Source organism: Mycobacterium sp. 134 (assembly GCF_048282715.1).
GTDB lineage: Bacteria > Actinomycetota > Actinomycetes > Mycobacteriales > Mycobacteriaceae > Mycobacterium > Mycobacterium septicum.
The window spans coordinates 2,434,371-2,665,056 of record NZ_JBLVUN010000008.1 but is presented as its reverse complement, the minus strand read 5'-3'; the positions used below and the strand labels follow the sequence as shown (position 1 = coordinate 2,665,056).

General features: G+C 67.2%; 204 protein-coding genes, 1 tRNA gene, 1 other RNA gene and 10 pseudogenes (1 of these 216 running past the window's edge). 99 read left to right on the top strand and 117 right to left on the bottom strand.

The features are described from left to right. The 6 genes from ACNQVK_RS17485 to ACNQVK_RS17460 all read right to left on the bottom strand — a co-directional run. Window positions 1–1,146, bottom strand: partial view of a molybdopterin dinucleotide binding domain-containing protein gene (locus ACNQVK_RS17485; protein WP_418034196.1) — the 5' portion only. The gene continues 1,026 nt to the left of window position 1, outside the view; only the first 1,146 of its 2,172 coding nucleotides appear in the window; the start codon lies at window positions 1,144–1,146; its stop codon lies beyond the left edge, outside the window. 52 nt (window positions 1,147–1,198) lie between these two features. Then, window positions 1,199–3,037, bottom strand: a complete 1,839-nt coding sequence (locus tag ACNQVK_RS17480; RefSeq protein ID WP_418030508.1) for a molybdopterin-dependent oxidoreductase — start codon at window positions 3,035–3,037, stop codon at window positions 1,199–1,201. A 119-nt stretch (window positions 3,038–3,156) separates the two neighbouring features. Then, window positions 3,157–3,549 carry a universal stress protein gene (locus tag ACNQVK_RS17475; RefSeq protein ID WP_418030507.1) on the bottom strand — a complete coding sequence of 131 codons (393 nt, stop codon included), beginning with the start codon at window positions 3,547–3,549 and terminating at the stop codon, window positions 3,157–3,159. Window positions 3,550–3,580: 31 nt separating this feature from the next. Beyond that, window positions 3,581–5,122, bottom strand: coding sequence for a tripartite tricarboxylate transporter permease (locus tag ACNQVK_RS17470; RefSeq protein ID WP_418030506.1), 1,542 nt, complete (start codon window positions 5,120–5,122; stop codon window positions 3,581–3,583). Then, window positions 5,123–5,608: a tripartite tricarboxylate transporter TctB family protein gene (locus ACNQVK_RS17465; protein ID WP_418030505.1), complete on the bottom strand. Its 486-nt coding sequence runs from the start codon at window positions 5,606–5,608 to the stop codon at window positions 5,123–5,125. Further along, the gene (locus tag ACNQVK_RS17460; protein WP_418030504.1) at window positions 5,605–6,588 is read right to left on the bottom strand and encodes a Bug family tripartite tricarboxylate transporter substrate binding protein; all 984 of its coding nucleotides are present in this window, start codon (window positions 6,586–6,588) and stop codon (window positions 5,605–5,607) included. Before ACNQVK_RS17460 ends, ACNQVK_RS17465 begins: the two co-directional genes overlap by 4 nt. Window positions 6,589–6,655: 67 nt before the next feature. Here ACNQVK_RS17460 and ACNQVK_RS17455 point away from each other — a divergent pair, with 67 nt between their 5' ends. From ACNQVK_RS17455 to ACNQVK_RS17435, 5 genes are all read left to right on the top strand, one after another. Beyond that, window positions 6,656–8,281, top strand: coding sequence for an ATP-binding protein (locus ACNQVK_RS17455; RefSeq protein WP_418030503.1), 1,626 nt, complete (start codon window positions 6,656–6,658; stop codon window positions 8,279–8,281). Next, a complete protein-coding gene (locus tag ACNQVK_RS17450) occupies window positions 8,274–8,924 on the top strand; it encodes a response regulator (protein ID WP_418030502.1) in 651 nt (216 codons plus the stop codon). Before ACNQVK_RS17455 ends, ACNQVK_RS17450 begins: the two co-directional genes overlap by 8 nt. A 173-nt stretch (window positions 8,925–9,097) precedes the next feature. Then, complete coding sequence (locus ACNQVK_RS17445) at window positions 9,098–10,306, top strand: cytochrome P450 (RefSeq protein ID WP_418030501.1); 1,209 nt, start codon at window positions 9,098–9,100, stop codon at window positions 10,304–10,306. 57 nt (window positions 10,307–10,363) lie between these two features. Beyond that, on the top strand, window positions 10,364–11,086 hold the full coding sequence (locus ACNQVK_RS17440; protein ID WP_418030500.1) for a type 1 glutamine amidotransferase: 723 nt from the start codon (window positions 10,364–10,366) through the stop codon (window positions 11,084–11,086). 45 nt (window positions 11,087–11,131) lie between these two features. Then, entirely contained in the window at window positions 11,132–11,812 is a 681-nt protein-coding gene (locus ACNQVK_RS17435; protein WP_418030499.1) for a phosphoribosyltransferase, read from the top strand. Here the strand turns inward: ACNQVK_RS17435 and ACNQVK_RS17430 are convergent. From ACNQVK_RS17430 to ACNQVK_RS17335, 20 genes and pseudogenes are all read right to left on the bottom strand, one after another. After that, a complete protein-coding gene (locus ACNQVK_RS17430) occupies window positions 11,809–12,180 on the bottom strand; it encodes a hypothetical protein (RefSeq protein ID WP_418030498.1) in 372 nt (123 codons plus the stop codon). The genes ACNQVK_RS17435 and ACNQVK_RS17430 overlap by 4 nt on opposite strands. Before the next feature lie 71 nt (window positions 12,181–12,251). Further along, a complete protein-coding gene (locus ACNQVK_RS17425) occupies window positions 12,252–13,073 on the bottom strand; it encodes a DivIVA domain-containing protein (RefSeq protein WP_090431189.1) in 822 nt (273 codons plus the stop codon). A gap of 206 nt (window positions 13,074–13,279) precedes the next feature. Beyond that, window positions 13,280–13,570: a YggT family protein gene (locus ACNQVK_RS17420; protein WP_029108797.1), complete on the bottom strand. Its 291-nt coding sequence runs from the start codon at window positions 13,568–13,570 to the stop codon at window positions 13,280–13,282. 175 nt (window positions 13,571–13,745) lie between these two features. Further along, a complete protein-coding gene (locus tag ACNQVK_RS17415; protein ID WP_044523729.1) occupies window positions 13,746–14,384 on the bottom strand; it encodes a cell division protein SepF in 639 nt (212 codons plus the stop codon). After that, window positions 14,381–15,214 carry a YggS family pyridoxal phosphate-dependent enzyme gene (locus tag ACNQVK_RS17410; RefSeq protein WP_418030497.1) on the bottom strand — a complete coding sequence of 278 codons (834 nt, stop codon included), beginning with the start codon at window positions 15,212–15,214 and terminating at the stop codon, window positions 14,381–14,383. The genes ACNQVK_RS17415 and ACNQVK_RS17410 overlap by 4 nt, the downstream gene beginning before the upstream one ends. A gap of 33 nt (window positions 15,215–15,247) precedes the next feature. After that, window positions 15,248–15,958 (bottom strand): peptidoglycan editing factor PgeF, encoded by a 711-nt coding sequence (gene pgeF / locus ACNQVK_RS17405; protein WP_409550583.1) that lies wholly within the window; start codon window positions 15,956–15,958, stop codon window positions 15,248–15,250. A gap of 34 nt (window positions 15,959–15,992) precedes the next feature. Continuing rightward, window positions 15,993–17,153 (bottom strand): cell division protein FtsZ, encoded by a 1,161-nt coding sequence (ftsZ, locus tag ACNQVK_RS17400; RefSeq protein ID WP_039321525.1) that lies wholly within the window; start codon window positions 17,151–17,153, stop codon window positions 15,993–15,995. A gap of 189 nt (window positions 17,154–17,342) precedes the next feature. After that, a complete protein-coding gene (locus ACNQVK_RS17395) occupies window positions 17,343–18,206 on the bottom strand; it encodes a cell division protein FtsQ/DivIB (protein WP_418034195.1) in 864 nt (287 codons plus the stop codon). Window positions 18,207–18,355: 149 nt separating this feature from the next. Next, window positions 18,356–19,775 (bottom strand): annotated as a pseudogene (gene murC / locus ACNQVK_RS17390) (UDP-N-acetylmuramate--L-alanine ligase). Between the two features lie 38 nt (window positions 19,776–19,813). Further along, complete coding sequence (gene murG / locus ACNQVK_RS17385; RefSeq protein WP_418034194.1) at window positions 19,814–20,977, bottom strand: undecaprenyldiphospho-muramoylpentapeptide beta-N-acetylglucosaminyltransferase; 1,164 nt, start codon at window positions 20,975–20,977, stop codon at window positions 19,814–19,816. Between the two features lie 101 nt (window positions 20,978–21,078). Beyond that, window positions 21,079–22,725 (bottom strand): putative lipid II flippase FtsW, encoded by a 1,647-nt coding sequence (gene ftsW / locus ACNQVK_RS17380; RefSeq protein ID WP_418030496.1) that lies wholly within the window; start codon window positions 22,723–22,725, stop codon window positions 21,079–21,081. Window positions 22,726–22,730: 5 nt separating this feature from the next. Further along, on the bottom strand, window positions 22,731–24,185 hold the full coding sequence (murD, locus tag ACNQVK_RS17375) for a UDP-N-acetylmuramoyl-L-alanine--D-glutamate ligase (protein ID WP_418034193.1): 1,455 nt from the start codon (window positions 24,183–24,185) through the stop codon (window positions 22,731–22,733). Window positions 24,186–24,246: 61 nt separating this feature from the next. Continuing rightward, window positions 24,247–25,326, bottom strand: coding sequence for a phospho-N-acetylmuramoyl-pentapeptide-transferase (gene mraY / locus ACNQVK_RS17370; RefSeq protein ID WP_044523707.1), 1,080 nt, complete (start codon window positions 25,324–25,326; stop codon window positions 24,247–24,249). Further along, window positions 25,323–26,849 (bottom strand): UDP-N-acetylmuramoyl-tripeptide--D-alanyl-D-alanine ligase, encoded by a 1,527-nt coding sequence (locus tag ACNQVK_RS17365; protein WP_418030495.1) that lies wholly within the window; start codon window positions 26,847–26,849, stop codon window positions 25,323–25,325. Before ACNQVK_RS17365 ends, mraY begins: the two co-directional genes overlap by 4 nt. Further along, the gene (locus ACNQVK_RS17360; protein ID WP_418030494.1) at window positions 26,846–28,420 is read right to left on the bottom strand and encodes a UDP-N-acetylmuramoyl-L-alanyl-D-glutamate--2,6-diaminopimelate ligase; all 1,575 of its coding nucleotides are present in this window, start codon (window positions 28,418–28,420) and stop codon (window positions 26,846–26,848) included. The genes ACNQVK_RS17365 and ACNQVK_RS17360 overlap by 4 nt, the downstream gene beginning before the upstream one ends. Before the next feature lie 52 nt (window positions 28,421–28,472). Continuing rightward, window positions 28,473–30,398: a peptidoglycan D,D-transpeptidase FtsI family protein gene (locus ACNQVK_RS17355; RefSeq protein ID WP_418030493.1), complete on the bottom strand. Its 1,926-nt coding sequence runs from the start codon at window positions 30,396–30,398 to the stop codon at window positions 28,473–28,475. Beyond that, window positions 30,395–31,537, bottom strand: coding sequence for a hypothetical protein (locus ACNQVK_RS17350; RefSeq protein ID WP_418030492.1), 1,143 nt, complete (start codon window positions 31,535–31,537; stop codon window positions 30,395–30,397). Before ACNQVK_RS17350 ends, ACNQVK_RS17355 begins: the two co-directional genes overlap by 4 nt. Next, window positions 31,534–32,744: pseudogene (rsmH, locus tag ACNQVK_RS17345) on the bottom strand (16S rRNA (cytosine(1402)-N(4))-methyltransferase RsmH). The gene ACNQVK_RS17350 and the pseudogene rsmH overlap by 4 nt, the downstream one beginning before the upstream one ends. Further along, window positions 32,719–33,150 carry a division/cell wall cluster transcriptional repressor MraZ gene (gene mraZ, locus ACNQVK_RS17340; protein WP_090431211.1) on the bottom strand — a complete coding sequence of 144 codons (432 nt, stop codon included), beginning with the start codon at window positions 33,148–33,150 and terminating at the stop codon, window positions 32,719–32,721. The pseudogene rsmH and the gene mraZ overlap by 26 nt, the downstream one beginning before the upstream one ends. 444 nt (window positions 33,151–33,594) lie before the next feature. After that, window positions 33,595–33,996, bottom strand: a complete 402-nt coding sequence (locus tag ACNQVK_RS17335) for a DUF3040 domain-containing protein (RefSeq protein ID WP_044524384.1) — start codon at window positions 33,994–33,996, stop codon at window positions 33,595–33,597. Window positions 33,997–34,223: 227 nt separating this feature from the next. On the opposite strand from ACNQVK_RS17335, the gene ACNQVK_RS17330 reads away from it, so the two are divergent. From ACNQVK_RS17330 to ACNQVK_RS17315, 4 genes are all read left to right on the top strand, one after another. Then, a complete protein-coding gene (locus ACNQVK_RS17330) occupies window positions 34,224–34,847 on the top strand; it encodes a GNAT family N-acetyltransferase (protein ID WP_418034192.1) in 624 nt (207 codons plus the stop codon). Between the two features lie 11 nt (window positions 34,848–34,858). Further along, window positions 34,859–35,575 carry an LppM family (lipo)protein gene (locus ACNQVK_RS17325; protein ID WP_418030491.1) on the top strand — a complete coding sequence of 239 codons (717 nt, stop codon included), beginning with the start codon at window positions 34,859–34,861 and terminating at the stop codon, window positions 35,573–35,575. Window positions 35,576–35,701: 126 nt separating this feature from the next. Continuing rightward, window positions 35,702–36,790 (top strand): bifunctional (2E,6E)-farnesyl/geranyl diphosphate synthase, encoded by a 1,089-nt coding sequence (gene idsA2, locus ACNQVK_RS17320; protein WP_418030490.1) that lies wholly within the window; start codon window positions 35,702–35,704, stop codon window positions 36,788–36,790. A gap of 31 nt (window positions 36,791–36,821) precedes the next feature. Beyond that, window positions 36,822–38,351 carry an alpha-(1->6)-mannopyranosyltransferase A gene (locus ACNQVK_RS17315; RefSeq protein WP_418030489.1) on the top strand — a complete coding sequence of 510 codons (1,530 nt, stop codon included), beginning with the start codon at window positions 36,822–36,824 and terminating at the stop codon, window positions 38,349–38,351. Here ACNQVK_RS17315 and ACNQVK_RS17310 read toward each other — a convergent pair. After that, window positions 38,340–38,744, bottom strand: coding sequence for an Rv2175c family DNA-binding protein (locus ACNQVK_RS17310; protein ID WP_418030488.1), 405 nt, complete (start codon window positions 38,742–38,744; stop codon window positions 38,340–38,342). The genes ACNQVK_RS17315 and ACNQVK_RS17310 overlap by 12 nt on opposite strands. A 36-nt stretch (window positions 38,745–38,780) precedes the next feature. Between ACNQVK_RS17310 and ACNQVK_RS17305 the strand changes: the two genes are divergently transcribed. Continuing rightward, window positions 38,781–40,046, top strand: coding sequence for a protein kinase domain-containing protein (locus ACNQVK_RS17305; RefSeq protein WP_418030487.1), 1,266 nt, complete (start codon window positions 38,781–38,783; stop codon window positions 40,044–40,046). Window positions 40,047–40,070: 24 nt separating this feature from the next. On the opposite strand, the gene ACNQVK_RS17300 is transcribed toward ACNQVK_RS17305, so the two are convergent. From ACNQVK_RS17300 to ACNQVK_RS17290, 3 genes are read right to left on the bottom strand one after another with little or no spacing between them, the layout of a single operon-like run. Beyond that, entirely contained in the window at window positions 40,071–41,468 is a 1,398-nt protein-coding gene (locus ACNQVK_RS17300) for a class II 3-deoxy-7-phosphoheptulonate synthase (protein ID WP_044523683.1), read from the bottom strand. 33 nt (window positions 41,469–41,501) lie between these two features. Continuing rightward, complete coding sequence (locus tag ACNQVK_RS17295; protein WP_418030486.1) at window positions 41,502–42,020, bottom strand: polyadenylate-specific 3'-exoribonuclease AS; 519 nt, start codon at window positions 42,018–42,020, stop codon at window positions 41,502–41,504. After that, entirely contained in the window at window positions 42,020–42,895 is an 876-nt protein-coding gene (locus ACNQVK_RS17290; RefSeq protein ID WP_418030485.1) for a hypothetical protein, read from the bottom strand. The genes ACNQVK_RS17295 and ACNQVK_RS17290 overlap by 1 nt, the downstream gene beginning before the upstream one ends. Before the next feature lie 83 nt (window positions 42,896–42,978). Between ACNQVK_RS17290 and ACNQVK_RS17285 the strand changes: the two genes are divergently transcribed. Next, window positions 42,979–44,295: a glycosyltransferase 87 family protein gene (locus ACNQVK_RS17285; protein WP_418030484.1), complete on the top strand. Its 1,317-nt coding sequence runs from the start codon at window positions 42,979–42,981 to the stop codon at window positions 44,293–44,295. Here ACNQVK_RS17285 and ACNQVK_RS17280 read toward each other — a convergent pair. The 5 genes from ACNQVK_RS17280 to ACNQVK_RS17260 all read right to left on the bottom strand — a co-directional run bounded on the left by ACNQVK_RS17280 (window position 44,292) and on the right by ACNQVK_RS17260 (window position 47,793). Continuing rightward, entirely contained in the window at window positions 44,292–45,035 is a 744-nt protein-coding gene (locus ACNQVK_RS17280; RefSeq protein WP_418030483.1) for a lysophospholipid acyltransferase family protein, read from the bottom strand. The genes ACNQVK_RS17285 and ACNQVK_RS17280 overlap by 4 nt on opposite strands. A gap of 126 nt (window positions 45,036–45,161) precedes the next feature. Continuing rightward, a complete protein-coding gene (locus ACNQVK_RS17275; protein WP_418030482.1) occupies window positions 45,162–45,578 on the bottom strand; it encodes a hypothetical protein in 417 nt (138 codons plus the stop codon). After that, window positions 45,575–46,849, bottom strand: coding sequence for an ArsA family ATPase (locus ACNQVK_RS17270; RefSeq protein ID WP_418030481.1), 1,275 nt, complete (start codon window positions 46,847–46,849; stop codon window positions 45,575–45,577). The genes ACNQVK_RS17275 and ACNQVK_RS17270 overlap by 4 nt, the downstream gene beginning before the upstream one ends. Next, a complete protein-coding gene (locus tag ACNQVK_RS17265) occupies window positions 46,846–47,283 on the bottom strand; it encodes an SRPBCC family protein (RefSeq protein WP_409550602.1) in 438 nt (145 codons plus the stop codon). Before ACNQVK_RS17265 ends, ACNQVK_RS17270 begins: the two co-directional genes overlap by 4 nt. A 120-nt stretch (window positions 47,284–47,403) precedes the next feature. Further along, a complete protein-coding gene (locus ACNQVK_RS17260; RefSeq protein ID WP_211154842.1) occupies window positions 47,404–47,793 on the bottom strand; it encodes a polyketide cyclase / dehydrase and lipid transport in 390 nt (129 codons plus the stop codon). 106 nt (window positions 47,794–47,899) lie between these two features. Between ACNQVK_RS17260 and ACNQVK_RS17255 the strand changes: the two genes are divergently transcribed. Beyond that, window positions 47,900–49,696 carry an AMP-dependent synthetase/ligase gene (locus ACNQVK_RS17255; RefSeq protein ID WP_418034191.1) on the top strand — a complete coding sequence of 599 codons (1,797 nt, stop codon included), beginning with the start codon at window positions 47,900–47,902 and terminating at the stop codon, window positions 49,694–49,696. 10 nt (window positions 49,697–49,706) lie between these two features. Here the strand turns inward: ACNQVK_RS17255 and pimB are convergent, their stop codons facing one another. The 4 genes from pimB to ACNQVK_RS17235 all read right to left on the bottom strand — a co-directional run bounded on the left by pimB (window position 49,707) and on the right by ACNQVK_RS17235 (window position 53,330). Continuing rightward, window positions 49,707–50,840: a GDP-mannose-dependent alpha-(1-6)-phosphatidylinositol monomannoside mannosyltransferase gene (gene pimB / locus ACNQVK_RS17250; RefSeq protein WP_418030480.1), complete on the bottom strand. Its 1,134-nt coding sequence runs from the start codon at window positions 50,838–50,840 to the stop codon at window positions 49,707–49,709. Between the two features lie 60 nt (window positions 50,841–50,900). Next, window positions 50,901–51,806 carry a peptidase gene (locus ACNQVK_RS17245; RefSeq protein WP_418030479.1) on the bottom strand — a complete coding sequence of 302 codons (906 nt, stop codon included), beginning with the start codon at window positions 51,804–51,806 and terminating at the stop codon, window positions 50,901–50,903. Then, the gene (gene ripC, locus ACNQVK_RS17240) at window positions 51,775–52,911 is read right to left on the bottom strand and encodes a peptidoglycan hydrolase RipC (protein ID WP_418030478.1); all 1,137 of its coding nucleotides are present in this window, start codon (window positions 52,909–52,911) and stop codon (window positions 51,775–51,777) included. The genes ACNQVK_RS17245 and ripC overlap by 32 nt, the downstream gene beginning before the upstream one ends. Before the next feature lie 152 nt (window positions 52,912–53,063). Then, on the bottom strand, window positions 53,064–53,330 hold the full coding sequence (locus ACNQVK_RS17235; protein WP_084622269.1) for a hypothetical protein: 267 nt from the start codon (window positions 53,328–53,330) through the stop codon (window positions 53,064–53,066). 116 nt (window positions 53,331–53,446) lie between these two features. Here ACNQVK_RS17235 and ACNQVK_RS17230 point away from each other — a divergent pair. Beyond that, window positions 53,447–55,276, top strand: a pseudogene (locus tag ACNQVK_RS17230) (DEDD exonuclease domain-containing protein); the annotation flags it as partial. On the opposite strand, the gene trpD reads toward ACNQVK_RS17230, so the two are convergent. After that, complete coding sequence (gene trpD / locus ACNQVK_RS17225; RefSeq protein ID WP_084622267.1) at window positions 55,214–56,308, bottom strand: anthranilate phosphoribosyltransferase; 1,095 nt, start codon at window positions 56,306–56,308, stop codon at window positions 55,214–55,216. The pseudogene ACNQVK_RS17230 and the gene trpD overlap by 63 nt on opposite strands. A gap of 124 nt (window positions 56,309–56,432) precedes the next feature. Between trpD and ACNQVK_RS17220 the strand changes: the two genes are divergently transcribed. The 4 genes from ACNQVK_RS17220 to ACNQVK_RS17205 are packed head-to-tail and all read left to right on the top strand — an operon-like array spanning window position 56,433 to window position 60,686. After that, window positions 56,433–57,044, top strand: coding sequence for a cytochrome c oxidase subunit 3 (locus tag ACNQVK_RS17220; RefSeq protein ID WP_082940089.1), 612 nt, complete (start codon window positions 56,433–56,435; stop codon window positions 57,042–57,044). An 11-nt stretch (window positions 57,045–57,055) separates the two neighbouring features. Further along, on the top strand, window positions 57,056–57,889 hold the full coding sequence (locus ACNQVK_RS17215; protein WP_418034190.1) for a c-type cytochrome: 834 nt from the start codon (window positions 57,056–57,058) through the stop codon (window positions 57,887–57,889). Continuing rightward, window positions 57,886–59,052, top strand: a complete 1,167-nt coding sequence (locus ACNQVK_RS17210) for a ubiquinol-cytochrome c reductase iron-sulfur subunit (RefSeq protein WP_418030477.1) — start codon at window positions 57,886–57,888, stop codon at window positions 59,050–59,052. Before ACNQVK_RS17215 ends, ACNQVK_RS17210 begins: the two co-directional genes overlap by 4 nt. Then, entirely contained in the window at window positions 59,049–60,686 is a 1,638-nt protein-coding gene (locus ACNQVK_RS17205; protein WP_211154848.1) for a cytochrome b, read from the top strand. Before ACNQVK_RS17210 ends, ACNQVK_RS17205 begins: the two co-directional genes overlap by 4 nt. Window positions 60,687–60,802: 116 nt before the next feature. On the opposite strand, the gene ACNQVK_RS17200 is transcribed toward ACNQVK_RS17205, so the two are convergent. The 6 genes from ACNQVK_RS17200 to ACNQVK_RS17175 form a co-directional block, all read right to left on the bottom strand. Then, a complete protein-coding gene (locus tag ACNQVK_RS17200; RefSeq protein WP_211154849.1) occupies window positions 60,803–61,132 on the bottom strand; it encodes a hypothetical protein in 330 nt (109 codons plus the stop codon). 13 nt (window positions 61,133–61,145) lie between these two features. Continuing rightward, the gene (locus tag ACNQVK_RS17195; protein WP_418030476.1) at window positions 61,146–61,808 is read right to left on the bottom strand and encodes an LpqN/LpqT family lipoprotein; all 663 of its coding nucleotides are present in this window, start codon (window positions 61,806–61,808) and stop codon (window positions 61,146–61,148) included. Between the two features lie 114 nt (window positions 61,809–61,922). Beyond that, entirely contained in the window at window positions 61,923–62,507 is a 585-nt protein-coding gene (locus ACNQVK_RS17190) for a DUF2561 family protein (RefSeq protein WP_418030475.1), read from the bottom strand. Beyond that, window positions 62,507–63,385: an MmpS family transport accessory protein gene (locus ACNQVK_RS17185; RefSeq protein ID WP_418030474.1), complete on the bottom strand. Its 879-nt coding sequence runs from the start codon at window positions 63,383–63,385 to the stop codon at window positions 62,507–62,509. Before ACNQVK_RS17185 ends, ACNQVK_RS17190 begins: the two co-directional genes overlap by 1 nt. 184 nt (window positions 63,386–63,569) lie before the next feature. Further along, the gene (locus ACNQVK_RS17180; RefSeq protein WP_044523615.1) at window positions 63,570–63,989 is read right to left on the bottom strand and encodes a cytochrome c oxidase subunit 4; all 420 of its coding nucleotides are present in this window, start codon (window positions 63,987–63,989) and stop codon (window positions 63,570–63,572) included. Window positions 63,990–64,001: 12 nt separating this feature from the next. Then, window positions 64,002–65,039, bottom strand: coding sequence for a cytochrome c oxidase subunit II (locus tag ACNQVK_RS17175; RefSeq protein WP_418030473.1), 1,038 nt, complete (start codon window positions 65,037–65,039; stop codon window positions 64,002–64,004). Window positions 65,040–65,229: 190 nt separating this feature from the next. Here ACNQVK_RS17175 and asnB point away from each other — a divergent pair, with 190 nt between their 5' ends. Next, on the top strand, window positions 65,230–67,203 hold the full coding sequence (asnB, locus tag ACNQVK_RS17170; RefSeq protein WP_418030472.1) for an asparagine synthase (glutamine-hydrolyzing): 1,974 nt from the start codon (window positions 65,230–65,232) through the stop codon (window positions 67,201–67,203). Window positions 67,204–67,272: 69 nt separating this feature from the next. On the opposite strand, the gene ACNQVK_RS17165 is transcribed toward asnB, so the two are convergent. Continuing rightward, complete coding sequence (locus tag ACNQVK_RS17165) at window positions 67,273–68,247, bottom strand: carbohydrate kinase family protein (protein WP_418030471.1); 975 nt, start codon at window positions 68,245–68,247, stop codon at window positions 67,273–67,275. 172 nt (window positions 68,248–68,419) lie between these two features. On the opposite strand from ACNQVK_RS17165, the gene ACNQVK_RS17160 reads away from it, so the two are divergent. Further along, window positions 68,420–69,046, top strand: a complete 627-nt coding sequence (locus tag ACNQVK_RS17160; RefSeq protein ID WP_044523589.1) for a hypothetical protein — start codon at window positions 68,420–68,422, stop codon at window positions 69,044–69,046. A 20-nt stretch (window positions 69,047–69,066) separates the two neighbouring features. Here ACNQVK_RS17160 and ACNQVK_RS17155 read toward each other — a convergent pair whose 3' ends face one another. Next, complete coding sequence (locus tag ACNQVK_RS17155) at window positions 69,067–69,423, bottom strand: HesB/IscA family protein (protein ID WP_044523587.1); 357 nt, start codon at window positions 69,421–69,423, stop codon at window positions 69,067–69,069. A gap of 180 nt (window positions 69,424–69,603) precedes the next feature. Here ACNQVK_RS17155 and ACNQVK_RS17150 point away from each other — a divergent pair, with 180 nt between their 5' ends. The 4 genes from ACNQVK_RS17150 to ACNQVK_RS17135 are packed head-to-tail and all read left to right on the top strand — an operon-like array spanning window position 69,604 to window position 72,636. Further along, the gene (locus ACNQVK_RS17150) at window positions 69,604–70,290 is read left to right on the top strand and encodes a DUF3043 domain-containing protein (protein ID WP_418030470.1); all 687 of its coding nucleotides are present in this window, start codon (window positions 69,604–69,606) and stop codon (window positions 70,288–70,290) included. A 23-nt stretch (window positions 70,291–70,313) separates the two neighbouring features. Further along, a complete protein-coding gene (locus ACNQVK_RS17145; protein ID WP_418030469.1) occupies window positions 70,314–70,856 on the top strand; it encodes a bifunctional adenosylcobinamide kinase/adenosylcobinamide-phosphate guanylyltransferase in 543 nt (180 codons plus the stop codon). Then, entirely contained in the window at window positions 70,853–71,914 is a 1,062-nt protein-coding gene (gene cobT / locus ACNQVK_RS17140) for a nicotinate-nucleotide--dimethylbenzimidazole phosphoribosyltransferase (RefSeq protein WP_418030468.1), read from the top strand. The genes ACNQVK_RS17145 and cobT overlap by 4 nt, the downstream gene beginning before the upstream one ends. Next, window positions 71,911–72,636 carry an adenosylcobinamide-GDP ribazoletransferase gene (locus ACNQVK_RS17135; protein ID WP_418030467.1) on the top strand — a complete coding sequence of 242 codons (726 nt, stop codon included), beginning with the start codon at window positions 71,911–71,913 and terminating at the stop codon, window positions 72,634–72,636. The genes cobT and ACNQVK_RS17135 overlap by 4 nt, the downstream gene beginning before the upstream one ends. Here the strand turns inward: ACNQVK_RS17135 and ACNQVK_RS17130 are convergent. Then, window positions 72,633–73,739 carry a branched-chain amino acid aminotransferase gene (locus ACNQVK_RS17130; RefSeq protein WP_273735140.1) on the bottom strand — a complete coding sequence of 369 codons (1,107 nt, stop codon included), beginning with the start codon at window positions 73,737–73,739 and terminating at the stop codon, window positions 72,633–72,635. The two genes, ACNQVK_RS17135 and ACNQVK_RS17130, sit on opposite strands and share 4 nt — an antisense overlap. Before the next feature lie 52 nt (window positions 73,740–73,791). Then, on the bottom strand, window positions 73,792–74,889 hold the full coding sequence (gcvT, locus tag ACNQVK_RS17125) for a glycine cleavage system aminomethyltransferase GcvT (RefSeq protein ID WP_418030466.1): 1,098 nt from the start codon (window positions 74,887–74,889) through the stop codon (window positions 73,792–73,794). 54 nt (window positions 74,890–74,943) lie between these two features. Between gcvT and ACNQVK_RS17120 the strand changes: the two genes are divergently transcribed. The 3 genes from ACNQVK_RS17120 (at window position 74,944) to ACNQVK_RS17110 (ending at window position 78,605) form a co-directional block, all read left to right on the top strand. After that, window positions 74,944–76,029: an adenylate/guanylate cyclase domain-containing protein gene (locus tag ACNQVK_RS17120; protein ID WP_418030465.1), complete on the top strand. Its 1,086-nt coding sequence runs from the start codon at window positions 74,944–74,946 to the stop codon at window positions 76,027–76,029. A gap of 73 nt (window positions 76,030–76,102) precedes the next feature. Continuing rightward, on the top strand, window positions 76,103–77,620 hold the full coding sequence (locus ACNQVK_RS17115; RefSeq protein WP_418030464.1) for a leucyl aminopeptidase: 1,518 nt from the start codon (window positions 76,103–76,105) through the stop codon (window positions 77,618–77,620). 52 nt (window positions 77,621–77,672) lie between these two features. Further along, on the top strand, window positions 77,673–78,605 hold the full coding sequence (locus tag ACNQVK_RS17110) for a lytic murein transglycosylase (RefSeq protein ID WP_418034189.1): 933 nt from the start codon (window positions 77,673–77,675) through the stop codon (window positions 78,603–78,605). 4 nt (window positions 78,606–78,609) lie between these two features. On the opposite strand, the gene ACNQVK_RS17105 is transcribed toward ACNQVK_RS17110, so the two are convergent. Both ACNQVK_RS17105 and ACNQVK_RS17100 read right to left on the bottom strand, forming a co-directional pair. Continuing rightward, window positions 78,610–80,346 (bottom strand): SDR family oxidoreductase, encoded by a 1,737-nt coding sequence (locus ACNQVK_RS17105; RefSeq protein ID WP_418030463.1) that lies wholly within the window; start codon window positions 80,344–80,346, stop codon window positions 78,610–78,612. Between the two features lie 68 nt (window positions 80,347–80,414). Next, window positions 80,415–80,768: a hypothetical protein gene (locus ACNQVK_RS17100; protein WP_044523564.1), complete on the bottom strand. Its 354-nt coding sequence runs from the start codon at window positions 80,766–80,768 to the stop codon at window positions 80,415–80,417. A 214-nt stretch (window positions 80,769–80,982) separates the two neighbouring features. Between ACNQVK_RS17100 and sucB the strand changes: the two genes are divergently transcribed. The 5 genes from sucB to ACNQVK_RS17075 are packed head-to-tail and all read left to right on the top strand — an operon-like array spanning window position 80,983 to window position 86,111. Beyond that, complete coding sequence (gene sucB / locus ACNQVK_RS17095; protein WP_418030462.1) at window positions 80,983–82,758, top strand: 2-oxoglutarate dehydrogenase, E2 component, dihydrolipoamide succinyltransferase; 1,776 nt, start codon at window positions 80,983–80,985, stop codon at window positions 82,756–82,758. Window positions 82,759–82,783: 25 nt separating this feature from the next. Beyond that, window positions 82,784–83,692, top strand: a complete 909-nt coding sequence (locus ACNQVK_RS17090) for a TIGR01777 family oxidoreductase (protein WP_418030461.1) — start codon at window positions 82,784–82,786, stop codon at window positions 83,690–83,692. 38 nt (window positions 83,693–83,730) lie between these two features. Next, entirely contained in the window at window positions 83,731–84,405 is a 675-nt protein-coding gene (gene lipB / locus ACNQVK_RS17085; protein WP_418030460.1) for a lipoyl(octanoyl) transferase LipB, read from the top strand. 4 nt (window positions 84,406–84,409) lie between these two features. Continuing rightward, window positions 84,410–85,354, top strand: coding sequence for a lipoyl synthase (gene lipA, locus ACNQVK_RS17080; RefSeq protein ID WP_418030459.1), 945 nt, complete (start codon window positions 84,410–84,412; stop codon window positions 85,352–85,354). A 4-nt stretch (window positions 85,355–85,358) separates the two neighbouring features. Next, the gene (locus ACNQVK_RS17075) at window positions 85,359–86,111 is read left to right on the top strand and encodes a DUF4191 domain-containing protein (protein ID WP_090431289.1); all 753 of its coding nucleotides are present in this window, start codon (window positions 85,359–85,361) and stop codon (window positions 86,109–86,111) included. 147 nt (window positions 86,112–86,258) lie between these two features. Here ACNQVK_RS17075 and ACNQVK_RS17070 read toward each other — a convergent pair whose 3' ends face one another. Then, complete coding sequence (locus ACNQVK_RS17070; RefSeq protein WP_170856403.1) at window positions 86,259–86,744, bottom strand: RDD family protein; 486 nt, start codon at window positions 86,742–86,744, stop codon at window positions 86,259–86,261. A 155-nt stretch (window positions 86,745–86,899) separates the two neighbouring features. Here ACNQVK_RS17070 and glnA (ACNQVK_RS17065) point away from each other — a divergent pair, with 155 nt between their 5' ends. The 4 genes from glnA (ACNQVK_RS17065) (at window position 86,900) to ACNQVK_RS17050 (ending at window position 89,802) form a co-directional block, all read left to right on the top strand. After that, window positions 86,900–88,336, top strand: coding sequence for a type I glutamate--ammonia ligase (gene glnA / locus ACNQVK_RS17065; protein ID WP_044523556.1), 1,437 nt, complete (start codon window positions 86,900–86,902; stop codon window positions 88,334–88,336). Between the two features lie 217 nt (window positions 88,337–88,553). Next, window positions 88,554–88,880 carry a darcynin family protein gene (locus ACNQVK_RS17060; protein WP_418030458.1) on the top strand — a complete coding sequence of 109 codons (327 nt, stop codon included), beginning with the start codon at window positions 88,554–88,556 and terminating at the stop codon, window positions 88,878–88,880. A 45-nt stretch (window positions 88,881–88,925) separates the two neighbouring features. Beyond that, window positions 88,926–89,357, top strand: a complete 432-nt coding sequence (dtd, locus tag ACNQVK_RS17055) for a D-aminoacyl-tRNA deacylase (protein WP_418030457.1) — start codon at window positions 88,926–88,928, stop codon at window positions 89,355–89,357. 31 nt (window positions 89,358–89,388) lie between these two features. Further along, complete coding sequence (locus ACNQVK_RS17050; protein WP_418030456.1) at window positions 89,389–89,802, top strand: DoxX family protein; 414 nt, start codon at window positions 89,389–89,391, stop codon at window positions 89,800–89,802. Here ACNQVK_RS17050 and ACNQVK_RS17045 read toward each other — a convergent pair. From ACNQVK_RS17045 to ACNQVK_RS17015, 7 genes are all read right to left on the bottom strand, one after another. Beyond that, a complete protein-coding gene (locus ACNQVK_RS17045) occupies window positions 89,799–90,656 on the bottom strand; it encodes a TIGR03619 family F420-dependent LLM class oxidoreductase (protein WP_409550630.1) in 858 nt (285 codons plus the stop codon). The genes ACNQVK_RS17050 and ACNQVK_RS17045 overlap by 4 nt on opposite strands. Next, window positions 90,653–91,282, bottom strand: a complete 630-nt coding sequence (locus tag ACNQVK_RS17040; protein WP_418030455.1) for a PaaI family thioesterase — start codon at window positions 91,280–91,282, stop codon at window positions 90,653–90,655. The genes ACNQVK_RS17045 and ACNQVK_RS17040 overlap by 4 nt, the downstream gene beginning before the upstream one ends. A 70-nt stretch (window positions 91,283–91,352) precedes the next feature. Continuing rightward, on the bottom strand, window positions 91,353–94,358 hold the full coding sequence (locus ACNQVK_RS17035) for a bifunctional [glutamine synthetase] adenylyltransferase/[glutamine synthetase]-adenylyl-L-tyrosine phosphorylase (RefSeq protein ID WP_418030454.1): 3,006 nt from the start codon (window positions 94,356–94,358) through the stop codon (window positions 91,353–91,355). A gap of 36 nt (window positions 94,359–94,394) precedes the next feature. Then, window positions 94,395–95,735, bottom strand: a complete 1,341-nt coding sequence (gene glnA, locus ACNQVK_RS17030) for a type I glutamate--ammonia ligase (RefSeq protein WP_036449413.1) — start codon at window positions 95,733–95,735, stop codon at window positions 94,395–94,397. Window positions 95,736–95,786: 51 nt separating this feature from the next. After that, the gene (locus ACNQVK_RS17025) at window positions 95,787–97,298 is read right to left on the bottom strand and encodes an alpha/beta hydrolase (RefSeq protein WP_418030453.1); all 1,512 of its coding nucleotides are present in this window, start codon (window positions 97,296–97,298) and stop codon (window positions 95,787–95,789) included. A gap of 88 nt (window positions 97,299–97,386) precedes the next feature. Further along, window positions 97,387–98,904, bottom strand: coding sequence for an alpha/beta hydrolase (locus tag ACNQVK_RS17020; RefSeq protein WP_418030452.1), 1,518 nt, complete (start codon window positions 98,902–98,904; stop codon window positions 97,387–97,389). A gap of 64 nt (window positions 98,905–98,968) precedes the next feature. Further along, complete coding sequence (locus tag ACNQVK_RS17015) at window positions 98,969–100,360, bottom strand: WS/DGAT/MGAT family O-acyltransferase (RefSeq protein ID WP_409550634.1); 1,392 nt, start codon at window positions 100,358–100,360, stop codon at window positions 98,969–98,971. A gap of 157 nt (window positions 100,361–100,517) precedes the next feature. Between ACNQVK_RS17015 and panB the strand changes: the two genes are divergently transcribed. Next, the gene (panB, locus tag ACNQVK_RS17010; protein WP_418030451.1) at window positions 100,518–101,375 is read left to right on the top strand and encodes a 3-methyl-2-oxobutanoate hydroxymethyltransferase; all 858 of its coding nucleotides are present in this window, start codon (window positions 100,518–100,520) and stop codon (window positions 101,373–101,375) included. A gap of 8 nt (window positions 101,376–101,383) precedes the next feature. Here panB and ACNQVK_RS17005 read toward each other — a convergent pair whose 3' ends face one another. Next, complete coding sequence (locus ACNQVK_RS17005; protein ID WP_418030450.1) at window positions 101,384–101,815, bottom strand: MarR family winged helix-turn-helix transcriptional regulator; 432 nt, start codon at window positions 101,813–101,815, stop codon at window positions 101,384–101,386. Window positions 101,816–101,903: 88 nt separating this feature from the next. On the opposite strand from ACNQVK_RS17005, the gene ACNQVK_RS17000 reads away from it, so the two are divergent. Continuing rightward, on the top strand, window positions 101,904–102,797 hold the full coding sequence (locus ACNQVK_RS17000) for an oxidoreductase (RefSeq protein WP_418030449.1): 894 nt from the start codon (window positions 101,904–101,906) through the stop codon (window positions 102,795–102,797). Here the strand turns inward: ACNQVK_RS17000 and ACNQVK_RS16995 are convergent. Both ACNQVK_RS16995 and ACNQVK_RS16990 read right to left on the bottom strand, forming a co-directional pair. After that, a complete protein-coding gene (locus ACNQVK_RS16995) occupies window positions 102,794–103,579 on the bottom strand; it encodes an enoyl-CoA hydratase/isomerase family protein (RefSeq protein WP_418030448.1) in 786 nt (261 codons plus the stop codon). The genes ACNQVK_RS17000 and ACNQVK_RS16995 overlap by 4 nt on opposite strands. A gap of 10 nt (window positions 103,580–103,589) precedes the next feature. Further along, entirely contained in the window at window positions 103,590–104,288 is a 699-nt protein-coding gene (locus ACNQVK_RS16990; RefSeq protein ID WP_418030447.1) for a TetR/AcrR family transcriptional regulator, read from the bottom strand. 162 nt (window positions 104,289–104,450) lie between these two features. Here ACNQVK_RS16990 and ACNQVK_RS16985 point away from each other — a divergent pair, with 162 nt between their 5' ends. Next, on the top strand, window positions 104,451–105,950 hold the full coding sequence (locus ACNQVK_RS16985) for a CHAD domain-containing protein (RefSeq protein ID WP_418030446.1): 1,500 nt from the start codon (window positions 104,451–104,453) through the stop codon (window positions 105,948–105,950). A gap of 23 nt (window positions 105,951–105,973) precedes the next feature. Here the strand turns inward: ACNQVK_RS16985 and rnpB are convergent. Next, an RNA gene (rnpB, locus tag ACNQVK_RS16980) (RNase P RNA component class A) lies at window positions 105,974–106,367 on the bottom strand. Window positions 106,368–106,396: 29 nt separating this feature from the next. On the opposite strand from rnpB, the gene ACNQVK_RS16975 reads away from it, so the two are divergent. Continuing rightward, complete coding sequence (locus ACNQVK_RS16975) at window positions 106,397–106,849, top strand: helix-turn-helix transcriptional regulator (protein WP_418030445.1); 453 nt, start codon at window positions 106,397–106,399, stop codon at window positions 106,847–106,849. A 9-nt stretch (window positions 106,850–106,858) separates the two neighbouring features. Then, complete coding sequence (locus ACNQVK_RS16970; protein WP_276129805.1) at window positions 106,859–107,293, top strand: VOC family protein; 435 nt, start codon at window positions 106,859–106,861, stop codon at window positions 107,291–107,293. Between the two features lie 31 nt (window positions 107,294–107,324). Here ACNQVK_RS16970 and ACNQVK_RS16965 read toward each other — a convergent pair whose 3' ends face one another. Then, entirely contained in the window at window positions 107,325–107,891 is a 567-nt protein-coding gene (locus tag ACNQVK_RS16965; protein WP_418034188.1) for an SAM-dependent methyltransferase, read from the bottom strand. A 63-nt stretch (window positions 107,892–107,954) separates the two neighbouring features. Further along, a pseudogene (locus ACNQVK_RS16960) lies at window positions 107,955–108,873 on the bottom strand (NAD(P)/FAD-dependent oxidoreductase); the annotation flags it as partial. 48 nt (window positions 108,874–108,921) lie between these two features. On the opposite strand from ACNQVK_RS16960, the gene ACNQVK_RS16955 reads away from it, so the two are divergent. After that, entirely contained in the window at window positions 108,922–109,503 is a 582-nt protein-coding gene (locus tag ACNQVK_RS16955) for a helix-turn-helix domain-containing protein (protein WP_418030444.1), read from the top strand. A gap of 1 nt (window position 109,504) precedes the next feature. On the opposite strand, the gene ACNQVK_RS16950 is transcribed toward ACNQVK_RS16955, so the two are convergent. The 4 genes and pseudogenes from ACNQVK_RS16950 to cobC all read right to left on the bottom strand — a co-directional run bounded on the left by ACNQVK_RS16950 (window position 109,505) and on the right by cobC (window position 113,460). Continuing rightward, complete coding sequence (locus ACNQVK_RS16950; protein WP_418030443.1) at window positions 109,505–110,590, bottom strand: bifunctional RNase H/acid phosphatase; 1,086 nt, start codon at window positions 110,588–110,590, stop codon at window positions 109,505–109,507. Next, window positions 110,587–111,314, bottom strand: a pseudogene (locus ACNQVK_RS16945) (zinc ribbon domain-containing protein). Before ACNQVK_RS16945 ends, ACNQVK_RS16950 begins: the two are co-directional and overlap by 4 nt. A gap of 52 nt (window positions 111,315–111,366) precedes the next feature. Further along, on the bottom strand, window positions 111,367–112,500 hold the full coding sequence (locus ACNQVK_RS16940) for a Nif3-like dinuclear metal center hexameric protein (RefSeq protein ID WP_418030442.1): 1,134 nt from the start codon (window positions 112,498–112,500) through the stop codon (window positions 111,367–111,369). After that, a pseudogene (cobC, locus tag ACNQVK_RS16935) lies at window positions 112,497–113,460 on the bottom strand (Rv2231c family pyridoxal phosphate-dependent protein CobC). Before cobC ends, ACNQVK_RS16940 begins: the two are co-directional and overlap by 4 nt. A 146-nt stretch (window positions 113,461–113,606) precedes the next feature. Here cobC and ACNQVK_RS16930 point away from each other — a divergent pair. The 3 genes and pseudogenes from ACNQVK_RS16930 to ACNQVK_RS16920 all read left to right on the top strand — a co-directional run bounded on the left by ACNQVK_RS16930 (window position 113,607) and on the right by ACNQVK_RS16920 (window position 115,615). Beyond that, window positions 113,607–114,284, top strand: a complete 678-nt coding sequence (locus tag ACNQVK_RS16930; protein WP_090431333.1) for an HAD-IA family hydrolase — start codon at window positions 113,607–113,609, stop codon at window positions 114,282–114,284. Further along, window positions 114,277–114,786, top strand: coding sequence for a low molecular weight protein-tyrosine-phosphatase (locus tag ACNQVK_RS16925; RefSeq protein ID WP_418030441.1), 510 nt, complete (start codon window positions 114,277–114,279; stop codon window positions 114,784–114,786). Before ACNQVK_RS16930 ends, ACNQVK_RS16925 begins: the two co-directional genes overlap by 8 nt. Further along, window positions 114,786–115,615 (top strand): annotated as a pseudogene (locus tag ACNQVK_RS16920) (SURF1 family protein). The gene ACNQVK_RS16925 and the pseudogene ACNQVK_RS16920 overlap by 1 nt, the downstream one beginning before the upstream one ends. Here the strand turns inward: ACNQVK_RS16920 and ACNQVK_RS16915 are convergent. Then, complete coding sequence (locus ACNQVK_RS16915) at window positions 115,569–116,540, bottom strand: cobalamin biosynthesis protein (protein ID WP_418030440.1); 972 nt, start codon at window positions 116,538–116,540, stop codon at window positions 115,569–115,571. The pseudogene ACNQVK_RS16920 and the gene ACNQVK_RS16915 overlap by 47 nt on opposite strands. A 35-nt stretch (window positions 116,541–116,575) precedes the next feature. On the opposite strand from ACNQVK_RS16915, the gene ACNQVK_RS16910 reads away from it, so the two are divergent. The 6 genes from ACNQVK_RS16910 (at window position 116,576) to ACNQVK_RS16885 (ending at window position 122,185) form a co-directional block, all read left to right on the top strand. Further along, window positions 116,576–117,403 (top strand): oxygenase MpaB family protein, encoded by an 828-nt coding sequence (locus ACNQVK_RS16910; RefSeq protein WP_418030439.1) that lies wholly within the window; start codon window positions 116,576–116,578, stop codon window positions 117,401–117,403. Window positions 117,404–117,417: 14 nt separating this feature from the next. Then, window positions 117,418–117,810 (top strand): VOC family protein, encoded by a 393-nt coding sequence (locus ACNQVK_RS16905; RefSeq protein ID WP_418030438.1) that lies wholly within the window; start codon window positions 117,418–117,420, stop codon window positions 117,808–117,810. Between the two features lie 62 nt (window positions 117,811–117,872). Continuing rightward, a complete protein-coding gene (locus ACNQVK_RS16900; protein ID WP_418030437.1) occupies window positions 117,873–118,376 on the top strand; it encodes a hypothetical protein in 504 nt (167 codons plus the stop codon). A 656-nt stretch (window positions 118,377–119,032) separates the two neighbouring features. After that, entirely contained in the window at window positions 119,033–120,199 is a 1,167-nt protein-coding gene (locus ACNQVK_RS16895; RefSeq protein ID WP_418030436.1) for a DUF262 domain-containing protein, read from the top strand. Beyond that, window positions 120,196–121,293 (top strand): DUF3696 domain-containing protein, encoded by a 1,098-nt coding sequence (locus ACNQVK_RS16890; RefSeq protein WP_418030435.1) that lies wholly within the window; start codon window positions 120,196–120,198, stop codon window positions 121,291–121,293. The genes ACNQVK_RS16895 and ACNQVK_RS16890 overlap by 4 nt, the downstream gene beginning before the upstream one ends. Further along, entirely contained in the window at window positions 121,286–122,185 is a 900-nt protein-coding gene (locus ACNQVK_RS16885; protein ID WP_418030434.1) for a hypothetical protein, read from the top strand. Before ACNQVK_RS16890 ends, ACNQVK_RS16885 begins: the two co-directional genes overlap by 8 nt. A gap of 606 nt (window positions 122,186–122,791) precedes the next feature. On the opposite strand, the gene ACNQVK_RS16880 is transcribed toward ACNQVK_RS16885, so the two are convergent. The 6 genes from ACNQVK_RS16880 to ACNQVK_RS16855 form a co-directional block, all read right to left on the bottom strand. Continuing rightward, window positions 122,792–122,947, bottom strand: coding sequence for a hypothetical protein (locus ACNQVK_RS16880; RefSeq protein ID WP_418030433.1), 156 nt, complete (start codon window positions 122,945–122,947; stop codon window positions 122,792–122,794). A 360-nt stretch (window positions 122,948–123,307) separates the two neighbouring features. Beyond that, on the bottom strand, window positions 123,308–124,357 hold the full coding sequence (locus ACNQVK_RS16875) for a hypothetical protein (protein ID WP_418030432.1): 1,050 nt from the start codon (window positions 124,355–124,357) through the stop codon (window positions 123,308–123,310). Window positions 124,358–124,608: 251 nt separating this feature from the next. After that, a tRNA-Val gene (locus ACNQVK_RS16870) sits at window positions 124,609–124,683 on the bottom strand. Between the two features lie 41 nt (window positions 124,684–124,724). Continuing rightward, window positions 124,725–125,186, bottom strand: a complete 462-nt coding sequence (locus ACNQVK_RS16865) for a peroxiredoxin (RefSeq protein ID WP_418030431.1) — start codon at window positions 125,184–125,186, stop codon at window positions 124,725–124,727. After that, on the bottom strand, window positions 125,186–125,623 hold the full coding sequence (locus tag ACNQVK_RS16860; protein ID WP_418030430.1) for a DUF3052 domain-containing protein: 438 nt from the start codon (window positions 125,621–125,623) through the stop codon (window positions 125,186–125,188). The genes ACNQVK_RS16865 and ACNQVK_RS16860 overlap by 1 nt, the downstream gene beginning before the upstream one ends. A gap of 113 nt (window positions 125,624–125,736) precedes the next feature. Continuing rightward, the gene (locus ACNQVK_RS16855) at window positions 125,737–126,309 is read right to left on the bottom strand and encodes a hypothetical protein (protein WP_418030429.1); all 573 of its coding nucleotides are present in this window, start codon (window positions 126,307–126,309) and stop codon (window positions 125,737–125,739) included. Between the two features lie 145 nt (window positions 126,310–126,454). Between ACNQVK_RS16855 and aceE the strand changes: the two genes are divergently transcribed. The 7 genes from aceE (at window position 126,455) to ACNQVK_RS16820 (ending at window position 136,205) form a co-directional block, all read left to right on the top strand. After that, the gene (gene aceE, locus ACNQVK_RS16850) at window positions 126,455–129,244 is read left to right on the top strand and encodes a pyruvate dehydrogenase (acetyl-transferring), homodimeric type (RefSeq protein ID WP_409550652.1); all 2,790 of its coding nucleotides are present in this window, start codon (window positions 126,455–126,457) and stop codon (window positions 129,242–129,244) included. A 119-nt stretch (window positions 129,245–129,363) separates the two neighbouring features. Then, window positions 129,364–130,647: a PucR family transcriptional regulator gene (locus ACNQVK_RS16845; protein ID WP_418030428.1), complete on the top strand. Its 1,284-nt coding sequence runs from the start codon at window positions 129,364–129,366 to the stop codon at window positions 130,645–130,647. Between the two features lie 171 nt (window positions 130,648–130,818). Then, window positions 130,819–131,748 (top strand): ACP S-malonyltransferase, encoded by a 930-nt coding sequence (locus tag ACNQVK_RS16840; protein ID WP_418034187.1) that lies wholly within the window; start codon window positions 130,819–130,821, stop codon window positions 131,746–131,748. Window positions 131,749–131,855: 107 nt separating this feature from the next. Beyond that, the gene (gene acpM / locus ACNQVK_RS16835; protein WP_003884427.1) at window positions 131,856–132,152 is read left to right on the top strand and encodes a meromycolate extension acyl carrier protein AcpM; all 297 of its coding nucleotides are present in this window, start codon (window positions 131,856–131,858) and stop codon (window positions 132,150–132,152) included. Then, on the top strand, window positions 132,149–133,399 hold the full coding sequence (gene kasA / locus ACNQVK_RS16830; RefSeq protein ID WP_418030427.1) for a 3-oxoacyl-ACP synthase KasA: 1,251 nt from the start codon (window positions 132,149–132,151) through the stop codon (window positions 133,397–133,399). The genes acpM and kasA overlap by 4 nt, the downstream gene beginning before the upstream one ends. 79 nt (window positions 133,400–133,478) lie before the next feature. Next, window positions 133,479–134,732 carry a 3-oxoacyl-ACP synthase KasB gene (gene kasB / locus ACNQVK_RS16825; RefSeq protein ID WP_211154907.1) on the top strand — a complete coding sequence of 418 codons (1,254 nt, stop codon included), beginning with the start codon at window positions 133,479–133,481 and terminating at the stop codon, window positions 134,730–134,732. A 48-nt stretch (window positions 134,733–134,780) separates the two neighbouring features. Beyond that, window positions 134,781–136,205 (top strand): acyl-CoA carboxylase subunit beta, encoded by a 1,425-nt coding sequence (locus ACNQVK_RS16820; protein WP_276129839.1) that lies wholly within the window; start codon window positions 134,781–134,783, stop codon window positions 136,203–136,205. 88 nt (window positions 136,206–136,293) lie between these two features. Here ACNQVK_RS16820 and ACNQVK_RS16815 read toward each other — a convergent pair whose 3' ends face one another. Beyond that, a complete protein-coding gene (locus ACNQVK_RS16815; protein ID WP_418030426.1) occupies window positions 136,294–137,043 on the bottom strand; it encodes an SDR family oxidoreductase in 750 nt (249 codons plus the stop codon). An 87-nt stretch (window positions 137,044–137,130) separates the two neighbouring features. On the opposite strand from ACNQVK_RS16815, the gene ACNQVK_RS16810 reads away from it, so the two are divergent. Then, complete coding sequence (locus ACNQVK_RS16810) at window positions 137,131–138,009, top strand: LysR family transcriptional regulator (RefSeq protein ID WP_418030425.1); 879 nt, start codon at window positions 137,131–137,133, stop codon at window positions 138,007–138,009. Here ACNQVK_RS16810 and ACNQVK_RS16805 read toward each other — a convergent pair. The 3 genes from ACNQVK_RS16805 to ACNQVK_RS16795 form a co-directional block, all read right to left on the bottom strand. Beyond that, a complete protein-coding gene (locus ACNQVK_RS16805) occupies window positions 138,006–139,130 on the bottom strand; it encodes a DUF2235 domain-containing protein (protein ID WP_418030424.1) in 1,125 nt (374 codons plus the stop codon). The two genes, ACNQVK_RS16810 and ACNQVK_RS16805, sit on opposite strands and share 4 nt — an antisense overlap. An 80-nt stretch (window positions 139,131–139,210) precedes the next feature. Further along, window positions 139,211–140,758 (bottom strand): glycerol-3-phosphate dehydrogenase/oxidase, encoded by a 1,548-nt coding sequence (locus ACNQVK_RS16800; protein ID WP_418030423.1) that lies wholly within the window; start codon window positions 140,756–140,758, stop codon window positions 139,211–139,213. Then, window positions 140,755–141,342, bottom strand: coding sequence for a TetR/AcrR family transcriptional regulator (locus ACNQVK_RS16795; RefSeq protein WP_418030422.1), 588 nt, complete (start codon window positions 141,340–141,342; stop codon window positions 140,755–140,757). The genes ACNQVK_RS16800 and ACNQVK_RS16795 overlap by 4 nt, the downstream gene beginning before the upstream one ends. A gap of 50 nt (window positions 141,343–141,392) precedes the next feature. Here ACNQVK_RS16795 and ACNQVK_RS16790 point away from each other — a divergent pair, with 50 nt between their 5' ends. Together ACNQVK_RS16790 and ACNQVK_RS16785 are read left to right on the top strand one after the other, a co-directional pair. Next, window positions 141,393–142,973: an FAD-binding oxidoreductase gene (locus tag ACNQVK_RS16790; protein WP_418034186.1), complete on the top strand. Its 1,581-nt coding sequence runs from the start codon at window positions 141,393–141,395 to the stop codon at window positions 142,971–142,973. Continuing rightward, window positions 142,970–143,869: a diacylglycerol kinase gene (locus ACNQVK_RS16785; protein ID WP_418030421.1), complete on the top strand. Its 900-nt coding sequence runs from the start codon at window positions 142,970–142,972 to the stop codon at window positions 143,867–143,869. The genes ACNQVK_RS16790 and ACNQVK_RS16785 overlap by 4 nt, the downstream gene beginning before the upstream one ends. Here the strand turns inward: ACNQVK_RS16785 and ACNQVK_RS16780 are convergent. Then, on the bottom strand, window positions 143,779–144,735 hold the full coding sequence (locus tag ACNQVK_RS16780) for an alpha/beta hydrolase (protein ID WP_418030420.1): 957 nt from the start codon (window positions 144,733–144,735) through the stop codon (window positions 143,779–143,781). The two genes, ACNQVK_RS16785 and ACNQVK_RS16780, sit on opposite strands and share 91 nt — an antisense overlap. A 131-nt stretch (window positions 144,736–144,866) precedes the next feature. After that, window positions 144,867–145,514: a TetR/AcrR family transcriptional regulator gene (locus ACNQVK_RS16775; RefSeq protein ID WP_418030419.1), complete on the bottom strand. Its 648-nt coding sequence runs from the start codon at window positions 145,512–145,514 to the stop codon at window positions 144,867–144,869. Window positions 145,515–145,620: 106 nt separating this feature from the next. Between ACNQVK_RS16775 and ACNQVK_RS16770 the strand changes: the two genes are divergently transcribed. From ACNQVK_RS16770 to ACNQVK_RS16745, 6 genes are all read left to right on the top strand, one after another. Further along, entirely contained in the window at window positions 145,621–146,505 is an 885-nt protein-coding gene (locus ACNQVK_RS16770) for an SDR family oxidoreductase (protein WP_418030418.1), read from the top strand. Further along, the gene (locus tag ACNQVK_RS16765; RefSeq protein WP_418030417.1) at window positions 146,502–147,431 is read left to right on the top strand and encodes a patatin-like phospholipase family protein; all 930 of its coding nucleotides are present in this window, start codon (window positions 146,502–146,504) and stop codon (window positions 147,429–147,431) included. Before ACNQVK_RS16770 ends, ACNQVK_RS16765 begins: the two co-directional genes overlap by 4 nt. Then, window positions 147,428–148,882: a flavin-containing monooxygenase gene (locus tag ACNQVK_RS16760; RefSeq protein WP_418030416.1), complete on the top strand. Its 1,455-nt coding sequence runs from the start codon at window positions 147,428–147,430 to the stop codon at window positions 148,880–148,882. The genes ACNQVK_RS16765 and ACNQVK_RS16760 overlap by 4 nt, the downstream gene beginning before the upstream one ends. Window positions 148,883–149,003: 121 nt before the next feature. After that, entirely contained in the window at window positions 149,004–151,265 is a 2,262-nt protein-coding gene (locus ACNQVK_RS16755) for a DUF4185 domain-containing protein (RefSeq protein WP_418030415.1), read from the top strand. A 3-nt stretch (window positions 151,266–151,268) separates the two neighbouring features. Further along, window positions 151,269–151,793: a hypothetical protein gene (locus tag ACNQVK_RS16750; RefSeq protein WP_418030414.1), complete on the top strand. Its 525-nt coding sequence runs from the start codon at window positions 151,269–151,271 to the stop codon at window positions 151,791–151,793. Between the two features lie 124 nt (window positions 151,794–151,917). Then, a complete protein-coding gene (locus tag ACNQVK_RS16745; protein ID WP_418030413.1) occupies window positions 151,918–153,252 on the top strand; it encodes a toll/interleukin-1 receptor domain-containing protein in 1,335 nt (444 codons plus the stop codon). An 82-nt stretch (window positions 153,253–153,334) separates the two neighbouring features. Here ACNQVK_RS16745 and ACNQVK_RS16740 read toward each other — a convergent pair whose 3' ends face one another. After that, a complete protein-coding gene (locus tag ACNQVK_RS16740; protein ID WP_019344575.1) occupies window positions 153,335–154,648 on the bottom strand; it encodes an IS256 family transposase in 1,314 nt (437 codons plus the stop codon). 150 nt (window positions 154,649–154,798) lie between these two features. Between ACNQVK_RS16740 and ACNQVK_RS16735 the strand changes: the two are divergent. Continuing rightward, a pseudogene (locus ACNQVK_RS16735) lies at window positions 154,799–156,964 on the top strand (hypothetical protein); the annotation flags it as partial. Between the two features lie 5 nt (window positions 156,965–156,969). Here ACNQVK_RS16735 and ACNQVK_RS16730 read toward each other — a convergent pair. The 3 genes from ACNQVK_RS16730 to ACNQVK_RS16720 form a co-directional block, all read right to left on the bottom strand. Beyond that, the gene (locus ACNQVK_RS16730) at window positions 156,970–157,482 is read right to left on the bottom strand and encodes a DUF3145 domain-containing protein (RefSeq protein WP_029108676.1); all 513 of its coding nucleotides are present in this window, start codon (window positions 157,480–157,482) and stop codon (window positions 156,970–156,972) included. 113 nt (window positions 157,483–157,595) lie between these two features. After that, entirely contained in the window at window positions 157,596–158,426 is an 831-nt protein-coding gene (locus ACNQVK_RS16725; protein WP_418034185.1) for a serine hydrolase domain-containing protein, read from the bottom strand. Between the two features lie 42 nt (window positions 158,427–158,468). After that, complete coding sequence (locus ACNQVK_RS16720; protein ID WP_418030412.1) at window positions 158,469–159,353, bottom strand: chemotaxis protein CheY; 885 nt, start codon at window positions 159,351–159,353, stop codon at window positions 158,469–158,471. A 101-nt stretch (window positions 159,354–159,454) separates the two neighbouring features. Between ACNQVK_RS16720 and ACNQVK_RS16715 the strand changes: the two genes are divergently transcribed. The 4 genes from ACNQVK_RS16715 (at window position 159,455) to ACNQVK_RS16700 (ending at window position 163,905) form a co-directional block, all read left to right on the top strand. Continuing rightward, entirely contained in the window at window positions 159,455–160,543 is a 1,089-nt protein-coding gene (locus ACNQVK_RS16715) for an S-(hydroxymethyl)mycothiol dehydrogenase (protein WP_418030411.1), read from the top strand. Beyond that, window positions 160,540–161,169 (top strand): MBL fold metallo-hydrolase, encoded by a 630-nt coding sequence (locus ACNQVK_RS16710; RefSeq protein WP_418030410.1) that lies wholly within the window; start codon window positions 160,540–160,542, stop codon window positions 161,167–161,169. Before ACNQVK_RS16715 ends, ACNQVK_RS16710 begins: the two co-directional genes overlap by 4 nt. Before the next feature lie 153 nt (window positions 161,170–161,322). Beyond that, the gene (locus tag ACNQVK_RS16705; protein WP_418030409.1) at window positions 161,323–162,465 is read left to right on the top strand and encodes a beta-mannosidase; all 1,143 of its coding nucleotides are present in this window, start codon (window positions 161,323–161,325) and stop codon (window positions 162,463–162,465) included. A gap of 66 nt (window positions 162,466–162,531) precedes the next feature. Further along, window positions 162,532–163,905, top strand: coding sequence for a styrene monooxygenase/indole monooxygenase family protein (locus ACNQVK_RS16700; RefSeq protein ID WP_418030408.1), 1,374 nt, complete (start codon window positions 162,532–162,534; stop codon window positions 163,903–163,905). Window positions 163,906–163,918: 13 nt separating this feature from the next. Here the strand turns inward: ACNQVK_RS16700 and ACNQVK_RS16695 are convergent, their stop codons facing one another. Beyond that, window positions 163,919–164,674 (bottom strand): SHOCT domain-containing protein, encoded by a 756-nt coding sequence (locus ACNQVK_RS16695; protein WP_418030407.1) that lies wholly within the window; start codon window positions 164,672–164,674, stop codon window positions 163,919–163,921. 46 nt (window positions 164,675–164,720) lie between these two features. Here ACNQVK_RS16695 and ACNQVK_RS16690 point away from each other — a divergent pair, with 46 nt between their 5' ends. Together ACNQVK_RS16690 and ACNQVK_RS16685 are read left to right on the top strand one after the other, a co-directional pair. Next, window positions 164,721–164,960: an LPXTG cell wall anchor domain-containing protein gene (locus ACNQVK_RS16690; protein WP_409550672.1), complete on the top strand. Its 240-nt coding sequence runs from the start codon at window positions 164,721–164,723 to the stop codon at window positions 164,958–164,960. Between the two features lie 2 nt (window positions 164,961–164,962). Beyond that, window positions 164,963–166,000 carry an SAM-dependent methyltransferase gene (locus ACNQVK_RS16685; RefSeq protein ID WP_418030406.1) on the top strand — a complete coding sequence of 346 codons (1,038 nt, stop codon included), beginning with the start codon at window positions 164,963–164,965 and terminating at the stop codon, window positions 165,998–166,000. Window positions 166,001–166,019: 19 nt separating this feature from the next. Here the strand turns inward: ACNQVK_RS16685 and ACNQVK_RS16680 are convergent, their stop codons facing one another. Next, entirely contained in the window at window positions 166,020–167,570 is a 1,551-nt protein-coding gene (locus ACNQVK_RS16680; protein ID WP_418030405.1) for an acetolactate synthase large subunit, read from the bottom strand. Beyond that, the gene (locus ACNQVK_RS16675) at window positions 167,567–167,938 is read right to left on the bottom strand and encodes a hypothetical protein (protein WP_409550675.1); all 372 of its coding nucleotides are present in this window, start codon (window positions 167,936–167,938) and stop codon (window positions 167,567–167,569) included. Before ACNQVK_RS16675 ends, ACNQVK_RS16680 begins: the two co-directional genes overlap by 4 nt. Window positions 167,939–168,022: 84 nt before the next feature. On the opposite strand from ACNQVK_RS16675, the gene ACNQVK_RS16670 reads away from it, so the two are divergent. Genes ACNQVK_RS16670 through ACNQVK_RS16645 form a run of 6 tightly spaced genes read left to right on the top strand, consistent with a single transcriptional unit; the run spans window position 168,023 to window position 171,893 of the window. Beyond that, a complete protein-coding gene (locus tag ACNQVK_RS16670) occupies window positions 168,023–168,853 on the top strand; it encodes an SDR family NAD(P)-dependent oxidoreductase (protein WP_418030404.1) in 831 nt (276 codons plus the stop codon). Beyond that, window positions 168,850–169,233, top strand: coding sequence for a hypothetical protein (locus ACNQVK_RS16665; protein ID WP_418030403.1), 384 nt, complete (start codon window positions 168,850–168,852; stop codon window positions 169,231–169,233). The genes ACNQVK_RS16670 and ACNQVK_RS16665 overlap by 4 nt, the downstream gene beginning before the upstream one ends. Further along, window positions 169,230–169,880 carry a VOC family protein gene (locus ACNQVK_RS16660; RefSeq protein ID WP_418030402.1) on the top strand — a complete coding sequence of 217 codons (651 nt, stop codon included), beginning with the start codon at window positions 169,230–169,232 and terminating at the stop codon, window positions 169,878–169,880. Before ACNQVK_RS16665 ends, ACNQVK_RS16660 begins: the two co-directional genes overlap by 4 nt. 11 nt (window positions 169,881–169,891) lie before the next feature. After that, the gene (locus ACNQVK_RS16655; RefSeq protein ID WP_418030401.1) at window positions 169,892–170,794 is read left to right on the top strand and encodes a fumarylacetoacetate hydrolase family protein; all 903 of its coding nucleotides are present in this window, start codon (window positions 169,892–169,894) and stop codon (window positions 170,792–170,794) included. Then, a complete protein-coding gene (locus ACNQVK_RS16650; protein ID WP_418030400.1) occupies window positions 170,794–171,432 on the top strand; it encodes a TetR/AcrR family transcriptional regulator in 639 nt (212 codons plus the stop codon). Before ACNQVK_RS16655 ends, ACNQVK_RS16650 begins: the two co-directional genes overlap by 1 nt. Next, window positions 171,429–171,893 carry a hypothetical protein gene (locus tag ACNQVK_RS16645; RefSeq protein WP_418030399.1) on the top strand — a complete coding sequence of 155 codons (465 nt, stop codon included), beginning with the start codon at window positions 171,429–171,431 and terminating at the stop codon, window positions 171,891–171,893. Before ACNQVK_RS16650 ends, ACNQVK_RS16645 begins: the two co-directional genes overlap by 4 nt. Before the next feature lie 25 nt (window positions 171,894–171,918). Here the strand turns inward: ACNQVK_RS16645 and ACNQVK_RS16640 are convergent, their stop codons facing one another. Next, a complete protein-coding gene (locus ACNQVK_RS16640; protein WP_418030398.1) occupies window positions 171,919–173,730 on the bottom strand; it encodes an Hsp70 family protein in 1,812 nt (603 codons plus the stop codon). Between the two features lie 63 nt (window positions 173,731–173,793). Further along, complete coding sequence (locus ACNQVK_RS16635; RefSeq protein WP_418030397.1) at window positions 173,794–174,867, bottom strand: dihydrodipicolinate reductase; 1,074 nt, start codon at window positions 174,865–174,867, stop codon at window positions 173,794–173,796. Between the two features lie 126 nt (window positions 174,868–174,993). Between ACNQVK_RS16635 and ACNQVK_RS16630 the strand changes: the two genes are divergently transcribed. After that, entirely contained in the window at window positions 174,994–175,740 is a 747-nt protein-coding gene (locus ACNQVK_RS16630; RefSeq protein ID WP_418030396.1) for a 3-oxoacyl-ACP reductase family protein, read from the top strand. Here ACNQVK_RS16630 and ACNQVK_RS16625 read toward each other — a convergent pair. Continuing rightward, entirely contained in the window at window positions 175,730–176,278 is a 549-nt protein-coding gene (locus ACNQVK_RS16625) for a TetR/AcrR family transcriptional regulator (RefSeq protein WP_418030395.1), read from the bottom strand. The two genes, ACNQVK_RS16630 and ACNQVK_RS16625, sit on opposite strands and share 11 nt — an antisense overlap. Window positions 176,279–176,386: 108 nt before the next feature. Between ACNQVK_RS16625 and ACNQVK_RS16620 the strand changes: the two genes are divergently transcribed. Continuing rightward, window positions 176,387–177,142: an SDR family oxidoreductase gene (locus ACNQVK_RS16620; protein WP_418030394.1), complete on the top strand. Its 756-nt coding sequence runs from the start codon at window positions 176,387–176,389 to the stop codon at window positions 177,140–177,142. 4 nt (window positions 177,143–177,146) lie between these two features. Here the strand turns inward: ACNQVK_RS16620 and ACNQVK_RS16615 are convergent, their stop codons facing one another. Both ACNQVK_RS16615 and ACNQVK_RS16610 read right to left on the bottom strand, forming a co-directional pair. Then, entirely contained in the window at window positions 177,147–178,217 is a 1,071-nt protein-coding gene (locus ACNQVK_RS16615; protein ID WP_418030393.1) for a DUF4185 domain-containing protein, read from the bottom strand. 19 nt (window positions 178,218–178,236) lie between these two features. Further along, on the bottom strand, window positions 178,237–178,761 hold the full coding sequence (locus tag ACNQVK_RS16610; RefSeq protein WP_418030392.1) for a hypothetical protein: 525 nt from the start codon (window positions 178,759–178,761) through the stop codon (window positions 178,237–178,239). 161 nt (window positions 178,762–178,922) lie between these two features. Between ACNQVK_RS16610 and ACNQVK_RS16605 the strand changes: the two genes are divergently transcribed. The 6 genes from ACNQVK_RS16605 to ACNQVK_RS16580 all read left to right on the top strand — a co-directional run bounded on the left by ACNQVK_RS16605 (window position 178,923) and on the right by ACNQVK_RS16580 (window position 184,943). Beyond that, on the top strand, window positions 178,923–180,434 hold the full coding sequence (locus ACNQVK_RS16605) for an ABC transporter substrate-binding protein (RefSeq protein ID WP_418034184.1): 1,512 nt from the start codon (window positions 178,923–178,925) through the stop codon (window positions 180,432–180,434). Then, complete coding sequence (locus ACNQVK_RS16600; RefSeq protein ID WP_409550689.1) at window positions 180,431–181,417, top strand: ABC transporter permease; 987 nt, start codon at window positions 180,431–180,433, stop codon at window positions 181,415–181,417. The genes ACNQVK_RS16605 and ACNQVK_RS16600 overlap by 4 nt, the downstream gene beginning before the upstream one ends. Further along, entirely contained in the window at window positions 181,414–182,295 is an 882-nt protein-coding gene (locus ACNQVK_RS16595) for an ABC transporter permease (protein WP_418030391.1), read from the top strand. The genes ACNQVK_RS16600 and ACNQVK_RS16595 overlap by 4 nt, the downstream gene beginning before the upstream one ends. Further along, the gene (locus ACNQVK_RS16590) at window positions 182,292–183,857 is read left to right on the top strand and encodes a dipeptide ABC transporter ATP-binding protein (RefSeq protein ID WP_418030390.1); all 1,566 of its coding nucleotides are present in this window, start codon (window positions 182,292–182,294) and stop codon (window positions 183,855–183,857) included. The genes ACNQVK_RS16595 and ACNQVK_RS16590 overlap by 4 nt, the downstream gene beginning before the upstream one ends. 3 nt (window positions 183,858–183,860) lie before the next feature. Further along, window positions 183,861–184,601: an SDR family NAD(P)-dependent oxidoreductase gene (locus ACNQVK_RS16585; protein WP_211154942.1), complete on the top strand. Its 741-nt coding sequence runs from the start codon at window positions 183,861–183,863 to the stop codon at window positions 184,599–184,601. A 102-nt stretch (window positions 184,602–184,703) separates the two neighbouring features. After that, complete coding sequence (locus ACNQVK_RS16580) at window positions 184,704–184,943, top strand: DUF1918 domain-containing protein (RefSeq protein ID WP_418030389.1); 240 nt, start codon at window positions 184,704–184,706, stop codon at window positions 184,941–184,943. Here ACNQVK_RS16580 and ACNQVK_RS16575 read toward each other — a convergent pair. Further along, window positions 184,940–185,767, bottom strand: coding sequence for a universal stress protein (locus ACNQVK_RS16575; RefSeq protein WP_418030388.1), 828 nt, complete (start codon window positions 185,765–185,767; stop codon window positions 184,940–184,942). The genes ACNQVK_RS16580 and ACNQVK_RS16575 overlap by 4 nt on opposite strands. Window positions 185,768–186,144: 377 nt before the next feature. Between ACNQVK_RS16575 and ACNQVK_RS16570 the strand changes: the two genes are divergently transcribed. Further along, window positions 186,145–187,518, top strand: a complete 1,374-nt coding sequence (locus ACNQVK_RS16570; RefSeq protein WP_418030387.1) for an adenylate/guanylate cyclase domain-containing protein — start codon at window positions 186,145–186,147, stop codon at window positions 187,516–187,518. A 60-nt stretch (window positions 187,519–187,578) separates the two neighbouring features. Here ACNQVK_RS16570 and ACNQVK_RS16565 read toward each other — a convergent pair whose 3' ends face one another. From ACNQVK_RS16565 to ACNQVK_RS16505, 13 genes are all read right to left on the bottom strand, one after another. Then, the gene (locus ACNQVK_RS16565) at window positions 187,579–188,157 is read right to left on the bottom strand and encodes a hypothetical protein (RefSeq protein ID WP_418030386.1); all 579 of its coding nucleotides are present in this window, start codon (window positions 188,155–188,157) and stop codon (window positions 187,579–187,581) included. Window positions 188,158–188,298: 141 nt separating this feature from the next. Continuing rightward, a complete protein-coding gene (locus ACNQVK_RS16560) occupies window positions 188,299–190,920 on the bottom strand; it encodes a hypothetical protein (protein WP_418030385.1) in 2,622 nt (873 codons plus the stop codon). A 111-nt stretch (window positions 190,921–191,031) separates the two neighbouring features. Then, a complete protein-coding gene (locus ACNQVK_RS16555) occupies window positions 191,032–192,633 on the bottom strand; it encodes a serine/threonine-protein kinase (RefSeq protein ID WP_418030384.1) in 1,602 nt (533 codons plus the stop codon). Window positions 192,634–192,747: 114 nt separating this feature from the next. Then, window positions 192,748–194,004, bottom strand: a complete 1,257-nt coding sequence (gene fmdA, locus ACNQVK_RS16550) for a formamidase (protein WP_418030383.1) — start codon at window positions 194,002–194,004, stop codon at window positions 192,748–192,750. Between the two features lie 27 nt (window positions 194,005–194,031). Beyond that, window positions 194,032–194,256 (bottom strand): zinc ribbon domain-containing protein, encoded by a 225-nt coding sequence (locus tag ACNQVK_RS16545; RefSeq protein WP_409550697.1) that lies wholly within the window; start codon window positions 194,254–194,256, stop codon window positions 194,032–194,034. Between the two features lie 220 nt (window positions 194,257–194,476). Beyond that, window positions 194,477–195,658, bottom strand: coding sequence for a PucR family transcriptional regulator (locus tag ACNQVK_RS16540; protein ID WP_418030382.1), 1,182 nt, complete (start codon window positions 195,656–195,658; stop codon window positions 194,477–194,479). 93 nt (window positions 195,659–195,751) lie between these two features. Then, the gene (locus tag ACNQVK_RS16535; RefSeq protein WP_418030381.1) at window positions 195,752–196,693 is read right to left on the bottom strand and encodes a PDR/VanB family oxidoreductase; all 942 of its coding nucleotides are present in this window, start codon (window positions 196,691–196,693) and stop codon (window positions 195,752–195,754) included. 13 nt (window positions 196,694–196,706) lie between these two features. Further along, complete coding sequence (locus ACNQVK_RS16530; RefSeq protein WP_418030380.1) at window positions 196,707–197,765, bottom strand: Rieske 2Fe-2S domain-containing protein; 1,059 nt, start codon at window positions 197,763–197,765, stop codon at window positions 196,707–196,709. Between the two features lie 12 nt (window positions 197,766–197,777). Further along, window positions 197,778–198,665: a polysaccharide deacetylase family protein gene (locus tag ACNQVK_RS16525; RefSeq protein ID WP_418030379.1), complete on the bottom strand. Its 888-nt coding sequence runs from the start codon at window positions 198,663–198,665 to the stop codon at window positions 197,778–197,780. Continuing rightward, window positions 198,662–199,636 (bottom strand): agmatinase, encoded by a 975-nt coding sequence (speB, locus tag ACNQVK_RS16520; protein ID WP_418030378.1) that lies wholly within the window; start codon window positions 199,634–199,636, stop codon window positions 198,662–198,664. Before speB ends, ACNQVK_RS16525 begins: the two co-directional genes overlap by 4 nt. An 11-nt stretch (window positions 199,637–199,647) precedes the next feature. Next, window positions 199,648–200,349, bottom strand: coding sequence for an SDR family NAD(P)-dependent oxidoreductase (locus ACNQVK_RS16515; RefSeq protein ID WP_418030377.1), 702 nt, complete (start codon window positions 200,347–200,349; stop codon window positions 199,648–199,650). 2 nt (window positions 200,350–200,351) lie between these two features. Further along, on the bottom strand, window positions 200,352–201,053 hold the full coding sequence (locus ACNQVK_RS16510) for an SDR family NAD(P)-dependent oxidoreductase (protein WP_418030376.1): 702 nt from the start codon (window positions 201,051–201,053) through the stop codon (window positions 200,352–200,354). Further along, window positions 201,050–202,510: an APC family permease gene (locus ACNQVK_RS16505; protein ID WP_418030375.1), complete on the bottom strand. Its 1,461-nt coding sequence runs from the start codon at window positions 202,508–202,510 to the stop codon at window positions 201,050–201,052. The genes ACNQVK_RS16510 and ACNQVK_RS16505 overlap by 4 nt, the downstream gene beginning before the upstream one ends. A 303-nt stretch (window positions 202,511–202,813) precedes the next feature. Here ACNQVK_RS16505 and ACNQVK_RS16500 point away from each other — a divergent pair, with 303 nt between their 5' ends. The 3 genes from ACNQVK_RS16500 (at window position 202,814) to ACNQVK_RS16490 (ending at window position 208,817) form a co-directional block, all read left to right on the top strand. Continuing rightward, a complete protein-coding gene (locus ACNQVK_RS16500) occupies window positions 202,814–204,748 on the top strand; it encodes an ABC transporter ATP-binding protein/permease (protein WP_418030374.1) in 1,935 nt (644 codons plus the stop codon). A gap of 140 nt (window positions 204,749–204,888) precedes the next feature. Next, on the top strand, window positions 204,889–207,741 hold the full coding sequence (locus ACNQVK_RS16495; RefSeq protein WP_418030373.1) for an RND family transporter: 2,853 nt from the start codon (window positions 204,889–204,891) through the stop codon (window positions 207,739–207,741). Window positions 207,742–207,881: 140 nt separating this feature from the next. Beyond that, on the top strand, window positions 207,882–208,817 hold the full coding sequence (locus ACNQVK_RS16490; protein WP_418030372.1) for a type IV toxin-antitoxin system AbiEi family antitoxin domain-containing protein: 936 nt from the start codon (window positions 207,882–207,884) through the stop codon (window positions 208,815–208,817). Between the two features lie 69 nt (window positions 208,818–208,886). On the opposite strand, the gene ACNQVK_RS16485 is transcribed toward ACNQVK_RS16490, so the two are convergent. Next, on the bottom strand, window positions 208,887–209,447 hold the full coding sequence (locus tag ACNQVK_RS16485) for a TetR/AcrR family transcriptional regulator (RefSeq protein WP_418030371.1): 561 nt from the start codon (window positions 209,445–209,447) through the stop codon (window positions 208,887–208,889). Between the two features lie 78 nt (window positions 209,448–209,525). Here ACNQVK_RS16485 and ACNQVK_RS16480 point away from each other — a divergent pair, with 78 nt between their 5' ends. Then, window positions 209,526–210,701, top strand: a complete 1,176-nt coding sequence (locus ACNQVK_RS16480) for an FAD-dependent monooxygenase (protein WP_418030370.1) — start codon at window positions 209,526–209,528, stop codon at window positions 210,699–210,701. Between the two features lie 4 nt (window positions 210,702–210,705). Here ACNQVK_RS16480 and ACNQVK_RS16475 read toward each other — a convergent pair whose 3' ends face one another. The 3 genes and pseudogenes from ACNQVK_RS16475 to ACNQVK_RS16465 all read right to left on the bottom strand — a co-directional run bounded on the left by ACNQVK_RS16475 (window position 210,706) and on the right by ACNQVK_RS16465 (window position 213,273). Then, entirely contained in the window at window positions 210,706–211,323 is a 618-nt protein-coding gene (locus tag ACNQVK_RS16475) for a TetR/AcrR family transcriptional regulator (RefSeq protein ID WP_418030369.1), read from the bottom strand. A gap of 10 nt (window positions 211,324–211,333) precedes the next feature. Beyond that, window positions 211,334–212,406 (bottom strand): annotated as a pseudogene (locus ACNQVK_RS16470) (dihydrodipicolinate reductase). Window positions 212,407–212,415: 9 nt separating this feature from the next. After that, window positions 212,416–213,273 (bottom strand): SDR family NAD(P)-dependent oxidoreductase, encoded by an 858-nt coding sequence (locus ACNQVK_RS16465; protein WP_418030368.1) that lies wholly within the window; start codon window positions 213,271–213,273, stop codon window positions 212,416–212,418. A gap of 302 nt (window positions 213,274–213,575) precedes the next feature. On the opposite strand from ACNQVK_RS16465, the pseudogene ACNQVK_RS16460 reads away from it, so the two are divergent. From ACNQVK_RS16460 to ACNQVK_RS16450, 3 genes and pseudogenes are all read left to right on the top strand, one after another. Beyond that, window positions 213,576–219,019 (top strand): annotated as a pseudogene (locus ACNQVK_RS16460) (glutamate synthase-related protein). A gap of 5 nt (window positions 219,020–219,024) precedes the next feature. Then, window positions 219,025–220,758, top strand: a complete 1,734-nt coding sequence (locus tag ACNQVK_RS16455) for a diflavin oxidoreductase (RefSeq protein WP_418030367.1) — start codon at window positions 219,025–219,027, stop codon at window positions 220,756–220,758. Continuing rightward, a complete protein-coding gene (locus ACNQVK_RS16450) occupies window positions 220,748–221,587 on the top strand; it encodes a hypothetical protein (protein WP_418030366.1) in 840 nt (279 codons plus the stop codon). Before ACNQVK_RS16455 ends, ACNQVK_RS16450 begins: the two co-directional genes overlap by 11 nt. A 244-nt stretch (window positions 221,588–221,831) precedes the next feature. On the opposite strand, the gene ACNQVK_RS16445 is transcribed toward ACNQVK_RS16450, so the two are convergent. Both ACNQVK_RS16445 and phoA read right to left on the bottom strand, forming a co-directional pair. Continuing rightward, entirely contained in the window at window positions 221,832–222,176 is a 345-nt protein-coding gene (locus tag ACNQVK_RS16445; RefSeq protein WP_418030365.1) for a hypothetical protein, read from the bottom strand. Window positions 222,177–222,347: 171 nt separating this feature from the next. Further along, on the bottom strand, window positions 222,348–223,850 hold the full coding sequence (gene phoA / locus ACNQVK_RS16440; protein ID WP_418030364.1) for an alkaline phosphatase: 1,503 nt from the start codon (window positions 223,848–223,850) through the stop codon (window positions 222,348–222,350). A gap of 249 nt (window positions 223,851–224,099) precedes the next feature. Between phoA and ACNQVK_RS16435 the strand changes: the two genes are divergently transcribed. Further along, on the top strand, window positions 224,100–224,594 hold the full coding sequence (locus ACNQVK_RS16435) for a hypothetical protein (RefSeq protein ID WP_418030363.1): 495 nt from the start codon (window positions 224,100–224,102) through the stop codon (window positions 224,592–224,594). Window positions 224,595–224,769: 175 nt separating this feature from the next. Then, the gene (ponA2, locus tag ACNQVK_RS16430) at window positions 224,770–227,232 is read left to right on the top strand and encodes a transglycosylase/D,D-transpeptidase PonA2 (protein WP_418030362.1); all 2,463 of its coding nucleotides are present in this window, start codon (window positions 224,770–224,772) and stop codon (window positions 227,230–227,232) included. A gap of 16 nt (window positions 227,233–227,248) precedes the next feature. On the opposite strand, the gene ACNQVK_RS16425 is transcribed toward ponA2, so the two are convergent. Then, window positions 227,249–227,830 carry a nucleoside deaminase gene (locus tag ACNQVK_RS16425; RefSeq protein ID WP_418030361.1) on the bottom strand — a complete coding sequence of 194 codons (582 nt, stop codon included), beginning with the start codon at window positions 227,828–227,830 and terminating at the stop codon, window positions 227,249–227,251. Window positions 227,831–227,940: 110 nt separating this feature from the next. On the opposite strand from ACNQVK_RS16425, the gene ACNQVK_RS16420 reads away from it, so the two are divergent. Together ACNQVK_RS16420 and ACNQVK_RS16415 are read left to right on the top strand one after the other, a co-directional pair. Further along, a complete protein-coding gene (locus ACNQVK_RS16420) occupies window positions 227,941–228,096 on the top strand; it encodes a hypothetical protein (RefSeq protein ID WP_110918226.1) in 156 nt (51 codons plus the stop codon). A gap of 196 nt (window positions 228,097–228,292) precedes the next feature. Then, the gene (locus ACNQVK_RS16415; RefSeq protein WP_047328152.1) at window positions 228,293–229,264 is read left to right on the top strand and encodes an IS481 family transposase; all 972 of its coding nucleotides are present in this window, start codon (window positions 228,293–228,295) and stop codon (window positions 229,262–229,264) included. Between the two features lie 133 nt (window positions 229,265–229,397). On the opposite strand, the gene ACNQVK_RS16410 is transcribed toward ACNQVK_RS16415, so the two are convergent. Then, entirely contained in the window at window positions 229,398–230,105 is a 708-nt protein-coding gene (locus tag ACNQVK_RS16410; RefSeq protein WP_418030360.1) for a sensor domain-containing protein, read from the bottom strand. Between the last annotated feature and the right edge of the window lie 581 nt (window positions 230,106–230,686).

Here is a 230,686-nt window from a genome sequence, read left to right as displayed (position 1 = left end):
GCGGACCTCCTTGGCCGCGCTCGCCGTCGTCAGCAGCTCGTTGCGCGCCAGCACGGCCAGAATCGGCTTGGCCCTGGTGAATTCGTCGGGTTCGGTAGGGATGACGGTGCGGGTGGCGCCGCCGGCGATGGCAGGGACGGGCGTGGCACCGGCAAGCGCCGTGGTGACCGAATCGGCCCAGACCCGCAACGGCTCGTCATCGTAGGCCTCGCAGTCGGCGCGCTCGAGCAGCTTGGTGGCACCCAGATCGGCCAGCCGCTGGTCCAGGGATTTGGCATGCCCGCAGAAGTTGTCGTAGGACTTGTCACCGATGCCGAGCACCGCATAGCGAACCCCGTGCAGCTGCGGGGCGTCCGGGGCCTGCAGCCGGCTCCAGAAGTCCGCGCCGTTGTCCGGTGGGCCACCATCGCCGAATGTGCTGGTGACCACCAGGATGTCGCGGGCGGCAGCCAGGTCGGCCAGCGCGAGGTCATCCATGTTGACCAACGAAGCACCGTCGATGCGGCCCGCCAGCCCGGCCGCGAACTCCTCGGCGGTGCCGGTCTGTGAAGCCCACAACACCAGCGGCCCGCCTGGCACCGAAAGCTCGCTCGGCGCGCCGTCGCCGGCCCGCGAGTAGCGTCCGGCCAGCACCCCGTCCACCCACAGCCGCACCTTGTTACTGATCGGCGCCACGTCCGGAAGTACCGGCACTCCCACGGGATCTTCCGGAAGGCCGGTGAAAAATCCAGCCAGATAGATCTTTTCGTCCTGGCTCAGGGCCGGCTTGTGCACGGCACTCAATCCCATTTCCGCGGCCAGCGGATGCAGCGCCGGGGTTCCGTCGAGCGACCGGACCGGACGCAGGCTGACCGCGCACACCTTGAACTCGGGCTGCAACGAGTCCGGGTCGACGGCGTCGTTGGTCACGGCGTTCACGGTCAGGTACTCACCGTGTTCGTCGTTCCAGTGAAACGGCGCAAAACAGTTGCCGGGCCGCACCCGGTCCGACAGCACGGCGGGGAGCACCGCGCGCCCCCGCCGGGACGTCAGCTCGACCGGTTGTCCCTCCACGATGTCGAGTTCCAGGGCGTCCAACGGGTGGATTTCGACGAACGGCGCAGGATTGAGCTTGTTGAGCTTGTCTACCTTGCCGGTCTTCGTCATGGTGTGCCATTGATGTTGCAGCCGACCGGTGTTGAGCACCATCGGATAGTCGTCATCGGGCAGCTCCGCGGCATCCATGTGCGGCCAGGGCATGGAAGATGGCCCGCCGCGACGGCGTCGCGAAGGCCAGCCGGGGCCGGTGACCGTCGGCGTCGACGAACAACTCCTGACTGATGCCGTCGTTGAGGTAGCGGACCGGGTGCCGGTCGTCCTCCCCTCCGGGACCGTCGACCGGTGGAACCGGCCACTGCAGAGGGCTCTGGCGCAGCCTCTCGTAGTCGGCGCCGCGCAGGTCATATCCGGTCTTCGGGTTGGCGAACCCACGGATCTCGGCGAAGACCTCTTCTGCGGACTGGTAATCGAAGTGTTCGGCGAACCCCAGATGCGCGGCCACCTCGCAAATCAGCTGCCAGTCCGGCCGGGCCTGCCCCAGCGGAGCGAGCGACGGGGACAGCAGGGTCAGGTTTCGTTCCGAATTGACCATGACGCCTTCGGATTCCGCCCACAACGCGGCGGGCAACAGGATGTCCGCGTAATGATTGGTGGCCGTGGACCGGTAGGCATCCTGGACGACGACCAGCTCGGCGGCCTCCAGACCGTTGATCACCGTCTTGCGGTTGGCGACGCTGGCAACAGGATTCGTGCAGATGATCCAGCAGGCCTTGATCAAGCCCTGCTCCATCTGCTCGAACATGCCGATGGTGCCGGGACCGACCTCGGAGCGGATGGTGCCGGGCGCAAGCCCCCACCGGGTTTCGACGAACGCCCGGTCATCGGCTGCGAACACCGCCCGCTGGCCGGGCAGACCCGGCCCCATGTACCCCATCTCACGGCCGCCCATGGCGTTGGGCTGACCGGTCAACGACATCGGCCCGCTACCCGGACGGCAGATGGCGCCGGTCGCCAGGTGCAGATTGCAGATCGCATTGGTGTTCCAGGTGCCGTGCGTGCTCTGGTTGAGCCCCATGGTCCAGCAACTCATCCACTCCCCGGCCTCGGCGATCATCGCTGCGGCAGTGCGGATGTCGGATTCGGGGATGCCGGTGATCTCGGCGACCCGGTCCGGTGGGTAGTCGGCGAGAAGTTCCAGTACGACGGGCCACCCTTCGGTGTGCTCGGCGATGAACTCATGGTCGATGTCGCCGCTCTCCACCAACAGGTGCAACAGGCCGTTGAGCAGGGCCAGATCGGTTCCCGGGTTGATCTGCAGGAACAGGTCGGCACGTTCGGCGGTCGCGTTGCGGCGCGGGTCCACCACGATCAGCTTGGCGCCGGCTTTGAGTCGATCGGCCATGCGCAGGAACAGGATCGGATGACAGTCGGCCATGTTGGCACCGGTGACGAAGAACAGGTCGGCCCGGTCGAAATCGGTGTAGGAACCCGGCGGCCCGTCGGAGCCGAGTGACTGTTTGAAACCCGTGCCCGCACTCGCCATGCACAACCGGGAATTCGATTCGATGTGCACGGTACGCAGGAAACCCTTGGCGAGCTTGGTGGCCAGGTACTGCGCCTCCAGCGTCATCTGTCCGGACACATACAGGGCGACGGCGTCGGGGCCGTGCTCGTCGACGATGGCCCGCAACCGGCGCCCCGCCTCGGCTACCGCGTCGTCCACCGGTGTCGGCAGCAGTTCATCGGCACGCGTGGGACGCAGCAAAGCGGATGTGAGCCGGTCGTCGTCGGCGGCCATCATCTCGGCGTGCATCGCCCCCTTGGTGCACAGCCGGCCGAAATTCGTGGGGTGCAGCTTGTCGCCGCTCACCCGGGCGATCACCGTGCGGCCGTCATCGACCCTGGTAGTGACCTCGATACCGCAGCCGACGCCACAGTACGAACACGCAGTCCGGTGTGTCTTGTCCGGGACCGAACCCGGGGCCGCGCCGTCCGCCATGCCCCCATCGTGCGGTGGGGGTGTTGTCGGATCTTTCCAGCGACGTTATCGCCACGAAAACTGATCCTCACCGCGCGAAGATGCCCCGTGTGAGGAGAAAACTCCCAGTTCAGAGCGTATTAGTGGTGCTCGGGTTTGACCGCAAGAACCGGTTTGGGGCATTCCAGCAGCAATTGTTGCGACACGCTGCCCAGCAACAGCTTGCCCACCGGGCTGCGGTGCCGAATACCGATCACCAGCAACTCCGCGTCGGCCGCATCCATCGCATCGAGCAGTTCGGTGGCCGCGTCGACCCCCACCGGCTGGCGCAACTCGAACGGCACGCCGCTCTCCCGTAGCCGTTCCTCGACATCGTGAACCTGACCGGAGCGGGCGAACCGGGAATCCACATAGGCCTCGCCCGAGGTCGCGTTGATCACCAGCAGGCTGGTGCCCCGCAGGGCGGCCTCGGCGATGGCGTGCTCGACAGCGGCAATGCCGAAGGCGTCCGCGGTGTAGCCGACGACAATCATGGGTTCTCCTCGCGCAAGCGCTCGCCGGTTGTCATGCCTGGGTCGCCTTCTCCTGCTGATCCGCATCATCCTCGACGATCAACAGCGTCTCCTCACTGCGGTGCATCAGCTTGAGCACCAACGGCATCAACAACAGGATGGCCATGAGCACATAGGTGACGATCGCGACGGGCTCGGTGAACAGGCTGGTCCAGTCGCCGCCGCCGAGCTGCAGACTCTGACGCAGTTGCCGTTCGATGCGAGGGCCCAGGATCACCCCGATGATCAACGGCAGCACCGGCAATCCGAATCGGCGCATCATCAAACCGAGCAGCCCGAACACCAGCAGCAGGACCAGATCCAAGGGTTGCACGTTGACGGCGAACGCCCCCAGCGTGGCGAAGAACAGGATGCCCGCGTACAGGTACGGCCGTGGCGTGCGGAGCAGCTTGGCCCACAGCGGCGCAAGCGGCAGGTTGAGCACCAGCAGCAGGAAGTTGCCGATGAACAGGCTGGCGATCAAGGTCCAGATCAGCAGCGGTTCCTTCTCGAAAAGCGTTGGCCCGGGCTGAATCCCATAGGACACGAACGCCGTCAGCATCACCGCGGCGGTGGCGTTGGTGGGCAGCCCGAGCGACAGCATCGGCACCAGGGTGCCCGCCGCCGAGGCGTTGTTGGCCGCCTCGGGTCCGGCCACACCCTCGATGGCGCCCTTGCCGAACTCCTCGGGGTGCTTGGAGAGCCGCTTCTCGGTGATGTAGGACAGGAACGTCGGCAACTCGGCACCACCGGCGGGCAGTGCGCCGAACGGGAACCCGTAGGCGGTGCCACGCAGCCACGGTTTCCATGACCGGCCGAAATCCTCGCCGCTCATCCACGGCCGCCCCACCGGAATCACGTCGGCGGGCCTGCGACGCAAATGCGCCGCCACCCACAGCGCCTCGCCGAGTGCGAAGATCGCCACCGCGATCACCACGATGTCGATGCCGTCGGACAACTGGGGCAGGCCGAAGGTGGCGCGCGGCTGGCCGGTGAGGAAGTCGATACCGACCACGCCGATCGCCAGGCCGAGGAACAGCGAGATCGCACCGCGCAGCTTGGAGGAGCCGAGCACGGCGGTGACCGCGACCAGTGCGAACAGCATGATGGCCAGGTAGGACGGCGCGCCGAGGGTCACCGCGAACCGCGAGATCGGCGGCGCGAAGGCGGCCAGTAGGGCGGTGCCGATCGCGCCCGCGACGAAGGAGCCGATCGCGGCGGTGGCCAGCGCCTGCGCGGCCCGGCCGGCCTTGGCCATCTTGTTGCCCTCGATCGCGGTGATCACCGACGAGGATTCACCCGGGGTGTTCAGCAGGATCGAGGTCGTCGACCCGCCGTACATCCCGCCGTAGAAGATCCCGGCGAACATGATGAAGGCGGCGCTGGGGCTGACGTTGTAGGTGACCGGTAGCAGCAGTGCCACCGTCATGGCCGGGCCGATTCCCGGCAGCACACCGACCGCGGTACCCAGCAGCACGCCGATCACGGCGTACATCAGGTTCATCGGGGTCGCGGCCTCGGCGAACCCCTGAAGCAACCATTCGAAGTTACCCATTTACAGAATCCCGTCCAGAATGCCTGCGGGCAGCGGGATTCCGAGCCCGGAGTAGAACGCGTAGAAGCTCGCCACCGACAGCACCGCGCCGATCGCGAGGTTCCGGATGTAGTGGCGATTGCCGAGAATCGTTGCCGCCCCGGCGAACAGCAGTGCACCGGTGATGGCCCAACCCAACGGCTTGACCAGGACGATCACCAGCACGAACAGTCCGACCAGCAGTCCGACCGTGCGCCAGTCCCCCGGCATGTTCGGGTCGACGTCCTCACCGGCGTCCGCCTCACCGACCGATCCGCGCGGTATCGCGATCGCCAGGATCATCGCGAGAACGATCAGGATGATCCCGATCCCGAGCGGAAATGCCCGCGGCCCAACGGGGTCCACCTTGGCGAACCCGCCGGTCAAGGTGAGCGCGTCATAGATCAGGAATCCGCCCACGGCCACCAGGACCGCACAGACCAGATACTGAGCCTTGTCGACCTTCACAACAACCCCAATTCGCTCAGCGTCGTCGAGACGCGCTTGTCCTGATCGCGCAGGAATTGTTCGAAGTCCGCGCCGGTGCTGAACGCGTCACTCCAGCCGTTCTTGACCAGCGCGTCGCGCCACTGCTGGGTGCCGTGCAGATCGGTCAGGGCGCGCACCATGGCATCCCTGGCCTCACCGGAAATTCCTGGCGGCGCGAGTATTCCGCGCCAGTTGGTGAACGTGAGGTCGATACCGGCCTCGGTCAGGGTGGGCGCATCGACCCCGTCGACGCGTTTGGCCCCCGACACCGCCAGCACCCGGACCTGGCCGGCCTCGATCTGGTCGACGAATTCGCCGAGTCCGGTGGTGCCCGCCGCGATCTTCTTGCCCAGCAGGGCCGTCAGCAGGTCACCGCCGCCGTCGTAGGTGATGTAGTTGACCTTGCGCGGGTCGACTCCGACCGCGCGCGCGGTTTCCATCGGGAACAGGTGATCCGGTCCGCCCGGCGACGATCCGCCACCGATCGTGACCTTGGCCGGATCGGCCTTCCACGCCGCGACCAGATCGCCGATGGTGCGGAACGGCGAATCCCCGGGCACCAGAATGCCTTCCTGCTCCTCGACCATCTTGGCCAGTGCGGTGGCGTCCGAGGCGCGCGCCGAGGAGCCGTTGGTGTACACGGCTCCCACCACGCCGAGCCCCATCATCATCATGAGGTCGTCGTTGCCCTTTTCGTTCATCAGCCGGGCCATCGCGACAGTGCCGCCGGCCCCGATGACGTTGAATACCTCGATGCGGCCAGTGATGTCGCTGTCTTCCATGATCTTCACCGCAGTGCGCGCCGTCAGGTCGTAGCCGCCACCCGGACTGTTGGGCACCATCATGCGCAGTCTGTGCAGGCCGCGGGATTGATCGCCGCGGGTGACACCGCACGCCGTCACCAGCAGCAGTGCGACCACGGCCACCATCAGCGCGGCACCTAGACGTCGAAACCTCATGTTCAGCAATACTGGACCCACGACGTGACGTAGGTCACCCATTCGGACGCAAAGGAAGTTTTGTTCGTTGAGTTCACTGGTCGGGCGTTCATCACCGTCCGCGCGGGCTCGGTCCCTACGGGGCGGCAGCCTGGCCGGTCGCTTCCTCGTGTTCCAGCTGCTGGTGGTCGCGGTGGTACTGATCGCGGTGGCCGCGGTGTCGGTGACGCAATCCACCCGCGAGTTCCGCGATGTGCGCGGGCAGCGAATGATCGCGGTCGCCGAGAACGTGGCGTCCACGCCGATCGTCCGAGACCGGTACGACGACCCGTTCGCCGCCCAGGTCCTGGCCCCCGAGGTCGACCGCGCGGTGGCACTGTCGGGCGCCGAGCTGGCCGAGATCACCGATCCGGCCGGGGTTGTGCGAGTGTCGTCGGATCCCGCCCGCGTCGGGCAACGACTCGACCTCGGCACCACCCGGGCCGACGAAGGCCGCGCCTGGTCCGGCGACACCGACGTCGACGGCACGCATCGCCTGGTGGGACAGGTGCCCATTCTGTCCGCCGACGGGGCGGTGCTCGCGATCGTCTCGGTCAGCGAGCGCTACCCGTCCGTGTGGCAGTTGTTGGGCGGTGCCGGCGAACGGCTGCTGATCTACCTGGGACTGGGCGCGACGCTCGGCATGCTCGCATCGTGGTTGTTGTCGCGCCGCATCACCCGCCACACCCGCGGCCTGGACATCGCCGAGATCGCCAGCCTGGCCGATCACCGGGAAGCGCTGCTACACAGCATCCGCGAGGGCGTGGTGGCGGTGAACAACGAGGGAGTCATCACGGTGGTCAACGACAGCGCATCCGATCTGCTCGGTATCAGCGCGGATGCGGTGGGCCGCCGTGCCGACGAGGTCGGACTGGAGCCGGCCGTGGTGGCATTCCTGTTGTCCGGCGGGGGAACTCGCGCCGACGATTCGGATGTGGTGATCACCACCCGCACCCGGGTGCTGGCGCTCAACCGCCGTGCGGCACGCAGCCAGGGCCAGCGCATCGGTACGGTGACCACCATGCGCGACAGCACCGAGCTCGCCGCACTACAGGCACAACTGTCTTCACACCGCAGCGTGACCGATACGCTGCGGGCCCAGACCCACGAGTTCTCCAATCAGCTGCATACCATCTCCGGGCTGGTCCAGCTGGGCGAGTTCGATGCGGTGCGCGATCTGGTGGGCACCCTGACCCGGCGTCGTGCCGAGATCAACGAGGCTGTCACCCAACATGTTTCCGATCCCGCGGTGGCGGCACTGCTGATCGCCAAGACATCTCTGGCCGCCGAGAGCGGGGTCGCCCTCGCCCTGACCGGCGACAGCCACCTCAGCGCGCTCGACCCGGCCCTGGCGACCGACGTGATCACGCTGCTGGGCAATCTGATCGACAACGCCGTCGATGTGTCCGTCGGCTCGGTGGCGGCGCAGGTGACGGTCCGCATCGACGACTCGGCCGGGCTGCTGCTGGCCGTCTCGGATTCGGGACCCGGTGTGCCCGAACATCTTCGGGAGTCCATCTTCTCCCGCGGCGTCACGTCCAAGGCCCACGTGCCCGGCGGCAGGGGCATCGGACTGGCCCTGGTACGCCTGGTGACCGCCCAGCACGGCGGCGACGTCGAAGTCACCGACACCCCCGGCGGCGGCGCCCTGTTCGTGGTGCGGCTCCATGCGTGACGTACTGGTCGTCGACGACGACTTCATGGTCGCCGAGATACATCGCCGCTTCGTCGACCGCGTCGACGGGTACCGCGCGGTGTCCGTGGCGCGCAACGGAACCGAGGCCCTGGCAGCAGCCGCCGATCTCCGTCCCGACCTCATCCTGCTCGATGTCTACCTGCCGGACATGACCGGATTGGAGGTGCTGCGACGTCTCCGTGCCGACGGCAACCCCGTCGGCGTCATCATGGTCACAGCCGCCCGCGAACTCGACACGGTACGCGGCGCGTTGGACGGCGGCGCCGCCGACTACCTGATCAAACCATTCGATTTCGATCAGCTGCAGGCGAAACTGGCGGCCTTCGCCGCGCGTGCCGAGGCGCTGGCGGCGGCAGGCGGTGCGGATCAATCGACCATCGACGCGCTGTTCGGCGCCCCGGCTGCCGTGATGCCCAAGGGGCTCGGAACGGAAACCGGCCGGCTGGTCATGGACGCGGTGCGTACGGCAGGCGAAGTATCTGCCACGGAATGCGCTGAGCTGGTGGGCATTTCACGCGTCAGCGCACGGCGCTACCTGGAGCACTACCTGAGCACCGGGGCGCTGGAGCTGCGTCTGCAGTACGGCGCGGGCCGGCCCGCGCGACGCTACCGGGCCCGTTGAGGTGCCCTCTCTGCGCCGAAACTACGGGTTATGCCCAGAATTCGGCATTCCGCATCAACAACCGTAGTCTCGGCGCGGGCAGAACTGGGGTAGCACGCTACTCACGACCCGCAGGGGTCGAAGAGACCAGCATCGATATCAACAGGTTCTGGCCCGATCACGCGGAGGCTGTCATGACCCTGGTAACCGATGCTGCCCTTCCCACGCTGGACTACGAGAACGAGACCGACCCGGAGGAAGTGCACCGCCTGATCGCCGCGGCCCGCGCCCGGTCCCCGATCGCGATGGGCCCGCACGGTCCGGAGCTGCTGAGCTACGACCTTGTCCGCGCCGCGCTGCGCGACGCGCGCTTCGAGGTCCCCAGAGGCATGTTCCTGGCCGCACAGGGAATCACCTCCGGTCCGCTGTGGGACCGCGCGAACAGCAGTCTGCTGGGTGTCGACGCCGAATCACACACGCGGCTGCGGCGTCTGATCGCCAAGGCGTTCGCACCCCGTAACGCCGAGAGACTGCGCGAAACCTGCATCGACGTCGTCACGGAACTCACCGACCCGCACCTGTCCGCAGGGCGCTGCGATGTGGTGGCCGATATCGCGGTGCAGTATCCGATCCCGGTGATCTGCGCGCTGCTCGGGGCTCCGCGTCAGGACTGGCATCTGTTCTCCCGTTGGGCCGATGACATCTTCAAGATGTTCAGCTGGAATCTCGGCGACCACGCCGACGCGGTCGAAGCGGCCTGGGTGCAGCTCGACGACTACGTCGATGCCATGGTGGTGCGCCGGAACTCCACCCTCACCGACGACCTGCTCTCCGATCTGATCCGGGCCGAGGTGGACGGAGACCGGCTCACTCACTCCGAACTGTTGATGCTGGCCGGCGGAGTGCTACTGGCCGGCACCGACACCACCCGCAACCAGCTCGCGGCGGCCGTCCAGGTGCTCTGCGACTACCCCGAGCAATGGCTGTTGCTGGCCGAGAATCCTGATATGGCACCGCTTTTCGTCGATGAACTGCTGCGCCACACCCCCATCGCCCTGAGCAGCGTGCGGATTGCCCGCGAGAATGTCGAACTGGCCGGGCTCACCATCCCGGCCGGGACCCACGTGGCGGTGAACTTCGCTGCGGCCAACCGCGATCCACAGGTGTATGACGATCCGGAGAGTTTCGACGTCAACCGGATCGGACCGCCGCCAATGCTGACGTTCGGCGGCGGTCTGCACTACTGCCTCGGCGTCCACCTGGCCCGGGTCGAGCTCACCGAGGCGTTGCGCGTGCTGACCGGGAAGCTGCACAACCCGCACTGCGTCGGCCGCGCCCGGTGGAAGCCGATGACCGGGATCACCGGGCCGGCATCACTGCCCGTGACCTTCGAAGCGGCCTGAAGGTCCAAAAACTGGACCTGAAGTGCGATCGTCTCCGGTGGGCGAAATAATGACGGCGTGACACCGAAGGTTCTGTTCCTGCGCAACGACCGCACGGCCACCGAGGCCATGCTGGCCGACGTCTTCTCCGGGTGCGGATTCGACATCGACACGTTCGATGTCGTCTCGCCCGAGCGGGACGACAGCCCCGCCGGCCAGGTGACCTTCCCCGACCCGATCGATTACGACGTGATCGTTCCGCTCGGCGCCCGCTGGGCGGTCTACGACGAACCCCTGGTCAGCAGCTGGGTCGGTGCCGAGATGGCCATGGTGCGTCGCGCCGTCGAGTCCGGGGTCGGCGTGCTCGGCGTGTGCTTCGGCGGACAGCTCATCGCGCAGGCCCTCGGCGGATCGGTCAGCAGATCGCCGGTGCCCGAGATCGGGTGGTACGACGTGGTCACCGACGATGAGGGGCTGGTCCCGGGTGGCCGGTGGTTCCAGTGGCATTTCGACCGCTGGACACTTCCGCCCGGCGCCACCGAGATCGCCCGGACGCCCGATGCCTCACAGGCATTCGTCCTGGGCACGGCGCTGGCACTGCAGTTCCACCCCGAGCTCGATTCCGAGCTGCTGGAAGTCTGGTTGGCCCACGACCGCGACGGCGACGCGGCCGGAATCGGGCGCACCCACGACGAATTACGCTTGCAAACAAAGGAACTCACCGAAGACGCGGCCGCCCGGCTGAACACGCTGGTCCGCGGATTCCTGAACCGGGTGGTCCGGGCGCAGCCGTCGACGTAGGCTGACATCAGCCGGCGAAACTCTCCGTGGCCGGCGACAGCGCTGATGAATGCCTGGGGTCTGCGAGCGAGCAGAGAACGCATCTACCAGGACCGCCACGAAGCGGGCCGGGTCCTGGCTGAACAGCTGGTGTCCTACCGGGATCAACCCGACGTCCTCGTTTTGGGCCTGGCCCGGGGCGGAGTCCCGATCGCCTGGGAAGTCGCCTCCCACCTGCACGCACCGCTGGATGTCTTCGTGGTCCGCAAGCTGGGCGTGCCGCAGTGGCAGGAACTCGCCATGGGCGCGGTGGCCTCCGGCGGCGGCTTGGTGATCAACGACGGCCTGGTGGATCGCCTCGGCATCGACCAGGACACCATCCTCGAGACGATCCGGCGCGAGACCGCCGAAATCGAGCGCCGGGAACAGGCCTATCGCGGAGGACGACCCGCACCCGACCTGTCCGGCCGGACGGTGATCCTGGTCGACGACGGCATCGCCACCGGCGCCACCATGCTGGCCGCGGTCCGCGCCGTGCGGGCGGCCCGGCGGGTCGTGGTGGCCGTGCCGGTCGGGCCACCGACCCTGAGCAGCCAACTACGGGATGAGGCCGACGACGTCGTGTGCGCCAGTACCCCGCCCCAGTTCGACGCGGTGGGTCAGGCGTTCGTGGATTTCCACCAGGTCAGCGACGACGAGGTTCGCCATCTGCTGGACGAGCCCACCACGGAGCCGGGCGAGAGTTAGTTCTTGTACTTCTCGGTGGAATCGTCGGCCTCGACGTCGACGTCTGCGGCGTCGGACTCCACGGCGACATCTGATTCGGGCTCGGCGACCAAATCGTCGGGATAGTCCACCGGCGCATCCACCGCGTCGAAGGTCTCGGTTGTTTCGGTGGCGTCGGCTTCACTCGTATCCGAGGCCGCGACGGCGTCGTGGCCGTCGCCGGCCTTGGAACCGCGCGAGCGTTCCCGCAATGCATCGACGATCAGCAGCAGCACGCCGATCACGCTGGCACCGATACAGACCCAGGCGATCAACTCATTGCTGGTGACCACCGCGGTCACCAGCGCGGCCAGGCCGATGACGGCAAGCACGAGCGCAATGATCAACATCGTTCAACCCTAAGTGTGGTGGCCCGGGATCGGGCCGGTTCACGACAGTGTGAGGAAGTCAGTCTTGTCGGCTAGTTGTTGCCGCGGTTGAACTGGCTGAAACCACCGGCCGAGTCGTTGTTGGCGCTGGAATCCACCGGTGCGGCCGAACCGCGCTGGCCCAGCTCTTCGAGCTGAGACTCCAGGTAGGTCTTCAGACGCGTCCGGTACTCACGCTCGAACGTCCGCAGCTGCTCCAGGCGGCCCTCCAGGACCGTGCGCTGCTGGTTGATCGTGCCCATGATCTCGGAGTGCTTGCGCTCGGCGTCGGCCTGCAGGGCGTCGGCCTTCTCCTGGGCCTGACGCAGCTGGGTCTCCGAGCGGGTCTGCGCGTCGGCCAGCATGGCATCGGCACGGGTGCGGGCCTCCGAGACCGTGGTCTCGGCGGTCTTGCGGGCGTCGCTGACCATGGCGTCGGCCTGGGCCCGGGCATCCGAGAGCAGCTTCTCCGACTCGGCCTTGGCCGTGGAGGTCAGACGATCGGCGGTGTCCTGCGCCAGGCTGAGCACCCGGGCGGCGCGTACGGCGGTGTCCTCGCTGGGCGGCGCGGCAGGGGCAACCGGCGCCGGCGGGGCCTCGTACACCGGCTGGGGCGCCGGGGTCGGCTCGGGCTCCGGCTCGTAGAGCGGGATCGACTGGGTGGACTGGGCGCCACCGCCGGCCCGCGCCGATGCCAGCTCCTGATCGAGCTCGGACACTCGCTGCCGGAGATCGGCGTTCTCCTCGATGAGCCGAGTCAGCTCGTTCTCAACCAGATCGAGAAAGGCATCGACCTCGTCCTCGTTGTAGCCACGTTTGCCGATGGGCGGCTTGCTGAACGCGACGTTATGGACGTCCGCTGGTGTGAGCGGCATTGTCTGCCCCCTTGAAGTCTTGGACCGTCAACCGATCTCAAAGTGTAAAGCCTTGCTTGATCGCAACTGGAGTCCATCCTGTCACACCAGACCCGGCGGTTGCAGTGGAGGCCTATTTTTAAGAACGAATTTCAATCTTCTTACGCAATTGTGGACCATTCGGCAAACGTCGAGATCGCCTCTCCCCCGCCGCTCGCGTCCACCGTCTACATCGCCGCGTTGAACGCCAGCTGCATCCCGATGAACGCCGCGAGGAGCAGCACCATGATCGACAGGTCGAAGCGCACGGCGCCTATCGTGAGCTGGGGAATGAGCCGCCTCAGTAGTTTTACCGGCGGATCGGTCACGGTCATGATGACCTCCAGCACGACGACGGTCAGACCCTTGGGGTGCCAGTCGCGGCTGAACGACCGGATGAACTCGACGACGACGCGCGCGATGAGCAGCAGCCAGAAGATGAACAGCGCGAAACCGAGAATTTCGAAGAACAGCGACAACTGAGCCGACCTCACTACAGCAGGATGTGTGACATTGGATACAGGTCGCCGTAGGCCGGACACATCTCACACAGAAGACGTGGTCAACCGATAGTGCGACGCCGCCAGCCTACCCGGGCCCCGTCCCGGGGATCAGGTAGCGCGGCGGCGCCGTGCCGCGACTGGCGTCGCGGCACTACTGGTAGGCGTAGAAGCCGGCCTCGGCGATCCGGCGCCGCTGCTCGGCACTGACGTCGACGTCAGCCGGCGACAACAGGAAGACCTTGGTGGCCACCTTGTCGAACGAGCCGCGCAGCGCGAACGCCAGGCCGGCGGCAAAGTCGACCAGTCGCTTGGCGTCGGCGTTGTCCATCGACACCAGGTCCATGATCACCGGGGTGCCGTCGCGGAAGCGCTCGCCGATGGTGCGGGCCTCGCTGTAGTCCTTGGGCCGCAGCGTGGTGATCTTTGCCAGCGGGCTGCCCGCCTCGAACAGTTCGGCCATCCGGCGGGGATCCATCGCGAGCGAACCGCGGGTGGATCCGGCCAGTCCACCGAGACGCGGTGCGGGACGGTCGAATTCGCGGGGGCCGCGCATCCGGGCATCGAACCGCTGCTCGTCGGCGAAACCGCCCGGGTAGCCACCCCGATAGGCCGGGCCCTCGTCGTACTCGGGGGCCTCGTAGCCGTAGCTGTCGTCCTCGAAACGCTCGTCACGGGGACGCCGCGCGTAGCTGCGGGCAGCGCCACGGTCGTCGTCCTCGTAGTACTCGTCGTCGTAGTCCTCCATCGGCGCCATGCCGAAGTAGGCCTTGACCTTGTGCAGTGTGCTCATCTCGGCGACCCTTCTGCGGACGGTGGGGGTGGTGATGTCTGTGATGAAGATGTGACTGGAGTGACTACTGCGGGTGACGTTAGCGGGCGTTGCCCCATGAGCGCGGTACCGACACGCACACACGTCGATCCGTGTTTGACCGCGCTTTCGAGATCCCCGGACATTCCCGCCGAAAGTTCGAGCCGGTGCTGGTAGTCGCGCTGCACCCGGTCCCGTTCGGCGGCCAGACGTGCGAACGCGTCGTCGGGATCCCATTCCAGCGGCGGGATTCCCATCAGCCCGACGAACTCCAACGCCTCTGCGGCGTTCGCTGACCCACAGATTTCGTCGACGAGGTCGGAGGCATTCACATCGACACCGCCCCGTTCGGTATCGCCGTCCAGACTGATCTGGATGTAGACGCGCAACGGCTGCGGGCGGCGGCCGGCGGCCAGCGCGTCGCCCGCGGCCCGGTCCAGCGCCGTCAGCAGGCGGGTGCTGTCGACCGAGTGCGCGGTGTGCGCCCACCCCGCGACGGCCCGCGCCTTCTTGCGCTGGATACGCCCGACCATGTGCCAGCGAATCGGCACATCCGACAATTCCGCGCGAACGGATTCGACTTTATCGGCGGCTTCCTGTTCGCGGGATTCACCAAATGCGAGGCACCCTAATTGATTGAGAATAATGACATCGGAGGCCGGAAAGTATTTCGTGATCGGGAGTAATTCAATTTCATTCACATTTCGCCCGACAGATTCTGCGGCGCGTGCCAGGCGCGCCCGCGCCGCACCGAGCGCAGCGGTCAACTCGGCAGTCCGATCCGCGTCACGCCCGCGCTGCACGGTGCTCATCTCACCCTCACTCCAGGCCCATCCGGGGATCGTTCACCGGCGCTGCTCCATCCACACCACACTCGCCAGGCGCCCGGTTGGTGCATCACGGCGATGACTGAACAGCGCGCGGTCTGCCACGGTGCACCGCGGGTCGACGTCGATCGCGGTGACACCCAAAGCCGTTAACTGCCGGGCGATTCCGGCCCGCAAGTCCAAGCCCGGCGTGCCACGCGAGGTACGGGTGCGCGAGCCGGGCAGCACCGCCTCCACTTCGGCCGCCATCTGTTCGGGCACCTCGTAGTTGGCGCCGCTGACCGCGGGGCCGAGCAGCACCGAGACGTCCTCGGCACGGGCCCCGGCGGCCACCATCGCCTCCAGGGTCCTGGCCACGATGCCCTTCTGGGCGCCGACCCGTCCGGCATGGACGGCCGCGATGACCCCGGCGCGCGCGTCGCCCATTAAAACGGGGACGCAATCCGCGGTCACGACGACCAATGCCAAACCCGGGGTCGTCGTCACCAATGCGTCGGCATTATCGACCGCGGTGTCGCGCGGGCCGTCCACGGTGACGACGTGATCGCTGTGAACCTGATTCATCCAGACCAGCGCGTCGGCCCCGACGGCGGCGGCCAGCCGCCTCCGGTTCTGGGCCACCGCCGCAGGGTTGTCGCCGACGTGGTCGCCGAGGTTGAACGAATCGAAGGGCGGCGCCGAGACGCCGCCGGCGCGGGTTGTCGTCACCCGCCGAATACGAACACTCACAATCCCAGTATCCGAACCCGCCGCCGGGCCCGGCTCAGTGCCGCATGAACGGCGGCACGTCGACATCGTCGTCGGCGATCCCGCCGTCTCCGTCGCCACCGACGCTCACGGTGGCGCCATTCGTGTGGGCCGGGACGCTCACCGCGTCCGTCGGCTCGAACAACGACGTGGTCACCTTGCCCGCCCGCGCCGAGGCGATCGGCTGGGTCTGCGCCGCGCTCGGACTGACCACCGGCTTTCGGCTGGGTCCGGCGCTGTCGAAGCCGGCCGCGATGACCGTGACCCGAACCTCGTCGCCGAGCGAATCGTCGATCACCGTGCCGAAGATGATGTTGGCCTCGGGATGGGCCGCGTCCTGCACCAGCGAGGCGGCCTCGTTGATCTCGAACAGGCCCAGGTCACTGCCGCCGGCCACCGACAGCAGCACGCCCTGCGCGCCTTCCATCGAGGCTTCCAGCAGCGGAGAGTTGATCGCGATCTCGGCCGCCTTGAGCGCACGGCCGTCACCGCGTGCCGAGCCGATGCCCATCAGCGCCGTGCCCGCCCCGCTCATCACACCCTTGACGTCGGCGAAGTCGACGTTGATCAGGCCCGGTGTGGTGATCAGGTCGGTGATGCCCTGCACGCCGTTGAGCAGCACCTCGTCGGCACTGCGGAAGGCGTCCATCAACGACACCGCGGCGTCGCCCATCTGGAGCAGCCGGTCGTTGGGGATCACGATCAGGGTGTCGCAGCTCTCGCGCAGCGACTGAATACCGTTCTCGGCCTGGTTGCTTCGCCGCTTGCCCTCGAACGAGAACGGCCGCGTCACGACACCGACGGTGAGCGCACCGAGCTTGCGTGCGATCGACGCGACGACGGGTGCGCCACCGGTTCCGGTGCCGCCGCCCTCACCTGCGGTGACGAACACCATGTCGGCGCCGCGCAGCAGCTCCTCGATGTCGTCCTTGGCATCCTCGGCGGCCTTGCGGCCCACCTCGGGGTCCGCGCCGGCGCCGAGTCCACGGGTGGAGTCTCGGCCGACATCGAGCTTGACGTCGGCGTCGCTCATCAGCAGTGCTTGTGCGTCGGTATTGATCGCGATGAACTCAACGCCCTTGAGGCCCTGTTCGATCATCCGGTTGACGGCGTTGACACCGCCGCCACCGATACCAACCACCTTGATTACCGCGAGGTAGTTATGCGGGGGGGTCATCGATCGTCTTCCTCCCAGGTTGGGTGTTCACAGTGTTCCTGGCGCCGAATCTTCCCCGGGGCAAACTCTCAACCTCAACCATAGGCTTAGAGTTATGTCAAGTAGTTCCGCGCAAACAGAACGGTAGGGGGCCAACGCCGGTGATCGCGGCAGGCGCGCCGACGCGCCGCGCGGCAATTTTTGCCGGATCTACTTGACAGTCGGCAGATCCGGGCTGGACACGTCATAGGTGTGACCCGGCTGGGTCAGCAGGGCCGCCAGCTTCAGCGCCTTCTCGTCGGTCCGATCGTTGGTCCCCCACACCACAACCCGGCCGTCGGTCAACGTCAGCGCGATCGAGGCCACCGAAGGCGCGGCGATCCGGCCCACCTGTGCGACGACATCCGGCGGAAGGGCCAGCATCACCTCGAGCGCGGCCTTGGTGGCCGGATCGGTCGGTCCCGGGTTGTCGGCATCCAGATACGGCAGCGTCGGCGGTGGCGGCTCGGTGGCGAAATCCACGCCGTCGCGGTCGAACAGATGGGGACCGTCGGGATAGTCCTTGACCACCACCGGCACTCGCTCGACGACCGTGATCCGGAGGGTCGAGGGATATTCGCGCTGAACCCGGGCGGTGGCGATGCGCCGGATCGTGGCCACCCGCTCGGCGACCGCGTCGGTGTTGACCTGCAGCAGCGGGGTGTCCGGTGCCACCGCGGCGGCCGCCAGCACCTGCTCCTGGGGCACCACGGCCGCACCGCTGACCGCCACGCTGCGCACCGACATCACCGGCGTGAAATACAGGACCAGACCCAGCGCCACCGCGACCACGCTGGCCAGCGCAGACCACAGCAGCACCTTCAAACCGCGAATAGTGCTGCGGGCCACGGCGTTCGGGGCATCCGCGGCCTGCCCGACCACCCGGCGCTTGGCCTCGCGGCGGGCATGTTCGATCGCCACCGCCCGGTCCCGCGCGGCCCGGCGTTCCTCGCGTTCGCGGCGGGCCCGGCGGCGGGGACCCTCGTAGTCGGCTTCTGCCGCGGGCGGCACGTCGGACACTGCCGCGGGCGGCACATCAGGTTCTGCCGCGGGCGGCACATCAGGTTCTGCCGCGGGCGGCACATCAGGTTCCGCCGCGGGCGGCGCTTCCGACCCGCCGGACTCCTCCGGAGCCGGACCTGGCTCCTCGGCAGCCTCGCCGGGACGGTCAGGACCCGGATCGGTCACGGTGAATCCGCCGACGGCCGGCCCGGTGCAGTGCGATTCTCCTTGATGCCGAGCTCGGTCAGGATCTCCTTGCCGAGCATGGTCACGTCGCCGGCACCCATGGTGAGCACGACGTCACCGGCGCGGGCCGCGGCCGCCACCACAGCGGCGACCGCCGAGAAATCGGGAACATAGGTGACCGCAGAGCTGACATGTTCGGCGACCGTGGCGCCGCTGACGCCGGGCAGCGGCTGCTCACGCGCACCATAGACGTCGAGCACGAAGACCTCGTCGGCAGCGCTCAGCGCCGCACCGAACTCAGTCGCGAAAGTCGCTGTGCGCGAGTACAAATGTGGCTGGAAGGCGACGATGACGCGGCCGCCGGTCTGGTCCACCACGGTCCGGGCCGCCTCGAGGGTGGCCCGCACCTCGGTGGGATGGTGCGCATAGTCGTCGAACACTCGGATGCCGCCGAGCGCACCCACCAGCTCGAAACGCCTTCGCACACCTTCGAATCCGGCCAGCCCGTCGAGCACGGTCTCTGCCGGTGCGCCGACCTCGACGGCGGCCAGCAGGGCGGCCAGGGCGTTGAGCGCCATGTGCCGGCCGGGCACCGCCAGTCGCACCGCACGCGGATGGGGCTCACCGGCGAGCTGGATGTGAGCCACCGCCCCGGTCCCCTGTTGCTCCCAGCTCAGCAAGGTGCCGGCCAGACCGTCGGCAGGGGTGCTGCCGTACCGCAACACCCGGATGCCCAGTGAGTCAGTGTGTTCGGCGAGCGCGGCGGCGCCCGGATCGTCGGTGCACACCACCAGGGCTCCGCCCGGCGCGATGCGGTCGACGAACGCGGAGAACACCGCGGTGTAGGCCTCCTCGCTACCGAAGAAATCCAGGTGGTCGGCCTCGATGTTGGTGACCACCGCGACATTCGGCGTGTATTCCAGCAGCGAGCCGTCACTCTCGTCGGCCTCGGCGACGAAGCACTTCCCGCTGCCGTGATGGGCGTTGGTGCCCGCCTCGCCCAGTTCGCCGCCCACGGCGAACGACGGGTCGAAACCGCTGTGCTGCAACGCCACGATCAGCATCGAGGTGGTGGTGGTCTTGCCGTGGGTGCCCGTCACCATCAGCGTGGTGTAACCGGCCATGAGCTTGGCCAGCACCACCGGACGCAGGATCACCGGGATTCCTCGGCGCCGGGCCTTCCACCAATTCCGGATTGGTCTTGGGGATCGCGGCATGGGTGGTGACGACCGCGGTCGGCCCGCCCGGCAGCAGATCCAGTGACGACGCGTCGTGACCGATCCTGACCTCGGCACCGCGAGCCCGCAGGGCCACCACACCGCGCGACTCCTTGGCGTCCGAGCCGGACACCAGGCCACCCCGGTCGAGCAGGATCCGGGCCACGCCCGACATCCCGGCTCCCCCGATCCCGACCATGTGTACCCGCTGAAGTTCAGCCGGAAGTGAATTACCGTTCACTGCAGCTTCTTTCGTTGAGCACGGGCGATCTCGAGGGCGACCTGCGCCACCCGCCGTGCGGCATCGGGATGACCCGCCAACGAGGCGGCCGCCGTCATCGCCGTCAACCGCGCGTCGTCGGTCATCAGACCTGCGACAGTATCGGCCACGAATCCACCGGTGAGCTGGGCATCGTCGACGACGATGCCGCCACCGGCCGACACCACCGGCAGCGCGTTGAGTCGCTGCTCACCGTTTCCGATCGGCAGCGGGACGTACACCGCGGGCAATCCCACGGCGGTCACCTCGGCAACCGTCATCGCACCGGAACGGCAGATCGCCAGATCGGCTGCGGCATAAGCCAGGTCCATGCGGTCCAGATACGGCACCGCGACATACGGCGGCGCGCCCGCCGCGGCCGGCGGCAGGTCGAGGGTGTTCTTCGGCCCGTGTGCATGCAGAACCGAAACACCCGCAGCACCAAGCGCTTCGGCAGCCGAAGATACTGCCCGGTTGATCGACTGCGCCCCCTGCGAGCCGCCGAACACGAGCAGCACCTTGGCGTCCGGGGCGAAACCGAAGAAGGCCCTGGCCTCGGCGCGCAAGGCGGCACGGTCCAGCGAGGTGATCGCCGCGCGAACGGGTACTCCGACCACCTCGACCTTGCGCAGTCCCGGTTCGGGTACCGCCGAGAGCACGCGCCGCGCCGATACCGCACCGACGCGGTTGGCCAGGCCGGCGCTGGCGTTGGCCTCGTGGACCACCACCGGGACGGCGCGCCGGCGACCGTGCAGGCCGAAGCCGCCCCGGGCGGCGAGGTAGGCGGGCAGCGCGACATAGCCGCCGAACCCGATCACCACATCGGCCTCGACACCGGCCAGCACCGAACGGGTCTGGCGGATCGCGGTGCGGACGCGCAGCGGCAACCGCACCAGATCTCCCGACGGTTTGCGCGGCAGGGGCACCGGGGTGATCAGCTCGAGGTCATAGCCGCGTTGCGGAACCAGCCGGGTCTCCAGGCCTCGGGCGGTTCCGAGAGCGGTGATCCGCACCTGCGGGTCGAGTTCACGTAGCGCGTCGGCCACCGCCATGGCCGGCTCGACGTGACCTGCCGTGCCACCACCGGCGAGAACTACGGATATCCCCCGGTCGCTGCGCTCCTGCCCCCGAGGATCAGATATCCCGCGGTCGCTGCGCTCCTGCCCCCGAGGACCGGATATCCCGCGCTCGCTACGCTCCTGCCCCCGAGCACCAGATATCCCGCGGTCCGTCTTACCGTCGCTCACCCGTAACGCTGACCTTCCAAAGTTCGGGCTCGTTGCCCCTGTTTGTGCTGGCCTGCAGGATATCGGACCGAGGACCTACCGCCCCCGGCCGCCTGCTGACCGGCAGCGTGCCCGGACCGGCGCACGGGCCGGTCCCCGCTGCGCGGCGCGCGGCGGGTCCCCGCTTGTTTGGCACCCGATTGTTTGGCCCTGGCCTGCTTGCCCGCCTGCTTGGCGGTGGGCTTGGCGGTGGGTTTGGCGCCGGCCTTGCCGTTGGGCTTGCCCGCGGTGCGCGAGGGCGTCTTGCGGCGGTCGTGCAGCCGGTTGCGGGCGACCTCCAACCGGGTCGGGACGTACGGCTCCGGCAGCGGCAGCCGCAGCAGCCGGTTCATCCGGTCGTCGCGCCCGGCCCGCAGCGCCGCCACCGCCTCCGGCTCGTGCCGGGCAGCGTTGGTGATCAGCCCCATCATCAGAAGTGTTGTGGCCTGCGAAGATCCACCAGCCGAGATCAGCGGCAGCTGCAGCCCGGTGACCGGCAGCAGCCCCACCACATAGCCGACGTTGATGAACATCTGGCCGACCACCCACAGCGTGGTGGTGGCCGTCAGCAGACGCAGGAACGGATCTGCCGAACGCCGGGCGATGCGCATCCCGGTATAGGCGAACAGCCCGAACAGGCCCAGCAGTCCCAGCGCACCGACGAATCCCAGCTCCTCGCCGATGATCGCGAAGATGAAGTCGTTGTGCGCGTTGGGTAGGTAGTTCCACTTGGCGGTGCCCTGCCCCAGCCCGTCACCGAAGATGCCGCCGTTGGCCAGGGCGAACCGGGCCTGCCGTGACTGGTAGCCGATCCCCTGCCCGTCGGCCGTCGGGTCCAGCCAGGATTGCACCCGGTCGGACCGGTAGCCCGCGGAGACGGCCAGGACCCCGGCCGCCACGATGGCGGCCGCCAGTGAGGACAGGAACACCCGCAGCGGGAGGCCCGCGTACCACAGCAGGCCGAGCAGGATGATGCTCAGCGAGACGGTCTGCCCGAGGTCGGGCTGAGCGACGATCAACGCCAGTGCGATCACCGCGGCAGGCACCAGCGGGACGAGCATCTCGCGCAGCGAGGCCCGTTCCAGCCGGCGAGCCGCCAGCAGGTGCGCGCCCCAGATGGCGAAGGCGATCTTGGCCAGCTCCGAGGGCTGCATCGAGAACCCCGCGACGACGAACCAGCCGCGGGAACCGTTGGCCACCTTGCCGATTCCCGGGATAAGCACCAGGATCAGCAGCACGATCGTGAAGGCGAACCCGGGGAACGCCAGCCGGCGCAGGGTCCGCACCGGCATCCGCAGCGCCACGTAGAACGCGACCAGTCCGACCACGGTCCACATCACCTGGCGGCCGAACACCGCCCAGGGTGACCCGTCGAAGTCGTAGGAGTACACGCCCGACGCGGAGAGAACCATGATCAGGCCGAGCGTGGTGAGCAGCGCGGTGACCGCGATGATCAGGTGGAACGACGTCATCGGCCGGCCCAGCCACGCCCCGAAACGGGTGCGCGGCGCGGTGGAGGCGGCCGTCGACTCGGCGGAGCCACCCGCTGAACCCGCGGCGGAATCGGCGGTTTCGCCGGTTGCGTCGCCGTCACGGCCGCGCAACCGGGCCAGAATGCTGGCCACCTCGCCTACCCGATCGCGGCGCGGACGGCACCGGCGAACGCATCGCCGCGCTGGCCGTAGCCGCTGAACTGATCGAAGGACGCGCCTGCCGGGGCCAGCAACACGGTGTCACCCGAGGCTGCCAGGCCGCGCGCGACATCAACGACCGCCGTCATGACCGCGTCGGAGACCGGCCGGTCTGCGACTTCGATCACACGAGTCACATGATCACCAATAGACTCATTTGTCTCAAGCACCCCAGAATCCTCCCCCGTCACAACCTCGACGACGGGGACATCCGGGGCGTGTCGCGATAACGCATCGGCAACCATCTGCCGATCCCGCCCGATCAACACCACCGCGACCAGCCGATTCGCCACCTGGCGCACCAGCTCGTCGACCGAGGCACCTTTCAGCAAGCCCCCGGCGATCCAGATCACGCGGTCGAACGCGGTGATCGACGCCTGCGCGGCGTGCGGGTTGGTGGCCTTGGAATCGTCGACAAAACGCACCCCGTCGGCCTCCCCGACCAGCTCGGCGCGGTGCCTGCCGACCTGGAACGACGCCAATGCGGCCGCGATCGATTCGGGGGCCACCCCGACGGCGCGGGCCAGCGCCGCAGCCGCCAGCGCGTCGAGCCGGCCGACCGGCCCGGCCACACTGATCGTCGCGGCATCAGCCAACTCGACGTCGGCGCCGAAGGCACGGTCGACGAGCTTGCCGGCGCGGACACCGAGTTCGCCGTCGGCCGGTTCGCCCAGCCGGAATCCGACCCGAACCGGAGCCCGGGAGGTGGGCAGCAGGCCGGCCGCCACCGGATCGTCGAGGCCCACCACGGCGACCCGGCCGGCCAGCGCCCTGGCCTTGTCGGCTGCGTAGGCGGCCATGGAACCGTGCCAGTCCAGATGGTCCTCGGCGACGTTGAGCACCACACCGGCGTCCGGGCGCAGCGAGGGCGCCCAGTGCAGCTGGAAGCTCGACAACTCGACCGCCAGCAACTCCGCGGGCTGATCGAGCACCGCCAGCACGGGATCACCGATGTTGCCGCACAACAGGCTTCGCCGCCCGTCGGCCAGCAGCATCTCCTGCAGCATCGAGGTGGTGGTGGTCTTGCCGTTGGTACCGGTGACCACCAGCCAGCGGCGAGGCGGGCCGTAGCGGCCCGCGGCGTCCAGCCGCCAGGCCAGCTCCACATCGCCCCAGATCGGCACACCGGCCTCGGCCGCGGCGGCCAGGACAGCGGAGGTGGGCGGGAATCCGGGGCTGGTCACCACCAGCGCGTAGTCGGCGATGCCGGCGATCGCCGAGGCGGGATCGATGACCGCGGTGCCCTGCTCGGCGTAGGACTGCAGAGCCTCGGCGCGGTCGTCGCACAACATCGCAGCGACGCCGAGGGGTGCCAGCGCCGCCAGTACGGCGCGTCCGGTCACCCCCGCGCCGGTGACCAACACCGGAGCTCCCGGAGTCAGCAGCGACAACAGACTCGCGTCCTCCTCGCGTGCCGGAAGCCCCTGGTCGTCACCGTCCACCGGGCCGGCCACGTCAGGCCCCGACTGCAGTGAGCCACTCGCTGTAGAACAGGGCCACGCCCAGACCGCAGGCGATCGCCGTCAGCAGCCAGAACCGGATGATGACCGTGGTCTCGGCCCAACCCACCAACTCGAAATGGTGATGGAACGGCGCCATTCGGAACACCCGGCGGCCCGTCGTGCGGAAGGCCAGGATCTGCACCACCACCGAGGTCACCTCGGCCACGAACAATGCCCCCAGAACCACCGCGAGGATCTCCGTGCGGCTCGTCACCGACAACCCGGCGATGATGCCGCCCAGGGCCAGCGAGCCGGTGTCACCCATGAAGATCTTGGCGGGCGCGGCATTCCACCACAGGAAGCCGATACACGCGCCCGCGGTCGCGGCCGCGATGATCGCCAGATCCAGCGGGTCGCGCACGTTGTAGCAGCCCAGCCCCGGCGCCGTCGCGCACGCATTGCGGTACTGCCAGAAGGTGATCAGCACGTAGGCCGCACACACCATCGCCATCGCTCCGGCCGCCAGCCCGTCCAGGCCGTCGGTGAAGTTCACCGCGTTGGACCACGCACTGACGATCACCACGCAGAACAACACGAACACCCACGACGCCAGCGTCACGGTGGCGATCTCGCGGACATAGGACAGCTCGGGGCTGCCCGGGGTGAGCCCGTCGCCGTTGCGGAACTGCAGGGCCAGCACACCGAACAGCACCGCGGCAGTCAGCTGACCGACCGTCTTGGCGGTCTTGTTCAGCCCCAGGTTGCGGGAGCGCCGCAGCTTGATCAGATCGTCGACGAATCCGACGAGGCCGAGCATCGTGGCCAGTCCCAGCACCAACAGGCCCGAGGCCGACGGGCCCTCTCCGCCCAGCGCCACCCCGACCAGATGGGTGCCCAGGTAGGCCGCCCAGATACCGGCCACGATCGCCACACCGCCCATCGACGGCGTGCCGCGCTTCTTGGCGTGACTGGCCGGACCGTCCTCGCGGATCTCATGGCCGAGCCCACGCTTGGTGAACAGCCGGATCAAGGCGGGCGTCAGCAGGATCGAGACCGTCAGTGCGATGCCGACGGCAATCAGGATGAGTTTCATCGGTCGGCGTTCCGATCATCTGCGTCCTCAGCGGCGACCAGCGCGTCCGCCAGCGCACCCAAGCCGACCGAGTTGGATGCCTTCACCAGCACCACATCCCCCGGCTGCAGCTCAGCCCGCAGCAGGGCCAGTGCGGCATCGGCGTCGTCGACCATCGTGGACTCAGATCCCCACGAACCCTCCATCACCGCGCCGTGGTGCATGGCGTTCATAGTCCTCCCGGTTCCGACGACGATTAACCGAGACACATCTAAGCGCACCGCGAAGCGTCCGATGGCGTCGTGCTCGGTTATTGCGTCGTCACCGAGTTCGGCCATCTCGCCCAACACCGCCCAGCTGCGCCGCTTTCCGTGCAGGTCACCGGGGCTCTGGCGGGACATCCACGCCAGTGCCTTCAGCCCGGCGCGCATCGAATCCGGGTTGGCGTTGTAGGCGTCGTTGATCACCGTCACACCGTCGGCACGGGTACCCACCTGCATCCGGCGCCCCGAGACCGGACCGGCGCCCGCCAGTGCCGCGGCCACCTGATCCAGACCGGCGCCGCACTGCATCGCGACCGCCGCCGCGCACAGCGCGTTGCCGACCTGGTGATCGCCGTGCACCGCCAGCGCCACCTCGACTTCCCCACCGTTTGCGTGCAGGGTGAACCGCGGGCGGGCCAGATCGTCGAGGGCCACCGGTCCGGCCCACACGTCGACCTCGGAGCCGGGCTCGCGCGACACCCGCACCACGCGGGCCGCGGTCTTGGCGGCCATGGCCGCCACCGCGGTGTCGTCGACATTGAGGATGACCACACCCGAGGCCGGAACAGCTTGCGGCAACTCGGCTTTGGTATTGGCAATGGCCTCGCGCGAGCCGAACTCGCCGAGGTGGGCGGTGCCCACGTTGAGCACCACCGCGATCTGCGGCGGGGCGATCGCGGCCAGGGCGGCGATGTTGCCCGGATGCCGGGCCGACATCTCCAGGATCAGGTAGTCGGTCTCGGGCGTGGCACGCAGCACCGTCCACGGATGCCCCAGCTCGTTGTTGAACGAACCCGGCGGTGCGATGACCTGCCCGAGCGGCTCCAGCACCGCGGCAAGCAGATCCTTGGTCGAGGTCTTGCCGGAAGATCCGGTCACGCCGACGATCGTCAGGCCATCGGCGACGAGCTCGGCGGCCACCGCCGCCGCGAGCTTGGCCAGTGCGGCCAGCACGGCCGCACCGGAACCGTCGGTGTCGAATTCCAAAGCGCCAGAAGCGGCGTCGGCCGCCCCAGGTTCGGGAGACACCACAATCGCGGGCACCCCGACCGGGCGGGCGGCCAGCACGGCCGCGGCCCCGGACGCCGCCGCCGCGGCCGCGAAGTCATGGCCGTCGGAGCGGGCGCCGGGCAGCGCCAGGAACAATCCGCCGGGGCCGATCGCGCGGGAGTCGAATTCGACAGTGCCGGTGACGCGGGTGGAGGCGGCCTCTTCGGCAGTGATGTCGGCCAGTTCGCCGCCGACGATGTCGGCGATCCTGGCGATGGTCATCTCGATCACGAGCCCGACTCCCCTGCCTTGAGTGCCTCCAGCGCCGCCGCCAGCTCGTCACGGTCATCGAACGGCCGGGTCTGGCCGCCACCGGTCTGCCCGCTCTCGTGGCCCTTGCCCGCGATCAGCACGATGTCGCCGGGCGCCGCCCAGGCCACCGCATGGTCGATCGCCGCCCGCCGGTCGCCGACCTCCACGACCTCCGCGCCCCCGGACGCTTCGGCGGTTCCGGCCACGATCGCGGCCCGGATCAGTGCGGGCTCCTCGTCGCGGGGATTGTCATCGGTGACCACGACGAGATCCGCCAGTTCGGCCGCGACCCGCCCCATCGGCGCGCGCTTGCCCGTGTCCCGGTTGCCTCCGGCCCCGAACACCACCGCGATGCGGCCCGGCCCCGCCGCCCGCAGGGCGCCTTCTCCCGTCGCTGCGCTCGCCCTCAACGTCTCGAGCACCGCCTGCAACGCCCCGGGCTTGTGTGCGTAGTCGACCAGAGCCAGGAACGGCTGCCCGCGGTCGATCGGCTGCAGCCGGCCCGGCACGGTAGCCGTACGCAGCCCAGGAGCAGCCTGCTCGGGCGACACCCCGGCCCCGTCCAACAGCGCGATCGCAAGGGCCGCATTGGCGATGTTGTATCCGCCGGTCAGCCCGATCCCGAGCCGGTGGGACATTCCGGCCGGGTCGACCAGGGTGAATTCCTGGGATCCGACGCCGACCAGCGAGATGTCCCGCGCCTGCCAGTCGGCCGGCGCGCCCGTGGCACTGACGGTCGTCACCTTCCCGGCCCGGCCGGCCATCGCGACGCCCGCCTCGTCGTCGACACAGACCACCGCGGCCGCGGCGTGGTTGCGCGACCTGGGATCGAAGAGCCGGGCCTTGGCCTCGAAGTAGTCCTCCATCGTGGGGTGGAAATCCAGGTGGTCGCGCGACAGGTTGGTGAACCCACCGAGTGCGAACCGGATCCCGTCGACGCGGCCCAGCGTCAGCGCGTGGCTCGACACCTCCATGACCACGGTGTCCACGCCGCCCTCGACCATCACGGCCAGCAGCGCCTGCAGATCAGGCGCCTCGGGCGTGGTCAGCGCGCTCGGCAGATCGCGTCCGTCGATCCGAACCCCGACGGTGCCGATCAGTCCGGCCACCCGGCCCGCGGCCCGCAACCCGGCCTCCACCAGATACGTCGTCGTGGTCTTGCCAGAGGTTCCGGTCACCCCGATCACGGTCAGCCGCTCCGACGGACGTCCGTACACCGAGGCCGCCACCTCACCGAGCACCGAACGAGGGTCGGAATGGATCAGGATCGGGACGTCGAGGCCATCCAATTCGACGGCGCCGGCAGCGTCCGTGAGCACCGCCACCGCACCGGCGGCGACCGCGTCTGCCGCATAGCGCGCACCATGCACCGCCGCGCCCGGGAGCGCGGCGAACAGATCCCCCGGCTGGGCATCCTGACCGCGCAGGGTCACGCCTGTCACCCGGAGTTCCGGCAGGGGATTTCCGCTAGCGGATACCGCTTGGACCTGTTCGGCGAGCGGCAGAAGGTATTGGCCGGCGGGACGGCTGGGACGCAGCTTCATGGCCATGCCACAGTACCCATCTGCGGTCCGCCGACCGCACCACCCACGACTATCGCGGTCAGGTCGCCTGCAGGGTCAGCCGCGGCCCCGGATCCGCCGACAACGGAACGTTGTGACGCTGCAGCAGCCACGACGCGATGTTGTGGAACAGCGGCGCCGCCGAGGATCCCGGTGCCCCGTCGGCCGCGCGATGCGGCGCGTCCATCATGATCCCGACGACGTAGCGCGGATCGTCGGCAGGCGCCATGCCCGCGAAGGTGATCCAGTAGACGTCGTCGTAGTAGCAACCGCACGCCGGATTGATCTGCTGCGCCGTTCCGGTCTTACCCGCGATCTGATAACCCTCGACCGCGGCCTGCGGACCGGTCCCCTGCTGGGCGCCCATCGGGTCACGCTGCACGATGGCGCGGAACATGTTTCGCACCGTGCGGGCGGTCTCCGGTGTCACCACCCGAACCCCTTCCGGCCGCGGCTCGTCGGTACGGGTGCCATCCGGCGCGATGGTGGACTTGATGATGCGGGGCGGCATGCGCACCCCGTCGTTGGCGATGGTCTGGTACATCCCGGTCATCTGCAGCAGCGTCATCGAAAGACCCTGCCCGATCGGCAGGTTGGAGAACGAGCTGCCCGACCACTGATCGATGGGCGGCACCAGGCCCCCGCTCTCACCGGGCAGGCCGACACCGGTGCGCTGACCGAGACCGAACCGGCGGACCATGTCGTAGAACCGATCCGGGCCGACCCGCTGCGCCAGCATCAGGGTTCCGACGTTCGACGACTTCCCGAACACGCCGGTCATGGTGTACGGCATCACGCCGTGGTTCCACGCGTCGCGGACGGTGACCCCGCCCATGTCGATCGAGCCGGGCACCTGAAGAACCTCGTCCGGATTGGCCAGCCCGTACTCGATCGCGGCGGAGGCCGTGATGATCTTGTTCACCGAACCGGGCTCGAACGGCGAGGACACCGGCAGGTTGCCCATCTGCCGGCTCTCCTGCCGACCGAGGTCCTGGCTCGGATCGAACGTGTTGTCGTTCGACATCGCCAGCACCTCACCGGTTTTGGCATCGAGCACCACCGCGGAGACGTTCTTGGCCCCCGAGGCATCCTTGGCCTGCTGCACCTGCTGCTGGACGTAGTACTGGATGTCGTCGTCGAGCGTCAGCTGCACCGTGGACCCGTTGACCGCGTCGTGCCGGTTGCGGTAGCTGCCGGGGATCACCACGCCGTCCGAACCGCGGTCATAGGTGACCGAGCCGTCGGAGCCGGCCAACGCCGCGTCGAGCGAATCCTCCAGCCCGAGCAGGCCGTGACCGTCCCAGTCGATCCCGCCGACGATGTTGGCGGCCAGCGAGCCACCCGGGTACTGCCGCAGATCCTGGCGCTCGGCACCGACCTCGGGGAACTTGTCCATGATGGCACCGGCGACCGCGGGATCGACTGCACGGGCCAGGTACACGAAAGTCTCGTTGCTCCTGAGCTTCTTGAGCACGGTCTTGAAATCGGGCCGGTTGTCGAGCCGGGTGGCGATCTCCTTGGCGATCTCGGTGAGCCGGTGATCCGGATCGGGGGCCTCGCTGGATTTGGCCTTGGCCTCGGCGAGTTGCTTGCGGACCCGGACCGGCTGGAACGTCAGCGCCTTGGCCTCGATGGTGAACGCCAGCTTGTCATCGTTGCGGTCGACGATGCTGCCCCGCATGGCCGGGTTCACATCGGTGACCTTGAGCTGACTGGCCGCCTCGGCGCGCAGACCCGCGGCCCTCGGCACCTGAAGGCTGAACAACTGCACGGCCGCAATCACCAGCACCGACAGCATCACCAGGTTTCCGGCACGGTGCCGGAACACGAAAGACGAGCTGCGCAAACCGGTTTCGGCGGCAACCCGGGTACGGCGGACCCGGGCCTCGTGCCCAGGCCCGGGCGAGGCCTTCTTGGCCCCCTGCTGCTTCGGCGACTGACCCTGGCGGCCCGGGCGGCGATTCATGCCGCCGGCGCCGGGGCGTTGACGGCAACGGCCGGGGCATGTGCTGCGGGCGCCGCGGGTGGGCTGAACTGTTCCAGCGGGACAGCGGGTCCTGGCGCAGCCTGCGCCGGTGCGGCCGGAGCCGGAGCGGGGGCCACCGGTTCCGGCTGAGCCGGTTGCGCCTGTGCGACTACTGGACCGGGCGCGGTCGGCACACCGGGTAGATGCATCGGCGGCGTCGCCGGTTGCGCGGGGTCAACCAACGCCGGGGCGGGAGCCGCGAGCACGTCCGGCGCGGGAGCAACCGCAGGCACCGGCCCGGGCACCGGCGGTACGGCTCCCGGCAGGCCGTGGAGCACGTCGGCCTGCGGGACCGGAATGCCCGGTACGACAGGGGAACCCGCGCTCGGCGTCCGCACAGTCAACTCGCGCGGATCGAGCACCCGGGGTGCCGGGGGGGCGGGCGGGGCCGGCGGGGCCTCCTCGGGCAGCGGCGTGTTCAGCGGGGGCGGCGGGACGCCTTCGGCGGGCTTCGGGGTGCCGACGACGGTCCAGTTGCCGGTCGCATCCTGCACCAGGTGCGCGGTGTCGCGCGACGGGATCATCCCCAGGTTGCGGGCAGATTCGGCCAGCGCCGGAGCGGCCTGAGCCTCGAGCACATCGCGCTCCAGCGCCTCTTTCTGTTGCATCAGACCCTGATTGACCTGGCGAGCGTGACCCAGCTGGTAGGAACGCTCGGCCGAACCGGTGGACAGCCACAGGGTGACCGCGAGTCCGAGGCCCAATGCCGCGATCACCAGGACGACGAACGGGACCCGGGAGATCAGGACCCGCGGATTGAGCTCGATCGAGGCGAGCCGGACCAGCAGGCGTTCCCGCAACCGGACCCGCAAAGGCGGACGGACGACCTTGGGAGCCTTGGCCTTACGAGCCTTCGCCCGGGCCTTGGCCTGGCTGGCGCTCTTCGGGCGGGCCGGACTGGTGCCCGGCCGCTGAATCGGTCCGGCACCCGGCGCGGTGCGCGCGGGGCGCTGCTCGGAACCCGGCCGGCGCTTGCGCGGCGGAGCCTGTTCGGTGCGCCGCCCGCCGCCTCGCGCGGGTTGACGCACCGGACGCCTGCGATCTGACTCACGCAACTGTTCGGGTCGCTTCACCTTCATGAGTTGCCCCCTTCCCCCACCTTTTCCAGTGCCCGCAGCCGCACCGGAGCGCTACGCGGATTGCGATCGATCTCAACTTGGCGGGCCTTCTCGGCACCGCGGGTCAGCGTGACGAATTCGGGTTCGTGGCCTGGTAATTCGATGGGCAGGCCGGCGGGGTCCGTGATGCGGTGGCCGCGGCGAACGCCTGCTTGACGATCCGGTCCTCAAGCGACTGATAGGACATCACCACGATCCGTCCGCCGTCGGTCAGCGCGGCCAGAGCGGCGGGCAGCGCAGCGCGCAGCGAATCCAGTTCACCGTTGACCGCGACCCGCAGCGCCTGGAAAGTCCGCTTGCCCGGATGCCCTCCGGTACGGCGCGCCGGTGCCGGGATCGCCTCGTAGAGCAACTCCACCAGCTCTCCGGTCGTGGAAAACGGTTGCTGTGCACGACGTTTGACCACCTTGTCGGCGATCCGGCCGGCGAAGCGCTCCTCGCCATAATCACGCAGAACCCGGGCGATCGACTTGGCGTCCCAGGTGTTGAGGATGTCAGCGGCGGTCAGCGGCGCATCGGGATCCATCCGCATGTCCAGCGGTGCGTCCGCGGAGTAGGAGAAGCCGCGTTCGGCCTGATCCAGCTGCATCGAGGACACACCGAGATCGAAGAGCACTCCGTCGATCTGACGGAAACCCGATTCCGCGATTGCCCCGGCAATTCCGTCATAGCGGGTCCGCACCGCCCGCATCCGGTCGCCGAACGGGGCCAGGCGGGCGCCGGCGATGCCGAGCGCATTGGGGTCGCGGTCCAGGCCGATGACCTGCAAGGCGGGAAAGTCGGTCAGAAAGCGTTCGGAGTGGCCGCCCGCACCGAGGGTGGCGTCCACCAGAACCGCGTCCGCCCCGTCGGCGTGGCGGCGGGTGAGTGCGGGGGCCAGCAGCTCGACGCAGCGGTCGAGGAGGACCGGGACGTGACCGTATTCGTGGGAGTCCGCGCCTTGGGGTTCCGCGCGGTCCTGGGAGTCTGGCTGATCTGGGGAATCTGGCACCGCTGAAACACCTCCGCTCGGATTGGCCCCTGCACCGGGGTCTCTGTCCGAATTAACGGACCTGGCGTTGGGGAAGTACGCCAGGGCCAATTCGGGCAGAGGCCTCGCTGCACGGGCTAGGTCCAGGCCTGCCGCCGGTTGATGGGTCGCATCAGAGGATGTCGCGCAGAGCTTCATCGGTGGCCGCGGAGAAGTTCTCTTCGTGGTTCTGCTGGTACTCCTGCCAGGCTTCTGCGTCCCAGATCTCCAGGTAGTCGACCGACCCGATCACCACGCACTCCTTGGAAAGGCTCGCGTAGCGACGGTGGTCCGCCGACAGGGTGATCCGGCCCTGCGCGTCGGGATGCTGCTCATCGGTGGCGGCCGCCAAGTTACGTAGGAACGCCCGAGCGTCGGGGTTCCTGCGCGATGCGTCAGCAGCGCGCCGGGCGACCTTTTCGAACTCGTCGCGCGGATACACGGCCAGGCTGTGATCTTGGCCCTTGGTGACCATCAACCCTCCTGCCAGTGCGTCGCGGAACTTGGCGGGCAGCGTGAGCCGCCCCTTGTCGTCGAGCTTGGGCGTGTAGGTACCCAGAAACATCTGGACACCTCCCGCCACCCGGTTCGGATCTCCGAGTCGCTTGCGAGATCCAGGCCAGGCCTTCTGCCCTCCGAACGGGGCTCCGTTTTCCCCGTTGGCCGCCACTTTACCCCACGATCCCCCACTTTGCTCCATTTGAGCCGTCCCGTTTGGGGTTTCTCCCCACCGAAGCCCCCCAGAAGCACCCACACCATGCGCTCAAACGCCCTCGCCGGGCAGCCGAAAACAGAAAAACCGCAGGTAGGAACCTGCGGTGAGAAGGTGGGGCGTTGTGGGGCGAAAATCCCTGAGAATCTGCTGGGGTCCCCCACACCGCCCCACACCCGTGGGCGGGTGGGCGGGTCCGGCGTGTCGCTGGACGACGCCGGCATCGGGTCCGGACTGACCGAAAACACAAAAAAGGGGCAGCCCGCTACGGGCTACCCCTTGATGCCGTCGAGCGGCTCAGTCGTCGAACCGGCGACGGAACCGATCCTCCATCCGAGTGGTGAACGACCCACCGCGCTGACGACGCTGGCGCGGCGCATTGCCGGACCCCTGGGCCGCACGGTCACGGCCCCCGGTGACACGCGGTCCGGTGACGGCGAACACCACGCCGCCGAACATCACCACGAATCCCACCACCGACAAGATCGGGAAACCACCGATCATGGTGGCCTTCACGGCCACCCCGACAACCAGTAGCGCCAGGCCCACCACGAACAACAGCGCACCCTGAAGCCTGCGCCGAGCCGATGGCGCCCTCAAGGTCCCACCGCGCACGCTCGACGCGAACTTGGGATCCTCGGCATAGAGCGCGCTCTCGATCTGATCGAGCATGCGCTGCTCATGATCGGAGAGTGGCATTCGTCCCTCCTTGCCGACGCCGCCGTCGCCGTTCAACATTTCACATGCCCGCAATCACGGACACCTAAGCCTAATGATACGAGGTCGATCCGAGCCGTACCACCTTGTTCACCTTCGATTGTAAGTCGTTCCGAGATGGCCCCGGTCGATGGGACCGACAGCATCCCAGCCGGATAATGCTGAAGATAATGAGTTCGGCAGACACCGGCGGGCGAAAGGCGAAAGCATTGGCGACGTATCTTATCGATCTGTCGCCGGACGACATGAAGCGCCGGCTCCCCGAGGCGCTGCGCGTGTACGTCGACGCCATGCGCTATCCGCGCGGAACCGAGGAGCAGCGCGCCGCGCTGTGGCTCGAACACACCCGGCGCGCGGGCTGGAAATGTGTGGCCGCCGTCGAGGTCGCCGAATCCGGCGCGAACGCCGACTCCGGCACGGATGCGGGCACTGAATCCGGTGCGGACCTGATTGACGCCCCGCTGCTGGGAATCGCCTACGGCTACAGCGGGGCGCCCGACCAGTGGTGGCAACAACAGGTCATCTCCGGCCTGCAGCGCGTGGGCGCGAGCCCCGCACGCATCGCCGAACTCATGGCCAGTTACTTCGAACTCACCGAGCTGCACATCGAGCCCCGCGCCCAGGGCAAGGGCCTGGGCGAGGCCCTGACCAGGCGACTGTTGGCCGGTCGCGACGAATCGCACGTGCTGTTGTCGACCCCTGAGATCAACGGCGAGGCCAATCGCGCATGGCAGTTGTACCGGCGGCTCGGCTTCACCGACGTGATCCGCGGGTACCACTTCGCCGGCGATCCCCGACCGTTCGCCATCCTCGGTCGCCCACTGCCGCTGTGAGATCTGGCACGATGACCAGCGTGCACGTCCGACCACCGAGCCGCCTTCCCAGACGTAGCCGACGGACCCGCCTGCTCACGTTGGTGATGTTGCTGCTGATCCTGCCTATGGCGGTGGGCTGCGTCCGGGTCCGCACGTCCATCACGGTCTCCCCCGACGACCGGGTGTCGGGCCAGATCATCGCGGCGGCAAAGCCGCGGGACGCCGACGACAAGGGCCCGCAGCTGCTGAACAACCTCCCGTTCGCCACGAAGGTCGCGGTCTCGGAGTACAGCCGCGACGACTTCGTCGGCTCCCAGGCGGTGTTCTCCGACCTCACGTTCGCCGAACTGCCCCAGCTGGCCGGGATGAGCCGCGACGCCGCCGGGGTCGACATCTCCCTCCGCCGCGCCGGTGACCTGGTGATCCTGGAGGGCCGGGTCGACCTCACCTCGCTGTCCGATCCGCAGGCCGATGTGCTGCTGACCGTGTCGTTCCCCGGCGAAGTGACATCGACCAATGGCGACCAGGTGAGCTCCTCCATCGTGGAATGGAAACTGCGGCCGGGAATCGTCAGCACCATGAACGCCCAGGCCCGCTACACCGATCCGAGTGCCCGGTCGTTCACCACCGCGACCATCTGGCTCATCGTCGGCGCGTTTCTGGTTGCTGGAGTGATCGGGGCCCTGGCGTGGATGAGCCGTGACACCTCCCCCAAGCCGGGTGAGCCGGTCGCCGGCAGCGACTGACCGGGAGCACCGTCCCGGCCGAGCCAACAGCTACGCCACACTCGCTTGGTACAAAACCCGTGGCACGCTCTACGCTGAGTGCACTCGGGGACACACCGTTGACACAGAAAGGGGCGGGCGCTGAGCGTGCAAACATCGGCACCGTCAACCGTCGAGCTGGCCGGAGCCGTCACCGACCAATTGCGCGACTACCTGCGCGAGCGCCGCCGCGATTGCGAGTACATCGGAACCGACTACGCAGAGCTGACCGAGGCCCTCGAGGAATTCGTCCTGCGGGGCGGCAAGAGACTCCGCCCGGCGTTCGCCTATTGGGGCTGGCGCGCGGTGATCGATCCGGCCGACCGCCCCGCCGAGCCCGGCGTGCTGAGGCTGTTCGCCGCGCTGGAGTTGCTGCAGGCCTGCGCCCTGGTGCACGACGACGTCATCGACGATTCGGCCACCCGTCGGGGCCTGCCGACCGTGCACCGGACCTTCGCCGACCGGCACCGCGACCGCAACTGGCACGGCTCGTCCAAGCAGTTCGGCCTGTCGGCGGCCATCCTGGCCGGCGACCTGGCCCTGTCTTGGGCCGACGACATCGTCGCGAACGCCGACATCCCGGCCGATGGGCAGCAGCGCGTCCAGCAGGTCTGGCGCCACATCCGCACCGAAGTGCTCGGTGGCCAGTACCTCGACATCGTCGCGGAGGCCAGCGGCGCCGAATCGGTGGCCTCGGCGATGAACGTCAACACCTACAAGACCGCGTCGTACACGGTTGCCCGGCCGCTGCAGCTGGGCGCTGCCGCGGCCGCCGACCGGCCCGACGTGCAGCAGATCTTCCACCAGGTCGGCAACGATCTCGGCGTCGCCTTCCAGCTCCGCGACGACGTCCTCGGGGTGTTCGGCGATCCGGCGGTGACCGGTAAGCCCTCGGGTGACGACCTGCGGTCAGGCAAGCGCACAGTGCTGCTGGCCGAGGCCCTCGAGTTGGCCGACAAGTCCGACCCTCCTGCCGCCGAGCTTCTGCGCACGTCGGTGGGCACCGAGCTGTCGGACGCACAGGTCGGCGAACTGTGCCGGGCCATCGAGTCGGTCGGCGCCCTGGCGGCGGTCGAGGCGCACATCGAGCTGCTCACCCGCCGCGCGCTCGACACGCTGGCGGCCGCACCGATCCACGAATCGGCGAAAACCGGCCTGGCCGAGATCGCCCGGTTCGCGGCGAACCGGTCGGCCTAGAAGACCGTCACCGCAACATGACATCTCCCTCATGACACCCCTGCCAACCGAGACCCCGAGCACCGGGGTCTCGCAACACATCTCGCGTCTGGCCGCATTCGCGGTGTCCGCCGAAGCCCCGGCCCGGCTGGGTTGCCTGGGCGCGGCGCTGCTGACCATCGGTGGGCTCGGCGCGGGCAGCACGCGGCTGCACGACCCGCTCCTGGAATCACTGCACCTGTCCTGGTTGCGGTTCGGGCACGGCCTGGTGCTGTCCTCGATCCTGTTGTGGGCCGGCGTCGCAGTGATGCTGATCGCCTGGCTCTGGCTGGGCCGACGCGTGATCGACGGCACCGCCACCGAATACACCATGGTGGCCACCACCGGTTTCTGGCTCGCGCCGCTGCTGCTGAGCGTGCCGCTGTTCAGCCGCGACACCTACTCCTACCTGGCCCAGGGAGCGCTGCTGCGCGACGGCTTCGACCCCTATGTGGTGGGGCCGGTGGAGAATCCGAACTCCTTGCTGGACAACGTGAGTCCGATCTGGACGACGACAACCGCGCCCTACGGGCCGGCGTTCATCCTGGTGGCGAAGTTCGTCACGATCCTGGTGGGCGACGACGTGGTGGCCGGCACCATGCTGCTGCGGCTGTGCATGCTGCCCGGTCTGCTGTTGCTGATCTGGGCCGCACCACGCGTAGCCCGCCATGTCGGCGCCAACGGGGCTGCGTCACTGTGGATCTGCGTACTCAATCCGCTGGTGATCGTGCACCTGATGGGCGGCGTTCACAACGAGATGCTGATGGTCGGCCTGATGATGGCCGCGATCGCACTGACCTTCGCGGGCAGGCCGGTGATCGGGGTCAGCCTCATCGCGATAGCCGTCGCGGTGAAAGCGACCGCCGGGCTTGCCCTTCCGTTCCTGGTCTGGGTGTGGATGCGCCAACTCAGGGACAAGCGGGACATGCCTGCGGTGCGCGCATTCGCGGTCGCCACCGCCGCTTCGGTTCTGATCTTCGTGGCGGTGTTCGCGGTCATCTCCCTGCTGGCAGGCGTTGGCCTGGGCTGGCTGACGGCGCTGGCCGGCTCGGTCAAGATCATCAACTGGCTGACAGTGCCCACCGCGGCCGCCAACCTCATCAATGCCATTGGCGGCCTGCTTTTTCCGGTCAATTTCTACGCGGTACTCGAGGTCGCCCGCATCATCGGCATCCTCACCATCGTCATCGCGTTGCCGTTGTTGTGGTGGCGCTACCGGCACACCGACCGCGAAGCCCTGACCGGTATCACCCTGGCCATGGTGGTGGTCGTGCTGTTCGTACCGGCCGCACTGCCCTGGTACTACACCTGGCCACTGGCGGTGGCCGCCGCGCTGATCCAGACCCGGCCGGCGATCGCCGCCGTCGCCGGATTCTCCACCTGGATCATGGTGATGTGGAAACCCGATGGGGCGCACGGCATGTACTCGTGGGCCCATGTCCTGCTGACCACGGCGTGCGCCTTGGTGGCGTGGTACTCGCTCTACCGCGCACCTGGGGCGCCGGCTGAACCCGAGGCTCAGAACCAGCCGTCAGTAGGCTAGCGCCTGCGCGCGGCGCAGCACCTCGCGTGCCTGGTGGGAATGCAGCGCGTCGACCGGGCGGGCATTGGACACCCGCTCGGTGGTGCCGTCGGTGGTGATCGTCAGCGATTCGTCCGGGGTGAACAACCAGCGCACGATCTCGGTGTCGTGGTAGCCACCGTCGCGCAGCACGACCAGCAGGCCGGGCAGCGGCTTGACCACATGGCCGTTGTCATCGAAGAAGAGCTTCGGCACCACCAGGACGCGGTCGCGGCGCACCGCGATCAGCTGCCCGTCGCGCAGCTGTTGGTGCACCTTGGTGACGGGAATGCCGAGCAAATCCGACACCGTGGGTAGGTCGTAGACGGCCTCGTCGGGGTCCAATACGTCATCGGCCGCTGGAATACTGCTCACCGCACTGATTCTAGGGCCACCGCCGCAACTCGTAACATGTGTCCGGTGGAGCAGCAATCGGATCCACTCGTCGGCACCATGCTCGACGGGCGCTATCGCGTGGACACGCCCATCGCCACCGGTGGCATGTCCACCGTCTACCGCGGCCTCGACATCCGCCTGGACCGACCCGTGGCGCTCAAGGTGATGGACTCCCGCTACAGCGGTGACAGCCATTTCCTGACCAGGTTCGGCCGCGAGGCCAAGGCCGTGGCCCGGTTGAAGGATCCTGGGTTGGTGGCGGTCTACGACCAGGGCGGTGGGAGCCCTGGTGGCCAGCCGCCGTTCCTGGTGATGGAACTGATCGAGGGCGGGACGCTTCGCGAACTGCTGGCCGAACGCGGCCCGATGCCCCCGCACGCGGTCGCTGCCGTCCTGGCACCGGTGCTCGGCGGGCTCGCGGTGGCCCACCGGGCCGGGCTGGTGCACCGCGACATCAAGCCCGAGAACGTGCTGATCTCCGACGACGGCGAGGTCAAGATCGCCGACTTCGGTCTGGTCCGCGCCGTCGCCGAGGCCAAGATCACCTCGACCAGCGTGATCCTGGGCACCGCCGCCTACCTGTCCCCCGAGCAGGTCAGCACCGGTGATGCCGACCCACGCAGCGATGTGTACGCGGTCGGCATCCTCACCTACGAACTGCTCACCGGCGCCACTCCGTTCACCGGCGACTCCGCACTCACCGTGGCCTACCAGCGCATGGACAATGATGTGCCGGCGCCCAGTGCGGTAATCGCAGGGGTACCAGCGCAATTCGACCGGTTCGTGCGCCGGGCCACCGCACGCGACGCCGGGCAGCGATTCGCCGACGCCAACGACATGCGGGCCGAACTGCTCCACATCGTCGACGACCTCGGCCTGCCCGCGTTCCGGGTGCCCGCACCGCAGTATTCAGCGCAGCACCTGGCCGCCACCCGCGTGCATGATCTCGAGGAACCAGACGGTGGCCGCGTCGAGGCCACCACCGTCGTGACGGCCGCACCGGCCTCCCCGCCGGCCGCACCCCCGGTGGCGCCTGCGCCGCGCCAACCCACTCGCGAGATCACCCGGGACCAGCACGACTGGGCACCGGCCCCGGCCGATCCCGCTGAACACTCCCTCGGCGCAGGCCAATTCGCCGGCATCGAGCTGAGCGAGTTCTACTGGGCCCGCCAGCGCGCCAAACGGGTGCTGGCATTCTGGGTGATCGCGGTACTCACGTTGACCGGCCTGGTCGCCGCCGCGGCCTGGACGCTCGGCAGCAACGTCGGCACGCTGTTCTAGCCGGCCGATCCGACCGAAATCGCGCTAGCTGCGCAGCATCTCGGCGACGAGGAACGCCAGCTCCAGGCTCTGCTGGGTGTTGAGCCGCGGATCGCACGCGGTCTCGTAACGGCCGGCCAGGTCGTCATCGGAGATGTCCTGCGCCCCACCGAGACACTCGGTGACGTTCTCGCCGGTGATCTCGACGTGGATGCCGCCGGGGTGGGTGCCCAGCGCGTGATGCACCTCGAAGAACCCCTGCACCTCGTCGACGATGCGATCGAAGTGACGGGTCTTGTACCCGGTCGAGGATTCGTGGGTGTTGCCGTGCATGGGGTCGCACTGCCAGATCACCTGATGGCCCGTCGCCTGGACCTTCTCGATGATCGGCGGCAGCAGGTCGCGGACCTTGTTGTTGCCCATCCGCGTCACGAGCGTCAGCCGGCCCGGCTCGTTGTTGGGATCCAGCCGCTCGACGTACTCGACGGCGAGTTCCGGCGTCGTCGTCGGCCCCAGCTTGATGCCGATCGGGTTGGCGATCACCTCGGCCAGCGCCACGTGGGCGCCGTCGAGCTGACGCGTCCGTTCGCCGATCCACAGGTAGTGCGCCGACTGGTCGTACAGCTTGGCCGGTCCGTCCGGGTTCTCGGCCGGGTCGGACAGCCGCAGCATCGCGCGCTCGTAGTCGATCACCAGCGCCTCGTGGCTGGCGAAGATCTCGGCGGTCTGCAGATTGCGATCGGCCACCCCACACGCGGACATGAACTTCAGGCCCCGGTCGATCTCCCCGGCCAGCGCCTCGTAGCGGGCGCCCGCGGGCGAGGTCCGGACGAACTCACGGTTCCAGTCGTGCACCAGGTGCAGCGACGCCAACCCGGACGAGGTCAGTGCGCGGACCAGGTTCATCGCGGCGCTGGCGTTGGCGTAGGCGCGCACCAGCCGCGACGGATCGTGCTCGCGGACCGAGGCGTCCGGAGCGAAGCCGTTGACCATGTCACCGCGGTAGGACCTCAGGCCCAGCGCGTCGAGATCCGACGACCGCGGCTTGGCGTACTGGCCCGCGATCCGCGCCACCTTGACCACCGGCATGCTGGCGCCGTAGGTCAGCACCACGGCCATCTGCAGCAGGGTGCGGATGTTCGCCCGGATGTGCGGCTCGGTGTTGTCGACGAAGGTCTCGGCGCAGTCACCGCCCTGCAGCAGGAATGCCTTGCCCTGCGCGACGTCGGACAGCAAGCCTTTCAGCTTCTCGATTTCCGAGGGCACAGTGACCGGCGGCACGCTCTCCAGCACGGTGCGCATGGCCTTGGCCGCCTCGGGGTCCCAGCTGGGTTGCTGGACGGCCGGCTTGGCCAGCGCCGCATCGAGCCGTTGACGCAGCTCGTCGGTCAGCGGAGGAAGTGGCGGCAGCTGGTCGATGGGGATGTCGACGGTCCAGTTCACCCGTTCATGGTAGCCGCCGGTGAACGGCGGTTTTCAGGGCTGTGTTATGCCGCGATCTCGCGTGGGTGTGAGGTCCACACCCGTCATCAGCTGGAACCGGTGCAGGTTGTGCCGCGCGTCGACGAGCGCATCGTGCGCTTCGGTCGGCCGGGCGGGCATCCGCGGCGATCCGCGCTCCTCCCAGAACTGGCGCAGCTCACGGGTGAACCGCGGCATCGCCGGAGGCAGATCGGTCATCGGGCCCCACAGCTGGCACAGCACCACATGGTCATAAGCGCCGACCCAGGCCCACAACTCGATCGGCTCGTCGCCGTCGATGTCGAAGAAGTCCTCCAGCTCCGCCCGGATCTGCCGGCGCGATCGCCACAACTGCGAGGACGGGGACGGCAGTTTGGGCAGCACGTGCTTGCGCACCCACCGACCCGCCCGGTCCGGATTGAACTCAGTCGAGATCGCGTAGTACTCGCGGCCGTCCTCGGCGGCCACACCGATCGAGATCAGCTCGATGGTGCGACCGTCGTCGATGAACTCGGTGTCGTAGAAGTAGCGCATCAGGCGATCTGCTCCGTCTTCGTGGCCTGCGATGTGATCGGGGCCGGGGCCGCATGGATCTCCCGGTCGAGCTGCGCGTCGACAGCGGCGTCGTCAGGGATCTTCGGCATCCCGGTGATCGCATCCTGCAACCACAGCTTGGCCTGCACGACGGGGCGGCGCAGCCAGCGCTCCCGTTCCAGCGCACGGTGCATCTTGCGGGGGCGGCTGGTGTAGCGCCAGCGCGCCCACGGCGCATGCGGCCGCGACAGCCGCACCGCCCCGGCGAACAACAACGGGGTTATGAACATGCCCACCAATCCAGTCCACACCTTGCCTTTGAGCAGGACGACCACCGCCAGCGCCAGGGTCAGCACCGCCACCGCGACCACGAATGCGCGCATGGCCAGGGACTGGTCCGCGCGCCAGATACCGATATCAAAGAATGACAGCGGGTTGAAACCCAGGATCAGCAGCCCCGCCACCGCCACCGCGGCGAACACCGCATCCACCGAGGTGCGGCCGTCCTCGGCCCAGTACACATCCGACAGATGCAGGATCAGCGCGAACTCATCGAGTACCAGGGCCGCGCCGATGCCGAAGAACACCGCGGCCGCGGTGAACTCCGGTACCCCGCCGTTGACCGCGAGCGTCACCATCGTCACCCCCGACACCATCACCAACACCACGCCGATCACCATGTGGTGGATGTGCACCGAACCGTGGCCCATGTTGCGGGGCTGCCACCACCTGGGCGGTCGTTCGCTGCCGGCGTTCCTGCGGATGTAACGCACCACGATGCGGGTCACGAAGAAGGTGAGGATGAACGCCACCAGGCAGCACAGCAGCGGCAGGCGATCGCGCGTGAGGAAATCGAGGTGAACGGTCACGTGCACGCACAGAGAACTTACGCCGACCTGCGCGCGTCGCGAGTGCGGATGCGCCCACACGGGGATGCCCCCGATAGTCTGTTGAGGACATGAGTAAGCGGCAGTCGCCCGGCGGGGCTGGTTGGGCACCGACGATCGGGTGGCGGCTTTTTCAGTTGCTCACAGTGGCCGGGTTGATCCTGGTCGGCTGGCGGCTACTGGGCCACGTGCCCTATCGCATCGACATCGACGTGTACCGGATGGGCGGACGGGCCTGGTTGGACAACCAGCCGCTGTACGCCGACGGCGCGATTTTCCACACCCAGGGCGGCCTCGACCTGCCGTTCACCTATCCCCCGCTGGCGGCGATCATGTTCGCGCCGTTCGCCTGGCTGTCGTTGCCCGCGGCAAGTGTGGCGATCACCGCCACCACGCTGGCGCTCCTGGTCGTCTCGATCGTCATCGTGCTCACCCGGCTGAACGTCTGGCCGGAGACCACGATCACCTCGGAGCCGGCTTGGCTGCGCCGCTGCTGGCTGGCGACCGCGCTGGTGGTGCCTGCGGTCTTCTGGCTGGAGCCGATCCGGTCGAACTTCGAGTTCGGCCAGATCAACGTGGTGCTGATGACGCTGGTGGTCGCCGATTGCGTACCGCGCCGGACGCCGTGGCCACGCGGTGTGCTGCTGGGCCTGGCGATCGCCCTCAAGCTCACTCCCGCGGTCTTCCTCCTGTACTTCCTGCTGCGCCGCGACGTCCACACCCTGCTGCGGACCGCCGCGGCCGCAGTGGTGGCGACCATCGCCGGATTCGTGCTGGCCTGGACCGACTCGATCGAGTACTGGACCGAGACGGTGCGCAACACCGACCGGATCGGGACGGCCACGCTCAACACCAACCAGAACATCGCGGGCACGCTGGCCCGGCTCGGCCTGTCCGAGGGGCCGCGGTTCCTGTTGTGGGTGGCCCTCTGCTTCGCGGTGCTGGCCCTGACGGTCTGGGCGGCGCGACGGGCCCTGCGCTCCGGAGCCGATGAGGGCCCTGTGGTCGCACTGATCTGTGTGGCGATGTTCGGCCTGGTGGTCTCGCCGGTGTCGTGGTCGCATCACTGGGTCTGGTCGCTACCCACCCTGTTGGTGACCGGTGTGCTCGCCTACCGGATGCGCCAGACGCATATGGCGTCGTCGCTGTATCTGGCCCTGGTGACGGTGGTCGGCCTGGCCTTGATGGTGTGGACGCCGATCGCACTGTTGACCCCGCATCACGAGACCGCGGCGTCGGTGGTGCGGCAGCTGGCCGGCGATTCCTACCTGTGGTGGGCGCTGGCCGTCATCGTCGTCATCGGCGCCGTGTCGACCTCCCGGGCCGCCAAGACGACCGCGGTGACCGCCACCCCACTGGTGCCGCTCAGCGGCGGCGAAACGTCCTAACCCGCTGCGGCGTGCGGCAGCCGGGAAGCGGGCTTGCTCGCGTCGACCGGCTGGCCATTGGTCTGCTGCGCGCTTTCTTTGATCGCGGCCGCGTAGATGTCGACGTACTCCTGGCCAGACAGATCCATCAGGTCGTACATCACCTCGTCGATCACCGCGCGCTCGATGAAGCGGTTACCGGCCAGACCGTCGAACCGGCTGAAGTCCATGGGCTTGCCGAACCTGACCTCGACCCGGCCGAACCGCAGCCCCTTCGACCCCGGCGGGTTGACGACGTCGGTGCCGACCATGGCCACCGGGATCACCGGCACACCGGTCTCCAGGGCCAGCCTGGCCAACCCGGTCTTGCCCTTGTAGAGGCGGCCGTCCGGTGAGCGGGTGCCCTCGGGGTACATGCCGAGCAGCTTGCCCTCGCCCAGGATGCGCTTGGCGGTGATCAGAGCCGCCTGCGCCGAATCGGCGTCGGTGCGGTCGATCGGCACCTGGCCGACGACGGTGTAGAACCAGGCCAGGAACCGGCCCTTGATCCCGGTACCGGTGAAGTACTCCTGTTTGGCCAGGAAGGTGATGCGGCGGCTGACCACCAGCGGCAGGTAGAAACTGTCCATCACCGCCAGGTGATTACTGGCCAGGATCGCCGGTCCGTCGGTCGGAACATGTTCCAGCCCAGTGATTTTGGGCCGGCCGAGGACGGCCAGCACGGGGCCCAACAGGACGTACTTGAACAGCCAATACCACATGGACCCTCCACCTTGTGCGCACCGCGCAATGCTCTGCGACAACTGTACCCAGGCCATGTTGTGGCTACCACAGCAAGCCCTGGATGCCTGCTGAGTCTCAGCCCTACAGCAAATCGCTCAATCTGCTCAGTCTTCGAAGGTGACCGGGATGTGCTGGTAGCGACCGGGAGGAGGCGGGGGCGGGTAATCGTCGGGCGGCGGCGCATCCGGCCCACCGTCAGGCGGCGGGCTATCTCCGTCGGGACCGCTATCCCCACCACTTCCGGATCCATCGGCTCGGCCATCGTCCAAGACCGCGCGGATGACCGTCAGCAGGGCCACACTGTGCTCGGCGATCACCGACAGCAGCGGATGTTGCTCACCGTTGACCACCGCGGCCAGTGCGCACACCGGGCACCACACCTGCTGGCACTTGCCCGGGCTGTCGCCGGCCGACGCCGCGAGATTGGCCGCTGCCAACCGCACCGCCGGATCCAGCCGGTCCAGAATGTCCTGCGCCAATTGCCGCAGCTCCGAACCCAGCTCGGGATGAGACCCCGTCATGCCGGCCACACCTCCGGATTCGGACGAAAACGTACCGTCAGCTCGCTACCCCGCAATTGCGCGTCTGTCACGATGCACCGACGCAGGACAGAGGCCAACCGCACCCGGCGCCGCATTCCCGCGACGCCGATGATCAAGTCGTCATCGACGCGACCGAGCGTGAGGCCGGCCGAATCGATCTGCGGCAACTCTAGCCGCAATCGGTACACAGCTTCGAGTCCAGACCCCGACTCCCGGTCGACGATGGGACGCAGCGGACCCGGAGGCGGTGACCCGTCACGCCGTCGCGCACTGTCGATCAACTCCCCCAGCGCCTTGGCGCCGATCGGCTCCCCCGGCACGTGCGGCACGAGCACCAGCTGCACATCACCGATCGTGGCATCGAGCTCGTCGAGCACCGTCTGCTGCTCGGCGATCCGCTCGGTGTACCAGTCGAACGCCGGGTGCGCCGGAAGATTCTGGTACTCGAACGAATCATCCTGCACCAAAATCTGATTGACGATGATCTCGGCAACCTCGACACCCATCAGGGCAAGCGATCCCAAGGTCCGCGAGGCTTCGGCCGCCACCACCCGCTCGGGGGTGAGCACCAGATGCGCACTCACCCGAGACCCGTCGGTGAGCAAGGTCGAAAGCCGGCGGATGCCGGAGTCCACGCGTTCGATCAGGGCGACGATCGCCGCACTCACCGCATCCGGGGAGCCCGACAGCCGGCGGTGCCGAGGCCAGGCCCGCTCCAGGTACAGGCCGAAGGTCTCCGGAAGCGTCAGCATCCGCAGGGCATCGGCGGTCGAGGCGCAGTCCACCACCACGTGATCCCATCGCCCGGATTCTGCGAGCTCGCCCACCTCGTGCAGCCCCAGCACTTCCTGGATTCCCGGTAGCGCCGAAAGTTCTTCGGGGGCAACATCTCCCAGGTCGGACTCGGGGAAACGAGCCGCCAGCGGGCCGGCCGTCTCCACCCAGCGCGCGCCGAGCAGGGCCAGGGTGTCGAGCGCGAGCGCGTCCAGGACACCGCCCGCGTCGGTCAGTCCGGTGTCCAGATCGCTGAGCACCCGCGTGGGGGCCCGCTGACCCGTGGGAGCGAGCGTGATCCCGAGGACGTCGCCCGTGGAATGGGCCTGATCGGTGGACACGATCAGCACCCGACGGCCGGACGCGGCGTCGCGAACCGCGGTGGCTGTCGCCAGCGTCGACTTACCTACTCCGCCCTTGCCGACGAACAGGCTGATCCGCGCAGGAGTCCGTGCGCTCCCATCCGGCGAAGTCACTCAGCCTCTGCTCGTTTCTTCAGGTCCTTGAGCGCGGTGTCGGTGAGCCTGCGCTCCGCCTTGCGCTTGAGCAGCCCGATCATCGGGATGATGAGGTCGACCGACAATTCATAGGTGACTTCCGTGCCGGATCCCTTGGGCGCCAAGCGGTATGCCCCCTCCAGCGACCGCAGCAGCGAACTGGACACCAGCGACCAGGTCACCGAAGTGCGATCCGCGGGCCACACGTAGGTCAGCACCATCGTGTCCTTGAGCACCGCGGCGTCGAGCACCAGCCTGGCGGTCTTGGGATTGCCCTGCGCGTCGGTCTCGAGGACCTCGGCTTCCTTGTATTCGGCGACCCACTGCGGATACGAGGCGATATCGGCGATGACGTCCATCACCGTCACCGGATCGGCGTCGATGTAGATGGTCTGTGTCGTTTTGTCGGCCACCGCATCGCCCTATCTCCCCGCACGCGGGGGTCCCCTACTTCCCCCGCCCCGCGGGGGTGCCCTGGCTCTCGCCGAGAAATCTACCCTCCCGCAGATAGACCCGGTCAAACACGCCAGACCTCAGGCCAGTCGGGACACCCCGACCGGGCGAGCCGACTCCAACCGCTGCTTGATGCCGAAGGCCATCGCCTTGCCCGCCACCCGGCGTTCGTGGTTCATCTTTGCCAGATCCATCTCGGCCAGCTGCTTGGCCGTGGCGCCGGACGGTTCGGCGTGCAGGAAGTAGTGCAGCACCACGCCGTCCATCACCGCCTCCAGCCAGACCTCCATCGTGCCGGTCAACGCACCGGTCACATTCCAGCGGTGGCCCTTGTCGGCGCGGTCCTCGACGACCTTGAGCACCAGGTCGGGCCACCACCGCCGCCAGCTGGCGGGATCGGCGACCGCGGCGCCCACGGCGACCGGATCGGCGCAGACGAACGTCTCGTCGGCGATCTGAATGCTGTTCATCGCGGACTAGCTTCACATATGCGTGATCGCCTGCATACCGGGGCCGACTAGGCTGACCCGCAAAGCCGGTACCACAAGCCTGGAGGGCAAGATCGTGCCTGAGTTCATGCGGGAGTACAGCGTGCCCGCGTCATTTGCCGTCGACGAGCACGACAGCATCGTCAGCTCGGTATCCGCGCACGCGGCGGACAGCCCCGACCACGTCATCTTCCGCCGCCTGGTCGACGGCGCCTGGACCGACGTGACCTGCGCCGAAGCGGCCGACCAGATTCGTTCGGTCGCCCTTGGCCTGATCGCCGAGGGAATCCAGCCCGGTGATCGCGTGGCGATCCTTTCGGCCACCCGCTACGAGTGGCCGATCATCGACTTCGCGATCCTGTCGGTCGGCGCGGTGACCGTGCCGATCTACGAGACCTCCTCTGCCGAACAGGTGCGGTTCGTCCTCGACAACTCCGCGGCGCGCATCATCTTCGCCGAGACCGACGGGCACGCACAGACCGTGGAACAGCTCCGCGGCCAGCTGCCCGAGTTGCGCAAGGTGCTGCGGATCGACGGCACCGGCACGCCCGCGCTGGAGGCCATGGCCGAAGCCGGCAAGTCGACCGACACCGCCGAACTCGACAAGCGCCTGGCCGGAATCCGGTCGGCCGACCCGGCCACCCTGATCTACACCTCGGGAACCACCGGTCAGCCCAAGGGCTGCCAGCTGACCCACTCGAACCTGCTCTACGAGATCCGGGGGGCCAAGGCGTGCTTCCCCACGGAACTGGCACCGGGTGAACGGATGCTGGTGTTCCTGCCGCTGGCCCACGTGCTGGCCCGGGCCATCACCATCGCGGCCTTCACCAACAAGGTCACCCTCGGCTTCACCAGCGACATCAAGAACCTGGTTCCGACCTTCGGCGTGTTCAAGCCGACGCTCGTCGTCTCCGTGCCCCGCGTGTTCGAGAAGGTCTACAACACCGCCGAGCAGAACGCCCGCAACGACGGCAAGGGCAAGATCTTCTCGATCGCCGCCGACACCGCGATCGAGTGGAGTAAAGCCCAGGACACCGGTGGCGCCGGCCTGCTGCTGCGCGCCAAGCACGCCCTGTTCGACAAGCTGGTCTACGGCAAGCTGCGGGCGGCCCTCGGCGGCGAATGCCGGGCGGCGATCTCCGGCGGCGCACCGCTGGGCGCGCGGCTGGGTCACTTCTATCGCGGTGTGGGGCTGAGCATCTACGAGGGCTACGGCCTCACCGAGACCAGCGCGGCCATCACCGTGAACCGGGTCAACGACCTCAAGGTCGGCTCCGTCGGAAAGCTGATGCCCGGCAACAGCATGCGTATCGCCGAGGACGGCGAGCTGCTGGTCAAGGGCGGCGTGGTGTTCAGCGGCTACTGGGGCAACGAGTCCGAGACCAACGCGGTGTTCACCGACGGCTGGTTCCACACCGGCGATCTGGGTGCCATCGACGACGACGGCTTCCTGACCATCGTCGGGCGCAAGAAGGAAATCATCGTCACCGCGGGCGGCAAGAACGTCGCACCCGCGCTGCTCGAAGACCGGCTGCGGGCCCACCCGCTGATCAGCCAGGCCATGGCCGTGGGTGACCAGCAGCCGTTCATCGCCGCGCTCATCACCATCGACCCGGAGGCGTTCCCCGGGTGGAAGCAGCGCAACGGGAAGGACGCCGGCGCCTCGGTCGGCGACCTGTCCGACGACCCGGACCTGCTGGCCGAGATCGACCTGGCGGTCAAGGAGGCCAATCAGGCGGTGTCGCATGCCGAGTCGATCCGCAAGTTCCGGATCCTGCCCGTCGATTTCACCGAGGACACCGGTGAACTGACCCCGACCCTGAAGGTCAAGCGCAAGGTGGTGGCCGAGAAGTTCGCCACCGACATCGCCGCGCTCTACGGCTGATCCCGCGGGCTCAGCCCGAGAGCAGCCCGGTCAGCCGGGCGCCCTGCGAGCGCCACTGCCAGTTGTCGACTGCCCAGTGGCGTCCCGCCACCCCCATCGCGGCGGCGCGAGCCGGATCGGCCAGCACGTCGCCCACGGCCGTCGCCACCGCCGCCACATCGGTGCCGTCCACCACGGTGCCGGTCTGGCCGTCGAGCACGGTTTCCGGTGCACCGCCAGAGGTTCCGGCGATCACCGGAACGCCGCAGGCCGAGGCCTCCAGGTAGACGATGCCGAGTCCCTCGACGTCCAGACCCGCCCCTCGGGTTCGGCACGGCATGGCGAACACGTCGGCCATCGCATGGTGGGCGGGCAGTTCCGCCGCGGGCACCGCACCGGTGAAGGTGACGTCGGCGGCCACATCGTGCGTCTGCGCGAGTTGTTGCAGGCGCTGTAGATACGGTCCCCCGCCGACGATGACCAACGCCGCATCGGGGACGCGGCGCCGGATGGCGGGCCAGGCACGGATGAGCATGTCCTGCCCCTTACGCGGCACCAGCCGGGACAGGCACACCACCACCGGGCGCTGCCCCAGCCCGTAGCGGGCGCGCAACTCGGCCCGGGCCACCGGATCGGGTACGAAACGGTCGGTGTCGACGCCCGGCGGCAGATGCTCCAGCGCCGCGCGAGGACCGAAAGCCGAGGCGAACCTGTCGCGGGTATAGCGGCTGATGAACGTCACGACGTCGGCGTCGTCTCCGATGCGGCGCAATGCGCTGCGCGCCACCGGCAGCATCGACCAGCCGACCTCGTGTCCATGAGTGCTCGCCACCACTCGCCTGGCACCGGCTCGCCGGGCCAGCGGGCCCAGCAGTGCCAGCGGCGCGGCCGCCCCGAACCACACCGTCTCGATGTCGTTCTCAGCGATCAACCGCTGCATGCGGGTCGCCACGGTCGGCTCGGGCACCATCAGCGAAGTCGGATGCCGCACCACGCGGTACCCGGCGGCAGCGTCGTAGTCCGCGCTGCCCTTCCATTTCGGCGCGTACACCGTGAGCTCGTGCGAGCCGTCCCGCACCAACTGGCCGACGAACGCCTCCAGGTACGACTGGATACCGCCGCGACGCGGTGGAAAGTCGTTGGTGACCAACAAAACCCGCGTCATCGCGGCCGACTGTCCATGCGCGATCCGGCTGCGCTCCGTGTGCTCCCCATCGGCGACAGGCTATCCGGTCAGCCAGTGACGCCAACCGGCAACCACTGCGTCGAGATCGGCGCCCAGCGTCTCCCGCACCGCGGTGGCCACATCCGGGTGACCGGCCCCGCAGGCGCGCAGGTACAGCTCACGCAGCTTCGGAACCCCGTAGGCGTCGGCCACGTAGCGGCTGAACCACCACGCCCGGTCGTAGGCCAGGCTGCGGGCGGCACCGGGTGTGTCGAGGTCCGCATCGGTGGGCAGCTGGGCCAGCTCCGCGGCCCGCGCGGGTGCCACGGTGGGCGGCCGGCCGACGTAGTCGGCCACGCCCTCGGTCAGCCAGCGCGGTGCGTCGGCCGCGGTCGCCGAGCGGGCGGCGTAGTGGAACAGCTCGTGGCGCAACACAATTCGCAACGCGGCCGGGCTCATGTCGGCGGCGCCGGGGGCGAACATGATCCGTTGCGCGGTGGTGGTCGCGGCGATGTCGGGGGCTCCGCCGGCCAGCACCCGGAACTGTTGATCGGACCCCGCGACCGCGATCTCGATGTCTCGCGGCCAGTCCGGACCCCAGAATGCGGTCACCGTGGCGGCCGCCTCACCGAGTTCGGGGCCGAGGCGGCTCAGCAGGGCCTGCGACTGCGGTCCGCCCAGGGCCAGTAGCCGGGCGGTGCGCCCGTCGGGCAGCGCCAGCACGGTGACCGGGTCGGGTTGCGGGACGGCAGGTACGCCGGTGATGTTCGACGACGCGGCCGGAGGCAGGGCCGGAGGTGGGACCGGCGAGGATCTCCACAACAGCGTCGCTGCCAGCGCCAGCTCGACCAGGAGTACCGCCACCAGCAGACGCCGGTTGGGCGTCAGGGTGAAACCCGCCCCGCTGTCGGGGCGCTCGATACCGACGGACTTCTCAGTAGCGACGGACGTTGTAGATCGGCGCATTGTTGACCGGGGCGACCCGAACCGGGGTGCCGTAGGTCGACGCGTGCACCATCATCCCGTCGCCGATGTAGATACCCACGTGGGAGGCGTCGGAGTAGTACGTCACCACGTCACCCGGCTGCATCGAGTCAGCCGAGACCGGCTGACCGCCGCGGGCCATGGCCTGGCTCGAGTGCGGCAGCGAGATGCCGGCGTGCTGGAACGCCCACATCACCAGGCCGGAGCAGTCGAAGGAGCTGGGACCGGCAGCGCCCCAGGAGTACGGCGAGCCGATCCGGCTCAGTGCCGCCTGGATGACGGTGCCGGAATGGCCACCGCCCCCATCCGGGAGTGCGCCCTCCGGCGGGGCGACGTCGCCGGGCGGAATCCCGTTCGGCGGGTCAGCCAAAATGGCGGGATCCTGCGCCGGCGGCAACGCCTCGGGCGCGGGCACCGGCGGGGTCGGCGGCAGGGCCGTCATCGCTTCCCGCTGGGCCGGGGTCAGCGCCTGGTACTGCGACTTGACGATCGCGATCTGCACCTGGAGCTGGCTTTGCTTGGATTGCAGGTCGGCGCGCACTGCGGCGGCCTGCTCTGCGGCGGTCTTGGCGTCGTCGGCCGATTTCGCCGACTCCTTCTCGGCCAATGCGGCCTTTTCGCCCACCGAACGGAAGCTCTTCATCTGCGCCGACATCTCGGTCGCCATCACCCGCTGCACCGCGAGTTGCTCGATCAGCTGCTGGGGTGAGCCGGCCGTCAGGATCGCATCCACACCGGAGGTGCGACCCCCCATGTACTGGGCGGCAGCTACCTTGTTGACCGAAGTCTGAAAGATTGCCAGCTGCGACTTGGCGTCATCGACCGCCGCGGTGTCGTCGGCATGCTTCTTTTCCGCACTCTCCTGTGCGGCAAGTTTGTTGTTCAGGTCCAGCTGGGCGGAGTGCATCGCTTCGGTGGTCTGCTCGGCCTGACGGGACAGCTCATTGAGCTTTGCCAGCGCATCGTCACTGGGATCGGCCTGCGAACTCGCTGCCAGGAACCCTGGTATCAAGATCAAGCCCGCTATTGCACCTGCAATGGGTCGCTTGACACGACTTGTGGGCCGGTGCGCGCGCTCGTGCCTCAAGTTTTTGTCCTCACAACTGGCGATGGCGAGCCGCCTCGAACTGCTCTTAGGTCTCAGATAGGTTACGAAACGGCATCGGGCTTGTCCAACAGAAGGTGCAAATTTAACAGCCCACCCGGAATATTTTCCTGTGCACGAAGCGACGCGTGTCGTCAGGCGACTCCAGATCTGCCGTTCCGGTGAATAGGCACGAGTCGCAATCGCGGAGCAAGGCCCACGTCAGCGAGCACTTCCAACGCCTGACGCTCGTCGTCCAGCAAAGTTTCCGGGACTCCGAGCAACACACTCACGACGCAGTCCTGACACCCGGGCCCACGTACCGCGCAATCGTCGCAGTCGATGGTCACGCTGCCGGTATCCGGCTCGTCGGGGCAGGGTTCGTCGGCGTAGGACCAGTTGTCCCGCCACGCTCCGCTCATCTTGACCGTCCTTTCGATCGGTGTTGCGCGCACCGTATCGCCGCGTACCGACAAGACCCGGCGAGCCCGGGCGTGGCGACCCCAGGTTGTCGGTGCCGGTACCTACCGTCATCGCCATGGGCCAGCGCAACATCGACGCCGAGCAGCTGGCCTTCGGCTTCGGCGCACAGGACGGGGCCCTGGACGCCGTCTCGCTGGCCGACACCACGTTCGTGGTGGTGGACCTGGAGACCACCGGGGGCCGGGCCACCGCGAAGGCGCCGGGCGACGGCTACGACGCCATCACCGAGATCGGCGCGGTCAAGATTCGCGGCGGCGAGGTACTCGGCGAGCTGGCCACCCTCGTCGACCCCGGCCGTGCCATCCCTCCGCAGATCGTCGAACTCACCGGCATCACCACGGCGATGGTGCGCGACGCGCCGAAGATCGACAGCGTCCTGCCCGCGTTCCTCGAATTCTCGCGCGGCGCGGTGCTGGTCGCCCACAACGCCGGGTTCGACATCGGGTTTCTGCGCGCGGCCGCGCAGCGGGCCGAACTCGGATGGCCCCGGCCGCCGGTGCTGTGCACGGTGAAACTCGCCCGCCGCGTGCTGACCCGGGACGAGGCGCCCAGCGTGAAGCTGTCCGCACTCGCCCGGCTGTTCGGTGCATCCACCACACCCACGCACCGCGCCCTCGACGACGCCCGCGCCACCGTGGACGTCCTGCACGGCCTGATCGAGCGGGTCGGCAACCAGGGCATCCACACCTTCGCAGATCTCAAGAACTACCTGCCCGACGTCACGCCGGCCCAGCGGCGCAACCGCTCACTGGCCGACCGGCTGCCGAACCGGCCCGGCGTCTACCTGTTCCGCGGCCCCTCCGACGAGGTGCTCTACGTCGGCACCGCGGTCGATCTGCGGCGGCGGGTCCGCCAGTACTTCACCGGGGCCGACCCCCGAGCGCGGATGAAGGAGATGGCCTCGCTGGCGCGCGTCGTCGACCATGTCGAATGCGCCCACGACCTGGAGGCCGGGGTGCGTGAGCTGCGACTGCTCGCGGCCCACGCGCCGCCGTACAACCGGCGGTCCAAGTCCCCGCAGCGATGGTGGTGGGTCGCCATCACCGACGAGGCCTTCCCGAGGTTGTCGGTGGTGCGAAACCCCGGGCACCGCACCTCTTTCGGTCCGTTCTCGGCCCGGGCCGACGCCGTACAGTCCGCCATCCTGCTGGCCCGGTTCACCGGGGTGCGCACGTGCACCGCCCGCTTCGGCGCGGCCGCCATCCACCGCTGCCCCGAGGTGGAACTGTCCCCGTGCCCGGCCCCGCAGGATGTCGGGGCCCGGCCGTACGCGGCCGCCGTGGCGCGTGCCACCGCGCTGATCGACGGCACCGACCACACCGGCCTGGCGGCGGCATTGGCCCATATCGGCGAACTGGCGGTAGCCCGGCGATACGAGACCGCCGCCAGGATGCGCGATCACGCCGCGGTGGCCATCGAGGCGCTGTGGCGAGGGCAGCGGTTGCGCGCGCTGGCCGATCTGCCCGAACTCGTGGCCGCACGCGGGGACGGCAGCGGCGGCTGGCATTTCGCGGTGATCCGCCACGGCCAGCTGGCCGGGGCGGGCACCGCCAAGCGCGGCGTGCCGCCGATGCCGGTGGTCGACGCGATCTGCGCGGCCGCACAGGTAATCCTGCCCACCGCAACGCCTTTGGGCGGCGCGCTGGTGGAGGAGACGGCGCTCATCGCCCGCTGGCTGGCCGCACCGGGAGTGCGCATCGTGCGCACCGACGGCTCGGACGGGGACGCCGGCTACACGACGCCGATCGGGGCGGCGGGCCGCTATGCACAGTGGGCCGCCACCGCCCGCTCGGCCCGGCTGGCCGCGGCCCAGCAGCAGAACTCAGAACTGGAGGCTGAACCGCACCCAACGCGCGAGCAGCTGTTCGGCCGCACCCGAGTCGATGGCCTCGGTGGCCCGCGCCAGACCGGCCTCCCACGCCGGCACCCACTTGGCGTCGCTGGCTAGCCCGGCATGGGCGACCATCGCGCCTGCCGCGTTGAGCACCACCGCGTCCCGCACCGGCCCCTTGGCCCCGCCCAGCACCGCGCGTGCCTCGGCGGCGTTGGCGGTGGCGTCACCGCCGACCAACTCACTGATGTCGGCACGCTTGAATCCGAACGCAGCGGGATCGAACTTCAGCCGGTCCACCGTGCCCGCCTGCACGCGCCAGATGGTGCTCGTCGTCGTTGTGGTCAGCTCGTCGAGGCCGTCGTCGCCGTGCACCACCAGGACACTGGAGCCGCGGGCCGCGTACACCCCGGCCATCACCTCGGCCAGGTCGTCGAATGCGCAGCCGATCAGCCCGGCCCGGGGCGCGGCCGGATTGGTCAGCGGTCCAAGCAGATTGAAGACGGTCGGAACGCCGATCTCCCGGCGCACCACCGAGGCGTGCCGATACGACGGGTGGAACTGGGGCGCGAAGGCGAACCCGATGCCGATCTCGGCGACACTGCGGGCCACTTCGTCAGGGCCGAGGTCGATCCGTACCCCGAGGGCCTCCAGGGTGTCGGCACCGCCCGACAGCGAGGACGCCGCCCGGTTGCCGTGCTTGATCACCGGGACACCGCAGGCGGCCACCACGATGGCCGCCATGGTCGACAGGTTCACCGTGTTGGCCCCGTCGCCGCCGGTACCGACGATGTCGACGGTCTCGTGACCGATCTGATCGGTCGGCACCCGGCGGGCGTGCGACAGCATGATGTCGGCCAACTCCCCGACCTCTGCCGAGGTCGGCCGCTTCATCTTCATCGCCACCGCGAAGCCGGCGATCTGAGCCGGGGTCGCCACCCCGGTCATGATCTGGTCCATGGCCCATCCCGCATAGCCGTTGGGCAGGCTCTGCTCCGTGGTCAGGCGCCCGAGAATGAGCGGCCACGACGGCGCGGCCACAGAGCCGGACGCGGATGGGGAAAGCGGAGAAGATGCAGGAGCCACCGCAGAATGCTATCGCCCGGGCGGGACTCGACTCTGGGGCGAGGGGAACCCAACGCGACACGAATCCGACCAATTGCTCGACCCGGGTGGAGTTCGACAACTACAAAGCGTCATACTTGCGGATGTGACGAGCGCTGTAGGTACCTCGGGAACGGCAATCACGTCGCGCGTTCATTCGCTGAACCGGCCGAACATGGTCAGTGTCGGCACCATCGTGTGGCTTTCCAGTGAACTCATGTTCTTTGCTGGACTCTTCGCGATGTATTTCACGGCGCGCGCGCAAGCCGGCGGCAACTGGCCGCCCGAGCCGACCGAACTCAATTTGGCCCTTGCTGTTCCGGTGACGCTGGTTCTGATCGCGTCATCCTTCACCTGCCAGATGGGCGTGTTCGCCGCTGAGCGCGGCGACGTGTTCGGGCTGCGCCGGTGGTATGTGATCACGTTCCTGATGGGTCTGTTCTTCGTACTGGGCCAGGGATACGAGTACATCCACCTGGTCGAGCACGGCACCACCATCCCGGGCAGTGCCTACGGATCGGTCTTCTATCTGGCGACCGGTTTCCACGGCCTGCACGTGATCGGCGGACTTGTTGCGTTCATCTTGCTGCTGGCCCGCACCAAGATGAGTAAGTTCACGCCCGCGCAGGCCACCGCGGCGATCGTCGTCTCGTACTACTGGCACTTCGTCGACATCGTCTGGATTGCGCTGTTCGCCACCATCTACTTTGTCCGATGATCGGCCGGCCGATGATCGACTCGATGAGAAGGGGTTCGATGACCAGCAAGTCGCGCCGACGACTTCGCCGACGACTGTCAGCAGGTCTCCTGCTGTTGGTCGGCCTGTCAGTCGCAGGTGGCGTTGCCGCCACGCTGACGCCCACACCGCAGGTCGCGGTCGCCGACGAATCGCAGTCGGCGCTGCTGCGCACGGGTAAGCAGCTGTTCGACACGTCGTGCGTCTCGTGCCACGGCGCCAACCTGCAGGGTGTGCCCGACCGCGGGCCCAGCCTGATCGGCACCGGCGAGGCCGCGGTGTACTTCCAGGTGTCGACCGGTCGTATGCCCGCGATGCGCGGTGAGGCCCAGGCCCCGTCCAAGCCCGAGCACTTCGACGAGAACCAGATCGACGCCCTCGGTGCGTTCGTTCAGGCCAACGGTGGCGGCCCGACGGTGATCCGTGACGAGAACGGCGCCGTGGCCCAGGAATCGCTGATCGGGTCCGACGTGGCCCGTGGCGCGGACCTGTTCCGGCTGAACTGCGCGTCCTGCCACAACTTCACCGGCAAGGGCGGCGCGCTGTCCTCCGGTAAGTACGCGCCCGACCTCGGTGACACCAAGCCGGCCCAGATCTACACCGCGATGCAGACCGGCCCGCAGAACATGCCCAAGTTCTCCGACCGGCAGCTCTCGCCGGAAGAGAAGCGCGACATCGTCGCCTACGTCCGCGAATCGGCTGAGACTCCCAGCTACGGCGGCTACGGGCTCGGCGGCTTCGGCCCCGCTCCCGAGGGCATGGCGATGTGGATTATCGGAATGGTCGCCGCTATCGGCGTGGCAATGTGGATCGGGGCACGAGCATGACCGACAACACCCCGAAGATTCCGAGCGACGCCGAGCTCGCCTCGATGTCGCGTGAGGATCTCGTCGAACTCGGCGGCAAGATCGACGGCGTCGAGACCATCTTCAAGGAGCCGCGCTGGCCGGTCCCCGGCACCAAGGCCGAGAAGCGCACCGAGCGGCTGGTCGCGTACTGGCTTCTGCTCGGCGGGCTTTCGGGCCTGGCGCTGCTGCTGGTCTTCCTGTTCTGGCCGTGGGAGTACCAGCCCTTCGGTTCGGAGGGCGAGTTCCTCTACTCCCTGGCCACCCCGCTCTACGGCCTCACCTTCGGCCTGTCGATCCTGGCGATCGGCATCGGCGCGGTGCTGTTCCAGAAGAAGTTCATCCCCGAGGAGATCTCGGTCCAGGACCGTCACGACGGACGTTCCCCCGAGGTGGCCCGCAAGACCATCGCGGCCAACCTGACCGACGCCCTCGAGGGCTCGACCGTCAAGCGCCGCAAGCTGATCGGCTTGTCGCTGGGCATCGGCCTCGGCGCGTTCGGAGCCGGCACCCTGGTGGCCTTCATCGGCGGGTTGATCAAGAACCCGTGGAAGCCCGTGGTGCCCACCGCGGAAGGCAAGAAGGCCGTGTTGTGGACCTCGGGCTGGACGCCCCGGTTCCACGGCGAGACCATCTACCTGGCCCGCGCGACCGGGCGTCCCGGCTCCTCTCCGTTCGTCAAGATGCGGCCCGAGGATCTCGATGCCGGTGGCATGGAAACCGTCTTCCCCTGGCGCGAGTCTGACGGCGACGGGACCACGGTCGAGTCCGAGCACCACCTGACCGAGATCTCGATGGGTGTCCGCAACCCGGTCATGTTGATCCGCATCAAGCCGGCCGACATGTCCCGCGTGGTCAAGCGGAAGGGCCAGGAGAGCTTCAACTTTGGTGAGCTGTTCGCCTACACCAAGGTCTGCTCGCACCTGGGTTGCCCCTCGTCTCTGTACGAGCAGCAGACCTACCGCATTCTTTGCCCGTGCCACCAGTCGCAGTTCGACGCGTTGCACTTCGCAAAGCCCATATTCGGTCCGGCTGCGCGCGCGTTGGCGCAGCTGCCGATCACTATTGACAAAGACGGCTACCTGGTCGCCAACGGCGACTTCGTCGAGCCCGTCGGACCGGCATTCTGGGAGCGCAAATCATGAGCCCTGACCTTGCCAAGATCGCAGCGGCACAAGGCGATGCGATCGATTCCCGTTACCACCCCTCGGCCGCGGTACGCCGCCAGCTGAACAAGGTGTTCCCCACCCACTGGTCCTTCCTGCTGGGTGAGATCGCGCTGTACAGCTTCATCGTGCTGCTGATCACCGGTGTCTGGCTGACGTTGTTCTTCGATCCGTCGATGGCACACGTCACCTACGACGGTGTGTACCAGCCGCTTCGCGGTGTGCAGATGTCGCGGGCCTACGAGTCCGCACTCGACATCAGCTTCGAGGTCCGCGGCGGACTGTTCGTCCGCCAGATCCACCACTGGGCCGCACTGATGTTCGCCGCGTCGATCATGGTGCACATGGCGCGCATCTTCTTCACCGGTGCGTTCCGCCGCCCGCGTGAGGCCAACTGGGTGATCGGCTCGCTGCTGCTCATCCTGGCGATGTTCGAGGGTTACTTCGGCTACTCGCTGCCCGACGATCTGCTGTCCGGTATCGGTCTGCGTGCCGCGCTGTCCTCGATCACCCTGGGCATGCCGATCATCGGAACCTGGCTGCACTGGGCGCTGTTCGGCGGGGACTTCCCCGGCGAGATCCTGATCCCGCGCCTGTACGCGCTGCACATCCTGCTGATCCCGGGCATCATCCTGGCCCTCATCGGCGCGCACATGGCGCTGGTGTGGTTCCAGAAGCACACCCAGTTCCCCGGCCCCGGCCGCACCGAGCACAACGTGGTCGGCGTGCGCGTCATGCCGGTGTTCGCGGTGAAGTCGGGTGCGTTCTTCGCGATGATCACCGGCGTGCTCGGCCTCATGGGCGGCCTGCTGACGATCAACCCGATCTGGAACCTGGGCCCCTACAAGCCGTCTCAGATCTCGGCGGGTAGCCAGCCCGACTTCTACATGATGTGGACCGAAGGCCTGGCGCGTATCTGGCCGGCCTGGGAGTTCTACCCCTTCGGCCACACCATCCCCGCGGTGGTCTGGGTCGCGTTGATCATGGGCGGTGTCTTCGGCCTGCTGATCGCCTACCCGTTCATCGAGCGGAAGGTGACCGGCGACGACGCGCACCACAACCTGCTGCAGCGTCCGCGTGACGTTCCGGTGCGTACCGCGATCGGTTCCATGGCGATCGCGTTCTACATGGTGCTGACCCTGGCCGCGATGAACGACATCATCGCGCTCAAGTTCCACATCTCGCTGAACGCGACCACGTGGATCGGCCGTATCGGCATGGTGGTGCTGCCGGGCATCGTGTACTTCATCGCTTACCGGTGGGCAATCTCGTTGCAGCGCAGCGACCGTGCGGTGCTGGAGCACGGCATCGAGACCGGCATCATCAAGCGCCTGCCGCACGGTGCCTACGTCGAGCTGCACCAGCCGCTGGGACCGGTCGACGACCACGGCCACCCGATCCCGCTGGAGTACCAGGGTGCTGCTCTGCCGAAACGGATGAACAAGCTCGGATCGGCCGGCTCGCCGGGCACCGGCAGCTTCCTGTTCGCCGATCCGGCGGTCGAGCACGATGCGCTCACCGAGGCCGCACACGCCTCCGAGCACAAGGCACTGACCGCCCTGCGCGAACAGCAGGAGCGAAATGGCAACGGGGAGACCAACGGTCACCACTGACCACTCCCCTAGCCTGACTGACGGCCCGCCGTCGCACCCACACAATCGCCGCAGCCTCTTGAAAGAGGTTGCGGCGATTGTTTTATATGGGAGTCCCGACGCGGCGACGACGACAGCTACGGCCAGGTGCCCTTAGGTCCTGAACGCGGTGCGGGTCCGGCGGGCGGATAGGTGGTCTGCAGTGCCGAACCTGGAAGCGGCGTGTTCTGCAGAGCGCCGAGGCACAGTCCCAGACGCCCAGGCAGACAAGGGATGTTGCCCGAACCGCCCAGACTGTTGCTCGGGCTGTTCTCCGACCAGCAGATACCGGTGGTCGGGTCCAGGGTGCTTCCGCCCGGACAGGGAGCCGACATCGCCGACGGCGCCGCCGCCAGGGAGGCGGAGGCCAGCATCGTGCTGCACAGAGTCGCCAACAGGAGCTCGGATGCCCTGGTTCGGATCTTCATGTCGATGTCTCCGCTACGGGGTGATCTTGGTCTGCTCGTCGATGATCTTGGCTGCGTCGATCACCACGTCCTTCTGCCCTTCCGGGGCGTCAGCGTTGAGCTGCAGCACGAACAAGGCGTCGTTGCCGGGGATGACCACGGTCTTCTGGGCGATCACCCGCACTTCGCCGTTGTGGGTGTAGGTTCCGGCCGACCGGATCGCGTCGAAGCCACCCAGCGTGGACTTCTCGGGATCCATGACCGACTTGTAGTCCGGCAGGTTCTGCGACATCCCGGGGGCGTACTCCAGGATCTCGGCCGCATCCACGTCGCCGGCCAGCTTCGACGCGATGGCGATGATCGCGGGCGGATCGGCCGGGTCCGCCGGCTTGTCGTAGACGATGGCACCGTAGGCCCAGACGGGCGTCTTGTCCCCCGCGCTACTCCAGTCGGGCGGGAACGGGAAGTCGAAATCCGGTGTGCCGGGGTCGTCGGGCTTGAACGGTGTCTCGGCGATCTTGTTCTCGGTGATGTAGTCGTTGATCGTCTTGTGCGGACCGGTGATGTTCGGCCGCTCCGCCGCGGCACTCGTGGTCGTCGGGGCCGTGGTTGTCGGCTCGGTCTTGGTCTCGGTCCCACACCCGACAAGCGAAACGCTCACGCCGACCGCCACCAAGCCCGCCAAGAGCTTTCTCATGCGCGGCCTCGCCTTCCGTGTCGTTGGCCCCTGTCCGCATCTGGACATCGAGGCTACGCACCGGCTCGCGCGTTCCGCAGCAAAACCCGGAAGGCTCTGCGGCCTCGCGCGGGCTCAGGACGGCAACGTGTCCAGCTGTCGCAGTGCCAGGATCGGCAGCGCGACGATGCCCGCGGTGACCAACCCGGCCAGGCCGTAGAGGCACCAGGCCGCCACATTGCTTCCCGTCGCCATCAGATAGGTGGCCAGCCCGATGGCCGCGGTACCCAGACCGATGGCGCAGGTGACCGCCAGGGTGAACCGCAGCCACACCGCCTCGGTGGCGGCGGTCGCCGCACCGTTGCCCGCGGTGTAGCGACTCATCGCAACCGGAGCGGCTCGGTAACTGCCCCCGATCGGGCGCGGTGAACGGGCGGGCGGCTGGGGCCGCCGTCCGCCTGGCTGGGGGGTGTCGGCCTGGGCCCGCGCGCGCAGCAGCAACGGCACCGCCCCGGCGATCACCAGCACCGACAGGCCGATCACGGTGTAGAGCACCCACGGGGTGTCGGCACTCTCAGAGCCCTGCGGATGGCTGCGGCCGAGATCCACCAGGGCGACGACAGCGGCCACCCCGGCACCCAGCGCAGCCAGCCAGACCGCGGCGCATGCGCCCAGCAAAACCCGGTCGGTGTTGTCGAGTTCGCTGATCGGCCCGGACATCAGCAGGCAGTCTGCGCGGAGTTGTTGGCGTTCGACGACAACACGGTGCCGTCGCTGGCTGTGATCGAGCAGTTCAACCTGCTGACCAGGAACAGGCTGGATGCCTCGACCGAACCCACGTCCGAGTTGGAGATCGGGGTCATCGTGAAGGTCCACGGGATGTAGACGTTGCGCAGGGTGCGCCGGTTTCCGTTCCCGTCGACGTAGGTGATGGTGATGATGTCACCCGGGGCCTTGGTGCCCGTCACCGAATAGGTGACCTGACGCGGTCCGGCATGCGTCGTGGTGGTGGTCGGCGGCGCCGTCGTGGTGTTCGGGGCCGGCGCGGGCGCCTCGCTGGGCGGGGCGGGCGGGGGTGGCGGCGGCTCGGTCACCGTCACGGTTTCCGGGGGTGGCGGGGGCGGAAGCTCCTCCGACGTCGGAGGTGGCGGAGGCGGCGGAGGCGGAGTCGTCGTGGTGATCTCGTCCTGCACCGGCGGCGCCGACGTGGTGGTACTCGGCCGCGGGGTCGCCAGGTTGCTGGTGTCGTCGTCCCGGGTGACCAGGACGGCCACCGAAGCCACCAGGGCGACCGCCGCGATGATGGCGGTGATTCCGACCACCCACGGCCAGCGCGGCGGTGGGGAGGTGTCGACCAGTTCCGTCGACGCGTCGTAATCGTCGTAGTCGTAGAGCGCCACATCAGAAGGCACGTACGGCCCACTGGTGAACTGCTCGGACTCGGGCGCGGAGTACGCCTGTGAGTAGAACTCGGTCTCGTCGCTATCCGCGTCGGCGCCCGTGACCTGCGTGGGCTCCTCGGGTGCGGAGTGCTTTCCGGGTTGATCCGGCAAATCAGAACCGGAGGCACCCGGTTCCGGGGGATTCGGCCCGCTCATCTACGCCTATCCTTCTCGACAACTTCACTGCCACGCGGAGCGAGACGAAACCGTTCGCTGGTGACAGTGCCCCGGCAACATTACCCAACGAGAGGAAGCCGGCGAGTCCGGCGCTGCCGGTGGCGGATGAAGTGACGGCCCGATTGTGACCTTGACCAGGCCACAATCGGCACGTCCGGACGGGTCAGTGCTTCTCAGGACCCCAGTAGTACTCGAAGACCAAACCGCTGACCGCCATCAACACGAAGCAGACACCCGCGACGATCAGCCAGGGCAGCCACAGGGCAGCGCCAACCGCCGCGGTCGAAAAGGACAGCGCGATCAGGATGGGCCACCAGCTGTGCGGTGAGTAGAAACCGAGTTCGCCTGCGCCGTCACTGATCTCGGCGTCTTCGTAGTCCTCGGGGCGGGTGTCGAGACGACGCGCCACGAAGCGGAAGAAGGTGCCGGTGATCAAGGTCAGGCCGGTGGTGAGCACGAGCGCGGTGGTACCGGCCCACTCGACGCCACCGGTGGCGAACATCGCCGTCAGCACGCCGTACAGCACCGCCGACAGGGCGAAGAAGGCTGTGAGGATCTCGAACAGTCGAGCTTCAATATGCATTGCGTGTAGCCCCTACTTGCTCGCCTGCGGTGCCTGCTCACCGCGTCGGGTGTCAAACGGGTGGGTCGTGACAGCCAACGGCTCCTGGTTGATCGCCGCCAAAGCCTCGGCATTGGTCTTGCCTGCCGTGCGCTGATCGATGTAGGCCTTGAAGTCATTGGGTTCGACGACCCGGACCTCGAAGTTCATCATCGAGTGGTAGGTGCCGCACATCTCGGTGCAGCGTCCGACGAACGCACCGGTCTGCTCGATCTTGCTGACCTGGAAGATGTTGTCCGAGTTGTTGGCCTTCGGCTCGGGCATCACGTCGCGCTTGAAGAGGAACTCCGGCACCCAGAAACCGTGGATCACGTCAGCAGAGTTGAGCACGAACTCGACGCGCTTGCCCGCCGGGAGCACCAGCACCGGGATCTCCGTGGAGGTGCCCAGCGTCTCGACCTTGTCGAAGTTCAGGTAGGTGCGGTCCTCGGGGTTGAGGCCGCGCACCGCGCCGACGCGCTCCTGGCCGTGCTCGTCCTTGCCCTCCGGCTTGGACGTCATCGCGGCCTTGCGCTCGGCGTCGACACCGTCGTAATCGAATGTGCCGTCGGCGTAGTCGATCTTCTGGTAGCCGAACTTCCAGTTCCACTGGAAGGCGGTCACGTCGATGACGACCTCGGGGTTGGGGTCCTTGTGGAGCATGCGCTCCTGGACCACCACGGTGAAGTAGAACAGCACCGAGATGATGAGGAACGGGATGACCGTCAGCACCAGCTCCAGCGGCATGTTGTAGCCGAACTGGCGCGGCAGCTCGGTGTCGCCCTTCTTCTTCCGGTGGAATGCACTCGACCAGAAGATCAGGGCCCACACGATGGCGCCCACCACGAAGGACGCAATCACGGAGCCGATCCACAGCTCTCGGTTGAGTTTGCCCTCTGGGGTGATTCCGGTCGGCCAACCGAGCGCGAGTGCGTCCTGCCAGCTGCAGCCGCTCAGCAAGAGGGCTGAGCCACCCAGGACAATGGTCAACAACGCCGCTCGGGCCACCTTCTTAAGCCCGCGAGGTGTCACGTTGGCGCCTCCTAGATCGGTATTTCGCGACCGCGACCGGTCGTTGTTTTGCGAATACTACGCAGCGTAGACCACGCCGGTCCACGGGAGCGAAGCGACTCGGGAATGGCGTCGCGACGGGACCGAAGCGACTGGCGCAACGGCCCGGGTGGTGGTCTCGGGGACCCGCCGGATCAGACATACTGGCGCGGTGTGCGGACTGCTCGCCTTGGTAACTGCCCCTACCGGATCCAACCCGGGTGACGCCTCCCCCGACGCCGGATCTCAGCTGGTCGACGCGGTGGCGAACGCTTCCCACCTGATGCGTCACCGGGGTCCCGACGAGCCCGGCACCTGGGCCGACACGACCGACGGGCCCGACGGCACCGTGGTCCTCGGCTTCAACCGGCTCTCGATCATCGACATCGCGCACAGCCACCAGCCGCTGCGATGGGGACCTGCCGACGCGCCCGACCGGTACGTGCTCGTGTTCAACGGCGAGATCTACAACTATCTGGAACTCCGTGAGGCCCTGCGATCCGAGTTCGGTGCTGTATTTCACACCGACGGCGACGGCGAGGCCATCGTCGCGGCCTACCACTACTGGGGTACCGACGCCCTGAATCGACTCCGCGGCATGTTCGCGTTCGCGCTGTGGGACACCGTCGAGCGCGAATTGTTCTGCGCCAGGGACCCGTTCGGCATCAAGCCGCTGTTCATGGCCACCGGGCCGGGCGGCACCGCGGTGGGTAGCGAGAAGAAGTGCCTGCTCGACCTCGCCGACCCGCTCGGACTGGATCTGGGCATCGACGAACGGGCGGTGCAGCACTACACGGTGCTGCAGTACGTACCCGAACCCGAGACGCTGCACCGCGGCATCCGCCGGCTGGAGTCGGGCAGTTACGCCCGCCTGCGGCCCGGTGGCCGGCCCGAGGTGACCCGCTACTTCGTGCCGAAGTTCAACGCTGTGCCGTTCGTCAAGGGGGCCGAGCAGTCCCGGTACGACGAGATCACCGCCGCGCTTGAGGATTCTGTCGCCAAGCACATGCGCGCCGATGTCACGGTGGGCGCCTTCCTGTCCGGCGGCATCGATTCGACGGCGATCGCGGCGCTGGCGATGCGTCACAACCCCCGGCTGATCACCTTCACCACCGGCTTCGAGCGTGAGGGCTTCTCGGAGGTCGATGTCGCCGTGGCCTCCGCCGAGGCGATCGGCGCCCGGCACGTCGCCAAGGTGGTCAGTCCGGCCGAATTCGTCGAGGCACTGCCCGAGATCGTCTGGTATCTGGACGAACCGGTGGCCGACCCGGCCCTGGTGCCGCTGTTCTTCATCGCCCGTGAGGCGCGCAAGCACGTCAAGGTGGTGTTGTCCGGCGAGGGTGCCGACGAGCTGTTCGGCGGCTACACGATCTACCGGGAACCGTTGTCGCTCAGGCCGTTCGACTACCTGCCGCGGCCCGTGCGCAAATCGCTGGGCAAGGCGTCGAAGCCGCTGCCGGAGGGCATGCGGGGCAAGAGCCTGCTGCATCGCGGTTCGCTGACCCTTGAGGAGCGCTACTACGGCAATGCCCGCAGCTTCTCCGACGAGCAGCTGCGCGCGGTGCTGCCGGGCTTCCGGCAGGAATGGACGCACACCGACGTCACCGCCCCGGTGTACGCCTCGTCGCAGGGCTGGGATCCGGTGGCGCGGATGCAGCACATCGACCTGTTCACCTGGCTGCGCGGCGACATCCTGGTCAAGGCCGACAAGATGACGATGGCCAACTCGCTGGAGCTGCGGGTGCCGTTCCTGGACCCCGAGGTGTTCGCGGTGGCTTCCCGGCTGCCGGTCGACCAGAAGATCACCCGCTCGACCACCAAGTACGCACTGCGGCGCGCGCTGGAGCCGATCGTGCCTGCCCATGTGCTGAACCGGCCCAAGCTGGGCTTCCCGGTACCGATCAGACACTGGCTGCGGGCCGGTGAGCTGATGGACTGGGCCTACGCCATGACGGCGTCCTCGGGAGCCGGGCAGTATGTCGACCTCGCCGCGGTCCGCACCATGCTCGACGAACACCGCAGCGGCGTCAGCGATCACAGCCGCCGGTTGTGGACCGTGCTGATCTTCATGCTGTGGCACGCGATCTTCGTGGAGCACAGCGTGACCCCGCAGATCAAGGAACCGCACTACCCGGTCCAGCTCTAACCGCGAAAACAAACGCAGAATCGCCCCGAAACCGTGGTTTCGGGGCGATTCTGCGTTTGTTCGGCCGGATCAGGCCAGAGCTTTGGCGATCTCGGCGCCGGCCTCTGCCCCGTAGGCATCGGTGAGGCGCTGCACGGCCTCGGCCGCGTCCCAGGTCCATTCCTGCGGACCCGTCGACTCCAGGACCAGCACCGCGACCAGCGACGCCAGTTGGGCGGAGCGCTCAAGGCCCAGTCCGGCGCTGCGTCCGGTCAGGAAGCCCGCGCGGAACGCGTCGCCGATACCGGTGGGGTCGGCCTGATGCGTCTCGGGCACCACGTCGACGTGCACGAACGTGCCGTCCGAGCTGACCAGGTCGACGCCCTTGGCGCCGAGTGTGGTGACGCGCATGCCGATCTGGCTCATCACCTGAGCCTCGCTCCACCCCGACTTCTGCAGTAGCAGATCCCACTCGTAGTCGTTGGTGAACAGGTAGGCGGCACCGTTGATGAGCTTGCGAATCTCCTCGCCGGAGAGCCGGGCCAGCTGCTGTGAGGGATCGGCGGCGAAGGCCACGCCGAGCTTGCGGCACTCCTCGGTGTGCAGGAACATCGCCTCGGGATCGTTGGCGCCGATGATCACCAGTTCCGGCTTGCCCACGCGATTCACCAGGTCGGCCAGCGCGATGTTGCGCGCCTCCGACATGGCGCCGGGGTAGAACGAGGCGATCTGGGCCATGTCCTCGTCGGTGGTGCAGACGAAGCGTGCGGTGTAGGCGCTCTCGGAGATCAGCACGTTGCCGCAGTCGACATTGGCGCCCTCGAGCCAGGTCCGGTATTCACCGAAATCCTGACCGGCGGCGCCGACCAGCGCGACGTCGCCGCCGAGGATGCCGATCGCGAAGGCCATGTTGCCCGCCACTCCGCCGCGATGGATCACCAGATCGTCGACCAGGAAGCTCAGCGACACCTTCTGCAGGTGGTCGGCCAGCAGTTGCTCGGAGAATTTGCCCGGGAACCGCATCAGGTGGTCGGTAGCGATAGATCCGGTAACTGCGATGGTCACGTGGTGTCACCCCTCATTTCGTTAAGTCGGCTACATAACAGTACCCGCGTTGCCCGCCGGCGATCTGCGCACACGGTCGCACTTCGCGGGTTGCGCTAACCTGCGTATAACCGTATTCCCGGTCACCGTAGACGGCTGACCAACCTCCAGATCACGCGGGGAGCGCCCTTCAATGACTGGTTCTTACCAGTACCCCGAGCAGATTCCGCCTCAGCCGTATCCCGAGCAGGTGACGTCCGGGCCGTCGGCGTATCCCGGGACGCTGCCGCCGCCGGTGCCCTACCCGACGCGGCGGCGCTGGCCCAAGATCGTGGCGGGGCTGTTGGTGCTGGCCGCACTCGCGGGTGTGCTGACCGCCGTGCTGGTGGCGGGCCGGCGCGGACCTGCCGGGCCTGTCGTGGTCTCCGACGCCCGTGCCCAGGCCGCGATCCAGGAATACCTCAATGCGCTGCTCGACGGGGATGACGAAGCTGTCGCGCGTCACACGCTGTGCGGGCTGTACGACGGGGTCAAGGACCGCAAGGCCGATCTGGCGGTGGCAGGACTGGCCAGCGACGCATTCCGCAAGCAGTTCAGCCAGGTCGAGGTGACGGGGATCGACGCGAACGTGCCGTGGTCCACCACGCAGGCTCAGGTGCTGTTCACCATGCGCGTCGCACCGGCCAGCGGCTCCACCCGCGGACAGCGCGCCGTCGATGAGCAGCAACAGGGTGTGGCACAGCTACTGGTGAAAAGAGACGGGAGAGACGAGCAGGTTCTCGTGTGCTCGTACGTGCTGCGCACCAGCGGTCAGTACTGACCGCCGGCCGTCAGCTCACGTCAGTTGAAGGAGTCGCCGCAGGCGCAGGAGCCGGTGGCATTCGGGTTGTCGATCGTGAAGCCCTGCTTCTCGATGGAGTCGACGAAGTCGATGGTGGCGCCCTGGATGTACGGCGCGCTCATCCGGTCCACGACCAGCTTGACACCGCCGAACTCGCTGGTGAGGTCACCGTCGAGGGTGCGGTCGTCGAAGAACAGGTTGTAGCGCAGTCCGGCACAGCCGCCCGGCTGCACCGCGATACGCAATGCGAGGTCGTCGCGGCCTTCCTGGTCCAGCAGCGCCTTCGCCTTCGTCGCCGCAGCGTCGGACAGGGTCGCACCGTGGGTTTCGGTGGTGCTGGCGTCCTGAACAGTCATAGCTCTCCCTAAGCATCCCTGGGCATCTCTGATGCCGGTACAGCTGAAGTACATAGGAAACGCGTGGACGTACCGCGCGTCTACTACCTCAACGGTACCTTGTTCCGCCGCTATTCCCGACTTATCCACAGGCCGGGGCATGTGGCCAGGCCACCTGCGGCGGGCAGTAACCTGGCTGGCGTGAAGCTGCTGGGCCGTAAGAAGGACAACGAAGGCGAACCCGCCGTGACCGACCAGGTCACGAATGTCGACGGGGCCGCCGAATCGACAGCCGGCGGCGCCGCCCCGAGCACCGCCCCCAAGGGCAGGCCGACGCCCAAGCGGAGCGAGGCCACCAAGCGGCGCGGCCCTGTCGCGCCCGCGCCCCTGACGTCCGCCGAGGCACGTCAGCGCCGCAAGGAGCTGCGCGGGCCGAAGCTGTCCAAGGAAGACCGCAAGATCGAGCGGCTCACCCGCCGCGCCGACATGGCCGACCGCCGCGAGAAGATGATGGCCGGCGACGAGTCCTACCTGCTCCCCCGCGACAAGGGTCCGGTCCGCCGCTATGTGCGCGACGTCGTCGACTCCCGCCGCAACGTGCTGGGCCTGTTCATGCCCGCCGCCCTGGCGATGATCTTCTTCATGCTCGCGCTGCCGTCGCTGAAGTTCCAGCAGATGCTGTCCTACGCGATGCTGATCCTGGTCGTCATCATGCTGATCGACGGGTTGATCGTCGGCCGCAAGGTGAACCACATGGTGGACGAGAAGTTCCCCGGCAACACCGAAAGCGGTTGGAAGCTCGGGCTTTACGCGGCCAGCCGGGCGTCGCAGCTGCGCCGTATGCGGGCGCCGCGGCCGGTGGTCAACCGCGGCGACAAGATCTCTTGATGCCCTTTCAGGTGGCCTGAGGAGTGCGCACACTGGTGCTCGGCGGCATCCGATCCGGCAAATCCCAGTGGGCCGAAGCGGCCGTGACGCGCACCGCCGGGGACGGCACGCCGGTGCGTTACCTGGCCACCGGGCCCGCCGCCGACGGCGATCCGGCCTGGGCCCGGCGCGTGGATGCGCATCAGGCCCGTCGTCCCGCGCACTGGCACACCGTCGAGACCTGCGATCTTGTGGCGGCCTTGACTGCTGACCCGCACGCACCGCGCACCGCAACCCTCGTCGATGACATCGGCGGCTGGCTGACAGCGACGATGGACCGCCTCGGCGCGTGGACCGGAGCAGCCGTGGGCCCCGAGGTCGACGCGCTCGCCCAAGCGGTGGACGCGTTCACCGCTCCCCTGGTACTGGTCAGCCCCGAGGTCGGGCTGACCGTGGTCCCCGCCACCGAGGCGGGACGCCGGTTCGCCGACGAACTGGGCACGGTCAACCAGCGCCTGGCCGCGGTGTGCGACCGCGTGGTGCTGGTGGTGGCCGGCCAACCGCTCACGGTGAAGGAGCCGTCATGACCGAATTCGATGCGGCCTTCCCCCCGGTCGCCGCACCGGATGCCGACGTCGCCGCGGCGGCGCGGGCCCGCCAGGCCCGGCTCACCAAACCACCCGGCGCACTGGGCCGTCTCGAGGAACTCTCGATCTGGGCGGCCTCGTGCCAGGGCGAATGCCCGCCGCGCCCGCTCACCCGGGCACGTGTGGTGGTTTTCGCCGCCGACCACGGAGTCACGGCCGCGGGGGTATCCGCGTTCCCGTCCGCGGTGACCGGACAGATGGTGGCCAACTTCGACGCCGGCGGTGCCGCGATCAACGTGCTGGCCGAGGTGTCCGGAGCCACCGTGCGGGTGGCCGACATCGCCGTCGACTGCGACGAGCCGCTCTCCCCGGCGATCGGCGCCCACAAGGTGCGCCGCGGTTCGGGCAACATCGCGGTGGAGGACGCACTCAGCGCCGAGGAGACCGCGGCAGCGGTGGACGCGGGACGCCAGATCGCCGACGACGAGGTCGACGCCGGTGCCGACCTGCTCATCGCGGGCGACATGGGCATCGGAAATACCACGGCTGCAACGACTTTGGTCGCCGCGCTGACGGGCACCGAGCCGGTTGCGGCGGTGGGCCGCGGCACCGGCATCGACGACCTCGGCTGGATGCGCAAGGCGGCCGCCGTGCGTGACGCGCTGTACCGGGCCCGCGACGTGACACGCGATCCGCTGGGACTGCTGCGCGTGTGCGGCGGCGCCGACCTGGCTGCCATGGCTGGATTCCTCGCCCAGGCCGCCGTCCGGCGCACCCCGGTTCTCCTGGACGGCTTGGTGGTGACGGCCGCGGCCCTGGTGGCCGAGGAGTTGGCACCGGGTGCGCGTGCCTGGTGGCAGGCCGGGCACCGCTCGACGGAGCCGGCCCACAGCCTGGCGCTGTCACACCTGAGGCTCGAGCCGATCGTCGACCTCGGCATGCGGCTGGGCGAGGGCACCGGCGCCGCCGTGGCGTTGCCGATCGTGCGGGCCGCCATCGCCACCCTGGCCTCGATGGCCACCTTCGACGAGGCCGGAATCTCCGAAGAGAAGCCATGATCGCCGCTCTCGGCGGGGCATTCGCATTCGGCACGGTGCTGCCGGTACGAACTTCGGCCGGCGTCGGCCGGGGCGCACTCACGGCCCTGCCGGTGGTTGGGCTGGCGCTCGGCGGGCTGGCGGCAGCGATCGTGGCCGGCGGCCAGTGGGCGTTCGGCATCGGAAGTGCACTGCCCGGCCTGCTGGCGGTCGCCGTTCTCTTGCTGGCCACCCGAGGGCTGCACATCGACGGGTTCTGCGACACGGTCGACGGCCTGGGTTGTTACGGCCCGCCGGAGAAGGCGCTGGCCGTGATGCGGGACGGCTCGGCCGGCCCCTTCGGTGTCGCCGCGGTGATCGTCGTGATCGGTTGTCAGACATTCACATTCGCTCAGCTCAACGCGACAGCCATCGTCATCGCCGTCACCGCGGGCCGGGTCGCGGCGGTGCTCGCCTGCCGGCGTTCGGTGCCCGCGGCCACGGGCAGCTCACTGGGCGGCGCGGTGGCCGGCACCCAGCCGGTCGCCGTGGTGGCGGCCTGGGTGATCGCCGTCGCCGCGTTGGCCGCATGGGCGGGCCCGCGGATGTGGCAGGGCCCGGTCGTGGTGCTGGTCGCGATCGGCTGTTCGGCGCTGCTGGTGGCTCACTGCGTGCGACGGTTCGGCGGCATCACCGGCGACGTGCTCGGCGCGGCCGTCGAGGTGACGACGACGATCGTCGCGCTCGGGTTGGCGATCGGCTAGTTCAGCCGGGCCATCCAGCCGTGCGTATCGGCGAAGGTGCCCCGCTGGATTCCCGTCAGGGTGTCGCGCAGGGCCATGGTGATCTCGCCCGGTTGCCCGTCGGCGATGGTGAACTCGCCGTCCGCGTACTTGACGTGTGAGACCGGGGTGATCACCGCGGCGGTGCCGCAGGCGAACACCTCGGTGATCTCGCCCGCCGCGGCCTTCTTCTGCCATTCGGCGACGTCGATCTTGCGTTCTTCGACCGCGAAGCCGGCATCGGTGGCCAACTGCAGCAAGGAATCTCGTGTGATACCCGGCAACAGCGAACCGGACAACTCAGGCGTGACGAGCCGGGCCGAACCGCCGCTGCCGAAGACGAAGAACAGGTTCATCCCGCCCATCTCCTCGACGTAGCGACGCTCGAGCGCGTCCAGCCAAACCACCTGATCGCATCCGTTGTCGGCGGCCTGTGCCTGCGCGAGCAGCGACGCCGCGTAATTGCCGCCGAACTTGGCCGCACCGGTGCCCCCCGGTGAGGCGCGCACGTACTCGTGCGACAGCCACACGCTGACCGGCTTGATGCCGCCCTTGAAGTACGCCCCTGCCGGCGAACCGATCACCAGGTAGCGGTACTCGTTGGCCGGACGCACGCCCAGGCCCGGCTCGGTGGCGATCACGAACGGCCGCAGGTACAGAGACTCCTCGCCCCCGGCCGCGGGGACCCACTTCTCGTCGACCGCGATGAGCTGGCGCAGCGATTCGATGAACACGTCCTCGGGAAGTTCCGGGATGGCCAGCCGCCGAGACGAGGCCTGCAGCCGCGCCGCGTTGGACTCCGGCCGGAACGACACGATCGAGCCGTCCGCCCAGCGGTAGGCCTTGAGCCCCTCGAACACTTCCTGCGCGTAGTGCAGGACGATGGCCGAGGGATCGAGTTCGATCGGCCCGTACGGGATCACCTGCGGGTCGTGCCAGCCCTGCCCGGCGGTGTAGTCGATGGCCACCATGTGGTCGGTGTGGAACTTGCCGAAGCCGGGGTTGGCCAGAATGGATTCGCGTACCGCATCGGTCGCCGGATTCGCGTTGGCTGAAACCGTGAACTCGAGATGGCCGCTAGTCATGCAGCGATTGTATCGCCCGAGCGCTAACGTTTTCCCACGCGGGAGCGGGGCCTCAGCGGGTGTGCGGGGCCACGAACGGTGGCTTGACCACTTCGCATTCGACGGCGCGGCCACGCACGTCCACGCTCACCCGCTGCCCGTCGGCGATGTCGTCGGCGGTGTCGATGAGTGCCAGCGCGATACCGACTTTCAGTGACGGCGAGAACGTCCCCGACGTCGTGGTGCCGATCCGGGTGTCCCCGTCGAGCACCGCGAGATCGGCGCGCAGCACCCCGCGGCCGACCGCCTTGAGGCCGCGCAGCACCCGGGCCGGGCCTGCCTCCTTCTCGGCCAGCAGCGCGTCCCGCCCCCAGAACGCGTCCTTCTTCCAACCGATCGCCCAGCCGCAGCGGGCCTGCAGCGGCGAGATGTCGAGGGACAGCTCGTGGCCGTGCAGCGGGTAGCCCATCTCGGTGCGCAGGGTGTCGCGGGCACCCAGGCCCGCGGGTTCGCCGCCGGCCGCGCGCACGGCCGCCACCAGGGCGTCGAACACCACGCCGGCGCGGTCCCACGCCGGCAGCAGCTCGTAGCCGTGTTCACCGGTGTAGCCGGTGCGGCACACCCGCACGAACACGCCGTCGTACTCGGCGTCGGCGTAACCCATGTAGTCCATCTCGGTGGGCAGTCCCAGCGCCTCGAGCACCTCGCCGGATTTCGGCCCCTGCACCGCCAGCACCGCATACGAGCGGTGCTCGTCGGTGATGGTCAGCCCATCGGGGGCGTTCTTCTGCAGTTCGGCCACGACGGCCGCGGTGTTGGCGGCGTTGGGCACCAGGAAGATCTCGTCGTCGGAGACGTAGTAGGCGATCAGATCGTCGATCACACCCCCGGACTCGGTGCAGCACAGCGTGTACTGCGCCTTGCCCGGTCCGATGCGGTTCAGGTCGTTGGTGAGGGCCGAGTTGACGTAGGCCGCCGCACCGGGTCCTTTGACCAGCGCCTTTCCGAGGTGGCTGACGTCGAAGAGGCCGACAGTGTCGCGCGTGGCGTTGTGTTCGGAGACGGTCCCGGCGTAGGACACCGGCATCAGCCAGCCACCGAACTCGGCGAAACTGGCTCCCAGTTCGCGGTGGCGGTCTTCCAGCGGTCCGTGCAGCAGGTCGTCAGTCACGGATTCACCCTAAACTGCCTGCCGGAACGGCCCGCCGAATTGCACACTGGTCTGGTGGTCGATTTCGATGCACTGGCCGCCGCCGGGATCACCGATGCGCGGGACCGTGCCCCGCTCATCGAGTACCTCGACGGGCTGGGTTTCACCGCCGAGCAGATGATCGAGGCCGAGTCCCGCGGCCGGTTGTTCGGGCTGGCCGGGGATGTCCTGCAGTGGTCGGGGCCGCCGGAATACTGTCTGGCCGATGTGGCCGCCGAGCTCGATGTCCCGCTGGAGGATGTACAGCGGGCGTGGGCCGCGCTGGGCCTGACGGTGGCCGGCTGCGAGGTGAAGACGCTGAGCCGGGCCGATCTGGAGACCTTGCGCACCTGGGTGGAGTTGCGGGTGCTCGTCGGCGATGTCGAGGCCACCGGCCTGCTGCGGGTGATCGGTTCGGGCATGGCCCGCCTGGCCGAAGCCCTGTCGGCGATGAGCCGGGCCAGTACCCCCGACATCCAGCTCAACGTCAGCCACGACGAGCTCACCACTGCCAGGGCATACCGGGCCGCCGCCGGGTTCATCCCACGAATCGGCTCGATGATCGATGCCGTGCACCGCCACCATGTGATGAGTGCGCGCAGCTACTTCGAGCACGTGGTCCGCGACGACTCGTCGAATGTGTTGTGCGGCATCGGTTTTGCCGACCTGTCCGGGTTCACCGCACTCACCCAGATGTTGACGTCCGCCGAACTGTCGGCGCTGCTCAACGAGTTCAGCGCCACCAGCACCGAGATCGTGCACTCCGCCGGCTGCCGCGTCGTCAAGTTCATCGGGGACGCCATCATGTGGGTCGGCTCCGAACCCGCCGACCTGCTCCAGGTCGCCGTCGACCTGGTGACCCACCCGCGTGCGGCCGAGACCCACCTGCAGGTGCGCGCCGGACTCGACTTCGGCGTGGTGCTGGCCATCGGCGGCGACTACTTCGGCAATTCGGTGAATCGGGCGGCCCGCCTCGTCGCCGCCGCCGACCCCAGCCAGGTCCTGGTGTCCGAGCCGCTGCGTGAACTCCTCGACGGGCAGGCGTTCGCGCCGCCTCGCTCGCTCACCCTGAAGGGTTTCGCCGCCCCGGTCACGGCGTATCCGCTGTACCTGCCGCGTTGAGATGCCGCAGAGGGCGACGACCCGGCAACGGCGTACCCGGTGAGCCCGCGACAGCCTGACTAGGGTGGGCGGGGTGAGCTCCGCAAATCCCGGTTACCAGGTTCCCAACGTCACCGTCAGTGCGTCGCTGCCCAAACGCAAGAGCGACGCAGTGCTGATCGTTCCCGTGGTCAGCGGGCAGGATGACGACGCAACAGCCACCGTCGTCGCCAACCCGTTCCTCGACGCCGAGGCGGTCGGCGAGATCGAGGTCGCGCTCACCGCGCTCGGCGCGAAGGGCGGCACCGATCAGGTCACCAGGGTGGTGGTGGGTGGTGTCGCGGCTGCCAGCGTGCTGGCCGTCGGCCTGGGCAAGCCGCGCGACGAGTGGCCCGCCGACCTGATCCGCCGGGCCGCCGGCACCGCCGCGCGATCACTGAACGGCACCGAGGCAGTCATCACCACGCTGTCCGACATCAATCTGGAAGCCGCCGTCGAGGGCCTGATCCTGGGCGCCTACCGTTTCAGCGACTTCCGCAGCGCCAAGACCGCACCCAAAGACGCCGGCCTGACCGCGATCACCGCACTGACCGCCGACACCAAGGCGGCAAAGGCGCAGGCGCAGCGCGCCGAGGACATCGCTTCGGCCGTCGCGATCGCCCGGGACTTCGTCAACACCCCGCCCAGCCACCTGTTCCCCGACGAATTCGCCAAGCAGGCAAAGGCTTTGGGTGAGGCCACCGGGCTTGAGGTCGAGGTACTCGACGACAAGGCCCTGGCCAAGGCGGGCTACGGCGGCATCGTGGGGGTCGGCAAGGGGTCCTCGCGCCCGCCGCGTCTGGTGCGGTTGATCCACCGCGGCGCCGGCAAGAAGAGCAAGCGCGTCGCGCTGGTCGGCAAGGGCATCACCTTCGACACCGGCGGCATCTCGATCAAGCCGGCCGCCAACATGCACCACATGACCTCGGACATGGGCGGCGCGGCGGCGGTCATCGCCACCGTGGTGCTGGCCGCCACGCAGAAACTGCCGATCGAGGTCATCGCTACCGTGCCGATGGCCGAGAACATGCCGTCGGCGACCGCGCAGCGCCCGGGCGACGTGCTCACCCAGTACGGCGGGATCACGGTCGAAGTGCTCAACACCGATGCCGAGGGCCGGCTGATCCTGGCCGACGCGATCGTGCGGGCCTGCGAGGACGACCCGGATTACCTGATCGAGACCTCGACGCTGACCGGTGCGCAGACGGTCGCGCTGGGTTCCCGCACGCCGGGCGTGATGGGCAGCGAAGAGTTCCGCGACCGGGTCGCGACGCTGTCGCAGTCCGTCGGTGAAAACGGTTGGGCGATGCCGCTTCCCGAGGAACTGAAGGACGATCTGAAATCCACGGTGGCCGACCTGGCCAACGTCAGTGGGTCGCGCTATGCCGGGATGCTCGTGGCAGGCACGTACCTGCGCGAGTTCGTCGCCGACGGCGTCCAGTGGACCCACATCGACATCGCCGCACCGGCCTACAACACCGGGGGCCCATGGGGTTACACCCCCAAGGGCGGCACCGGTGTGCCGACGCGCACGATGTTCGCGGTCCTGGAGGACATCGCCGCGAACGGCTGATCGAGCCACGGCTTCGGAGGGTTGGACAGTGCGCACGCCCGATGTGAACACGATCGCGAGATTCCTTCGCAATCTCGCGATCCTGTTCACCTCGGGTGCCGTGCTCGCCGGGTGTTCCGGGTCATCGAGCCCGCCTCCTGCCGCTCCCCCGAGCACGACCTCGGCGACGGCTGCGACGACGACACCTACCCCCACACCGGCCGCCCCGGCCGGTGCCCAGCCGCGCCTGGCTCCGGACCCCGTCCGGCTGGCGGACGATCTCGTTGCCGATGAGCGGGCGCTGCGCGACCCGTCGACACCGGAGCCGGCCCTGACGCAGGCCGCCCGCCGCCAACAGGTGGCCTACCGCGCGATCGGCCGTCACCCCGACTGGGACGGGATCATCCGGCCCCGCATCCCCGCCGAACTGGTCGCGTTCTACGACCGCAACGTCGATGCGCGGCGGCAACTCGCCACGCTGGCCGAACCCCGGGACACCCTTCCCGCATGGCGGATCAAGTCCCCGCCGCCGGTTGAGGAGCTGCTGGCCGCCTACCGCGACGCCGAAGCCGCATCCGGCGTCGGCTGGAGCCACCTCGCCGCGATCAACCTGATCGAGACGCACTTCGGCAGCGTGACCGGTGCCAGTTCGGCCGGCGCCCAGGGGCCGATGCAGTTCATGCCGTCGACGTTTGCGGCCTACGGCATGGGCGGCGATATCCACTCACCCCGGGACAGCATCATGGCAGCCGGTAATTACCTGGCCGCCAACAATTTTGCGAACAATCCGGATCACGCCCTGTTCCGGTACAACAACGCTGACGCGTACGTGCGGGCGGTCAACGACTACGCCGCCGCGATGGCGGCCGATCCGGCGGCCCTCGGCGCGTTCTACCGCTGGGACGTGTATTACGTCTCCACCGCAGGCGACGTGCTGCTGCCCATCGGGTACGCCGCCGAATCGCCGATACCGGTCGGCGATTACCTCGCGGCGCACCCGCAGTAACGGTTTAGAGCGAGCCCGACCGTGCCGCCCGGCGCAGCGCCGACGGCACCAGTCGCGACACCCCGTAGGCCGCATAGGCCTCGGGAGTGACCGGGCGAACCGCCTTGCCCTTGGCCACGGACGCGACGATGGCCTTGGCCACCTTGTCCGGCCCGTAACGTCGCGCGGCGAAGGCCTTCTTGGTCTGGGCCCGCAACTGCTCGACCTGACCCTGCTTGTCGGCGGGGACGTCGAACCGGGTGGTGTCGATGATGTTGGTGTCGATCACGCCGGGGCAGATCGTGGTCAAACCGACTCCCGCCGAGGCCAATTCGGCGCGCAGGCAGTCGGAGAACATGAAGACCGCGGCCTTGCTGGTGGAGTAGGCGTTCATCGACGCCGACGGCGAATAGGCGGCCATCGAGGCCACGTTGACGATGTGGCCGCCGGTTCCGCGCTCGACCAGGCGTCGGGCGAATGACCTGCAGCAGTTGACGACTCCGCCGAAATTGACGTCGAGCACCCGGTCGTACTGGTCGGCCGGGGTGTCGAGGAACTTGCCGCCGTGGCCGATTCCGGCGTTGTTGACCACCACGTCGGGCACGCCGTGGGAGCTGCAGACCTGCTCGACGAAATTCTCCACCGCCTCGGCGTCGGACACGTCGAGGCCGTAAGCATGCGCCACTCCGCCGCGCGCGGCGATCTCGTTGGCGGTGGACTTGGCGGACGCTTCGTCGATATCGCTGACCACGATTTCGGCGCCTTGCGCCGCGAAGGCCAGCGCGGTGGCGCGGCCGATGCCGCTGCCGGCACCGGTCACCGAAACCAGGGTGTCGCCGAAGGTTTCCCGCGACCGGCCGACCTGCGCGCGCCGCAGCGCACGCGACGCCGGGGCGCCCTCGATGTGATCGATCAGCTCGCCCGTCGCGTTGGCGATGGCGCGCCAGTGCGAGAACGGGGCCCAGTGCCCGGCCTTCAGGTCGCGACGCCACAGCAACGGCACCCACTTCGACGCTTCGTCATAGCCGTGCCCGCGCACCACGGGATCGTGGTCGTTGCAGATCAACTGCACGGGCACCGTCACATAGTGGTCGCTCCGCAACGTCGTGAACGAGCGAATCGCGTTGGCGCGGTATATCTTCAGCCCGTTCGCCGCATCGATGTCGAGCGTCTCGGACTGGAATTTGGGACCCGCGGTGTCGATGGCCTGCAGTCGGCGCGCCGCACCACGCCGCATCAGCGCGGGCGCGACGACGGGGACCGAGAACGGGATCCAGTAGCTGAACCGCGATGCCAGGTTCACCGCCTTGGCGAACCGGATGGGTCGGTACGGACGGGCCAACCGACCGCGCACGAACGAGCCGTAGTGGTCGGTGCTGGGTCCCGATACCGACGTGAAGGAGGCCACCCGCTCGGAGGCCTCGGGGCGGCTCAGGTACTCCCACACCCCCACCGATCCCCAGTCGTGGGCCAAGACGTGCACGGGACGGCCGGGACTGACGGCGTCGATCACCGCGGACAGGTCGTCGGCGAAGCGGTCCATGCGGTAGGCGGCGACGGGTTTGGGCACGTCCGAGGCGCCGGCACCGCGATTGTCGTACCGCACGATGTGGAAGCGGTCTTCCAGTTCACCGGTCACGCCGTTCCACAACACGTGCGAGTCCGGCCATCCGTGCGCCATCACCAGCGTGGGGCGCTGCCGATCCCCTTGTTCGTAAACCGCGATGCGGGTTCCGTCCGAGCTGACGACGAAGCGCTCCATAGTCCACCCCTCCACGAGGTATCTGTAACGAACAGTATCCAATACCGGAGGTATCGGCTGCCTCGACTCTAGCGGTCGTCGAGTTCCTGGCGCACGGCGCGCTCCCGTTCGATGCGCCGCCGCGCGTCGTGGTCGCGCATCCGTTGCGGATACCCGACCTTCTGCACGTCATAGACCGGGATCTGCAGGCGGTCGCTGAGCCGGCGTGCCCCGGCCTCACCACCGGCGCGGCGACGGGTCCATTCGCCGTCGGCAGCAACCAACACGACCGTCACCTCGGTGACGGTGGTGCGGGGTTCCACGAATGCCTCGACGCCGATGTGCTCGGCGACCCAGCGCTGCAGATACCGCAGATCCTCGCCCGTGTCGCCGCCGGATCCGCGCGCCGAGCCGCCCCGGCGGAACGTATCGAACAACCCCAACGGAACAGTCTCCTCAGCTCTGGGGAAGTTCGGCGAACTGCCCTGCAAACCCTCACTCGATAGTGCCAGAGCCCGGAGCAACCCTGAGTGAGTGCGAATGGTGCTGCAGTGACAGGATGGTTCCGACAATCCACCTAGGTGCCGTACCCGGTGCACCTAGCTGTGGTAAGCCAGAGTTCGAGTCGTCACAAGTGACCGTCCGAGGAGTCAATACATGGCCATCTCCGTCCAGATGCCCGCGCTAGGTGAGAGCGTCACCGAGGGGACCGTCACCCGCTGGCTTAAACAGGAGGGTGACACCGTCGAGATCGACGAGCCGCTGCTGGAGGTGTCCACGGACAAGGTCGACACCGAGATCCCGTCGCCCGCCGCAGGCGTCTTGACGAAGATCGTCGCCCAGGAGGACGACACCGTCGAGATCGGTGGCGAGCTCGCGGTCATCGGTGAGGCCGGCGAAGCCCCTGCTGCCGCCCCGGCAGCAGCTCCCGCCGCTGCCGAGCCCGAGCCGGAGCCCGCCCCCGCGGCGCCCGCCCCCGAGCCTGTCGCAGCCGCCGCACCGGCAGCTGCCCCCGCAGCCGAGCCCGCCGCACCGGCCGCCTCGTCGGGGTCGGCCACTTCCGTGGTGATGCCCGAATTGGGCGAATCGGTCACCGAGGGCACCGTCACCCGCTGGCTCAAGAAGGTCGGCGAGTCCGTCGGCGTCGACGAGCCGCTGGTCGAGGTGTCCACCGACAAGGTCGACACCGAGATCCCGTCCCCGGTGGCCGGCACCCTGCTGTCGATCACCGCGGAGGAGGACGACACCGTCGCGGTCGGCGGCGAGCTGGCCAAGATCGGGGACGCTTCCGCCGCGCCGGCCGCCGCACCCGCTCCCGCTCCGGCGGCACCCGCACCGGCCCCGGCGGCTCCTGCCCCGGCGCCCGCACCCGAACCCAAGCCGGAACCGAAGCCCGAGCCGAAGCCTGAGCCCGCAGCCGCAGCCGCACCGGCACCCGCTGCCGCACCGGCCGCACCGGCACCCGCAGCTGAAGCTGCCCCCGCCGGGGACGGCTCGCCGTACGTCACCCCGCTGGTGCGAAAGCTGGCCGCGGAGAACGGTGTCGACCTCGCAGAGGTGAAGGGCACCGGCGTCGGCGGTCGGATCCGCAAGCAGGACGTGCTCGCGGCCGCCGAGGCCAAGAAGGCTCCCCCGGCTCCCGCGGCACCGGCAGCCCCTGCGGCCGCCGCGCCCGCTGCCTCGTCGGCGCCCGCTCCGGCCCTGGCGCATCTGCGCGGAACCACGCAGAAGGCCAACCGGATTCGCCAGATCACCGCGAAGAAGACGCGCGAATCGTTGCAGGCGACCGCACAGCTGACCCAGACCCACGAGGTCGACATGACCAAGATCGTGGCGTTGCGGGCCCGGGCGAAGGCGGACTTCGCCGAGCGCGAGGGTGTCAACCTCACCTATCTGCCGTTCATCGCGCGCGCCGTCATCGACGCGCTGAAGATCCACCCGAACATCAACGCCAGCTACAACGAGGACACCAAGGAGATCACCTACTACGACGCCGAGCACCTCGGCTTCGCGGTCGACACCGACCAGGGTCTGCTGTCGCCGGTGATCCACAACGCCGGTGACCTGTCGCTCGGCGGGCTGGCGCGCGCCATCTCCGACATCGCGGCGCGGGCCCGTTCGGGCAACCTGAAGCCCGACGAGTTGTCCGGCGGCACGTTCACCATCACCAACATCGGTAGCCAGGGCGCGCTGTTCGACACCCCGATCCTGGTGCCGCCGCAGGCGGCGATGCTGGGCACCGGGGCGATCGTGAAGCGGCCGCGGGTGATCTCCGATGCGTACGGCAACGAGTCGATCGGTGTGCGTTCGGTGTGCTACCTGCCGCTGACCTACGACCACCGACTGATCGACGGCGCCGACGCCGGCCGATTCGTGACCACCATCAAGCGCAGGCTCGAAGAAGGTGCTTTCGAGGCCGACCTCGGGCTGTAAGAGCCGTTAGGAGGGGCTCCCCACTGTGGCGGATGCCGTCATCGCGATAGCGGGATCATCCGGTCTGATCGGTTCGGCGCTGGTGTCAACGCTGCGCGCCGCCGATCGCCGGGTACTCCGGATCGTACGCAGGGCACCATCGAACGGCGACGAGCTGTTCTGGAACCCCGACACCGGGGAGTTCGACGCCGGCGCGCTGCACGGCGTGGACGCGGTGGTGAACCTCTGCGGCGTCGGCGTCGGCGACAAGCGCTGGTCGGGTGCCTTCAAACAGAGCCTGCGCGACAGCAGGATCGGGCCCACCGAGGTACTCGCCGGCGCCGTGGCCGACGCCGGGGTGCCGGTGCTGATCAACGCGAGCGCGGTCGGCTACTACGGCGACACCAGGGACCGGGTGACCGACGAGTCCGCGCCCGAGGGTCGCGGGTTTTTGGCCGGGCTGTGCGCGGATTGGGAAGCGGCCACCGCGCCGGCCGTCGCGGCCGGCTCGCGGGTGGTGCTGTTGCGCACCGGGTTGGTGATGGCCCCGTCCGGGGGCATGGTGAACCGGCTCAAGCCGTTGTTCTCGCTGGGCCTGGGCGCCCGGTTGGGCAACGGCAGGCAGTACATCCCGTGGATCAGCCTGGAGGACGAGATCCGCGCGGTGCTGTTCGCGATGGCGACCGAAAGCCTTTCGGGCCCGGTCAATCTCACCGGTCCGGCCCCGGTGACCAACGCCGAGTTCACCGCGGCACTGGGCCGCGCCGTCAACCGCCCCACGCCGGTGATGGTTCCCGGGTTTGCGCTGCGCACGCTGCTGGGCGAGATCGCCGACGAGGGACTGCTCATCGGTCAGCGCGCCATCCCCGCGGCACTGGAACGCGCCGGCTTCACGTTTCACCACAACACAGTGGGCGAGGCGCTGTCCTACGCCACCGCACCCAAAGACCTGTGACCGGCATTCGGGAGCAGCCGGGGCGTACCGTCGACGCTGTGACATCCATCCGCTCGGCCGCGACTCCCGTCGAGGTGCGGCGCGTGGGCACGCTCGACTACGAAGCCGCCTGGGACCTACAGCGCGAGATCGCCGACGCCCGGGTGGCCGGCGGTCCTGACACGCTGCTGCTGCTTCAGCACCCGGCCGTCTACACCGCGGGCAAGCGCACCGAGCCGCATGAGCGCCCGATGGACGGCACGCCCGTCGTCGACACCGACCGCGGCGGCAAGATCACCTGGCACGGCCCCGGGCAGCTGGTGGGCTACCCCATCATCGGGCTGACCGAACCGCTGGATGTGGTGAATTTCGTTCGGCGCCTTGAGGAAGCACTCATCACCGTGTGTGCGGATCTCGGATTGCCGACCGGTCGGGTCGAGGGCCGCTCGGGTGTGTGGGTGGCCGGGGACGGGCTTCGGCCGGCCCGCAAGGTCGGGGCGATCGGGATCCGGGTGTCCCGGGCGACGACGCTGCACGGGTTCGCGCTGAACTGCGACTGCGACCTGTCCGCGTTCACGTCGATCGTGCCGTGCGGGATCGCCGACGCCGGCGTCACGTCACTGACGGCCGAACTCGGCCGCCGTATCACCGTCGAGGACGTCACCGACCGCGTCGCCGCCGCGGTGTGTGACGCGCTCGACGGCCGGCTGGAAGTAGCTCTGAACGTAGGATGAATCTGTGACTGTTGTGCCCGAAGGCCGGAAGCTGCTGCGTCTGGAAGTGCGGAACGCGCAGACGCCCATCGAACGCAAACCACCGTGGATCAAGACCCGGGCCAAGATGGGTCCGGAGTACACCGAGCTCAAGGGCCTGGTGCGCCGCGAAGGCCTGCACACGGTGTGCGAGGAGGCCGGTTGCCCCAACATCTTCGAATGCTGGGAGGACCGGGAAGCGACATTCCTGATCGGCGGCGAGCAGTGCACGCGGCGGTGCGACTTCTGCCAGATCGACACCGGCAAGCCGGCCGAGCTGGACCGCGATGAACCGCGCCGGGTCGCCGAGAGCGTTCAGGCGATGGGGCTGCGCTACTCCACCGTGACCGGCGTGGCCCGCGACGACCTGCCAGACGGCGGGGCGTGGCTCTATGCCGAGACCGTCCGCTACATCAAGCGGCTCAACCCGAACACCGGTGTGGAGTTGCTGGCCCCGGACTTCAACGGCAACCCGGACCAGTTGGCCGAAGTATTCGAGTCACGCCCAGAAGTGTTCGCGCACAACGTCGAAACGGTGCCGCGCATCTTCAAGCGGATTCGGCCGGCGTTCCGCTACGAGCGCAGCCTCGAGGTGATCACCGCCGCCCGTAACTTCGGCCTGGTCACCAAGTCCAACCTGATCCTCGGGATGGGCGAGACCATCGACGAGGTGCACACCGCGCTGCGCGACCTGCACGAGGCGGGCTGCGACATCGTCACCATCACCCAGTACCTGCGGCCCTCCCCCCGCCACCATCCGGTGGAGCGCTGGGTACACCCCGACGAGTTCGTCGCGTTGTCGAGCTATGCCGAGGGCCTGGGATTCGCCGGCGTGCTGGCCGGACCGCTGGTGCGCTCGTCCTACCGCGCGGGCAGGCTCTATGCCCAGGCCGCGCGGGTTCGGTTCGCCGATCAGCCCCCCGTATCCTGATGTAATGGCGAAATCCCGCAATGCCGCAGAAACGAAGGCGGCAAAGGCCGAGGCGAAGGCTGCCCGTAAGGCGGCCTCCAAGCAGCGGCGCAGTCAGTTGTGGCAGGCATTCCAGATCCAGCGCAAAGAGGACAAGCGCCTGCTGCCGTACATGATCGGCGCGTTCGTGCTGATCGTGGCCGCAGCGGTGGTTGCCGGTCTGCTCATCGGCGGGTTCACGATGTACACGCTCATCCCGCTGGGCGTGGTGCTGGGCGCGCTCGTCGCCTTCATCATCTTCGGTCGGCGGGCTCAGAAGTCGGTGTACCTCAAGGCCGAGGGCCAGACAGGTGCCGCGGCCTGGGCGCTGGACAATCTTCGCGGCAAATGGCGCGTCACCCCCGGCGTCGCGGCGACCGGTCATTTCGACGCCGTACACCGCGTGATCGGCCGCCCCGGTGTGATCTTCGTCGGCGAGGGTTCGGCCACTCGGGTCAAGCCCCTGCTGGCGCAGGAGAAGAAGCGCACGGCGCGCCTGGTCGGCGACATCCCGATCTACGACATCGTGGTCGGCAACGGCGAGGACGAAGTGCCGCTGTCCAAGCTGGAGCGCCACCTGAACAAGCTGCCGGCGAACATCACGGTCAAGCAGATGGACTCGATCGAGTCCCGGCTGGCCGCGCTGGGCACCAAGACCGGCCCGGCCGGCATGCCCAAGGGCCCGTTGCCCGGCGGTGCGAAGATGCGCGGTGTGCAGCGCACCGTCCGCCGGCGCTGATGAGCGCTTGCGCGAAGAACATCACACCCTGATGAGCGCTCGCGCGAAGAACATCACACCCTGACGAGATTCCTCGTGCGTAACGCCATGGCGGTCTGACGGCAGATTTTTCGCCGTGGCGTTACGTACGCGACAGGACTGACGCCGTCAGCGCCGCACGACCGCGGTGAACGTCAGCCGGTCATGCAGGCCGCGCAGATCACTGTCGGAGACCAGCGGCGGGATCACCAGTGCGATCAACACCACGCGCAGGAACGCCCGCACGATGCCGATCCGGTCGCGCCCGTCCGCGGGCACCACGGCCAGGCCGACAGCAAGCTGCCCCGGGGTGAACGAGAACAGCCGCACCGCGACGGTCCCCAGCACCATCCAGATCACCAGCACGGCCGTGGACAGCATCGGCAGCGAAATCAGGCCAAGGGCCATCACCAGACCGGCCAGCCCGTAGGCCACCAGCCAATCGATGCACAGCGCACCGAGCCGCCGGCCCATCCGGGCCAGCGAGCCGGGTCCGGACTCGGGCAAACCAAGGCGCTCACCGGGGTATTTCCCCCGGCCATCCAGCGCGTCCTCGCCGTCGCCGGCGTCGAAAGGTCCCGGTCCGGACAGCCAACTTCCCATCGTGCGCGCCATAGGGCAAGAATAGGCGGGGCCGGTTGAGAGACGGTCAGTAGCTCACGTCACAAAGAACGGTCATCGCGTAACTTGCGCGCAACATATGGTTGACGACTGCGCAACATCGTGTCCTTAGCGTCAACCCGCGGGTTACCAGTAAAGGAGAACACTCAGTGGCAGAAAAGACGTCCGACGACATCTTCAAGCTGATCAAGGACGAGAACGTCGAGTATGTCGACATTCGCTTCTGCGATCTGCCCGGCGTCGTCCAGCACTTCTCGATCCCGGCGTCGGCGTTCGACCAGAGCGTCTTCGAGGACGGCCTCGCGTTCGACGGCTCGTCGGTCCGCGGCTTCCAGTCGATCCATGAATCCGACATGATGCTGCTGCCGGACCCCGACACCGCGCGCATCGACCCGTTCCGCGCCGCCAAGACGCTGAACCTGAACTTCTTCGTGCACGACCCGTTCACCCGTGAGGCGTACTCCCGCGACCCGCGCAACGTGGCCCGCAAGGCGGAGAACTACCTGGCGAGCACCGGTATCGCCGACACCTGTTACTTCGGCGCCGAGGCCGAGTTCTACATCTTCGACTCGGTGAGCTTCGACTCCAAGATGAACGGCACGTTCTACGAGGTGGATTCCGAGTCGGCGTGGTGGAACACCGGCGAGCCCTTCGAGGCCGACGGCAGCGCCAACCTCGGTTACAAGGTTCGCCCCAAGGGCGGCTACTTCCCCGTCGCCCCGTACGACCACTACGTCGACCTGCGCGACGAGATGTCGACCAACCTGATCAACGCCGGGTTCACCCTGGAGCGCGGCCACCACGAGGTCGGCACCGCCGGCCAGGCCGAGATCAACTACAAGTTCAACACCCTGCTGCACGCGGCCGACGATGTGTTGCTGTTCAAATACATCATCAAGAACACCGCGTGGGCCAACAACAAGACCGTCACCTTCATGCCCAAGCCGCTGTTCGGTGACAACGGTTCGGGCATGCACGCCCACCAGTCGCTGTGGAAGGACGGCAAGCCGCTGTTCCACGACGAGTCCGGCTACGCGGGCCTGTCCGACATCGCGCGCCACTACATCGGCGGCATCCTGCACCACGCCCCGTCGCTGCTGGCGTTCACCAACCCCACGGTGAACTCCTACAAGCGTCTGGTGCCCGGCTACGAGGCCCCGATCAACCTGGTCTACAGCCAGCGCAACCGCTCGGCCTGTGTCCGTATCCCGATCACCGGCAACAACCCGAAGGCCAAGCGCCTCGAGTTCCGTTGCCCGGACAGCTCGGGTAACCCGTACCTGGCGTTCGCGGCGATGCTGATGGCAGGCATCGACGGCATCAAGAAGAAGATCGAGCCGCTGGCCCCTGTCGACAAGGACCTTTACGAGCTGCCGCCGGACGAGGCCGCCAACATCCCGCAGGCCCCGACCTCGCTGGCCGCGGTGATCGACCGCCTCGAAGAGGACCACGAGTACCTCACCGAGGGTGGCGTGTTCACCGAGGACCTGATCGAGACCTGGATCTCCTACAAGCGGGAGAACGAGATCATGCCGATCCAGATCCGGCCTCACCCGTACGAGTTCTCGCTCTACTACGACGTTTAGTCGGCACCGCCGACGCGACGTGTAAGTCGTCAACCTCGTGTAGTCGAGTTCAGACTGTGGCCCCCGGCTCTTGCCGGGGGCCACAGTTTTAGGCTAACCTAACCAACGCGAGCACCACCGCTCGCGGTGCTGACAACCTCACAGGTCAACGGAGAGATTCGTTGGCCTTTTTCGTTTCTCTCCAGCCGTATTCACTTATGAGAGAACGAGGTTCGCCATGTTCACGGTTTTCATGTTGGTCAAGACCAATCCGGAGTGGCTCGGATTCCCGGTGGCCAAACGCTTCGACGAGTTGGCCCGGCACCTGCAACCGATACTCGATCGCCATCCCGCGGTGGGTTTCCGTTGGTACGACACGGAGTTCTACACCGCCCGGGTCACCGACCTCCTGCTGTGGGAGACCGCCGACCCGCACGAGTATGAGCTCGCGGTCGAAGAGCTCCGCGAAACACCACTGTGGGACCGCTATTTCACCATCGTCGAGATCCTCCCAGGGGTGGCGAACGCGTACGCGGACAACTACGGCAGATCCGCCCTCGGGTAGGCACCCGACCCGCGGCCCGCACAGCGCCGGAAGCACAATGGACCGATGCGGGTTCTGGTGCAGCGGGTGACATCGGCGAGCGTGACGGTCGACGGCGAAGTCGTCGGCGCCATCGAGCCGAACCCGCAGGGGCTGCTCGCCCTGGTGGGGGCGACCCATGATGACGACGCCGCCAAGGCCCGGCGGATGGCCGAGAAGCTTTGGCAGTTACGGATTCTGGACGGCGAGAAATCCGCATCGGACGTTGGCGCCCCCATCCTGGTGATCAGTCAGTTCACGTTGTACGCCAATACCGACAAGGGCAGGCGACCGTCGTGGAATGCGGCGGCGCCCGGCCCCCTCGCGGAACCGCTGGTGGCCGAATTTGCCGACGCGCTCGCAAATTTGGGCGCGGTTGTGGAAACGGGGGTTTTCGGTGCGGATATGCGGGTGGAACTGGTCAATGACGGACCGGTAACGGTGTTGCTCGAGCTGTGAGTTTTCTGCGAGCTGCGCGTATTGTCAGGACATGACGACCAAATTGGACACTCGACTGGGCTCGCTTTCGCCCGCTGTCATCAGCTTGTTCCGTGTCGTGTTCGGTTTACTGTTCACCATCCACGGCGCATCGAAACTCTTCGCCTGGCCCGTCGATTCGGGAAGCGGCGCCGTGCCGGTCGGCACTTGGCCGTACTGGTACGCCGGTGTTCTGGAGCTGGTGCTCGGCCTGCTCATCATGGTGGGCCTGTTCACCCGCATCGCCGCATTCATCGCCTCGGGCCAGATGGCGTTCGCCTACTTCACCCAGCATCAGCCCAACGGCCTGTGGCCGATCGAGAACGGCGGCGAACTCGCCGTGCTGTACTGCTTCGGCTTCCTACTGCTCGCCGCGATCGGTGGTGGCGCTTACGCGTTGGACGCGGCGCGCAGTAGGCGCACCTAGTCCAGCGCGAGGTCCTTGCGGAACCGCTTCAGTCCGTCGATCTTCTCGGCGAGGGTGGCGTCGGGGCCGGAGTAGAACATCCAGGGCATGGTGATGATGCCCTGGATGCCACCGGCTTCGGCGCGTGCGTAGTGCTCGGGGGTGAAGGCGTCGGTCAGCGGTGTGATGATCGTGAAATCATCCATCGTCAAACCCTTTTCGGCGCGCAGGTCACGTAGCCGGTCGACCCGCTGCAAGGCGGCTTCGGTGGAGATCAGATCGCCGATCCAGCCGTCGTGCCGCGCCGCACGGCGCAGCGCGATATCGGACAGCCCGCCGACGTAGATAGGGATCCGCGGCGGCGTGGGCTCCATCTCGAGGCGCGGCGTTGAGTAGAAATCGCCGGAGAACTCGGTCCACCCGGGCTCCCACAGCTTCTTCATCAATTCGAGCATCTCGTCGGTGCGCTTGCCGCGTCGCGCGAACTGCTGACCCAACAGCTCGAACTCCTCCTCGCACCAGCCGACCCCGATGCCGAGTTCCAGCCGCCCGCCGGCCAGATAGGCCGCGGTGCCAATGGCTTTGGCAGCCGAGTACGGGTCGCGCATGGCGGGCAGGTAGACCGTGGTGACGAACTTCAGCCGAGTGGTGACCAGAGCCAGCGCCCCGATCATCACCCACGGGTCCGGCCAGTCCGTGAACGCCTCCCAGCGGCGCTTGCCGTCCTTGGTGTACGGATACGGCGTCTTCAGCGTCTCAAGGTTGACCACATGATCGGGGATGCCCATCCCGTCGTAGCCGAGATCGTCTGCGGCCCTGGCCACCTCGACGGCCTCCCGGGTGTCCATGAAGGCCATGCTCACGTAGATCTTCATCCGGCATCCCGTGCCCACGCCGGCGTGATGAAGACCCCTTCAGCCTCGACGGTGATTCCGTCGGCGTCGCTGATATGGCCCCGCGCAAAGGTTTTGACGCCCTCGGTCCGGTCGATGTAGGCCTCCGCGCGTAACGGCCCCAGCGGCGTGCCCCGACGGTAGCGGCATGTGATGGTCCCGGTGTAGCGCGGCTCGTGCAGTCCGCCGCTGGCCACCTCGCCGAGAATGTGGTCGAGCACCAACGCGCAGATACCGCCGTGCACCCAGCCCAGCGGCCCCTCGTAGGCGGCGCCCAGCACGAATTCACTCCAGCAGCTGCCGTCCTCGGCGTGTTCGATCACCAGCGGCGGGGCCAGCGCGTTGCGCAATCCGACGACCGGATTCGCCCATACGACCGGCCGGTTCGTCTCGGCATGCAGCACGGCGTGCGGTGCGTCGCGCTGCTCGCGGCGCAGCGAGGCGGTGACGGCTTCGACGGCCGCGGTCGCCTCGGCGATGGTCTGCGGGTCCACCTCGGTGCGCACTCCGGCGTCGACGAGTTCGCGCATCGCCTGGGCGAAGGGCTCATAGAGGGCTTCGAGCCGATCGTGCTCGGCCGCGGAGATGACGTCGAACGTGTGCTTCATCCGGACTCCCAGTGAATTGGTTATACGCCCTTATTAACACCACCCACTGCGACGTCGTGCACGCGGGGCACTACTCCCCGCCGAAAATCTTCCGGACCACACCCTTCGCGCGCCGCGTCACCCGCAGATAGTTGTCCAGGAACTCCCCGCCGTCGTCGCTGCCCCAGCCCGCCGCCAGGGCCACCGCATTGAGCTGGCGGCCCGGTCCTGGCAACTGGTCGGTGGGCTTGCCACGCACCAGCACCAGGGCGTTGCGCGCCCGCGTGGCCGTCAGCCAGGCATCGCGTAACAGCGCGACATCGCTCTCGGCCACCAGCTCGGCCGCACCGATCGCGTCGAGGGTCTGCAACGTCGAGGTGTTGTGCAGCGCAGGGAACTTGTGCGCGTAGCGCAGTTGCAGCAGCTGCACGGTCCACTCGATGTCGGCCAGCCCGCCACGGCCCAGCTTGGTGTGCGTGTTGGGGTCGGCGCCGCGCGGAAGACGTTCGGCGTCGACGCGGGCCTTGATGCGCCGGATCTCCTGGACGGCCTCGGCCGATACCCCGCCGGAGGGGTAACGGGTCTTGTCGGCCAGGATCAGGAAGCGTTCGCCCAGTTCCAGATCGCCTGCCACCCGGTGCGCCCGCAGCAGCGCCTGGATCTCCCACGGCTGGGCCCACTGCTCGTAATACGCCGCATACGACGCCAGCGTGCGTACCAGGGGTCCGTTTCGCCCCTCTGGACGCAGCCCGGTGTCGACCTCCAGCGGCGGGTCCGCGCTCGGTGTCCCCAGCAGGGCCCTGACCTGTTCGGCGATGCTCACCGACCAGCGCACGGCCGCCGAGTCCTCGACGCCCGCGACGGGTTCGCACACGAACATCACGTCGGCATCGGAGCCGTATCCGAGCTCACCACCGCCGAGGCGGCCCATGCCGATGACCGCGATACGCGCGGGCGCACCGGATTCCGGTGTGTTGGCCCGGATCACCGCGTTCAGCGCGGCCTCCAGCACCGCGACCCACACCGAGGTCAGTGCCTTGCAGACGTCGGTCACGTCGAGCAGGCCCAGCACGTCGGCCGAGGCGATGCGGGCCAACTCCCGGCGGCGCAGAGTGCGCGCGGCGGCGATGCCGCGCACCGGGTCCGGGTGCCGGCCGGCCGAGGCCACCAATGCGCGGGCCACGCTGTCGGGATCGCCGTCGAGCAGTTTCGGCCCGCTGGGACCGTCGGCGTACAGCTGGATCACCTCGGGAGCCCGCATCAGCAGTTCCGGGATGTAGGCCGAGGTGCCGAGCACGCGCATCAGCCGCTTGGCCACCGCTCCCTCGTCGCGCAGGGTCGACAGATACCAGCGCTGCTCGGCCAGCTCCTCGCTGATCCGGCGGTAGGCCAGCAGGCCGGCGTCCGGGTCCGGCGTGTCCGAGAGCCAGTCCAGCAGGGTCGGCAACAGCACCTGTTGCACCCGCGCGCGGCGCCCGCCCTGGCCGGTGAGCGCGGCCAGGTGTGTCAGCGCGCTCTGCGGTCCCTCGTAACCCAGTGCGGCGAGCTGACGTTCGGCCGCCTCGGTGCTCATGCCGGCACCGATACCCACCGCCGGCTGGCCCACCGATTCCAGCAGCGGCTGGTAGAAGAGCTTGGCGTGCAACCGCGACACCCGCATGCTCTGCCGTTTGAGTTCCTCGCGCAGCACGCCCTGGGCGTCGTGCCGCCCGTCGGGGCGCACGTGCGCGGCCCTGGCCAGCCATCGGTAGGCCTCGTCGTCGCTGTCGTCGGGCAGCATGTGAGTGCGCTTGAGCCGCTGCAGTTGCAGCCGATGTTCGAGCAGCCGCAGGAATTCGTAGGACGCGGTCATGTTGGCGGTGTCGTCTCGACCGATGTAGCCGCCCTCACCTAGGGCGGCCAGCGCATCGACGGTGGACGCCACATGCAGTGAATCGTCGTTGCGTCCGTGCACCAATTGCAGGAGCTGGACGGCGAATTCGACGTCACGCAGGCCTCCGGTGCCGAGCTTGAGCTCGCGGGCCCGTACCCCGGCCGGGACGAGTTCCTCGACGCGGCGACGCATGGCCTGCACTTCGGGGACGAAATCCTCACGCTCGCAGGCGGTCCACACCATGGGCATCAGGGCATCGATGTAGGCCTTGCCGAGTTCGGCGTCGCCCGCGGCGGGACGCGCCTTGAGCAGTGCCTGGAATTCCCAGGTTTTCGCCCAGCGCTGGTAGTACGCGACATGGGATTCCAGCGTCCGGACCAGTTGGCCGCGTTTGCCTTCCGGGCGCAACGCGGCATCGACCTCGAAGAAGGCGTCGGCGGCGAATCGCATCATCTCGCCGGCCACCCGGGTTGCGGTCGCCAGGTTGTCGTCGCCGTCTCCGTCCGGCACGGACTCCCCGACGAAGATGACGTCGACGTCGCTGACGTAATTCAGCTCGCGCGCACCGCATTTACCCATGGCAACGACGGCCAGCCGGGGCTCAACCCCGTCCTCGCACACGACCCTGGTGGCCACCGTCAGGGCGGCACCCAGTGCGGCGTCGGCCAGATCGGACAGGTGAGCGGCGACCTCCACGAAAGGCAGCACCGGCTCGTTCTCGACGGTCGAGGCCACGTCGAGCGCGGCCAGGACCAACAGGTGGTCACGGTAGAGATCTCGCAGGGCGGGCACGGCACTGCTTGTGCCCCTGTCGATCTCGGCACCGCGGGCGGCAGCGGTGAAGACGCGGTGCAGCTCCTCGACACCGGGGAGCACGACGTCGCCGATCAACAACCGCCACGACTGCGGGTGGGCGACGAGATGGTCACCGAGGGCCAGGGATGACCCCAACACACCGAACAGCCGGCCCCGCAGGGCCCGGTCGGCCAGCAGTTGGCGGTTGAGCTCATCCGCGTCCGCCCCCAGCGCATCGGCCAGCCGCACCATGGCCAGCAGCGCTACGTCGGCGTCGGGAGCGCGCGACAGCGACCACAGCAACTCGACGTACGCCTCGGTCTTCCAGCCGAGCTGTTCGAGGTGGGCCGCAGCCTGCGGATGGACCAGACCGAGCCGACCGACGCTGGGCAGTTTCGGGCGATCGGTTGCAGGCTTGGGCACGTTCACGACGGTAGCGCACGAAGCTCCGGCGCCGCCCCCGACTCAGAGCGACAGGTAGTTCTTGAGCTCGTAGGGCGTGACGTGGCTGCGGTAGTTCTCCCACTCCGCGCGCTTGTTGCGCAGGAAGTAGTCGAATACGTGCTCCCCCAACGCTTCCGCCACGAGCTCGGAGTTCTCCATGGCCTCCAGCGCGTTGCCCAGGCTCGACGGCAGCTCGCGGTAGCCCATGGCGCGCCGCTCCTCGGGCGTCAGGCTCCACACGTTGTCCTCGGCCTGCGGACCGAGCACGTAGCCCTTCTCGACGCCGCGCAGACCGGCGGCCAGCAGGACCGCGAAGGTCAGGTACGGGTTGCATGCCGAGTCGGGGCTGCGGACCTCGACGCGCCGCGACGACGCCTTGCGCGGGGTGTACATCGGGACCCGCACCAGCGCCGAGCGGTTGGCCGCGCCCCACGAGGCGGCGGTGGGTGCCTCGCCGCCGTGCACCAGACGCTTGTAGGAGTTCACCCACTGGTTGGTGACCGCACTGATCTCGCTGGCGTGCTCCAGGATGCCCGCGATGAAGGACTTGGCCACATCGGACAGCTGCAGCGGGTCGTCGGGGCTGTGGAAGGCGTTGGTGTCGCCCTCGAACAGGCTCATGTGCGTGTGCATGGCCGAGCCGGGGTGCTCGCCGAACGGCTTGGGCATGAACGACGCCCGCACGCCGTCGGCCAGGGCGACCTCCTTGACCAGATACCGGAAGGTCATCACGTTGTCGGCCATCGACAACGCGTCGGCGTAGCGCAGGTCGATCTCCTGCTGGCCGGGCGCGCCCTCGTGGTGGCTGAACTCCACCGAGATGCCCATCTGCTCCAGCGCCTCGATGGCGTGGCGGCGGAAGTTCGGGGCCGAATCGTGCACGGCCTGGTCGAAATAGCCGCTGTTGTCGGCGGGCACGGGCACCGACCCGTCGTCCGGGCCGGGCTGCAGCAGGAAGAACTCGATCTCGGGGTGCACGTAGCAGGTGAAGCCCAGGTCGCTGGCCTTGGCGAGCTGGCGGCGCAGCACGTGCCGGGAGTCGGCCCACGACGGTGAGCCGTCCGGCATGGTGATGTCGCAGAACATGCGGGCCGAGTAGTGCTTGCCCGCGCTGGTGGTCCAGGGCAGCACCTGGAAGGTGGACGGGTCGGGCCGGGCGACGGTGTCGGATTCCGAGACACGGGCGAAGCCCTCGATCGAAGAGCCGTCGAAACCGATGCCCTCCTCGAAGGCGCCTTCGAGTTCGGCGGGTGCGATCGCTACCGATTTGAGGTAGCCGAGGACGTCGGTGAACCACAACCGAACGAACCGGATATCGCGTTCCTCCAGGGTGCGCAGCACGAATTCCTTCTGGCGGTCCATGCCCGCAGCGTAGGCATCGGCTGTTAAATCTGTGTTACAGCCCTGGAAGACTTAGCAGGAGAGGTCGCCCGGGGAGGTTCCGTTGACGAAGAAACCCAGCACGGCGGTGTCCACGCAGGCGTTCCCGTTGAACACCACGGTGTGTTGGGTGCCGCGGAAGGAGATCAGCGCCGCGCCCATTTGCCGGGCCAAGTCCACGCCGGCCTGATACGGCGTGGCGGGGTCTCCGGTCGTGGACACCACCACGACCTTGCCCGGTCCGGGCCCGGTGACCGGGTGCGGCGCAGACGTGGCAGGAACCGGCCACAGGGCGCAGATGTCGCGGGGCGCGTATCCGGTGAACTCTCCGTAGGCCATGAACGGTGCCACAGCCCGGATCTGCTGATCGGCGTCGGCCCACACCGCCGGGTCGGTGGGGAACGTTGAGTCGACGCAGCGGATCGCGGTGAAGGCGTCCTGCATGTTCTTGTAGTGACCGTTTTCGTCGCGGCGCCAGTAGTCGTCGGCGAGCAACAGCAGGTCACTGGCATCGGTGCCGCGCGTCAACCCGAGCAGCCCGCTGGTCAGGTAGGGCCAGTACCGCGCCGAGTACAGGGCGTTGCCGCTACCGGTGATCGCGTCGGCGTAGCCGAGTCCGCGCGGGTCCGAGGTGGTGGCCGGCGTCGTCGCCAGTGGAGCCACCAGTCCCTTGAACCGGCCGACGAACTGGGCGGGATCGATGCCCAGCGGGCAGTCTGCCGATTGCGCGCAGTCCGCGGCGTAGGTGTCGAAGGCCTTCTGGAAGCCGGCGAGCTGGCGGATGTTCTTGGTGATGGGGTCCAGGCTGGGATCGATTGCCCCGTCGAGCACCATGGTGCGCACCCGCTCGCCGAACTGTTCGGCGTACGCGCCGCCGAGTTCGGTGCCGTAGGAGAAGCCCAGATAGTTGATCTGGTCCTCCCCCAGCGCGGCCCGCACCGCGTCCATGTCCCGCACCGCCGACGCGGTGCCCACGTTGGCCAGGAACGGTGCTCCCATGCGGTCCAGGCACTGCTGGGCGAACTGGCGGTAGACGTCTTCGATGTGGGCGACCCCGGCCGGGCTGTAATCGGTCAGCGACTCGCGGCGGTACGCGTCGATCTCGGCGTCGGTGCGGCAACGCAGCTCCGGGGTGGAATGCCCGACGCCGCGCGGATCGAAGCCGACGAGATCGAAATGGTCGGTGAGTGGTGAGCCGGCCAGCGCGGCGCCCATGCCGGCCACCGTGTCCACCGCCGAGGCACCCGGGCCGCCGGGGTTGATGAACAACGCGCCGATCCGGGCACCGGTGGCCGGTATCCGGATGACCGCCAATTGCGCTTGCGCGCCTTGGGGATCCGCGGAATTCCAGTCCAGCGGTACCGGGACGGTGCTGCATTGTGCGGTCGGGATCGCGGCCGGATTCTGCACCCAGCTGGCGCAACTCCCCCATTCCGGCCCCGATTCCGGAGCAGCCTGCGCGACCGGGCAGACCACGGCGGTGGCACCGAGCAGCGCCGCCGCCAAAACACGTCCTGCCCCGCCCACCCACCGCACGGCAGTCATGGTCGCACGGCGGTCGGTACCGGGTCTGTGCCTGAGGCCGACCAGAGATCGGCCGGAGACCATCCGGTGACCTTGCCGGCCCGATCGGTCAGCAGCGGGTCCCGGGCGGCGGCACCGTCACGTCCACGAGGTAGGTGGCGGCGATGTCGTCGATGCACTTGTTGCCCTGGAACACCACGGTGTGCTGGGTGCCCTCGAAGGTCACCAGGGTGCCGCCGAGCTGACGGGCCAGGTCGACACCGGCCTGGTACGGCGTCGCCGGGTCGTTGGTGGTCGACACGATCAACGTCGGGGGCAGCCCCTTCACCGAGATCTCGTGCGGCTTGCTGGTCGGGGGCACCGGCCAGAACGCGCAGGTGCCCAGCGGGGCGTGCCCGGTGAATTCGCCGTAGCTCATGAACGGCGCCACCTCGCGGGCCCGCCGGTCCTCGTCGACGACGGTGGCCCGGTCGGTGATGGCGGGCTTGTCCACGCAGTTGACCGCGACGCGCACGTCGGTCGAATTGTTGTAGTGGCCCTTGGCATCCCGACCCATGTAGAGGTCGGCCAGCGCCAGCATCACATCGCCGTTGCCGTTCTTCAGCCCGGTCAGGCCCTCGGTCAGGTGCCGCCACAGATTCGGCGAGTACAGCGGCAGGATGGTGCCCACGGTGGCGTCGCTGTAGCTGAGCCCGCGCGGATCCCGCGTCTTGGCCGGGTGTTCCACCAGCGGGTCGACCAGGCTCTTGTACACCTCGACGGCCTTGGCCGGATCCGTGCCCAGCGGGCAGTCGGGGTTCTTGGTGGCGCAGTCGGTGGCGTAGTCGTCGAAGGCCTTCTGGAATGCCGCGGCCTGGCGGATGTCTTCTTCGACCGGATCCGCATTGGGGTCGACGGCGCCGTCGAGGATCATCGCGCGGACCTTCTCCGGGAACTGCTCGGCGTAGGTCGCACCGATGCGGGTGCCGTAGGAATAGCCCAGGTAGGTCAGCTTGTCGTCGCCGAGCGCGACCCGGATCGCGTCGAGATCCTTGGCGACGTTCTCGGTGCCGACGTTCTCCAGGAACTCCTTGCCCATCTTGTCGACGCAGCGCTGGACGAAGTCCTTGGTTTCCTTCTCCAGGTGCTCCACACCCTCTGGGGTGTATTCCACCGTCGGATCGGCGCGCAGCCGGTCGTTGTCCTCGTCGGAGTTGCACCACACCGCGGGCGTCGAGGACCCGACGCCGCGCGGGTCGAACCCGACGATGTCGAAGCGGTCCTTGACCGACTGCGGCAGGCCGGACAGCAGGGAGACGGCCGATTCCACCCCGGACTCGCCGGGGCCACCGGGGTTGATCACCAGCGAGCCGATCTTCTGGCCCGCGGCCGGGAAGCGGATCATCGCCAGGCGGGCGATCTCGCCCTCTGGCTTCGAGTAGTCGACCGGCACCGACAGCAGCCCGCATTCGGCGTTGTCGGGGATCTGCGCGTGGTCACCCGAACCGGCGTTGCACGGCAGCCATTGCACCGGCGTGCCGGGCCGTGGGACCGCAATCTGGGCTTCCCCGTCGACCACCTGGGTGCAGCCCGCCGCGGCGACCGCCGTCGTCGCCAGCAGCGCGCCGAACCTCATCCTGAACTTCATGGCTGACCATGCTGCCATGGCACGACATCGCCGCAGGCCCGACCTATCGCGACGCGCGGTGGGACTATCGGGTAGCGGCGAGGAGTTCTTCGAGCGCCACGTGGAAATCGTCGGCCATGTCCCACAGGTCAGGCAGCAGATCCGGGCAGGACATGATGCCGACGTCGAGCATGCCGGTCAGTGACATCACGGTGATGTTGAGACCCGATCCGTGGAAGATCGGGCCCAGCGGGTACATGGCCTTGACCTCACAGCCCAACATGTACAGCGGCTCCTGCGGCCCCGGCACGTTGGAGATGACGAGATTGTGGACGGGTTTGGCCCCGGACAGCCGACTGGCCGCGTACACCCGCATCGCGGCGCCGAACACCGCGGGCGCGGCGAATTGTGTCCAGTCCTGGAGCAGCGTCGCACCGATCGCGGAGCTGTGTTGCTTGGCAACCGAATTCGACGCGGCGATGGCCCGCAGCCGCTCGGCCGGATCGTCGATGTTGGTTTCGAGCTTGGAGAACATCCCCGATACCTGATTGCGCCCGGGCCGGTCGGAACGGTCATGCACGGACACCGGCACCATCGCGACAAGGGAGGTCTCGGGCAGTTCGCCTCGGTCGTGCAGGAAGGTACGCAGGACGCCGGACACCAGCGCCATCACCACATCGTTGACCTTGACGTCGAAGTGGTTCTTGACGGTCTTGATGTCCTCGAGATCCAACTGGGCGAACGCGACGCTGCGCTGCCCGGTGATGTTGGTGTTGAACGCGGTCTTCGGTGCATTGAACGGGGCGGCCATCGCCTGGCCGTTGAAGGCCCGGCGCACGGTGTCGATGACGGTGCTCGCGGTGGAGGGCAGCACATTGGCCAGCTTCAGTGGGCGGGCCGCGAACCTGAGTGCACCGCTGATGGCGATCTCGGCGCCGGTGGCGCCGCCCACCCCGTCGACCGGCTCCGGCGGCGGTGCGTCCGCCTCGGTGGTGCACAACTGCGACATCAGGTTGGCACCGGTCACCCCGTCCACGCCGGAATGGTGCACCTTGGTCATCAGCGCCAACCGGCCGCCGGCATGGGCGTCGGTGCCCGCCACGTTCTCGATGACCCACATCTCCCACAGCGGCCGGGTCCGGTCCAGCGGCAGCGAGGCGATGTGGCCGCAGATCTCGGACAGCTCGGCCCGCCCGCCGGGTGCGGGTAGGCCGATCCGGTGGAGATGCCTGCTGACGTCAAAGTCCTTGTCTTCCACCCGAACCGGATGGTCGAGATTGAACCGGCTGTCGGCCAGTTTCTCCCGGAATTGCGGCATCGCCTTGACGGTCAGCGACAGCGCGTCACGCAAGCGGTCGAACGTGTAGCCGCCCGGCATGGTCGACGTGTCCAGTTCGAGCACCGAGCACACGTGCATCGGCTGCGCCGCGGTTTCGAGATACAGGAAACTGGCGTCGAGTCCGCTGAGCCGTTGCATGCCGCTGATGTTAGGTCGCGATGCTGAAACTGTGAGGAAATCCACTCGAACGTCGCTTTTGCCTTCATTCCCCGCGGTGGCAGACTGACAGAGTCCGACGAACCCGGGGACCGCAGAGCGGCCTCGAGGATCGAACCGACCATCACAAGGGACGACGATGTCTGAACAGTCTGTTTATGGTGCTTCCGAAACCGCCGCGGAGTCCGTGGCAGCCAAGCCGCGGACCAAGGTCCGCACGCTCACGCTGCAGAAATGGAAGTCCGAGGGGCACAAGTGGGCGATGCTCACCTGTTACGACTACTCCAGTGCGCGCGTGTTCGACGAGGCCGACATTCCGGTGCTCCTCGTGGGCGACTCGGCGGCAAACGTCGTGTACGGCTACGACACCACCGTGCCGATCACGATCGACGAGCTGATCCCGTTGGCCCGCGCGGTCGTCAAGGGTGCCCCGCATGCGCTGGTCGTGGCCGACCTGCCGTTCGGCAGCTACGAGAGCAGCCCGGCCCAGGCGCTGGCCACCGCCACCCGCTTCATGAAGGAGACCGGCGCGCAGGCGATCAAGCTGGAGGGCGGTGAGCGGATGGCCGAACAGATCGCGACGCTGTCGGCCGCCGGCATCCCGGTGGTGGCGCACATCGGCTTCACCCCGCAGAGCGTGAACGGGCTGGGCGGGTTCCGCGTCCAGGGCCGCGGCGACGCTGCCGAGCAGACCATCCACGACGCGATCGCCGTGCAGGAAGCCGGTGCGATCGCGGTGGTACTCGAGATGGTGCCCGCAGAGTTGGCGACCCAGATCACGGGCAAGCTGACGATCCCCACGGTCGGCATCGGTGCCGGCCCCAATTGCGATGCCCAGGTGCTGGTCTGGCAGGACATGGCCGGGCTCACCAGCGGCAAGACCGCCAAGTTCGTCAAGCGTTTCGGTGACGTGGGCGGCGAACTGCACCGCGCGGCAGCGCAGTACGCCAACGACGTGGCGACCGGGGTGTTCCCGGCCGAAGAGCACAGCTACTGATCTCGGCTTCAGGCCAGCGCGTCACCGAGTTTGACGAGTAACCGGGTCAGCGTTGCCTTGTCCGCACTGGTGAGGCCGGCGAACATCTCGTGTGCAGCGGCGATGTAGTCGGCCCGCCAGTGCCGGGCTTGCTCCTGCCCCTCGGCCGTCGTCGTCAATCGCACTGCCCGGCGGTCGTTTTCATCGGGTGCACGGACCACCAGCCCTTCCCGCACCAGAGCCTCGACGAGGGTTGATGCGGTGGCCTGGGTGACACCGACCGCCCTGGCCACCTCGGCCGAGCGGACCGGTTGCATCCGTTCGATCTCGGCGAGCAGCTTGGACCGCGGAGTCGACACACCGCGGTCGCCGAGGCGTTCGTCGAATGCGCGGACAACGGACTTGGCAGCGCGCCCGAAGGCATCGGCCAGTTCTGCCGCGCTCCGTTGCTCGTCGTTCACGACGGTTCTCCTCTGATTCGTTGACAGAGAATATCAGTGCTCATATAGTTTGATCTCATATAGTTAGAGATCTAACGAAAGGTCCGCCATGACCTCCCCACAGACATTCTCGCTAGGGTCGCGGGTCGTCCGACGCGTCGGATTCGGCGCGATGCAGTTGCCCGGGCCCGGGGTGTTCGGCCCGCCCCGTGACCACGACCAGGCGGTCGCGGTATTGCGCCGCGCCGTCGAACTCGGTGTCGACCACATCGATACCGCCCAGTTCTACGGGCCGGATGTCGCCAACGAACTCATCCGGGAGGCGCTGCACCCCTACCCGCAGAACCTGGCGCTTGTCAGCAAGGTCGGTGGCAGGCGCGACGCCCAGGCCAACTGGCTCCCGGCACAACAACCCGCCGAACTGCGGCACAGCATCGAAGAGAACCTGCGCACCCTGGGGGTCGACCAGCTTGCCGTGGTCAACCTGCGGCTCTTCGGGGCCGACATCGGGGGTCCCGCCGAGGTCGACCACGGGTTGTTCGAGCAGCAACTGGACACCCTGATCACGGCTCGCGACGAAGGCCTCATCGCCGGCATCGGGCTGAGCAGCGCCTCACGTGAGCATGTGGAGATCGCGCTGGAGCGCACCGAGATCGCCTGCGTGCAGAACGCCTACAACCTCGCCGACCGCACCTCGCAGCCCGTGCTCGACCTGTGCGTCGAACACGACATCGCCTTCGTCCCGTTCTTCCCGCTGGGTTCGGCGTTCGCCGCGGACAATCCGGTCCTGGGCCATCCGACGATCCGGCGGGTGGCCACCGAACTGGGACGTACGCCGGCGCAGATCGCGTTGGCGTGGACGTTGAATGTCGCGCCGAACGTGCTGCTGATTCCGGGAACGTCCTCGGTTGCCCACCTGGAGGAGAACCTGGCCGTCGCGGATATCGAGCTGCCGGCTGATCTCACCATCGAACCGGCGGCCGCCGGCCCGGCAGCCGGCTAGGCGAAGTCGGGCTTGCGCTTGGCCAGGAACGCGTCGACGCCTTCGCGGCCGTCGGCGGAGTTGGCCCGCTGGGCGATGAACCGGCCTTCGGCCGCCATCTGCTCTTCGAGGCTGTTCTTGAACGAGGACACCAGCAGCGACTTGACCGCACCGTTGGATCCGCCGGAGCCCGCCGCGACCTGCTCGGCCAGTTTCGTGGCGCGGGCCGCGAGTTCGTCCCCGGCGACCACCTCGGTGATCAGTCCCCAGTCCTGCGCCTCGACGGCCGAGAGCGTGCGGTTGGTCAGGATGAGCTCCTGCGCCCGGCGCAGTCCGACCAGTCGAGGCAGGTGGTAGGACGCGCTGCCGTCGGGGCTCAGCCCCACCTTGGTGTAGGCCATGGTGAAAGTGGCCGATTCGGCGGCCAGCACCAGGTCACCGGCCACCGCCAGGCTGAACCCTGCGCCGGCGGCGGTGCCGTTGACCGCTGTGATCAGCACGGCGTCCATCCGGGCGAACGACGAGATGGCCTGGTGCAGGTCGTCGGCGACGCCCTTGATGAACCGGCCGCGGTCGGGCGCGGTGGCGAACGACTTCAGGTCACCTCCGGCGCAGAAGAACCGGCCCGCACCGGTCAGCACCACGGCCTTGGTACCGGGTGTGTCGCAGCGCCGGGCAGCGTCGGCCAGTTCGCGAGTCATGGTGTCGTTCATGCCATTCGCAGCATCGGGGCGGTTCAGCGTGATGTGCGCGACGGCGCCGGACTGCTCGAACGAGATGGCTTCATAGGTGGGCTCGGTCACGGCCCGAACTCTAGCGGGCCGGGGATTGCGGCGGCCGCAGCCCCAGCCGGGCGGCGGTGGCGTCCTCCAACGGGCCGAAATCACCGTCGAACCCGAGGATCCGCAGCGCCCCCTCCCCGATCGCCCAGGGCTGTGCCGGCGCGCGCTCGACATCGTCGGAACGGCTGTTGACCACCGATTCCACCAATCGGAACGGCAGGTCAGCGGCATCGGGCGGGCCTGCGCATTCGGTGATCACCGCCTCCGACAGCCTCCGGTACACCTCGCGCAGCTCGGCACGGCGGCGGCGGAACGGTTCGAACCGGTCGGTGCGCAGCTCGGGAAGCAGGTACAGCGCACCCAGATTCCACCGGCTCGCGCACAGCTGGTGCGCATCGGCGACCGCGAGAGTGTGCAGGTGCTGCGCCGCGGGCCCCGCGCTGTCGAGCAGCTCGGCACCCAGGCGAAGGGCATCGTCGACGGTGCCGGCCAGCAACGCGTCGAGGATGTCGTCCTTGGTGGCGAAATGGTGATAGAGCGAGGCTTGCCGGACCCCGACTTCGTCGGCGATGCGCCGTGTCGAGGTGCTGGCGTAGCCGTGGGTGGTGAACAGCTCGGCGGCGGCATCGAGAATCTGTTCACGGGCAGTCGTGCCCGGTCTGCGTGGCCGCTCCAGCCGCGGGCGTCCACGCCCGGCAGCGGTGTTCGCCGGTGTCGTCTCAGCCGCCATGTCAGCAACACTAGGAGACGCTTGCGGACATCACCGACAGCGCGGTGGAGACAGCGGCAAGTCTTGACGTTGCTGTGACCAGACACCGGTCGTGGCACCCACCCGGATATGGCACGCTGGTCCCATCCGATCTCCCGCCTCCGGTGCACAGCGAAGGTGACTATGGCCCCCGGCAAATCCAAGACCGCGAGGTACACCGAAATCGAGCGGAAGTTCGCGGTCACCGAGAACACCGTCTCGCCGTCGTTCGAGGGGCTGTCGGCCATCGCCGAGGTCGCACGCGTGGAAACCCAGCACCTGGATGCGGTGTACTTCGACACCCCGAACCGCGACCTTGCCGCGCACCGCATCACATTGCGGCGCCGCACCGGCGGCAGCGACGCAGGCTGGCACCTGAAGCTTCCGGCCGGCGTCGACACCCGCACCGAGGTGCGCACGCCGCTGGGCACGGCAACCGACACCGTGCCCGAGGATCTGCGCGACATCGTGCTTGCGATCGTCCGGGACCGGCCGCTGTCCCCGGTGGCCCGGATCAGCACCCAGCGCAACGTGGAAGTCCTGCGCGGAGCCGACGGCGTCGGCCTTGCCGAGTTCTGCGACGACCGGGTGACCGCTTCGGTCACCGGCGAGGAAGCCGATGCACAGAGCTGGCGAGAGTGGGAGCTGGAGCTGCTCACCGCCGATGTGCCCGACGACCTGATGGACCGGCTGTCGAACCGGCTGGCGGATGCCGGCGCGGAACCGGCCGGGCACGGTTCGAAGCTGGCCAAGGTGCTCGGCACGGATGTGGCCCCGGCTCCGGCTCCCCCGGCCGACCCGGTGCACCGGGCCATCGCCGAGCAAATCGAGGCGCTGCTGGTGTGGGACCGCGCGGTACGCGGGGACGCCTACGACTCGGTACATCAGATGCGGGTGACCACCCGCAAGATCCGGAGTCTGCTGCAGGAGTCCAAGGACGCCTTCGGCCTCGACGACGACGGCTGGGTGCTCGACGAGCTGCGTGCGCTTGCCGCAGTGCTGGGTGTGGCCCGCGATGCCGAGGTGCTGGCCGAGCGCTATCAGCGCGCACTCGACGAGATGCCCGCCGAGCTGGTCCGCGGGCCGGTTCGCCAGCGGCTGGTCGAGGGCGCCAACCGCCGCTACACCGCGGGCTGGCGGCGCTCCCTGCTCGCGATGCGCTCGGAGCGCTACTTCCGGCTGCTGGACGCGCTCGAGGAGCTGGTCAGCGCCGAGCAACCGGAATCCGCCCGCGCCGCAACGAAATCGGTGAACATCGACGCGGCGTACAAGCGGGTTCGCAAGGCCGCCAAGACCGCTGCGGCGGCCGACAGCGATGCCGAGGCCAGCGCCGAGGAGAAGGACGAGGCGCTGCACCGAATCCGCAAGGGCGCCAAGAGACTTCGCTACACCGCAGCGGCCACCGGGGCGGCCAGGGTGTCCGAGCGCGCCAAGAGCATCCAGACGTTGCTGGGCGATCACCAGGACAGTGTGGTGAGCAAGGCCCATCTGAGCACGCAGGCCGACGCCGCCCATGCCGCCGGTGAGGACACCTTCACCTACGGGCTGCTGTATCAGCAGGAGGACGACCTGGCACAGCATTCCCGGGCGCTGCTGCAGGATGCGCTCAAGCAGTTGGACAAGGCGGTTCGCAAGACCCACTAGGTGGGCCGGTTGCGGAGCGGGGGCGAACGAGTTGGCCTCTAAGCCGGATTCTGTCCCGGCTCTCCCGTTACCAGGAGGGCCGGCGGCGACCATCCATCTGGACACACCGTCGCCGGGTGCCTCAAGCGGCCTACCCGCAGGCTCGGGCGAGCAGCCCTCAGGCGCCTGCGCGACCGCAACCAGGTTGCGGCCTTCTTGGCCTTGCTTCGGGTGGGGTTTGCCTAGCCACCCCGGTCACCCGGGGTGCTGGTGCGCTCTTACCGCACCGTTTCACCCTTACCATTTCTGGCGGTCTGTTTTCTGTGGCACTTTCCCGCGAGTCACCTCGGATTGCCGTTAGCAATCACCCTGCTCTGTGAAGTCCGGACTTTCCTCGACCCCGGTTCGCACCGGTGCCGCGGCCGCCCGGCCAACTCGTTCGCGCTGATCACCGTACCGTTAATCGCATGGTCCAGGTACCACCGGCACGATATTTGCTCCGTGCGAAGGATCTCGCGGATGTCCGTTACGCGGATCCGATCACCGTCGACGACCTCGCGGCGGCCGCCGGATTGTCCCGGGCGCACTTCAGCCGGATGTTCACCCGCACCTTCGGTGAGTCTCCACGGGCCTACCTGCAGAGCCGGCGCCTCGAGCGGGCGGCGGCGCTGCTGCGCAACACCGACCGTTCGGTCGCCGACATCTGCGTGATGGTCGGCCTGCAGAGCGTGGGCTCGTTCACCACGAACTTCGCGCGGGTGTACGGCAAGCCCCCGGCCGCCTACCGGGCGAGCTTGCCGCCGGCCATGCTCCGCGCCCCGGTGCCCAGTTGCATCCTGGCGCGCGACACGCGGCGTCCCCACGCCGGCCGGCCCAAGACAGCACAAACGGAGAAGACGGCCGGACCGGACCGCACGTAGCGTCGGGCCATGATGAAAATCGCTTACACGCACCTGTGGGTTCACGATCAGGAAGTCGCGCTGAAATTCTGGACCGAGAAGGTGGGAATGGAAGTGCGCGAGGATGTTTCGTTCCCCGAAGAGATGGGCGCATTCCGGTGGCTCACGGTCGGCCCGCCCGGACAAGACGAGGTCGGCATCGTGCTGATGGCCGTGCCGGGCGAGCCCGTGATGGATGAGCAGACGCAGAAGCAGGTCCAGGACCTGACCGCAAAGGGCTTCGCCGGCACGGTGTTTCTGACCACCGAGGACTGTCAGAAGAGCTACGAGGAGCTGACCGCACGCGGTGTCGAGTTCACCGAACCGCCGAACCAGATGCCCTACGGCATCGATTCCGGCTTCCGTGACCCGTCGGGCAACAGCATCCGGCTGACCCAGCGCACGGACATCCCCGCCACCGCTTAGCCATTGGCCTTGCGGCGGCGGGGACGGCCCGTCAACGCCGCCGCAGCACCATCACGTTGTCGACCAGGATGCCGGGCTGACCGTCGGGCCCCGTCGCCTCCCGCTCGTCGGTTCCCACCCGGATCCGTTCCCATTGCGCGTCATCGAGGTTCAGTGAGTCGACGACGTCATTGGCACTGGGGAAGGCGAACTTGCGGACGTGCTCGGGGGCCCAGGGCGGCGCGGCACCGTGATCGACGATGACCAGCAGGCCGCCGTCGGCCACCGCACCGGCGGCACGCCGCAGCAACCCGGCGCGGTCCATGGCGATCGGTGACTGCAGGAACTGGGCCGAGACCAGGTCGAAACGGCCGGACGGCAGGCTCTCGGACAGGTCGTGGCGTTCGAACGTGATGCGGTCCGCCACGCCCCGTTCCTGCGCCTCGGCCGCGGCCCGGGCGAGCGCGGTGTCAGAGACGTCGACGCCCGTCACCTGCCAGCCCTGCTCGGCCAGCCAGACGGAGTCACCGCCCTCGCCGCAGCCGAGATCCAGCGCCCGGCCCGCCGGCAGGTCCGCGGCGATCTTGGCCAGTTGGGCATTGACCCGTCCGCTCCAGATGCGACCCCGCTGCCCGTAATGCCGTTCCCAGTACTGGGCGGTGACGGCCGTCTGGGCGGGCCACGGCGGTACCGGGAGCCCGACGTCCTCGCCGAGCAGGTGCTGCACGACGGCGGCGCCGGCCTGGCTGCCCGATGCCACCGCCGTGGCCACCTGCGGCATCTGGGCACCGAGGTCCCCCGCGGCGAAGAGTCCGGGCACCGAGGTGCGGGCGAACGCGTCGACGACGAGGGCGTCCACGGCGATCGGCCCGGGCGCTGAGACGGCACCGAGGTGCGCCGCCAGCGGCGAGCGTTGGTGCAGTGTGGCAGCGACGAGTGCCCCGCTCCTGGCCAGCCGGGCGCCGTCGGTGAACTCGACGGCCGCCAGTTGGCCTTCGTGCGCGACGAAGCGGGCGATCGGTCGCTCGTCGACGCTGATTCCGACCGCGTCCAACTGCTTGACCTGTGCGTCGTCCAGCCCGCTGTCACCGTCGGTGAGCACCACCAGATCCTCGGTCCAGCCGCGCATCATCAGTGCCGAGTGCACCGCACGGTCCCCCTGGGCGATCACGGCGACCGGCGCGTCGCGCATCTCCCAGCCATGGCAGAACGGGCAGTGGAAAACCGAAGCGCCCCAAAGCCCTTCGAGACCGTCGATGTCCTTCGACCGGTACTCCATGCCGGTGGCCAGCAGCACCGTCCTGGCCTGCTCTCGGGTCCTGTCGGCCAGCTCCAGCGCGAATCCCGGCTCCCCGCGCACGACTTCGCCGCTGCGCACCTCCACCGTGGGGTAGGCGGCCAACTCGGCACGACCCGCCGCATAGAGGTCGGCGGGGGGGCGGCCGTCGCTGCCCAGCAGGCCGCCGATGCCGTGTGCGGCCAGGTTGCTCTGATTCCCCGCATCCACCAGCAGTACCCGTCGCCGGCCGGCCCAGCACCAGCGCCGCACTCAGGCCGGCCGCCCCGCCGCCGACGATGACGCAATCCCAGATGTTTTCCATGCCTTCGAGCTTGCCCAATCACATGGCAAAGTGCCAAGCTATTTTGCCATGGAGGCAAACGCTGCCGAGCCCACCGACATCGACGCCCTGGTCCGCAGTCGCCTGCGGGAGTTGCGGGCCCAACGGGGGCTCACCCTGGAAGACGTCGCGCGCCGCGCCCAGATCGACGTGTCGACACTGAGCCGGCTGGAATCGGGCAAGCGCCGACTGGCCCTGGACCACCTGCCCCGGTTGGCCGCCGCCCTGTCGGTGACCACCGACGAGTTGCTGCGCGCGCCGCAGGCCGAGGACCCCCGGGTCAGCGGCAGCTCACACACCCACCACGACATCACGTACTGGCCGTTGACCAGGCAGGGCCCGGCGGCCGGGTTGCACGCCTACAAGGTCCGGATCAGCGCGAAGCGCCGCAAGCCGCCCACCGAATTCCCCGTCCACGAAGGACGCGACTGGATGTACGTGCTGTCCGGACAGTTGCGCCTGATCCTGGGCGAGCAGGACTTCGTCGTCAATCCCGGTGAGGCCGTGGAATTCTCGACCTGGACACCGCACTGGTTCGGGGTGGTCGACGGACCGGTCGAGGCGATCACCATCTTCGGTCCGCACGGCGAGCAACTACACCTGCACGCCTGACCTACAGGTATGCGGTCTGATTGACCAACCGGACCGAAGATCCTCCGTCGGCGTAGAACTCGGCGATCGACAGCGATGCCAGGTCAAGATGCAACCGGTACAGAATTCCCTCGCCGGCATCGAGCGCCAGCCGCAGGATCGTCTTGATCGGCGTCACGTGGGAGACCACCAGAACCGTCGCCTCGCCGTACTCGGAGATGATCCGGTTGCGGGCCCGGCGGACCCGGTGGGCCACCGCGTCGAAGCTCTCACCCCCGGGCGGCTCGACGCTCGTGTCCCGCAGCCAGCGCCGGTGCAGTTCCGGATCCCGTTGCGCGGCTTCGGCGAACGTGAGCCCTTCCCAGTCGCCGAAGTCTGTCTCGATCAGGTCGTCGTCGACGCGGACATCCACACCGAGCGCCTTGGCCGCAGCCGTCGCCGTCTCATACGCCCGCTCCAGCGGCGAGGTGACCACCGCCGCAACGCCGCCGCGGGCACCGAGATACCGCGCGGCGGCATCGGCCTGCCTGCGCCCCTCCTCGGTCAGCGCCGGGTTGCCGCGCCCCGAATACCGGCGGGCGATCGACAATTCGGTCTGACCGTGGCGCAGGAGCAACAGCCGGGTGGGCGCCCCGGTGGCACCGGTCCAGCCGGGTGCCGACAGTGCGGCCTTTTCGGCCTCCGCAGGTTTGTCGCTGACGATGCCCGCCGCCGCGTCCATCGCCTCGTTCGCCAGCCGGTCGGCATGGCTGTTGCGTTCCCGCGGGATCCACGCGTAGCTGACCCGTTCGAAACCAGCGGCCAGTTCGGCGGCCCGGCGCTGCAGCGGAATCAGGTCGGGATGCTTGACCTTCCAGCGGCCCGACATCTGTTCCACGACAAGCTTGGAATCCATCGACACCGCCACCTCGGCAGCGCCCAGCTCGGTGGCGGCCTCCAGACCGGCGATCAGTCCGCGGTATTCGGCGACGTTGTTGGTGGCCCGGCCGATCGCTTCCTTGCGCTCGGCCAGCACTGCGTCGTGGTCGGCGTCGAGCACGACGGCGCCGAAGCCCGCCGGTCCGGGATTGCCCCGGGAGCCGCCGTCTGCTTCGACGAGTACCTTCACTGCTTGATCCGCAAGAGGATTGCCCCGCACTCGGGGCAACGCAGCACGTCGTCCTCGGCGGCCGCGGCGATCCGGGCGCTCTCGCCGCGGTCGATCTCGATCCGGCAGGCGCCGCAGCGCCGGCCCTGGAGCAGCCCGGCCCCGCGCCGCCCCGGGACCGCTGGCGTTCATAGAGATTGACGAGTTCAGGGTCGATGACGCTGACCAGCCCGTCGCGGCGAGTCACCGCCTGATGCTTGGCCTGGTCGATCTCCACCAGCGCGGCATCCCGGGCCCGCTGCGCCGCGGACAGAGCGGTCTGCAGGTCGTCGATACGTTGCAGCGCCTCGGCCTGCTGGTTCGACAGTTCCTCGCGTCGTTCCATGAGCTCCAGCAGCGAATCCTCCAGGCTGGTTTGCCTGCGCTGCAACGTTTCCAGCTCGTGCTGGATCTCGGCGACCTGCTTGGCGCCCACCGTGCCGCCGTCGATCAGCCCGCGGTCGCGGTCCTCACGCTGACGGACCGAGTCGATCTCGCTCTCCAGCTTGGTCACCTGGGCTTCCAGGTCTTCCAGCGCGATGCCGAGGACGCCCACCCCGTCGCTGGCCCCGGCGTGCGCAGCCTGCGCCTCGTCCACCTGCTGCTGTTCGCCCAGGTTCTTGGCGCGGTGCGCCAGGCGCCCGAGTTCGGCATCGACCTCGGTCAGCGCGAGAAGCGAACGTTGTTGTTTTACTTCGGCTTTCATGCCCTGACTTTCATGTAGCTGTGGTTTCCTGCGTTCATTTCGTCCGCTGCGGTCAGCACTCGACGTTCCACGGGTCGGTGCGCACCGAGGACACCCGGACCTGCAGCGCATCGCCGAACCGTCCGCGCAGCACCCCGGCCGCCTGGGCGCACCAGGGGAATTCGGTGGCCCAGTGCGCCACGTCGACCAGCGCGACCGATGAGGCCCGACGATGCTCGTCGGCCGGGTGATGCCGCAGATCCGATGTGACATAGGCCTGTACGCCGGCCCGGGCCACCGTGCCCAGCAGTGAATCGCCCGCTCCCCCGCACACCGCGACCCGCGACACCATCGCGTCGGGATCACCCGAGGTCCGCACACCCCACGAGGTCGCCGGGAGGGCCGCTCGCACCCGGGATGCGAAGGCCGACAACGGGACCGGTCGGTCCAGCTCGCCGATCCGCCCGATCCCCACGTCACCGGGGATCGGGGCCAGGGCGAAGATGTCGAAGGCAGGTTCCTCATAGGGATGCGCGGCCCGCAGCGCGGACAGGATGGTCGCGCGCAGCCGTGACGGCGCGATCACCTCCACCCGGTCCTCGGACACCTGCTCCACGGTGCCCACCTCGCCGATGGCCGGGGTGGCGCCGTCGTGCGGCAGGAACTGCCCGGTTCCGGCCACGCTCCAACTGCAGTGCGAGTAGTCGCCGATGCGCCCGGCGCCCGCGTCGAACAGCGCCTCACGCACCTTCGTCGCGTCCGAGGCCGGCACGAACACCACCCATTTGTCCAGATCGGGACCCGATGCCGCCGGCGACAGCACCGCGTCGACGGTCAGGCCCAGTGCCTCGGCCAGCGCATCGGACACCCCGGGCGAGGCCGCATCGGCATTGGTGTGCGCGGTGAACAACGCCCGCCCGGTGCGGATCAACCGGTGGATCAGGGCGCCTTTGGCGGTGTCGGCCGCGACGGTGTCCACGCCGCGCAGCAGCAGCGGGTGATGCGCCAGCAGCAGTCCGCGTTCGGGTACCTCGTCGACCACGGCCTCGGTCGCGTCGACTGCGATGGTCACCGATTCGACCGGCTCGTCGGGATCGCCGCACACCAGCCCCACCGAGTCCCAGTCGTGGGCCAGCTGCGGCGGGTACGCCGCGTCCAGTGCGGCGATCACGTCGGCCAATGGCACCCCGACCGGTCGCGCGCTCATTGCAGCACCTCCGTCATGGCGTCGACCAGCGCGGGCCATTCCGGCCGCACCGCGGCGCGCAGGTAATTTTCCGGCAGGCCCACGAAAGTATCGCAACGGCGTACCGCAATGCTTTTGCTTTCCAGATGTTTTCGCATCAGCTCCGCGTCGGGCACCGTGAACAGGACAAATGGCGCGTCGCCGGCCACCACGTGCAGTCCGAGCCCATCGAGACCGGCGACCATCGCGCCCCGGAGCTCGGCGAGGCGGCGCGCCCCGGCATCGGCCTCGGCCACCGCCTCAGGACTGCTGGCCACCGCGATCGCCTCCAGTTGCAGCGTGCCCAGCGGCCAGTGCGGGCGCCGCGCGGTGAGCCAGGGCCAGCACCTCGGGCGCACCCAGGGCATAGCCCACCCGCAGCCCGGCCAGTGACCAGGTCTTGGTCAGGCTGCGCAGTACCAGCACGTCGGGCAGCGAGTCGAAGGCCAGCGTCTGCGCCTCACCGGGGATGCCGTCGGCGAACGCTTCGTCGACGACGATCAGCCGGCCCGGCCGGCGCAACGCCAGGATGTCCTCGCGGCGGTGCAGCACCCCGGTGGGATTGGTCGGGTTGCCGACCACCACCAGGTCGGCCGCGTCCGGCACCGCGATGCCGGTCAGGGTGAACGGCGGCGGCAACACCACGTGGTGAATCGGCACCCCGGCTTCGGCCAGGACCGCTTCGGGTTCGGTGAACGACGGGGCGATCAGGGCGGCCAGCTGCGGCCGCAGTCCGGCCAGCAGGGCGAATCCCTCGGCTCCGCCGGCCAGCAGGGCCACCTCGTCCGCGGCACGGCCGTGGCGGGTCGCGACGGCTTCGACGGCCCGGCGGTGATCGGCCTGGCTCGGGTAGCTGCCCAGGTCGGGCAGCCGGGACGCCAACCGGTCGGTCAACCAGACCGGCGGACCGCCGGGACGCACGTTGACCGCGAAGTCCAGCATGCCCGGCAATGCGGCCTGGTCGCCGTGGTAGCGGGCGCCGGCACGGGCCCCTACACGGTTTCGACTCGACACAGCACGACCCTAGTGGTCGGGGTGCTCAGCTGGGCATCCGGAGGACTGCCCGCGGCATACGGGAGAATGGGCACGTGACTGACACGCTGGAACTCACCCGACCGCAGCTGGTGCTGTTCGACCTCGACGGCACCCTGACCGATTCGGCGGCCGGGATCGTGTCGAGTTTCCGCCACGCGCTGGCCCATGTGGGTGCCGGGGTCCCCGACGGTGACCTGGCCGGACGCATCGTGGGCCCGCCCATGCACGAGACGCTGCAGTCGTTGAGCCGCGGGGAGACGAGCTTCGACGCCGACGCCGCGATCGCCGCCTACCGCGCCGATTACACGAGCCGCGGCTGGGCGATGAACAGCCTGTTCGACGGCGTCGAGCCGTTGTTGGCGGATCTGCGCGCGGCCGGGGTGCGGCTGGCCGTCGCGACCTCGAAGGCCGAGCCCACGGCGCGGCGCATCCTGGAGCATTTCGGCCTGGACGGCTATTTCGAGGTGATCGCGGGGGCCAGCCCCGACGGCGTCCGCGCGGCCAAGGCCGATGTGGTCGCCTACGCGCTGGCCCAACTGGAGCCCCTGCCGCAGCGCGTCCTGATGGTCGGTGACCGAATGCACGATGTCGAGGGCGCGGCCGAGCACGGCATCGACACCGTGGTCGTCGGCTGGGGCTATGGCGCCACGGACTTCTCCGGCCCCACCGCGGTCGCCGCGCACGCCCACGTCGACACCGTGGCCGCACTTCGGGAGGTGCTCGGTGTCTGAGATTTCCACTGAGCCGGTTCTGCACGTCACGTTCGTGTGCTCGGGCAACATCTGCCGGTCCCCCATGGCCGAGAAGATGTTCGCCCACCAGATCAGCGAACGCGGCCTGGCCGATGTGGTCCGGGTGAGCAGCGGCGGCACCGGCGGCTGGCATGCCGGTGACGGCGCCGACACGCGTGCCTGCCTGGTGTTGCGCGAGCGCGGTTATCCCAGCGACCACGTCGCCGCCCAGGTCTCCGACGACCATCTCGGCGCCGACATGGTGGTCGCACTCGGCCGTAACCACCTGCGGATCCTGACCGATCTGGGGGTGCCGGGCGACCGGCTGCGGATGCTGCGGTCGTTCGACCCGCGCTCGGGCGCGCATGCTCGCGATGTGGAGGACCCCTATTACGGCGCCAAGACTGATTTCGAGGATGTGTTCACCGTGATCGAAGCGTCCCTGCCCGGGCTGCACGCCTGGGTCGATCAGGCACTGACCGCCCGAGGAATCGTGGCCTGATGAAGCGGCTGACCTTCCTGTTCCGGCCCCAGTGGATCGCGCTGTTCATCGTGGTCGCGGCATTCGCGTACCTGTGTTTCACCGTGCTGGCGCCGTGGCAGCTGGGCAAGAACACCAAGACCTCGCGGGAGAACAACCAGATCAGCCATTCGCTGCAGGCCGATCCGGTTCCGGTCACCACCCTTCTGCCGCAACAGGATTCGGTGGCACCCGACGCCCAGTGGCAGCGGGTCACCGCTACCGGCCACTACCTGCCCAAAGCCGAGGTGCTGGTCCGGCTGCGGGTGGTCGACGGCGAGCCGGCCTTCGAGGTGCTCACCCCGTTCGCCGTGGATGGCGGGCCGGTGGTGCTGGTCGATCGCGGCTTCATCACCCCCATCGACGGAAACAAGGTGCCTGAGTTCGCGGGCGCACCCACGGGCCAGGTGACCATCACCGCGCGCCTGCGTGATGCGGAAGCCCGGGTCGCGGGCAAGGAGCCGTTCCGCGGCGAGGATGGCGCCCAGCAGGTGTATTCGATCAACACCGAGCAGATCTCCTCGATCACCGGGGTTCCACTGGCCGGGTCGTATCTGCAGTTGGTGGCCGACCAGCCCGGCGGGCTCGGGGAGATCTCTCTCCCCACCTCGACGCCGGACCGTTTTTGTCCTATGGCATCCAGTGGATCGCCTTCGGGATCGTCGCCCCGCTGGGACTGGGCTACTTCATCTACGCCGAGATACAGCAACGCCGGCGCGAACGGGCCGCCGCCCAGAAGGCGTCCGACGAGCCCGCCCGGGAACTCACCAGCGAGGAGAAGCTCGCCGACCGCTACGGAAAGCGCCGCTGAGCGCCAACAGCACTGCCACCGCGGCCGCCGAGGCCTGTACGGCGCGCGAGAGTCGCACCGTCCGGGCCACATCCACCACCTCGGGGATACGCCCGTCGCCCAGGGTCGGCCGGATCTCCAGCTGATGCGCGTACTGCGTCGGGCCGCCCAGGCGCACCCCGAGCGCCCCGGCGAAGGACGCCTCGGCCACTCCGGCATTGGGGCTGGGATGGCGGGACGCGTCGCGCCGCCAGGCGCGCAACGCCGCGGCCGGCGACCCGTCCACCACCGGGGCACACAGCACCGCCAGCACCCCGGTCAACCGGGCCGGCAGATAGTTCAGTACATCGTCGAATCTGGCTGCAGCCCAACCGAAGTAGTTGTAGCGCGGCGAACGGTGCCCGATCATCGCGTCCAGCGTGTTGGCTCCCCGATACACCAGCACCCCCGGTACCCCGCCGATCGCCGCCCAGAACAGCGGTGCCACCTGGGCGTCAGAGGTGTTCTCAGCCAGCGATTCCACGGTGGCCCTGGTCAGGCCCGAGACATCCAGCGCGGCGGGATCCCGCCCACACAGGGAGGGCAGTAGTCGACGGGCTCCGGCCACGTCGTCGGTGGCCAGCAACGTCGCCATCTGATGCCCGACCCGGTTGAGCGATGTGCCGCCGAGCGCGACGTAGGTGGCCGCTGCCGTCACCCAGATCCGGTCGCCGCGCCCCACAGCCCAGCCCAGCCCGGCCAGCCCGCCGAGCAACAGCCCGGTGTGCAGGACGCCTGCCCCGCGATTGTCGGCGTAGGTCAGCTTTTCCAACCGTGCTGCGCCAGTGCCGAACCCGGCCACCGGATGCCCGCGGCGCGGATCCCCCAGCAGCAGATCGGCCAGGAATCCCACGGCGATACCGGCGGCCCGACCCTGCCAGGCCTGTCGGCTTCTACGCGCAAACACCTCGGCAGCGTCTCACAAGTGGTCTACTCGAATTCATGAGGCTGGGTCCGGTACGACGCCCGCGACGGGTCACCGATCTGCTCAACCCGGCGGCGGCGCTGCTGCCCGCGGCCAACGTGATCATGCAGCTGTCCGCCCCTGGTGTCGGTTACGGCGTCCTGGAGAGCCCGGTGGACAGCGGCAACGTCTACAAGCATCCGTTCAAACGGGCCCGCACCACCGGCACCTACCTGGCCGCGGCCACCATGGGCACCGATGCCGACCGTGCGCTGCTGCGCGCGCAGATCGACAGGGTGCATGCCATGGTCCGCTCGCGAGAGTCAAGCCCGGTGTCCTACAACGCTTTCGATCCGCAGTTGCAGCTGTGGGTGGCGGCCTGCCTGTACCGCTACTACGTCGACATGCACGAGTTCCTCTACGGTCCGCTCGACGAGGAATCCGCTGACGCGATCTACGCCGACGCCCGCACCCTGGGCACCACTCTGCAGGTGCGCGACGAGATGTGGCCCGAGGACCGCAACGCCTTCGACGCGTACTGGAAGCAGTCGCTGCAGGACCTGCGGATCGACCCGCCGGTGCGTGAGCACCTGCACGGGGTGGCCGCGATGGCGTTCCTGCCCGCGCCGTTACGGCTGCTGGCCGGGCGGTTCAACCTGTTCGCCACCACCGGGTTCCTGCCCGCGGAGTTCCGCGGTCACATGCGGATGAGCTGGACGGCCGATCAACAGCGGCGGTTCGAGCGGTTGTTGGCCGGGCTGCGGGTCGCCGATCGCGTGATCCCGCACGAGGTGTGGCTGTTGGGCTACCAGCTTTATCTGTGGGACATGCGGATCCGTGACCGCTTCGGCAAACGGGTGGTCTGATCGAGGAGGCGAAGATGACGTTCCCCGCGCTCGCTCATGTGGCGGTCACCGTCCGCGATCTGGCGGTCAGCGGCCCGTGGTATCGCACGCTGTTCGGCGCCGATCCGGTGCTCGACGAGGACACCGACGCCGGCTTCCATCACCTGGTGTGGCTACTGGAGGGTGGCACGCTGTTCGGCATCCATCAACACCGGAATCCCCCGCCCGACGAGGGTTTCAGCGAGTTCCGGGTGGGCCTGGACCACGTCGGCTTCGGCTGCGCGTCGCGTGCGGACCTGCAGGCCTGGGTGGATCGGCTCGACGGGCTGGGCATCGCCCACGGCGGGATCGTCGACGCGCCGTACGGGTCGGGGCTGAGTTTTCGTGATCCCGACGGCATCGCCCTGGAGTTCTTCGCCGGGAACTGAACTCTGGTGGTACCGCAGGGTATCGCGGACCGGCGCGGATATGATCCGACGCGGAGGTCCCTTTGAAAGACGCCATTGTCCTGGTTGCCGTTTCGCTGGCAATCGGATTCGCGCTCGGCGGCCTGCAGTCATCCGGCCCGCCGGCCGCCGCCCCTGAGCCACCGGCTCCGCCGTTGCCGCGTCCGGGCGTCTACACCGTCACCGAGATCTCCGGCAACGCCGCGCCGCACCCCTACGACTGGACCCTGACGGGCTGCGGGCCCGAATGTCTGCGCGTGCACTCGCCCGCGCCGGAGGGCGACTGGCAGCTGGACCTATCGTGGGATGACGGCGCCGACCGGCACAAGGGCGCCTGGGTCGGTGAGCGCGTCAACCCCGGCGTGCAGTGCCGACCCGGCAGCTCCCAGCCGAAGACCGGCCCGGTTGCGTTCAAGTACGTCATCAGGCGCGATCTCACCGGGTTCGTCAACATGAAGTTCTCCCGGGAGAGCCCTTCGTGCTGGGGTGAGACCGCGATGCGCGGCCAGGAACTCGCACTCAAACGCGCGAAGCCGGTGTGGTCCTAGGAATTTATTGGTGGGCGCGGACGGTATCGAACCGCCGACCGCTGGTGTGTAAATGGTTTCCTGACACATTCTTGGTGTCTCTCCACTACGTTGCCGGCGCATCCACGCAGGTCAATGCGCCGCATCCGTTTCACAGTGTTCAATGGTCTTTCGCCTACTTTCACGCGCCCTGGCACACTCTCGGACAACCGGGGGGTGTTTGGGTTTCCGGTGAATCCGGCCGCCCAGGGCTCACTCGCTGCATGCCCGCTCACAGCGACGCGGGCTGACAGTGAGTGGCTCGCGGACGCCAAGGGTAGGGATAGACAGGCGAGTCTCAGCGCCGCTGGGGTCAGCACCGAGTTAGGGACGCAGATACACAGGTCGGCGAGGTCACGCCGAGGGTGATCTGCCGGCGTCGATCTGGCTTATGACGCGGACGCCCGACCCGTGCTGTCTGGCGCCGCAAGACAATCGAGGTGACGACCACGGTACGTCACCTCGCAGTGAGAGGGCCGGCTCCGCCCGGCAGCGTTGACACCACCGGTAGCGTCAACACACGCGGTTCTAGACCTTTCGCCGTATGGATCAGATGTATCGAGTCGTCGGCGCAACCGCAAGAGGGACCAGTGGTCCGCTAGGCTCAGGTATCGATACTTCCGGAGCGGTGGGAGAAAATGTCGGAAACCCTTCTCGGACAGGAATACGAAGAAAACGAGCCGTTAGGCATCGAGGCGGAGCAAGATTCATCCGAAACTGAGTTCCAAGACATCGAGCGACCCTGGGACCCTGAAAGCATTCGAGTCACGACCAAAACGTTTTCGTTGCGTCATATACTTGACTTAATTGAGGAGAATTCCCTCGACATCGCCCCAGATTTCCAGCGGCTACAAGTGTGGAAAATTAAGCAAAAGGCCCAACTTATTGAATCGATTCTTCTCCAAATTCCACTTCCAGCTTTCTACTTTTCGGAAGATGCCGATGGCTACTTGCGCGTAGTAGACGGGCTCCAGCGACTATCAACGGTTCGCGACTTCGTGCGCGGTTCAGAATTCGACGGTCGCGGGTTTGCCCTACGACAACTTGAGTATTTAGTGGACGTGGAAGGCTCGCGCTTTACGGACCTACCCGCCCCATGGCAGCGCCGGATCTATAATGCACAGATTGTTGCGCACGTCATCGATCCGGCGACACCTGCACCAGTCAAATATGACATCTTCCGACGTATTAACACTGGTGGTACTCCACTCAATGCTCAAGAGATCAGGCACTGCATGAGCAAGAAGCGGAGTCGAGATTTCTTACACGACTGCGTTGATACTCCTCAATTTCGAAGTGCGACCCGAGGAGCCCTTGAGAAGCAGAGGCGGATGATCGACCGTGAAGTCGTACTGCGATTTATCGCCTTCACCCGCATGGGTGACTACGCAAGATACCGAGAACTCGGCCCCATGGAAACCTTGCTCTTGAGAACGACCGAGGAGCTCGACGACCCCCGAATTGTATCCGACGACGACCTGCATCATTTATATGGTGCTCTAATGCAAGGTCTTGTTAATTCTGAGATCGTTTTCGGCGAGCACGCATTTCGAAAGTGGCCCACTTATTCTGACACTCTAAACCCTTTCAATCGAGCACTCTTCGAGACTTGGACCACGATACTCGCAGGGTATACAACGGATATGATTGATCGCGCCGCTTCTGAAATCGCCACAAATGCACGACATCGTATGTCGAACGATTTTCAGTATATTGACTCGATAAGTACATCTACCGGCGACTACCGGCGAGTCGAGATGCGGTTTAACACCGCAGACTCCATCGTCCAGGACGCGCTAAGATGATTGATAGTTTGGAAATCAGAAACTTCAAGTGTTTCGCTGAACAGCAATTGCGATTTCGGCCTCTAACTGTGCTCACAGGGCAAAGTAGTGGCGGCAAGAGTTCCGTAATTCAGGCTATCGCCATAATGTTCTCGGAGCACGAGCGAATCCGACAGGTATCCGTAGCGGATGTCGGCGGAGCATCTTTAGGCGAAGCGCAGGACATCTTATACCAGGGTGCGGAATCTCCGGTAATTACCTTCGCCGCAGTTAGGGAAGAATCACGCTGGACCCTGGGGCTCGAGGTACCCGCAGTTAGAAGCATGATCCTCGAAATCATCGAGGAGGTCGGCAAAGCAGAATTCGATGCTGGCCTGCCAACGGTTGGACAGTTTGCGTACCTTTCCGCCGAGCGATCGGGACCACGCGACCTACAGGCAATATCGCCCGCAGCCGCGGACGACCTCAATGTCGGCCCACGAGGGGAATACTGCGCTCATGTTTTAAGCAAGCTCGAGCGCGAGACCGTAGTAGCCGGCCGACGCCACCCCGAGACTGACGAACGCGGCGGAGTAATTACTTTCGCAGCACAAGTCGAGGCGTGGATGTCCACAATTGTTTGCCCCATACGCATCAATGCGACATGGATTCCTGGAGCCGCCGCGGCGATGCTGCGTTTTAAACCACCAGATATACGAACGGAATGGCTCAGACCTGCGAATGTCGGTTTTGGGCTTTCATATTCGCTGCCAATTGTCGTGGCTGCACTAAGTTGCCCAGCTGGCGGATTGTTGATCGTAGAGAATCCTGAGGCACACCTGCATCCAGCCGGGCAAACAGCTATTGGCCGGTTTTTGGCGCGTATCGCAGCAAGTGGTTCACAAGTAGTTATTGAAACTCATAGCGACCACGTACTCGATGGTATTCGAATCGAAGGGACTTCGCGCGGCTGCCTGAATCCGGAAGATGTAGTTGTTCACTACTTCGAGGCCAATAGCAACCCGGTCGAACTAACTATAGATACACAGGGCGATATGTCACAATGGCCCGTTGGATTCTTCGATCAGACCGAACGAGACCTATCGGAGTTAATTCGGGTACGAACCGGTGAGTGACTTAACTTTTATCATCGATGATGAATCGGTAAGAGAGCCTAACGATCAGGTAGATTTAAATACTGGCTACACCCGCCTCGCAAAAGTGTTGTCGTCAGCACACGACGCGGGCCTGCTGGTTGTGGTGCCAGAACTTCTTTGGGTAGCGGAATGCTTCGGAGGAGTGAATTTTAGCCAACGCCTAACTGGCACTGCCCTAAATCGCGATGTCCGAATACTGATCTTGCGATTACTTAATCGCGCTTCTACCACAACGGTACCTAAAGAAGTTGTCGCAATTCGCGAATTAGTTTTGGACAGCCAGGCTCTCAGCGCAGTTCTACACGAGCCGTTGATAGAGAACACCATTGCCCTCGTGACGTTGTGGCCCTACACTGAGCGCGGATTGACTCCCGTAACAAACGAAGAAGTTGATCGCGAAGTTTACTGCGTGATGGATACAAATGACCAGATTGACTTCTATAGGTACTCATTCGAAGCCGCGAACATACAGGAGCAAGAATTTCTCTCCTTAGCTAAGCTGGCGTTTCCCAATCTGTGCTTTGCTAAGTCTCTTTCCTTCAGAAAGTTTGAAGGGAGCTACGCTGGCCTGCGCGACGCAGTTGTGCACCATTTGAGCGCCATAAACGATCGTTTCACTGAAGCCTTCCGACAGCCAGGAAGCAACTCCGACACTGTCAGTGCCATAGTTGGCGTTGACATGAGTATTGAAGGGAGTGCCCGGAGCTCCAGGAAAGCCATGGCCGAGCGTGACGTGTACTATGAAGGCATCAAATATCGATGTGAGTGGCATTCAAAAATTGAGCCTCATCGAAATAGAATACACGTACACCCAGGCGACAGCTCAACCGGAGAGAAGGTGTTAATCGGGATCTTTGTTGATCACCTATAGTCGATACGCAAGGTATTCGCGTTTAGAGCATGACGCATTTCTTCCCAAAAAGACCTGAAGGTTAGAACTCTGTTTGTTGGAGCAACAACGGTGACGGCATAGGTTCCGATGAGGGCGGGCGCCTTATCAATACTCTTCAAACCTGCCCAACCTCAACGTCACGTTCACACGCTGGCAGTGCGGCCGAACTTGACATGACCGATATCCCGAAGGTGCAGTGCCTATGAGGGTTAGTCAGTACATCGCGCGCAGTGATCCCGATCGTGGCGTCTGTCACCCGATTGGACCGCTCATGATTAGTTCGGCATAGCCGCCTCCGACGCCCACACGACCACCAACCTCGGGCTAGCGCGCTTGCTGCCGGTGATCGGATTGCTCAGGCGGGATATAGGACATGCCCGTCTTGCCATCGCAGGACTGTTACAACGTTGGAACCGGTCCGTTGTCCGTCCCTAGGACCTTCGGTGGGCCACAGTGAACACCTTCTTGAGCTCAGCGACCAACCTGTCGGCGGTGAGGGATCGCTCGACGATGTGGAGCAGCGAGACCATTGTGTGTTCATCGATCATCGACGCGATGTTGATCGCATTGGCGTCAATGGTTGAGTCAAACTGGAAGTCGAGCTCCCACCGCACGTTTGGGGGCGTCGGCTTCGATCGGTGGGATCGATGGCGCCCCTGTGCGCTCGCGCGGATTGCGCATCCGCACCTGCAAGCCCTCTTCGCGCCACAGGCGGTGGATCTTCTTCTTGTTGACCGTCAACGACCTCGTCGTAGCCCAGCGCCGCCCACGCGCGCCGAACCCACGGCCACGGGTGTTTGCTAGCGTCGGTGCGCGACCAAGCCCTCATCTCGGTATCCGAATCATCCTGTCTGCGACAACGCCAGCCGGCGGTGGGTGGAACGGGCCGGCCCAACGGCTTTGCACGCCAACCGTTCCAACATGCCGAACGTATCGTTGAGCATGTCGACACCACGGCGCTTGGCAAGCCCGGCTCAGAATTCTCCCTTGGCGGCCGGCGCCGAATATGGCGACAGCGTGGTGGCTTCGAATCTGAGCAGCAGCGGCGTAAGGATTCAAATCGTGCGGCCTTTCGCAGCGTTCAGGCGTCGGCGCCGGATCTCAACCCCGAACATTCTTTACGGCTTCGACGAGCTTCTCCATCGTCGGCAAGATCTGCTCAGGCGGGAGTCCGACTGTGCCTTCACTACTAGCGACTCCGGGCTCCGAGAATGCTCGTCGACCGAGCGCGGCGATGATGTCCTGCTGTGTCTGTTGCGGGAGGGTGGCAACATAAGCCTTCACCGAGTCAATCTGCGCCGTCAGCGTTTTCATATGCTGGGCCATCCTGCGGTGTTGGGCTGAGATCCTGCCGCTGTAGGTAGCCAGCGCGAACATGGGCAGACCGATCAGTGCCTTTATGACGACGCCATAGGTACCGGGCAGCTGACCGAGGAAATGCTGGTCCAGCGAAATGGCAAGTAGTGGCAGCCCCATGCCCAGCGACACAAATAGCATCACCAGCTTGTTCCAGTTACTGGCGCTCGCGTCTTCAGCTTTGCCGCGAGCGTCGAAAGTCTGGGCGAGTCGCTCCTTGCCACCTTCACCGGCGGCCACCTTGATGTTGTGAACAGCGGATTCGGCCTGGCGCTCGAGGCTTCCAATGCGGCGCAGTCGCTCATTGTCGCGCAGCATCGACTGAATGCGGGGACTGGAAGTGATCCTGTCGTTACTTCCACCGAGAACCTCAAGGTCTCCCAGGGCGCTGGGAACAATGAAATCGACCCACGCCTGGAGATAGAAGGTAAGTAACTCGAGGTTGGCAGGACTTGGCCTCTCAGCCAATAGCTCGGCTGATGTGCGTTCTGCCGCCTTTTTGAGGAAGTCCAGGTCGTAGGGGCGAACCAACTGGCCGAGGTGTAACCGATAGGTATCCTCTGTTCCCGGTCTGGGGAAAGCCACTTCCTCATTCAGTAAAGCCCCTAGCCCAACGACGAGGTTATCTGCGTGGTGCCGCCACGAGACATCGCTCGGTTGAACTTCAGAGTCGACTGACGTTAATGCAGTACCGAGACCAGTCACCGCGCTCATAGCCTTCTCGAACGGCTCAATCAGATGTTCGAGCGACTCACCAAGCAGGATGTCCTCGAACGGCGTACCGGTCGTTGCCAAAGATTCTCCCCCGCAATCCGACTCACACGCCCATGCAATCGTCACCCTTGAGGCTCTACTCCGTTTCTATCACTCGTAGCGGGCATCCCACGTCTTCGGGTGCGTCCCGAGCAGTTGGCCCATGGTCAGGCCGGGCACCACGCTGCTTCGTGGCACGTCGCCTCGACGAAAACCTTGGCACTCTCTTGGAACAGCAGCAGTTTGGAATCTGGCGATCGTCCGGCTCGAAAGGCTCTGAACTGGGAATTTGATGGTGGGCGCGGACGGTATCGAACCGCCGACCGCTGGTGTGTAAAACCAGAGCTCTACCACTGAGCTACGCGCCCCGTCGCAGGCACGGTACACGCCGCATGGGCGTGACCGGAAATCAAGCCTGCAATGCCGCCAATGCCTCCCGCCACACGACCTGATCGCGGGCTTGACCCGGGTCCATCATCTCCGCGAAGCGGATCTGGCCGGCCCGGTCGACGACGAACGTGCCCCGATTCGGGTATCCGGCATCGGCGTTGAACACGCCGTAGGCCTGGGTGACCGCGCCGTGCGGCCAGAAATCCGACAGCACCGGGAACGTGAATCCGCTTTCGATGGACCAGATCTTGTGCGTCGGAGGCGGTCCGACCGAGATGGCCAGCGTCGCGGTGTCGTCGTTCTCGTACAACGGCAGCTTGTCGCGGATCTCTCCGAGTTCGCCCTCGCACACGCCGGTGAAGGCCAGCGGAAAGAACACCAGCAGCACGTCCTTGGCGCCGCGGTACCCGCTGAGTGTGATCGGCCTGCCGTTCTGGTCCCGGAGCGTGAAATCGGGCGCCGGGGCCCCAACGGCCAGCATCAGGTCCGCTTGCCCGCTGCTTTGGATTTCGGCTGCACCAACCGGCTCGCCGCCCAGTCCCCCAAGGTGGCCGACGAGGTCTGCATCAGACCCGCCGTCGGCGCCGATTCGGCGATCTCCGCGGGCTGCACGTGCCCGGGCTTGCCGGTCTTGGGGGTCACCACCCAGATCACGCCGTCCTCGGCGAGTGGGGTGATGGCGTCCATCAGCCGGTCGACCAGATCCCCGTCGTCGTCTCTCCACCAGAGCAATACGACATCTACGACTTCGTCCGAATCCTCATCGAGCAGCTCGGAGCCGCACGCTTCCTCGATGTCGGCCCGGATGTCGTCGTCGCTATCCTCGTCCCAACCCAGTTCCTGGACTATCTGATCCTTGTGGATCCCCAGGATGTGGGCGTAGTTCGGGCCTGAGTCCGTCCCCGCCGCCGCGACCACCGTCGTCCTCCTTAACCTTTCTTCGAGCCTGTTTCAAGACTGCGTATTGCCCTATCGTCGCACGACACCGCACCCGCGCGGGTGCCCGGCGGCCCACTTTGTCCGTCCGCGCCTCAGTAAGCCTTGTCGCATCTGGTCAGTGCGTTCTCTCGGGCGGTGTTCGATCGGGTCGACGCCGCGTTGAACTGATCTGGGCCGACATGGCCGGATATCGCGGCCACAAGGACTCTTGCCGAGTCGACCCACTCGGTCAGCGCGGCGCGCAGATCCGGTGACAGCGCGTCGGACAGACCGGAGCTGACCAGATCGGCGCTGCGGTTCAGCCCGTCGATCGCGGGGCCCGCCTTGGCCGCGGTGTCGCCGTTGTTGTTGACGGCCTCGACATACCCGTTGACGGCATTGACCGCGTCGACGGCCGAGGTGCTGAGGTCCTCGCACACGGTGTGCACGGCGCGCGTGGTCAGGGAGGCCTGACGTTCGGATTCGCGGGTCACCGAGCTCGCCGAGGACTCCTCGATCGACGCCTTCACCGACGCCCGGTAGTCGGGCGCCGCGGCGGAATCCACCTGTGCGGTACCGCCGGTAACAGCCGAACAACCCACCACGACCATCGCTATCACCGCGGCACCACCGAGTGCACACGCGGCGATACGCGCCTTTGCCCCAAACCGCCCATCAACCGGCACGATCTGCAGACGTTACCGGTTCAGAAAGCAACTGATGGGTAACTTCCGCAGCGCCACCCCCAGCGACACCGAGGCGGCAAGATGGGTGGACGATAGAAGGTGCCACAAGCACTGTTAGTTGTTACCGCCTAACAAGGAGCGGAAGTTGACCACCGAGTTCGTGCGCCAGGATCTGGCCCAAAACTCCTCTACCGCAGCCGAACCCGACCGGGTCCGGGTGATTCGCGAGGGAGTTGCCTCCTACCTTCCGGATATCGATACCGACGAGACCGCGGAATGGCTGGAGTCGTTCGACGAATTGCTGGAGCGATCGGGTCCGGCGCGCGCCCGGTACCTGATGTTGCGGCTGCTGGAGCGCTCGCGCGAGAAGCGTGTCGCCATCCCGGCACTGACGTCGACCGACTACGTCAACACCATTCCCACCGAGCTGGAGCCCTGGTTCCCCGGCGACGAGGACGTCGAGCGACGCTTCCGCGCCTGGATCCGGTGGAACGCGGCCATCATGGTGCACCGGGCCCAGCGCCCGGGAGTCGGTGTGGGCGGCCATATTTCGACGTATGCATCATCGGCGTCGCTGTATGAGGTCGGCTTCAACCACTTCTTCCGCGGCAAATCCCACCCCGGCGGTGGCGACCAGGTTTTCATCCAGGGCCACGCCTCCCCCGGCATCTACGCGCGCGCCTTCCTTGAGGGCCGGCTGACGACCGACCAACTGGATGGTTTCCGCCAGGAGCACAGTCATCCCGGCGGCGGCCTGCCGTCCTACCCGCACCCGCGCCTGATGCCGGACTTCTGGGAATTCCCGACGGTGTCCATGGGCTTGGGCCCGATGAACGCCATCTATCAGGCCCGGTTCAACCACTACCTGCATGACCGCGGCATCAAGGACACCTCCGATCAGCACGTGTGGGCGTTCCTCGGCGACGGCGAGATGGACGAGCCCGAGAGCCGCGGCCTGATCCAGGTGGCCGCCAACGAGGCGCTGGACAACCTGACCTTCGTGGTGAACTGCAACCTGCAGCGCCTGGACGGCCCCGTGCGCGGCAACGGCAAGATCATCCAGGAGCTGGAGTCGTTCTTCCGTGGCGCCGGCTGGAACGTCATCAAGGTGGTCTGGGGCCGCGAGTGGGACGCCCTGCTGCACGCCGATCGCGACGGCGCGCTGGTCAACCTGATGAACACGACGCCTGACGGTGACTACCAGACGTACAAGGCCAACGACGGCGCCTACGTGCGCGATCACTTCTTCGGCCGCGACCCGCGCACCAAGGCCCTGGTCCAGCCGATGACCGACCAGGAGATCTGGAATCTCAAGCGCGGCGGTCACGACTACCGCAAGGTGTATGCCGCCTACCGTGCCGCGATGGAGCACAAGGGCCAGCCGACGATCATCCTGGCCAAGACCATCAAGGGCTACACGCTGGGCAGCCACTTCGAGGGCCGCAACGCCACGCACCAGATGAAAAAGCTTGCGCTGCAAGACCTCAAGGACTTCCGCGACGTCACCCGGGTGCCCATCACCGATGAGCAGCTGGAGCAGGACCCCTACCTGCCGCCGTACTACCACCCGGGGCCCGAGGCACCCGAGATCCGGTACCTGCTGGACCGTCGCCGCGCCCTGGGCGGGTTCGTGCCGGCGCGACGCAACAAGTCCACACCGTTGGCGTTGCCCGCATCCGACGCCTACGCCGCCTTGAAGAAGGGGTCGGGCAACCAGTCCGTGGCCACCACCATGGCGACGGTGCGCACGTTCAAGGAACTGTTGCGGGACAAGAACATCGGACCGCGCCTGGTGCCGATCATCCCCGACGAGGCCCGCACCTTCGGCATGGACTCGTGGTTCCCGAGCCTGAAGATCTACAACCGCAACGGGCAGCTGTACACGTCGGTGGACTCGACACTGATGCTGGCGTACAAGGAATCCGAAATCGGCCAGATCCTGCACGAGGGCATCAACGAGGCCGGGTCGACATCGTCGTTCACCGCGGTGGGCACGTCGTACTCCACCCACAACGAGCCGATGATCCCGATCTACATCTTCTATTCGATGTTCGGGTTCCAGCGCACCGGCGACGGCCTGTGGGCGGCAGCTGATCAGATGGCCAAGGGCTTCGTGCTCGGGGCTACCGCCGGGCGCACCACGCTGACGGGTGAGGGCCTGCAGCACGCCGACGGCCATTCGCTGCTGCTGGCCTCGACCAACCCGGCCGCGGTGACCTACGACCCGGCGTTCGCCTACGAGATCGCCCACATCATCGAGAGCGGTCTACAGCGGATGTACGGCGAGCACGCCGAGAACGTGTTCTTCTACATCACCATCTACAACGAGCCCTACGTGCAACCGGCGGAGCCGGCCGATCTGGACACCGAGGCGCTGTTGCGCGGCATGTACCGGTACCGCCGTGCGCCCGAACAACGCACGAACACCGCCCAGATCCTGGCCTCGGGCGTGTCGATGCCGGAGGCGTTGCGCGCGGCGGACATGCTCGCCGCGGAGTGGGACGTGGCCGCCGACGTGTGGTCGGTGACCAGCTGGGGCGAGCTCAACCGCGAAGGTGTGGAGATCGAGCGGCACCGGCTGCGGCATCCCGATCAGCCCGCCCGGACCCCACATGTGACCAGCGCCCTGGCCGACGCGGCCGGCCCGGTGGTGGCGGTATCGGACTGGATGCGTGCGGTACCCGAGCAGATCCGGCCGTGGGTCCCGGGCACCTACATCACGCTGGGCACCGACGGCTTCGGCTTCTCCGACACCCGCCCGGCCGCTCGGCGCTACTTCAACACCGACGCCGAGTCGGTCGTGGTGGCAGCGCTGGAGGGGCTGGCCCGGGACGGCGAGATCGATCCCTCGGTGGCCATCGCGGCGGCCAAGCAGTACAAGATCGACGACGTGTTCGCCGCCGCCGTGTCCTACGTCGACACCGGCAGCGCCTAGTTTCTCTTGCGCGAGCAGACGCCGAGGTACCCCGAATCACGACAATTCGGGTACCGGAGCGTCTGCTCGCGGAAGGGCTGTTGGAGGAATCCACCAGAATATTGGCGTAGCTTTTAGGGATGGCTGACAACCGGTTCGTCCCGCCGAAGTCGACGGTCGAGGTCCTCGAGACCGTGCCCGACTCGACGCTGCGCCGGTTGAAGCAGTATTCCGGCCGGCTGGCCACCGAGGCGGTGCACGCCATGGCCGACCGTCTGGACTTCTTCTCCGATCTGGACGCGTCGCAGCGGGCGAGCGTGCAGTTGGTCGTACAGACCGCCGTGGTCAACTTCGTCGAATGGATGCGGGACCCGGAAAGCGACGTCAGCTACACCGCCCAGGCCTTCGAGGTGGTGCCGCAGGACCTGCGCCGCCGTATCGCCCTGCGCCAGTCGGTCGAGATGGTGCGGACCTCGATGGAGTTCTTCGAAGAGGTGGTGCCGCTGCTGGCCCGCTCCGAGGAGCAGCTCAACGCGCTGACGGCCGGCATCCTGCGCTACAGCCGGGACCTGGCGTTCGCGGCGGCCAGCGCCTATGCCGATCAGGCCGAGGCCCGCGGGGCCTGGGATCTGCGGATGGAGGCCAACGTCGTCGACGCGGTGGTGCGCGGCGACACCGGGACCGAACTGCAGTCCCAGGCCGCGGCGCTGAACTGGGACGCCACCGCGCCGGCCACGGTGATCGTCGGCCTGCCGCATCCGGACCGGCTGGATCTGGCCCGCGACGACATCCATGACGTCACCAAGCGCCACAACCGGGCGGCCTTGTCCGACATCCACGGCACGTGGCTGGTGACGATCGTGTCCGGCCCGCTGTCAGCAACCGATCGCTTCCTGGTCGACGTGCTGTCGGTATTCGCCGACGGCCCGGTCGTGGTCGGGCCGACAACCCCGACGCTGACATCGGCCCACCGCAGCGCCACCGAGGCGATCTCGGGCATGAACGCGGTGGCCGGATGGCCCGGCGCGCCCCGACCGGTCTCAGCCCGCGAACTGCTGCCCGAACGGGCCCTGCTGGGCGACGCGACGGCGATCGCGGCATTGGAAAGCGAGGTCATGCGCCCCTTGGCCGATGCCGGACCGGCGCTCACCGAGACCCTCGACGCGTTCCTGGATTCCGGGGGCGCCATCGAAGCTTGCGCTCGCAAATTGTTCGTTCATCCAAACACGGTGCGATATCGCCTGAAACGGATCGGGGACTTCACGGGCCGCGATCCCGCCGTGCCGCGGGATGCCTACGTGCTGCGGGTTGCGTCGACAGTCGGCAGACTGAGCAAACAGGCATACCAGCCGAGCACGCCAAATGCCGGAACCGTCGTGATACCGGCGATTCGTCCGGGACATCCCGCCAGGCAGCGGGCCTGAACTGGGCACATGGGACAACCAGAGCCTGTGACATATTTCGCTGCGGTGAAGAGAACGTCGCATCACATGCACTTTTGTGGGGAACCTACAAAAACATAAGACAAGGTTCATAATCTCTTACACCCCACAAAACCGTCTTCACAGTGTTCTCTTAATGACGTGCCTCAACCCGTGCTCGCATTCCTTGCTCCCGGACAGGGATCGCAGACCCCCGGCATGCTCTCCTCTTGGCTGGAGCTGCCCGGTGCGGCCGATCGCCTCGCCACGTGGTCGCAGATCAGCGGCCTGGATCTGGCGCGCCTGGGAACCACCGCCACCGCGGAGGAGATCACCGACACCGCGGTGACGCAGCCGCTGGTGGTGGCCGCCACGCTGCTGGCCTATGAGGAACTGACCAAGCGCGGCGTTCCCATCGCCGCCGACCCGGCCGACACATTGGTCGCCGGCCATTCGGTCGGTGAGATCGCCGCCTACGCCATCGCCGGCGTCATCTCCGCCGACGACGCGGTCAAGCTGGCCGCCACCCGTGGCGCCGAGATGGCCAAGGCCTGCGCCGTCGAGCCGACCGGCATGTCGGCGGTGCTCGGTGGCGACGAGGCCGAGGTCCTGGCCCGGCTGGAGTCACTGGACCTGGTCCCGGCCAACCGCAACGCCGCCGGCCAGATCGTGGCCGCCGGTGCGATCGCGGCGCTGGAGAAGCTCGCCGAGGATCCGCCGGCCAAGGCCCGCGTCCGTCAGCTGGCGACCGCAGGCGCGTTCCACACCCATTACATGGCTTCCGCGCTGGATGGCTACGCCGCCGCAGCCGCGTCTGTAACGACCGCCGAGCCCACCGCGACACTTCTGTCGAACGCGGACGGCCAGCCGGTCGCCTCGGCCGCCGATGCGATGGAGAAGTTGGTGTCCCAGCTGACCAAGCCGGTGCGCTGGGATCTGTGCACCGCCACCATGCGGGACCGCTTCCAGGGCGCCGAGCGCGCCGGGATCGTCGAGTTCCCGCCGGCAGGCACCCTGGTCGGCATCGCCAAGCGTGAACTGAAGGGCACACCCACCCGCGCGGTCAAGGCCCCCGCAGACCTGGATGGCTTGGACGAGCTGTAAGTCCAGCAAAACCGAATAACGCAGTAACGAAAAACGCAGTAAAAACCGAACGTCCCGAAATGTCCTCCGCACCCGGAGGGCAGCGTCAACAACAAGAAGGAGCCATTGTGGCCGCCAGTCAAGAAGAAATCATCGCCGGTCTCGCGGAGATCATCGAAGAGGTCACCGGCATCGAGCCGTCCGAGGTGACCCCCGAGAAGTCGTTCGTCGACGACCTGGACATCGACTCGCTGTCGATGGTTGAGATCGCCGTGCAGACCGAGGACAAGTACGGCGTGAAGATCCCCGACGAGGATCTGGCCGGCCTGCGCACCGTCGGTGACGTCGTCTCCTACATCCAGAAGCTCGAAGAAGAGAACCCCGAGGCTGCCGCCGCCCTGCGCGAGAAGTTTGGCTCGGAATGACCAAACCTTCCACTGCTAACGGAGGCTTCCCGAACGTCGTGGTGACTGCCGTGGAGGCCACCACGGCGCTCGCTGCTGACATCGAGAGCACGTGGAAGGGCCTCCTGGCCGGAGAAAGCGGCATCCGTGAGTTGACCGACGACTTCGTCACCAAGTGGGACCTCCCGGTGCGTATCGGTGGTCACCTGGTCGATGACGTCGACAGCCATCTGACCCGCATCGAGCTGCGCCGCAATTCCTATGTGCAGCGCATGTCGTTGGTGCTGGCCCGGCGCCTGTGGAAGAACGCAGGCGCACCCGAGGTCGATCCCGACCGGTTCTCGGTCGTGATCGGCACCGGTCTCGGTGGCGGCGAGAAGATCGTCGAGACCTACGACGCGATGAACGAGGGCGGGATCCGCAAGGTCAGCCCGCTCGCCGTTCAGATGATCATGCCCAACGGCGCCGCTGCGGTCGCCGGCCTGGAGCTGGGCGCCCGCGCCGGGGTCATCACCCCGGTGTCGGCGTGTTCGTCAGGGTCCGAGGCCATCGCCCACGGCTGGCGACAGATCGTGATGGGTGACGCGGACTTCGCCGTTGTCGGCGGTGTGGAAGGCGGCATCGAGGCACTGCCCATCGCGGCGTTCTCGATGATGCGTGCCATGTCGACCCGCAACGACGATCCCGCCGGTGCGTCGCGGCCGTTCGACAAGGATCGCGACGGCTTCGTGTTCGGTGAGGCCGGCGCGATGATGATCATCGAGACCGAGGAGCACGCCCTGGCCCGTGGCGCCAAGCCGCTGGCCCGTGTGTTGGGCGCAGGTATCACCTCGGACGCGTTCCATATGGTCGCTCCCGCGGACAACGGTCAGCGTGCCGGTGCCGCGATGAAGCGGGCGATGGAAACCGCGGGTCTGGAAGCCAAGGACATCGACCACATCAACGCCCACGGCACGGCCACCCCGATCGGTGACACCGCCGAGGCCAACGCCATCCGCGTTGCCGGATGCGAGAACGCGGCGGTCTACGCGCCGAAGTCGGCGCTGGGTCACTCGATCGGTGCAGTCGGTGCGCTGGAGTCGGTGTTGACGGTGCTCGCGTTGCGCGACGGGGTCATCCCCCCGACGCTTAACTATGAGACACCGGATCCTGAGATCGATCTCGATGTGGTTGCGGGCGAGCCTCGTTATGGCGACTACAAGTACGCCATCAACAACTCGTTCGGATTCGGTGGCCACAATGTGGCTCTGGCCTTCGGGAAGTACTGACATCGGGTAGACAAACCCGATAGGTACCCCCCGGAAGGCACCCACCGAGGGAAAGCACGGAAGGAAGAACACAGCAAATATGGCGGGATTGTCCACTGGGAATGGTCTTCCCAATGTGGTTGTCACCGGCGTAGCCATGTCAACGGCGCTGGCAACCGATGCTGAAAGCACCTGGAAGAAGCTGCTCGACGGTCAGAGTGGCATCCGCACTCTCACCGATTCGTTCGTCGAGGAGTACGACCTGCCGGTTCGTATCGGTGGGCATCTCCTGGAGGACTTCGATCACGAGCTGACGCGGGTCGAACTGCGCCGGTTGTCATATTTGCAAAAGATGTCGACGGTGATCGGCCGCCGGGTCTGGGCCAACGCAGGCTCCCCGGAGGTCGATACCCGTCGCCTCATGGTGTCCATCGGCACCGGCATGGGTTCCTCCGAGGAACTCGTGTTCGCCTACGACGGCATGCGGACCAAGGGCCTGCGCGCCGTGTCACCACTGGTCGTGCAGATGTACATGCCCAACGGCGCGGCAGCGGCGGTCGGGCTGGATCGCAAGGCCAAGGCCGGGGTGTGTACCTCGATCTCGGCCTGCGCCTCCGGTTCCGAGGCCATCGCCAACGCCTGGCGCCAGATCGTGCTCGGCGAGGCCGACATCGCGATCTGCGGTGGCGTCGAGACAAAGATCGAGGCCGTGCCGATCGCCGGCTTCGCGCAGATGCGCATCGTGCTGTCGAACACCAACGACGATCCGGCGGGCGCGTGCCGCCCGTTCGACAAGGACCGCAACGGTTTCGTGTTCGGCGAGGGCGGTGCCCTCATGGTCATCGAGACCGAGGAGCACGCCAAGGCGCGCGGCGCCAACATCCTGGGCCGTCTGATGGGTGCGAGCGTCACCTCGGACGGCTACCACATCGTCGCGCCGGACCCCAACGGCGAGCAGGCGGGTCACGCCATGACCCGCGCCATCGAACTGGCGGGCCTGCAGCCCACTGACATCGATCACATCAACGCGCATGCCACGGGCACCAGCGTCGGCGATGTGGCCGAGGGAAAAGCGATCAACAACGCGATGCGCGGCCACACGCCCGCTGTCTACGCGCCCAAGTCCGCTCTCGGACACTCGGTCGGCGCGGTCGGCGCGGTGGAGTCCATCCTGACAGTCATGGCGCTGCGGGACGGCGTCATTCCGCCGACGCTCAACCTGCGCAACCTCGATCCGGAGATCGACCTGGACGTGGTGGCCGGTGACCCCCGGCAAGGCGACTTCAAGTACGCGATCAACAATTCGTTCGGATTCGGTGGGCACAACGTCGCGCTCGCCTTCGGAAAGTACTGAGACTCCACAACTACGGCGACCCAGAGCTTTCCACTAAAGGAGACCTTTATGACGATCATGGCCCCCGAAGCTGCCGCTGAATCGCTCGACCCCCGCGATCCGCTGCTGCGCCTGCAGACCTTCTTCGACGACGGCAGCGTCGAGCTGCTGCACGAGCGGGACCGCTCCGGCGTGCTGGCCGCGGCCGGCACCGTCAACGGTGTTCGTACGGTGGCGTTCTGCACCGACGGCACCGTGATGGGCGGTGCCATGGGCATCGAGGGCTGTGCCCACATCGTCAACGCCTACGACACCGCGATCGAGGAGCAGAGCCCGATCGTGGGCATCTGGCACTCAGGCGGCGCCCGGCTGGCCGAGGGCGTCAAGGCGCTGCATGCGGTCGGCCTGGTCTTCGAGGCGATGATCCGGGCGTCGGGCTACATCCCGCAGATCTCGGTGGTCGTCGGCTTCGCCGCCGGCGGTGCGGCTTACGGTCCCGCCCTGACCGACGTCATCATCATGGCTCCGGACAGCAAGGTGTTCGTCACCGGCCCGGACGTGGTGCGCAGCGTCACCGGTGAGGACGTCGACATGGTGTCGCTCGGCGGCCCCGACGCCCACCACAAGAAGTCCGGCGTGTGCCACATCGTCGCCGACGACGAGCTCGACGCCTACGAGCGCGGCCGTCGCCTGGTCGGGTTGTTCAGCCAGCAGGGCCATTTCGACCGGAACAAGGCCGAGGCAGGCGACACCGACCTGGCCGCGCTGATGCCCGAGTCGGCCCGTCGCGCCTACGACGTGCACCCGATCATCGAGGCGCTGCTCGACGAGGGCGTGCCGTTCGAGGAATTCCAGGCCAAGTGGGCCCCGTCGATCGTCGTCGGTCTCGGTCGGCTCGCCGGCCGGTCAGTCGGCGTGATCGCCAACAACCCGCTGCGTCTCGGCGGCTGCCTGAACTCCGAAAGTGCCGAGAAGTCGGCACGTTTCGTGCGGCTGTGCGACGCGTTCGGCATTCCGCTGGTGGTCGTCGTCGACGTCCCGGGCTACCTGCCTGGCGTGGACCAGGAGTGGGGCGGTGTGGTGCGCCGCGGCGCCAAGCTGCTGCACGCCTTCGGCGAGTCATCGGTCCCCCGCGTCACCCTGGTGACCCGCAAGATCTACGGCGGCGCCTACATCGCGATGAACTCGCGTTCGCTCAACGCCACGAAGGTGTTCGCCTGGCCGGACGCCGAGGTCGCCGTCATGGGCGCCAAGGCCGCCGTCGGCATCCTGCACAAGCGCAAGCTGGCTGCCGTCGAGGATGCTGCAGAGCGGGATGCCTTGCACGAAGAGCTGGCCGTCGAGCACGAGCGCATCGCCGGCGGTGTGGATTCCGCGATCGAGATCGGCGTGGTCGACGAGAAGATCGATCCGGCGCACACCCGCAGCAAGCTGACGCAGGCGCTGGCCGAGGCCCCGCACCGGCGCGGCCGCCACAAGAACATCCCGCTGTAACTCTTCCGCGCGGAATTTCTTCCGCGACAAGACGCGAATGTCCCCCAAAACCGTGGTTTTGGGGGACATTTGCGTCTGCTCGGCAGATCTACCGAGTGGTGTAGCCACCGTTGGCGAAGAGGGTCTGCCCGTTGATCCAGTGCCCCTCGTCGGTGAGGAACACCACCAGCGGGGCGATGTCGGTGATCTCGGTCAGCCGGTTGCCCATCGCCTGCGACTTGTGGAACTCGACCCGCTCCGGGGTTTCCTGCGGATAGAAGAACGGTGTGTCCATCGGGCCGGGCGCCACGTTGTTGACGTTGATGCCACGGACGCCGAATTCCTTGGAAGCGGCCCGGGTGAAGTGTTCGACGGGGCTCTTGGAGCCCGCGTAGGTCGAGTAACCGTCGGTGTAGGCCGCCAGCAGCGCAGTCACGATGGTGACCACCGAGCCGTTGTCGGCCAGCCGCTTGCCCGCCTGCTGCAGGAAGAAGTAGGCCGCCTTGGCATTGATGTCGAACATCGAGTCGTATTCGGCCTCAGTGGTTTCCACGAACGGCTTCCGCAACACCTTGCCCACCGTGTTGATCGCGATGTCGACGCTGCCGAACGCGTCGACGGCCGTGTCGAAGAGCCGCTCGACGTTGGCCGGCACCGTCAGGTCGCCCTGCACCTTGACGGCCTTGACGCCCGCGTCCTGCACGGCGGCGACGGTCTTGTCAGCGTCCGCCTCGGTGGCAGCGCTGTTGTAGTGAACGGCGACGTTGACACCCCTCGAAGCCAACGTCGTGCTGATCAGTCCGCCGAGGTTCTTGGCTCCGGCAGCAACAATTGCTGATTTGCCTTGCAGTTTGCTCATAGCTCGCAGCGTAGCTACGCGATCCACATATGAATAACGCAAAATGCGGATGTTTTCACAAGCGGTTCTTGTAGATAGATTTGAGGGATGTCAGCGAACATCCCTGATCTGCGACGTTTACGTCAGTTCATCGCAATCGGCGAGGCAGGCAGTGTCACCGCCGCGGCGGTCGCACTTCACGTTAGCCAACAAGCTCTCAGCAGCTCGATGCAGCAACTCGAGAAGGAACTCAACGCCACGTTGTTCCGGCGCGAGGGTCGTCGCCTGACGCTCACCCCGGCCGGCGAACTGCTTCTCGCCGAAGGCCGAACACTGCTGGCAGCGGCGCATACGGTGGCCGACCGGGTGGAACAGACCGCCGGCGGCGCCGCCGAGGTCTTTGTCGTCGGCCACACCCCGGCCCTCAGCGGCAGCGAAGCCTATACCCGCCTCGAACCGGCCATCACCGCGTTTCCGGAGACCTCCTTCACCTTCCGTCAGCTCTACCCCGATCAGCTCGCCGCCGCGGTGCTCGGCGGCGAGGTGCACCTCGGCCTGCGCCGCGGGGTCGTCCCCACCAACGAATTGGCCACGGCCATCCTGGGTTACGACCGGGTACGGCTGGCCCTGCCCGGCGAGCACCGGCTGGCCGGCTCGGCCACCGTCGACATTCACCAACTCGCCGGGGAGCGCATCGCCTTGTGGGCACCCCCGGGCGGGTCGTACTACAGCGACTTTCTGATGGGCGCGTGCCGCCGTGCCGGTTTCGAACCCGACTATGTCGTCAGCCGGGTCCAGGGGGCGGCCACGGTCGCGGCCCCGCTCACGACCGGCGCCGTCACGTTCGTCACCTCTCCCCCGGGACCGGCCATGGACGGACGGGTGGTGATCACCGAACTCGAGCCACCACTGCTCGTGGGCGCCCAGGCATTGTGGCAGCGCCACACCGGTTCAGCGGTGCGCGACGTGCTGCTGTCGCAGGTCTAGCCGACCCGGGTCAGGTCGTTGCCCAGTGCGACCTGCACGATCCGGCGCTCCGGATCGTCGTTGGGGGTGGGTGCTCTCCACCAGCCGCGTGACCGCTCTTGCCGGCACACCGTCGAGGCGATGTACTCGTTGCCGCCTCTTCCGCCCTCGCGCGAGTGTGGTGGCAGGAAGCGGTAGATGCCCTTCCGTGAAGGCTCCACCTGCTGAGCGGGATTCGGGTTGATGCGGGTGTACTCCGCGAGGATCTCGTCGCCGGAGACCGGCTCTCCACCGGCGGGCGGCTCACGCAGGAACGATCTTTCGACGAATGCCAGCCCCGCGCCCCGGGCCTTTTCCAGCATCCAGCACAACGCGATGTCGCTGAGCCCATGGTGACGGTTGCCGCCGCCGACATCGGAGTGCGATCCGGTGAACCACACCTGTTCCAGACGTTGCGTGGGTGGGGCCATGTCGGATTTGGACCAGATCGTCGGCACGAACGGACCGCGCCGCTCATCGATCGCGAGTGCCTGGTAGGCCTCCCCGACCTTCGAACTCAGAGTGGTGTCGTGAAATTCGTACCGCCGGTTGAATCGGCGGGCCAGCCACCCGCCGGCTGACGGAATCCCCAGGGCACCAACGGTATCCCAGACCCCGATGAACCGGATGTCGGTTTCGTAGGAGTACATCTTCCTGAACAGCGCCGCCGCGACACTGCGCGGATTCGTGTTCGTGTTGCCCCCTCGGTACAACGCGTACGCCTGTCCGATCTGATCGACGTTGTCACGATGCAACACTCCCGAGTTGCGGATCAGACCCGCCGTACTGCGTGCGGTGAACGCCCCACGGCTGAATCCGAAGAAGAACAGTTCGTCGCCGGGTTGGTAGTTCTGGACGACGAATCGGTAGGTGTCGCAGACATCGCGGAACAGGCCGGCACCGAAGGCCCCGCCGAGCAGCCGGTCCGACCGGGTGGTGCCCACCCCCCGGTGGTAGAACAGCCGCTGCTCTCGCCCCTCGTCGTCGTGGGGAGCCAGCGCCATCGCCACTTTGGCGACATTGGTCGGCGTGGGCTTGCCGTCCGTTGTCTGATCAGGTGTGTTCCACGTGCCGTCACAGCACACCACCAGTCGCTTCGCCATGATCGAGCTCCCTCGCCGCACAGGTTTGCACCTCTTGGGTCAGTGTGCTCGCGGCGACCGGCCACGCCATGCGTAGTGAACTACTCGACTTCCCCGAATTCGGCGACCATCTCGGCCGCCGCCTCGGTGGCGAGGTCCCGGTCGTCGCTCACCAGCCCGATACGGGTGCGGCGGTCGAGGACGTCATCGACCGACAGCGCGCCTTCGTGGGTGACAGCGTACTCGAACTCCGCTCGGATGACGTCGAGTCCGTCGGCCACCGGGTCGGTGGGGCGGGCGCACCGGGCCCGGGCGATCACATTGGGCGCCTCGGACCCGTACCGGGCGACCAGCGACGACGGCAATGCGTGTTCAGATCGCAGGGCGGACACCGGATTGGCCGGTGCGCCGACGAGTGGCAGATTCGCGGTCCGGCAACCCGAGGCCGTGAGACCACGCATGTTCAACGCCCGGTCGAGCACATCCTGGGCCATGTAGCGGTACTCGGTGAGTTTCCCGCCGATGATGCTGATCACGCCGCTCGCCGACTCCACCACCGCGTGCTCGCGGGAGACATCGGCCGTGTTGCCCTCGCCGGTGTCGATCAGCGGCCGCAACCCCGCGTAGGCGCCCCGCACGTCCGCAGTGGTCAGTTCGGTGGCCAGCGCGGTGTTGACGGTGTCGAGCAGGAACGCGATCTCGCCCGGAGTCGGTTGTGGCACATCGGGAATCGGCCCAGGAGCATCCTCATCGGTCAGCCCCAGGTAGACGCGGCCGAGCTGCTCGGGCATCGCGAAGACGAACCGGTTCAACTCCCCCGGTATCGGAATGGTCAGTGCCGCGGTCGGATTGCCGAACGCGGCGGCGTCGAACACCAGATGTGTGCCGCGGCTGGGCCGCAGGGTGATCGCCGGGTCGAGATCGCCGGCCCATACGCCGGCAGCATTGATGACCACCCGCGCGGTCGCGTCGAAGGAGTCCCCGGTGAGTTCGTCGGTCAGGCGCACCGAGGTGGCGGCGGCTTCACCGGCGGAGACTCGCGTCAGGATGCGGGCCCCGTGCTGCGCGGCGGTGCGGGCGACGGCGGCCACCAGCCGGGCGTCATCGATGAGCTGGCCGTCGTAGGCGAGGTAGGCCCCGTCGAGGCCCTCGGTGCGCACCGTCGGGGCCAGCTCGACCGCACGTCGTGCGTCCACCCGACTCGACCGCGGCAGCGTCGACGCGCTCGTACCTGCCAGCCTGCGCAGGCCGTCGCCGGCCACGAATCCGGTGCGTACCAACGCGCGCGACGCGCGTCCCATCGACGGAAGCAGCGGTACCAGCTGCGGCATGGCCTTGACGAGGTGAGGCGCGTTGCGGGTCATCAGGATTCCGCGTTCGATCGCGCTGCGGCGGGCGATCCCGACGTTGCCGGTGGCCAGGTAGCGCAGACCGCCGTGGACCAGTTTCGAACTCCACCGGCTGGTGCCGAAGGCGAGATCGTGTTTCTCCACCAGTGCCACCTGCAGGCCGCGGGTGGCGGCATCCAGCGCGATGCCCGCACCGGTGATCCCGCCGCCGATGACGATCACGTCGAGCTGTTCCCCGTCGGCCAGAGCGGCCAGTTCGGTTGCCCGCCTGGCGCGGTTGAGAGCAGTCGGTCCGGTCACGAGGCGAGGTATCCGTTCAATGCGTGGGACAGTTCCGCGGCCAGCGCGCCGGCGTCGAGAATCGGCTCGACCATCTGGGCGGACTGGATGGCGGACTGGGTGATCAGCAGGCACATGGTGGCCAATTGCCGGGGATCCCCGGCCCGGACGCGGTTGTCTCCCAGGCCGGCTTCTTGGGCGAGCTTGAGTTCCCCGGCCAGCGCATCGATCAGGATCTGCTGGCTGGTGCCCAGCCGCTCGGCGATGTACACCATCGCCACTTCCGGAGCGGAGTGCAGGACGGCCATGATCACCTCGTCGTCGCGCAGCCGCGCGGCGACCGTCACGATGCGGTTGACCAGGGCCGCACGGCCCGGACCGCCGACCTCGGTGGTGTCGAGAACACCGACGACGCGCGCGGTGAGCAGCGCGGCCAGGATCGACTGGGTGTCGGGGAACCGCCGGTACACGGTCGGGCGGCTGACTCCGGCTCGCCGGGCGATCTCGGCCAGTGTCACCCGGTCCACGCCGAAGGCCAGCACGCAGCTGGCGGCGGCCTCCAAGATCTGGTCGCTCAGCGATCCCTCGTTACTGATTGACATCATGTGTAATACTGTAACGCATGACTCAGCCGGCTGAACAGTTTCTGCCTCCGATGAAGTGGAATGCCTGGGGCGACCCGCATGCGGCCAAGCCGCTCTCCGACGGAATCCGATCTCTGCTGGAGCAGGCCCTGGGCGTCGAAGCCGCACCGGCGGCGGAGCCGACACCCGACCAGGTGCAGTTGCGGCCATCCGCCCTGTCCGATGCCGACCGAGACGCCCTGGCCGCCATCGTCGGCGCAGCACACTGCGGTACCGACACCATGTCGCGACTGCTGCGCGCGGGCGGCAAGTCGACGCTGGATCTGCTGCGCCGCAACGATTCCGGAGTCCAGGATGCGCCCGACGCGGTGTTGCTCCCGGGCTCGGACGACGAGGTGGCCGCGATTCTTGCCCACTGCGTCGAGCACCGGATCGCCGTCGTCCCGTTCGGCGGCGGCACCAGCGTCGTGGGCGGGCTCGACCCGCTGCGTGGCAATTTCGCCGCGGTGGTCGCGCTCGACCTGCGCCGGTTCGACGCACTGCACACCCTCGACGAGGTGGCCGGTGAGGCCGAACTCGGCGCCGGCGTCACCGGACCACAGGCCGAGGCATTGCTTGGCGCACAAGGCTTCTCACTGGGCCACTTCCCGCAGAGCTTCCAATTCGCCACGATCGGCGGGTTCGCCGCCACCCGGTCCTCAGGGCAGAATTCGGCCGGATACGGCCGGTTCGACGACATGGTCCGCGGTCTGCGCGCCGTCACGCCGGCAGGCACCCTCGACCTCGGTCGCGCTCCGGCCTCGGCTGCCGGGCCGGACCTGCGTCAACTGCTCCTCGGCTCGGAAGGCGTGTTCGGTGTCATCACCCGGGTCCGGGTTCGAGTGCATCCGGTGCCCGAGACCACCCGCTACGAGGCCTGGTCCTTCCCTGATTTCGCCACCGGCGCGGAGGCGCTGCGGGCCGTCACCCAGACCGGCACCGGCCCGACGGTGATCCGGCTGTCCGACGAGGCCGAGACCGGGGTGAACCTGGCGACCACGGAAAGCATTGGCGAGCAGAGCATCACCGGCGGCTGCCTTGCCATCACGCTGTTCGAGGGCACCGCGGCCCACACCGAGAGCCGCCACGAGGAGACCCGCGCCGTCATGCAGGCCCACGGCGGCACCTCGCTGGGTGACGCGCCGGCCCGGTCCTGGGAACACGGCCGATTCAACGCACCGTATCTACGCGATTCGCTGCTGGCCGCCGGCGCGCTGTGCGAAACCCTGGAGACCGCCACCACCTGGTCTAACCTGGCCGGGCTGAAGGCCGCGGTCACCGAGGCTCTGACCACCGCCCTCGCCGAATCCGGCACGCCGGCACTGGTGATGTGCCACATTTCGCATGTGTACCCCACCGGCGCCTCGCTCTATTTCACGGTCGTCGCCGCCCAGCGCGGCAATCCGATCGAGCAATGGCAAGCCGCCAAGACCGCGGCCTCCGACACGATGGTCCGCAACGGCGGCACCATCACCCACCATCACGCAGTCGGCGCAGATCACCGGCCGTGGATGCATGACGAGATCGGCGACCTCGGCGTCGAGGTGTTGCGGGCCGTCAAGGCCACACTCGATCCGGCCGGAATCCTCAACCCGGGCAAGCTGATTCCGTGAATCAGGTAACCGTCCTGACCAATCCCATGTCAGGGCACGGCAATGCGCCGCATGCGGCCGAGCGGGCGGTCGCGCAGCTCCAGCGGCGCGGTATCGACGTGTGCGCCATCGTCGGCACCGATGCCGCGCACGCCCGCCGCCTGGTCGACGAGGCGCTCGACCGTGGCACCGACGCCCTTGTGGTGGTCGGCGGCGACGGGGTGATCTCGCTGGCCCTGCAGGCGCTGGCCACCGGAGATGTCCCGTTGGGCATCGTCCCGGCCGGAACGGGCAACGATCACGCCCGCGAATATCGTCTGCCGACAGGCGATCCCGAGTCCGCGGCCAATGTCATCGCCGACGGCCACACCGAGACGGTCGACCTCGGCCGCATCGAGGATGCCTCCGGTGCGGTCAAGTGGTTCGGCACCGTGATGGCCGCCGGGTTCGATTCCCTGGTCAGCGACCGGACCAACCGGATGCGCTGGCCGCACGGCCGGATGCGCTACAACGTCGCGATGCTCGCGGAGATCTCGAAGCTACGACTGCTGCCGTTCCGTCTCACCTTCGACGACGGCCCGGAGATCCGCACCGACCTCACCCTGGCGGCATTCGGCAACACCCGCAGCTACGGCGGCGGCATGTTGATCTGCCCCGGCGCCGACCATTCGGACGGACTGCTCGACGTCACGATGATCACGTCGGCGTCCCGCACCAGGTTGATCCGCCTGTTCCCCACGGTGTTCAAGGGCACCCATGTCGACCTCGACGAGGTGACAACGAGACGAGCCGGCACCGTTCATGTCGAATGCCCGGGCATCAACGCCTACGCCGACGGGGATTTCGCACTCCCGTTGCCGGTCACCGTGTCCGCGGTGCCGGGCGCACTGCGCTTACTCGTGCCCAAGCAGTCCTGAACGAACTCCACGATGGAGTCGCGGGCCTCCCGGCTCTCCGGCAGGAACGGCAGAAACGCCGGGAAAGCGTGGAGCTGACCGGGCCAGATCTTGAGAGTGCACGACCGCCCCGCATCGGTCAGCACCTCGTGCATGCGTTCGGCGTCGCAACACAGCGCCTCGGATTCTGCCGCGATGATCAGGCTCGGCGGAAAGGTGTCGAGCACGCCGTTGACCGGTGACAGGGCGTGACCGTCCGAGTCCTTCGGGCCGACGCACCCGACGACCATCGGCAGGACCAGTCCGATTCCCATCCGATCCACGGCGAAGTTGGGATGCCCGGAGCGGCGTTCATTGTCGAGTTCGAGCAGCGGGCTGATGCCGACGACGCCGGCTGGCGCCTCGACCCCCTGCGCCTGGGCGGCGAGAACGGTTGCGAAGGCCAGGAATCCGCCTGCCGAATCGCCCGCCACGATCGTCTTGGCCGGGTCCGCGCCCTGGTCCAACAGCCAGCGGTAGGCGCGCAGACAGTCCGCGATGGACTCGTCGACGGTCACGTCGGGGTGCTGTCGGTACTCGACGTGCACCACGGGCAGTTGGGTCCGCCGGGCAAGGGCGACGGCGACGTGCACGTGGGTGTCGAAGCCGCCGAGGACGAATCCACCTCCGTGTAGGTAGAGGATGGCGCCGTCGGCGAGCGGGCGGTGAGCAGATTCGACCGTACGGATGGTCTCGAGGGTGACATGGCCGATCGTGATCCGGCCGACCTGCAGGCCCCTGCGCGGGCGGAGGCGCTGAAGTCGCGCGAGCCCGTTGATGCGGCGACCGATCGTGGTGAGGCGGTCCTCGACGGATCGATCTCCTTGGTAGGCAACTGATCTGCGCACCTGAACGAGGAGAGTTCGGCGGGCGATGGCATAGCACGCGCGGGATCTGCGACTGGGACGTCGTGTCGACAGTGCGGCGGCCGGTAATACCATCCCAACTCCTTCGGTCCTTGGGTACGACAACTGAGGTTTCAGTCGACTGGTTGCTTCGGCGATCCCAGGGCGGCAAGCAGTTTCACCAGGTGGCCGAAGGCGTCGGTGAACGGTCGCGCGGGCACCGACGGATCGATGGCCCGCTGGATGCCGAGGCCGATGCCGGCACTGAGCAGGAGATTGCCGAGATCCTCCAGGCTCGACGCGACTTCGCTGTTCGCCAATTGCGCTTCGGTGAGGCCGAGTTCCACCGACATCGACTGCAGTACGTCGATGACCATCTGCGCGGCCTCGTTGCGCAAGCTCGTGATCATCTGGCCGAGCTCGGGATTGTTCCGCGACAGCACCGCGAACTCGAGTTCGAGCATGGTCCAGCCGACGTCGCCCGCCGTGCGCTCCAGCCACGCGCTCAAGGCCGTCACCCGGCTGTCCAGCTCGGCGTCGGATATCGCGAGTTCGGCCATCTCGGCGAACTTCTCACGGTGGATGAGCTCGAGGACATCGCGGCACAGGTTGGGCTTGCTGCCGAAGTTGGAGTACACCGCGCCCTTGGAGAAGCCCGCGTCGTCGGCGATGTCTTCGAGGCTGGTGGCGGCATAGCCGTGGGCCAGGAAGCGCTGTTTGGCGGCCTCCAAGAGTTCGGCCCGCGTCCGTTCCTGGCGTTGAGCCCTGGTCAGCCGCGGCATGCGCTGATGATAGTTCGGAGTGGACTTTGGGTATTGAATTAACTCAAAGTATTCAGATACCGTGGGTATGCGAAAGGTCGTGAAGCGACTCCAGGGGAGGCATGACGTGCGGTTTTCACAGCGACAGGCGTCGGTGAACGGGGCGGTGGTCATCGTCACCGGCGGGGCGCGTGGCATTGGCGCCAAGACTGCGGAGCTGTTCTCCGCCCGCGGCGCCACGGTATGGATCGGCGACGTCGATGCCGATGTGGCCGCGACGACCGCGGCCGGTATCCCCCGCTGCCGGGCGGCCTACCTCGACGTCACGCAGCGGTCGTCGTGGGAGCGCTTCGTCGCGGACGCCGTCCGCGAATCGGGCAGCATCGACATCCTGGTCAACAATGCCGGGGTCATGCCACTCGGCGCGTTCGACGCCGAATCCGAGGCCACCACCGACCTGATCCTCGACGTCAACGTGCGTGGCGTCCTGAACGGCATGCGGGCTGTGGTTCCGTCGATGGTGGACCGCGGCCACGGTCACGTCGTCAACGTGGCGTCGATGGCGGGCATGATCCCGATCCCCGGCATGGTGACCTACAACGCCAGCAAGTTCGCCGCCCTGGGCGCCTCGCTGGCGGCCCGGCGCGAGTACGCGGGCACCGGTGTCTCGGTGTCGGCTGTGCTGCCGTCGGCGGTACGCACCGAGCTCGCCTCGGGTGTGCAGCTCGGAAATGGCCTTCCCACAGTGGATCCCGACGACGTCGCGCGGGCGATTCTCAAGACCCTGCACACCCGGGCCGCGCGCACGTCGGTCCCGGGGTGGGTCGCGCCCGGGTGGGCCCTTGTCGACGCCCTGGTACCCGAGGCGATCCAGCGCGCGGTGCGAGACCGCATCGATGACCGCCGTGCCCTGACCGCCCTCGACGAGCAGGGCCGGTCCACATACCTGCAGCGCATCGCTCGCCAATCGAAAGCTCATGCCGCGCAGCCCGATTCCGGGGTGACGTCATGACCACGGCACTGGCGATCGGCTGCGGTGGCACCATCGGAGGCGCGTGGACAGTCGCGGCGCTACACGCCCTGGCCGAACAGACCGGATGGGATCCGCGTGACACGGCCGTGCTGCAAGGCACTTCGGCGGGAGCCGAACTCATCACGATGCTGGGCGGCGGTGCCACGGTGGGCGATCTCGTCGCGATGCAGCGCGGTACTGCCACCGATGAGCGCCTGCGCCGGCATATCGCGGACACGCCGTCCAGCATGCCGCCGATCCCGGCGCCCCGGCTGCTCAACCCGCGCCTGCTCGGGAGCCAACGGGGCCTCGCCGCCGCCACCGGCATCGCTCCGGTGGGACGAGGCAACGCGGACTGGTTGCAGCGCCTCGCCGACGGATTCGCCGACCCCGCCGGGTGGCCGGCACACCCGGGAATCCGGATGGTCGCCTTCGACTACCAGCGCGGCGAGCGTGTCGTGTTCGGGGCGCCCGGCGCGCCGAAGGCCTCCGCAGGCGAAGCGCTACGCGCATCCTGGGCGGTGCCGGGCTGGATGCCACCGGTCACGATCGGGGGCAGGCAGTTCGTCGACGGCGGCGCCGCATCGACCGCATCGGTCGATCTGATCGCTTCCGATGAAGCCGAGATCATCTACGTGATCACTCCCATGGCCTCCGAACCAGGCACGCGCGCACCGGGATTCGGTGGACGGCTGGAGCACCTGCTGCTGCGCCGCCCGATGTCGGCCGGGTTGGACCACGAAGTGGCGCAGGTGCGGGCCCGGGGCACGCAGGTCGTCGTGATCCGGCCCGACACCGCGGATCTCGCGGGCCTCGGTTCACATTTCATGCGGCGTGGCCGACGACAGTCGGCGTTCGAGGCATCGATGCGCACCGCACCTGCCACAGTTCGACGTGCGCTCGCCGTCAGTGAGGAGGCCCGATGAGCCGCGAAGTCCGCATCGTCATCATCGGCGCGGGAATGGCCGGCATCGCCACCGCGTACACGCTCAAACAAGCCGGGTTCACCAACTTCACGATCCTGGAAAAGGGTTCGGACGTCGGCGGGGTCTGGCACTGGAACCGCTACCCGGGACTCACCTGTGACGTGCCGTCACAGATCTACCAGTTCTCGTTCGCACCCAAACCGGACTGGAGCCACATCTGGGCCAACGGTGAAGACATCCAGCGCTATCACCGCGACGTGATGGAACGGTTCGGACTCGACTTCCACCTGCGGTGCGACACCGAGGTAGTCGAGGCCCGTTACGACAGCACCACCACGTCGTGGACGCTCACCACAGGCGACGGGGAAACCCTGACAGCCGACTTCGTCATCTGCGCGACCGGCGTGTTGCATCACCCGTCGATCCCCGAGATTCCCGGCATGGACACCTTCGGCGGACAGATCGTGCACACGGCACGGTGGGATCCGGAGGTGGTGACCGACGGCAGGCGCGTTGCCGTGATCGGAACGGGGTCGACCGGTGTCCAGGTGGTTTCGGCCCTGCAACCGAAGGCCCGCAGCCTGATGCACTTCGCGAGATCACCGCAGTGGATCCTGTGGGCACCGATGTCGCTGCGGCAGTCGTCGGTCCTCGCCAAGGTGCTGCACCGGAGGCCGGGGTGGCATGACTTTCTCTACCGGCGGCTGCAGTGGGGGTCACAAATCCTCGCCGACGTCGTCACCACGCCGTCGTGGCGGCGCAGGCTGGTGCAGTCCTATGCCCGGTGGAGCCTGGCCGCCCAGGTCCGCGACCGTGCGCTCCGCGCGAAGCTCACCCCGGACTACGAGCCGCTGTGCAAGCGGCAGGTGGTCTCGGGCTCGTACTACCGCGCCATCAAGCGTCCCAACGCGAGCCTGATCGACGATCCCATCCAGGAGTTCACCGCTGACGGCATCCGCACCGCCGACGGCACGCACCACGACGTGGATGTCGTGGTGCTGGCCACCGGGTTTCAGGCGCACAACTACATGCGCCCGATGAACATCGTGGGCCGTGACGGCGTCACGCTCGACGATGCATGGGTCAAAGGCCCGCGGGCGTACCGCATGACGGCGATCCCCGGGTTTCCCAACCTGTTCACCGTATTGGGCCCGAACTCCCCGACCGGGTCGATCCCGCTGCAGTACTCCGCCGAGCTCACCGCCGGCTACATCGTGGCCTGGCTCAAGCGGTTTGAAAACGCCGAACTCTCCGAGGTCGAGGTCACCGAACAGGCCACCGACGAATTCAACGCCGCGGTCGCCGACGGGCTCGGTCCTACCGTGTGGAACACCGGGTGCAACTCGTGGTACTTCACCGACGCCGGAACCATCGACCTGTGGCCGTTCGACCGGGCCACCCTCACCCGCATGCTGTCCGAACCGGACCCCGCGCACTACCGAATCCGGTGACGGCAAGCCACGTATCGGGCCCTCTTCCTGCGATTCGGCGTGTTTGCCCGACACCGTGAACGGCACACGGTACGTTGCGTCTGGGCCGGGGTTGTGACTGAGTGGACTGGTACGGAGCGTCATGGAATCGACCAAATACATCGGCCGCGTAGGCGCCCTGGCCGTTGCTCTCGGCATCGGCACGGCCCTGACTTCCGGCACCGGAATCGCCTGGGCCGAAGGCGGGTCCGGCGATCCTGGCAAATCGACGGCGGGAAGCCCCGGGGGCTCCCCCTCGAGCTCGGGGCCGAAGAAGAATCCGGGCAAACCCTCCGACGCCAAGAAGCCGGCCACCACTCCGTCGGGCACGCTGTCGAAGATCGGCGAGCGGATCCGCAAGGATGTCGAGTCGGGCCTGAATGACGTCGGTGACGCGATCAAGCAGACGCAGAGCCGGCTGGACTCCGCGCGGACCCCGCTGCGCACCCGGACGACCAAGGCCCGGAGCAAGATTCAGGGCACATTGACCAATGCCCCCGAGACGGGCAACAAGGCCGACGCCGGCGAGAAGACCGATACCACCCGGATCGTCCCGGAGGCCGCGACCTCCGCGCCTGATCTGCGGCGCGCGCAGCGCCCCAAAACCGTGGTCGTCCGGATGCGGGATGCCGCCGAGGACATCGATCAGCGCGGCCGCGACGCCCTTTCGACGCTGCGCACCGAGGTCACGTCGTTCGACGTTCCCGCCGTCGTGAAGGAGAGCCTCGTCCCGGCGGCGCCGGTCCCGACGCCCGAGCCCACCGCACCCAAGGTCGCCGCCGCGCCGGTGGTCTCGGCCCTGCTGGGTGTCGCCGGCCTGGCGCCGTTCGGCGCGGGCACCAGCCCGGTCGCCCCCGGCCAGTCCCCCGCCCTGTGGGCGATGATGGCTTGGACCCGAAGGGAATTCGAGCGAACCATCAATCCGTTGAGTTCCCGGGTCACCTCGGCCAAGGACGCCGCCTCGGTGGTCGCCGAGGGTGAGATCCAGCCGATGGCGGCCGCCGCCCCCAATGGCGCCGTGCAGACCGATGACCTGACGCCCAAGCCCCAGGTCCCGTCCTCCCTGGCCGGCGCCACCACACCGCTCGGGTGGGTGACCGGAGTCGGCGTCACCGACCACTGGTACGTCGCGGGCACGGATCTGGGCATCATGTGGAACAGCGGCTACACCGATCCCGTGACCGGAAAGCCGGTCATCTACACGTTGTTCGGCGACACCTACAGCGAGCCGGGCATGGCCGGTGACTGGCGCAACAACGTGTTGTTCCGCACCATCGACACCGATCTGTCCGACGGCCTGCAGTTCAACGGTGCGGTGATCAACGCCGGAGCGCAATATCCCGGGGATCCCAACGGGGTTCATCAGTGGTACGGCACCGGAGGCGCCCCGGCGGGCGCCACCCAGATCATCTACGACCCCGGCCAGGACGGACTGTTCGGCCGGACCTACACGATGATCCCGACGTCGGCGATCGCGATCGAAAACGCCGGTGCCGAGGGCGGTTACCGGCAGTACGCCACGGTGATGTCGGTCCGCACCTGGGACAACCCGGGCAGCTGGACCACCAACTACTCCGGGATCGCCTACTCCGACGACGGTGGCAAGACCTGGACCGTCGACCCCGACACCATCCGTTCGTCGGGCTGGTTCCGCGCCGGGCCCGCCTACGTGCCCGGCGACGAGCATTTCCAGCAGAATGCCCTGGTCATGTCGGACGACCCAACCGACCCCTACGTCTACGTGTACGGGACCCCGTCGGGCAGGCAGGGTTCGGCGTATGTGGCCCGCGTGGAGAAGGACCAGATCACCAACCTGGATGCCTATGAGTACTGGTCGGGCGAGAATTCCAGCGGTGCCGGGCAGTGGGTCACCGGTGACCCGTCGGCGGCAGTTCCGGTGTTCGGCTCCAGCAGCACCGATTTCCTGCCGACGCTCTACAAGGTGGCGGACTTCTTCACGTTCGGGTTGTTCACCAAGATCGCGAACGGCATCTGGGTCGGCGGGCTGCCCACCAACGGCAACGTGAGCGAAATGTCGGTGCAGTACAACGAGTATCTCGGCAAGTACGTCGTGCTCTACACCGATGGCGGCAACAACGTCGTGATGCGGGTGTCGGATTCACCGCAGGGCACATGGTCGGATACGACGACGCTGGTGAACAACAATCTCACCAACAACAGCGGCATGTACGCGCCCATGATCCACCCGATGTCGGGCACCGACTACTTCAACAAGGTTGACGCCAACGGCAATGTCGTGCAGGACAACTCGCAGTACCTGTACTACAACCTGTCCTACTGGGGTGACTACAACGTCCGGTTGATGCAGACCGACCTGTCCACGATGAAGACGATCTCGGTGTAGTCCATGCACCGCGCTTTCACATCGACCGCGGTGGCCCTCACCATGGCTGCCGCACTCTCCACGACTGCCTGCGCACACGCCGATCCCGAACCGGTGCCGCAGGGGCCGTCCGAAACCACGGCCCCTCAACCTGACTCGTCATGCACCGAAAGTCTTGCCGGGGTGTTGACTCCCGCCGATCCCAAGCAACTCGGCAACAACCGGTTGTTGCTGCAATGCAAAGACGGCAGCTGGCAGCGGTTCGCCGAGGCCTATCCGTCGTCGGACCGCTGGCTGACCACAGGCCCCGAAATGATCCTGCACGGGCAGGGCCGGCGGAACCCGGAAGCCGCGGCGGGCACCTGGACCGGGACACCGCAGACTGCAGAAGCCCACTGTGGCGCCGAGGTCGTCGACGTCCTGGGCGCCGGTGAGACGTCGGAGCCCGAGACGGTCAGCGCTGAACCGGGCCAACCGCTGACCGTCGAGGTCAGCGATCACATGTTCACGGCGAAGCTCAGCGGCTATTGCCTCTGGGCGCGTAGCTGAGCGGCGGCGATAAAGGCTCCACAAACAGGTAGTGCATTACTCATGTGAGGTTGCCTCATCTGGTGCGAATATCGCATGAGAGGGCGTCGAGTGAAGTCCTCAAGGCGAGAACGAGGCCTACTACATGAAGAAGCAGCACTGGAACACCCTTGTGGCCAGCATTCGGCATGGCCAGTGCATCCTCGTCCTCGGCCCGGAAATCCCGATGGACACCGTCGGCACCCCTGCCGATGCAGAGGACAGCAGCTTCGCTGAGGCGCTGACGCGCGAACTCGCAACCGAACTCGAAGAGAACGAATTGCGAGTCACGGGTACAACGTTGGCCGCCGTCGCCCAACAGTATGAAGACGCCCAAGATTTCGGCCCCAATGCGCTGCGAGCGCGTGCAGAAAAGTTCTACAAATCGCCACAATTCGTGCACTCAGAAATCCACAACGCCCTTGCGGCGTTGCCGTTCAGCCTGATTCTGACCACCTGCCAAGACGACTTGATGGCCGACGCCCTCCAGGCGACGGGCAAGTCCCCGATCGTCGAGCGGTACCACCTGCACGGTGACAAGCGCAACAATCCAGAGTTCGAAGTGCCGAACTCGCCCCAAGCGCCACTGATCTACCACCTGTTCGGCGACGCTCAAGAACCCGGATCTCTAGTCCTGAGCGAGAACGACTTGCTCGACTTCTTGATCGGCGTCGTGTCCGATAGGCCGCCACTACCAAATAGCCTCGTGCGGGCACTCAAGCGCAACGGCCAGAGCTTCCTGTTCGTCGGCTTCGGAATCACGCAATGGTATCTGCGCGTGCTGCTGAAGGTTCTGGTGCGATCCCTCGAACTGCATCGCACCAGCAGCACGATCGCCGCCGAACCGTTGCGCAGGTTGTCCGAAGTCGATCGCGAGCAGACGATTCTGTTTTATCAACGCGGTACGCGAATCGAGCTCGAAGATGCGGACACCAGGGCGTTCTTGACCGAGTTGAAAGAACGACTGGATGCCGAAGGAGGATTCACCCGGCAGATCGCACCGACCGGCCCCTGCCCGCGTGTGTTTATCAGCTACGCCCACGAGGACCGTGACCTCGCCTGCATTACGTTCGACGCGCTGCAAAAGGCAAGCTTCGAACCCTGGTGGGACAGCGACGCGTTGCGCGGCGGAGACCTATGGGACGAGCGCATCCGTGACGAGCTCGACGTCACCGACTTCACACTTGTGCTCTACAGCCCTGCGTTGTCCCGCAAGACGGACAGCTACGTCAACAAGGAGATCGCGCTGGCACGGGAACGCGCGCGGAAAGTGCGCGGCCCCTGTCTGATTCCGCTCCGCACGGCCGACATCGCCACCGAGGACATCATCTCTGAACTGAGTGAGTATCAAGCGATGTCGCTGCGGCCCGCGCACTTCGACGATGACATCGCGAAGGTCATCTCGTCTATGCGTCGCGACTATCAGCGCCGGCACCGGTGATTGCCATGGCCGCCAATCGAAACCGCTATCCCGGCGCACAGCCGTTCTCGAGAAATAGTCAAATCCTGTGGATCGAGGGTCGTCAGGCGACCTCGGACACTGGGGTGTCGGGCGATGGTTCCGGGGTGATGTCGACCGGACGTTCGAGGAGCTTGCCCTGGTGGAACACTGCGCCGGCCCGCACCAACGCCACCAGGTGTGGTGCGTTGACCGCCCGCCACCGCGACTGCGCTGCTTCGATCAGCTTGTAGGCCATCGCCATGCCCGCCGCCCGTGATCCCGGGCCCTTGGTCACCCTGGTCCGAAGCCGAACCGTCGCGAAGGTCGATTCGATCGGGTTCGTGGTGCGTAGATGCACCCAGTGCTCGGCGGGATACCGGAAGTACTCGAGCAGCACGTCGGCGTCATCGACGATTTTCTTCACCGCTTTCGGGTACTTCGCGCTGTAGTCACGTTCGAACGCTGCGATCGCCAACTGCGCCTTGTCGATGTCCTCGGCCCCGATGATCTCCTTCATCGCCGCCAACGCACCCGGATGCGCCGATTTCGGGAGTGCAGCAAGAACGTTGGCTTGTTTGTGGAACCAGCAGCGTTGTTCGCGGGTGGCGGGGAACACCTCCCGCAGTGCCCGCCAGAATCCCAAAGCTCCGTCCCCGACCGCGAGCGCCGGCGCGCGCATCCCGCGGCGGCGGCAATCCCGCAGCAGGTCCGCCCAGGACTCGGTGGACTCTCGGTAGCCGTCGGCCAGGGCGACGAGTTCCTTGCGGCCGTCCGCCCGCACCCCGAGCATCACCAACAGGCAGAGCTTTTCCTGCTCGAGCCGGACTTTCAGGTGGATGCCGTCGACCCACAGGTACACGTAGTCGACCTGCGAGAGGTCCCTGGTGCCGAAGGCCTTCGCCTCGTCCTGCCACTGGGCCGTGAGCCGGGTGATCGAGGATGCGGACAGTCCGGCGCCGGTGCCGAGGAACTGTTCGAGCGCCGGCCCGAAGTCACTGGTTGACAGGCCGTGCAGGTACAGCAGCGGCAGCACCTCCGATACCTGCTCGGACTTGCGAGCCCAGGCGGGCAGGATCGCCGAGGAGAACCGCTTGCGCTCGCCGGTATCGGGGTCGATCCGCTTGTCGTTCACGCGGGGCGCCTTCACCGCCACCGCACCCGCCGAGGTCACGACCTCACGTTCGGCGTGGTATCCGTTGCGGACCACCAGTCGGTGGCCGTGTTCGTCGACCTCACCGGCATACCGGGCTACATAGTCGGCGACCTCGGCCTGCAACGCCGCGGCCAGCATCTGCCGGGCACCGTCGCGGACGATCTGGTCGAGCAACGACCGGCCCGCACCGGCCGCATTGCGGGTCTCGTTGGAGTCGTCGTTGTTGTCTACTACCGTGAGCACGGGCGTGCCTTCCCGCCAGCGCGCCAACGCTGGTCTTGATCAGAATTCGGATTCCTTGCAGATCATCTTCCGGGAAGGCACGCCCGCCCGGGATCCACAGGTTCTGATCATTGCTCGCCGTTCTCGGACGACGAGTTCTCCCGCAAGGTCTTCTTCGGGCGCGAACATGCGGCCCGAGTACTTGCCGACAAAATCCTGGCCAGCCATATGGTCACGGTCTATGCGCGCTCTGGCCTGGGCAAGACTTCACTGCTGCAGGCAGGAGTCGCGACAAAACTGCGCGACGATGGCTTTCTGCCGTTGTTCGTCAGGGTGAACGACACTAATCACGGCCCCTTCCGCGCACTCCTCGAGACCATTCCCGGCGAAACGGAAAGGCAGTGCGTCGAGTACGTGCCGGGGCGGACAGACTCACTGTGGAGCTTCTTCAAAACCGCCGAGTTCTGGCGCGACGATCTCCTGCTGACACCGGTTTTGATCCTCGATCAATTCGAGGAGCTCTTCACATTGCAGAGCGAGCAGGCACGTACGCACTTCCTCAACGAGTTGAGTTACCTAACCCGCGGGGTCCAGCCACCGTCCGCCGATGAGACAACGCCCTGCGACCTGAGTCAGAATCCTCCGGTCGTCAGCATCGTGCTGTCTTTGCGCGAGGACTTTCTGGGTTATCTGGAGGAGGCCGCCGAGCACATCCCTCAGATCCTAGATGCACGCTTCCGGCTGGCACCGCTCGATCTGGAAGCAGCCGAGGAGGCGATCGTCGAGCCTGCAGCTGTGGCAGATCCCGGGCTCGACACCAGACCGTTCGAGCTGGACCGCACGGCCGTCGCCGCCATCTTGGACCACCTTGCACACGCCCGCACCCAGCAGGTCAGCGACGCCCGCAACTACGTTGAACCCTTTCAGCTGCAACTGATCTGCCGGCGAATGGAACAGATTGCTGATTCCCGTCAGCGGGAGTCCGGGGCCGCCATGACCATGACGATGGCAGACCTCGGCGGCGAAGCCGGTCTTACCCAGACGCTGCGCGACTTCTATCGAGAGGCGATCGACAACCTGCCGGACCGACGCGGCCGCCGTGCGTCGCGCCGCCTGTGCGAGGAGTACCTGATCAGTCCGGAAGGACGTCGTCTCAGTCTTGAAGAAAATGAACTCAGCCGAAACCTCGGCCTGCCCCCGGAGTCCCTCGGCTGCTTGGTGAGAAGCCGCCTGTTACGTGCCGAGAACCGGTCGGAAAGCACCTATTACGAACTAAGCCACGACGCTCTGGTGGAGCCCATACTGGCATCCAGACGCACTAAGGCTCAGGTAATGGGGATGCTCGGGATCGGCGCAGGCGCACTGCTCTTCCTTGGTTCTTTTCTGGCGCTCCTATCGACTCCTTTAGGGGTCTATGCCGTCGCAACGCAGTCGGGCGGAGGTGACGCGATCGTCGCCGCAGTAGCAGGAGTAATAGGAGGTTGCATCTACCTGGCAGTCGTGGTCACATCCGCAATTCTGCTGCGCGGCAGCGCACGCTCGATGTTGCGGTACCGACTCGCCCGTGAACCCGCGGTGCCCGGTCCCAGCACACGCGTCCGGAACGTCTGGTTCGGCGGACTGTCGGCGCTCGTCGGCGGCGCAGTCGTCGTGATATGCGGCCTTATAGCGTTGGCAGAGGCGGTGACGATTGCGCTTGGACCGACGAGCAAGTTGCTGCTGTCAGTCGCACAAGTGTTGGGATCACTCGACTACGTAAAGCACCGCTACCTACACGGAATGGGTCTCGACACACTCGCCCAATTGGTTGCCGCAATAGCAATTCTCATTGTTGGTTGGCACCTGTTCCGATGGGGTGTGTATCGACTAGGAGGCGTAAGGCTTCGGGATCTGCATCGGGCGCCGCATCGACAAGGGTGGAGGAACACTGCGCTTACGGTGGCCAGGGTGCTTCTTGGCGGGATCGCGATCCTGTCCGCTGTTGTGTTCGCCGGCTTCGCCGTCGTGACGGTCCAATGCGCTTATGTTGCACCCGGTGTAATGCCTAGGTGGCTGCCTGACGTGCCGTTGAACATCCGGGAAGTCGACTGCGCGTATGGGTATTACGGAGCGCGTCCCCTATATCTGCTATTCGACCTTCTCATGCTGGCGGCACTTCTAATCGTCGCGATTCCCACGCTACGTCGTGCGTTTGCGGCCATCCGGCAACGTTTCGCCATACGCCCTAACCAATCAGCTAAGGAAAAAGTGCTGGCTAGTCCTGGCTCCAAACATGGCCTTCAGCCCGTCGGCGCGGGCCGCGGCCGATCAGTTAATCGTCCGCTGAGCGGCAGGTAACGCCGCTACCCGACTCCCCTGTTCAGCCACGACACCTCTGCGCCGTCACCGCCGTTGCGGTAGGGCTCGAGGGACTCGTCCCATGCGGTACCCAGCACGGTGTCGAGTTCGGCTGCCAGCATGTCGGCGCCGCCGGCCATCAGGGAGCGCAGCCGCATCTCGCCGACCATCACATCGCCGTTGGCACTCATGGCACCGCTCCACAGACCGAGCTGAGGAGTATGGCACCAGCGGTGTCCGTCCACTCCCGCGCTGGGGTCCTCGGTCACCTCGAAGCGCAGCACAGACCAGGAGCGCAGGGCATTGGCCAACTGCGCCCCGGTGCCGACGGGACCAACCCAGTTGGTGACCGCGCGCAACTGGCCGGGCATGGCCGGTTGCGGGGTCCACTTCAGGTTCGCCCGCGCCGACAGGGTCGACGACAACGCCCACTCAACATGCGGGCATACCGCCGCGGGTGAGGCATGGACATACACCACGCCCGTCGCCGCGTCGGCGAACTGGTTCGACGCACGCATCTGCTACTCCTTCGGATACGAGGGACGTCTTCCCCAACGGCCTGGTATTCCGATCGAGCATGCAGTTGTGTGTGCCGCGCGTGTCTATTGTGCCTCGTGTGGCCAGTGTTGCGCTAGTCTGTCCCGCTTTCTCTCAGCACTCCATCAGATATCGCGGGCCACAGCGGGTAGGTCCAGTCCCCGAAGTCGCGGTCGGTGAGCACCACCAAGGCCAGGTCAGCGGCCGGATCGACCCACAGAAACGTCCCCGACTGGCCGAAATGTCCGAACGTGCGCGGAGAGTTTGCCGAGCCCGTCCAGTGTGGGGATTTGCCGTCGCGAAGCTCGAAGCCCAGTCCCCAGTCATTGGGCCGTTGCACACCGAACCCCGGCAACACCCCGTCCAGCCCGCGAAACTGCACCGTGACGGCCTCGTCGTGCATTTGCTGAGAAACCAGCGCCGGCCGCATCAACTCCCGGGCGAACACCGCCAGGTCGGCAACGGTCGACACGCCGCCGAACCCGGCCGCCTCAGCCCCACCCAACAGCTTGGACGCCGACATCTGCAGCGGCTCGAACACTGCCTCGGTCAGATAGCTACCGAACTCGATGTCGGCGGCCTCCTCGACCGCCCGGGCCAGCAGTTCGAATCCGTAGTTGGAATAGATGCGACGCTGCCCCGGCTGCGCGAGCACCTCGGCCGAACGCATGGCCACGCCCGACGCGTGCGCCAACAGGTGACGGATCGTCGCACCGGGCGGACCGGCCGGGGTGTCGAGGTCGACCACGCCTTCTTCGATCGCGATCTGCGCAGCCCGCGCCACGAGCGGTTTGGTCACCGAGGCCAGCGTGAACGCCTTGTCCATATCGCCGCGGCCGGCCAGCACCCCGGATGGGCCGACCACCGCAGCGGCCACCGAGTCGACCGGCCAGGTATCGATGACGTCGAGAACGCCGGCATCCATCAGGACCGTCCGCTCTTCGGGCAAGCACTCATCCCGCAAAATCTATCGGGCGCGCCCCATGCTCCGGGAAAGCAGTTCCTCGACCATGACCGCTGCCACCGCATCCACGTCGGCGACCAGGCGACGCAGACCGACCACCTGCCGAACGAGATCTCGCGGATCGGTGTCCGTGACCGCGGAGAGCCGGTGCACATCGCAGACGGCCCGATACGCCGACTGGGTCGATTCCGGTTCGGTGGCATCACACCACCGCTGCATGGACTGCGCCCACGACCTCACCCGGTCGTCCGCGTTCTGCCGGTGCGCCAGGCTCAACGCCCGCCGGTACACATCGGCCGCCCACTCCACCGGCACGGGTTCGTCGAGCACCGGCATCAGGACCTGGTCGAGTGTTTGGTACCCGGCCGTGTCGCCGGCGGCGACGGCAGCTGTGCCGGCGAGCGCCCGCGCCAGCGCCACGAGGGCGGCATCGTCCAAGTTCTCCGCGATGGCGGCCAGTTGCCGTGTCGCAGATTCGAATTGCTCGCGATCTCCGGCGTCGGCCGCCGTCACCGCGAGCAGATAAGCCAGGTAACCGTGTGCAGCGGCCTCGGGAACGCCGTCGAGCAGTAGCTGAGCTCGCTGCGCCCAACTGCGGGCCAGCGCGAGGTGACCGCGGGCCAGCCAGGCCAAGCCGAGCTCGGCGGCCTTCATCGCGGCCTGCACGGGGTCGGTCCGCAGCAGACGGGTGTGTACCTGTTCGTTGATCCGAACGGATTCCCGACCGTGCCCCTGGCGCCAGGCCGCCGAGGCATACACGGCAAGATCGTCGGTGTCGAGGGTCTGCACCCCGTCGACGAGACTGAAGGATTCATAGCTGGTACGCCAGTCATTTCGGCGATACGCCGTGCGCGCCACCACCAGCAATTGGGTTCGATCGTCGACCACAACCCACGGTATCCCGGCGACGGGTGGCCGGGCCGAGATTCGGCGGCGACGATATCCGACCTCTAATTGGACACCTGTCCGGTTTGCATTAGGTTATAGGCATGCCTCAGACAGTGCGTGGTGTGATCTCCCGGAGCAAGAAGCAGCCCGTCGAGTTGGTCGACATTGTCATTCCCGATCCGGGTCCCGGCGAGGTGGTGGTCGACATCATCGCCTGCGGTGTGTGCCATACCGACCTGACCTACCGCGAGGGCGGCATCAACGACGAGTACCCGTTCCTGTTGGGCCACGAGGCCGCGGGCACCGTCGAGTCGGTCGGCGAGGGCGTCACCCATGTCGAGCCGGGCGATTTCGTGATCCTGAACTGGCGCGCGGTGTGCGGGGAATGCCGCGCCTGTAAGCGGGGTCGCCCGCACCTGTGCTTCGACACCCACAACGCCACCCAGAAGATGACGCTGACCGACGGCACCGAGCTCACCCCGGCGCTGGGCATCGGCGCCTTCGCCGACAAGACCCTGGTGCACGAAGGGCAGTGCACCAAGGTCGATTCCGAGGCGGATCCGGCGGTGGCCGGCCTGCTGGGCTGCGGTGTGATGGCCGGCATCGGCGCAGCCATCAACACCGGCGCGGTGACCCGCGACGACACCGTTGCGGTGATCGGCTGCGGCGGTGTGGGCGATGCCGCGATCGCCGGTGCCGCTCTGGTCGGCGCCAAGAAGATCATCGCCGTCGACACCGACAACAAGAAGCTCAACTGGGCGCGCGATTTCGGCGCCACCCACACCATCAACGCCCGCGAACTCGACGCGGTCCAGACCATCCAGGATCTGACCGACGGGTTCGGCGCCGACGTGGTCATCGACGCGGTCGGTCGCCCCGAGACCTGGAAGCAGGCGTTCTACGCGCGTGATCTGGCCGGCACCGTGGTGCTGGTCGGCGTCCCGACCCCGGACATGAAGCTGGAGATGCCGTTGGTCGACTTCTTCTCCCGCGGCGGGTCATTGAAGTCCTCCTGGTACGGCGACTGCCTGCCCGAGCGCGACTTCCCCACCCTGATCTCCCTGTACCTGCAGGGTCGGCTGCCGTTGGAGAAGTTCGTCTCCGAGCGCATCGGCCTGGACGCGATCGAGGATGCGTTCCACAAGATGCACGCCGGCGAGGTGCTGCGTTCGGTGGTGGTGCTGAAGTGAGCGCGTCCAACATTCAGCGGGTGGTCACCAGCGGCAAGTTCGAGCTGGACGGCGGCTCCTGGGACGTCGACAACAACATCTGGATCGTCGGCGACGACTCCGACGTCGTGGTCTTCGACGCCGCCCATACCGCCGCCCCGATCATCGAGGCCGTGGGCGGTCGCAACGTCGTCGCGGTGGTCTGCACCCACGGCCACAACGACCACATCACCGTCGCACCCGAACTGGGCAAGGCGCTGGACGCGCCGGTGCTGCTGCATCCCGCTGACGCGATGCTGTGGCGAGTCGTCCACCCCGACAGCGACTTCCGAACCGTCGAGGATGGCCAGGTGTTGCGGGCCGGCGGCATCGAGTTGCATGCCCTGCACACCCCCGGGCACTCCCCCGGATCGGTCTGCTGGTCGATCCCCGAACTGAACGCGGTGGTGTCTGGCGACACCCTGTTCCAGGGCGGACCGGGTGCCACCGGACGGTCGTTCTCGGACTTCCCGACGATCCTGGATTCCATCTCGAAGCGGCTGGGCCTGCTGCCCGGTGAGACGGTGGTCTACACCGGTCACGGTGACACCACCACGATCGGCGATGAGATCGTGCATTACGACGAATGGGTTGCGCGCGGTCACTGACGATGAGCCGCGAGGGACGAGCGGCGAAGAGGAAGGGACCCAACCAGCCCGGTCACTGACGATGAGCCGCGAGGGACGAGCGGCGAGGAGGAAGTGGCCACACCCGCCCGGCATTAGCGCATGCGGCCACGACTGAGTGGCTAGCCTGGGGCAATGGTCGGCAGGCCAGTTCGCACCGTGGTGTTGCTTTGCGTGGCACTGCTGATCGCGACGGCCTGTTCACCGTCGGCGCCCGAGCCGATGCCGCCGCTCACCGCTCCGGCTGCCGCACCGACCATCGGTCAGGTGGCGCTGCCCAAGTTCGGCGTCTCAGGGACCTCGTTGACGCTCGATGGCAGGCCGTGGTGGCCGATCGGCATCAACGCCTACCAACTGGCCACCAACTGGTCCGTCAATGCCGGGTGCGGGGCACAGGTCGATCTCGACTCGTACTTCGGCGCCCTGCCGCCGCACTCGCTGACCCGGTTCAACGCCTACTCCAGTTTCGCGGTGAACAAGTACACCGGGCAGCTCGATTTCACCTCGCTCGATGAGGTGTTCCGGGCCGCCGAACGACACGGGCAGCTGCTGATCGCGGTGCTCACCAGTGACGACGGCGGTTGCGAGAACGACTATTTCAAAGATTACGACTGGTACGCGGGCGGTTGGCGCACCGACATCTCGCACGGTCTGCCGATGACTTTCGCCGCGTGGCTGGACACCGCGGTCAAGCGCTGGGGTGGCTCGCCATCGCTTGCCGGGTGGACCGCGGTGGGCGAACCCGAGCCGTCCTACTGCCTGGACCACACCTGCCATTGGACCAAGCGCGGCTGCCACACCACTGCTCCCGAGACACTCCGTGCATTCCTGGATGTCTCCGGCGCCCGAATCCGCGAATTGGACCCCGGCACCGTCATCTTCAGCGGACACGCGGGCGGTGGGCAATGCGGGTCGGCGGGACACGAGTTCGAGATGGTGGCTGCCTCCCCCGGTGTGGACGTGCTCGAGTACCACTACTACGAGCACGCCGATTACCTGCCCGGAGACCCGTACGACGGCCTGGCGCGCCGCGTCGCGCAAACACGAGCCGTAGGCAAGCCGCTGTTTGCCGCTGAGATCGGCATGGAGGCCGGCTTCTGCGCATCGCTCGGTCAGCGGAAGCAGGTCCTCGGCGATGCCATCGCCAAGATGCGGACGATGGGCGCCGCAGGTGCGATGTTCTGGGCCTTCGTGCCGGATCCGCGGCCCAGCGAATGCACCCTCGACATCGGGCCGGCCGATCCGTTGATGTCGCTGATCGGCGCGACGCCCGGCTAGGGGACATTGCGATCACGCTGAGCCAGTTCCTTACCGGACTACGGCGGTATGCCCATAGTGGCAGCCATGACGAGTTCGGATGGGCGTAGCGCGGCGGTGATCGGCGCCGGGCAGACCGGGGTGACAGCGGCTCTGGGACTGTTGGACAACGGGTTTGACGTCACGCTCTACAGCGACCGGGATCAGCGCAGCCTGCGCGACGATGTTCCGGCCACCGGGACCGCCCTGATCTTCGGCGAGGCGCAGCGGGCCGAGGAGTCCCTGGGTCTCAACACCTACCTGGCCACCGCGCCGACCTCGACCGGCCAGAGCGTGCGGGTGGTCGACGGCTCCGGACCGGATCGTGCGGAGGAGATCGCGTTCGACGCCGACTTCGACGGGTTCGTCGGGGTTGCGGTGGACACCCGGCTCAAGGCCGACGACCGGCTCACGCTGTTCTTGCAACGCGGCGGCCGGTTCGTGGTCGAGGCCGTCGACCCGACCCGACTGGACGCCATCGCCGCCGATGTCGATCTGACGCTGGTGGCCACGGGCCGCGGCGGGTTGTCGGGCCTGTTCCCGGTCGACACCGCACGCTCCGCCTACGACCGTCCCCAACGCAGCCTGCTGACCGTCACTTTGGCCGGGTTACCGTACGGTCCAAATGTTTTCGCCCATCGTGGCGGTGCCGGCGGGCGGCACAACGCGTTCACTGTGGTCACCGATCAGGGCGAGTCCTGGTGGGGCGGGTACCTGCACAAGGATGCCGGGCCGACGTGGACGTTCCTGGGCTGGGCCCGCCCCGGCAGCGAGTGGGAACGTCGTTTCGCCGGTGCCGACAGCGCACAGTCCGCACTCGACGTCGTCACCGCGCTGCACCGCGACTACATCGACTGGGACCTGCCCGAGGTAGGTGCGCTCAGGATTGTCGAGGACGATCCGCACTCGTGGCTCAAAGGCGCCGTCACCCAGGTGGTCCGGTCCGGGGTGGGCCGCACCGCGAGTGGTCATCCCGTTGCCGCGCTGGGCGATACCGCGGTGTCCTTCGACCCGATCGCCGGCCAGGGCGCGCAGGGCGGACTGGTCCACGCCGCCGCCTTCGTCCGCAGGGCCGCGGCACATGACGGCCGGTTCGACGAAGCCTGGCTGCGCGGCGCATTCGAGGACTTCTACGACCACCGGGCCCGGTCCGCGCAGTTGGTGACCCGGTTGTTCCTGTCCGATCCCGAGCTGGCCGAGTACGGCAACCTGTTCTTCGCAGCGGCGCAGGGCAGCCCTCGATTCGCCTCGAAACTGTTTGGCCTGCTCGATGATCCACGGCCGGTTGAATCACTCACCTCGCTGGCGGCGGCCAAACAGCTGATCACCGAATTCGCGGGCGAACCGGCGGATACACTGCTGGAGCGGTTCGTCCCGGCAGGCACGTTCCAGCGATCGAGCTTGGCGCCTCAGGCAGCGTAGAGGCTCGGCTTCCTCAGTTCTCCAGGATGCGGCGCTTCTCCGCCTCGAACTCCGCCTCGGTCAGGGCCCCGGTATCACGCAGGGCAGCAATCGTTTTGAGCTGTTCGAGCCTGACCGCCTGATCGGTGGGCTGGTAGCTTGTCGGCTGGTAGTTGGTGGGCTGATAACCGCCGGGCATCGCCGGGTACGGCGGCATCGGCTCCGGCCCCACGGCTGAAATGGGTCGGGCCCGCTTGCTCTCCCGCGCCGACCACATCATGCCGGTGATCAACCCCAGCACACCCAGAGCGGCCAGACCGCCGAACAACCAGAGCAGCCAGCCGTATTGGCTGCCGTGCCCGAAGGCCAGCCGTGGATTGATGTAGCCCTGGACCTGGCCGTCGACGCTGATCTCGTAGACACCCGGGCTGGAAACCTGCATGACCCACACCCGCACCCTGGCGTCGTTGTTCACCGTGGTTGTCCCACCGATGCTTTCGGTCAGCACCGGATCGGCGGCGCCGTCGGGCGCGGACACGTGCAACCGCAGCGGGGGCACCGGCAGCCCGCTGCCCGATCCGGTGACCATGGTGTGGAGGCTGACGGTCACCTCGCCCTGTGGCAACTCCAGGCCGGCGGCGCCAGGGATGGGTACCTCGCCGTAGGCGTCGTACTCGTCCAGGACGAACGCGTTGAGGAACACCATCGTGAACAGGCCGACAGCGCCGATGACGAGGGTGCAGATCGATGTCACGATCGCGACGCGCGGTGCAGACCGACGGCTGTTCATAGCCGAAGTTTGTCATGGCCGACGGCTCACGAGCTACCGTCGGGGTATGCCTCGCGACGAGACTGACGCCCCCGCGACCACCGGCCCGGTCCGGCGGTTCGCCCTGCGCTACTGGGTGGCCCTGATCCTGGTCGCCCTCGCGGCCATCTTCGTCGCCCAGAACCGTGATCGGGTGGGCGTACACGTGCTCTGGGTGACCGTCGAGTCGCCGATGTGGTTCATCTTGGTCATCATTTTCGTCATGGGTCTTCTCATCGGACTGCTGCTGCGGCGGCGACGCCGCTAGCCATGCCCGCACCACGCCGGACGGCGCCCCACCCCCATACCGCCGGAATCAGTTCGGCGATCAAGCTTCTGGAGCTGGCGGCGCGCACCGTGCCGATCCCGGACCCGCCGCTGCCGATCGTCATCGCCGATTACGGGGCGGGCACCGCACAGAATTCGATGCAGCCGATCAACGCCGCGATCGCGGCCGTGCGCGGCCGCACCCGTCCCGAACACTCGGTCCTGGTGACACACACCGATGTCGCCGACAACGACTTCTCCACGATGTTCCGGATCCTCGAAGAAGATCCGGAGTCCTATCTGCACAAGGATTCGGCCACGTTCAGTTCGGCGATCGGCCGGTCGTTCTACAGCCAGATCCTGCCGTCGAACAGCGTGCACCTGGGTTGGTCAGCCTGGGCGGTCGTGCGGTTGGGCCGGGTGCCGATGCCGGTCACCGACCACGTCGTCGCGGCGTGCAGCCGCGATGAGCGGGTGCGCACCGCCTATGCCAGGCAGGCGGCTCACGATTGGCACGAGTTCATCGCTTTTCGCGGCCGCGAGCTGTATCCGGGTGGGCGCCTGGTGGTGTTGACGACCGCGCTGGACGACGACGGTGACTTCGGTTATCGACCGCTGTTCGGGTCCGTGGCCGGCGCGCTGGCGGAATTGGTCACCGACGGTGTGGTCAGTGCCGACGAGGTCGCCCGGATGTCGCTGCCGATCGCTGGGCGGCGTGCCGCCGATTTCGCCGCGCCGTTCGCCCCTTCGGGTCGGTTCGAGCGGCTGGAGGTCCAGCACGTGGAGGTGTTCGACGCCGAGGACCGAATCTTCAGCGCCTACCGCTCTGACCGCAACGCACACGCTTTCGGCACCCGCTGGGCCGATTTCTGTCGCTTCACCGCGTTTGCCGACCTGGGCGCCGCGATCGGCGCCCCCGACCGGTTACCGGTGTTCTACGACCGGTTGCACGCGGGCATCGCGGCCCGGCTGTCCTCTGAGCCCGAGGAGATGCGGATACCGATCGCGGCGGTGGTGCTGGAGAAGCGCCGCCCGAAATAGCGATCGGCCCGGCCGCCGGTCACCCGGGCGACCACGTCGGCAGTGCGGCATCGATCAGGTGCGGCCCCGGCTCTGCCAGCGCTGCGCGGAATTGCTCGGCAAGTTCCTCCGCCGTGCCGGCTCGGGTGGCCGGAACCCCGAATCCCTGTGCGATCGAAGCGAAGTCGATGTCGGGCCTACTCAGGTCGAGCAGGGAGCGCGACCGTTCCCCATCGGCGTGGGTGCCCACACGCAGCAACTCCAGCTGCAAGATCGCATAGGCGTGGTTGTTGAGGATCACCACGGTGACGTCGAGTTGTTCGCGGGCCATCGTCCACAGTGCCGAAATGGTGTATGCGGCACTGCCGTCTGACTGTAGGGCGATCACCGGGCGGTGCGGCGCGGCGATCGCGGCCCCCACTGCCACCGGTAGGCCCTGTCCGATCGCGCCACCGGTCAGGGTGAGGACATCGTGCACCGCCGCACCTGCCGTGGCGGCCGGCAGGAACATCCCGCTCGTGTTGGCCTCATCGGAGATGATGGCGTTCTCGGGCAGCAGCGTGCCGATCACCTGTGCGAGGTTCTGCGGATTGAGCGGGCCCGTCGGCAGGGCGGCCCGATCGGGTTGCGGTGTAGTCGGCACGACCCCGCCCAATTCGTCTGCGAGGCTCGCAAGATCGTCGACGGCCAGGGATCGGACTTCGGCTCCGTCGGGTACCAGCACGCTCGGCTTCCCCGGATAGGCGAAGAACGACACCGGCGATTTCGCGCCGACGAGTAGCAGGTGCGTTGCCCCGGAGAGCTGTTGAGTGGCCTGTTCGGCCAGGTAGCCGAGGCGTTCGATGGCGGGTACCCCCTGCCCGCGGGTCAGCCGGGCCGGGAAGGTTTCGACCAGGACACGCGCCCCGGTGGCCGAGTGGATTCGTGCTGCCGCTTGTAACCCGTCGGCGCCAGTGACCGCACCGCCGAGCAACACCACCACCCGCTCTCCCTGTGCGCGCAGCAGTTCGGCGGCGCCGGCCACATCGGTGTCGTCGCCGGAGGCCGGCTCTTGGGGAGACGCTGTGTCCGGCAACGGGTTCTGTGGTGCGCTGCCCCAGGAGTAGTCGGCGGGCAGAATCACCGTGGCGACGCGTCCGGGCGCGCCGGTCGCGCTCTGCACGGCACTGTGGACTGCCGCGTCGAGATCGGCGGCCGATTCCGGCCGATGCACCGAGCCGTGCGTCCAGTACCCGAGCGCGTCGATGTCGGATTCCAGCGGTGCGTCCAGGGGCTGGTGGTAGGTGGCATGGTCGCCGACGACATTGACCACGGGGCTGAACGCCCGCCGGGCGTTGTGCAGGTTGGCCAGGCCATTGGCCATACCTGGGCCGAGGTGCAGCAGGGTCGCCGCGGGCCTACCGGCGATGCGGGCGTACCCGTCGGCGGCTCCGGTGGCGACGCCTTCGAACAGGCACAGCACCGGGCGCATGTCGGGAGCGGAATCCAGCGCGGCGACGAAGTGCATTTCCGAGGTGCCCGGGTTCGCGAAGCACACGTCGACGCCTTCGGCGAGTAGACGGTTCACCACTACTTCGGCGCCGGTGCTCATGCGCGCCTGGCCATCAACAGCAGTCCGCCGATACCGAGCGCGGCATCTTCGGCGACCGTGGCCATGTTCCAGATCCCGCGGCGGTCTCCGCTGCGGATCGCCGCCAGGCGCGTCATGGCCAGCAGGAGCGCGGCCACCGACCACGATCCGAGAAAGGCCTCCGCTCTTCGTCCCGTCGCATAGGCGACGATGCCGTAGCCCAGGCCCGCGTTGAAGGCCCCGATTTCACGTTGATACCACCGGTCATGCACCCATCCATAGTGGTCTGCCACCCGCCTGGGCGCCAGCACATGTCCGGTGAAAGCGCCGACAGCCATCGCCAACGCTCCCACTCCGAGCGCCAGTTCAGCAGTGCTGTGTTTGGTCATCTCCACCCACCCTACTATTGACTGATTATCAATCAGTATGGGACGGTAAGCGGGAACACCAACCGGAGTCAATCGGGGGTAGACATGAGACGAAGTCGAATCAACCTGTCCGGCAAGCGAATTGTGCTTACCGGCGCCTCTACCGGAATCGGCCGGGAAATGGCCCTGGCCCTGGCCCGCCAGGGCGCGGTCCTGGTCGTCGCGGCCCGGCGGGAGGGCCTGCTCAACAAGCTGGCGGACGAGGTTTCCCGCGCCGGCGGGACCCGCCCCATCGTGCTCGCCGCCGACCTCACCGAGCCCGGTGCAGCCGCAGCTGTCGGAGGCCGCGCACTCGACGCTCTCGGGGGCGGCGTGGACATCGTCATCAACAACGCGGGCGCCAATTTGACCGGGCCGCAATCACTGATCGCCGATTCGGCCTTTGCCCGTGAGGTTTTCGAGGTGAACCTGTGGTCACCGCTCGCGCTGACCGCAGCCTTGCTGCCGGCCATGCACGCCGTGGGCACCGGCACGATCGTCAACGTCACCTCGACCGTGCAGGCGGTTCCGCTGCCGCTGCTCGGGTATTACGCGGCCTCGAAGGCTGCGCTCGCCCAGGCCACCCGCTCGCTGCGGTTGGAGCTGGCCGAGACCGACATCCGGGTGCTCGAGGTGGTGCCCGGATCCACCGACACCGCCCTGCGCGACGTCGACGAACTGCCGTGGAAGGCAAAGCCTCCGCGAACACTGCCACCGGTAGCGCCGGCACGGACCGCCGCAGCCGTCGTCCGCGGCCTGCAACGTGGCGCGACCCGGGTCGTCTATCCGGCCTATTCGTTGGTCCCGCTCGAAATCCCGGCGTTCGGCCGGCTCGTGGCCGCCGTCGGCGGGCGACGGGTCAACACTCTCGACGCGCTGGAACTGGGGGCCCGATGATGCGCCTCACCTTCAGCGATCGGCAGATCCGCATCGGCACCACACTGGGGATCATCCACGTGCTGGTGGCACTGGCCGCACATTTCGCGGTACCCACGTCACTGGAGAGCCGGCTGGGCCTCATCGCCGATCCCTGGTTCCGCCGCGAAACCGGCACGGTCAACGCCGGATTCGCCTACGGCCTGTACCGGGTCTCCCGCGGGGAGCGGGATGCCACCTTCATCCGCAGCACCGCGATCAGCGGGCTGCTGATGGCCGCGGTGCGCGGGGTCGCGACGCTGCGCGGACGACGTGGAGGCCCACTCTCGGCACTGGTACTCACCAGTGATCTGGCCCTGGGACTGGGCGGGCTGATGCTGGCCCGGCAGTTCGACCGATGAGCAGCCACGCCGGGGTGCGGGTCAGCGCCGCCGACCTGGACCAGCCGCCGCGGCCCGGCGCACCGAACAAGCTGGCCCACATCGTGTTCAAGACGCCACGCGCGACCGAAATGTCGGACTGGTACTGCCGAGCCCTGGACGCCGTCGTGGTCTTCGACGACAAGCGGATCAGCTTCCTGACCTACGACCATGAGCATCACCGCATCGCGCTGATCAAAGTGCTTCGGCTGCTTCGGTTTCCAGGGCTGGTCTGGAAGCTGCACCGCAAGGTCTACGGTGTCGACCACATCGCGTTCACCTACTCCGACCTGAACGCGCTGCTGGCCACCTACCGCCGCCTGGCGGATGCCGGCATCGCACCGGTGTGGTGCATCAACCACGGACCCACCACCTCGATCTACTACGAGGACCCGGACGGCAACCGGATCGAGCTCCAGGTCGACAACTTCACCACGAATCAGGAGCTGCTCGATTGGCTCGCGGGAGGAGAGTTCGATGCCAACCCGATCGGCGTCGAGTTCGATCCCGACGTGTTGCAGCGGCTGGTGACTGCCGGAGTCCCGGGGCTCACCCGGCGGGGGTCGGCGCCGCCCGACGCCCGACCCGCGCGGGCCGGACTGCGGACCCTGCGCTGGAAAACACTGTAGGAGCGTGTGAAATGCGATTGGCCACCTTCTCACTGTCGACCGGTGAAGCTCGGGCCGGCTCCGTCGTCGGCGACGAGATCGCCGACCTGAGCGCCTGCCACGACGGCCCCGACTCGATCCTGAGCCTGTTGCATCGCCCCGACTGGGCGACCGCGGTGGCATCACTGCTGCCCGGTGCGCCCCGGTATCCGATCGAGACCGCGGTGTTGCATGCCCCCGTCCCGGCACCGTCGTTGTACATGGCGATCGGGCTCAACGCGCGCGACCACCGCCGCGACGTCAACTTGCGTTGGTTGATGCGCGAACCACGGCTCGTCAGGATCGCCGCGGGCTACCTCCTGGCCCATCCGCGGCCCCGGTATCCGTTCTTCTTCGCCAAGGCACCATCGTCGATCGTCGGGCATGGCGCTCCGATCGTGCTGCCGCGCGACGCCAGACAGGTCGACTGGGAAGGTGAGCTCGCAGTCATCATCGGCGCCGGCATCCACGACGTGGGCGAGGATGGCGCCCGCGCGGCGATCGCCGGCTACCTGATCGCCAACGATGTGTCGATCCGGGACTGGCAGACCGACAATCCCACCGCGACGGCGCTGGCCAAGAGTCACCCCAGCCACGGCCCGCTGGGACCGTGGCTGGTGACCGCTGACGAAGTGGATCTGGGCTCGGCCGAGTTGCGCACCTACCTCAACGGCGAGCAGCGTCAGCGCGGCAGCATCAGCGATCTGATCCTGTCCCCCGCGCAGGTGGTCAGCCGGCTCAGCCGGTTCTGCGCCCTGCGGCCCGGCGACGTGGTGGCATGCGGAACGTTCGGTGGCACCGGGTGGCCGGTCGGCCGGTTCCTGCGGCCCGGCGACACGGTGCGTATCGAGGTCGATGGCATCGGGACCCTGAGCAATCCCGTTAGCCTGGGCTGATGCCAGCCAAACGGGCCGTCGCCGACCGGCGTCAACTGATCATCGACGCGGCCCGAAAGCTCTTCGCGAGCCGTCCGTACGACCAGGTCACCACATCGGAGATCGCGAAGAATGCCGGCGTGGCCTACGGGTTGATCGCCCATCACTTCGACAACAAGCGGGGCCTGTATCTGGCGGTGATGAACGAGATCGCGGTGGAGATCGCGGCCGTGCAACTCTCCGCTCCGCCGGCCGACTCCTCGCTCATCGATCAGCTGCGCCATGCGTTACGTAGCCACATCGCCTACATCGATTCGTATTCGGACAGCTTCGTCGCGCTCATGCGCGGCGCACTGGGAGCCGATCCCGAACACCAGGCAGCGATCGAACGGCTCCGCTGGATGGGCGCCGCACGGATCCTGTTGGCGCTGGGGATCGTTGAGCCCGTCGCGCCGGCGCTTCGGACCGCCATGCACGGGTGGGTCGGCTACCTCGACGAGATGATGATCGACCGCATCGCGCACCGCGACATCGACGTCGATGCGTTGGTCGAATTCGCCACCGCAGCCCTGGTCGCCACGCTGCGTACGGCAGCCGACCTGGATCCCGCGATCGTCTACTCCCCCGATGTCACCGAGGCGCTCGGTTCGTTCCGATGATCGCCGCTGTCATTGCATTTCTCGGCTATACCGGCGTCATGGTGCGCATCGACCAGCGTCTCAAGTCCCGCGGTACTGGGATCATCGCATTCGAACTGGCCGGGACGGCCGAGCGGGCCGAACACATCATGGCCGCATGGGGCCACGACGGACGACGCGACGCGCGGACCTCGCTGCGCCTGGATTTCGGATACATGCTGACCTACGGAACCGTGCTGGCGCTGCTGGTCGACCGGGCGCGTCGCAAGCATGACCATCCGGCAGCACTGCCGTGGCTGGCCGTTCCGGCCGTTGCCGCAGATGCAGTGGAAGGTATCGCCCTGTTGAAAGTACTGCGGCGCAACGCTATCGACGCCAATGCGCGACGGGCGCGCATTGCGGCGTTGATCAAGTTCGGGATCCTCGCCGTAGGGCTGAGTTATGCCGCAACCTGGCCATACAAGGGGAATCGTCCTGGCTGACAGCGTGTTTCGCCGTCTGCGCTCTTCAGCCTCCGGTGTGACCGCCGCCCGGCGCCGGAACCCACGGCAGGCCGGGGATCGTCGGATACGGGGCGGTGGGGCTCCACGGCGCGTGAGTGGTGGTCGGCGCCTGAGTGGTCGTCACCGGGGCTTCCGTCGTGGTCGGAGGTGGAGCCTCGGTGGTCGGGGTCGGGGTCGGTGTCTCGGCAGGCGGAGGGTTCTCGGTCACCGGCGGGGCCTCGGGGGCGGGTTGCTCCACGGTCTGGGTCACGGTTTGCGGGGCCGGAGCCTCATGCGTGACGGTCTGCGGTGCGTCGACGGTCGCGGGTCCGTCGACCGGCGCGGCAGGTGCGCTCTCCTCTGGGGCGGCAGTCGTCGACGGGACGGCCTTGGTCTTGGACGCCGGACGAGTGGGCTCGTCGCTGCCGGTGATGCTGATCAACACCGCCACCACGGCAACCAGGACCGCCGCGGCACCGGCACCCAGGATCACCGGGGGCCGCCGGTACCAGGGCATCGCCGCGATCTCGTCGCGTTCGGTCAGCTCACGCTCACCGAACTCGAGTTGGGGGCGCGCCGTGGTGCGCCCGCCCGCGGGTTCGAAACCGGTGTCGAAGTCGGTCCCGTAGTCGTCGCCGTACCGCTCGGCGCTGTAGTCGTCGACCGGTGCGACGTCGGGGACATCCTGGGCATCGGACCAGGCCAGCGCCTGGGGTGCGGCGGGAGGCTCGGGCGCCACCAAGGCCGCGGCCGCGGTCGGCGGGGCCCCGGCGGAGGCAGGCGCCATCGCGGTCATGCCGTCCTCGGCGGTGCCGCGGACCGCGATCAGGCCACCGCCGATGGCCGGGGTGAGCTCTGGTTGCGGCGCGGTGATCACGGGCACGCGCAGGTGCTGGGACAGCGACGTGGTGATCGCCGGGATCCTGGCCCCGCCACCGGTGGTGGCCACCGCCACGAGCTCACCGGGGCGCAGGCCGGCGCGTTCGACCGCACCGTGCAGCACCGACATGAACTCGCGCAGCGGTTCGGCGATCACGTCGTCGAGTTCGTTGCGGTTCAGCCGGACATCGCTACGATGCCCGGGCAATTCGGCGACAAGAGCCGTGACGGACTCGGTGGACAGGCGCTCCTTGGCGCGTCGGCACTCAGCGCGCAGGCGGCCCAGGGATCCGATGGCCGAGGTGCTGGCCAGGTCGATCGTTCCAGCCGAGGACAGGTCGTTCACCACGTGGGTGAGCAGCCCCTGATCCATCAGGTCACCGGACAGGTCGGGGTGCCGAATCGTCGGCGCGATCGGCTGATAACCGTTGTCCGCGTCGGCGAGGGTGATGCTGGTGCCGCTGCCCCCGAAGTCGCACACCGCGATCACACCGCGCGTGGGCACCCCGGGGTTGTCCTGGAGCGCAACCAGCGCTGCCTTCGCGTCGGGCACCAGGACCGGATCTCCGAAGCCGCCGACGGCGGCCAGTTCGGCGCGCAATGCCTCGACCTGGTTGGGCCGCCAGTGCGCGGGATGGGTGACGGCGATCGGATCAGCCGGCGGGCGTCCCCCGGTCAGCGTGCGGAGCAGCGCCGCCAGGGCGTCGGCCAGCACGGCCTCGCCCCGGTGCGACGAGCCGTCAGGGGCCAGCATCCCGACCGGGTCCCCCACCCGCTCGACGAAGTCGGTGAGGATCAGACCGCGCTCGTTCAGTTTGGGGTTCTCGCTGGGTACACCCACCTCAGGGGCCCGGTGCGGGAAGAGGGTCAACACCGGCGACCGCGTCACCGCGGTGCGGCCCACCACTACCGCTGTGAGGTTCGTCGATCCAATCGACAACCCGATCCCGTCAGCCATGTCACCCCGTTTCGAGAAGAACCCTATCCGGTAGTCCCTCTCGATTGACGGGGCTGGCGTTACCTAGCGAATGGTGCCGAAACCTGGAATCAGAGGTAGATCGAGTGCGGTCACCCATCCTGGCGAATGTTGATTGACCGCGGGCACGGCGTTGAGCGCGCGCAATCCGGTGGCCAGGCAGCCCGCCGCGGCCGCATCGCGACCGGAACCGTCGGTGAACCGGAACGCGGTCTCCTGAGAGATGCTCGGGGTGCCCTCGATGTCGACGCGGTACACGTCGTTGTCGTTTCCGGACGGCCACTCCGGTGCGGCGTCCAGACCGATCCGGTTGACGTGCTCGAGCTGGATCCGGGTCTCGCCGCGATACACGCCGTTGATCGTGAAGCGCACGGCCGCGACGTTGCCGGCCGGGATGATGCCCTTGGCCGATTTGCGTTCGTCGGGGGTGATCCACTTGTCCCATGTGGTGGTGATCTCGTCGAGCTCGATGCCCGCCGCATGGGCGATCATCGGAACCGTTGCGCCCCAGGCGAAGATGAGGATGTCCGGAGTTTCCAGCAGGGCACGGTGCTCGGGCGGTTTGCCGATACCCATCTCGAATTCGTAGTCGCCGGTGTAATTGGTGTAGTCCAGCAATTCCGAGGCCCGCACACGGCGCACCTCCGAGCACAGGCCCATCAAGGTCATCGGGAACAGGTCATTGGCGAAACCCGGGTCGATTCCGGTGGTGAAACACGACGCCCCTCCCGCCTCGCAGGCCTCGGTGATCGGCTCGATCCAGTTGGGCGGGTTGAGGTGCATCTTGGGCCAGACCCACGGGGTCATCGCGGTCGAGCAGACATCGATCCCGGCCCGCAGGAAACGGGTGATCACGTCGATGTTGACGTCGGCATGGGCGGCCGTCGGCCCGTAGTGCACCAAGGCGTCGGGCTTCAGCGCGATCAGCGCCTCGATGTCGTCGGTGGCCCGGACACCCACGGCGGCACCGAGGCCGCAGATCTCGCCGACGTCGCGGCCGACCTTCTCCGGATTGCTGACACCCACACCGACGAGTTCGAACAACGGATGCTTGATGATCTCGGCGATCACCATCTGTCCGACGAAACCGGTACCCCAAACCACTACGCGCTTGACCATCCGAACACCTTGACACAGAGTGAGGCCAGTCACACCGGGAATCTCCGCTCGAACACGGCCCTTTACCAAGCATGGCCCGCGGTCGATCAGACCGGAAAAGCCTTGAACGCGTGGAAGGAAACCAAAATGACTTCTGCAACCCTGGCCGGGCGGCGCGCACTGGTGACCGGAGGATCCCGCGGAATCGGCGCGGGCATCGTGCGACGGTTGGCGGCCGACGGCGCCGCGGTGGCGTTCACGTACGGGGCGTCTGCCGCTGAGGCTGACAAGCTGGTGGCGGAACTGACTGCCGATGGCGCCAAGGCGGCGGCGATCCAGGCCGACAGCGCCGACCCGGTGCAAGTAGCGAACGCGGTCGAGCAGACCGTGTCCGCCCTCGGCGGCTTGGACGTGTTGGTCAACAACGCCGGAACCGCCTACCTGGCACCTATCGACGAATTCCCGCAGGAGGAGTTCGATCGCGTGGTCGCGATCAACATCGGTGGGGTGTACTCGGCGATCCGCGCTGCGGTGAGCCACCTCGGTGAGGGATCACGGATCATCAACATCGGCAGCATCAACGCCGACCGGGTCCCGACCGGTGGAACCGCGGTCTACGCGATGACCAAGGGGGCGGTCGCTTCCCTGACCCGCGGCCTGGCCCGCGAACTGGGACCCCGCGGCATCACCGTCAACAACGTGCAACCGGGTCCGATCGCCACCGACATGAACCCCGACGAAGGCGAATTCGCCGATGCCGTAAGGCAAACCACCGCGTTGGGCCGCTACGGACACACCAGCGACATCGCCGCCGTCGTGAGCTTCCTGGCCGGCCCGGAGTCGGGGTACGTCACCGGGGCGAACTGGAACGTCGACGGCGGCTTCACCGCATAGGCCATCCCGCCAACGCGAGATCCGCGACCGCATGCAGGTCCGCTCGCGTCGCCCCGCTTCTGGCCTGGATCGAAATACCTTGGCATACCGCGGCAATCCAGCGGGCGAGCGATAACGTGTCCACCTCGGACAGCTCGCCCGCCGCCACGGCCCTATCGAATCGGTGCGCCAGCTCGCGCACCGACGCATCACGAAACTCGGCCAGCCCGACAGCATTTCCGACCAGCAGACAGCCGTGAGGGCCACTTGAGGTGGCGTCCGCGGCGCCGTGCACCATCGCCTCGGCCACTTCACGCGCGGTCGGCAGGGTGAGCGCCTCGGCCATATAGCCACCCGGTCCGGCGATGTACCGCAGCTTGGCACGTTCGAAGAGCCCTTCCTTGGAGCCGAACTCGGCGTAGATACCCCGCCGGTTCACGCCCGTCGCGGCGGTCAGATCGCTGATCGACACGCCATCGAAGCCACGGTCCCAGAACAGCTTCATCGCGATGTCCTCGACCTCACCGGCGTCGAACTCCCGGGGTCGCCCTACCGCCATGACCCACCTTTCGTGTTCCCGGTCACACCGGGAATCATCCTCTCGACACTAGACTTGACCTCAGCATACTTTGTAACCAATCGGTTCGTAATCAAGGAGGACATCACCGTGGCAGCAGCTACCGAGGCACCCCTCACCGAGCGCCGGGCACTGGTAACCGGAGGATCCCGCGGTATCGGCGCGGACATCGTGCGACGCCTCGCTGCCGACGGCGCCGCGGTGGCATTCACCTACGGAGCCTCGGCAACCGAGGCCGACAAGCTGGTGGCCGAGGTGAGCGCGAACGGCGCGAAGGTCGTGTCCATCCAGGCCGACGCCGCCGTCCCGGCACAGGTGGCGTCCGCCGTCGAGCAGGCCGCGGCCGCGCTCGGCGGACTCGACATCCTGGTCAACAATGCCGGCACGGCCTACGTCGCACCGATCGGCGACTTCCCGCAGGAGCAGTTCGATCGCCTGGTCGCCATCAACATCGGTGGGGTGTACTCGGCCATCCGTCACGCGGTCGCTCATCTGGGTGACGGCTCACGGATCATCAACATCGGCAGCATCAACGCCGACCGGGTTCCCGAGGCCGGTCTGGCCGTTTACGCGATGACCAAGGGCGCGGTCGCCTCCCTGACCCGCGGCCTGGCCCGCGAGCTCGGACCGCGGGGGATCACCGTCAACAATGTGCAGCCGGGGCCGATCGACACCGATATGAACCCCGCCGAGGGCGAATCTGCCGAAGAGCGAAAGCAAGTGGGCGTTCTCGGACGCTACGGGCACACCGGCGACGTCGCCGCCATCGTGAGCTTCCTCGCCGGGCCGGAGTCGGCCTACGTCACGGGTGCCAACTGGAACGTCGACGGCGGCTACACCGTCTGAGCACTCACAGGTTGATCGGGTCGGGCTTTCTCGGCGTCTTGGAGGTGTCCTTCAGCCCGGCTTTGAATTGCATTGCCCGGTAGGGCCATCCGGTGTCGGTGCGCCATTGCGAGACCACCAGCCCGACGCCGCCGGTGATGCCGAAGCGCGAGCCCGGCAAGAGGTAGCCGCCGTAGAGCTGGGCGACCTTGCTGCCGGCGTGGTCCTCGGCCTCCCACGACGACCCGACGATGGGCGTCTGGACCGGGGTGGTGTACATGTTGGCCACCGGGGAGGACACCACCCGGTAGCCCAATGCGTATGAGGACGCCAGGAATCCGCCCAGGACCCATCTTCCGGGTCCGGTGCGGCGGAATGTCAGTTCACCCCAGTGCTCGTCCGGTGGGGTGATCGGCGTGGCCTGCCGCCCCCACTGCCAGCGTCCGTTGGTGAAACCCCAGCCGGCGTATTGCGACCGTCGGCCGATCTGATCGGGGCGAACCCGCATCAGGATGATGCCCTTGTCACGCTGAAATCCCGTCGCCACCACATACACCCAGCCGTCGTGCGGATCGAAGTCCCACGACCAGCACTGGGCGTGACCGTCGTGCAGATCGGCCGGGAATTTCGCCTCTTCACCCAGATGGGTCCAGGACACCCCGCTGTCGTCGGAGCGCCAGATCTCGGTCCAGATGACCGTGCCGAAGCCATGATTGACGATCGCGTGCAGGTACAGCGAGTCGCCCACCCGCAGCAGATCCGACGGGATCACCGTGCTGATGCCGCCGCGCCGCCACCCGGATGCCTCGTCGTCGTGGATGTAGTGCCACAGCTGCCGCGCGTAGTCGGGGTCGGCTCCCCCGGCGGATTCGTAGACGATCTCGTGATTGGCGTCGCCGCTGCCGATCAGAACCACCGGTGAGCGCCAGTCGCCCTTGCCGACCCGGCTCCCCGAGAACGTGTCACCGAAGACCGATACCAGCTTGCCGTTGGGCGCGATGATCGACGCACCGAGATCGGTGGCGGTGACACCGAACCGGTCGGTGCGGCCCGGCCCGGTGATGTCGACGACCTTGCCGTCGATCAGCGGCAGCACTCCCCCTGCTCCTTCGGGCCTACGTGCACCACCGCAATCCGCCCGGCTCGCAATCGAGCGGGTAGACCTTGACCTGGGTCCGCAGCGGCTCCTTGTACGCCAGCGTGAAGGGGAACGTGTGGATCGCGGCCGCCACTGTGCCGCCGCAGGCCTCGTTGTTGGACACGTTGCGGGTACCCCTCAGCGCGATGTCGTCGAACTTGTAGGTCTCGGTGATCGGCGCCCAACTACCGTCGGCGCACTGGAAGCCCTCTTTGATCGCCGTCGAATACGTCCACTGGCCACCGACCAGCCTGGCGTCACCACCGACGCTGACGCGCTGGGTCTCCACGTGCAGCCGGCAGGCCACCGCGAGTTCCAGCGGCTCACGCAGATCCCCGACGGTCGGGACACAGGACGGCCAGACAGCCCAGTTGTCGGTCTTGCCGCCCTCCTGGGTGTAGGTGTAATTGCCCAGCATGACGGGGTCAGCCTGCGCCGGGGCGGCAACCCCCAGGCTGAGTCCGATTCCGACCGACGAGAACAGGGCGGCTGCAGAAGCCATGCGCTTGAACGTCACAATGGGTGAGTATCGCAGTCTTCATCAGCGTCGTCACCGGTATGGGTCGGTATCTATCGAGCCGGCCCCCGTGACGGCCCCAGCGGGTGAGCGTACGGCGGATCACCCGCGGTGATCCTGGAGTTATCGTGACCACACGACCAGCGATGAAAACGTTGGCGGCAGTCCTGGTGTTCGTGCTGGCTGCCTGTTCCACCGGCAGCCGGGTAGACCTCGGCGACGAATCGTCGGGCAATCTCATCGCGGCCATCGCGGGGGAACCCGATCAGCTCGACCCGCACCGGACGAGTGCCTATTTCTCGTTCGAGGTGTTGGAGAACGTGTTCGACACCCTGGTCGAACCCGACGAGGACCTGCAGATGCGCCCGGCGCTGGCGCAGTCCTGGGAGGTCAGCGACGACCAACTCACCTGGACCTTCCGCCTGCGCGACGGCGTGCGCTGGCATGACGGCAGTCCGCTGACCGCCGACGACGTGGTGTATTCGTACCGCCGCATCATCGACGAGCAGCTGACCAACGTCGACAAGTTCAGTGCCGTCAGCAGTGTCACCACGCCGGACCCGGCGACCGTGCGGATCACAGTCCGTCAGCCCACCCCGAACCTGCTCACCAACCTCGGCGGGTTCAAGGGCATGGCGATCGTGCAACGCGCCAACGTCGAAAGCGGCCAGATCGCCACCCATCCGATCGGCACCGGCCCGTTCTCGTTCGCCGGCCGCCGCAGCGGCGACTCCATCACCCTGACGGCCAACCCGCACTATTGGGGAGGTGCTCCCCCTGTGTCCGGGGTGACGTTCCGGTTCATCTCCGAGCCGACGACGGCGTTGTCGGCGCTGCAGGCCGGCGAGATCGACTGGACGGATTCGGTGCCGCCGCAGCGGGTGGCCCAGTTGCGCGACGACGACTCGCTGAGGCTGGCGGTCACACCGGGCAACGACTATTGGTACCTGGCGCTCAACGAGGCCCGGCCGCCGTGGAATGACCCACGCGTGCGCGAGGCCATCGCGTACGGCATCGACCGTGACGCGATCGCCGCGGCCACCAGCTACCGCACCGCCGAGGTCAATCAGCTGGCGATCCCGCGCGGCAGCCCGTGGTTCACCGATTATCAGCGCTACCGCTACGACGTGAACCAGGCACGAAGCCTCCTCCAGGCGTCCGGCGCCGCACCCCAGGACCTCGACATGCTGGTCACCAGCGAGTACCCCGAGACCGTGACGGCCGCTCAGATCATCGCCGACAACCTTGCACCCCTTGGCATCACGGTGAACATCCGCACCGTGGACTTCGCCACCTGGCTCGACGAACAGAACAACGGCCACTTCGACATGCTGATGATGGGCTGGCTGGGAAACATCGACCCGGACGACTTCTACTACGCCCAGCACCACACGCACGGCACGAGCAACGCGCAGAAGTTCTCCGACCCCGAGGTCGACCGCCTGCTCGATGCGGGCCGCACCGAAACCGATGTCGCCAAGCGAAAGGACATCTACGCCAAAGCCGCAACGCGGATCGCCGATCAGGCCAGCTACATCTATCTGTACAACCCGTCGGTGATCCAGGCCTGGGCCAACAACCTGTCGGGATACCAGGTGCGCCGCGACGGCGCCGTCCGGTTCCGCACCGCCGACCTTGATCGAGGTGAGAACTCTTGACCCAACAGGATTTGCGCACGATCCGCGACAAACATCCGATCGTGGAGTTCCTGGCCCGCCGGCTGGTGTACTCGGCGGTGGTGCTCATCGGGGTCCTGATCGTGGTGTTCGCCCTGGTGCACCTGGTGCCGGGCGACCCCGTCCGTATCGCACTCGGCACCCGCTACACCCCGCAGGCCTACGACGCTCTGCGTGCGGCCAGCGGCATGGACCGGCCCATCGTCGAGCAGTTCTTCTCCTATCTCGGTTCGGCACTGACCGGCGACCTCGGCGTCAGCTTCCGCAACGGCGACCCGGTCACCGTGACCCTGCTCGACCGGTTGCCTGCCACGTTGTCCCTCGGGGTGGTCGGCATCCTCATCGCGCTGGTGATCGCGCTGCCCGCCGGGATCTTCTCGGCGCTGCGGGAGGGCCGGGTCAGTGACGCGATCGTGCGGGTCGCCAGTCAGTTCGGGGTGTCGGTGCCGGACTTCTGGTTGGGCATCCTGCTGATCGGCGTGTTCGCCTCCACACTGGGCTGGCTGCCCACCTCGGGATACCGCCCGCTGCTGGGAGATCCGGGCGGCTGGCTGCGCCACATCATCCTGCCCGGGCTGACGGTCGGCCTGGTGGCCGGCGCCATCATGACGCGCTACGTGCGCTCGGCGGTGCTGGAGGTGGCCGCCATGGGCTACGTCCGTACCGCGCGGTCGAAGGGCCTGGCGCCACCGGTGGTCACCTTCCGGCACATCGTGCGCAACGCGCTGCTGCCGGTGTTGACCATCACCGGGATCCAGCTGGCCACGATCCTGGGCGGGGTGATCGTGGTGGAAGTGGTGTTCGCCTGGCCGGGTCTGGGCCGGTTGGTGTTCAATTCGGTTGCCGCACGGGACTATCCGGTGATCCAGGGTGCGGTGTTGTTGATCGCCGTGTTGTTCCTGCTGATCAACCTGCTGGTGGACGTGCTGTATGCGATCGTCGACCCGAGGATCCGGCTGTCATGACCACCACCCAGAATTCCCGGGTCGCATCCTGGCGGCTGCTGTTGTCGAATCCGGTGACCGCGATCAGCGCCGCGGTGCTGCTGGCGGTACTGGTCGTCGCGGTGTCGGCATCGTGGATCGCCCCGCACGGCATCAACGACATCGACGTGCCCAGCGCACTGCAGGGCCCCGGTACCGCGCACTGGTTCGGCACCGACGAGCTCGGCCGCGACGTGTTCTCCCGCGTATTGGTGGCGATCGCGGCCTCGCTTCGGGTCGCGGTGGTCTCCGTCGCGCTGGCCGCGGTGATCGGCGTGCTGGTCGGTGTGCTCGCCGGTTATCGGGGCGGCTGGATCGACACCGTGGTGATGCGCGTCGTCGACGTCATGTTCGCTTTCCCGGTGTTGTTGCTCGCGCTGGCGATCGTGGCGGTCCTCGGCCCCGGCATCACCACCACGATGCTGGCCATCGGGATCGTCTACATCCCGATCTTCGCGCGGGTGGCCCGGGCCTCGGCGCTGGGTGTGCGGGTGGAACCGTTCGTCGCGGTGTCACGGAGCATGGGCACCGGCGACGGCTACATCCTGGTCCGGCACATCCTGCCGAACATCGCCGGGCCGTTGATCGTTCAGCTCTCACTGTCCTTGGCCTTCGCGATCCTGGCCGAGGCCGCGTTGTCGTTTCTGGGGCTGGGGATCCAGCCGCCGCAGCCGTCGCTGGGCCGGATGATCTTCGACGCCCAGGGTTTCGTCACGCTGGCCTGGTGGATGGCGGTGTTCCCGGGTGCGGCGATCTTCGTGATGGTGTTGGCGTTCAACCTGTTCGGTGACGGTCTGCGCGACGTGCTCGACCCGAAACAGCGGACCTCGATCGAGGCGAGAAGGGCAGGGCGCAGATGAATCCGCCGGCGCTGAAGGTCGATGACCTCCGGGTGACGATCGGTCGCCGCGAGATCGTGCGGGGTGTGTCCTTCGAGGTGCACCGTGAGCAGACCGTAGGGATCGTCGGCGAGTCCGGTTCGGGCAAGTCGATGACGGTGCTGGCCGCCACCGGTTTGTTGGACGCACCGGGTGCCGTGGTCGCCGGAACCAGCACCTTGGCCGGCGGGTCCCAATTGATCGGCGCCTCGGCGCGGGCACTGCGCGCGGTGCACGGCAGCCGGATCGGATTCGTCTTCCAGGATCCAGGGACGTCACTCAACCCTCTGCTGACCCTGGAACGCCAGATCACCGAAACCCTTGAGACACACCGCAAGATGACGCGGCGGCAGGCCCGGGTGCGGGCCGGTGAGCTGCTCGAGGCGGTCGGGCTTTCTCCTGATCGGCTCGATGCGTACCCCCATCAACTGTCCGGCGGGCAACGCCAGCGGGTGATGATCGCGATCGCCCTGTCCTGCGATCCGGAACTGCTCATCGCCGACGAACCGACGACCGCACTCGATGTCACCACCCAGGCCCAGATCATCGACCTGGTGGCCGAGCTGCAGCGGGATTTCGGTACCGCGGTGGTGTGGATAAGTCACGATCTCGGGGTCATCGGCCAGGTGGCCGATGAGGTGACCGTGCTGCGTGACGGCGAGGCTGTCGAGCAGGCACCGATCCTGCAGGTGTTCGACCACCCGCAGCACTCCTATACCCGCGAGTTGCTGGCGGCCCGCCCGTCGCTCGACGGCGCGGGACCCGAACCCGCGCCGGATGATGCACCGGTTCTGTTGCAGGCCAACGGGCTTGATGTGCGGTACGGCCCGGTGCATGCCGTCAAGGATGTCTCGTTTCAGCTCCGGCGCGCGACGACGCTGGGGATCGTCGGCGAATCGGGTTCGGGCAAGTCGACGGTGGCCGCCGCACTGACGGGGCTCGCGGAGCCGTCGGCTGGGACCGCGACGCTGGACGGTGAAGACGTGTTGGCCGGCGGGCGCGCACTGCGCCGGCGGATCAGCCTGGTGTTTCAGGATCCGTTCGCCTCGCTCGATCCGCGGGCCCGGGTCAGCGCCGCGATCGGTGAGCCGCTGCGTGTGCACCGGCTGGCGGCAGGGCGCCAGGCTCGCGCCGCGCGGGTGGCCGAGCTGCTCGAACTCGTCGGCCTGCCTGCCGATTTCGCGTCCCGCTATCCGCACGAGCTGTCCGGAGGCCAGCGTCAGCGAGTCAGCATCGCCCGGGCGCTGGCCACCGAACCCGATGTGCTGATCCTCGACGAGTCGACTGCGTCCCTGGATGTGTCGGTGCAGTCGCGAGTACTGGACTTGTTGTTCGGGCTGCAGCGCGAGCTGGGATTGACCTACCTGTTCATCGCCCACGACCTGGCAGTCGTGCACCGGATGTGTCACGACGTGCTGGTGATGCGGGCCGGCGAGGTGGTCGAATACGGCCCGGCCGCCGAGTTGTTCACCGCCCCCGAGCACTCCTACACCCGCACCCTGCTGGCCGCGGTTCCGCCGGCGAGGCCGCGTGAGAAGGTGTGAGCCATGACTGCTCTGGATGGAAAGGTCGCGTTGGTCACCGGTGCCTCATCGGGTCTCGGCGCGGCAGTCGCCCAATTGTTCGCCGCCCGCGGCGCTTCGGTGTTCGGTGTCGCCCGCGACGCCGAACGGATGGCGACGGTGTTCGAGGACGTGCCCGGCGGGGCCTACGCCTCGGTGGACATCTCTTCCTCGGATGCCTGCCGGGACGCGGTGGCGCAGTGCGTCGAGAAGTTCGGCCGCCTCGACGCGCTGATCAATGTCGCGGGGTTCCACCAGATGCGCCACACCGTGTCGGTCACCGACGAGGACTGGGACAAGGATCTCGCGGTCAACCTCAACGGGCCGTTCTTCCTGTGCCGGGCGGCCCTGCCCCACTTGCTGGAGGCCGGCGGCAACATCGTCAACGTCGCGTCCATCGCCGGAATCGAGGGTGAGGTCTACTCGGCGGGATACTGCGCGGCCAAGCACGGCCTGGTCGGTCTCACCCGTGCCCTGGCCATCGAGTTCACCTCGGAGCGGCTGCGCGTCAACGCGGTGTGCCCGGGCGGCATGCTCACCCCGCAGACCACCGAGTTCGCCGCCCCGGAGGACGCCGACTGGAATCTGATCCTGAGGATCGCCGCGCCCCGCGGAATGATGGACGTGGCCGATGTCGCCAAGACCATCGCCTTCCTGGCCAGTGACGACGCCGCCGCTGTGCACGGCGCGGTCTACATCGTCGATGCGGGCAAGACAGCGGGATGAGCGCGGGCGTTCCCGTGTGAATATTCGCCACGCACGGTTCCTTCCGCGGCCCGACGCGCGCACGATAGGAGTGTCCGCCGGGTACGGCGAAGGGAGCGGACGATGAAAGCCCACGTCGGCGATTTCCTGGTAGTCAAAGGCACCACCACCGACCAGCACGAACAGCACGCCGAGATCCTCGAGGTGCGCACCGAGGACGGATCCCCGCCGTTTGTGGTGCGGTGGTTGGTGACCGGCCACGAAGCGACGGTCTATCCCGGCCCTGACGCGGTCGTGGTCACGGCCGCCGAGCACTCCCGTGCGGCCGAACGCGCGGCAGAGCGGCAGGGCCGCCGAGGCTAACCGCCCGGCACCACCAGGACCGGCCGGTACGTGCGCTGCAGCGTCGCGGCAGCCACACTGCCCAGCAGCACCTTCTTCAGCGCCGACCGTCCGCGCGAGCCCACCACGACAACCCCGGCCCGTTGATCTTCGGCAAAGGCGACCAATGCATCAGCGGTCGCACCGGCGCCGGACCCGCGGAACCTCGGCACGCGATGTGCCGGCTGGTCTGCGGCGACGTCGACCGCACTGCCGTCGTCCACCCCGACCGTGACCACCTCGCGGGCCGGGAACAGGGCTCGGGCCGCGCTCAGCGCCCGCTCCGAACCGGCTGAGCCGTCGACTCCGACCACAACCGGCCCATCGGCCACCGCGTCGTATTCGGACGAGATCATGTTCTGGGACACCACGAGCACCGCGCGGGCTGCATGGTGCACCACGAGGTCCGAGACACTGCCCAGCTTCGAGTCGCTCGCACCGATCCCTCGAGCGCCGACGATCAACACATCGGGTTCGAGTTGTTCGGCCACCTGCGCCAACCCCAGGCCCTCTCCCGCCCAGGTGCGCTTGACCAGCGGCTCGGGATTCCAGCCGGCGGCCCGCGCCAGGGTGACACCGGTGTCGACCAGCCGAGCGGCCTCACCGTCGCTTTCCCGGTCGACCAGATCGATCAGCTCGTCGACGTTGCGCGCCGAGTGGCGTAACCGCGCCCGCAAACCCTTGCTGCCGAACGGCGGTGTGCACAGATAGACGACAACCGCATCGGCGGCCGGGAACAATGCGGCACCATTTCTGATCGCCGCGTTGGCCGCGAGCGACCCGTCGTAACCGAGCACTACCTTCATGTGTGACCCCTTGTTCCGTCCGTGCGTCCGATTCCAGACTAAAGGGCCGCTCGCAGTACCCATCGGGTTCGCGCCGAGGGCTCACGGCGCCGAGCGGGAAACAGGTAGCGCGCTACCCTATCGAGCGCCCTGCTTATGCGCGCAAGCTCTGCTCATGGACGCCACCGTCAACGGCTTGGCACACCTCGACACACCCATCGCGGCCGCCCCCGCAGCCGGCACCGCCAGTGCCGGGGCCGAACTTCGTGATCAGACGTTCAAGCGGTGGGTGTGGGGTGCGGCCGTGGTCAGCGCCGGTGGCGGCGGGATCGTCGGCGGGTTCCTGGCCTTCGCGGCCCCCATCGTGTTGCAGCCCGGCGGACACCCAAGCCCTGCTGATGCGCGGCGGCACCGTGCTGATCGTGTTCCTGGCGGTCGCGGTTCCCGTGATGCTGCGGGTCCGGCGGCACCGGTTCGCCGTCAGCACGGCCTGGCTCACCGAGGGCCGCCCACCCACCCCGGAGGAACAGCGGATGACGCTGGGCGCCTCGGGCGAGGCAGTGCGGTTGTCGGCTGCGGTGTGGGGCTTCGGGGCGGTGATCTTCGGGTCACTGGCGCTCAGCCAGCAGGTGTCCACCGCGGTGTACATCTTCAGCGTGGTGGCGCTGGGCGGCACTTCGACGAGCGCGGTCTGGTATCTGATCGTCGAGCGGGTCATGCGGCCGGTGTCGGCCCGGGCCCTCGACGGCGCAACGCCGGACCGGCGGTTCGGCCAGACGATCGGGCGCAGGCTGGTGATGGCATGGCTGCTCGCCACCGGGGTTCCGCTGTTCGGCATCGCGGTGCTGGCGGTCGGCTATCTGGCCGACGTCGGCTTCCGGGCCCAGCGCACCTTCGTGGCGATCCTGATCCTGGTGGCGGTCGCGATCGTGGTGGGGTTGTTGGCGATCCTGATCGCCATCCGCTCGGTCACCGAACGGATCACCGCATTGCGCCGGGCCCTGGCCGAGGTGCGGGCGGGTGACTTCGATGCCCGGGTCGAGGTCGATGACGCCAGCGAGATCGGCCGGCTACAAGCCGGTTTCAACACGATGACGGCCGGCCTGGCCGAACGTGAGCGAATCCGCGACGCGTTCGGCACCTACGTGGATCGCGATGTGGCCGAACATATCCTGTGTGCCGCCGGAGCGTTGGAGGCCCAGGAGTTGGATGTCACGCTGATGTTCGTCGACGTCCGCGGATTCACCACGTTCGCCGAGCGGCTGCGGCCCACCGAGGTTGTCACGACCCTGAACCGGTTGTTCGAACGGATCGTCCCGATCGTGCACGACCACGGCGGTCACGTCGACAAGTACGCGGGCGACGGCCTGATGGCGGTTTTCGGGGCGCCCCGGCGCCAGGACCGTCATGCCGACGACGCGCTGGGTGCCGCGCTGCAGATCGCCGACGCGGTGCACGAGGAGTTCAGCGGCAGCCTGACGGTGGGTGTCGGCCTGAACTCCGGGCCCGTGGTGGCCGGAAATGTGGGCGGCGCAGGGCGTTTGGAGTTCTCGGTGATCGGCGACGCGGTGAACGTCGCGGCCCGGGTCGAGACCGCGACCCGCCAGACCGGCGACACCGTGCTGCTCACCGGCGCGACGTTGAGTCAACTCACCGGCGACCGAGGCGATTTCGAGCCCCGGCCCGGCCTGGCGCTCAAGGGCAAGACCAATCCGGTCGCGGTGTATGCGCCTGTTTCCGCGAAACCTCGCACCGTGAAAGCCGCCTCCTGACAGGAAATCCCGCCCCGAGCGATACCTGCTGGGGGCGGGACCGGATCCGCTGTGTGCGAGTCAGATCACCGTGCGGCGAACCCGTACGTAGAGCTCGTGCAATCCGGCGATACCGCCGAACAAACCCGCCGTCTCCAGCACCTCGACCCTGGTCTGTTCGTCCGGGTGCTCGGGCTTGCGGTACGGCAGGTTCTCCAGCGCTGCGCGGAACGCATCATCGAAGCTCGGATCGGACGACGTACCGATGGCCTCGTCGGAGTCATCGACGCTCACCGAAGGTAGTGCGGCGAACTGATGGAGACCACCGGATGGCTCCTCGATCACGACCTCGTCCTGCCCGTCGGCGTGGTGCACCGTGATGGTCGAAATGTCCTGCTGGTAGCGCACGAACTCGGCGTACCGGTAGGGCGTGACGATCTGCGGCCAGATGCCGCTGCGCGGGATCGCGAGCAGATCGAAATGCGGAGGGAAGATCCGGATCGGGTCCTGCTCGATGTCGACGTCGAATCCCGGGGTCGGCAGATCGCCCTCTGCGACGATCAGGACGAACGTCCCGGCCCGGTAGGCATGGATACTGCGCCGGCTCGCGAAGGGCGCCGTCGTTGATTTCTCGATGGTCTTGTCACTTGCGATGGTCATGTCCGTGTCCTTCTCATACATGGCGCCCCGAATGGACGTCCTGTGGCCAGCCTGGCGACTTGCACGTCATCGGGACACGCGTAGCCGGCTACCCCAATTCACAAACGCCCGTTCGTGATTGAGGCAGCCGGCTACGTCGGGTCACACCGCGGGCACGAGCAGATCGGCGAACTTGGTGACCGCCTCGTCGTAACGAACGTTGTGGCCTTGGACCACTGCGGCTTCCAGTACCGGCACCCGAACGTCCTGCACCCGGCGCGGCGACGGCACACCCGGCGTCGACTCGTAGTTGAAGACGATCACGTCGAGGTACACCGGTTTGCGAAGATGCTTGCCGCTCAACAGTTTCTGCAGGGCCTCCGAGATCGCCGGATACGGGGTGAACTCGGGGTTCTGCAGCCAGTCGGCCAGGTCGCCACCCGGCACGCTGAAATCCACGCCCAGCGCGTCCAGGCGGTCCACCACCGCTTCCGGGGCCGGACCTGCAGGCGGAACGGCCGCGACCCCAGGAGGTGTCACCGCGAACGGTTGATGGTTCCACCCCTGGTCCGGTGCGGCATCCCACCACTGGGTCCCGATCGCGCCGTCGGGCCGCACCCAGAACACGTCCAAGTGCGACGGAAGCCGTCCGACGGAGGCGAGCGCCGACCCGGGCGCCGCCGACCCGGCGGGGGCAATCGCGAACGGGGCGTGGTCAGCCCAGCTGTGTCCGACCGCCGCATGCCACCACTGTGTGCCGATGGATCCGTCGGGCGCGACCCAGAACACATCCAGATTGTTCGGGGTGCGAGAGGTTGCGGTGATGCCGCCACCGGCCGCCACCGTCCCCGGCGCCGTGATGGTGAACCAGCCGTGGTCCGCCCAGCTTGCCCCCGGGGCGCCGAACCACCAGTTGGAGGCGACCGCGCCGTCGGGGGTCACCCAGAACACGTCGAGGTTGTCCGGCGTCCGGGCCACGACGGTCAGCGCTGACCCGGGCCGCGCGGATCCGGCGGGCGCGAGCCTGAACGACCCGTGATCGGCCCAGCTCGTTCCGGGGGCCGCAGTCCACCAATTCGATCCGACCCCACCGTCTCTGGTCACCCAGAACACATCGAGATGATCGGGCATGCGCGCCACGACGGCGACCGCCGAACCCTTCTCCGCCGAGCCGGGCGGCGCGATGTTGAACGCGCCGTGGTCAGCCCAACCCGCTCCGGGCGCGGCCGCCCACCATTGGCTGGCGACGGCGCCGTCGGGCCGCACCCAGAACACGTCGAGGTTGTCGGCGGTCCGCGCGACCGCCGCGATCGGCGCTCCGGGACTCGCCGAGCCGGCCGGCGCGATCGGGAACGCGCCACCGTGCTCGGTCCATCCACCGTCGGGTGCCGCCGCCCACCACTGCGTCATGACGGATCCGTCGGCCGCGACCCAGAACACATCGAGATTGCCCGGCGTGCGGGCGACCGTAGTGACCGCCGCGCCGGGCGCGACCGCTCCGCGCGCCACGACATCGATCGGAGCATGGTCGCCCCAGCTGTCTCCCGCCGCACCGGTCCACCACTGCGATCCGATCGCCTTGCTGGTGTTCGCCCAGAACAATTCCAGGCTGAGCGGCTCCCGCGAAACCACATTCAGCGCCGAGGACGCGGTGGCGCGGAGGTTGGCCCGGGCTTCGTCGGGCGGCAGATGGGTGATGACGTCGTTCCAGATGTAGCGGTAGTACGGGTTCTCCTGGTCGGCCTCCTTGTACCGGGAGCTGGGTCCGGTTCCGCCGAACCACTGATCGACGATCGCACCCTGTTGTTCGGCATTGAACTCTGACCAGGCCCGCCCTGGCGGGCCGTACTGATACACGTTGTCGCCCAGGATGAAATTCGCCTGATTGACCATGCCGCTGCACATCAGGCCCGGCAGCGATCCGGTATGCGCGATCTGCCACGCGTGGGTGAGTTCGTGAATGAGCAGCTGACCCGGCCGGGGATAGCCATCGCCACCGGTACCCAGCGGATTGTCGTAGGCCCGCCCGATGTTGAGATACGTCTTGCCGTCGACGCCCGGAGCGGTGAAGGCGCGATCGCCGAGCCCGGCGAGATTGGTGATGATCACGTCGTGGTACGGCAGTGAGTTGCCGAACACTTGTCGGGCAAAGGCGATTTCGGTGGAGTTGAGCGGCCGGTACTTGATCAGCGCGTTCGTGACGGCGCCGATTGCCACCCCCGCCACCACGCCGAGGATGAGTGCGGTTCCGATCCCCGCACCCGCCACGGCCGACACCGCGAACACGACGACTCCCCCGATGACCCCGAGCGTTCCGCCCGGCCCCAGGGTGGCGCCCATCCAGTCGATCGCCTCGCGGGTGGCTCCGATCACCACGCCCAGCGCACCGCCCACGGCACCGGCAGCCACATCGAGGATGTCGCCCACCAGTTCGGTGAGCGTGCCGACGACACCGCCCCACTTGTATTCCTTGGCGACGCCGTAGGTGGCCTGGTTGTCCAGTTTGGACCAGTAGAGCGCCAGCAGCGGGCTGTGACCGCTCTCCTCGTGATTCCAGCTGTCGACGCCGGAGACGTGTCCGCTCTTGATGAACGCCATCGTCGGGAATCCGGGGGCCGTCAGGTAGGCGCGCAGATTGAAATCGAAGTCGCCGAGGATACTGCTGCTGTGCATATGGAACTTCACGTGGTAGTCGCCGTTGTCGCTGACGTCGACATCGACCCATCCACCTAACGGAGTTCCGGAAGGTGTGGTGACGACTCCGTGGAAGGTACGAGTTGCCATGTGCGCGAACCCCTTCGCCCGTGTGATTGCTGACCTGCACAATCGTTCAGGGGGGCGGCCGCGGTCGGTAGAGTAGCGCGCTACTCGAATCCCGGCGTCAAACGCCGCTTTTCAGCGCTCGCCGTACTCCAGTGGCGGTTCCGACGAATCGACCTTGCCGTAGCTGCTGATGGTGAGACCGTCGGGTCCCACCTCATAGCGCGCACCGTCGGCGGGGTTGACGGCCACGAAGCCGTTGCCGGACCGTTCGGCGGTGGGGATCTGGAGGTTGGCGCCGTCGCTGAGCCGCTCACCACGGTAGGAGAAGCTGTCGGAGCCGGTCTGGCAGATCACCGCCAGTGAGGACGCGGTCCGGATCACGGCGGCCGGGGTGCTGCCCGCGGGGCACCTCGCAGTGTGGTCGACGAAGCCCTGGTCGTCGGTGCCGCTCACGTTGGCCGTCGCCGACCCTGTCGCGGTCGTGGTGGTCGTCGGCGCCTCGGATGTCGCACTCGGCGGGGTCGGCGCGGTCAACGTCTCATGGGTGGAGGCGCCGTCGCCGCCGCCGGCCAGGACTGCAGCCAACACAGCAGCGATCCCGAACAGGCCCACCGACACCAGGATCAAGGTGAGCTGGGCCCGGCTGAACCGCGGCTTGCGCGCCGGCGCCTGCGGTGCCTGCGGCGGGGGCGGTGGCGGTGGGTACGGCGTGTAGCCGGTGTGGTTCGGGTTGGGGTAGATCGACGAGAACTCACGGGTGCCCGGCGAAGGCGACTGCAGTTGCGTATGCGGTTGGGGTTGCGGTTGCGGCTGCGGCTGCGGAGTGAGCCGGGGCGGGGCGGGTGCGGGTGCCGGAGTGGGCGGCAGCAGCGGCGGGGGCGGTGCGGGAGCCGCACCGGAACCGGCCGCGTCGCGGGCCGCCCTGGCCAGTTCACCGGCGCTGGGATAGCGGTCGACGGCATCCTTGGCCATTCCCTTGGCCACGACGTCGTCGAATGCGCGCGGGATACCGCGGCGCATGATGCTCGGCCGGGGTGCCGGGGAGAACATGTGGGCGCTCATCAGCTGGCGCAGGTCGCCCGTCTCGTACGGTGGCCGGCCGATCAGCATCTCGTAGAGCAGGCAGGTCAGGGCGTACACATCGGCGGCCGGTCCGACCGGGCCGCCGGAGAACCGCTCCGGTGCCATGTAGGCGCTCGACCCGATCAGCACGCCCGTCATCGTGACGCTGGCCTCGCCCCCGACGTGGGCGATGCCGAAGTCCACCAGATAGGCGAAGTCGTCGGGCGTGAGCAGGACGTTCTCGGGCTTGATGTCGCGGTGCACCAGACCGTCGGCATGGGCGGCGTCCAGCGCCGCGGCCACCTGCGTGACGATCGCGGTGGCCCGCTCCGGGGACAGGGGGCCGTTGGTCCGCAGCAGCTCCTTGACGCTGGCGCCCTCGACCAGCCGCATGTCGATGTACAGCACACCGTCGATCTCGCCGAAATCGTGCACCGGGATCACGTGCGGTTCCTGCAGCCGCGCCGCCACCCGGGACTCACGGCGGAACCGCTCCTGGAAGCTCGCGTCTGCCGCGATCTCGGTGCGCAGCAGTTTGACCGCCACCATGCGTTCCTTGACCGTGTCGTAGGCGCGGTACACCTCGCCCATTCCACCGACACCGATCAGCGATTTCAGCTCGTAGGGTCCGAACCGGGTGCCGAGGCGCGAGGCACCAGGGGGCGGGGTCATTGCGTGATCCTTTCCGGTTGCACCAAGCCCTCGGATCGGGGCGGGCAGCGGTCGTCTCGGTGACGAGGATAGTTCGACCGCGGCCCGGCCCGCCGCGAGCGGTGCCCGGAAGTGTCAGTTGAACGACGAGTGCGGAGCCCCCATACCCGGGTCGATCTGCACGGGGCCGCCGGTCGACGGTGCGACCGGGAAATCGAAGATGGCCGTCGGGATGTACACCGTCGCACAGGCATTCGGGATGTCGACGACACCGGACAGCCGGCCCTCGATCGGTGCGGCCCCGAGCAGCAGGTAGGCCTGTTCGGGGCTGTAGCCGAACTTGGTCAGGTAATCGATCGCGTGCAGGCAGGCCCGCTGGTAGGACAGGTGCGAGTCCAGGTAACGCTGTTCACCGTCAAGGGTGACCGAGGTGCCGGAGAAGGCCAGCCACTCGGAGTACTGCGGATCGGTGTTGCCGGGCATGAATATGGCGTTCTCGCTCACACCGTAGGTCTCCATGCCGCCCGGGATGACGTCGACGCGCAGGTCGATGAAGCCGCCCATCTCGATGGCGCCGCAGAAGGTGATCTCGCCGTCGCCCTGGGAGAAGTGCAGGTCGCCGACAGAGAGGTTCGCCCCGTCGACGAACACCGGGTAGAACACCCGGCTGCCCTTGGTCAGGTTCTTGATGTCCTGGTTGCCGCCGTTCTCGCGCGGCGGCGCGGTGCGGGCCGCCTCGGCGGCGGCCTTGGTAAAGGCGTCCCCGGTCAGTCCGCCGAGGATCGCGTCGCGCGGTTCGGGCGGCAGGGCCAGCGGCGGTACCCGATCGGGGTCGGTCGCGATCAGTGCGGCCTCGCGGGTGTTCCACTTCGCCAGCAGCCCGGTCGAGGGCGCGGTCCCCATCAGCCCGGGGTGCACGATGCCGGTGAACTCCACGTGCGGTACGTGTCGTGAGGTGGCCTTTTGCCCGGAGAAGTCCCAGATCGCCTTGTAGGCGTCGGGGAACTGATCGGTGAGGAAGCCGCCACCGTTGAGCTTGGGGAAGATGCCGGTGTAGCCCCAGCCCTGGCCGGCCAGCGGCCCGGAATCCTCCTGCGGGATGGGGCCGACGTCGAGGATGTCGACAATGAGCAGATCGCCCGGCTTGGCGCCCTCGACGGCGATGGGGCCGGAGAGCACGTGCACCGTCGTCAGCGGTGCGTTGAGGATGTCGTCGGCCGAGTCGTCGTTGACGATGGCACCGTCGAACCATTCGCGACAGTGCACCCGGAACGAGTCGCCCTGCTTGACCGTCACCGCGGCCGGGATGTCGGGGTGCCACCGGTTGTGGCCCAGCTTCTCCTGATCGGTGAACTTCTTGGTCGAGTCGAGCGGGAATACGACGTCGGGCATTGATCCTCCTTCGCAGACTTCAGGACTTCAGGGACGGGGCAACTTCTGATGGAGCGGGTTCGTGGTGACTTTCTGCCGACGGCCGCCCCGCGGCGGTCCGGCCACCACGGCGGGACGGTCGGCCGACGCTCGTGTGGTGTCCTGCAGCGCCATGGCGGTCGAGCGGCCGCGGCCCAGGTTCGGCGCCGCGATGGTCCTGCGTGCCGGCCCCCGGCAGTCCGGGCAGTCGATCACGTCCGGACGAGCGCTCATCGAGTACATCTCTTTCGTGACGCCGCAACCTGACGCACACCGAAATTCGTAGAGAACCAACAGGTTTCCTTAACGTTGCCGGGAGCTGCTCTGTCGACAAACGTCACACTACCGACCAACGTGCGGCTCGGCAGGGCAGTTGGACAACAAAACACCGCAGCTCAATCAGGCTGTAGATCTCTACAGTTCGGCCATCGAACCCGCTGGTGCCGAGGTGGGATCACGGCCGGTTCTGCGACGCCCGCGCGAGCTGAACCACCTTGTCGTGCACCGGCTTAGCCGCATCGGCGACCCCCATGCCCATGTTCCGGGCCGCCCACAGCGCGATCCGGAAATTGGTCCGGTCGGTTTCATCGAGGGGGTTGGCACCGGTGAGCTCGGCGATCTTGGCCAACCGGTTGCGCAATGTGTTGACGTGCACGTACAACTGGCCCGCGGCCGTCGAGATGTCGTTGCCCGGCGCCAGGAAGGCCTCCAGGGACGAAACCAGGTAGCCGTTGTTCAGCTTGTCGTGGTCGACCAACGGCACCAGGAGCCGGTGGACGAAGGGCACGAGCCGAACTTTCGGCACCGCCGCCAGCAGTCCGTCCAGTGTGGCGATCTCCTCGATGTGCACCGAGCGCCGCCAGCGAATCCCTTCGCGCAACGCTTCGAGCGCCTCCGGGATCGCGTACACCATGGACTGTGGATCCGGGGCGATGGCCACACCGCACACCAGATCGGAGGCCGCCAGTTCGGCGGCGAACTGCTCGGTCTGGGCACACAGCGCGACGATGCGGTCATCGAGCACCGCGACCGTGCCGAGGTGCCGGTCCACGAGCTCGTGCACCCGGGTGTGGACATCGGTGGTGAACGCACATACCGCGACCGGGGTCCCGGCAAGGCCACACTCGGCGAGCGCGGTTTCGACCGGACCGACGCCCAGGGTTCCGGCCACGAACCAGCGCAGTATCGACCCCAGGTCGCGTTCGCGGGTTCCGACCTCGCGATCGGCGATCCGCATGGAATCCGCCCAGTCCACGATCCGCCGAAAAGGCACCGCGGCATGCTGGGCCAGCAGCGGAAGGTCCAGGTCGAGGCAGGCCCGCACCAGTGCGGCAGGCGGTTCGTCGAACAGATCCCCCAGCCCCACCAGCAGCGCGGTGACCCGCCGCCGGCTCAGGGTCTCGACGTAGCGCCGGATCGAGTCGTCCGGCTGATCGGCTACGGGCACCCCGATGCTGAGGATCAGCTCCTCCCCCGACAGATACTGCGACGGGTCGACGAGTTCGGTGGGGTACACGTAGCGGATCGGCCGGTCGAGATCGCGGATCGGTGTCAGGGTGTCGACGTGCAGGGTCGGCTGGGCCAGCAGTTCCCTGAGCAGGACGGTGCCGTCGTGCGGCGTCACCTCTACGGTCATACAGCCTTCGTCCGCTAGCGGGTCATCGACGGACATCGGAACACTTCTGCGGGGACGTTCATGGCTGCGGAGTTTAGAGCCATGAACGTGTTCTCACAGGTCGAGCGTGATCTTCCCACCGAGAGAACGGGATACGCAGATCATCATCGAGGTGTTGGCCCCGCGCTCGGCCTCGGTCAGCAGATCGTCGCGGTGGTCGACCTCGCCGGCGAGCACCTTGGTCTCACACGTTCCGCAGAATCCACTCGTACAGGAGAACGCGGTGTCGGGTGCCGCGTCGAGAACTGCCTCCAGCACGCTCTTGTTCGGCGGGACCACCACAGTGGCACCGGTGCGGGCCAGCTCCACCTCGAAGGCGCCGTCACCGAACCCTGCGGTGGGCGCCGCGGTCGCACCGGCGAACCGCTCGACATGGAGCTCGACATCCGGGTAGCCGGCGCTGAGGTCGGCGACGGCGGTCAGCATGGGCGCCGGGCCGCAGCAGTAGACATGGGTCCCGGCCGGACTGTCGGCGAAGACCCGGGCGAGGTCGGGCAACCCCATCTCGTCCTGCGGAATCAGCGACACTCCGTCGATGCCGGCCAGGCGGTCGGCGAAGGCCATGGCGGCCCGGCTGCGGCCCCCGTAGATCAGGGTGAACTCGGGACCGGCCGGGGCGCTGCGAAGCTCATCGATCATCGCCGCGATCGGGGTGATTCCGATACCGCCGGCGATGAAGACGTACCGCTGCGCCGGGCTCAGCGCAAAGGCGTTCTGGGGCACCCCGACCTCTACCACGTCGCCGATGCGCAGCATCTCGTGCACCTCTCGGGAGCCGCCGCGGCCGTCGGCGACCCGCAGCACCGCAATGGTGTACCGGTACGGATCGTCGCGCGGACCGCACAGCGAGTACTGCCGGACACGTCCGGACGGCAATGTGATGGGGATGTGCGCACCGGCTGTCCATCCGGGCAGCCGGTCGCCGGTGGGGCTGGCGAGCACCACCGAGATCACCTCGGTGGCTTCCAGCCGCAGTTGAATGACGTGAAGTCTCATACCTGGTGTCGGCTCAGACGCGGGCGTGGCCGTTTTCGGCGGGAACCTCGGTCTGCGCCGCGATGAGGTCCCGCTCCTGCTGAATCGTCTGCACCGCATGCTGGGTGGCGCGCCGGTAGTTCAGCGTGTAGATGTCGGCCGGCGCCGACACCTCGAACGCCTGCCCGGCAAGCGGAACCTCCTTGGGTTCAAGACCTTCGAGTACCGGGGTGTCCTCGTTGAAGACCTTCGTCTCGATCTCCAGGATCTCGTCGACCGTTCCGCCGCGGAAATCCTTGTCGGTGGCCACACCCCAGAAGATGATGCACTTGTCGTAGCTGACCGGCGACGGGAAGTCCACCAGATACCGCTTGCCGAGCGGCTCGCCGAAGTCGTACAGGATGGTCGCGATTCCCGGCGCGTACGAGTGGTAGTGCATCCAGGCATCGCCTACATCGGAGAAGTCCGAATCGGGCACCCCCGGGTAGAAGTAGGACGCCCACACCTCACGGCCGTCACGCTTGACGGCGAGCTCGTCCACCACCGGGTTCACCTCGCCCATCGACGGTGCGTGCACGAACGGGAAATGCGCCATGTCCCGGAAGTTCTCGGTGGCCACCATGAATCCGCAGTCGGCGTGAATGGGCTCCGCCGCACGCCACTCCAGCTCCAGGCCCCCGATCTCAGGCGGATGCGGCAAGTCGAACACCGGGTCGCCCAGGCACGTCCAGACGTGTTCGAATCGCTCGATCACCGGATAGGACTTGATCTCCGCCTTCGGCGGAATCCGTTGTCCCTCGGCCAGAGACGGGATGTGGCTGCACTGCCCGCTCTGCCCGTCGAACCGCCATCCGTGGTACGGGCAGGCGATGCTGTCGCCGACGACCCTGCCGTCGGACAAGTTGCCGCCCCGGTGGATACAGCGCCGGTCGGTTACCCGGGCCGCACCGGTGGAATCACGGAACACCACCAGGTTGTGGTCGAGCAGGGTGGCCGACTGCGGGGTGTCGATGTCCTGGGACCGGGCCACCACGAACCACACGTGCTGGTATGCCTCGCGCAGCTTTTCCGGGGTGAGCGCTTCGCGTTTCATTGAGAATTCTCCTTAAGGTTCGGCGGGGATGTTCAGCTCGGGGCGGGTCAGGGTGCGCGGCGTCAACGCCTGTTCGCGGACGTATCCGGCGATCTCGGCCATGCCCGCGACCCAGACGTCGTCCATGGCACACACTTCGGCGATGAACTCACGCAACGCCGCCGCGCGGCCCGGACGTCCGCTGAGGAACGGGTGGTTGGTCAGGATCCAGGCACCGCCGACATCACGCATCGCGTCGAGTTCGGCGCGCCACAACTCGATGGCCTTGGCCGGCGTCTCGATCAGGCCGGTCCCGGAGAAATCGGGAACGAAGCAGTACTGCTGCCAATCGTCCAGCGCCCAGCTCACCGGGAGTTCCACCAGCGCGGACCGGTCATCGACGGCCAGCTCGTACGGATGATCGGAATCCATCAGCGTGGAGTCGTAGAGGAAGCCGAACTCGGCGAGCAGTTTCGGTGTGTGCCAGTTCATCTCCCACATCGGCGCGCGATAGCCGACCGGCGTGACCCCGACCACCTCCTGCAGCGCCCGCAACCCGCGGTCCAGGATCTCGCGCTCGGTCTGCTCGTCGACGCCGACCAGCGACTCGTGCAGGTAGCCGTGGTGGGCGATCTCGTGCCCGGCCGCCGCGATCGACCGGATCGGCTCGGGGTGCCGGTGCGCGGTGTAGCCGGGTACGAAGAACGTTGCCGGAACCTGTAATTCGTCGAGTATGGATAGCAGGCGGGGAACCCCGACCAGCGGGCCGTAGGCCTGGTGCGACATCGCGCCCATGCGGTCGGCGAACGCCGGATCGGTGGTCAACAGCGGAGATTCGGCATCCACGTCGAAGGTGAATGCGACGGCGCAACGCTTTCCCTCCGGCCAGGACACCGGCCCGGCAGGGGTCAAGGGGGTCATGATCGAGCCTTTCTTCCGAATACGGACAGGAATTCCCAGGTGACGTTGGCGGCGGCGATCGCGGTGATCTCGGCATGGTCGTAGGCCGGTGACACTTCCACCACGTCGACGCCGACCAGGTTCACGCTGTCCAGCCCGCGCACGATCTCGAGCAGTTCACGGCTGGTCATGCCGCCGGCCTCGGGCGTGCCGGTGCCCGGCGCGTGCGCCGGGTCGAGCACGTCGATGTCGACCGAGACGTACACCGGCGCGTCTGCCACCCGCTCGTGGATGCGCTGGATGATGCCGTCGGTTCCGAGCGCATCGATCTGCTTGCAGGTGATCACCGAGAAGCCGAAGTTCGCGTCCTCGACCAGATCCTGCTTGTCATAGATGGATCCGCGCACCCCGACGTGCAGGCTGCGATCGAGCAACAGGCCTTCCTCGAAGGCTCGCCGGAACGGTGAGCCGTGGGTGATGTCGGCCCCGTAATAGCTGTCCCAGGTGTCCAGGTGCGCATCGAAATGCACCAGCGCCACCGGGCCGTGCACCGCGTGGACCGCGCGCAACGACGGCAGCGCCACCGAGTGATCACCGCCGAGGATCACCGCGCGCGTCCCCTCGGCCTGAAGTTCGGTCAGCTGCGCCGCGATCTGGTCGACCGCCTCGCCGATGTCGAACGGGTTGCACGCGATGTCGCCGGCATCGGCGAACTGGCAGACCTCGAACGGTTTGATGTCGAGTTCGGGGTTGTAGCCACGGATGAGGCGGGACCCTTGACGAATCGCGTTGGGGCCGAACCGGGCTCCGGGCCGGTAGGTCACAGCGCTGTCGAACGGTACGCCCACCACCACGACGTCGGCCCGTGCCACATCGGACAGGCGGGGCAGCCGGGCGAAGGTCGTCCACCCCGCGTAGCGCGGCTGCACCTGGGGGTCCGCCGGGCCCACGATCGCGCCGCGGGCGTTGTCCCCGGGTATTGGTTGGTTCATTGATTGCCTTCCTAGACACGATTTCGGGACAACCCGCCATCGACATTGACGATCTGTCCCACGGCCGCACCGAGTTGACGCCGGCTCAACAGTCCGATCACCGCGGCAGCCTGCTCCACGGTGCCGGTCCGCCCGCCCGGCGGCTGCCCGCCGGCGCCGTCACAGACCGACCATTCCGAATCCAGCGCACCGAGAGCGACGGCGTTCACTCCGACCCCGAAGCCACCGAAGTCACGGGTCAGCGATTTGGTCAGCGCGACGATCCCGCCGGCCGCCGTGGCGACCGCTGCGAGGCCGGCGCCGCCGACATGCCAGCGCGAGGTGGTCAACACGATGCGTCCGCCGGTCCCGCTGTGCCGCATGTGATCCGCTGCGGCCTGCGCGTACAGGAAGCTGCCGGTCAGAGTGGCGTCGACATGCGCCCAGAATTCGGCCATCGGCTGATCGGCGAGCGGCGCCACCACAGGCAGGCCGTGCGCCACGACCAGTACATCGATTCCACCCATGTGTGCGGCGGCCTTGGCCACCACGTGGCCCACCTCGGCCCGGTCCGCCGGGTTCGCGGTCAGCGTCAACTCCTCGCCCGGTCCCGGATCACGTTCCGCGCTGACCGTTCCCACCGTGAGTGCACCTTGTCCGGCGAAATGATCACGCACCGCGGCACCCAGCCTGGTATCGACACCCGTGATGAACACCCGATCGATTGGGGTCATGGTCAGATCACCGTTCCGCTGTTGACCGACAAGACTTCTCCGCACAGGAACAGGTCCTCCTCCAGCAGGCCGCGGACCAGTTCGGCGACCTCGGTGGGCAGCGCGATGCGCCGGGCCGGCAGCGTCGAGACGAATTCCTCGGCGCGTTCCCATGATTCGGCTTCCAGCAGCGGGGTGTCGCATGGCCCGGGTGCCACGGCGTTGACCCGGACCCCGTCTGCGGCGACCTCCACGGCGATACTGCGCAGCAGGCTCAGCGCCGCCCCTTTGGCCGCGGCGTAGTGAGCGTCATTGCTGCCCCCGCCGATGGCCCGCTCCGAGGCGATGCCGACGATGCGTCCGCTGCCCTGCCTGCGCATGTCGGGCAACACGGCCCGGCACACGTGCGCCAGACCGCCCACGTGCACGCGCAGCATCCGCTCCCAGGCCGGCTGATCGATCTCCAGGGCCGGGGTCTCCGCGTAGTGCCCGGCGCAGATGACCGCGGCGTCGATCCGGCCGAAGGCCTTGCGCACCTGGGTGATCGCCTCGTCTACGGCGGCTTCGTCGGCGACGTCGGCGACCAGCCACAGGTCGGTGTCGGGCGCGGGTTCCCGCGAGATGGACGCGACGGCCCAACCCCGGTCCTGCAGCAGCGCCGCGATCGCTGCCCCGATGCCGCTGCCGGCACCGGTTACCACGGCCACGGGCCTGTCGGCGTTCACACCGGCTCCTTGGTCAGTTCCGGTGCCACAGCGGCGGGGTCACCGGCCTTGGGCTGCCCCACCTTTCGGGCCTTCACGATGACGCTGCCCAGTGCCAGGATCACGCCCATCGCCACGAAGAACGCCCAGTTGATGTACCAGGAGTCGGACACGGTGCGGGGCCAGACGATGTTCGTGAACTCGAAGCCCACCCACAGCACCGCCAGCACCGCCACCGGGGTGCCCCACCGGCCGAGGTTCCACGGCCCGGGCTCCCATTTGCCTCGCAGCCGGGCGACCAGCCCGGTCAGCAGCGGGAACAGGAAGGCCAGGTAGTAACCGCCCGCGGTGAAGGTGACCAGCACCGAATACACGTCGGTGGCCGAGATGAGGTAGACGAAGGCACCGATGATGGTGGTGACGACGATCGCGTAGATCGGCTGAGCCTCGGCCTTGGACAGCTTCACCAGGATCCGCGACGCGGGCAACACCTCGTCACGCGCGAAGGACCAGATCACCCGCGACGCCGACGCCTGCAGGGCCAGAAAGCTTGCCAGGAAACCGATCACGAAGGCGAACAGGATCGGCTTGACCGCGGCATCACCCAGTGCGCTGCCGAGCACGTAGGTCACCGGGTCGGAAACCTCACCCGAGGTGACCTTGTCGAAGTCGGGCACCGCCAGGGTCACGGCGAGCGACGCGTACGCGATCACCAGGGCGATGAAGGCGATCGAGAACAGCATGGCCTTGGGCACATTGCGCCGGGGCTCCTTGACTTCCTCGGCGATCGCACCGGCACTCTCGAAGCCGAGGATCGACCAACCGGTGAAGGCCAGCGCGGCCAGGAACGGGCCCGATGCGTAAGCCCAGGTCCAACCGCTGTTCAGGTCGATACCGTGCAGCACGGCGTCGAATCCGTGATGCCGGTGGAACAGCAGCAGGTAGGTACCCAGTCCGACGGAGGCCACGATCTCGGCGATGATGCTGCCGACCATCAGCGCCTTCAGCAGCCCGCGGCCCAGAATGTTGGCTCCGGTGCCGGCGAGCAGGATGAGCAGCGCGATGGTGCTCTGCTGGACGGCGCTGGGGCTCTCGATGCCGATGAGCTGGGCCAGGAATCCGGCCCCGGCGTAGGCGACGGTGGCCATGATGATCACCAGGGCCCACATGTACACCCAGCCGGCGAACCAGCCGGCCACTTCCCCGGCCAGGCGCTTGGTCCACTGATAGATGGAACCTTCGAACGGCCATCGCGACACCAGTTCGGCGAAGGCCATGGCGACGATGAACTGGCCCGTCCCGACGATGACGAACGTCCACCAGAATCCGGGGCCTGCGGTCGACAGCGACAGACCGTAGATCCCGTACATCGCAACGATGGGAGAGATGAACGCGAACGCGAAGGCGAACGCCGACCACAGCGAGAACTCGCGCTTCAATTCCACTGGCGCAGAATCTATTTGGCTGCCAGACGCCATATGTACCACCTTTCGCCGCCACCAAGACAACGAAGTATGGACATGGGCTCGGGCGCGCGGCATCCCAATGCGGCAATCCCGGGTTGGCCCTACAGTCGCGCGGTCACGGACTGTAGAGACGTACAGCGGCCACACCGGCGCCGAAACATTCCGGTCTTGTGGACTTCACGTGGGTGCGTTGGAGATTGGTGAGCGCGCTCTCGGTGTTGCACTGAGACCGGACCGACCGGCTGCGGTAGCTTCCACGCAGGCGCCTCTGGAAATCCGGCCGGCAGGTCCGTCGGCAGCTCAGGAGGGATCCCGGTGAATGACGTCAAACCGTTCTCGCCCTCGATCGACTGGAGTTCGGAGCTACTGCACTCCCTGTGGTGGCTGGCGCAGGCCTGGACCATCACGGCGGTGTGCACCCTGGCGGTACTGATCCTGCTCGCCCGGTTCACCACCTGGGGCAGGCAGTTCTGGACCGTCACCGGCGCGTACTTCACCGGGCGCCACAGCCTCAAGCCGTGGCTGACACTGGCCGCGATGTTGCTGTCGGTGATCATCGGTGTGCGGCTGGCGGTGTTGTTCAGCTACCAGAGCAATGACCTGTACTCGGCGGCACAGGTCGCGGTGCAGGGCCTGGCCACCGGCAACGAGGCGGTCAGAGACTCCGGGATCCGCGGCTTCTGGATCGCTCTGCTCATCTTCTCGGTGCTGGCCGCCATCCTGGTCACCCGGGTGCTGGTGGACCTGTTCATGACCCAGCGCTTCATGCTGGCCTGGCGCACCTGGCTGACCGACCGGCTCACCGGGGACTGGCTCGACGGCCGCGCCTACTACCGGTCCCGGTTCATCGATCAGACCATCGACAACCCCGATCAGCGCATCCAGTCCGACATCGACGTGTTCACCGCGCTGTCGGGGCCGCAGCCCAACACCCCGCACCAGACCAGCAACGGCACTCTGCCGTTCGGCGCCATCTCGTCGGTCGTCTCGGTCGTCTCGTTCACCTCGATCCTGTGGAACCTCTCGGGTGACCTCAGCGTCCTCGGGCTCCAGATTCCTCGCGCGATGTTCTGGTCGGTGTTCGTCTATGTCGCCTTCGCCACCGTCATCGCCTTTGCCCTCGGCCGCCCGCTGATCCGGCTGTCGTTCAACAACGAGAAGTTCAACGCGGCGTTCCGCTACGCACTGGTGCGCCTGCGCGATGCCGCCGAGTCGGTCGCGCTGTACCGCGGAGAGAAGGTCGAACGATCGCAGCTACGCGAACGTTTCGCCGCGGTGGTCGCCAACTACAAACACTTCGTCAACCGGACCATGGTGTTCACCGGGTGGAACCTGTCGATGAGCCACATCATCATCCCGCTGCCCTGGGCGCTGCAGGCCCCGCGGTTGTTCAGCGGCCAGATCCAGCTCGGCACGGTCAATCAGTCCGTGGCCGCCTTCGGCGCGATCCAGGACGCGTTGTCGTTCTTCCGCAATTCCTATGACACTTTCGCGGGTTACCGCGCCTCGATCATCCGCCTGCACGGCCTGGTCACCGCCGACCAACAGAGCCGCGAGCTGCCACAGCTGGAAGTCGCAGAGCTCGCCGAGGGCTCCACCAGCCTGGTCGAGCTCGGTGACGTCGAGGTGCGCAACCCGGCCGGCGAGCAGTTGATCGACGACCTCAGCCTGTCACTGGCAGCCGGCGAGGCGATGATCATCACCGGCAAGTCGGGTACCGGCAAGACCACCCTGTTGCGCAGCATCGCCCAGCTGTGGCCATATGCCTCCGGCACGGTGCAATGCCCGCAGGGGGACAACGAGACGCTGTATCTGTCGCAGGTTCCCTACGTTCCGTTGGGCGATCTGCGGACCGTGGTGTCCTACCCGCACCAGCCCGGGGAGCTGCCCGACAAGGCGTTGCAGGATGCCCTCCTCGCGGTCGCGCTGCCGCGCTATGTCGGCCGGCTCGACGAGGACGGCGACTGGGCCAAGGTGCTCTCGCCCGGCGAGCAGCAACGCGTCGCGTTCGCCCGGGTGCTACTGACCAAGCCGAAGGTGGTGTTCCTCGACGAGGCGACCTCGGCGCTCGACGAGCCGCTCGAGTTCATGATCTACAGCCTGATCCGGCGCGAACTGCCCGACACCGTCTTGGTGAGCGTCACCCACCGCTCCACGGTGCACCGGCACCACAACACGCACCTGGAACTGCTCGGCGAGGGACAGTGGCGGCTCGGTCCCGTCGACGAGACCGAACCGGTCGGCGTGTAATGCCTGCTGAGGCACGCTGGCAGCCCACCCCTGTCCCGCGTCTGGTAGGACGGTGGCACGACACCACGTAGTAAGGTAAGCCTTCGCACAATGCCCGACCGTTGCATCGTGCTCCCCTCACCGACCACCAAGGGTTCCTGATGGCCGATTCCAGAGCCCCCCACACGGGGGTTGCTCGATGGATCCGTCGATTCGCCATTCCGGTGATTGTCGGCTGGATCGCACTGCTCGCATACCTGAGCGCCACCGTCCCTCCGCTGGAGGTGGTGGGCCAGATGCGCTCGGTGTCGATGAGTCCCAGCGACGCACCCTCGGTGATCGCGATGAAGCGCGTCGGCACGGTGTTCGACGAGTTCCACTCCGACAGCTCCGCGATGATCGTGCTGGAGGCCGAGGACAAGCTCGACGACGACGCCCACCGGTTCTACAACGACATGGTCGACAAGCTGGAAGTCGACAAGGAGCACGTCGAGCACGTCCAGGACTTCTGGGGTGACCCGCTGACCGAGGCCGGCGCGCAGAGCAACGACGGCAAAGCCACCTACGTGCAGGTCTACCTGGCCGGCAACATGGGTGAGGCGCTGGCCAACGAATCGGTGGAGGCCGTCCAGAAGCTGATCGCGGGGCTGACCCCACCCCCGGGTCTCAAGGTTTACGTCACCGGGCCAACCGCCCTGGCCGCCGACCAGCAGATCTCCGGCGACCGCAGCGTCAAGATCATCGAAGGCGTCACCTTCGTCGTCATCATCACGATGCTGATGCTCGTCTACCGGTCGATCATCACGGTGATCCTGGTGCTGGCGATGGTGGTGATCGAGCTCTCGGCGGCCCGCGCCGTGGTGGCGTTCCTGGGCTATCACGAATTGATCGGCCTTTCGACCTTCGCGACGCAGCTCCTGGTCACACTCGCGATCGCCGCGGCCACCGACTACGCGATCTTCCTGATCGGCAGATATCAGGAAGCCCGAAGCGTGGGCGAGGACCGCGAACAGGCTTACTACACGATGTTCCACGGCACGGCGCACGTGGTGCTCGGCTCCGGTATGACGATCGCCGGCGCGACGCTGTGTCTGCACTTCACCCGGCTGCCGTATTTCCAGACTCTCGGCATCCCGATGGCCGTCGGCATGACGGTCACGGTGTTGGCGGCGCTGACGCTGGGTCCGGCGGTGATCACGGTGGCCAGCCGGTTCGGCAAGGTACTCGAGCCCAAGCGCGCCATGCGCATCCGCTTCTGGCGGCGACTCGGGGCCTTCGTGGTGCGCTGGCCGGGACCGGTTTTGCTGGGCACCATCCTCCTCTCGCTGGTCGGCCTGCTCACGCTGCCGGGCTACCGGACCAACTACAACGATCGCAACTACCTGCCGACCGATCTGCCGGCACAGGAGGGGTTCGCCGCGGCGGACCGGCATTTCTCGGCGGCCAAGATGAACCCCGAGTTGCTGCTCATCGAAACCGACCACGACGTCCGCAATTCGGCGGACTTCCTGGTGATCGACCGCATCGCCAAGCGGGTTTTCGAGGTGCAGGGGGTCGGCAGCGTGCAGGCCATCACCCGCCCGCAGGGTGAGCCGCTGGAGTTCAGCACCATTCCCGCCCAGATGAGTATGGGTGGGGTCATGCAGACGATGAACCGCAAGTACATGTTGGACCGCGCCGATGACATGCTGCTGCAGGCCGACGAGATGCAGAAGACCATCAACACGATGGATCAGATGATCGCGTTGATGCAGGAGATGAGCGGCATCACTCACAACATGGTCGGCAAGATGGACCAGATGGTGGTCGACGTCGCCGAATTGCGGGACCACATCTCCGATTTCGACGACTTCCTGCGTCCGCTGCGCAACTACCTGTACTGGGAACCGCACTGCGCCAACATCCCGGTGTGCTGGTCGATGCGTTCGGTGTTCGACGGCCTCGACGGTGTCGATGCGCTGACCGACAGCATCCAGGAACTGATGCCCGACATGCATCGGCTCGACGAACTGATGCCGCAGATGGCGACGATGATGCAGCCGCAGATCGAGACCATGCGGACCATGAAGACGATGATGCTGACCATGTATCAGACCCAGAAGGGTCTGCAGGATCAGATGGCGGAGATGCAGGACAACCAGACCGCCATGGGTACGGCATTCAACGACTCGAAGAACGACGACACGTTCTATCTTCCACCGGAGACCTTCAACAACGCCGATTTCAAGCGCGGCATGAAGAGCTTCATCTCTCCGGACGGAAAAGCCGTGCGTTTCATCATCTCTCACGATGGTGATCCGCTGACGCCGGAAGGCATCGGCATCATCGACGGCATCAAGCAGGCCGCCAAGGAAGCCATGAAGGGCACACCCTGGCAGGGTTCCAAGATCTACATGGGCGGTACCGCCTCGGCGTTCAAGGACATGCAGGAGGGCAACAACTACGACCTGCTGATCGCCGGGATCTCGGCGCTGTGCCTGATCTTCATCATCATGCTGATCATCACCCGCAGCCTGGTGGCGGCCGCCGTGATCGTCGGCACGGTGCTGATATCGCTGGGAACGTCATTCGGTTTGTCGGTCCTGGTGTGGCAACACCTGATCGGGATCGAACTGCACTTCATGGTGATGGCGATGGCGGTGATCGTGCTGCTGGCCGTCGGCGCCGACTACAACCTGCTGTTGGTGGCACGACTCAAAGAGGAACTGCCCGCCGGTATCAACACCGGCATCATCAGGGCCATGGGCGGCAGCGGGTCCGTGGTGACCGCGGCCGGTCTGGTGTTCGCCTTCACCATGATGGCGATGGTGGTCAGCGAGATGATCGTGGTCGCCCAGGTCGGTTCCACGATCGGGCTGGGTCTGCTGTTCGACACGCTGGTGATCCGGTCGTTCATGACACCGTCCATCGCGGCGTTGATGGGCCGCTGGTTCTGGTGGCCACAGCTGGTGCGCGAGCGGCCGGCGCGCGGCGTGGTCGCGCGGGCGATGGAACGGGAACGGTCGAACGCCTAGCCGGCGACTGACAATTGACGCCGAGCCGTCACTGCGGCGGATTGCAGTCAGTATCGAGCAGCGATCCGCCGCATAGGGGTTATCCACAGATCGCCGAATGGCTCTGGTGAGGATCGCGCCGGTCGACGAGCATCGATTCTGTGGACGTCGGTGATGTTCTTCGGCAGCAGGATGGGGTGATCTCGCGTCGGCAGGCGTTGGATGCGGGGCTGGCTGAGCATGAAATCCGACGATTGCTCAGACGCAATGAGTGGGCGCGGGTGCACGCCGGCGTTTATGTCGGACACACCGGCCCGCTGAGCTGGATACAACGGGCTTGGGCTGCAGTGCTCTACGCGGCCCCGGCCGCCCTTTGCTTCGAATCGGCGTTGGGTGCGCAATCGTTGCCGATCCATGTCGCCGTCGATCGGCAACGGTCGACATTGGCTGAGCCGGTCGGCGTCCGCATTCACCGTGTCACCCACCTCAACGATCGCGTGCTGTGGAACGCCGGCCCGCCGCGGACGCGTTACGAGGAAGCCGCTCTCGACGTCGCCGGCCGTTCTGCGCGCGAACTCGATGCCGTAGCCGTCCTGGCCAATGCCTGCCAATCTCGGCGCACCACTGCGCGGCGGCTGCTGAAAGCCCTCGATTCGCGTGGTCGGCTGCGGCGTCGTCGCTGGTTGCGGGCGGCGCTGGTCGACATCGCCGAGGGCACCTGCTCGGTTCTTGAGCACGGCTATCTTGTCCGCGTCGAGCGTCCGCACGGTCTGCCGCGAGCGACTCGCCAGAAGCGGTCCGCGTCATCGCTCGGTGTCTGCTATCGCGATGCCGAGTACGGAGAACGGCTCGTCGTCGAGCTCGACGGCAGGGTGTTTCATGATTCGGCGAGCAGGCGAGATGCGGATTTCGAACGGGACCTGGATGCCGCGGTCGACGGCCGTTCGACCGTCAGGCTGTCCTATGGGCAGGTCTTCGACCGGCCGTGTCAGACCGCAGGCAAGATCGCTCAGATTCTGCACCGCCACGGGATCGCGGTGGCCGGTCGCCCATGCGGGCCTGGGTGTGCGTTCACGCGACTCGACCGCGCCGCGTAGCCGTCTAAGCGGCGGATTACAGTCAATATCAAGCAGTGATCCGCCGCTTAGGATGTTCGCGGCAGACTCCTAGGCGACTGACGCCGCTATCAACAGCTCGGCGGCGGCGTCGACCCGCGGCCTGTCCGCGGTGACCAGGCCGTCCTGGCACAGTCCGCGCAGGCCGGAGACCACCAAAGTGGCACGCGCGCAGGCACTGTCGGCCGGATACCCGATCACGGACAGAGCTTGCGCGATCGGGGCGATCATCACTTCGACCGCGTTTCGGGCGGCCTCGCCATAAGTCTGGGGGTCGGTGACCGCCAGGCTGAGGACCTGCAACAGCAGGCGCACGTTGCGCCGTTCGCCGCCCCGGGTCAGTTCCTGCCACAGGGTCCGTGCCGCATCCACGAATTCGTCCGCAGTGGTGACACAGGCGAACATCTCCCCCAGCTGCGGACGGCTCGCGTCCAGGGCCTGCGCCAGCAGCTCGGCCCGATCGCCGAAGTAGTACAGCAGCATGCGTTTGCTCGTACCCAGGGCCTCGGCCATCGGCGCCAGCGACATCTCGCCGATGCCGTGCCGTTCGAGATACCCCACGACACCGTTCAGCAGCTCTTCACGCTTGACGGGATCTGCTGTACGGGCCACCCCTTGACTGTACCGATCGGTACATTTATAGTCAATAGCGTACCGATCGGTACATTTGTTGCGGATTGAGGAGGCCTCATGACCGGACTTCGAGTTGCCGTCGTGGGTGCGGGCATCGGCGGGTTGACCGCTGCAATTGCTCTACGAGCCAATGGAATCGACGCGACCGTGTACGAACAGGCGCACGAGCTCAAGGCACTCGGCGCCGGGGTCGCCATCGCCACGAACGGTTCCCGCATCCTGAACAAGCTCGGTGTGGGCAATGCAGTGGCAGCGATCGCGGGTCCGGTCACGCACTATCAGTTCCGCACCTGGCAGGCCGAGCCGATAGCCGGCGAACCGTCGACGCTCGGCTTCGGGGACCCAGCACGTACCTGGTGCCTGCATCGCGGCGAGTTCCAGAAGGTGCTGGCCGACGCGCTGCCCGTCGATGCCCTGCAGTTGGGCCGCTCCTGCGTCGGGGCCACCGAGCACGGCGACGGGGTCCGTGTCGAATTCTCAGACGGCACAACGGTCGACGCGGATCTCCTGGTCGGCGCCGACGGCATCCACTCGCGGCTGCAGGGCAAGGTGACGCGCCCGGCCGCACCCGTGAGCGAGGGAATCATGGCCTACCGCGGGCTGATTCCCGCCGACCGGCTGCGCGGCGTGGTCGACATGAATGCCAGCTCGATGTGGCTCGGCCCCCGGCAGAGTTTCCTGGCCTACCCGGTGTCCGCGGGTGAGCTGATCAACATCGTCGCATTCGTCCCCACCAATCTCACCGTGACCGAATCATGGACCGCGCCTGGTGATGTGGCCGAGCTCGCGGCGGCCTACCGGGGCTGGGACCCGAGAGTGTCATCGATCATCGATGCGATGGATTCCACGTTCCGGTGGGGAATCTATGACCGGGAACCGTTGGACCGCTGGTCCACCGACCGGATCACCCTCCTGGGCGACAGTGCCCATGCGGTCACGCCGCACCTCGGACAGGGCGCCAATCAGGCCATCGAAGACGCGATGACATTGGCCGTCGTCTTGCGTGACGCGCGGCCGGACGAGATCAGAACGCAGCTGCGGCACTACGAGAACCTGCGCATCGACCGCACCGGTCACGTGCGCCGGCAGGCCCGCGCCGCCGGACACATCTACCGTTCGACCGAACTCACCCCGCACGCACAGGCAGAGCAACTGCAAGCGATCCTCGACAGCGTCGCCATCAACACCTATGACGCCGAACGGGTCGCCGAGGAGGCGGGCCAGGCCGCCTGAGCGTTCAGGAAGGCTGCTCCGTCTCGATGTAGGCGGCGAGGACGTCGACCAATGTCCCCAGCTCCTTCGACGAGTCGATCGGCGTCGGCCACACCATCTGCGCCACGACCAGACCCCGCAGGGTTGCCCAGATCAGGTTTCCGATCCCGGCACCCTTCGGCGCGGACAGTCCTTCGGCCAGATGGGAACCCAGCCGGTTGAGATGCTGCATCAGTTCGGCCAAGTGGGTGTTGGCCGAACTGTCACGCATCCCCCGCGTGGAGATCAGGATCTCCAGGGCCGCCATCGACACCGGGCTGGAGAACGCGCGCCAGACGATGTCGACGATCAGCTCGGTGCGTGCCCGGGTCGTCATCCCCTCATCGAAGGCGGGTAGGTCGGCCAGCGTTTCGGCCAGATCGCCGAATCCCTTGTCCACCACGGCCATCAGCAGCCCGTCGAGGTCGCCGAAGTGGTACTGGACGACACCCCATGTCACCCCGGCCCGCCCGGTGATGTGCCGGACGCTTGGTGGGGTGAATCCTTCGTCCAGGATGCAGCGCACCGTTTCGGCGATCACCGCCTCACGGGTGCGTTCGGCACGGGCCTGGCTTCCGGTGGCGGGCCGGCGGGGCGCGGTCATGGTCGCGATGTCACCACATCACCCCGCGGAGGTGATCCAGCGGGCGCAGGTCGTGCGCGGCGAGGATGCCGCTCGGCGCGGAGCACACCGTGTCGATCGCGTTGATTGCGCGCGCCGCAGTGGCGATCACACCACCCTCGTTGTGGTCGACGCCCGCCCCACCGACGTGGGTGTTGATCTCGACGCCGGGGCTGCCCTCGATGACGACGCGATGCACACCGGGGTGTCCGTCGGGCGGGTACGGCCATTCCGGCGCTGCCGCCTCGGTCAATCGGTTGACATGCTCCATCGTGATGACCGCTGCGCCGTCGCGCATCCCCTCGACGCCGAACCGGACCGCTGCCACCTGCCCTGGGTCAACGTTCATCATGGTGCACTCGATGGGCGCAGAGGTGACCCAGGGCTCCCAGCGCTCACGTACCTCGTCGAGCGTCACACCCAGGTCGTCGGCCAGGGCGCGGACCTGCGCGCCCCACATGGAGGCAAGCACGCCGGCAGGGACATCACCGGGCAGTGGTCAGCCGGCTCTCCGAAACCGAAACTGGCACCGGTGAATTCGGCATCGTCGTAGGAACCGTAGTCGAATACCTCCTGCACCGTGATGGCGGTGGCACGCGCTGCCAGGCTCAGGGCGGTGTAGACGAGCGTGTCCCCGGAGAAACCCGGATCGATCCCGTTGATGTACAGCGTCGAATTCCCCGCGGCACAGGCCTCCCGCAGCGGCCCGCTCAACCATTCCCCGGCCTGATCGGGCGCGACCATCCAGACGAAGGAGGTCCCGACGACGTTCGTGCCGGCCCGCAGAAACCGGGTGATGTCGGACAGCGCCTCGGCCGGGCGGGTTTCGGCTTGTGACGTGTAGACGACACAGTCCGCGTTCAGGCTGACCAATTGGTCGATGTCGTCCGTGGCGATCACCCCGGTCGCTCCGTCGATGCCGCACAGTTCTGCCGCGTCGCGCCCGATCTTGCCTGCACCGGACGCATGTACTCCGACGAGCTCGAGATCGGGGCGTTCGATGAGGCTGCGCAGTGCGTGCCGACCCACGTTGCCGGTAGAGAACTGGATGACGCGACGGGACAAGGGATCTCCTCAGAGCAGGTCGGTGATGGTCTTGAGGCCGGCCTCGTAGAGGACACCGGGAAGCATGCCGCCGTCGATCTCTATGGTCGTGCCGTTGATGAAATCGGCTGCGCCGGAGGCGAGGAAGACACACGTCAGCCCGACCTCGGCCGGTTCGCCGCCGCGCTTCATCGGGACGGCGTCGAAGTACTTCGTTCCCGTCGGATCGTCTTTGGGCAGTACGAAGGACCGGAAGTTCTCTGTGATCGTCGGTCCGAGCGCGACGCAGTTCACCCGTGCCGTGGGGCCCCACTCCTCGGCCAGGGAGCGGGTCAGCTGGTTGAGACCGGATTTGGCCGCGCCGTACGACACCAAGGTCGGCGATCCGGCCGGGTGTCCCGCACCGCTGGAGATGTTGATGATGCACCCGGTGCCGTCCTGGGTCTTCATCTGGCGAAACACCCGCACGGCGAACCACAGCGGACTGATGAGGTTCATCTGAACGGCGAACGCGTGGAACAGCGCGGTGCGCTCGAAGTCGTCATCGGAGGACGGCGCACCCTGAATCTTCGACACCAGGGCCGGGACATCCTCGGCGTGCGGGGAGGGCACGGTGCCGCCGGCGTTGTTGATCAGGATGTCGATCCGGCCGTAGGTGTCGGCCACCTGCTGCACGAGGGCATCGATCGCGCGGTAATCGCCTTGGTCGCAGACCAACTGGGCAGACCGGTCCCGCCAGGCGTCCTCGATCCCCGGAATTTCCGACAGTGCCGACCGAGAGCACCCCACGACGGTCGCCCCGGCGCGCAGCAGTTCATGCGCGATGCCGACGCCCACCCCGCGGCTGGTTCCGGTGACGATGGCGACTTTGCCTTCGAGTGCTGCCACGAGTCAGAAAATTACACGTTTAATGTTTTGGCGGCAATGGTGCGCCACCGGCCTGACCATGGAGGGACGGTCTCGCGGCACCGTCCTGACTTCGAGGCGACGGTGTGATCCTCGTCCCTCGAGCCGCCGGCGACCACCAAGCCACCATTTATTAGGTTAGGCTAAGCTGCCCGACCGCGCCGGCTGCCGTCCAACGTCACGCGCCGAGGCCAGCGGGTCGCTCAATGACGAGAAACCCAGCGAGCACCACATCGTCACACGCTGAGCGCGCCGTCCACGGCGCCGGGGTGAGGAGACCACGTCTGAACGGCCGGTATGACCCCGCCCAAGAGAAGAGCAGCTGTGGCGTCGGATTCCTGACGCGAAAGGACGGCGTTCAGACCCACGAAGTCATCCGCATGCTGCACGAAGCGCTGTGCGCGGTGCCCCACCGCGGCGGTATGTCCTCGGAAGGCGTCGGCGACGGCGCGGGGGTGAACCTCGACCTTTCCCTGCGGTTCTTCGCCGGGCTCACCGGCCGCGACGACCTGCGACTCGGACAGTTCGGAGTGGGAAACTTCTTCCTGCCGACAGATTCCGATCAACATGGTGCCGCCGAGGCGGTCATCGACGAGGCCCTGGCGGCGCAGGGGTTCCGGACGTTGCTCAAACGGGATGTCCCCGTGGATGACTCAGCGATCAGACCGGCCGCCGTCAGATACCAGCTGCCCATCCGGCAATGGGTGTTCTGGTCGGGCACGGACGCGATTTGCGACCGCGGGATCCACGACGCCCTGATGGCCATCGAAGCCGTCGCCTACACGCATCCAGACCTCCAGGGGCTCTACCCCCTGTCGCTGAGCTCGCGAACCCAGGTCCTCAAGGGCCGGCTCAACTCCGACGAGGTGGTGCCGTACTTCCGCGATCTCTCAGATCCCCGCATGGAAGTGCACTCGATGTTCTTCCACACCCGGTTCTCGACCAACACCGCACCGAACGCCACCATGGCGCAGCCGTTTCGGCTCATGGCGCACAACGGTGAACTGAACACCGACAAGAAGAACCGACTTTCCGACAACGCGATCGCGCGGGCCCGCAATCGCGCGATCGTCCGCCCCGTGGGGCAGTCCGACAGCTGCCGCCTCGACCAGACATTGCAGAACCGGGTGCTGGAGGACGGCCTGGACCTGGTCACCGCCGTGGTCGCGATGATGCCGCCGGCCTGGGAGAACGACGCCACACTGTCGCCGAGGGTACGGGCGATGCTGGAGTACTTCAGCCTCTACGAGGAGAAGAACGACGGGCCGGCGGCGCTGATCTTCGGCGACGGCAACATCATCGGCGCGCGCCTGGACCGGTTAGGGTTACGCCCGCTGCGCACGGTCGAGACCGCCGACTACCTCGGGGTGATGTCAGAAGCCGGGCAGGTCCGCTTCCCCCGGCCGACGTGATCCGGCGCGGCCGTATCGAGGCCGGCGGCATGCTCTATTACGACCATGCCGAGCGTCGGTCCTACACCACCACCGAGGCACTGGAAAAGCTTGCGCATCAAGCTGATTACCCGGAAATGCTGGACGCCGCCAGGATCAACCTGAACGATCTGCCCGCCGTCGCGCCCGAGAACCAGCTCGCGCCGGCACGGTACAACGGCGACCTCAACCGGCATCAGCGATACGTCGCCTACTCGCTCAACCAGGAGAGCTTCAAGTTCCTGATGGACCCGATGCTGGCCACCGGCCAGGAGAAGATCTCGGCCATGGGCTACGGCGCGGCCATCAATGCGCTGTCCAATCACGAAGGGGGCATGGCCCGGTACTTCTCGCAGCGTTTCGCGCAGGTGACCAACCCTCCCCTGGACAGCATCCGCGAGGCCGACGGGATGACGTTGCGGGTGGCGCTGGGCGCCAGGCCCAACAGCGGGGCCGTCCCGGCGCCGCAGATCGTGGTTCCGTCACCGATTCTGACCCACCGCGACATGCTCAAGATCCGCGATCAGCAGCACACCCCGGTGCGCCGGTTCGGCATGCGATACCGGATCGATCTCGCCGACTCCGCCGCCAACGCCTGCGCACTCGTGAACGCCATCGACGCCCTGTGCGACGACGTCGAGGCATTCGCGCGGGACACCGGTGGTATCGCGGTCATCTCAGACCGGCACGTCGAGAGCACGCTGGCGGCAATGCCGCTCACCATCGTCATCTCCGCGATCAACCAGCGGCTCATCGAGGAAGGCCTGCGATTGCGGGTCTCGGTGATCGCCGAGAGCGGTCAGCTGTCCTCGTCGCACCACATCGCGACGGTGCTCGGTTTCGGCGCGTCGGCGGTGTACCCGTTGGCCGTGCAGATGCGGGCCGAGGAGAAGTTCGGCGACGGCGCTGACGTGGCGTTCAAGCAGTTCGCGAAGGCGGCCGAGAAGGCGCTCATGAAGACCATGGGCCGGGTCGGGCTGTGCACGGCCGAAAGCTACATCGGCGGCGAGTTCTTCGAGCCCAGCTATCTCGATACCGGGGACCCGGTGCTGCACCGCTACTTCCCGAACGTGGTTTCTCCGGTCGCCGGTGTCGGATTCAGCACCCTGGCCGCCACCGTGGCCGACTGGCACGCCCGCGCGCTGGCCGTCACCGGCGAGAAGGACATCCCGCTGCTGGGGTTGTTCAAGGAGCGGGCCGAGGGAGCCGGACACTCGTACGGGACCACCGCGGTACGGGGATTCGTCGACATGACCGAGGAGTCCATCTCGTTCGGCGACGAGGCGCGGCCCGAGAATCCCGACATGACCGATCCGGTGTTCCTGCGGGGACTGCCGCTGCACCAGCTCGAAGGCGCGTTCGGCCTCGATGACGAGGCCTACCGCAACAACAGCTTCGACGCGCTGACCCCACGAGCCATCAACAGCTTCGACATCACGCCCGGTTACCGCAGTTTCGTGTTCGCGATGAACACCGAACGCACCCGCCGCCCGGCAGCCCTGCGTGACGTGCTGGCGTTTCCGGCCGACGTCAGCTTCCTGCACAGTGCCGACGAATTCCGCTCCGAGTTGGGTCAATTCGCCCGCTCCGGAAACAACAGCTTCGCCGTCCGTGGTCTGACGTGCGGCCAGGTCGGTGACGAGTTCACGCTGCGGCTCGCGCACGGCACCGAACGTCTGGTGGCGCTTCAGGATTCGCTGACGCAGCGGTTCGGCGCCGACATCGTCGACTCCGAGGTGATCGGTGACCGGCTGTGGCTGCGTGCCGCCGGTGAAGCGCTGCGTTACCTCGCGAAGGTCCGGACCGCACCGGCGTCGATTCCGTTGGCCTCGGTGCAACCGGCGAGCGAGGTCGCGGCCACCCTGGCCTCGGGCGCGATGAGCCACGGCGCCCTGGTTGCTCCCGCGCACGAGGCGGTGGCGCACGGCACCAACATGGTCGGCGGCCTGTCGAACTGCGGTGAGGGCGGCGAGCATCTGACCCGCTACGGCACCATCCGCGGCTCACGGATCAAACAATTCGCCTCCGGGCGCTTCGGGGTGTGGGCGGGCTATCTCGCCGACCCGATGCTGCGGGAGCTGGAGATCAAGATCGGTCAGGGCGCCAAACCCGGTGAGGGCGGCCAGCTCCCGGCGCCGAAGGTGAGCGTGCAGATCGCCGCGGCCCGTGGTGGAACCCCGGGCGTCGAGTTGGTGTCCCCGCCGCCTCATCACGACACGTACTCGATCGAGGACCTCGCGCAGCTCATCCACGACTGCAAGGCCGCCCGGGTGCGGGTGATCGTCAAGCTCGTCTCGTCCGAGGGCATCGGCACCATCGCCGTGGGTGTGGCCAAGGCTGGGGCGGACGTCATCAACGTCGCCGGCAACACCGGCGGCACCGGCGCGGCCGCCGTCACCAGCCTCAAGTACGCCGGCCGGTCCGCCGAGATCGGCGTCGCCGAGGTGCATCAAGCGTTGTGCGCCAACGGTATCCGGCAGAAAGTGATGCTCCGCTGTTCGGGCGCCCACCAGACCGCCGGTGACGTGGTCAAGTCCGCACTGCTGGGCGCCGACAGCTTCGAGTTCGGCACCACCGCGCTGATGATGCTCAAGTGCGTGATGGCCAAGAACTGCAACATCAAGTGCCCGGCCGGGCTGACCACGAACGCCGAAGCGTTCGAAGGCGATCCGCGGGCGCTGGCCCAGTATCTGCTGAACATCTCCCATGAGGTCCGCGAGATCCTGGCCACGCTCGGCCTGGCGTCGCTGCGCGCCGCCCGTGGACGTAGTGACCTGCTGCACCTGCTCGACCATCCGTCGAGCATCGGCCGGCTCGACCTGCGCGCCATGCTTGCGGTGGCCGAGGAGTTCGTCGTCGACGCGCCGATCTACATGGAGAAGGACTACGCGGTCGACGACGCGTTCCTGGCGCAACTCGATCTGGCGGGCACGGCGTTCGCCCCGGTGCGCCTCACCAATCAGAACAAGAGTGTCGGCGGGCAGCTGGCCATCGACATCGAGCGGAAGCTCAATCACGAGGGCAGCCCTGCCTCCGGATCAGCGATAGCCACTGACGATCGGGGGCGCCGCTACCTGCTGCCCGACAGCGTGGCGATCACCACCACCGGATCCGCGGGCCAGAGCTACGGAGTGTTCTGCAACGACGGTATGACGCTGACCCACACGGGAACCTGTAACGACGGCGTCGGCAAGAGCGCGTGCGGCGGCACCATCGTGGTCCGCTCCCCCGGTGGCGGATCCGCCACCCCCGGCGGCAACGTGCTGATCGGCAACTTCGCCCTGTTCGGCGCCTCGGGTGGGCGGTTGTTCGTCGAAGGCGAAGCCGGTGACCGCTTTGCGGTACGCAACTCGGGTGCCACCGCGGTCGTCGAAGGTGTCGGAGAGTTCCTGTGCGAGTACATGACCAACGGTGCGGTGTTCAACATCGGCGGCTTCGGCAAGGGCGTCGCCAACGGCATGAGCGGCGGCTTCCTCTACCAGTACGACCCCGACGACGAGCTCGGTTCGAAGGTCAGTACTGATTCCGCGCTGATCGCACCGGTCACCGGGGCGCCGTTTCACGAGGTCGCCGCCCGGACCTTGCTCGAATGGCACGCGGCGGCCACCGGGTCGGCGAAAGCTCAAGCGCTGCTGTCGGACTGGGAGACCGCCCGCCACCACATCCGGTACGTGATGCCGCGCGCACTGCTGCAGTACCAGGACTCCGACGCGATCCTGGCAGCCAAGACCCGCAAAGAACTGCTCGACGAGCTCGCGGCGTCGCTCGCCGGATACCAGGTGCAGAAGTTCAAGCGCTCCTATCGGGACCGGCAGATCGTCCTCGGCGGTGCGGTACCCGGCTACGGCGATACCGACACCGAGGGCATGTTCGCGTTGCTCAACACCTACACGGTGCTGAACATGGCGCAGCAGTTGGCGCTGTCGCGAACACCGGGGGTGGCGGATGTGACCGATCCGCTGATCGGGAAGGCGGTCCGGAACCTCGTCCTGACCGAGGACTTCTTCCTGATCCAGAAGTTGCAGCGCTATGCCCGCGAAGCCATCGAGGTGTTCAGCGACGAAGAGTTGGCCGTGTTGATCGCGGACAAGCGGATCACCGATTACAAGGAGGCGCTGACGCAACGCAATGTGCTGTCGACGGACTCTCTCGGAACCTACGGCTGGATCCTGCACCAGAACGCCAAGAACACCGACAAGATCGGGCGCCTGCCCTCGTTCGAGGAGCTGTTCGCCCACAAGGTGATTCCCGACGTCGTGATGTCCGGCCCCACCGTCGCCAGCCTGGAGACCGCGTAACAGCCATGAAGATCGCCTACATCCCCCAAGACGCCCCGTTCAACGAGGACCAGCGCGCCTGGCTCTCGGGCTTCCTGGCCGGTCTGCACTCCCGGCTCGCCATGAACGTGGCGACGCCGCCGTCGACCGCCGACCAGGCGGCGCCGCGGCCGGCGCTGCGGATTCTCTACGGCACCCAGACCGGCAACGCCGAGGCAGTCGCGGGCGACGCCGCCGCGGCGGCCAAGGGCCAAGGATTCGACGTGACGGTGAGCGGGCTCGACGAGATCGCCCTTGAGCAGTTCGCCGGGTTGCGCTACGTCCTCATCATCACCTCCACCTACGGCGAGGGCGAGATGCCCGACAACGCCGAATTGTTCTGGGACGCCTTGTCCTCCACCCAGGCTCCACGTCTGGAGGGCGTGTCCTACGGTGTCCTTGCCCTCGGCGACACCAGCTACGACGGTTTCTGCCAGGCCGGCAAGCTCATCGACACAAGGTTGGAGCAACTCGGCGCGAGCCGCATCGTCGGCCGCGCCGACTGCGATGTGGACTACGAACAACAGGCTGCCGACTGGGTCCAGGGTGCGATCGGATCGCTGGTCACTCTGGCCGGCGCCAGCGGCAGCCCCGGCACTCCGCCCCCCAGCACCGTCGCCCGCTCCGGGTGGACCCGCAAGAACCCGTTCCTCGCCGAGCTGCCGGTCAATCGCCTGCTCTCCGGGACGAATTCGGCCAAGGAGATCCGGCACTACGAATTCGCCCTCGCCGACAGCGGGATCACCTATGAGGCCGGTGATGCGCTCGCCGTCGTCCCGCAGAACGATCCGGCGCTCGTCGAGGCCATCGCCGCGCACTTCCGGGTGTCATCCGACACACTCGTCGACGGCACGCCCCTTGGCGAACTACTCGGGCATCGGTACGAGATCAGTACACCGTCCAAGGATCTGCTGAGCGAGATCGAGAGCCGCGCCGAGAACGAGGAGTTCTCCCACGCGCTCCGCGGCGGGGTGAAGGAAGTGCTGGAGCGCTGGCTGTACGGCAAGGACGTGTTGGATGTGCTGCGGATCGGTGGCGATGCCCTCGGTCTTGAGGAGTTCATCGGACTGCTGAAACCGTTGCAACACCGTGCCTATTCGATCTCGTCGAGCTCGATGGCCCACCCCGATCACATCCACCTCACCGTCGCGAGCGTGCGCTACCGCAACACCGGCCGCGACCGCGGCGGGGTCTGTTCGACGTTCTTGGCCGACCGGTGTGGCCAGGCACGAATCTTTCTGCAACCCAACAAGTCGTTCCGGGTTCCCGCCGACGATGTGCCGATGATCATGGTCGGCCCCGGCACCGGCGTGGCACCGTTCCGGGCGTTCCTGCAGGAGCGCGAGCAACGTGGTGCCGGCGGGCGCAACTGGCTGTTCTTCGGGGACCAACACCGCGAACACGATTACATCTACGCCGAGGAGCTCGCGGCCTGGGAGCAGTCCGGCCTGCTCAACCGGTTGGATCTGGCGTTCTCCCGCGATCAGTCGGCCAAGATCTATGTCCAGAACCGGATGCGGGACAACGGCAGGGAACTCTTCGCGTGGCTGCAGGACGGCGGGCACTTCTACGTGTGCGGCGACGCGGCCCGGATGGCCAAGGACGTCGACAGCGCCCTGCACGACATCGTCGGTGAACACGGTGGCCTCGGTGTCGACGAGGCCACCGAGTACGTCAACACACTCAAGCGGGAGAAACGGTACGTGCGCGATGTGTACTGATGGTCGACGGTGCGAAAACTGCCCGGCCAAGCGGATCACCGCCGGGCCCAAGATAATTGCCCAGGCTCTCCCGTTCCTCGGCACCGTGGTGGCTGTCACCGCCAACGATGCCGCGCTGCTGAGCCACACCGGCGCCTACCTGGCCCCGGCTCTTCCCGGTGAGGCGTTGCGTTGCGGCGACGAGTACATCGGGCTTCGGCTGCATCCTGGACGCATCCGCGACACCTATCTCACGCCGCGGGCCTTGATCCTGGCCGACGAAACCGGGACTCACCGAGCCCATTTCACCCCGATGTCAGATCACCTCTCCATTCAAGCGCTCGAGATGGCGCCCGCCGGGCAGACCGAATCTATTGAGGCCGTTGACTGGTCGGCCGCCAGCTGGAGCGAAACCGACCAGCTGACCCACCTCGACGAACTCACTCCCCAGCGATACCAGGTGCTGCCGTTCACCGGCGCCCGCCAGATCGACCCGCGTGTCATCCCGCACCTGCTGGCCCACCTGGTCGACATGGATCTGCCGTTCACCGTCGGTGTCCCCGCCGGCGGATGCGTGCAGTTCCACCGCGGCCGGGCCGCGCTGTTCGACGGTTCCGGTCCACACTTCGCGGTGGTCTTCGGAGCTTGCCGATATGTGGTCGACCCCGTGTTCGTGGCGGAGTGCTGGGTCACGCAGTCGTCGAGTGCGGCCGGGCTGACATCGGCCCTTGAGCTCTACGACCACAGCAACCGCTGCGTCAGCGTCATCACCCAAACCGGACCGCTGTGCGAGCATCTGCATGAGGCCTGGGAAGCGATCGCGGCTTCGCTGCCGGAAGTCGAGCGGTAGCGGCGAGATTGCCACCGGTTCGCCGGTGGCTATCGCGCGAGCAGCGCCGCTTCCTGCGGGGTGACCAAGCGCTCCTGCTTGGCGGGATACCGGCGGCTCTTGATGGGGCAACGGATCAGCGAGAGGGCGATCCGCGCGGTGCGCGCGTCAACTGTTCGGCTGATGTACACGGCGGTTCACTCCGTTCCTCTGGTTGACCGTTGTCGGCTTGGTACCGGATACACGGTGCGTGGGGGCATCGGGTTCACGGCTCCCCGGGCAACATCGGTACCCCGGGGATCATCGGGTAGGCGCCGGCCGGTTGTTGCACGATGCCGGCCGGTTGTTGGACGGTACCGACCGGGGCGCCGAGACCCGGTTGACTCTTGTGGCCTCCGGTCAGTATCGACAGCAGCGATGCGTAGTCATCGATGGCGTTGACCAACGCACCGGGATCGAACGGCACCGCGGGCGCCTGGTCGTCGGTGGCGAGCGGCGTCCGCGGCGCGGCTGCGGCCGATGCGTTGCTCACCGCCAGGACCGCCAACGGACCCGCGAGGATCAACGCCGCATACCCGAGTCGTCGGCCAAAGGTGATGTATGCAGACATGCTGGTTTCCCCGATCTGACGTGAAGTGCATTTGTTGCACTTGAGTCACTTTGGAAACACTGGTCCGCAACGGTCACATTTGGGGCACGACACCGTCACAAATCGCACCCTATGGCGTGGCTTTGTCTTTGCCAGACAGCGGCTGTGAGACGCTGCCGCGCTCGTGGGAGGTCAGTTCTCCTTCAGGCCCAATGCGCGGACCATCGTGAAGAACAGGTCGGTCTGATCACTCAGGCCGACGATGTCGGCTGCACTGGGGCCATAGGCGGCGATACGCAGCTGGGATCCGGTGTGGCCCTGGTCCATCGCGTCGAGGTTGTCCGAGGTGCCGTAGGAGACGGTCAGGTTCTGGCCGTCCTTGCTGCGCAGGACCCGCGTCAGGCCCGGGTAGATGGCGTCGCGGGTGACCTCGAAGGGCAGTTTCGCCTCGGTCGCGGCGTCCTGGACATCCTCGACGCTCATGGATTCCACGATCTGGCTGCTGTGCGCATGGTCAGCGGTGACGATGACCAGGGTGTCCTTGTTCTCCTTGGCGAAATCGAGGGCCACCTTGGCGGCCTCGTCGAGATCGACGGTCTCGCCGATCTGCCCACACGGGTTGGCGGCATGGTCCTGCTTGTCGATCGAGGCGCCCTCGACCTGCAGGAAGAAGCCGTCCCCGTCTCCCTTGAGCAGATCGATGGACTTCTTGGTCATGGCCGCCAGCGTGGGCACCGCGGCACCGCGGTCCGGGTTGTCCTTGCACTCGGCGGCCGGTTGCAGATAGCCGCCCTTGCCGGCGACCGGTCCGTTCCAACGGGTCGGCATGTTGCCCTCGGCGAACAGGCCGAGCAACGGCGCATCCTGGTCGGCCTTGTCTGTGTTGTCGAGTTCGTCGGCATTGCGCACGATGGTGAAGCCGCGCTCCTTGGCCTGAACTTCCAGCGTCTTGCCTTGGTATTCACCGGCTTTGGCGACCTGCGCGAAGGTTTCGGCGCCGCCGCCCATCACCACGTCTGCGCGCGTTGCCAGCAGCTGCTCGGTGATCGAACCGTTGCCGCCCTTCTCCAGGGCGTTCGACGGGCAGTCCTTGGTCGTCTCGTCAGGTCCGTAGCAGTCCCGCTCGGTGACGTGGGCGAGCTGAACGGCCGGGGTGGCGTCCTGGATCTCGGAGGTGGTGATGTCGCCGGTGGCCTTGCCCGCCTCCTTGGCCAACTGCAGCAGGGTCTTCTGATCCTTGCCGTGGATGTCCACCGCGATCGCACCGTTGTAGGTCTTGGTGCCGGTGGCCCAGGCCGATCCGCTGGCCGCCGAGTCGGTGACGTATGTCGGCTTGCCGCTCTTGTCCAGCGAGTAGTGGGTGTACTGCCCCGTCAGCGGGAACGCGTCCAGCCCCGGGAAGGCGCCGCCGGCGCCGTGGGCGTAGTTGCGGGCCACGGTGATCTCCGAGTCACCCATGCCATCGCCGATCAGCAGGATGACGTTCTTGGCGCCGGTGTTCTTGATGGAGTCGGCGATCAGTGCGGAGCGATCATCGCCGGCCCGGGTGGCACCGCCGTGCTCGGACAACGTGCCCTTGGCAGCGGGGTCGAGCAGCGGCAACGACGCGTCGCCGTTCTTGCTTCCACCGCAGGCCGCAGCCAGGGCTGCCGTACACACCAACGCCGCCGCCACCACGTACCGCCTGCGAGTCATCCATGTCTCCGTAATCGTCGTCATCTCCATCAAGCCCACACATGGTTGAAGCTGCATGTGAACCGATGTTTGCCCGACAGTCGACACCCGGGTAACGGCAATCAAACAGATTGCCGGGCTATCGGGGCCGGCAGTTGCCACAACAGGCGCGACGTGTATTTGCGATAGGAACTACCTGGCAATTGGTCGCGTCAATATCGTCCAACCACCTTTGCCCACGTTGATACCGTGCGGCAAAGAGGAACGGGGATGTCCATGACGAAGCGCACCACAACCTGCCTCATCGGGGCGATCGCGATCGGTCTGGCCGCCACGGCGTGCAGTCCGGTGACCGAGAAGGCCGAGGCCACGACCACGACAGCGCCGCCGGCCACCACTGTCACCACCAGCGCCGCCGCGGGCGGTGAATCACTGACGTCACTGTTGCCGACACCGGCCGACGTCCAGCAGACCAAAGGTCCCGACGACATCGCCGACGGCGGAATCCACCTGCACTACCAGGTCAACGGCACGCCGGATGCCGTGATGACCGCATACAAGAACGCGCTGCAGGGCAAGGGCTGGGCGCTCACCACCATCATCTCCTCCAGCGGTGGCGGAGGTGGCGGGGCGACCTATACCGGCACGCACGGTGACGCTTACGGCGTATTCGACGGCGGCGGATATGCCAACAACACCTACATCGACGTGTGCACCTGGCCCGCGAAGCCGGCCAATCCCAACTGCAGTCGCAGCGATCGTTAGCGACGCGCTCTCGCGCCAGTTGCGCGGCAGATTGCCGCGACATCGATAGCGGTGGATCCCAGCCGTCGGTAGCCCCATCAGAATCGTTGTTCGGGCGTTCTGAAATCACAACGTAGCCAACGTGTTGCGTGCGATCTATACATCGACCACGGTTGACCGCCCTACGCTAGAGGGCATGTCCGGCCCGTCTCCGCGGTCGCGGTCTACGGTTGCCAACCTGGCCATGCATTGTGTGCTGGCCGGATTGCTCGCGGCGGTGTTGATGTTCCCCGTCGTCGGCGGTGTCGGGATCATGACGGCGCGGCTGTCCGACACGGTGGCACAGGATTCCGCGGAGGTCCTCAAAGGGGACGCACCGATCGTCACCACCATGGTCGACTCCTCGGGCCAGCCGATCGCATGGCTGTACGAACAGCGTCGATGGGTGGTGCCCATCGACCGGATCGCCGACACCATGAAGCTGGCGATCGTGTCGGTCGAAGACAAGCGCTTCGCCGAGCACAACGGGGTCGACGTCCAGGGAACGCTGAACGGGCTCTTCGGCTACATGCGGGGCATCGACGACGTGCGCGGCGGATCGACCATCGAGCAGCAGTACGTCAAGAACTACAACCTCCTGGTCAAGGCGAAAACCGATGCCGAGCGGCGCGCGGCCGTCGAGGTCAGCCCCGCGCGCAAGCTGCGGGAGATCCGGATAGCACTCGCGATGGACAAGACACTCCCGAAGGGGGAGATCCTGGCCCGGTATCTGAACCTCGTGTCGTTCGGCAACGGCGCATTCGGGGTTCAGGACGCGGCGCGTACCTACTTCGGCGTCGATGCCGCGGACCTGACGTGGCCGCAGGCCGCCCTGCTGGCCGGCGTGGTGCGGTCCACCAGCGCACTGGACCCGTACACCAACCCGGACGGCGCCCTCGCCCGGCGCAACCTCGTGCTCGACACCCTGATCGACTACCTGCCGGACCGGGCCGAGGAGCTGCGCGCCGCGAAGGCGGCACCGCTGGGGGTACTCCCCCAGGCCGACCCGCTTCCGCAGGGCTGCATCGCCGCGGGCGACCGCGCCTTCTTCTGCGAATACGTCCTGAATTACCTTGCGCGGGCGGGCCTCACCATGCAGGACGTCGCGCGCAACGGGTATCTGATCCGCACTACGCTCAATCCCAAGGTTCAGGACAGTGTCAAGAGGGCCATCGAGAAGTACGCGGACCCCAACGCCCCCGGCGTCGCGAGCGTGATGAGTGTGATCACGCCGGGCAAGGACACGCACCGGGTGATCGCGATGGGCGACAGCCGCACGTACGGACTGGACCTCGATGCCAACCAGACCGTGCAGCCCCAACCCTTTTCGTTGGCCGGTGACGGCGCCGGGTCGATCTTCAAGATCTTCACCACGGCCGCCGCGCTGGACATGGGAATGGGCATCAACGCTCAACTCGATGTTCCCGGAACATTCATGGGCAAGGGCCTGGGCAGCAGCGACACCCCCGGTTGCCCGAGGGAAACCTGGTGTGTGCGCAACGCGCACGGTTTCAAGAGCCCGCTGAGTGTCACCGACGCCCTGGCGCAATCGCCCAATACCGCGTTCGCCAAACTCATCTCACAGATCGGGGTGCCGCGCGCGGTGGACATGGCAGTCCGACTGGGATTGCGGTCCTATGCCGAACCTGGCAGTGCCCGCGATTACAACCCCGACTCCAACGAGAGCATCGCCGATTACGTCAAGCGGCAGAACATCGGATCCTTCACCCTCGGCCCGCTCGAGCTCAACGCACTTGAGTTGGCCAACGTCGGTGCGACCCTTGCCTCCGGCGGCACCTGGTGCCCACCGAACCCGATCGACAAGATCTTCGATCGGAACGGCCGTGAAGTAGGTGTGCAGACTGTCCCCTGTGACCAGGCGGTACCCGAAGGCCTGGCCAACACGTTGGCCAACGCGCTGGGCAAGGACCACTCGAGCGGAACCGCCGCCGGCGCAGCGAGTTCGGTCGGCTGGAAACTGCCGATGTCCGGGAAGACCGGCACCACCGAGGCGCACCGGTCATCTGGCTTCCTCGGTTTCACCAACCAGTACGCGGCCGCGAACTACGTCTTCGACGACTCCTCCTCGCCGTCGGGCTTGTGCTCGTACCCATTACGCAAATGCGGCGACGGCACCCTGTTCGGCGGTACGGAGCCCGCCTTGACGTGGTATGCCGCAATGAGTCCCGTCGCCGACGACTTCGGCCCCATCGCCCTGCCTCCCACCGACCCGCGCTATGTCGACGGTGGCCCCGGCGGCGAGGTGCCGAGCGTGTCCGGGCTGAAGGTCGACGATGCCCGTAAACGCCTGCTGGACTCCGGTTTCCGCGTCGCCGACAGAACCACTCCGGTCAACAGCAACGCCACCAAGGGTTCCGTGATCGGGACGACGCCGAGCGGCAGGACCATTCCCGGCTCGATCATCACGATCAACACCAGCACCGGGTATGTGCCACCGCCGCCGCCGGTATTCGTGCCCGGACCCGAGCTTCCGCCGCCACCCACCCTCAACGAGCTGGGGCCTCCCCCACCGCCCAACGTCATCGAGATCCCCGGGCTGCCGCCGATAACCCTGCCGGCGCCACCTCCTCCGCCACCACCCCCGCCCCCACCTGCGTGACGCCGGGGGCCGGCCGCTAACGCCAGTAACCCTCATGGGGCTGCGCCGCTTCATCTTCCAGCAGCGGGCCGATCACCGTGATCGCCCGCTGACCGTGCAGAAGGATGTCCCGGCAGGGCAGCGCGAACGACCCTTGCTTCGGATTGTCGCCGGTGAACTCGAACAGGCGACGCACCGACAAGCCGTAGACGACCCTGCCGATCCCGGTCCAGTAGGCAGCACCGGAGCACATGACACACGGCTCGGTGCTCGCATACAGCGTCGCGTGATTCATCCCGTCGGTGCCCAGCACGCGCCATGCCTCCGCGACGGCCGTCAGCTCTGCGTGCTGGGTCGGGTCACCGTCAGCGAGTGCCGACGTGTTGGCGCGTTCGACGACCACAGTGCCGCCTGCATCGGCGACCAGCGCACCGTAGGGAGCGCTGCCGCTCTGCCGGGCGTCCTGCGCCAATGCGAAAGTGCGCCGCAGCAGCGCAAGATCGGCATCACTGGGGGCAGGCTCGGCGTGGGCTCGCCCCGAACCCACGCCCGTCGCGCCGGCCAGTCCGACCAACGCCCCAGCTCCGAGCAGCACCGTCCGCCGGTGCAGATTCGCCATGATCGAGGATGCTAGCGGCGCCGACGTTCCCATAGGTTTGAATATCGACGGTTCTGGCAATTCCTGTCGCCGACAACACTTCAGTTGCTCTCAAGAGGATCGGACTGACCATGATTGTGCTCGGCATCGTTCTTTTGTTGATTGGCTACTTCGCCGGGATCTCGATCCTCTACACGATCGGCGGCATTCTCCTGGTGATCGGGATCATCCTGTGGATCCTCGGCGCCGTCGGGCGCCCGGTGGGTGGGCGAAAAGTCTGGTTCTAGCGGGTTTGCGAATGCCCGCGTGACGGCTCCCGGCTCCGTTTCCATCTGGACCGTAACCTGATGACAAGCAACTGATTTCACGCTCTAGATGTAACTCCCAGACAGGTTGTGAACGGCGTGGTGAGCGGAAGTAGGTGAGGACCTCCGGTATCGGTGTGGTTACCAAATACGCACATCCGATTACCGAGAGGTCCTCATGGTCCACGCTAATGCTTCGTTGACTCCTCGTGGGCGGTTGCGGCTTGCGCAGGCGGTTGTTGATCAGGGCTGGAGTTTGCGGCGCGCGGCTGAGCGGTTCCAATGTTCGGTGGCCACAGCCAAGAAATGGGCCGACCGTTATCGCGACGGTGGCGAAGCAGCGATGGTAGACCGGCCCAGCCGGCCGCATCGCAGTCCGTTGCGGTTGCCGAAACGACGTGAGCGGCGCATCGTCAACCTGCGCTTCACCCGGCGCTGGGGCCCACATCGCATCGCCGCTTACCTGCACCTGCCACGCTCGACCGTTGAGGCGGTGCTGCGCCGCTACCGGATGCCATTGCTGCGGCACCTGGACCAAAACACCGGGTTACCGGTACGCCGGCCCAAACCCCGCCGCTATGAGCACCCGGCTCCCGGCGACTTGGTCCATGTCGACGTCAAGAAACTGGGCCGCATCCCCGACGGGGGCGGCCATCGCAAGCTGGGTCGCCAAGCCGGCCGGCGCAACCGCTGCGGCATGGGATACACGTTCTTGCACCACGCCGTTGATGACCACTCCCGGCTGGCCTACTCCGAGGACCTCACCGACGAACGCAAAGAAACCGCCGCGGGATTCTGGAAACGCGCCAACGCGTTCTTCGCCGACCACGGCATCACCGTCAAACGAGTGTTGACCGACAATGGATCCTGTTACCGGTCAAAGAATTTCGCTGAAGCGCTCGGCCCCGACATCACCCACAAGAGGACCCGGCCCTACCGGCCACAGACCAACGGCAAAGTCGAGCGATTCAACCGCACCCTGACCACCGAATGGGCCTATGCGCAGACCTACCGCTCTGAGGCCGAACGCGCCGGAACCTACCAGCACTGGCTGCATCACTACAATCACCACCGACCCCACACCGGCATCGGCGGAATGACACCAATCGAGCGCCTACGCGTTCACAACCTACCCGTGAAGAACATCTAGAGTTGCGAATCATCCCGGAACGGTGACCGGATTTATCGGAGCCAACCCTGTGGCGAGTGTGTAGGTTAGCTCGGCGATCGCCGTGGATCGGCGGCGAAACCTACACACTCGCCACAGCATTCGTAGGGCAGGCCTACGAGATTATCGGTGGCGCATCGATGCGTGCGGAGATCTGCTTGACGATCTTGGCAGCCGAATCGGCCGGGTTGGCGCTGCAGGTATTGACGTCGACCACGATGTTGTTGTTCGCGGTCAACGCCCGACCACATGCCCAACCGCCCGCCTGGGCGTTGGACTGGGTTGCCACCGTGCTCAGCACACCGCCGTCGGTCGAGATGGGTCCCACGTCCCACAGAGTGCCGGTCTGCGTGTGGGTGTAGTGCTTGCACGACGGCCACTGCTGTACCGAGAAGTTGTAGAAGGCCTTGGCCTGTTCAGAGTCGGCGAATCGAACCACCGCCTGCTTGGCATAGTGAGCGAGGACGTCCGGTTCGCTCAGCGACACCTCTTGCTCATCGGTGAATCCACTGTCGGCATAGACGGGCGCCTGCGCGGCACCGTCGATCGCGAGGCACTCACGGGGCGCCATCGTCCCGCTGTCATCGGACATTCGAGAGTCGGTACCCGTGACGGTCATTCCCCCCGCGGCCATGGCCGCGTTGATCTGTTCGGGCGAAAGCAGCAATCGGGGCAGCGTTTTCTGTCTCAGCGGCGTCGGGGGAAACGACGTGATCATCGGGGTGGTCGGGGTATTCTCGGCCGCTTGTTCCGTTGACTGACCGCAGCCCGCGGCAAGGGCGCAAGCAGCAGCAATGGTGATCACGGTGGTCGCTGTGCGCATTCGTAGTTCCCCCATTTCTGCGCCGCCACATCGAGCCAGGGTGGTGTCGACCCGTAATGGATGTATCCAGGGAAACAGCGAAGGCGTACTCAGCGCAGAACATTTGTCGTAAAGGTCAAAGACTTTCCGAAACCGTTATCGAAACACCATCAACCACGGGGTCTCCTTACGGTGACGGGCCGTGTCCGCCATGAGATCTCCTGCGAGCACGCAGCTCTGCATTCCCCACATCGCACACGATGCACGGTTGCCGTCAGCCATGCACCTTCCAGATTTAGCAAACCACACTTGATCCAAACCACCGCGCCCTTCAGCTTTGCCGACGATGTTGCTGAATGCTTTCGACCTGGCCTCGGGGTTCCTGTTCGCTCGGCGAAGATATTGACCCTCATCACGATACTTTCGCTTCAATTAACTGGTAATTGACGAGTCAATCACCGTCGGCTTAGAGTCCCGAGGCAGGATGGGCGGGCGTTACTGACCTTATCAATAGTTTGCTGATCGGGGGTCACATGAGGAACAGTGGGAGCGATCTGTCTAGTGGGGCAAATTTTCTTCATCCAGATCGGCAAAGCTTCCGG

Bases quoted from the DNA above. Each gene is read 5' to 3' on its own strand.
- ACNQVK_RS17480 (WP_418030508.1), bottom strand. From the start codon at position 3,037: ATGGCGGACGGCGCGGCCCCGGGTTCGGTCCCGGACAAGACACACCGG.
- ACNQVK_RS17475 (WP_418030507.1), bottom strand. From the start codon at position 3,549: ATGATTGTCGTCGGCTACACCGCGGACGCCTTCGGCATTGCCGCTGTC.
- ACNQVK_RS17470 (WP_418030506.1), bottom strand. From the start codon at position 5,122: ATGGGTAACTTCGAATGGTTGCTTCAGGGGTTCGCCGAGGCCGCGACC.
- ACNQVK_RS17460 (WP_418030504.1), bottom strand. From the start codon at position 6,588: ATGAGGTTTCGACGTCTAGGTGCCGCGCTGATGGTGGCCGTGGTCGCA.
- ACNQVK_RS17450 (WP_418030502.1), top strand. From the start codon at position 8,274: ATGCGTGACGTACTGGTCGTCGACGACGACTTCATGGTCGCCGAGATA.
- ACNQVK_RS17445 (WP_418030501.1), top strand. From the start codon at position 9,098: ATGACCCTGGTAACCGATGCTGCCCTTCCCACGCTGGACTACGAGAAC.
- ACNQVK_RS17435 (WP_418030499.1), top strand. From the start codon at position 11,132: ATGAATGCCTGGGGTCTGCGAGCGAGCAGAGAACGCATCTACCAGGAC.
- ACNQVK_RS17430 (WP_418030498.1), bottom strand. From the start codon at position 12,180: ATGTTGATCATTGCGCTCGTGCTTGCCGTCATCGGCCTGGCCGCGCTG.
- ACNQVK_RS17425 (WP_090431189.1), bottom strand. From the start codon at position 13,073: ATGCCGCTCACACCAGCGGACGTCCATAACGTCGCGTTCAGCAAGCCG.
- ACNQVK_RS17415 (WP_044523729.1), bottom strand. From the start codon at position 14,384: ATGAGCACACTGCACAAGGTCAAGGCCTACTTCGGCATGGCGCCGATG.
- ACNQVK_RS17410 (WP_418030497.1), bottom strand. From the start codon at position 15,214: ATGAGCACCGTGCAGCGCGGGCGTGACGCGGATCGGACTGCCGAGTTG.
- ftsZ (WP_039321525.1), bottom strand. From the start codon at position 17,153: ATGACCCCCCCGCATAACTACCTCGCGGTAATCAAGGTGGTTGGTATC.
- mraY (WP_044523707.1), bottom strand. From the start codon at position 25,326: ATGAAACTCATCCTGATTGCCGTCGGCATCGCACTGACGGTCTCGATC.
- ACNQVK_RS17360 (WP_418030494.1), bottom strand. From the start codon at position 28,420: ATGGCCATGAAGCTGCGTCCCAGCCGTCCCGCCGGCCAATACCTTCTG.
- ACNQVK_RS17355 (WP_418030493.1), bottom strand. From the start codon at position 30,398: ATGAATCGCCGCCCGGGCCGCCAGGGTCAGTCGCCGAAGCAGCAGGGG.
- ACNQVK_RS17350 (WP_418030492.1), bottom strand. From the start codon at position 31,537: ATGAAGGTGAAGCGACCCGAACAGTTGCGTGAGTCAGATCGCAGGCGT.
- mraZ (WP_090431211.1), bottom strand. From the start codon at position 33,150: ATGTTTCTGGGTACCTACACGCCCAAGCTCGACGACAAGGGGCGGCTC.
- ACNQVK_RS17335 (WP_044524384.1), bottom strand. From the start codon at position 33,996: ATGCCACTCTCCGATCATGAGCAGCGCATGCTCGATCAGATCGAGAGC.
- ACNQVK_RS17325 (WP_418030491.1), top strand. From the start codon at position 34,859: ATGACCAGCGTGCACGTCCGACCACCGAGCCGCCTTCCCAGACGTAGC.
- ACNQVK_RS17315 (WP_418030489.1), top strand. From the start codon at position 36,822: ATGACACCCCTGCCAACCGAGACCCCGAGCACCGGGGTCTCGCAACAC.
- ACNQVK_RS17305 (WP_418030487.1), top strand. From the start codon at position 38,781: ATGTGTCCGGTGGAGCAGCAATCGGATCCACTCGTCGGCACCATGCTC.
- ACNQVK_RS17295 (WP_418030486.1), bottom strand. From the start codon at position 42,020: ATGCGCTACTTCTACGACACCGAGTTCATCGACGACGGTCGCACCATC.
- ACNQVK_RS17285 (WP_418030484.1), top strand. From the start codon at position 42,979: ATGAGTAAGCGGCAGTCGCCCGGCGGGGCTGGTTGGGCACCGACGATC.
- ACNQVK_RS17280 (WP_418030483.1), bottom strand. From the start codon at position 45,035: ATGTGGTATTGGCTGTTCAAGTACGTCCTGTTGGGCCCCGTGCTGGCC.
- ACNQVK_RS17275 (WP_418030482.1), bottom strand. From the start codon at position 45,578: ATGACGGGGTCTCATCCCGAGCTGGGTTCGGAGCTGCGGCAATTGGCG.
- ACNQVK_RS17260 (WP_211154842.1), bottom strand. From the start codon at position 47,793: ATGAACAGCATTCAGATCGCCGACGAGACGTTCGTCTGCGCCGATCCG.
- ACNQVK_RS17255 (WP_418034191.1), top strand. From the start codon at position 47,900: ATGCGGGAGTACAGCGTGCCCGCGTCATTTGCCGTCGACGAGCACGAC.
- pimB (WP_418030480.1), bottom strand. From the start codon at position 50,840: ATGACGCGGGTTTTGTTGGTCACCAACGACTTTCCACCGCGTCGCGGC.
- ACNQVK_RS17245 (WP_418030479.1), bottom strand. From the start codon at position 51,806: ATGCGCCGATCTACAACGTCCGTCGCTACTGAGAAGTCCGTCGGTATC.
- ACNQVK_RS17235 (WP_084622269.1), bottom strand. From the start codon at position 53,330: ATGAGCGGAGCGTGGCGGGACAACTGGTCCTACGCCGACGAACCCTGC.
- ACNQVK_RS17215 (WP_418034190.1), top strand. From the start codon at position 57,056: ATGATCGACTCGATGAGAAGGGGTTCGATGACCAGCAAGTCGCGCCGA.
- ACNQVK_RS17210 (WP_418030477.1), top strand. From the start codon at position 57,886: ATGACCGACAACACCCCGAAGATTCCGAGCGACGCCGAGCTCGCCTCG.
- ACNQVK_RS17205 (WP_211154848.1), top strand. From the start codon at position 59,049: ATGAGCCCTGACCTTGCCAAGATCGCAGCGGCACAAGGCGATGCGATC.
- ACNQVK_RS17200 (WP_211154849.1), bottom strand. From the start codon at position 61,132: ATGAAGATCCGAACCAGGGCATCCGAGCTCCTGTTGGCGACTCTGTGC.
- ACNQVK_RS17195 (WP_418030476.1), bottom strand. From the start codon at position 61,808: ATGAGAAAGCTCTTGGCGGGCTTGGTGGCGGTCGGCGTGAGCGTTTCG.
- ACNQVK_RS17190 (WP_418030475.1), bottom strand. From the start codon at position 62,507: ATGTCCGGGCCGATCAGCGAACTCGACAACACCGACCGGGTTTTGCTG.
- ACNQVK_RS17185 (WP_418030474.1), bottom strand. From the start codon at position 63,385: ATGAGCGGGCCGAATCCCCCGGAACCGGGTGCCTCCGGTTCTGATTTG.
- ACNQVK_RS17180 (WP_044523615.1), bottom strand. From the start codon at position 63,989: ATGCATATTGAAGCTCGACTGTTCGAGATCCTCACAGCCTTCTTCGCC.
- ACNQVK_RS17160 (WP_044523589.1), top strand. From the start codon at position 68,420: ATGACTGGTTCTTACCAGTACCCCGAGCAGATTCCGCCTCAGCCGTAT.
- ACNQVK_RS17155 (WP_044523587.1), bottom strand. From the start codon at position 69,423: ATGACTGTTCAGGACGCCAGCACCACCGAAACCCACGGTGCGACCCTG.
- cobT (WP_418030468.1), top strand. From the start codon at position 70,853: ATGACCGAATTCGATGCGGCCTTCCCCCCGGTCGCCGCACCGGATGCC.
- ACNQVK_RS17135 (WP_418030467.1), top strand. From the start codon at position 71,911: ATGATCGCCGCTCTCGGCGGGGCATTCGCATTCGGCACGGTGCTGCCG.
- ACNQVK_RS17130 (WP_273735140.1), bottom strand. From the start codon at position 73,739: ATGACTAGCGGCCATCTCGAGTTCACGGTTTCAGCCAACGCGAATCCG.
- ACNQVK_RS17105 (WP_418030463.1), bottom strand. From the start codon at position 80,346: ATGGAGCGCTTCGTCGTCAGCTCGGACGGAACCCGCATCGCGGTTTAC.
- sucB (WP_418030462.1), top strand. From the start codon at position 80,983: ATGGCCATCTCCGTCCAGATGCCCGCGCTAGGTGAGAGCGTCACCGAG.
- ACNQVK_RS17075 (WP_090431289.1), top strand. From the start codon at position 85,359: ATGGCGAAATCCCGCAATGCCGCAGAAACGAAGGCGGCAAAGGCCGAG.
- ACNQVK_RS17070 (WP_170856403.1), bottom strand. From the start codon at position 86,744: ATGGCGCGCACGATGGGAAGTTGGCTGTCCGGACCGGGACCTTTCGAC.
- ACNQVK_RS17060 (WP_418030458.1), top strand. From the start codon at position 88,554: ATGTTCACGGTTTTCATGTTGGTCAAGACCAATCCGGAGTGGCTCGGA.
- dtd (WP_418030457.1), top strand. From the start codon at position 88,926: ATGCGGGTTCTGGTGCAGCGGGTGACATCGGCGAGCGTGACGGTCGAC.
- ACNQVK_RS17050 (WP_418030456.1), top strand. From the start codon at position 89,389: ATGACGACCAAATTGGACACTCGACTGGGCTCGCTTTCGCCCGCTGTC.
- ACNQVK_RS17045 (WP_409550630.1), bottom strand. From the start codon at position 90,656: ATGAAGATCTACGTGAGCATGGCCTTCATGGACACCCGGGAGGCCGTC.
- ACNQVK_RS17040 (WP_418030455.1), bottom strand. From the start codon at position 91,282: ATGAAGCACACGTTCGACGTCATCTCCGCGGCCGAGCACGATCGGCTC.
- glnA (WP_036449413.1), bottom strand. From the start codon at position 95,735: ATGGACCGCCAGAAGGAATTCGTGCTGCGCACCCTGGAGGAACGCGAT.
- ACNQVK_RS17025 (WP_418030453.1), bottom strand. From the start codon at position 97,298: ATGACTGCCGTGCGGTGGGTGGGCGGGGCAGGACGTGTTTTGGCGGCG.
- ACNQVK_RS17020 (WP_418030452.1), bottom strand. From the start codon at position 98,904: ATGAAGTTCAGGATGAGGTTCGGCGCGCTGCTGGCGACGACGGCGGTC.
- ACNQVK_RS17015 (WP_409550634.1), bottom strand. From the start codon at position 100,360: ATGCAACGGCTCAGCGGACTCGACGCCAGTTTCCTGTATCTCGAAACC.
- panB (WP_418030451.1), top strand. From the start codon at position 100,518: ATGTCTGAACAGTCTGTTTATGGTGCTTCCGAAACCGCCGCGGAGTCC.
- ACNQVK_RS17000 (WP_418030449.1), top strand. From the start codon at position 101,904: ATGACCTCCCCACAGACATTCTCGCTAGGGTCGCGGGTCGTCCGACGC.
- ACNQVK_RS16990 (WP_418030447.1), bottom strand. From the start codon at position 104,288: ATGGCGGCTGAGACGACACCGGCGAACACCGCTGCCGGGCGTGGACGC.
- ACNQVK_RS16985 (WP_418030446.1), top strand. From the start codon at position 104,451: ATGGCCCCCGGCAAATCCAAGACCGCGAGGTACACCGAAATCGAGCGG.
- ACNQVK_RS16975 (WP_418030445.1), top strand. From the start codon at position 106,397: ATGGTCCAGGTACCACCGGCACGATATTTGCTCCGTGCGAAGGATCTC.
- ACNQVK_RS16970 (WP_276129805.1), top strand. From the start codon at position 106,859: ATGATGAAAATCGCTTACACGCACCTGTGGGTTCACGATCAGGAAGTC.
- ACNQVK_RS16955 (WP_418030444.1), top strand. From the start codon at position 108,922: ATGGAGGCAAACGCTGCCGAGCCCACCGACATCGACGCCCTGGTCCGC.
- ACNQVK_RS16940 (WP_418030442.1), bottom strand. From the start codon at position 112,500: ATGAGCGCGCGACCGGTCGGGGTGCCATTGGCCGACGTGATCGCCGCA.
- ACNQVK_RS16910 (WP_418030439.1), top strand. From the start codon at position 116,576: ATGAGGCTGGGTCCGGTACGACGCCCGCGACGGGTCACCGATCTGCTC.
- ACNQVK_RS16905 (WP_418030438.1), top strand. From the start codon at position 117,418: ATGACGTTCCCCGCGCTCGCTCATGTGGCGGTCACCGTCCGCGATCTG.
- ACNQVK_RS16895 (WP_418030436.1), top strand. From the start codon at position 119,033: ATGTCGGAAACCCTTCTCGGACAGGAATACGAAGAAAACGAGCCGTTA.
- ACNQVK_RS16890 (WP_418030435.1), top strand. From the start codon at position 120,196: ATGATTGATAGTTTGGAAATCAGAAACTTCAAGTGTTTCGCTGAACAG.
- ACNQVK_RS16865 (WP_418030431.1), bottom strand. From the start codon at position 125,186: ATGCTGGCCGTTGGGGCCCCGGCGCCCGATTTCACGCTCCGGGACCAG.
- ACNQVK_RS16845 (WP_418030428.1), top strand. From the start codon at position 129,364: ATGGCTGACAACCGGTTCGTCCCGCCGAAGTCGACGGTCGAGGTCCTC.
- kasA (WP_418030427.1), top strand. From the start codon at position 132,149: ATGACCAAACCTTCCACTGCTAACGGAGGCTTCCCGAACGTCGTGGTG.
- kasB (WP_211154907.1), top strand. From the start codon at position 133,479: ATGGCGGGATTGTCCACTGGGAATGGTCTTCCCAATGTGGTTGTCACC.
- ACNQVK_RS16820 (WP_276129839.1), top strand. From the start codon at position 134,781: ATGACGATCATGGCCCCCGAAGCTGCCGCTGAATCGCTCGACCCCCGC.
- ACNQVK_RS16815 (WP_418030426.1), bottom strand. From the start codon at position 137,043: ATGAGCAAACTGCAAGGCAAATCAGCAATTGTTGCTGCCGGAGCCAAG.
- ACNQVK_RS16810 (WP_418030425.1), top strand. From the start codon at position 137,131: ATGTCAGCGAACATCCCTGATCTGCGACGTTTACGTCAGTTCATCGCA.
- ACNQVK_RS16805 (WP_418030424.1), bottom strand. From the start codon at position 139,130: ATGGCGAAGCGACTGGTGGTGTGCTGTGACGGCACGTGGAACACACCT.
- ACNQVK_RS16795 (WP_418030422.1), bottom strand. From the start codon at position 141,342: ATGATGTCAATCAGTAACGAGGGATCGCTGAGCGACCAGATCTTGGAG.
- ACNQVK_RS16790 (WP_418034186.1), top strand. From the start codon at position 141,393: ATGAAGTGGAATGCCTGGGGCGACCCGCATGCGGCCAAGCCGCTCTCC.
- ACNQVK_RS16775 (WP_418030419.1), bottom strand. From the start codon at position 145,514: ATGCCGCGGCTGACCAGGGCTCAACGCCAGGAACGGACGCGGGCCGAA.
- ACNQVK_RS16765 (WP_418030417.1), top strand. From the start codon at position 146,502: ATGACCACGGCACTGGCGATCGGCTGCGGTGGCACCATCGGAGGCGCG.
- ACNQVK_RS16760 (WP_418030416.1), top strand. From the start codon at position 147,428: ATGAGCCGCGAAGTCCGCATCGTCATCATCGGCGCGGGAATGGCCGGC.
- ACNQVK_RS16755 (WP_418030415.1), top strand. From the start codon at position 149,004: ATGGAATCGACCAAATACATCGGCCGCGTAGGCGCCCTGGCCGTTGCT.
- ACNQVK_RS16750 (WP_418030414.1), top strand. From the start codon at position 151,269: ATGCACCGCGCTTTCACATCGACCGCGGTGGCCCTCACCATGGCTGCC.
- ACNQVK_RS16745 (WP_418030413.1), top strand. From the start codon at position 151,918: ATGAAGAAGCAGCACTGGAACACCCTTGTGGCCAGCATTCGGCATGGC.
- ACNQVK_RS16730 (WP_029108676.1), bottom strand. From the start codon at position 157,482: ATGCGTGCGTCGAACCAGTTCGCCGACGCGGCGACGGGCGTGGTGTAT.
- ACNQVK_RS16725 (WP_418034185.1), bottom strand. From the start codon at position 158,426: ATGGATGCCGGCGTTCTCGACGTCATCGATACCTGGCCGGTCGACTCG.
- ACNQVK_RS16715 (WP_418030411.1), top strand. From the start codon at position 159,455: ATGCCTCAGACAGTGCGTGGTGTGATCTCCCGGAGCAAGAAGCAGCCC.
- ACNQVK_RS16705 (WP_418030409.1), top strand. From the start codon at position 161,323: ATGGTCGGCAGGCCAGTTCGCACCGTGGTGTTGCTTTGCGTGGCACTG.
- ACNQVK_RS16700 (WP_418030408.1), top strand. From the start codon at position 162,532: ATGACGAGTTCGGATGGGCGTAGCGCGGCGGTGATCGGCGCCGGGCAG.
- ACNQVK_RS16695 (WP_418030407.1), bottom strand. From the start codon at position 164,674: ATGAACAGCCGTCGGTCTGCACCGCGCGTCGCGATCGTGACATCGATC.
- ACNQVK_RS16690 (WP_409550672.1), top strand. From the start codon at position 164,721: ATGCCTCGCGACGAGACTGACGCCCCCGCGACCACCGGCCCGGTCCGG.
- ACNQVK_RS16685 (WP_418030406.1), top strand. From the start codon at position 164,963: ATGCCCGCACCACGCCGGACGGCGCCCCACCCCCATACCGCCGGAATC.
- ACNQVK_RS16680 (WP_418030405.1), bottom strand. From the start codon at position 167,570: ATGAGCACCGGCGCCGAAGTAGTGGTGAACCGTCTACTCGCCGAAGGC.
- ACNQVK_RS16675 (WP_409550675.1), bottom strand. From the start codon at position 167,938: ATGACCAAACACAGCACTGCTGAACTGGCGCTCGGAGTGGGAGCGTTG.
- ACNQVK_RS16670 (WP_418030404.1), top strand. From the start codon at position 168,023: ATGAGACGAAGTCGAATCAACCTGTCCGGCAAGCGAATTGTGCTTACC.
- ACNQVK_RS16665 (WP_418030403.1), top strand. From the start codon at position 168,850: ATGATGCGCCTCACCTTCAGCGATCGGCAGATCCGCATCGGCACCACA.
- ACNQVK_RS16660 (WP_418030402.1), top strand. From the start codon at position 169,230: ATGAGCAGCCACGCCGGGGTGCGGGTCAGCGCCGCCGACCTGGACCAG.
- ACNQVK_RS16655 (WP_418030401.1), top strand. From the start codon at position 169,892: ATGCGATTGGCCACCTTCTCACTGTCGACCGGTGAAGCTCGGGCCGGC.
- ACNQVK_RS16650 (WP_418030400.1), top strand. From the start codon at position 170,794: ATGCCAGCCAAACGGGCCGTCGCCGACCGGCGTCAACTGATCATCGAC.
- ACNQVK_RS16645 (WP_418030399.1), top strand. From the start codon at position 171,429: ATGATCGCCGCTGTCATTGCATTTCTCGGCTATACCGGCGTCATGGTG.
- ACNQVK_RS16640 (WP_418030398.1), bottom strand. From the start codon at position 173,730: ATGGCTGACGGGATCGGGTTGTCGATTGGATCGACGAACCTCACAGCG.
- ACNQVK_RS16635 (WP_418030397.1), bottom strand. From the start codon at position 174,867: ATGGTCAAGCGCGTAGTGGTTTGGGGTACCGGTTTCGTCGGACAGATG.
- ACNQVK_RS16630 (WP_418030396.1), top strand. From the start codon at position 174,994: ATGACTTCTGCAACCCTGGCCGGGCGGCGCGCACTGGTGACCGGAGGA.
- ACNQVK_RS16625 (WP_418030395.1), bottom strand. From the start codon at position 176,278: ATGGCGGTAGGGCGACCCCGGGAGTTCGACGCCGGTGAGGTCGAGGAC.
- ACNQVK_RS16610 (WP_418030392.1), bottom strand. From the start codon at position 178,761: ATGGCTTCTGCAGCCGCCCTGTTCTCGTCGGTCGGAATCGGACTCAGC.
- ACNQVK_RS16605 (WP_418034184.1), top strand. From the start codon at position 178,923: ATGAAAACGTTGGCGGCAGTCCTGGTGTTCGTGCTGGCTGCCTGTTCC.
- ACNQVK_RS16595 (WP_418030391.1), top strand. From the start codon at position 181,414: ATGACCACCACCCAGAATTCCCGGGTCGCATCCTGGCGGCTGCTGTTG.
- ACNQVK_RS16590 (WP_418030390.1), top strand. From the start codon at position 182,292: ATGAATCCGCCGGCGCTGAAGGTCGATGACCTCCGGGTGACGATCGGT.
- ACNQVK_RS16585 (WP_211154942.1), top strand. From the start codon at position 183,861: ATGACTGCTCTGGATGGAAAGGTCGCGTTGGTCACCGGTGCCTCATCG.
- ACNQVK_RS16580 (WP_418030389.1), top strand. From the start codon at position 184,704: ATGAAAGCCCACGTCGGCGATTTCCTGGTAGTCAAAGGCACCACCACC.
- ACNQVK_RS16575 (WP_418030388.1), bottom strand. From the start codon at position 185,767: ATGAAGGTAGTGCTCGGTTACGACGGGTCGCTCGCGGCCAACGCGGCG.
- ACNQVK_RS16570 (WP_418030387.1), top strand. From the start codon at position 186,145: ATGCGCGGCGGCACCGTGCTGATCGTGTTCCTGGCGGTCGCGGTTCCC.
- ACNQVK_RS16565 (WP_418030386.1), bottom strand. From the start codon at position 188,157: ATGACCATCGCAAGTGACAAGACCATCGAGAAATCAACGACGGCGCCC.
- ACNQVK_RS16560 (WP_418030385.1), bottom strand. From the start codon at position 190,920: ATGGCAACTCGTACCTTCCACGGAGTCGTCACCACACCTTCCGGAACT.
- ACNQVK_RS16555 (WP_418030384.1), bottom strand. From the start codon at position 192,633: ATGACCCCGCCCCCTGGTGCCTCGCGCCTCGGCACCCGGTTCGGACCC.
- fmdA (WP_418030383.1), bottom strand. From the start codon at position 194,004: ATGCCCGACGTCGTATTCCCGCTCGACTCGACCAAGAAGTTCACCGAT.
- ACNQVK_RS16545 (WP_409550697.1), bottom strand. From the start codon at position 194,256: ATGAGCGCTCGTCCGGACGTGATCGACTGCCCGGACTGCCGGGGGCCG.
- ACNQVK_RS16540 (WP_418030382.1), bottom strand. From the start codon at position 195,658: ATGACCGTAGAGGTGACGCCGCACGACGGCACCGTCCTGCTCAGGGAA.
- ACNQVK_RS16535 (WP_418030381.1), bottom strand. From the start codon at position 196,693: ATGAGACTTCACGTCATTCAACTGCGGCTGGAAGCCACCGAGGTGATC.
- ACNQVK_RS16530 (WP_418030380.1), bottom strand. From the start codon at position 197,765: ATGAAACGCGAAGCGCTCACCCCGGAAAAGCTGCGCGAGGCATACCAG.
- ACNQVK_RS16525 (WP_418030379.1), bottom strand. From the start codon at position 198,665: ATGACCCCCTTGACCCCTGCCGGGCCGGTGTCCTGGCCGGAGGGAAAG.
- speB (WP_418030378.1), bottom strand. From the start codon at position 199,636: ATGAACCAACCAATACCCGGGGACAACGCCCGCGGCGCGATCGTGGGC.
- ACNQVK_RS16515 (WP_418030377.1), bottom strand. From the start codon at position 200,349: ATGACCCCAATCGATCGGGTGTTCATCACGGGTGTCGATACCAGGCTG.
- ACNQVK_RS16505 (WP_418030375.1), bottom strand. From the start codon at position 202,510: ATGGCGTCTGGCAGCCAAATAGATTCTGCGCCAGTGGAATTGAAGCGC.
- ACNQVK_RS16495 (WP_418030373.1), top strand. From the start codon at position 204,889: ATGGCCGATTCCAGAGCCCCCCACACGGGGGTTGCTCGATGGATCCGT.
- ACNQVK_RS16480 (WP_418030370.1), top strand. From the start codon at position 209,526: ATGACCGGACTTCGAGTTGCCGTCGTGGGTGCGGGCATCGGCGGGTTG.
- ACNQVK_RS16475 (WP_418030369.1), bottom strand. From the start codon at position 211,323: ATGACCGCGCCCCGCCGGCCCGCCACCGGAAGCCAGGCCCGTGCCGAA.
- ACNQVK_RS16455 (WP_418030367.1), top strand. From the start codon at position 219,025: ATGAAGATCGCCTACATCCCCCAAGACGCCCCGTTCAACGAGGACCAG.
- ACNQVK_RS16450 (WP_418030366.1), top strand. From the start codon at position 220,748: ATGTGTACTGATGGTCGACGGTGCGAAAACTGCCCGGCCAAGCGGATC.
- ACNQVK_RS16445 (WP_418030365.1), bottom strand. From the start codon at position 222,176: ATGTCTGCATACATCACCTTTGGCCGACGACTCGGGTATGCGGCGTTG.
- phoA (WP_418030364.1), bottom strand. From the start codon at position 223,850: ATGACTCGCAGGCGGTACGTGGTGGCGGCGGCGTTGGTGTGTACGGCA.
- ACNQVK_RS16435 (WP_418030363.1), top strand. From the start codon at position 224,100: ATGTCCATGACGAAGCGCACCACAACCTGCCTCATCGGGGCGATCGCG.
- ponA2 (WP_418030362.1), top strand. From the start codon at position 224,770: ATGTCCGGCCCGTCTCCGCGGTCGCGGTCTACGGTTGCCAACCTGGCC.
- ACNQVK_RS16425 (WP_418030361.1), bottom strand. From the start codon at position 227,830: ATGGCGAATCTGCACCGGCGGACGGTGCTGCTCGGAGCTGGGGCGTTG.
- ACNQVK_RS16420 (WP_110918226.1), top strand. From the start codon at position 227,941: ATGATTGTGCTCGGCATCGTTCTTTTGTTGATTGGCTACTTCGCCGGG.
- ACNQVK_RS16415 (WP_047328152.1), top strand. From the start codon at position 228,293: ATGGTCCACGCTAATGCTTCGTTGACTCCTCGTGGGCGGTTGCGGCTT.
- ACNQVK_RS16410 (WP_418030360.1), bottom strand. From the start codon at position 230,105: ATGCGCACAGCGACCACCGTGATCACCATTGCTGCTGCTTGCGCCCTT.